Annotated in this window: 214 protein-coding genes, 3 tRNA genes, 11 pseudogenes, 1 riboswitch and 2 other annotated features (2 of these 231 cut by a window edge); of the genes and pseudogenes, 176 read left to right on the forward strand and 52 right to left on the reverse strand. The window is 36.8% G+C overall.

What is annotated here, in order from left to right; all coding sequences use genetic code 11:
• The 8 genes and pseudogenes from Ana3638_RS06655 to ftsH all read left to right on the forward strand — a co-directional run.
• Positions 1 to 267, forward strand: the 3' portion of a protein-coding gene (locus Ana3638_RS06655) for an FtsB family cell division protein (protein WP_161837328.1). The gene continues 24 nt to the left of window position 1, outside the view; only the last 267 of its 291 coding nucleotides appear in the window; the start codon falls outside the window, past its left edge; the stop codon is at positions 265 to 267.
• Between the two features lie 104 nt (positions 268 to 371).
• Positions 372 to 445: transfer RNA gene (locus tag Ana3638_RS06660), tRNA-Met, on the forward strand.
• An 898-nt stretch (positions 446 to 1,343) separates the two neighbouring features.
• Complete coding sequence (locus tag Ana3638_RS06665) at positions 1,344 to 1,529, forward strand: hypothetical protein (protein ID WP_161837329.1); 186 nt, start codon at positions 1,344 to 1,346, stop codon at positions 1,527 to 1,529.
• Positions 1,530 to 1,596: 67 nt separating this feature from the next.
• Positions 1,597 to 3,909 carry a stage II sporulation protein E gene (gene spoIIE, locus Ana3638_RS06670; RefSeq protein ID WP_281352939.1) on the forward strand — a complete coding sequence of 771 codons (2,313 nt, stop codon included), beginning with the start codon at positions 1,597 to 1,599 and terminating at the stop codon, positions 3,907 to 3,909.
• Positions 3,910 to 4,022: 113 nt separating this feature from the next.
• Positions 4,023 to 4,522 (forward strand): annotated as a pseudogene (gene tilS, locus Ana3638_RS06675) (tRNA lysidine(34) synthetase TilS); the annotation flags it as partial.
• 582 nt (positions 4,523 to 5,104) lie between these two features.
• A complete protein-coding gene (gene tilS, locus Ana3638_RS24955) occupies positions 5,105 to 5,404 on the forward strand; it encodes a tRNA lysidine(34) synthetase TilS (protein WP_246241084.1) in 300 nt (99 codons plus the stop codon).
• A 1-nt stretch (position 5,405) separates the two neighbouring features.
• Complete coding sequence (gene hpt, locus Ana3638_RS06685; protein ID WP_161837333.1) at positions 5,406 to 5,927, forward strand: hypoxanthine phosphoribosyltransferase; 522 nt, start codon at positions 5,406 to 5,408, stop codon at positions 5,925 to 5,927.
• A gap of 31 nt (positions 5,928 to 5,958) precedes the next feature.
• Positions 5,959 to 7,833 (forward strand): ATP-dependent zinc metalloprotease FtsH, encoded by a 1,875-nt coding sequence (ftsH, locus tag Ana3638_RS06690; RefSeq protein ID WP_161837334.1) that lies wholly within the window; start codon positions 5,959 to 5,961, stop codon positions 7,831 to 7,833.
• Positions 7,834 to 8,290: 457 nt separating this feature from the next.
• On the opposite strand, the gene Ana3638_RS06695 is transcribed toward ftsH, so the two are convergent.
• A complete protein-coding gene (locus Ana3638_RS06695) occupies positions 8,291 to 8,620 on the reverse strand; it encodes an ASCH domain-containing protein (RefSeq protein ID WP_161837335.1) in 330 nt (109 codons plus the stop codon).
• A 19-nt stretch (positions 8,621 to 8,639) separates the two neighbouring features.
• Positions 8,640 to 9,020 carry a nuclear transport factor 2-like protein gene (locus Ana3638_RS06700; RefSeq protein ID WP_161837336.1) on the reverse strand — a complete coding sequence of 127 codons (381 nt, stop codon included), beginning with the start codon at positions 9,018 to 9,020 and terminating at the stop codon, positions 8,640 to 8,642.
• Positions 9,021 to 9,529: 509 nt separating this feature from the next.
• Here Ana3638_RS06700 and Ana3638_RS24595 point away from each other — a divergent pair.
• From Ana3638_RS24595 to Ana3638_RS06740, 9 genes and pseudogenes are all read left to right on the forward strand, one after another.
• Entirely contained in the window at positions 9,530 to 9,691 is a 162-nt protein-coding gene (locus Ana3638_RS24595) for an HAD family hydrolase (RefSeq protein ID WP_202621575.1), read from the forward strand.
• On the forward strand, positions 9,691 to 9,831 hold the full coding sequence (locus Ana3638_RS24600; protein WP_202621576.1) for an HAD family hydrolase: 141 nt from the start codon (positions 9,691 to 9,693) through the stop codon (positions 9,829 to 9,831). Before Ana3638_RS24595 ends, Ana3638_RS24600 begins: the two co-directional genes overlap by 1 nt.
• Before the next feature lie 255 nt (positions 9,832 to 10,086).
• Positions 10,087 to 12,134, forward strand: a pseudogene (locus tag Ana3638_RS26725) (glycoside hydrolase family 13 protein).
• Positions 12,135 to 12,379: 245 nt separating this feature from the next.
• A tRNA-Leu gene (locus Ana3638_RS06715) sits at positions 12,380 to 12,465 on the forward strand.
• A gap of 68 nt (positions 12,466 to 12,533) precedes the next feature.
• A tRNA-Gly gene (locus Ana3638_RS06720) sits at positions 12,534 to 12,604 on the forward strand.
• Positions 12,605 to 12,779: 175 nt separating this feature from the next.
• Positions 12,780 to 13,208: a putative ABC transporter permease gene (locus Ana3638_RS06725; protein WP_161837337.1), complete on the forward strand. Its 429-nt coding sequence runs from the start codon at positions 12,780 to 12,782 to the stop codon at positions 13,206 to 13,208.
• 131 nt (positions 13,209 to 13,339) lie between these two features.
• Positions 13,340 to 15,151 (forward strand): B12-binding domain-containing radical SAM protein, encoded by a 1,812-nt coding sequence (locus tag Ana3638_RS06730; protein WP_202621577.1) that lies wholly within the window; start codon positions 13,340 to 13,342, stop codon positions 15,149 to 15,151.
• A gap of 32 nt (positions 15,152 to 15,183) precedes the next feature.
• Positions 15,184 to 15,840 carry an endonuclease III gene (nth, locus tag Ana3638_RS06735; RefSeq protein WP_161837339.1) on the forward strand — a complete coding sequence of 219 codons (657 nt, stop codon included), beginning with the start codon at positions 15,184 to 15,186 and terminating at the stop codon, positions 15,838 to 15,840.
• A 102-nt stretch (positions 15,841 to 15,942) separates the two neighbouring features.
• Complete coding sequence (locus Ana3638_RS06740; protein ID WP_161837340.1) at positions 15,943 to 16,677, forward strand: 3'-5' exonuclease; 735 nt, start codon at positions 15,943 to 15,945, stop codon at positions 16,675 to 16,677.
• 52 nt (positions 16,678 to 16,729) lie between these two features.
• Here the strand turns inward: Ana3638_RS06740 and Ana3638_RS06745 are convergent, their stop codons facing one another.
• Positions 16,730 to 17,347 carry a hypothetical protein gene (locus tag Ana3638_RS06745; protein ID WP_161837341.1) on the reverse strand — a complete coding sequence of 206 codons (618 nt, stop codon included), beginning with the start codon at positions 17,345 to 17,347 and terminating at the stop codon, positions 16,730 to 16,732.
• A gap of 402 nt (positions 17,348 to 17,749) precedes the next feature.
• Here Ana3638_RS06745 and Ana3638_RS06750 point away from each other — a divergent pair, with 402 nt between their 5' ends.
• The 7 genes from Ana3638_RS06750 (at position 17,750) to Ana3638_RS06780 (ending at position 24,016) form a co-directional block, all read left to right on the forward strand.
• Positions 17,750 to 19,303 carry a VanW family protein gene (locus Ana3638_RS06750; RefSeq protein ID WP_161837342.1) on the forward strand — a complete coding sequence of 518 codons (1,554 nt, stop codon included), beginning with the start codon at positions 17,750 to 17,752 and terminating at the stop codon, positions 19,301 to 19,303.
• A 67-nt stretch (positions 19,304 to 19,370) separates the two neighbouring features.
• Entirely contained in the window at positions 19,371 to 20,357 is a 987-nt protein-coding gene (locus Ana3638_RS06755; protein WP_202621578.1) for an AIR synthase family protein, read from the forward strand.
• Positions 20,358 to 20,382: 25 nt separating this feature from the next.
• Positions 20,383 to 20,865, forward strand: coding sequence for an Lrp/AsnC family transcriptional regulator (locus tag Ana3638_RS06760; protein WP_161837343.1), 483 nt, complete (start codon positions 20,383 to 20,385; stop codon positions 20,863 to 20,865).
• Positions 20,862 to 22,028 carry an aminotransferase class I/II-fold pyridoxal phosphate-dependent enzyme gene (locus Ana3638_RS06765; protein ID WP_161837344.1) on the forward strand — a complete coding sequence of 389 codons (1,167 nt, stop codon included), beginning with the start codon at positions 20,862 to 20,864 and terminating at the stop codon, positions 22,026 to 22,028. Before Ana3638_RS06760 ends, Ana3638_RS06765 begins: the two co-directional genes overlap by 4 nt.
• A gap of 399 nt (positions 22,029 to 22,427) precedes the next feature.
• Positions 22,428 to 22,895 carry a chemotaxis protein CheX gene (locus Ana3638_RS06770; protein WP_161837345.1) on the forward strand — a complete coding sequence of 156 codons (468 nt, stop codon included), beginning with the start codon at positions 22,428 to 22,430 and terminating at the stop codon, positions 22,893 to 22,895.
• Between the two features lie 119 nt (positions 22,896 to 23,014).
• Entirely contained in the window at positions 23,015 to 23,515 is a 501-nt protein-coding gene (locus tag Ana3638_RS06775; protein ID WP_161837346.1) for a tRNA (cytidine(34)-2'-O)-methyltransferase, read from the forward strand.
• Positions 23,516 to 23,833: 318 nt separating this feature from the next.
• The gene (locus Ana3638_RS06780) at positions 23,834 to 24,016 is read left to right on the forward strand and encodes a DUF6472 family protein (RefSeq protein WP_161837347.1); all 183 of its coding nucleotides are present in this window, start codon (positions 23,834 to 23,836) and stop codon (positions 24,014 to 24,016) included.
• An 11-nt stretch (positions 24,017 to 24,027) separates the two neighbouring features.
• On the opposite strand, the gene Ana3638_RS06785 is transcribed toward Ana3638_RS06780, so the two are convergent.
• The 3 genes from Ana3638_RS06785 to Ana3638_RS06795 all read right to left on the reverse strand — a co-directional run bounded on the left by Ana3638_RS06785 (position 24,028) and on the right by Ana3638_RS06795 (position 28,864).
• Entirely contained in the window at positions 24,028 to 25,449 is a 1,422-nt protein-coding gene (locus tag Ana3638_RS06785) for a HAMP domain-containing sensor histidine kinase (protein WP_161837348.1), read from the reverse strand.
• Between the two features lie 185 nt (positions 25,450 to 25,634).
• Positions 25,635 to 26,351, reverse strand: a complete 717-nt coding sequence (locus Ana3638_RS06790) for a response regulator transcription factor (protein WP_161837349.1) — start codon at positions 26,349 to 26,351, stop codon at positions 25,635 to 25,637.
• A 137-nt stretch (positions 26,352 to 26,488) separates the two neighbouring features.
• Positions 26,489 to 28,864, reverse strand: coding sequence for an endonuclease MutS2 (locus Ana3638_RS06795; RefSeq protein ID WP_161837350.1), 2,376 nt, complete (start codon positions 28,862 to 28,864; stop codon positions 26,489 to 26,491).
• A 301-nt stretch (positions 28,865 to 29,165) separates the two neighbouring features.
• Here Ana3638_RS06795 and Ana3638_RS06800 point away from each other — a divergent pair, with 301 nt between their 5' ends.
• Entirely contained in the window at positions 29,166 to 30,536 is a 1,371-nt protein-coding gene (locus Ana3638_RS06800; protein WP_161837351.1) for a S1C family serine protease, read from the forward strand.
• 102 nt (positions 30,537 to 30,638) lie between these two features.
• Here the strand turns inward: Ana3638_RS06800 and Ana3638_RS06805 are convergent, their stop codons facing one another.
• On the reverse strand, positions 30,639 to 31,844 hold the full coding sequence (locus tag Ana3638_RS06805) for an ROK family transcriptional regulator (RefSeq protein ID WP_161837352.1): 1,206 nt from the start codon (positions 31,842 to 31,844) through the stop codon (positions 30,639 to 30,641).
• 348 nt (positions 31,845 to 32,192) lie between these two features.
• Here Ana3638_RS06805 and Ana3638_RS06810 point away from each other — a divergent pair, with 348 nt between their 5' ends.
• The 11 genes from Ana3638_RS06810 (at position 32,193) to pdaA (ending at position 44,594) form a co-directional block, all read left to right on the forward strand.
• The gene (locus Ana3638_RS06810) at positions 32,193 to 33,203 is read left to right on the forward strand and encodes a Gfo/Idh/MocA family protein (protein ID WP_161837353.1); all 1,011 of its coding nucleotides are present in this window, start codon (positions 32,193 to 32,195) and stop codon (positions 33,201 to 33,203) included.
• 59 nt (positions 33,204 to 33,262) lie between these two features.
• Entirely contained in the window at positions 33,263 to 34,594 is a 1,332-nt protein-coding gene (locus Ana3638_RS06815; protein WP_202621579.1) for an ABC transporter substrate-binding protein, read from the forward strand.
• 212 nt (positions 34,595 to 34,806) lie between these two features.
• On the forward strand, positions 34,807 to 35,592 hold the full coding sequence (locus Ana3638_RS06820; protein ID WP_161837354.1) for a carbohydrate ABC transporter permease: 786 nt from the start codon (positions 34,807 to 34,809) through the stop codon (positions 35,590 to 35,592).
• Positions 35,592 to 36,422, forward strand: coding sequence for a carbohydrate ABC transporter permease (locus Ana3638_RS06825; protein ID WP_161837355.1), 831 nt, complete (start codon positions 35,592 to 35,594; stop codon positions 36,420 to 36,422). Before Ana3638_RS06820 ends, Ana3638_RS06825 begins: the two co-directional genes overlap by 1 nt.
• A 26-nt stretch (positions 36,423 to 36,448) precedes the next feature.
• A complete protein-coding gene (locus Ana3638_RS06830; protein WP_161837356.1) occupies positions 36,449 to 37,267 on the forward strand; it encodes a sugar phosphate isomerase/epimerase family protein in 819 nt (272 codons plus the stop codon).
• Positions 37,268 to 37,458: 191 nt separating this feature from the next.
• Positions 37,459 to 38,400 (forward strand): 3'-5' exoribonuclease YhaM family protein, encoded by a 942-nt coding sequence (locus tag Ana3638_RS06835; RefSeq protein WP_161837357.1) that lies wholly within the window; start codon positions 37,459 to 37,461, stop codon positions 38,398 to 38,400.
• Between the two features lie 159 nt (positions 38,401 to 38,559).
• Entirely contained in the window at positions 38,560 to 39,927 is a 1,368-nt protein-coding gene (gene rlmD / locus Ana3638_RS06840) for a 23S rRNA (uracil(1939)-C(5))-methyltransferase RlmD (protein ID WP_161837358.1), read from the forward strand.
• Between the two features lie 293 nt (positions 39,928 to 40,220).
• Positions 40,221 to 40,844 carry a TetR/AcrR family transcriptional regulator gene (locus Ana3638_RS06845; protein ID WP_161837359.1) on the forward strand — a complete coding sequence of 208 codons (624 nt, stop codon included), beginning with the start codon at positions 40,221 to 40,223 and terminating at the stop codon, positions 40,842 to 40,844.
• A gap of 230 nt (positions 40,845 to 41,074) precedes the next feature.
• Positions 41,075 to 42,001 (forward strand): ABC transporter ATP-binding protein, encoded by a 927-nt coding sequence (locus Ana3638_RS06850; protein ID WP_330587908.1) that lies wholly within the window; start codon positions 41,075 to 41,077, stop codon positions 41,999 to 42,001.
• Position 42,002: 1 nt separating this feature from the next.
• Positions 42,003 to 43,601 carry an ABC transporter permease gene (locus Ana3638_RS06855; protein WP_161837360.1) on the forward strand — a complete coding sequence of 533 codons (1,599 nt, stop codon included), beginning with the start codon at positions 42,003 to 42,005 and terminating at the stop codon, positions 43,599 to 43,601.
• Positions 43,602 to 43,775: 174 nt separating this feature from the next.
• Positions 43,776 to 44,594, forward strand: a complete 819-nt coding sequence (pdaA, locus tag Ana3638_RS06860; protein WP_161837361.1) for a delta-lactam-biosynthetic de-N-acetylase — start codon at positions 43,776 to 43,778, stop codon at positions 44,592 to 44,594.
• A 229-nt stretch (positions 44,595 to 44,823) separates the two neighbouring features.
• On the opposite strand, the gene Ana3638_RS06865 is transcribed toward pdaA, so the two are convergent.
• Positions 44,824 to 45,963 carry a sodium ion-translocating decarboxylase subunit beta gene (locus Ana3638_RS06865; protein WP_334297133.1) on the reverse strand — a complete coding sequence of 380 codons (1,140 nt, stop codon included), beginning with the start codon at positions 45,961 to 45,963 and terminating at the stop codon, positions 44,824 to 44,826.
• A 47-nt stretch (positions 45,964 to 46,010) separates the two neighbouring features.
• Positions 46,011 to 46,163, reverse strand: coding sequence for an OadG family protein (locus tag Ana3638_RS06870; protein WP_161837362.1), 153 nt, complete (start codon positions 46,161 to 46,163; stop codon positions 46,011 to 46,013).
• A gap of 166 nt (positions 46,164 to 46,329) precedes the next feature.
• Positions 46,330 to 46,382, reverse strand: a sequence feature (sodium ion sensor (DUF1646 type); this cis-regulatory element may regulate processes involved in with the transportation of sodium ions).
• Positions 46,383 to 46,970: 588 nt separating this feature from the next.
• Here Ana3638_RS06870 and Ana3638_RS06875 point away from each other — a divergent pair.
• The 6 genes from Ana3638_RS06875 to Ana3638_RS06900 all read left to right on the forward strand — a co-directional run bounded on the left by Ana3638_RS06875 (position 46,971) and on the right by Ana3638_RS06900 (position 53,006).
• Positions 46,971 to 48,464: an ABC transporter substrate-binding protein gene (locus Ana3638_RS06875; protein ID WP_161837363.1), complete on the forward strand. Its 1,494-nt coding sequence runs from the start codon at positions 46,971 to 46,973 to the stop codon at positions 48,462 to 48,464.
• Positions 48,461 to 48,991 (forward strand): periplasmic substrate-binding domain-containing protein, encoded by a 531-nt coding sequence (locus Ana3638_RS06880; protein WP_161837364.1) that lies wholly within the window; start codon positions 48,461 to 48,463, stop codon positions 48,989 to 48,991. The genes Ana3638_RS06875 and Ana3638_RS06880 overlap by 4 nt, the downstream gene beginning before the upstream one ends.
• Positions 48,992 to 49,095: 104 nt before the next feature.
• Complete coding sequence (locus Ana3638_RS06885; RefSeq protein ID WP_246240849.1) at positions 49,096 to 50,103, forward strand: ABC transporter permease; 1,008 nt, start codon at positions 49,096 to 49,098, stop codon at positions 50,101 to 50,103.
• A gap of 21 nt (positions 50,104 to 50,124) precedes the next feature.
• Entirely contained in the window at positions 50,125 to 50,973 is an 849-nt protein-coding gene (locus tag Ana3638_RS06890) for an ABC transporter permease (protein ID WP_246240851.1), read from the forward strand.
• Between the two features lie 78 nt (positions 50,974 to 51,051).
• Entirely contained in the window at positions 51,052 to 52,047 is a 996-nt protein-coding gene (locus Ana3638_RS06895; RefSeq protein WP_161837366.1) for an ABC transporter ATP-binding protein, read from the forward strand.
• Positions 52,023 to 53,006: an ABC transporter ATP-binding protein gene (locus Ana3638_RS06900; protein WP_161837367.1), complete on the forward strand. Its 984-nt coding sequence runs from the start codon at positions 52,023 to 52,025 to the stop codon at positions 53,004 to 53,006. Before Ana3638_RS06895 ends, Ana3638_RS06900 begins: the two co-directional genes overlap by 25 nt.
• A gap of 45 nt (positions 53,007 to 53,051) precedes the next feature.
• Here Ana3638_RS06900 and Ana3638_RS06905 read toward each other — a convergent pair whose 3' ends face one another.
• Positions 53,052 to 53,303 (reverse strand): hypothetical protein, encoded by a 252-nt coding sequence (locus Ana3638_RS06905; protein WP_161837368.1) that lies wholly within the window; start codon positions 53,301 to 53,303, stop codon positions 53,052 to 53,054.
• Positions 53,304 to 53,459: 156 nt separating this feature from the next.
• Here Ana3638_RS06905 and Ana3638_RS06910 point away from each other — a divergent pair, with 156 nt between their 5' ends.
• Both Ana3638_RS06910 and Ana3638_RS06915 read left to right on the forward strand, forming a co-directional pair.
• Positions 53,460 to 54,725, forward strand: a complete 1,266-nt coding sequence (locus Ana3638_RS06910; protein WP_161837369.1) for an MFS transporter — start codon at positions 53,460 to 53,462, stop codon at positions 54,723 to 54,725.
• An 18-nt stretch (positions 54,726 to 54,743) separates the two neighbouring features.
• Entirely contained in the window at positions 54,744 to 55,841 is a 1,098-nt protein-coding gene (locus Ana3638_RS06915) for an ArsR/SmtB family transcription factor (protein WP_161837370.1), read from the forward strand.
• Between the two features lie 13 nt (positions 55,842 to 55,854).
• On the opposite strand, the gene Ana3638_RS06920 is transcribed toward Ana3638_RS06915, so the two are convergent.
• The 3 genes from Ana3638_RS06920 to Ana3638_RS26100 all read right to left on the reverse strand — a co-directional run bounded on the left by Ana3638_RS06920 (position 55,855) and on the right by Ana3638_RS26100 (position 59,659).
• Complete coding sequence (locus Ana3638_RS06920) at positions 55,855 to 56,880, reverse strand: DUF2804 domain-containing protein (protein ID WP_161837371.1); 1,026 nt, start codon at positions 56,878 to 56,880, stop codon at positions 55,855 to 55,857.
• Between the two features lie 110 nt (positions 56,881 to 56,990).
• Positions 56,991 to 59,246 (reverse strand): cation-translocating P-type ATPase, encoded by a 2,256-nt coding sequence (locus Ana3638_RS06925; RefSeq protein ID WP_330587909.1) that lies wholly within the window; start codon positions 59,244 to 59,246, stop codon positions 56,991 to 56,993.
• Positions 59,183 to 59,659: a cation-transporting P-type ATPase gene (locus Ana3638_RS26100; RefSeq protein ID WP_330587910.1), complete on the reverse strand. Its 477-nt coding sequence runs from the start codon at positions 59,657 to 59,659 to the stop codon at positions 59,183 to 59,185. The genes Ana3638_RS06925 and Ana3638_RS26100 overlap by 64 nt, the downstream gene beginning before the upstream one ends.
• 419 nt (positions 59,660 to 60,078) lie before the next feature.
• Between Ana3638_RS26100 and Ana3638_RS06930 the strand changes: the two genes are divergently transcribed.
• The 8 genes from Ana3638_RS06930 (at position 60,079) to Ana3638_RS06960 (ending at position 69,156) form a co-directional block, all read left to right on the forward strand.
• On the forward strand, positions 60,079 to 60,456 hold the full coding sequence (locus Ana3638_RS06930) for an ArsR/SmtB family transcription factor (RefSeq protein WP_330587911.1): 378 nt from the start codon (positions 60,079 to 60,081) through the stop codon (positions 60,454 to 60,456).
• 23 nt (positions 60,457 to 60,479) lie between these two features.
• A complete protein-coding gene (locus tag Ana3638_RS06935; RefSeq protein WP_161837372.1) occupies positions 60,480 to 62,699 on the forward strand; it encodes a heavy metal translocating P-type ATPase in 2,220 nt (739 codons plus the stop codon).
• 338 nt (positions 62,700 to 63,037) lie between these two features.
• Complete coding sequence (locus tag Ana3638_RS06940; protein WP_161837373.1) at positions 63,038 to 63,319, forward strand: hypothetical protein; 282 nt, start codon at positions 63,038 to 63,040, stop codon at positions 63,317 to 63,319.
• Between the two features lie 182 nt (positions 63,320 to 63,501).
• Positions 63,502 to 65,967: a heavy metal translocating P-type ATPase gene (locus Ana3638_RS06945; protein WP_161837374.1), complete on the forward strand. Its 2,466-nt coding sequence runs from the start codon at positions 63,502 to 63,504 to the stop codon at positions 65,965 to 65,967.
• 135 nt (positions 65,968 to 66,102) lie between these two features.
• Positions 66,103 to 66,786 carry a hypothetical protein gene (locus tag Ana3638_RS06950; protein WP_161837375.1) on the forward strand — a complete coding sequence of 228 codons (684 nt, stop codon included), beginning with the start codon at positions 66,103 to 66,105 and terminating at the stop codon, positions 66,784 to 66,786.
• Positions 66,787 to 66,919: 133 nt separating this feature from the next.
• Positions 66,920 to 67,042 (forward strand): LDCC motif putative metal-binding protein, encoded by a 123-nt coding sequence (locus Ana3638_RS25685; RefSeq protein ID WP_281352890.1) that lies wholly within the window; start codon positions 66,920 to 66,922, stop codon positions 67,040 to 67,042.
• Positions 67,043 to 67,046: 4 nt separating this feature from the next.
• Positions 67,047 to 67,769, forward strand: a complete 723-nt coding sequence (locus Ana3638_RS06955) for a response regulator transcription factor (protein WP_161837376.1) — start codon at positions 67,047 to 67,049, stop codon at positions 67,767 to 67,769.
• Positions 67,770 to 67,803: 34 nt separating this feature from the next.
• Positions 67,804 to 69,156: a sensor histidine kinase gene (locus tag Ana3638_RS06960; protein WP_161837377.1), complete on the forward strand. Its 1,353-nt coding sequence runs from the start codon at positions 67,804 to 67,806 to the stop codon at positions 69,154 to 69,156.
• Positions 69,157 to 69,252: 96 nt separating this feature from the next.
• Here Ana3638_RS06960 and Ana3638_RS06965 read toward each other — a convergent pair whose 3' ends face one another.
• The 5 genes from Ana3638_RS06965 to Ana3638_RS06985 all read right to left on the reverse strand — a co-directional run bounded on the left by Ana3638_RS06965 (position 69,253) and on the right by Ana3638_RS06985 (position 75,676).
• Entirely contained in the window at positions 69,253 to 69,663 is a 411-nt protein-coding gene (locus tag Ana3638_RS06965) for a four-helix bundle copper-binding protein (protein ID WP_202621581.1), read from the reverse strand.
• Positions 69,664 to 69,793: 130 nt separating this feature from the next.
• Complete coding sequence (locus tag Ana3638_RS06970) at positions 69,794 to 71,734, reverse strand: endonuclease MutS2 (protein WP_161837378.1); 1,941 nt, start codon at positions 71,732 to 71,734, stop codon at positions 69,794 to 69,796.
• Between the two features lie 872 nt (positions 71,735 to 72,606).
• Complete coding sequence (locus tag Ana3638_RS06975; RefSeq protein ID WP_161837379.1) at positions 72,607 to 73,557, reverse strand: helix-turn-helix transcriptional regulator; 951 nt, start codon at positions 73,555 to 73,557, stop codon at positions 72,607 to 72,609.
• Between the two features lie 24 nt (positions 73,558 to 73,581).
• Positions 73,582 to 74,523 (reverse strand): helix-turn-helix transcriptional regulator, encoded by a 942-nt coding sequence (locus Ana3638_RS06980; protein WP_161837380.1) that lies wholly within the window; start codon positions 74,521 to 74,523, stop codon positions 73,582 to 73,584.
• 202 nt (positions 74,524 to 74,725) lie between these two features.
• Positions 74,726 to 75,676 carry a helix-turn-helix domain-containing protein gene (locus tag Ana3638_RS06985; RefSeq protein WP_161837381.1) on the reverse strand — a complete coding sequence of 317 codons (951 nt, stop codon included), beginning with the start codon at positions 75,674 to 75,676 and terminating at the stop codon, positions 74,726 to 74,728.
• Between the two features lie 99 nt (positions 75,677 to 75,775).
• On the opposite strand from Ana3638_RS06985, the gene Ana3638_RS06990 reads away from it, so the two are divergent.
• From Ana3638_RS06990 to Ana3638_RS07015, 6 genes and pseudogenes are all read left to right on the forward strand, one after another.
• Positions 75,776 to 75,931 carry a hypothetical protein gene (locus Ana3638_RS06990; protein ID WP_161837382.1) on the forward strand — a complete coding sequence of 52 codons (156 nt, stop codon included), beginning with the start codon at positions 75,776 to 75,778 and terminating at the stop codon, positions 75,929 to 75,931.
• A 294-nt stretch (positions 75,932 to 76,225) separates the two neighbouring features.
• A riboswitch (cyclic di-GMP riboswitch) is annotated at positions 76,226 to 76,308 on the forward strand.
• Between the two features lie 78 nt (positions 76,309 to 76,386).
• Positions 76,387 to 78,099, forward strand: coding sequence for a bifunctional diguanylate cyclase/phosphodiesterase (locus Ana3638_RS06995; RefSeq protein WP_161837383.1), 1,713 nt, complete (start codon positions 76,387 to 76,389; stop codon positions 78,097 to 78,099).
• 120 nt (positions 78,100 to 78,219) lie between these two features.
• Positions 78,220 to 78,525 (forward strand): spore coat associated protein CotJA, encoded by a 306-nt coding sequence (locus Ana3638_RS07000; protein WP_246240853.1) that lies wholly within the window; start codon positions 78,220 to 78,222, stop codon positions 78,523 to 78,525.
• Positions 78,515 to 78,772: a spore coat protein CotJB gene (locus Ana3638_RS07005; RefSeq protein WP_161837384.1), complete on the forward strand. Its 258-nt coding sequence runs from the start codon at positions 78,515 to 78,517 to the stop codon at positions 78,770 to 78,772. The genes Ana3638_RS07000 and Ana3638_RS07005 overlap by 11 nt, the downstream gene beginning before the upstream one ends.
• Before the next feature lie 3 nt (positions 78,773 to 78,775).
• Positions 78,776 to 78,961 (forward strand): annotated as a pseudogene (locus tag Ana3638_RS07010) (manganese catalase family protein); the annotation flags it as partial.
• 109 nt (positions 78,962 to 79,070) lie between these two features.
• Positions 79,071 to 79,934, forward strand: a complete 864-nt coding sequence (locus Ana3638_RS07015; protein WP_161837386.1) for a YitT family protein — start codon at positions 79,071 to 79,073, stop codon at positions 79,932 to 79,934.
• A gap of 82 nt (positions 79,935 to 80,016) precedes the next feature.
• Here Ana3638_RS07015 and Ana3638_RS07020 read toward each other — a convergent pair whose 3' ends face one another.
• A complete protein-coding gene (locus Ana3638_RS07020; protein ID WP_161837387.1) occupies positions 80,017 to 80,775 on the reverse strand; it encodes a TSUP family transporter in 759 nt (252 codons plus the stop codon).
• Between the two features lie 411 nt (positions 80,776 to 81,186).
• On the opposite strand from Ana3638_RS07020, the gene Ana3638_RS07025 reads away from it, so the two are divergent.
• The 9 genes and pseudogenes from Ana3638_RS07025 (at position 81,187) to Ana3638_RS25690 (ending at position 90,897) form a co-directional block, all read left to right on the forward strand.
• Positions 81,187 to 82,671 carry an FAD-dependent oxidoreductase gene (locus Ana3638_RS07025; RefSeq protein WP_161837388.1) on the forward strand — a complete coding sequence of 495 codons (1,485 nt, stop codon included), beginning with the start codon at positions 81,187 to 81,189 and terminating at the stop codon, positions 82,669 to 82,671.
• Positions 82,655 to 83,566 (forward strand): tocopherol cyclase family protein, encoded by a 912-nt coding sequence (locus tag Ana3638_RS07030; RefSeq protein ID WP_161837389.1) that lies wholly within the window; start codon positions 82,655 to 82,657, stop codon positions 83,564 to 83,566. The genes Ana3638_RS07025 and Ana3638_RS07030 overlap by 17 nt, the downstream gene beginning before the upstream one ends.
• Positions 83,567 to 83,667: 101 nt before the next feature.
• Positions 83,668 to 83,862 carry a hypothetical protein gene (locus tag Ana3638_RS07035; RefSeq protein WP_161837390.1) on the forward strand — a complete coding sequence of 65 codons (195 nt, stop codon included), beginning with the start codon at positions 83,668 to 83,670 and terminating at the stop codon, positions 83,860 to 83,862.
• Positions 83,859 to 85,508 carry a recombinase family protein gene (locus Ana3638_RS07040; protein WP_161837391.1) on the forward strand — a complete coding sequence of 550 codons (1,650 nt, stop codon included), beginning with the start codon at positions 83,859 to 83,861 and terminating at the stop codon, positions 85,506 to 85,508. Before Ana3638_RS07035 ends, Ana3638_RS07040 begins: the two co-directional genes overlap by 4 nt.
• Positions 85,468 to 85,887, forward strand: a pseudogene (locus Ana3638_RS07045) (manganese catalase family protein); the annotation flags it as partial. The gene Ana3638_RS07040 and the pseudogene Ana3638_RS07045, both read left to right, overlap by 41 nt.
• Before the next feature lie 370 nt (positions 85,888 to 86,257).
• The gene (locus tag Ana3638_RS07050) at positions 86,258 to 87,238 is read left to right on the forward strand and encodes a biotin--[acetyl-CoA-carboxylase] ligase (RefSeq protein WP_161837393.1); all 981 of its coding nucleotides are present in this window, start codon (positions 86,258 to 86,260) and stop codon (positions 87,236 to 87,238) included.
• Between the two features lie 92 nt (positions 87,239 to 87,330).
• Complete coding sequence (bioB, locus tag Ana3638_RS07055) at positions 87,331 to 88,287, forward strand: biotin synthase BioB (protein WP_161837394.1); 957 nt, start codon at positions 87,331 to 87,333, stop codon at positions 88,285 to 88,287.
• 239 nt (positions 88,288 to 88,526) lie between these two features.
• The gene (locus tag Ana3638_RS07060) at positions 88,527 to 89,075 is read left to right on the forward strand and encodes a biotin transporter BioY (protein ID WP_246240855.1); all 549 of its coding nucleotides are present in this window, start codon (positions 88,527 to 88,529) and stop codon (positions 89,073 to 89,075) included.
• Between the two features lie 670 nt (positions 89,076 to 89,745).
• Positions 89,746 to 90,897, forward strand: a complete 1,152-nt coding sequence (locus tag Ana3638_RS25690) for a methyl-accepting chemotaxis protein (RefSeq protein WP_161837396.1) — start codon at positions 89,746 to 89,748, stop codon at positions 90,895 to 90,897.
• A gap of 29 nt (positions 90,898 to 90,926) precedes the next feature.
• On the opposite strand, the gene Ana3638_RS07070 is transcribed toward Ana3638_RS25690, so the two are convergent.
• From Ana3638_RS07070 to Ana3638_RS07085, 4 genes are all read right to left on the reverse strand, one after another.
• On the reverse strand, positions 90,927 to 91,304 hold the full coding sequence (locus Ana3638_RS07070) for a helix-turn-helix domain-containing protein (protein ID WP_161837397.1): 378 nt from the start codon (positions 91,302 to 91,304) through the stop codon (positions 90,927 to 90,929).
• 400 nt (positions 91,305 to 91,704) lie between these two features.
• Complete coding sequence (locus tag Ana3638_RS07075) at positions 91,705 to 92,418, reverse strand: lysophospholipid acyltransferase family protein (RefSeq protein WP_161837398.1); 714 nt, start codon at positions 92,416 to 92,418, stop codon at positions 91,705 to 91,707.
• Positions 92,419 to 92,637: 219 nt separating this feature from the next.
• The gene (rpoD, locus tag Ana3638_RS07080) at positions 92,638 to 93,753 is read right to left on the reverse strand and encodes an RNA polymerase sigma factor RpoD (protein ID WP_161837399.1); all 1,116 of its coding nucleotides are present in this window, start codon (positions 93,751 to 93,753) and stop codon (positions 92,638 to 92,640) included.
• 622 nt (positions 93,754 to 94,375) lie between these two features.
• Positions 94,376 to 95,755, reverse strand: a complete 1,380-nt coding sequence (locus Ana3638_RS07085) for a TrpB-like pyridoxal phosphate-dependent enzyme (RefSeq protein WP_161837400.1) — start codon at positions 95,753 to 95,755, stop codon at positions 94,376 to 94,378.
• 185 nt (positions 95,756 to 95,940) lie between these two features.
• Positions 95,941 to 96,194, reverse strand: a binding site (T-box leader).
• 202 nt (positions 96,195 to 96,396) lie between these two features.
• On the opposite strand from Ana3638_RS07085, the gene Ana3638_RS07090 reads away from it, so the two are divergent.
• Both Ana3638_RS07090 and Ana3638_RS07095 read left to right on the forward strand, forming a co-directional pair.
• The gene (locus tag Ana3638_RS07090; protein ID WP_161837401.1) at positions 96,397 to 96,741 is read left to right on the forward strand and encodes a phenylpyruvate tautomerase MIF-related protein; all 345 of its coding nucleotides are present in this window, start codon (positions 96,397 to 96,399) and stop codon (positions 96,739 to 96,741) included.
• Positions 96,742 to 96,856: 115 nt separating this feature from the next.
• Positions 96,857 to 97,978: a trypsin-like peptidase domain-containing protein gene (locus Ana3638_RS07095; protein ID WP_161837402.1), complete on the forward strand. Its 1,122-nt coding sequence runs from the start codon at positions 96,857 to 96,859 to the stop codon at positions 97,976 to 97,978.
• Between the two features lie 140 nt (positions 97,979 to 98,118).
• Here the strand turns inward: Ana3638_RS07095 and Ana3638_RS07100 are convergent, their stop codons facing one another.
• Positions 98,119 to 98,688, reverse strand: coding sequence for an N-acetylmuramoyl-L-alanine amidase family protein (locus tag Ana3638_RS07100; RefSeq protein WP_161837403.1), 570 nt, complete (start codon positions 98,686 to 98,688; stop codon positions 98,119 to 98,121).
• A gap of 219 nt (positions 98,689 to 98,907) precedes the next feature.
• On the opposite strand from Ana3638_RS07100, the gene Ana3638_RS07105 reads away from it, so the two are divergent.
• The 3 genes and pseudogenes from Ana3638_RS07105 (at position 98,908) to Ana3638_RS26730 (ending at position 100,575) form a co-directional block, all read left to right on the forward strand.
• Complete coding sequence (locus Ana3638_RS07105; protein ID WP_161837404.1) at positions 98,908 to 99,243, forward strand: DUF134 domain-containing protein; 336 nt, start codon at positions 98,908 to 98,910, stop codon at positions 99,241 to 99,243.
• A gap of 36 nt (positions 99,244 to 99,279) precedes the next feature.
• A pseudogene (locus Ana3638_RS07110) lies at positions 99,280 to 100,119 on the forward strand (P-loop NTPase); the annotation flags it as partial.
• Positions 100,120 to 100,197: 78 nt separating this feature from the next.
• Positions 100,198 to 100,575, forward strand: coding sequence for a NifB/NifX family molybdenum-iron cluster-binding protein (locus tag Ana3638_RS26730; RefSeq protein WP_334297134.1), 378 nt, complete (start codon positions 100,198 to 100,200; stop codon positions 100,573 to 100,575).
• A 202-nt stretch (positions 100,576 to 100,777) separates the two neighbouring features.
• Here Ana3638_RS26730 and Ana3638_RS07115 read toward each other — a convergent pair whose 3' ends face one another.
• Positions 100,778 to 101,992 (reverse strand): Y-family DNA polymerase, encoded by a 1,215-nt coding sequence (locus Ana3638_RS07115; RefSeq protein WP_161837406.1) that lies wholly within the window; start codon positions 101,990 to 101,992, stop codon positions 100,778 to 100,780.
• Between the two features lie 419 nt (positions 101,993 to 102,411).
• On the opposite strand from Ana3638_RS07115, the gene fba reads away from it, so the two are divergent.
• Positions 102,412 to 103,275, forward strand: coding sequence for a class II fructose-1,6-bisphosphate aldolase (gene fba / locus Ana3638_RS07120; RefSeq protein WP_161837407.1), 864 nt, complete (start codon positions 102,412 to 102,414; stop codon positions 103,273 to 103,275).
• A gap of 279 nt (positions 103,276 to 103,554) precedes the next feature.
• Here the strand turns inward: fba and Ana3638_RS07125 are convergent, their stop codons facing one another.
• The 3 genes from Ana3638_RS07125 to Ana3638_RS27015 all read right to left on the reverse strand — a co-directional run bounded on the left by Ana3638_RS07125 (position 103,555) and on the right by Ana3638_RS27015 (position 106,191).
• Positions 103,555 to 104,718: an MFS transporter gene (locus tag Ana3638_RS07125; RefSeq protein ID WP_161837408.1), complete on the reverse strand. Its 1,164-nt coding sequence runs from the start codon at positions 104,716 to 104,718 to the stop codon at positions 103,555 to 103,557.
• Between the two features lie 249 nt (positions 104,719 to 104,967).
• Entirely contained in the window at positions 104,968 to 105,933 is a 966-nt protein-coding gene (locus tag Ana3638_RS07130; RefSeq protein ID WP_161837409.1) for a carbon-nitrogen hydrolase family protein, read from the reverse strand.
• A 129-nt stretch (positions 105,934 to 106,062) separates the two neighbouring features.
• A complete protein-coding gene (locus Ana3638_RS27015; protein ID WP_330587915.1) occupies positions 106,063 to 106,191 on the reverse strand; it encodes a DUF2992 family protein in 129 nt (42 codons plus the stop codon).
• A gap of 541 nt (positions 106,192 to 106,732) precedes the next feature.
• Here Ana3638_RS27015 and Ana3638_RS07140 point away from each other — a divergent pair.
• A complete protein-coding gene (locus tag Ana3638_RS07140) occupies positions 106,733 to 107,752 on the forward strand; it encodes a glycoside hydrolase family 130 protein (RefSeq protein WP_161837410.1) in 1,020 nt (339 codons plus the stop codon).
• A gap of 295 nt (positions 107,753 to 108,047) precedes the next feature.
• Positions 108,048 to 109,763: a phospho-sugar mutase gene (locus tag Ana3638_RS07145; RefSeq protein ID WP_161837411.1), complete on the forward strand. Its 1,716-nt coding sequence runs from the start codon at positions 108,048 to 108,050 to the stop codon at positions 109,761 to 109,763.
• Between the two features lie 161 nt (positions 109,764 to 109,924).
• Here the strand turns inward: Ana3638_RS07145 and Ana3638_RS07150 are convergent, their stop codons facing one another.
• The 4 genes from Ana3638_RS07150 to Ana3638_RS07165 form a co-directional block, all read right to left on the reverse strand.
• Complete coding sequence (locus tag Ana3638_RS07150; RefSeq protein WP_161837412.1) at positions 109,925 to 110,902, reverse strand: SPFH domain-containing protein; 978 nt, start codon at positions 110,900 to 110,902, stop codon at positions 109,925 to 109,927.
• Positions 110,903 to 111,083: 181 nt separating this feature from the next.
• A complete protein-coding gene (locus tag Ana3638_RS07155) occupies positions 111,084 to 111,866 on the reverse strand; it encodes a TPM domain-containing protein (RefSeq protein ID WP_161837413.1) in 783 nt (260 codons plus the stop codon).
• Entirely contained in the window at positions 111,863 to 112,966 is a 1,104-nt protein-coding gene (locus Ana3638_RS07160) for a TFIIB-type zinc ribbon-containing protein (RefSeq protein ID WP_161837414.1), read from the reverse strand. Before Ana3638_RS07160 ends, Ana3638_RS07155 begins: the two co-directional genes overlap by 4 nt.
• Positions 112,967 to 113,150: 184 nt before the next feature.
• On the reverse strand, positions 113,151 to 113,825 hold the full coding sequence (locus tag Ana3638_RS07165; protein ID WP_161837415.1) for a PspA/IM30 family protein: 675 nt from the start codon (positions 113,823 to 113,825) through the stop codon (positions 113,151 to 113,153).
• Positions 113,826 to 114,390: 565 nt separating this feature from the next.
• On the opposite strand from Ana3638_RS07165, the gene Ana3638_RS07170 reads away from it, so the two are divergent.
• The 35 genes and pseudogenes from Ana3638_RS07170 to Ana3638_RS07340 all read left to right on the forward strand — a co-directional run bounded on the left by Ana3638_RS07170 (position 114,391) and on the right by Ana3638_RS07340 (position 135,822).
• Positions 114,391 to 115,428, forward strand: a complete 1,038-nt coding sequence (locus Ana3638_RS07170; protein WP_161837416.1) for a LacI family DNA-binding transcriptional regulator — start codon at positions 114,391 to 114,393, stop codon at positions 115,426 to 115,428.
• A gap of 409 nt (positions 115,429 to 115,837) precedes the next feature.
• The gene (locus Ana3638_RS07175) at positions 115,838 to 116,716 is read left to right on the forward strand and encodes a class I SAM-dependent methyltransferase (protein WP_161840478.1); all 879 of its coding nucleotides are present in this window, start codon (positions 115,838 to 115,840) and stop codon (positions 116,714 to 116,716) included.
• A 202-nt stretch (positions 116,717 to 116,918) separates the two neighbouring features.
• Positions 116,919 to 118,253 carry an NADP-specific glutamate dehydrogenase gene (gene gdhA / locus Ana3638_RS07180; RefSeq protein WP_161837417.1) on the forward strand — a complete coding sequence of 445 codons (1,335 nt, stop codon included), beginning with the start codon at positions 116,919 to 116,921 and terminating at the stop codon, positions 118,251 to 118,253.
• A 755-nt stretch (positions 118,254 to 119,008) separates the two neighbouring features.
• Positions 119,009 to 119,320, forward strand: coding sequence for a 30S ribosomal protein S10 (gene rpsJ / locus Ana3638_RS07185; RefSeq protein WP_161837418.1), 312 nt, complete (start codon positions 119,009 to 119,011; stop codon positions 119,318 to 119,320).
• Positions 119,321 to 119,512: 192 nt separating this feature from the next.
• Complete coding sequence (rplC, locus tag Ana3638_RS07190) at positions 119,513 to 120,145, forward strand: 50S ribosomal protein L3 (RefSeq protein ID WP_161837419.1); 633 nt, start codon at positions 119,513 to 119,515, stop codon at positions 120,143 to 120,145.
• A 27-nt stretch (positions 120,146 to 120,172) separates the two neighbouring features.
• Positions 120,173 to 120,792: pseudogene (gene rplD, locus Ana3638_RS07195) on the forward strand (50S ribosomal protein L4).
• Positions 120,792 to 121,091, forward strand: coding sequence for a 50S ribosomal protein L23 (rplW, locus tag Ana3638_RS07200; protein WP_161837420.1), 300 nt, complete (start codon positions 120,792 to 120,794; stop codon positions 121,089 to 121,091). The pseudogene rplD and the gene rplW overlap by 1 nt, the downstream one beginning before the upstream one ends.
• Positions 121,092 to 121,168: 77 nt before the next feature.
• Positions 121,169 to 122,011: a 50S ribosomal protein L2 gene (gene rplB / locus Ana3638_RS07205; RefSeq protein ID WP_161837421.1), complete on the forward strand. Its 843-nt coding sequence runs from the start codon at positions 121,169 to 121,171 to the stop codon at positions 122,009 to 122,011.
• A 17-nt stretch (positions 122,012 to 122,028) separates the two neighbouring features.
• Positions 122,029 to 122,307, forward strand: a complete 279-nt coding sequence (rpsS, locus tag Ana3638_RS07210; RefSeq protein ID WP_161837422.1) for a 30S ribosomal protein S19 — start codon at positions 122,029 to 122,031, stop codon at positions 122,305 to 122,307.
• A gap of 31 nt (positions 122,308 to 122,338) precedes the next feature.
• Positions 122,339 to 122,725 (forward strand): 50S ribosomal protein L22, encoded by a 387-nt coding sequence (gene rplV, locus Ana3638_RS07215; RefSeq protein ID WP_161837423.1) that lies wholly within the window; start codon positions 122,339 to 122,341, stop codon positions 122,723 to 122,725.
• Between the two features lie 11 nt (positions 122,726 to 122,736).
• Positions 122,737 to 123,393 (forward strand): 30S ribosomal protein S3, encoded by a 657-nt coding sequence (rpsC, locus tag Ana3638_RS07220; RefSeq protein ID WP_161837424.1) that lies wholly within the window; start codon positions 122,737 to 122,739, stop codon positions 123,391 to 123,393.
• Positions 123,393 to 123,830, forward strand: a complete 438-nt coding sequence (rplP, locus tag Ana3638_RS07225; protein WP_161837425.1) for a 50S ribosomal protein L16 — start codon at positions 123,393 to 123,395, stop codon at positions 123,828 to 123,830. Before rpsC ends, rplP begins: the two co-directional genes overlap by 1 nt.
• On the forward strand, positions 123,820 to 124,029 hold the full coding sequence (gene rpmC, locus Ana3638_RS07230) for a 50S ribosomal protein L29 (RefSeq protein ID WP_161837426.1): 210 nt from the start codon (positions 123,820 to 123,822) through the stop codon (positions 124,027 to 124,029). The genes rplP and rpmC overlap by 11 nt, the downstream gene beginning before the upstream one ends.
• Positions 124,030 to 124,066: 37 nt before the next feature.
• A complete protein-coding gene (rpsQ, locus tag Ana3638_RS07235) occupies positions 124,067 to 124,321 on the forward strand; it encodes a 30S ribosomal protein S17 (protein WP_408609500.1) in 255 nt (84 codons plus the stop codon).
• A 23-nt stretch (positions 124,322 to 124,344) separates the two neighbouring features.
• The gene (gene rplN, locus Ana3638_RS07240; protein ID WP_161837427.1) at positions 124,345 to 124,713 is read left to right on the forward strand and encodes a 50S ribosomal protein L14; all 369 of its coding nucleotides are present in this window, start codon (positions 124,345 to 124,347) and stop codon (positions 124,711 to 124,713) included.
• Positions 124,714 to 124,726: 13 nt separating this feature from the next.
• A complete protein-coding gene (gene rplX, locus Ana3638_RS07245; protein ID WP_161837428.1) occupies positions 124,727 to 125,044 on the forward strand; it encodes a 50S ribosomal protein L24 in 318 nt (105 codons plus the stop codon).
• Positions 125,045 to 125,068: 24 nt separating this feature from the next.
• On the forward strand, positions 125,069 to 125,608 hold the full coding sequence (rplE, locus tag Ana3638_RS07250; protein WP_161837429.1) for a 50S ribosomal protein L5: 540 nt from the start codon (positions 125,069 to 125,071) through the stop codon (positions 125,606 to 125,608).
• A gap of 15 nt (positions 125,609 to 125,623) precedes the next feature.
• Positions 125,624 to 125,809, forward strand: a complete 186-nt coding sequence (locus tag Ana3638_RS07255) for a type Z 30S ribosomal protein S14 (protein WP_161837430.1) — start codon at positions 125,624 to 125,626, stop codon at positions 125,807 to 125,809.
• A gap of 24 nt (positions 125,810 to 125,833) precedes the next feature.
• Entirely contained in the window at positions 125,834 to 126,235 is a 402-nt protein-coding gene (rpsH, locus tag Ana3638_RS07260; protein WP_161837431.1) for a 30S ribosomal protein S8, read from the forward strand.
• 162 nt (positions 126,236 to 126,397) lie between these two features.
• A pseudogene (rplF, locus tag Ana3638_RS07265) lies at positions 126,398 to 126,939 on the forward strand (50S ribosomal protein L6).
• Positions 126,940 to 126,955: 16 nt separating this feature from the next.
• Complete coding sequence (gene rplR / locus Ana3638_RS07270; RefSeq protein ID WP_161837432.1) at positions 126,956 to 127,324, forward strand: 50S ribosomal protein L18; 369 nt, start codon at positions 126,956 to 126,958, stop codon at positions 127,322 to 127,324.
• A gap of 16 nt (positions 127,325 to 127,340) precedes the next feature.
• Positions 127,341 to 127,853, forward strand: coding sequence for a 30S ribosomal protein S5 (rpsE, locus tag Ana3638_RS07275; RefSeq protein WP_161837433.1), 513 nt, complete (start codon positions 127,341 to 127,343; stop codon positions 127,851 to 127,853).
• A 12-nt stretch (positions 127,854 to 127,865) separates the two neighbouring features.
• Positions 127,866 to 128,048 (forward strand): 50S ribosomal protein L30, encoded by a 183-nt coding sequence (gene rpmD, locus Ana3638_RS07280; protein WP_161837434.1) that lies wholly within the window; start codon positions 127,866 to 127,868, stop codon positions 128,046 to 128,048.
• Positions 128,049 to 128,075: 27 nt separating this feature from the next.
• A pseudogene (gene rplO, locus Ana3638_RS07285) lies at positions 128,076 to 128,515 on the forward strand (50S ribosomal protein L15).
• Positions 128,516 to 128,518: 3 nt separating this feature from the next.
• Entirely contained in the window at positions 128,519 to 129,847 is a 1,329-nt protein-coding gene (secY, locus tag Ana3638_RS07290; protein ID WP_161837435.1) for a preprotein translocase subunit SecY, read from the forward strand.
• Positions 129,848 to 130,080: 233 nt separating this feature from the next.
• Positions 130,081 to 130,712: pseudogene (locus Ana3638_RS07295) on the forward strand (adenylate kinase).
• 66 nt (positions 130,713 to 130,778) lie between these two features.
• Positions 130,779 to 131,534, forward strand: coding sequence for a type I methionyl aminopeptidase (gene map / locus Ana3638_RS07300; protein ID WP_161837436.1), 756 nt, complete (start codon positions 130,779 to 130,781; stop codon positions 131,532 to 131,534).
• 33 nt (positions 131,535 to 131,567) lie between these two features.
• On the forward strand, positions 131,568 to 131,717 hold the full coding sequence (locus Ana3638_RS24965; RefSeq protein ID WP_246240858.1) for a KOW domain-containing RNA-binding protein: 150 nt from the start codon (positions 131,568 to 131,570) through the stop codon (positions 131,715 to 131,717).
• A gap of 171 nt (positions 131,718 to 131,888) precedes the next feature.
• On the forward strand, positions 131,889 to 132,107 hold the full coding sequence (infA, locus tag Ana3638_RS07310) for a translation initiation factor IF-1 (RefSeq protein ID WP_033168705.1): 219 nt from the start codon (positions 131,889 to 131,891) through the stop codon (positions 132,105 to 132,107).
• A gap of 108 nt (positions 132,108 to 132,215) precedes the next feature.
• The gene (gene rpmJ / locus Ana3638_RS07315) at positions 132,216 to 132,329 is read left to right on the forward strand and encodes a 50S ribosomal protein L36 (RefSeq protein WP_073285411.1); all 114 of its coding nucleotides are present in this window, start codon (positions 132,216 to 132,218) and stop codon (positions 132,327 to 132,329) included.
• A gap of 389 nt (positions 132,330 to 132,718) precedes the next feature.
• Positions 132,719 to 133,087, forward strand: a complete 369-nt coding sequence (gene rpsM, locus Ana3638_RS07320; protein WP_161837437.1) for a 30S ribosomal protein S13 — start codon at positions 132,719 to 132,721, stop codon at positions 133,085 to 133,087.
• A 161-nt stretch (positions 133,088 to 133,248) separates the two neighbouring features.
• Complete coding sequence (rpsK, locus tag Ana3638_RS07325; RefSeq protein ID WP_161837438.1) at positions 133,249 to 133,644, forward strand: 30S ribosomal protein S11; 396 nt, start codon at positions 133,249 to 133,251, stop codon at positions 133,642 to 133,644.
• A gap of 17 nt (positions 133,645 to 133,661) precedes the next feature.
• Positions 133,662 to 134,258, forward strand: a complete 597-nt coding sequence (gene rpsD, locus Ana3638_RS07330; protein ID WP_161837439.1) for a 30S ribosomal protein S4 — start codon at positions 133,662 to 133,664, stop codon at positions 134,256 to 134,258.
• Positions 134,259 to 134,299: 41 nt separating this feature from the next.
• Positions 134,300 to 135,259: a DNA-directed RNA polymerase subunit alpha gene (locus Ana3638_RS07335; protein WP_161837440.1), complete on the forward strand. Its 960-nt coding sequence runs from the start codon at positions 134,300 to 134,302 to the stop codon at positions 135,257 to 135,259.
• A 26-nt stretch (positions 135,260 to 135,285) separates the two neighbouring features.
• A complete protein-coding gene (locus Ana3638_RS07340) occupies positions 135,286 to 135,822 on the forward strand; it encodes a bL17 family ribosomal protein (RefSeq protein ID WP_161837441.1) in 537 nt (178 codons plus the stop codon).
• A 232-nt stretch (positions 135,823 to 136,054) separates the two neighbouring features.
• Here the strand turns inward: Ana3638_RS07340 and lepB are convergent, their stop codons facing one another.
• Positions 136,055 to 136,576: a signal peptidase I gene (gene lepB / locus Ana3638_RS07345; protein ID WP_161837442.1), complete on the reverse strand. Its 522-nt coding sequence runs from the start codon at positions 136,574 to 136,576 to the stop codon at positions 136,055 to 136,057.
• A 329-nt stretch (positions 136,577 to 136,905) separates the two neighbouring features.
• Here lepB and Ana3638_RS07350 point away from each other — a divergent pair, with 329 nt between their 5' ends.
• From Ana3638_RS07350 to rpsI, 6 genes are all read left to right on the forward strand, one after another.
• Complete coding sequence (locus tag Ana3638_RS07350; protein ID WP_161837443.1) at positions 136,906 to 137,757, forward strand: energy-coupling factor transporter ATPase; 852 nt, start codon at positions 136,906 to 136,908, stop codon at positions 137,755 to 137,757.
• 52 nt (positions 137,758 to 137,809) lie between these two features.
• Positions 137,810 to 138,664 (forward strand): energy-coupling factor transporter ATPase, encoded by an 855-nt coding sequence (locus tag Ana3638_RS07355; RefSeq protein WP_161837444.1) that lies wholly within the window; start codon positions 137,810 to 137,812, stop codon positions 138,662 to 138,664.
• 18 nt (positions 138,665 to 138,682) lie between these two features.
• Positions 138,683 to 139,483 (forward strand): energy-coupling factor transporter transmembrane component T family protein, encoded by an 801-nt coding sequence (locus Ana3638_RS07360; RefSeq protein ID WP_161837445.1) that lies wholly within the window; start codon positions 138,683 to 138,685, stop codon positions 139,481 to 139,483.
• Between the two features lie 48 nt (positions 139,484 to 139,531).
• Positions 139,532 to 140,284 carry a tRNA pseudouridine(38-40) synthase TruA gene (gene truA, locus Ana3638_RS07365; protein WP_161837446.1) on the forward strand — a complete coding sequence of 251 codons (753 nt, stop codon included), beginning with the start codon at positions 139,532 to 139,534 and terminating at the stop codon, positions 140,282 to 140,284.
• A 363-nt stretch (positions 140,285 to 140,647) separates the two neighbouring features.
• A complete protein-coding gene (gene rplM, locus Ana3638_RS07370) occupies positions 140,648 to 141,082 on the forward strand; it encodes a 50S ribosomal protein L13 (RefSeq protein WP_161837447.1) in 435 nt (144 codons plus the stop codon).
• A gap of 28 nt (positions 141,083 to 141,110) precedes the next feature.
• Positions 141,111 to 141,503 carry a 30S ribosomal protein S9 gene (gene rpsI / locus Ana3638_RS07375; RefSeq protein WP_161837448.1) on the forward strand — a complete coding sequence of 131 codons (393 nt, stop codon included), beginning with the start codon at positions 141,111 to 141,113 and terminating at the stop codon, positions 141,501 to 141,503.
• 232 nt (positions 141,504 to 141,735) lie between these two features.
• On the opposite strand, the gene Ana3638_RS07380 is transcribed toward rpsI, so the two are convergent.
• Positions 141,736 to 141,981, reverse strand: coding sequence for a hypothetical protein (locus Ana3638_RS07380; protein WP_161837449.1), 246 nt, complete (start codon positions 141,979 to 141,981; stop codon positions 141,736 to 141,738).
• A 641-nt stretch (positions 141,982 to 142,622) separates the two neighbouring features.
• On the opposite strand from Ana3638_RS07380, the gene Ana3638_RS07385 reads away from it, so the two are divergent.
• Both Ana3638_RS07385 and Ana3638_RS07390 read left to right on the forward strand, forming a co-directional pair.
• Positions 142,623 to 142,937 (forward strand): hypothetical protein, encoded by a 315-nt coding sequence (locus tag Ana3638_RS07385; protein ID WP_161837450.1) that lies wholly within the window; start codon positions 142,623 to 142,625, stop codon positions 142,935 to 142,937.
• Positions 142,938 to 143,241: 304 nt separating this feature from the next.
• A complete protein-coding gene (locus tag Ana3638_RS07390; protein ID WP_161837451.1) occupies positions 143,242 to 144,276 on the forward strand; it encodes a DUF4037 domain-containing protein in 1,035 nt (344 codons plus the stop codon).
• 271 nt (positions 144,277 to 144,547) lie between these two features.
• Here Ana3638_RS07390 and gap read toward each other — a convergent pair whose 3' ends face one another.
• Positions 144,548 to 145,549 carry a type I glyceraldehyde-3-phosphate dehydrogenase gene (gene gap / locus Ana3638_RS07395; protein WP_161837452.1) on the reverse strand — a complete coding sequence of 334 codons (1,002 nt, stop codon included), beginning with the start codon at positions 145,547 to 145,549 and terminating at the stop codon, positions 144,548 to 144,550.
• 132 nt (positions 145,550 to 145,681) lie between these two features.
• On the opposite strand from gap, the gene Ana3638_RS07400 reads away from it, so the two are divergent.
• The 4 genes from Ana3638_RS07400 (at position 145,682) to Ana3638_RS07415 (ending at position 149,567) form a co-directional block, all read left to right on the forward strand.
• Positions 145,682 to 146,536, forward strand: a complete 855-nt coding sequence (locus Ana3638_RS07400) for a helix-turn-helix domain-containing protein (protein WP_161837453.1) — start codon at positions 145,682 to 145,684, stop codon at positions 146,534 to 146,536.
• 323 nt (positions 146,537 to 146,859) lie between these two features.
• Positions 146,860 to 147,735, forward strand: a complete 876-nt coding sequence (locus tag Ana3638_RS07405) for a YitT family protein (RefSeq protein WP_246240862.1) — start codon at positions 146,860 to 146,862, stop codon at positions 147,733 to 147,735.
• 71 nt (positions 147,736 to 147,806) lie between these two features.
• Positions 147,807 to 148,670: a GNAT family N-acetyltransferase gene (locus tag Ana3638_RS07410; protein ID WP_161837455.1), complete on the forward strand. Its 864-nt coding sequence runs from the start codon at positions 147,807 to 147,809 to the stop codon at positions 148,668 to 148,670.
• Between the two features lie 234 nt (positions 148,671 to 148,904).
• Positions 148,905 to 149,567 carry a YkgJ family cysteine cluster protein gene (locus Ana3638_RS07415; RefSeq protein WP_161837456.1) on the forward strand — a complete coding sequence of 221 codons (663 nt, stop codon included), beginning with the start codon at positions 148,905 to 148,907 and terminating at the stop codon, positions 149,565 to 149,567.
• Between the two features lie 170 nt (positions 149,568 to 149,737).
• On the opposite strand, the gene Ana3638_RS24605 is transcribed toward Ana3638_RS07415, so the two are convergent.
• A complete protein-coding gene (locus Ana3638_RS24605) occupies positions 149,738 to 150,436 on the reverse strand; it encodes a DUF4352 domain-containing protein (RefSeq protein WP_202621582.1) in 699 nt (232 codons plus the stop codon).
• 318 nt (positions 150,437 to 150,754) lie between these two features.
• Here Ana3638_RS24605 and Ana3638_RS07420 point away from each other — a divergent pair, with 318 nt between their 5' ends.
• The 3 genes from Ana3638_RS07420 (at position 150,755) to lysS (ending at position 153,586) form a co-directional block, all read left to right on the forward strand.
• Positions 150,755 to 151,447, forward strand: a complete 693-nt coding sequence (locus Ana3638_RS07420) for a class I SAM-dependent methyltransferase (RefSeq protein WP_161837457.1) — start codon at positions 150,755 to 150,757, stop codon at positions 151,445 to 151,447.
• A gap of 139 nt (positions 151,448 to 151,586) precedes the next feature.
• The gene (locus tag Ana3638_RS27235) at positions 151,587 to 151,757 is read left to right on the forward strand and encodes a hypothetical protein (RefSeq protein ID WP_456298143.1); all 171 of its coding nucleotides are present in this window, start codon (positions 151,587 to 151,589) and stop codon (positions 151,755 to 151,757) included.
• Positions 151,758 to 152,110: 353 nt separating this feature from the next.
• Complete coding sequence (gene lysS, locus Ana3638_RS07425; protein ID WP_161837458.1) at positions 152,111 to 153,586, forward strand: lysine--tRNA ligase; 1,476 nt, start codon at positions 152,111 to 152,113, stop codon at positions 153,584 to 153,586.
• A gap of 69 nt (positions 153,587 to 153,655) precedes the next feature.
• Here the strand turns inward: lysS and ymfI are convergent, their stop codons facing one another.
• A complete protein-coding gene (gene ymfI / locus Ana3638_RS07430) occupies positions 153,656 to 154,387 on the reverse strand; it encodes an elongation factor P 5-aminopentanone reductase (protein WP_161837459.1) in 732 nt (243 codons plus the stop codon).
• A gap of 478 nt (positions 154,388 to 154,865) precedes the next feature.
• Here ymfI and Ana3638_RS07435 point away from each other — a divergent pair, with 478 nt between their 5' ends.
• The 17 genes from Ana3638_RS07435 (at position 154,866) to yfbR (ending at position 178,586) form a co-directional block, all read left to right on the forward strand.
• Entirely contained in the window at positions 154,866 to 157,139 is a 2,274-nt protein-coding gene (locus tag Ana3638_RS07435) for a helix-turn-helix domain-containing protein (protein ID WP_161837460.1), read from the forward strand.
• A gap of 191 nt (positions 157,140 to 157,330) precedes the next feature.
• Entirely contained in the window at positions 157,331 to 158,986 is a 1,656-nt protein-coding gene (locus tag Ana3638_RS07440) for an extracellular solute-binding protein (protein ID WP_246240865.1), read from the forward strand.
• A gap of 90 nt (positions 158,987 to 159,076) precedes the next feature.
• A complete protein-coding gene (locus Ana3638_RS07445) occupies positions 159,077 to 159,997 on the forward strand; it encodes an ABC transporter permease (RefSeq protein WP_161837461.1) in 921 nt (306 codons plus the stop codon).
• A 13-nt stretch (positions 159,998 to 160,010) separates the two neighbouring features.
• Positions 160,011 to 160,892: a carbohydrate ABC transporter permease gene (locus tag Ana3638_RS07450; protein ID WP_161837462.1), complete on the forward strand. Its 882-nt coding sequence runs from the start codon at positions 160,011 to 160,013 to the stop codon at positions 160,890 to 160,892.
• Between the two features lie 91 nt (positions 160,893 to 160,983).
• Complete coding sequence (locus Ana3638_RS07455; protein ID WP_161837463.1) at positions 160,984 to 162,111, forward strand: glycoside hydrolase family 88 protein; 1,128 nt, start codon at positions 160,984 to 160,986, stop codon at positions 162,109 to 162,111.
• A 96-nt stretch (positions 162,112 to 162,207) separates the two neighbouring features.
• Complete coding sequence (locus Ana3638_RS07460; protein ID WP_161837464.1) at positions 162,208 to 164,004, forward strand: hypothetical protein; 1,797 nt, start codon at positions 162,208 to 162,210, stop codon at positions 164,002 to 164,004.
• A gap of 403 nt (positions 164,005 to 164,407) precedes the next feature.
• Positions 164,408 to 165,280: a YitT family protein gene (locus Ana3638_RS07465; RefSeq protein WP_161837465.1), complete on the forward strand. Its 873-nt coding sequence runs from the start codon at positions 164,408 to 164,410 to the stop codon at positions 165,278 to 165,280.
• Between the two features lie 197 nt (positions 165,281 to 165,477).
• A complete protein-coding gene (locus tag Ana3638_RS07470) occupies positions 165,478 to 166,590 on the forward strand; it encodes an ABC transporter ATP-binding protein (protein WP_161837466.1) in 1,113 nt (370 codons plus the stop codon).
• Positions 166,591 to 166,838: 248 nt separating this feature from the next.
• On the forward strand, positions 166,839 to 167,927 hold the full coding sequence (locus Ana3638_RS07475) for a PucR family transcriptional regulator (RefSeq protein ID WP_161837467.1): 1,089 nt from the start codon (positions 166,839 to 166,841) through the stop codon (positions 167,925 to 167,927).
• Position 167,928: 1 nt separating this feature from the next.
• Positions 167,929 to 168,660 (forward strand): cell division ATP-binding protein FtsE, encoded by a 732-nt coding sequence (gene ftsE / locus Ana3638_RS07480; RefSeq protein WP_330587922.1) that lies wholly within the window; start codon positions 167,929 to 167,931, stop codon positions 168,658 to 168,660.
• A complete protein-coding gene (gene ftsX / locus Ana3638_RS07485; RefSeq protein WP_161837468.1) occupies positions 168,650 to 169,564 on the forward strand; it encodes a permease-like cell division protein FtsX in 915 nt (304 codons plus the stop codon). Before ftsE ends, ftsX begins: the two co-directional genes overlap by 11 nt.
• 58 nt (positions 169,565 to 169,622) lie before the next feature.
• Positions 169,623 to 170,192, forward strand: a complete 570-nt coding sequence (locus tag Ana3638_RS26110) for a coiled-coil domain-containing protein (protein ID WP_330587923.1) — start codon at positions 169,623 to 169,625, stop codon at positions 170,190 to 170,192.
• Between the two features lie 8 nt (positions 170,193 to 170,200).
• Positions 170,201 to 170,989 carry a peptidoglycan DD-metalloendopeptidase family protein gene (locus Ana3638_RS26115; RefSeq protein ID WP_330587924.1) on the forward strand — a complete coding sequence of 263 codons (789 nt, stop codon included), beginning with the start codon at positions 170,201 to 170,203 and terminating at the stop codon, positions 170,987 to 170,989.
• Between the two features lie 307 nt (positions 170,990 to 171,296).
• Entirely contained in the window at positions 171,297 to 172,550 is a 1,254-nt protein-coding gene (locus Ana3638_RS07495) for a S41 family peptidase (RefSeq protein WP_161837469.1), read from the forward strand.
• A 315-nt stretch (positions 172,551 to 172,865) separates the two neighbouring features.
• Complete coding sequence (gene uvrB / locus Ana3638_RS07500) at positions 172,866 to 174,851, forward strand: excinuclease ABC subunit UvrB (protein ID WP_161837470.1); 1,986 nt, start codon at positions 172,866 to 172,868, stop codon at positions 174,849 to 174,851.
• A gap of 68 nt (positions 174,852 to 174,919) precedes the next feature.
• A complete protein-coding gene (gene uvrA / locus Ana3638_RS07505; protein ID WP_161837471.1) occupies positions 174,920 to 177,781 on the forward strand; it encodes an excinuclease ABC subunit UvrA in 2,862 nt (953 codons plus the stop codon).
• A 220-nt stretch (positions 177,782 to 178,001) separates the two neighbouring features.
• Positions 178,002 to 178,586, forward strand: coding sequence for a 5'-deoxynucleotidase (gene yfbR, locus Ana3638_RS07510; protein ID WP_161837472.1), 585 nt, complete (start codon positions 178,002 to 178,004; stop codon positions 178,584 to 178,586).
• A gap of 256 nt (positions 178,587 to 178,842) precedes the next feature.
• On the opposite strand, the gene Ana3638_RS07515 is transcribed toward yfbR, so the two are convergent.
• From Ana3638_RS07515 to Ana3638_RS07530, 4 genes are all read right to left on the reverse strand, one after another.
• Entirely contained in the window at positions 178,843 to 179,643 is an 801-nt protein-coding gene (locus Ana3638_RS07515; protein ID WP_161837473.1) for an EFR1 family ferrodoxin, read from the reverse strand.
• Between the two features lie 207 nt (positions 179,644 to 179,850).
• The gene (locus tag Ana3638_RS07520) at positions 179,851 to 180,294 is read right to left on the reverse strand and encodes an FMN-binding protein (RefSeq protein WP_246240867.1); all 444 of its coding nucleotides are present in this window, start codon (positions 180,292 to 180,294) and stop codon (positions 179,851 to 179,853) included.
• A gap of 55 nt (positions 180,295 to 180,349) precedes the next feature.
• Entirely contained in the window at positions 180,350 to 181,312 is a 963-nt protein-coding gene (locus tag Ana3638_RS07525; protein WP_246240870.1) for an FAD:protein FMN transferase, read from the reverse strand.
• Between the two features lie 284 nt (positions 181,313 to 181,596).
• The gene (locus Ana3638_RS07530) at positions 181,597 to 182,178 is read right to left on the reverse strand and encodes a TetR/AcrR family transcriptional regulator (RefSeq protein ID WP_161837474.1); all 582 of its coding nucleotides are present in this window, start codon (positions 182,176 to 182,178) and stop codon (positions 181,597 to 181,599) included.
• 713 nt (positions 182,179 to 182,891) lie between these two features.
• Between Ana3638_RS07530 and guaA the strand changes: the two genes are divergently transcribed.
• On the forward strand, positions 182,892 to 184,427 hold the full coding sequence (guaA, locus tag Ana3638_RS07535; RefSeq protein ID WP_161837475.1) for a glutamine-hydrolyzing GMP synthase: 1,536 nt from the start codon (positions 182,892 to 182,894) through the stop codon (positions 184,425 to 184,427).
• Positions 184,428 to 184,639: 212 nt separating this feature from the next.
• Positions 184,640 to 184,735 carry a putative holin-like toxin gene (locus Ana3638_RS24970; RefSeq protein WP_235839083.1) on the forward strand — a complete coding sequence of 32 codons (96 nt, stop codon included), beginning with the start codon at positions 184,640 to 184,642 and terminating at the stop codon, positions 184,733 to 184,735.
• Positions 184,736 to 184,868: 133 nt separating this feature from the next.
• Here the strand turns inward: Ana3638_RS24970 and Ana3638_RS07540 are convergent, their stop codons facing one another.
• The 4 genes and pseudogenes from Ana3638_RS07540 to Ana3638_RS07555 all read right to left on the reverse strand — a co-directional run bounded on the left by Ana3638_RS07540 (position 184,869) and on the right by Ana3638_RS07555 (position 188,421).
• Positions 184,869 to 185,669 carry a site-specific integrase gene (locus Ana3638_RS07540; protein ID WP_246240872.1) on the reverse strand — a complete coding sequence of 267 codons (801 nt, stop codon included), beginning with the start codon at positions 185,667 to 185,669 and terminating at the stop codon, positions 184,869 to 184,871.
• Positions 185,670 to 185,775: 106 nt separating this feature from the next.
• Positions 185,776 to 186,308: pseudogene (locus Ana3638_RS07545) on the reverse strand (amidoligase family protein); the annotation flags it as partial.
• Between the two features lie 206 nt (positions 186,309 to 186,514).
• The gene (locus Ana3638_RS07550) at positions 186,515 to 187,288 is read right to left on the reverse strand and encodes an HAD family hydrolase (RefSeq protein ID WP_161837477.1); all 774 of its coding nucleotides are present in this window, start codon (positions 187,286 to 187,288) and stop codon (positions 186,515 to 186,517) included.
• A complete protein-coding gene (locus tag Ana3638_RS07555; protein ID WP_161837478.1) occupies positions 187,288 to 188,421 on the reverse strand; it encodes a PTS transporter subunit EIIC in 1,134 nt (377 codons plus the stop codon). Before Ana3638_RS07555 ends, Ana3638_RS07550 begins: the two co-directional genes overlap by 1 nt.
• Positions 188,422 to 188,579: 158 nt before the next feature.
• Between Ana3638_RS07555 and Ana3638_RS07560 the strand changes: the two genes are divergently transcribed.
• The gene (locus Ana3638_RS07560; protein WP_161837479.1) at positions 188,580 to 189,509 is read left to right on the forward strand and encodes a helix-turn-helix domain-containing protein; all 930 of its coding nucleotides are present in this window, start codon (positions 188,580 to 188,582) and stop codon (positions 189,507 to 189,509) included.
• Positions 189,510 to 189,829: 320 nt separating this feature from the next.
• Here Ana3638_RS07560 and Ana3638_RS07565 read toward each other — a convergent pair whose 3' ends face one another.
• Positions 189,830 to 190,729 (reverse strand): LysR family transcriptional regulator, encoded by a 900-nt coding sequence (locus Ana3638_RS07565; RefSeq protein ID WP_161837480.1) that lies wholly within the window; start codon positions 190,727 to 190,729, stop codon positions 189,830 to 189,832.
• Positions 190,730 to 190,983: 254 nt separating this feature from the next.
• Here Ana3638_RS07565 and Ana3638_RS07570 point away from each other — a divergent pair, with 254 nt between their 5' ends.
• The 3 genes from Ana3638_RS07570 to Ana3638_RS07580 all read left to right on the forward strand — a co-directional run bounded on the left by Ana3638_RS07570 (position 190,984) and on the right by Ana3638_RS07580 (position 192,783).
• On the forward strand, positions 190,984 to 191,571 hold the full coding sequence (locus Ana3638_RS07570; RefSeq protein WP_202621583.1) for a chromate transporter: 588 nt from the start codon (positions 190,984 to 190,986) through the stop codon (positions 191,569 to 191,571).
• Positions 191,568 to 192,125, forward strand: coding sequence for a chromate transporter (locus Ana3638_RS07575; RefSeq protein ID WP_161837482.1), 558 nt, complete (start codon positions 191,568 to 191,570; stop codon positions 192,123 to 192,125). The genes Ana3638_RS07570 and Ana3638_RS07575 overlap by 4 nt, the downstream gene beginning before the upstream one ends.
• Positions 192,126 to 192,366: 241 nt before the next feature.
• Positions 192,367 to 192,783, forward strand: a complete 417-nt coding sequence (locus Ana3638_RS07580) for a GNAT family N-acetyltransferase (protein WP_161837483.1) — start codon at positions 192,367 to 192,369, stop codon at positions 192,781 to 192,783.
• 171 nt (positions 192,784 to 192,954) lie between these two features.
• On the opposite strand, the gene Ana3638_RS07585 is transcribed toward Ana3638_RS07580, so the two are convergent.
• The 3 genes from Ana3638_RS07585 to Ana3638_RS07595 are packed head-to-tail and all read right to left on the reverse strand — an operon-like array spanning position 192,955 to position 194,340.
• Positions 192,955 to 193,710: a CehA/McbA family metallohydrolase gene (locus Ana3638_RS07585; RefSeq protein ID WP_161837484.1), complete on the reverse strand. Its 756-nt coding sequence runs from the start codon at positions 193,708 to 193,710 to the stop codon at positions 192,955 to 192,957.
• Complete coding sequence (locus Ana3638_RS07590; protein WP_161837485.1) at positions 193,698 to 193,886, reverse strand: PHP domain-containing protein; 189 nt, start codon at positions 193,884 to 193,886, stop codon at positions 193,698 to 193,700. Before Ana3638_RS07590 ends, Ana3638_RS07585 begins: the two co-directional genes overlap by 13 nt.
• Positions 193,879 to 194,340: a DUF6669 family protein gene (locus tag Ana3638_RS07595; protein WP_161837486.1), complete on the reverse strand. Its 462-nt coding sequence runs from the start codon at positions 194,338 to 194,340 to the stop codon at positions 193,879 to 193,881. The genes Ana3638_RS07590 and Ana3638_RS07595 overlap by 8 nt, the downstream gene beginning before the upstream one ends.
• Positions 194,341 to 194,629: 289 nt before the next feature.
• Here Ana3638_RS07595 and Ana3638_RS24610 point away from each other — a divergent pair, with 289 nt between their 5' ends.
• Positions 194,630 to 195,304: a glycerophosphodiester phosphodiesterase gene (locus tag Ana3638_RS24610; RefSeq protein ID WP_202621584.1), complete on the forward strand. Its 675-nt coding sequence runs from the start codon at positions 194,630 to 194,632 to the stop codon at positions 195,302 to 195,304.
• A gap of 297 nt (positions 195,305 to 195,601) precedes the next feature.
• Positions 195,602 to 195,838, forward strand: a complete 237-nt coding sequence (locus Ana3638_RS07605) for a hypothetical protein (protein ID WP_161837487.1) — start codon at positions 195,602 to 195,604, stop codon at positions 195,836 to 195,838.
• Positions 195,839 to 196,042: 204 nt separating this feature from the next.
• On the opposite strand, the gene Ana3638_RS07610 is transcribed toward Ana3638_RS07605, so the two are convergent.
• Complete coding sequence (locus Ana3638_RS07610; protein ID WP_161837488.1) at positions 196,043 to 196,822, reverse strand: DeoR/GlpR family DNA-binding transcription regulator; 780 nt, start codon at positions 196,820 to 196,822, stop codon at positions 196,043 to 196,045.
• 457 nt (positions 196,823 to 197,279) lie between these two features.
• Between Ana3638_RS07610 and deoC the strand changes: the two genes are divergently transcribed.
• The 6 genes and pseudogenes from deoC (at position 197,280) to Ana3638_RS07640 (ending at position 203,735) form a co-directional block, all read left to right on the forward strand.
• Positions 197,280 to 197,945 carry a deoxyribose-phosphate aldolase gene (gene deoC / locus Ana3638_RS07615; RefSeq protein ID WP_161837489.1) on the forward strand — a complete coding sequence of 222 codons (666 nt, stop codon included), beginning with the start codon at positions 197,280 to 197,282 and terminating at the stop codon, positions 197,943 to 197,945.
• 12 nt (positions 197,946 to 197,957) lie between these two features.
• Complete coding sequence (deoD, locus tag Ana3638_RS07620) at positions 197,958 to 198,662, forward strand: purine-nucleoside phosphorylase (protein ID WP_161837490.1); 705 nt, start codon at positions 197,958 to 197,960, stop codon at positions 198,660 to 198,662.
• Positions 198,663 to 198,867: 205 nt separating this feature from the next.
• Positions 198,868 to 200,061, forward strand: a complete 1,194-nt coding sequence (locus Ana3638_RS07625) for a BMP family lipoprotein (protein WP_161837491.1) — start codon at positions 198,868 to 198,870, stop codon at positions 200,059 to 200,061.
• 99 nt (positions 200,062 to 200,160) lie between these two features.
• Entirely contained in the window at positions 200,161 to 201,699 is a 1,539-nt protein-coding gene (locus tag Ana3638_RS07630; RefSeq protein WP_161837492.1) for an ABC transporter ATP-binding protein, read from the forward strand.
• Positions 201,683 to 202,782, forward strand: a pseudogene (locus Ana3638_RS07635) (ABC transporter permease). The gene Ana3638_RS07630 and the pseudogene Ana3638_RS07635 overlap by 17 nt, the downstream one beginning before the upstream one ends.
• Complete coding sequence (locus Ana3638_RS07640) at positions 202,782 to 203,735, forward strand: ABC transporter permease (RefSeq protein WP_161837493.1); 954 nt, start codon at positions 202,782 to 202,784, stop codon at positions 203,733 to 203,735. The pseudogene Ana3638_RS07635 and the gene Ana3638_RS07640 overlap by 1 nt, the downstream one beginning before the upstream one ends.
• A 180-nt stretch (positions 203,736 to 203,915) precedes the next feature.
• Here Ana3638_RS07640 and Ana3638_RS07645 read toward each other — a convergent pair whose 3' ends face one another.
• Entirely contained in the window at positions 203,916 to 206,165 is a 2,250-nt protein-coding gene (locus Ana3638_RS07645; protein WP_161837494.1) for a DNA gyrase/topoisomerase IV subunit A, read from the reverse strand.
• A 396-nt stretch (positions 206,166 to 206,561) separates the two neighbouring features.
• The gene (locus tag Ana3638_RS07650) at positions 206,562 to 208,493 is read right to left on the reverse strand and encodes a DNA gyrase/topoisomerase IV subunit B (protein WP_161837495.1); all 1,932 of its coding nucleotides are present in this window, start codon (positions 208,491 to 208,493) and stop codon (positions 206,562 to 206,564) included.
• Between the two features lie 453 nt (positions 208,494 to 208,946).
• Between Ana3638_RS07650 and Ana3638_RS07655 the strand changes: the two genes are divergently transcribed.
• The 20 genes from Ana3638_RS07655 to Ana3638_RS07750 form a co-directional block, all read left to right on the forward strand.
• Complete coding sequence (locus tag Ana3638_RS07655) at positions 208,947 to 209,630, forward strand: PHP domain-containing protein (RefSeq protein ID WP_161837496.1); 684 nt, start codon at positions 208,947 to 208,949, stop codon at positions 209,628 to 209,630.
• Positions 209,631 to 209,883: 253 nt separating this feature from the next.
• Entirely contained in the window at positions 209,884 to 211,149 is a 1,266-nt protein-coding gene (locus tag Ana3638_RS07660) for a diaminopimelate decarboxylase (RefSeq protein ID WP_161837497.1), read from the forward strand.
• A 217-nt stretch (positions 211,150 to 211,366) separates the two neighbouring features.
• Entirely contained in the window at positions 211,367 to 211,645 is a 279-nt protein-coding gene (gene flgM, locus Ana3638_RS07665) for a flagellar biosynthesis anti-sigma factor FlgM (protein ID WP_161837498.1), read from the forward strand.
• A gap of 51 nt (positions 211,646 to 211,696) precedes the next feature.
• The gene (locus tag Ana3638_RS07670; RefSeq protein ID WP_161837499.1) at positions 211,697 to 212,212 is read left to right on the forward strand and encodes a flagellar protein FlgN; all 516 of its coding nucleotides are present in this window, start codon (positions 211,697 to 211,699) and stop codon (positions 212,210 to 212,212) included.
• Positions 212,213 to 212,247: 35 nt separating this feature from the next.
• Complete coding sequence (gene flgK / locus Ana3638_RS07675) at positions 212,248 to 213,960, forward strand: flagellar hook-associated protein FlgK (RefSeq protein ID WP_161837500.1); 1,713 nt, start codon at positions 212,248 to 212,250, stop codon at positions 213,958 to 213,960.
• Between the two features lie 153 nt (positions 213,961 to 214,113).
• Positions 214,114 to 215,907: a flagellar hook-associated protein FlgK gene (gene flgK / locus Ana3638_RS07680; RefSeq protein ID WP_161837501.1), complete on the forward strand. Its 1,794-nt coding sequence runs from the start codon at positions 214,114 to 214,116 to the stop codon at positions 215,905 to 215,907.
• 98 nt (positions 215,908 to 216,005) lie between these two features.
• Complete coding sequence (flgL, locus tag Ana3638_RS07685; protein ID WP_161837502.1) at positions 216,006 to 217,490, forward strand: flagellar hook-associated protein FlgL; 1,485 nt, start codon at positions 216,006 to 216,008, stop codon at positions 217,488 to 217,490.
• 386 nt (positions 217,491 to 217,876) lie between these two features.
• Positions 217,877 to 218,344, forward strand: a complete 468-nt coding sequence (gene fliW, locus Ana3638_RS07690; protein ID WP_161837503.1) for a flagellar assembly protein FliW — start codon at positions 217,877 to 217,879, stop codon at positions 218,342 to 218,344.
• Positions 218,344 to 218,565, forward strand: a complete 222-nt coding sequence (gene csrA / locus Ana3638_RS07695; RefSeq protein WP_161837504.1) for a carbon storage regulator CsrA — start codon at positions 218,344 to 218,346, stop codon at positions 218,563 to 218,565. Before fliW ends, csrA begins: the two co-directional genes overlap by 1 nt.
• A gap of 357 nt (positions 218,566 to 218,922) precedes the next feature.
• Positions 218,923 to 219,336 carry a flagellar protein FlaG gene (locus tag Ana3638_RS07700; RefSeq protein ID WP_161837505.1) on the forward strand — a complete coding sequence of 138 codons (414 nt, stop codon included), beginning with the start codon at positions 218,923 to 218,925 and terminating at the stop codon, positions 219,334 to 219,336.
• 20 nt (positions 219,337 to 219,356) lie between these two features.
• On the forward strand, positions 219,357 to 221,513 hold the full coding sequence (gene fliD, locus Ana3638_RS07705; RefSeq protein ID WP_161837506.1) for a flagellar filament capping protein FliD: 2,157 nt from the start codon (positions 219,357 to 219,359) through the stop codon (positions 221,511 to 221,513).
• Between the two features lie 207 nt (positions 221,514 to 221,720).
• A complete protein-coding gene (gene fliS, locus Ana3638_RS07710; RefSeq protein WP_161837507.1) occupies positions 221,721 to 222,089 on the forward strand; it encodes a flagellar export chaperone FliS in 369 nt (122 codons plus the stop codon).
• A gap of 29 nt (positions 222,090 to 222,118) precedes the next feature.
• Positions 222,119 to 222,598, forward strand: a complete 480-nt coding sequence (locus Ana3638_RS07715; protein ID WP_161837508.1) for a flagellar protein FlgN — start codon at positions 222,119 to 222,121, stop codon at positions 222,596 to 222,598.
• A 179-nt stretch (positions 222,599 to 222,777) separates the two neighbouring features.
• Positions 222,778 to 223,665: a flagellin N-terminal helical domain-containing protein gene (locus Ana3638_RS07720; RefSeq protein WP_161837509.1), complete on the forward strand. Its 888-nt coding sequence runs from the start codon at positions 222,778 to 222,780 to the stop codon at positions 223,663 to 223,665.
• A 235-nt stretch (positions 223,666 to 223,900) separates the two neighbouring features.
• Positions 223,901 to 224,206 (forward strand): hypothetical protein, encoded by a 306-nt coding sequence (locus Ana3638_RS07725; RefSeq protein WP_161837510.1) that lies wholly within the window; start codon positions 223,901 to 223,903, stop codon positions 224,204 to 224,206.
• 17 nt (positions 224,207 to 224,223) lie between these two features.
• The gene (locus Ana3638_RS07730) at positions 224,224 to 226,059 is read left to right on the forward strand and encodes a motility associated factor glycosyltransferase family protein (protein ID WP_161837511.1); all 1,836 of its coding nucleotides are present in this window, start codon (positions 224,224 to 224,226) and stop codon (positions 226,057 to 226,059) included.
• A gap of 187 nt (positions 226,060 to 226,246) precedes the next feature.
• The gene (locus tag Ana3638_RS07735) at positions 226,247 to 227,251 is read left to right on the forward strand and encodes an acylneuraminate cytidylyltransferase family protein (protein ID WP_161837512.1); all 1,005 of its coding nucleotides are present in this window, start codon (positions 226,247 to 226,249) and stop codon (positions 227,249 to 227,251) included.
• 262 nt (positions 227,252 to 227,513) lie between these two features.
• The gene (locus tag Ana3638_RS07740; RefSeq protein WP_161837513.1) at positions 227,514 to 229,016 is read left to right on the forward strand and encodes an N-acetylneuraminate synthase family protein; all 1,503 of its coding nucleotides are present in this window, start codon (positions 227,514 to 227,516) and stop codon (positions 229,014 to 229,016) included.
• 222 nt (positions 229,017 to 229,238) lie between these two features.
• Entirely contained in the window at positions 229,239 to 230,465 is a 1,227-nt protein-coding gene (locus Ana3638_RS07745; protein ID WP_161837514.1) for a CDP-glycerol glycerophosphotransferase family protein, read from the forward strand.
• Positions 230,466 to 230,495: 30 nt separating this feature from the next.
• Positions 230,496 to 230,686 carry the start of an IspD/TarI family cytidylyltransferase gene (locus Ana3638_RS07750; protein WP_161837515.1) on the forward strand. It continues 520 nt past the right edge of the window, so the window shows 191 of its 711 coding nt (coding positions 1-191); its start codon is at positions 230,496 to 230,498; its stop codon lies off the right edge, out of view.

A 230,686-nucleotide genomic window follows, 5' to 3' on the forward strand; every position in this document is an offset into this window, starting at 1 on the left:
CGGACAGGCTTAGGCCTAATTGCCGTTATGGTGCTTTTAGTTTGCGGTATTGTTTCTTATAACAGGCAGGAATTAGATAAAGCCAATGCAAAATCTACAGCTCGAATTGCGGAATTAAAAGATGATATTGAGCAAGAGAAAGAGCAAGCGAAAGAAATACAAGAGAAGAAAGCCTATATGCAAACAAAAAAATATATTGAAGAGATGGCTAGGGAAAAACTCGGGCTGGTTTATAAAGATGAAATTATTTTTAAAGCCCAAGAGTAATACTGGATTTTCTATGATGCTCAAAAATATAAAAAATTTTAAACAACATACATTAATAGGTTGACAAGCATGGAAAAAGCAGTTATAATGTAGTTCGTCACTTCGGCGAAGTAGCTCAGTTGGCTAGAGCACGCGGTTCATACCCGCGGTGTCGGCGGTTCAAATCCGTCCTTCGCTATTTATTTAAATTAAATATTTATAATACCAGGATCCTGTTAATATTGTTACCTGTAAAGGTAAAGAATATGGCAGGCTTTTTTTATTACATAGGTAATTACGCCCCATGAGATAAAACCACTTTCGGGTAGGATGGATATGTGCACGCGGATAATATTCTTTGGGCAATTAGCCACTGAAGTGACGGAGTATCGGCGTTAGAGAATGGCAAGCCAGGATCTTTTCTATAATTTTGAGAAATTCACCCTATAACATAAAAAGATCCGCAGGATGTACGGATTCTTATTATTCTTGCTGCCTCAAGACTCCTGTTATAAAATAAATTTTTGCTTTTTTTATATACTATATTTCCCTTAAAAATGCTTATAATAAATGACAAAAAAATAAAAAACAAACATTAAAATAATAATGATTCCGTTAAAATAATAATGAGCACATTAAATAAACTCTTCAAAAAACCATATCCTACAACCTCCCGGTACTTATACTATTAATGAAATTCGTAAAGACTCTTATAAGAGAATAAATACCATAAATAAAATACCATTGAAAAGAGTAAGTGAAACATTAAAATACCATTTAGAAAAGTAAGAAATAACTAAGAAATGCGCAAATAGCAACTTCATTTAAACACTTAAGAAAATTATAAAACTGATTCCCGCCCATAGCCGCGTTCAGCCCTCTCTTACCCTAAAGTGAAATTCTTAATAAGCCTTAACTCTCTTGATTCGATTCTAACATGCTTTCTTTGAATTTCTTGTCAAAAACTTTTTGGAAACCATTTCTGATTTTTGACAAACATTTCAAAAATCAAATTCTATAATACAGGTCTAACGGATACTTCTTGGTTTGCAAAGACGTTTCTATAATAAAAATCCGGTTGAGGAGGACAGTATGGTGTGAAAAAGAAACTGCCTTGCAGTTTCTTTGGAAATACGATAAGAAAGTCAGAGGGACTTTCTTATCATATTTCTACTGATTTTCATGCAACATTTGCGGCCAGTCATACGGCTTCTTCTCCTGTTATTTATGACGCCGTAAAGCAGTATCATGTCGGGAGGGTTGAAAGAAAATATAATCAGTGAAAGGATGCCACAATCAGCTTCTTTCAACCTGTTTTATATGTGGCAATATCGTGGGCACACCCGCGATATGCAAAGTGTGTGTAAAATGAAAGAATTAAATATGAGGAAGTTTTTAATTAATTTAATGGGGATAGTTATGGCACGGGCTGTATTTGCAGGTATGAATCCGATAGCAATCGGTTATTTTGCTGCGGTTTATTTGGAGAGAAAAGGACGGCTTACAATTATGTTAACCGTATTATTAGGAATGCTCACTGCTCTACCTGCAGTAGATACTGCAAAATATGTAATTGTAATGATTGTAATTTCCATTATAACAGCATTAATGGAATATAATAATAAAAAAGTTTCCGTATTGGTATTAGGCGGGCTTGCCGGCGCAGTTACAGCTGCAATCACGATTGCCGGCGGATTAATGTATGAAAATCCCACTTATTATATACTAATTGGTATTGGAGAGGGTATCTCTATTTTTGCCTGCAGCTTTGTCTTTCGAAAAGGTTTGGAACCTTTGATGCATGGAGTCAGGGGACAAGTCCTGGACAATGAGCAGATAATCAGTATAGCAGTAATTTTAGCCGTATTTATCTATGGTATGCCGGAATTTACAGCTTTGGGTTTTTCTTTAACCATGACCATAGCCTTATTCAGTATCCTCTTTACCGGGTATAAGTACGGAGCCGGTTATGGGGCTTTGGCAGGAGCCGCGTGTGGTGTTATAATGGCCTTAAAAACAGGCCAGCCAAATCAAATCGGACTTATGTGTATGTTGGGTATTGTAGCCGGAACTTTTCGGGAATTGGGACGGTTTGTTACGATTGTTTTATATTCGGCAGGAGTCATTATCCTGGGGGAATTATATCAGAATACTCAGATCAGTATGTCGGGATTCGGTGCCTTGGCATCCTGTGCTGTGCTTTTTCTTCTTTCGCCAAAGACATTAATCTATAAGGTGAATCTTGGTGATGAGGGGGAAAAAGAAGATATTTTTGTGAAACAAAGTATACAAAATGTAGCGAAAGGTAAACTAAGGGATTTTTCGGAGTCTTTTCACAGTCTGTCCAATACCTTTTCAACGATTTCGGAAAAAAAGACTGCGCTAAGCAAAAAGGATAAAAGCGATATTTTTGATGAAATATCGGAACACCTGTGCAAGGATTGCAGCAATTGTAATATCTGCTGGAAAAGTTATTTTTACGAGACCTATCAGGGCGCCTACCACATACTGGATGTTGTGGAGCAAAACGGCACAATCGCATTAAGCGAGGTTCCGGTTGAATTTGCAAACCGGTGCATCTTCCTGGAGAATTTCCTGGCAGAGACCAAAAGGGTATTTGAAATGGCTAAGTTAAATTTATCCTGGCTTAACCGTATGGCAGAAAGCAGGGAAGCAATTGCCGGACAATTGTCGGAAGTTGCTAATATTATAGATGATTTTTCCCTGGATCTGTATAAAACGGTTGATACTCCGGAAACCATTAAAAATAAATTAATTTATCATTTGAAAGCAAACCATATTGTTGTTAACCGTATTGCTGTTTTTGAAAAAAGAAATAATAAGCAGGAAATATATATGACGGCCCGGACGGAACGGGGACGCTGTATCACTACAAAAGAAGCGGCCGGCTTAATAAACGACGTATTTGATAAACGGATGCGTCCCTCTGATGGCTGCAAAAAAGTCATAACAAAAGATTATGAAACGTTTGTATTTGTGGAAGATGCCAATTTTAGCGTATTTACAGGTATGAGCAAGATGACGAAAGAAGGAGGAAGAATATCAGGGGATAATTTTTCTTTTATCTATCCCGATCCGGGTACATTGGTTTTAACCTTATCCGATGGTATGGGCACGGGAGAGACGGCATGTGAAGAAAGCGAATCCGTAGTTGAGCTGCTGGAACAATTTATTGAAGCGGGGTTCCGGAAAGAATCTGCCATCAAGCTGATTAATTCCATATTAGTACTGCGTTCGGAGGAACAGACGTTTTCTACCATAGACATGAGTGTAGTTAACCTGTATACCGGTATCTGTGATATCATTAAAATCGGTGCCTCCACTACTTTTATAAAACGGGAAGACCGGGTGGAGACCGTTACATCCTCCACTCTGCCGGTGGGGATATTAAATCAGGTGGACTATGATGTTGTGACCAAGAAACTAGGTAACGGTAATTTTGTCATTATGGTAACAGATGGGGTCATTGATTGTATTCCTGGTGATGAAAAAGAAAAATTTGTGGGAGAATTTATTAAAGACCTGAAAATGAATAATCCACAGGAAATAGCCAATGCTGTATTAAATCAGGCATTGGAATTAAACGGATGGGTTCCGAAAGATGATATGACTGTGCTGGTGGCAGGCTTTTGGAGTAAGTAGCTTGAAATTTGGACAGGTTAGAGTTAAAATGGAAAAAAATTGTTTTTTACTAAAAAATTGATACGGGAGTCAGAATGTTAAATACAGTCCGTAATTTTATTCAAGAACATAATATGATTGAAGAGGGAGACAGAATCGTGGTTGGTGTTTCCGGTGGTGCTGATTCTGTCTGCCTTTTCCATGTACTTCATAATTTATCTCCAATCTATCATCTAACCCTGTTTGTGGTCCATGTAAATCATGGAATAAGGGGAGAAGAAGCGGATGAAGACGAAGCGTATGTGAAACAGATATGTCTTAATAATAATGTACCATATACCTGTGTGAAAGCAGATGTTCCATCTGTTGCTAAAAGCCTTGGATTATCCGAGGAGGAAGCCGGCCGGAAGGTACGGTACGATTCATTTAATGATTGTTTCCTCAAAAATAAGTGTAATAAAATTGCAATTGCACATAATAAAAATGATAATGCGGAAACCATTCTTTTCATTTATTCCGGGGAAGCGGAATCAAAGGTCTCACGGGCATACCGGCGGTAAGAGGGAATATAATCAGACCTTTGTTATGTATGGACAGGGATGAAATAGAACATTATTTAAATGAAAACGGCATTTCTTATCAGACGGACCGGACAAATTTAACACAGGATTATACCCGTAATAAAATCAGGCATACTATCATAAGCTTTGCAAAAGAGAAAATTAATCCAAAGGCGATTGAACATATCGTAAGTGCTTCCGAAAAATTAGCTGAGATTGACGGATACTTGGAGAACAATATTAAAATTGCCTATGAAAAGGCAGTACAATATAAAATAAAACAAGAAGCTTATGAAATTAACATAGAGAAACTGAGGCAGGAGGACTTGGTAATTCAAAAAGGTGTAATACGAAAGATTTTTGAACAGCTAGCAGGGCAGTTAAAAGATGTGGAAGCACTCCATGTCGGCCTCATACTGGAATTATCAGAGAAACCGGTAGGTAAATTATTAAATTTACCCTATTGCATTTTGGCAGTGAGAGGTTATCATACCATAACCATGCAACATAATAAACCTTCAGAACGGGTGGAAAATTTCCCGGATGAAAGGCAGGTAAATCAATTCAGGGAGCAAATGGTAAACATCCCGGGTGATACTTTAATACCGGAGACAAATCAAATCCTGCGTACAAAATTAATAAATTATAAAAAAAATATGATAATTCCGAGAAATGGGTGTACGAAATGGTTTGACTATGATAAAATAAAAAATACTGTTCTAATCAGAACCAGAAAAGAAGGAGATTATATCCAGATAGATTCTGTTGGAAGCAGAAAGAAAATTAAATCATTATTTATTGATGAAAAAATTCCAAGAGAGAAAAGAGATCTCCTCCCATTATTAGCTGACGGCTCCCATATCATGTGGGTAGCAGGCGGCAGAATGAGTGAGGCATATAAAGTAAGTGAGGAGACAAAAGTAATACTTGAGATAAATTTAGACGGAGGAAAATAAGATGGATAATAAAAAAATTAACGTATTAATACCGAAAGAAGAGGTAGATAAGAAAATTCGTGAGTTAGGAGAACAAATCAGTAAAGAATATGCAGGGAAAGAACTGCATTTGATTTGTGTTTTAAAAGGCGGTGTATTTATAACCTGTGAATTAGCTAAAAATATAACGGTACCGGTTTCCCTGGATTTTATGTCAGTATCCAGTTACGGAGATGAAACAGTAAGCTCCGGAAGGGTTAAAATCATCAAGGATCTGGATGATTCCATAGAAGGAAAAGAAGTACTTATCGTTGAGGATATTATTGATTCCGGTAATACTTTAAGATATTTAATTGATCTGCTTAACAGCAGAAAACCTAAGAGTATTAAAATCTGTACGCTGCTTGATAAACCGGAAAGAAGAATTACCGATGTGGAAGTGGATTATGTTGGATTCCAGATTCCGGATAAATTCGTAGTGGGATACGGACTTGACTATATGCAAAAATACAGGAATTTACCGTTTATCGGTGTAGTAGAATAATTGAGTAGAATAATTGAAAGGAGGTCATCCTGTGAGAAGACAATTGAAAGGATATGGTTTTTATATCATTATCCTTGGTATTATATTAGCAGCATTGCTATTACAAGACAGCTTAAACAACACTGGTTCACAAAATTATGAATATAATAATTTTTTGGCAGATATGGGAAATAATACAATACAAAAAGTGGATGTATTTCAGAACCAGGAGGTGCCAAGCGGTAAAGTTACCGTTACGTTTAACGATGGGAAGAAGGAGCAGTTTAATGTCCCTGATGTAAAAGCGGTAACGGAACTATTATTTACTGCTAATAGTCTGAAAGATAAATATACGATACATGATATATCAAAGCCTAACTGGTTCTTAACCAGCGTATTACCTTATCTCCTCGGATTTGTAGTTATTATAATCTTATTTTCTTTCTTATCCAATCAGGCAGCCGGTGGCGGCGGTGGTAACAGTAAGGTCATGAATTTCGGTAAAAGCCGGGCGAAGATGACCACGGATGAAAATAAGAAAACCACATTTAAAAATGTGGCAGGCTTAGAAGAAGAAAAAGAAGAATTAAAAGAAATCGTAGACTTTTTAAGAACCCCGAAGAAATATGTGCAGGTTGGTGCAAGAATACCAAAAGGCGTATTATTAGAGGGACCTCCGGGAACCGGTAAAACACTTCTTGCCAAGGCAGTGGCCGGTGAAGCAGGCGTACCGTTCTTTAGTATATCCGGTTCCGATTTCGTTGAAATGTTTGTCGGTGTGGGAGCATCCAGAGTAAGGGATTTATTCGAAGATGCAAAGAAACATTCCCCTTGTATTGTATTTATTGATGAAATTGATGCCGTAGCCAGACGCAGAGGTACCGGTATGGGCGGCGGACATGATGAAAGAGAACAGACCTTAAACCAGTTGCTGGTGGAAATGGATGGTTTTGGTGCCAATGAAGGAATTATTGTTATGGCAGCAACCAACCGTGTTGATATTTTAGACCCTGCTATTTTACGTCCCGGACGTTTTGACCGTAAAGTAATGGTAGGCCGTCCCGATGTGAAAGGAAGGGAAGAAATCCTGCAGGTACATTCCAAAGGAAAACCCCTTGCAGAAGATGTGGATTTAAAACAAATCGCCCAGACAACTGCCGGATTTACCGGTGCGGATCTGGAAAATCTGTTGAATGAATCGGCTATTTGCGCTGCTAAGGAAAACCGTTCCTTTATTGTACAGGAGGATATTAACCGCTCCTTTATTAAAATAGGTATCGGCACCGAAAAGAAGAGCAGGGTAATTTCTGACAAAGAGAAAAAAATTACTGCTTATCATGAAGCCGGTCATGCAATTTTATTTCATATCCTTCCGGATGTGGGCCCGGTATATACCGTATCCATTATTCCTACGGGTAACGGAGCCGCAGGTTACACTATGCCTTTACCGGAACGGGATGAAATGTTTAATACAAAGGGAAAAATGGAACAGGATATTATTGTGGGACTCGGCGGCAGGGCAGCAGAAGAGCTTATCTTTGATGATATTACAACCGGTGCATCCCAGGATATTAAAATGGCAACGAAAACAGCCAGATCCATGGTTACGAAATATGGTTTTTCAAGTAATGTAGGCATGGTTAACTATGACAGTGATGATGATGAAGTATTTATCGGCCGTGATTTAGCTCATACAAGAAGCTATTCCGAGAGCGTTGCAAGAACCATCGACGATGAAGTAAAAGGTATGATAGATCACTGCTATAGTGAAGCTAAGAGAATATTAACCGAATACAATGATGTTCTTCATAGCTGCGCGAAATTGCTGATTGAAAAAGAAAGAATTAATCGGGAAGAATTTGAAGCTTTGTTTCACAAACCTACTGACGGGGATAATGGAATGAATTCCGTAATATTAGAGGTCTAAAATGGGGATTTATAAAAATCAGATAAAAATATTATAGTTTTTATAGGTTTTACAATATGGCTTTGATAGGACTTGATTCTCAGTCGTAAAAACAAACAAAAATTATTTGATAATTTTGTAATGTTTGTGCACACTTTTAACGGTCATGATGTTATACTAATAAACGTAAACCCCAATACATTATATAGTTTTTGCTACACCCCATAAGTAACAAAAATACCTTCTCCAAAAAAAGGACAGCGTTCGGAAAGCTGTCCTTTTTTTTACGCTGATTTAGGTTTATGGTCTGACGGAGGAGCATGTCTGACTGATTAATATTTCAGGGGCCGGGACGGCGGCAGGTCCTGTGGTAACAATTTTAGAGAAAGAACCTTTCTAATGCAATTGTTACTCACAGGACCTGCCGCCGTCCCGGATCCTAAAATGTTCTGTTTATATAAGACGAAAGATAAAGATATCAGATTTCACTCCTTCGTCTGATTTTCTTTATTTTAAATATAATATATTCCGTATCCAATACTGCTCCCCAATCTACATTTCCTTTACCTACGTATAATTCACAATCCGCTACAAATGAAGGACTATGAGATGAATATCCGTTACGGAACATTATTTCGAGGTTTTGATGTGAACCCTGCTGAAACCATGTAAACAGTAAAGTTTCAGATACTTTGAAAATATTGGTTAACCTTTTAATATAATATGGTTTGATTTCTCTATATTCTTCTTTCTTTTCACCGGATAAAATCATATCAAACCATTTCTTTTTTATAGGTAATATCATCATAATAGTTTACTCCTAAGTATTAATTTATGGGCCTGCCGATTTTCATGTCCCGTCTCCATCCGGGTGCTTCACCATCATCTCCCCAATATTCGTCCAATTTAATAACTTTCCCGTTTTCAAATACATAAAAAGAAGTTACATGGGATACTATACCCTTATCCATTGATTTGACAGATCCGACAAGTATAACCAGATTAGCAATCTGTTCGATTCTCTCAATATCACCTTTCCACTCCCCCGGATACTCACAATTAGCCCTTATGTATTCGTCACGGGAAAAACTTTCGTTTGTATTATGCCAGTTAATAACCGCTGTTTCAGTAAAGAATGCTTCCATCATTCCGGCATTTTGTTGAATAGTAACTCGAAAAATACATTTAACTATTTCTTTTAAATCCATAGATATACCTCCCTAAAAAACTTTATATATGTTCCAATAGTAAAAGATTACGAACCAACTAACTCCGTAATATGCTTTTTCGTTACGTCATTTGGATTGTATTGGATAAGCTATAGTTGGTCTGAAAATAATGATGGCATAATAGCCTCCTGTACTAAGTTATCCTAAGTTCTATTTTATCATCATCAGAACATATGTTCAATATCAATATTATTATCTAACAGAGGGTAATTTTAATATACATAATAGCTTACATACTCAGTAATGTTAATCATTCAATAATAATGTAATTAAATCAAAGTAAAATAAAATTTTCGATTCTTATTAAAAAAAAAGTGTTATGATAGAAATTAGAAGAAGTAAGGAGTATACTATTTTAATTGCAAATTCATGTACCAATTTTTAAACGAATTACAATTATATAGTAGCGAGTAAAACATTTGTATATCTTGTGTTATTCAGTATTTGAAAAAAGTAACTTAGAAAATCAAAAATGGGAGGGGTTAGTATTGTACAAGCATATTATTTGGGATTTTGATGGTACACTTTTTGATACATATCCAGTTACGGGGATTGCTTTTCAAATGACTCTTAAGGAAAATGGAATACTGGAATCACTGGATGAAATCATCTTCTTGAGAAATATAATATACTCCATAATGAGGCAATAATGATAGGTGATAGGGATTTAGATATTTTATCAGCAAAAAATGCCGGAATCCATGCTTGCTATTTCAATGAGCGGGGCGATAAAAATAATATTGCTGATTATTCTATAAGTAACTTTGAACAATTAAATACTATTATTTAGTTTCTTTCATAAGTAAGAAAAGCTGTATTTGGAGATGACAGCTGCTCATACGCTGTTACGAATGAACATTAACATAGCGCCCATATCAACACTCGAGAATTTGCTCTTTGAGATAAGTGCATTTATTTCTTCTATTGTGGCCCAATGGATTAAATGAATCAAAAAAGTTGTGTTTCCCTAATAGTTGTAATAAAATGGGGTATATCTATTATTAGGTTTTTAAAAACTAATAAGAAAGGATTACTTTGATTAATTATGCTTAATGTGGATGCATTTTTTAGCGACGGAACCCAGGATTACAGGATTCCCTGTGAACCGTCGTCTTATGATATAGTTACCATTCGTTTTCGTGCAGGTAAGGAGGATATAGACAGTGTCAGGCTGGTTACCGGCGAGGGTTTTTGGCAGATGGTAGTTAAGGAATCGGATTCTTTGTTTGATTATTATGAGATAGAGTTTGAACTAACGGATCAGATGGTCTCTTATTATTTTGAAATATATGGTGATGATAAAATCTGGTATTACAATAGAACAGGCGTGGCTTTGGAACTTCATAAAGAGTTTAACTTTATGATAACCCCGGGTTTTCATACGCCGGATTGGGCAAAAGGCGCCGTATTTTACCAGATTTTTGTCGACCGATTTTATAACGGTGATGTTAATAATGATGTCGTGGATGGAGAATATAGTTATATTAATATCCCTACCAGAAAGGTTACCGACTGGAGTAAATACCCGGATTCTTTCGGTGTAGGAGAGTTTTACGGAGGCGATTTACAGGGAGTAATTAAAAAACTGGATTATTTGCAGGAATTAGGTGTTGAGGCTATCTATTTTAATCCTATCTTTGTATCCCCTCCAATCATAAATATGATACCCAGGATTATGATTTTATCGACCCCCATTACGGAGTAATAAAAAATGATGGCGGAGAAGCACTGGTTCCAAATGAGACCAATAACAGGCAGGCAACAAAATACAGGTTCCGGGTTACGGATAGTGAAAATCTTCATTCCAGCAACGATTTACTGATACAGCTGGTAAATGAAGCTCATAAGAGGGGTTTAAAAGTTATTTTAGACGGGGTTTTTAATCATTGCGGTTCTTTTCATAAATGGCTGGACAGAGAGGGCATCTATGAGAATACAGACGGGTATGAAAAAGGTGCATATACAGACAAAAACAGTCCTTATACTTCATTCTTCCGGTTCAGGGAGGATCATTGGCCTGATAATGCCTCTTATGACGGCTGGTGGGGTCATGATACCCTTCCAAAACTTAATTATGAGGGTTCCCCCATGCTTTATAACTATGTTATGGATGTTGCGAGAAAATGGGTTTCTCCCCCTTTTAACTGTGACGGGTGGAGGCTTGATGTAGCAGCTGATTTGGGATATTCCGCGGAGTTTAACCACCAATTCTGGAGAGATTTCCGCAGAAGTGTAAAAGAGGCCAATCCGGATGCAATTATTTTCGCCGAACATTACGGGGATCCCAAGTCCTGGCTTCTGGGTGATGAATGGGACACCGTTATGAATTATGATGCCTTTATGGAACCGTTAACGTGGTTTTTAACCGGTATGGAAAAGCATAGTGATGAATTTAGGGAATCTCTTCTTAACCGTCACGATATTTTCTTTCAGGCCATGTCATATCATATGTCCAGGTATCAGACTTCCTCTCTTTTTACGGCTATGAACGAATTATCAAACCATGATCATTCCAGGTTTTTAACCCGTACGAACAAAAGAGTGGGAAGAACCGCTTCCCTAGGTCCCCATGCAGCGGAAGAAGGAATAAATAAAGGTGTGCTTCGGTCTGCGGTTACCGTACAGATGACCTGGGTCGGCGCTCCGACGATTTATTACGGGGATGAAGCAGGAGTATGCGGTTTCACGGATCCGGATAACCGCAGAACTTTTCCCTGGGGAAATGAAGATATGGATTTGATTGATTTTCACAAGGAAATCATAAGTATTCATAAAGATTATGAGGCTCTTAGAACCGGTTCTATTCTATTTTTAGGCGGTACGTACGGTTTTATCAGTTATGGCAGGTTTAACCGGGTAGATAAATTTATTATCGCTGTGAATAATAATAATTATGAAATTACGGAGACAATAAAAACTTGGGAAGTAGGCATATCGGATGAGGATACCTTATGCAGGCTGATCCTTACCACAGAAGAGGGATATTACCGGGACGCTGTTATTTTTCACACGGAAAACGGTATGTTACAATTAACGATGCCCCCAATTTCTTCACTCATAGTTAAAAATGTTGTGCAAAATAAGAAAATATAGGTAAAATCTTTTGAAAAGATAAATTACTTGTGAAGTTTTATTTTAGGAAGTTACTTCTTAAAGGTGTTAGTAAATTGGTAAATCATATATCTTTAAGTTTCGCCAAAACCATAATCCTAAAGAATCGTAACAAAATTTACGAAAATTACGAAAATTTATAAAAACACTTGAAAATGGTTATTTGATATGATATAATTCATCCTTGTCAGAAAGTTTTGATTAAGATAATTTTAGATTAATCAGATGCCGGCGTGGCGGAACTGGCAGACGCACAGGACTTAAAATCCTGCGGGACTAATCTCCCGTACCGGTTCGATTCCGGTCGCCGGCATTAAGAAATTAAATATAATTTATAACTATTGTTTAATTTTCTTGTCATTTTAATTATATATTGGTTATGCGGGTGTAGTTCAATGGTAGAACACTAGCCTTCCAAGCTAGATACGTGGGTTCGATTCCCATCACCCGCTTTTTTGCTGCCCTAAAATAGTTTATAATAATATTAGTTTTGCAATTTGAACATACTATATGCAGATGTCTTAAGAAGAGGTTACAGAAGTTGTAAATTCTTTCGTATAATCAAGGTTTTACAACATTCGCTGATCTTAAGGGTATTAAAACTACCTTGGAAAGGATGGAAGCAATATGCTCAAATTATATAACAAAACGCTGAAATACATTCTTCTCTTCTTTGTAGGTGGTTACTCCTATTGCGGAATAGAAATACTGTTTCGAGGTTATTCCCACATATCCATGCTGATTGCAGGGGGAATTTGTTTTATACTTATCGGGCTTTTGAATGAAATATTTACGGATAAAATATCAATTATCAGCCAGATGGTTATTTCTGCATTTATTATTACAGCAGTAGAACTTATCGTAGGTCTCGTGGTTAACGTTTGGTTAAAACTCAATGTATGGGATTATTCCAATATGCCCTATAACTTTATGGGGCAGATCTGTCTGCTTTTTACTAATATATGGTTTTTTCTTTCGTTAGGAGCGATATTATTAGATGATTACCTGAAGTATTTTCTGTTAGGGGAAGAAAAACCCGACTATAAAATTTTCTGATGAAAGCTATTTAGGACTGGATACGGTATCCCACCGGACACAGTCCTTTTACTTTTTATAAAAATGTGCTACTATATTATTAGTTTTTAATGTAACAGTAAAAGATGTTTATAACACGGATAGGAGCAAAAGTGAAAATATTACTTACCGCTATTAATGCAAAGTACATTCATTCCAATCTTGCAATTTACAGTCTAAGGTCATACGCAAAGGTCTATAGGCAGCAGATTCAATTGGCGGAGTTTACCATAAATAATTATACCGATGATATATTACAGGCAATTTATAAGGAAAAGCCCGATTTTATAGGATTTTCCTGTTATATCTGGAATATAAGCATGGTTGAACAGTTATGTATCGAATTAAGGAAGTTATTGCCGGACTGTAAGATCTGGCTGGGAGGTCCTGAAGTTTCTTATGATGCCGAAAAGCGACTGGAAGAGAGTACGGCCGTAGACGGTATTATGGTCGGCGAAGGGGAAGAAACATTTCTGGAATTAATGAATTATTATATTGCAGGGGTGAAATCCATAGAACAGATAAAAGGAATCGTATTTACAGATAACGCCAGGAAAACAGAAGAACGGAATGAAATTTTGGGGAAGGAACCGAGGAGAGTTACCGTAACCGGAATAAGAACAGAGATGGATATAAGCAGCATACCATTTCCCTATGAGAATATAGAAGACTTTAAAAATAAAATAATTTATTATGAAGCCAGCAGGGGATGCCCGTATTCCTGCAGTTACTGCCTTTCCTCTATTGATAAAAAAGTAAGGTTAAGGAATATAGAACTGGTTAAAAAGGAATTGGAACTATTTTTACAGTATAAAGTACCACAGGTCAAATTTGTGGACAGGACTTTTAATTGCAATAAAAAACAAACACTTGCAATCTGGAATTATATTAAGGAGCGGGATAACGGAATAACTAATTTTCATTTTGAAATTTCAGCCGATATATTGGATGAGGAAGAACTTGAATTATTATGTACCATGAGACCTGGACTGGTACAATTAGAAATAGGAGTTCAATCTACCAATCCTAAAACCATAGATGCCATACGCAGGAAAATGAATCTGGATAAACTAAAACTAGCGGTCCACTGTATTCATAAAAGCAGGAATATTCATGAACACCTGGACTTAATTGCAGGTCTGCCTTTTGAGGATATGAAATCCTTTCAGAATTCCTTTAATGAGGTATATGCAATGAAACCGGATCAGTTCCAGCTTGGTTTTCTAAAAGTATTAAAGGGCTCGGCTATGTTTTATGAAAGTAAAAACTGGGGAATTGTAAGTAAAAGTATACCGCCCTATGAAGTGTTATATACGAAGTGGTTAAGTTATGATGAAGTACTTATTTTGAAATCAGTGGAAGATATGGTAGAAATCTACTATAACAGCGGGCAGTTTGAATATGCTATAAAATATATGGAGCATTTTTTTGTGGCTCCCTTTGAGCTTTATCTGAAGCTGGGGGACTATTATGAAAGAAAGAAGTTAAGGGGATTGAATTCTTCCAGAATGAGAAAGTATGAGATTTTACTGGAATTTATGTCTGAGTTAAAGGAAATGGGAGGTAAACTATCAGAAGGAATAAATATCACGGCTTTTCGTAATATTTTAGTCCATGATTTATATTTACGTGAGAATCTGAAAAGCCGTCCTTCCTTTGCCGATGGTTATGAGCCATATAAAAAGATTTATAGGGATTTTTACTGTGATGAACAGAAAATCAGAGAGTATCTGAAACTGGATTCCTCACAGATATCGATAGATCAGGTAAAACCACATCTGCATCTGGAGCATTATAACATTAATGTGAAACAAACTGCGGAAACGGGAATAACGGTGAAAGACGAAGAATTTATCCTGTACGACTACTTTCATAAAAATGCATTAAACTCACAGGCGAGTAATATTTCCGTAAAATTAAACTGAAGATTCCTTTACTTAATAGAAAAGAGGTTACGATGGCAAATAGAAGAATTACAAAAGCGGAAAGAGAAAGGGTGGATAAAATATTAACCTTATTGGATGAATATTATACTACCGAATATAAATGTTATCTAAACCATGAAACCCCATGGCAGCTATTAATTGCTACCATATTAAGTGCACAGTGCACGGATGAAAGAGTAAATTTGGTTACAAAAGATTTATTTAAGAAGTATAAAACATTAGAGGACTTTGCGGGTGCCGATCTAAAGGAATTGGAGAAAGACATTCATTCCACAGGATTTTATCATAATAAGGCTAAGAATATTATAGAATGTGCAAAAACACTGGTTACGGAGTATGGTGGAGTAGTTCCTAAGGAGATAGATAAATTAACCGGATTGGCCGGAGTAGGGAGAAAAACTGCTAATGTTATCAGGGGAAATATCTATCATGAACCAAGTATTGTGGTTGATACCCATGTGAAAAGAATATCTGGTAAACTAGGCTTTACCAAAGCGGAGGACCCGGAAAAGATTGAATTTGAATTAATGGATTTACTGCCGAAGGATCATTGGATATTATATAATTTACAGATTATCGCCCACGGAAGATCTATTTGTACGGCAAGAAATCCAAAGTGCACGGAATGTTTTTTATATGACCTGTGTAAATGGAAAGGGAAAAGTTGAAAATATAATGAGAGAAAGGTAGCCACTTATTAATTCTTTCAAATTTTTATTATGTGGCAGTATCGGAAACAAACTTGCGATATGCAATGGGTGTAACAATAAATGGATGATAAGATACAAAATGAGAGGATCACGTCATTTGTCTGTTTTGATGTTGAAACAACCGGACTCAATCCGGAAAAGGACAAGATCATTGAAATAGGTGCGCTTAAGGTGAAAGAGGGAAAGATAATCGGTAAGTTTACCGAATTTATCAATCCAAAGATGAAATTACCCGGCCATATAACAAAACTAACAGGAATAACGGATGAAATGATTCAATACTCTGAGACGGAAGATACGGTTGTATGCCGTTTCCTGGAATTTGCGGGGGATTATATTATCATGGGTCATAATATCGGGTTTGATTACAGCTTTCTTAAAACAGCGGCCGTAAGACAGCATAAAACCTTTGAAAAAATGGGAATTGATACTCTTTCATTGTGCAGAAAACTATTGCCGGATATGGAGAGTAAAAGCTTAGGAAGTATGTGCAGACATTACCAGATCATTAATGAAAATGCACATCGGGCTTATGATGACGCTAAGGCTACCGCTATGCTGTATGTAAAACTTTGTAATGAATTTTATCTGAAAAGACCTGAAATTTTTTTACCAAAACCCTTGTGGTTTAAGATAAAGAAAAACAGGCCTATTACAAATAAACAAAAAAATTACTTGATAGATTTACTAAAATATCATAAGATAGAGAGTGAACAATCCATAGATTTTCTTACCCAAAGTGAGGCATCCCGGATGATTGATAAAATTATTCTGGAAAAGGGCAGAATAATCTGATGTGTATGAATTATAATAAATAGAATGAAGAATACTAAATAAATAACATGAATTATTTTAAATAAAAAGACATTTTAATTTCTTTCAAAGAAATTAGGATGTTTTCCCTGGATAACGTATCAAGGGTCTGCGCTGTCTGAATTAAATCATCGATTTTATCCTGAGTGTTTAGCTCTTTATACAACTCGGCGAGGAGAATGTAATTTTTACTGATATCCGTTTTACATTGTACACCGAATTCAAGGACGGTAACGGCTTCATTCCATCTGTTATGGTCATAAAGATAGGAACCCCATCTGGACAGATTTTTCACCAGAAAGGTGTAATTATCATCGCATTTTATCAAAAATTTAATATTAGCAACTCCATACTTAAGCTTTAAATCAGTGTTGGACAATCCTGCCAGATTTAAAATCGGTTTTTGGAATAAACTTTTTATATTAGACTGAATCTCATTTAGTTCTCCCTCATCAGTATCAGTAAAGGGAAGGGTATCCATAGGGATTGTAATATAGTCTAGGCCGGATATGTCAGACTTCCTGGTTGAATTAGCCTGATATTCTTTATTCCAAAAAGTTTCTTTCTCTTTCTGGATTATCTGTTTTGTCCTAATATTGGAATATTGAATCAATAGATAAAAGAATAGGAGTATTCCTATAACAATTAACATAATATAATCCTTTCTATAAGGTTATGAGCGAGTACCGTAAGCGGAACTAAGAATATCCGCTGTAATTAAAAAATGAATGTTGAAAGAAAAAAATAAAAAGAAAGGAATGCCACATAGGATTCTTTCAACAAAATTGTGGCGATATTATAGAGTATTCTATAATTTAAGGGTATTTAACATGAACAGAAAAACGAGGAAAATAATTTCTACTATAATAATCTTAATAATCGTATTATCAATGGTAGTACCAGTAGTCTTAAGTGCAATTATGTATTAATTTATTTCTGTTTAATAAGAATATACATAATATATATGGAAATGTCAAACGACAGAAATAATATCTTGATTAATCTAAGGATTATGTTACAATAAATTTTAGCATGTAAAAAGGAGGAAAACTGTATGGATAGGAAGAAAAAATTAATTACATTATTACTGTTTGTAATTTGTTTCTTTTTTACTACTATAAGTCCCAAGGTATTGGCTGCATCGGAAGATGATACAATCACCCAGGGCGTATATATAGATTCCATTCATATCGGCGGTATGACGGCAGAGGATGCGAAACAAGCTGTTAAAGATTATGTGGATGATTTAAAATCAAAGAAAATTATTGTTAATATTGATGATAAAACGGAAGAAATAGCCCTAGACAAGCTTGGTTATGAATATAAGGAGAACAATTATATTGATGAGGCATTTCTGATTGGCAAAACGGGTAATCTCATTAAAAGATATAAGGAGTTAAAAGATACAGAACAATCTAACTTAGTTTATAATCTGGAATTTAGTTTAAGTGATAAAAAGCTTAAGAAATTTGTAAAAGATAAATTAAGTTCTCATGATGTACCTGCTAAAAATGCATCAGTAAAAAGAACAGGCGGCGAATTCGTTTATACAAACCACTCTATTGGCCGTAAAGTTAACATAGATAAAACCGTGGATGCAATTAAAACAGCCATTTTAGATAACTGGAATCATGAAGATATTACACTTGCTGCAACCGTTGAGGATGACCAGCCGAAATATACCAAAGAAATGGTTGAAAAATGCAATACAAAACTGGGTACATTTTCTACCACCTATACCACTTCCTCCGAAGACCGTGCCGGTAATTTGGCAAATGGTGCCCGTTTAATTAATAATACGGTTTTATATCCCGGAGAAGTTTTTTCTGCTTATGAAAAACTTACTCCGTTTACTACGAGTAACGGTTACTTTGAGGCCGGTGCATATTCTAACGGTAAAGTTGTTGACAGTATCGGGGGCGGTGCATGTCAGGTTACAACTACTCTATATAATGCAGTTTTATTATCGGAATTAGAGGTAGTAGAACGCCAATCTCATTCCATGACTATCAGTTATGTGGATTTATCAAGGGATTCTGCAATTGCAGGAACCTGGAAAGATTTAAAATTCAAAAACGATACGAAATTTCCGATCTTAATAGAAGCATATACTTCCGGAAGGACCATTACCTTTAATATATGGGGTGATGAAACCAGAGATAAAAAGAATAGAACGATTAAATTTGAAACGGTAGTATTAGATGAAAAGGCACCCGGTAAAGATGTTGTAACAAAAGATCCGACTAAACCAACAACCTATACGTTAACGACACAGTCAGCGCATACGGGATATGTAGCGGAATTATATAAAATCGTATATGAAAATGGTGTGGAAGTAAGCAGAACCAGAGTAAATAAGAGTGTATATAACGCATCACCGAAATATGTGACCGTTGGCACCAAGAAGATAAAAGAGGATAAACCTCCAAAAGGGGAAAAACCGGGCGATACTCCTGAAGGTGATGACGCTCCGCCAAAAGATACTGACACAAATATAGATAATACAAAGCCGGGTAATACCGTAGAAGATCAAACATCTGAGAGTACGCAGGCTGAAGAGGAAACTACGAATAATCAGACAGTGGAAGATGCTGAGGATGCAAACTAATTATTAATAAAAAAAACAAGTAGCAAAGCGGATGAATATCTGCTTTGCTAGTTTTATAGGAGGCAGTATGAATATTGGTAAAGTTTCAGAAACTGTTTTAAAAAGATCTATTTTGAAACAAATAAAACATAGGAGGGAAGAAGTACTGGTTGGTCCGGGTGTAGGAGAAGACTGCAGTGTTGTGGAGCTAAAGGAAGACGAAGTATTTGTTATCTCAACGGATCCAATTACCGGAACCACTGAGGACATGGGAACCCTTGCCGTACATATCACTGCCAATGATATTTCTTCGAATGGTGCGGAGATTGTAGGAATTATGCTGACAATCTTATTACCGGATGGATTCAGGGAATCTGATTTAAAAGAAATAATGCAGGAAATTGAAGGTGTATGTGAAAAGCTGAATATTGAAATTATGGGCGGACATACGGAGATAACTGCAGCTGTTAACCAACCTGTTATTACGGTTACCGGAATTGGTAAAATGCCAAAGCAGCATATGATTAAAACAGCTGGCGTCATTCCCGGACAGGAAATCGTAATGACAAAATGGGCAGGTCTTGAGGGAACAGCAATTATTGCTAAAATGAAAGAAAATGAATTGACCGGTAAATACACCAGGGATTTTATATCGGGTGCTAAAAATTTTATACAGAATATATCCGTTGTAGAGGAAGCTAAAATAGCAAGAAAGCTGGGAGTAACCTCCATGCACGACGTAACGGAGGGCGGAATATTTGGAGCTTTATGGGAATTAGGGGAAGCCTCGGGAGTAGGTCTTGAGGTAGATTTAAAAAAGATTCCAATAAAACAGGAAACCATAGAGATTTGTGAATTTTACGACTTAAATCCATATCAGCTGATTTCAAGCGGAGTTATGATTATGGTAACAGATAAAGCCAATGAGCTGGTAGAGGTTCTTAAGAAAAGTAATATTCCGGCCGCCGTAATCGGGCGGATTACACCGGGAAATGACCGGGTGGTGAGAAATGATGAAGAAAAACGGTTTTTAGCACCACCAAAAAGTGATGAGTTGTATCATTGCCTAAAATAATATCACATGGAAAGGAAACAATAAAATGAGAGAGAAAATATTAGCAGCCATTGATAAAAATAGTAAATTAACTGCGAAAGACCTGGCCGCCATGTTAGGAAGTTCCGAAGAAGAAATATCTGCAACGATAAAGGAATTAGAGGCTGAAACTATTATCTGTGGATACCCGACCTTAATTAACTGGGATAAAACGGAAAGTGAAAAAGTTACGGCTTTAATCGAAGTAAAGGTTACCCCTCAGAGAGGACAGGGATTTGATAAAATTGCAGAAAGAATATATAAATTTGATGAAGTGGAGTCGGTTTATCTTATGTCCGGCGGTTTTGACCTGACCGTAATTATTGAGGGTAAAAGTATGAGGGAAGTTGCCAATTTTGTATCCAGTAAATTAGCTCCTATGGAAGCGGTACTTAGTACGGCAACGCATTTTGTGTTAAAGAAATATAAAGAACATGGATTACCATTAGTACATGAAACCAACGACGAAAGGATGCTGATTACACCGTGAGAAACCCATTATCTAAAATAGTTGTTGATATACAACCATCCGGCATAAGAAAATTCTTTGATATCGTTAGTGAAATGAAAGATGCCATATCTTTAGGTGTTGGTGAACCGGACTTTGATACTCCATGGCATATCAGGGAAGAGGGTATTTATTCTCTGGAAAAGGGCAGAACCTTTTATACTTCCAATGCAGGATTAAAAGATTTAAAAATAGAAATTTGCAATTATCTAAACCGCAGGTTTGGACTGCGCTATCATCCGGATCATGAAACTATTGTAACCATTGGCGGAAGTGAAGCAATTGATATTGCCCTGCGTGCCATGCTGGATCCGGGAGATGAAGTTTTAATTCCCCAGCCCAGTTATGTATCATATTTACCCTGTGTTACGTTAGCAGGAGGCAAGCCGGTTATTATAGAATTAAAAGCGGCAAATCAATTCAGACTTACGAAAGAAGAGCTCTTGGATGCGATTACCGACCGAACCAAAGTATTGATAATGCCCTTTCCCAATAATCCAACAGGGGCAATTATGGAGAAAGAAGACCTGGAGGACATCGTTAAGATAGTAGAAGAAAAAGATATTTTTGTCCTGTCTGACGAGATTTATTCAGAATTAACATATGGTAAGAAACATGTATCCATTGCCGAATTTCCGGGGATGAAAGAAAGAACAATCTTAATTAACGGTTTTTCCAAATCCTATGCCATGACCGGTTGGAGGTTAGGTTATGCTGTTGGACCCGCAATTATTATTGAACAGATGGTAAAAATCCATCAGTTTGCTATTATGTGCGCTCCTACAACCAGCCAGTATGCAGCTATAGAAGCTTTAAGAAACGGAGATTCCGATGTCGAAACAATGCGGGATGCTTATGACCAGAGAAGAAGATATCTAATTCATGCTTTTCGTGAAATGGGACTGGAATGTTTTGAACCTTATGGAGCCTTTTATGTTTTTCCCTGTATTAAGAGTTTAGGTATGACTTCAGATGAATTTGCAACTACTCTTTTAAAAGAAGAAAAGGTAGCTGTGGTACCGGGTACAGCCTTCGGCGAATGCGGAGAAGGTTTTTTAAGAATATCTTATGCCTATTCCATAGAAAACCTGAAAATAGCAATTGAACGAATGGAGCGATTTGTTGCAAGGCACAAGTGTAAGTAGTATTACAGTTCAGCCTATGGTACCGCGAGGTGTTATATGTGAGTGGGGTGAAGCGAAAAATTCGCCACATATACACGCGAGATTATGCAGAATCCATAATTTTTGTACATCATTAGTACAATTCAGCTCCAAGGATGAACTGTACTAATTTAGTTTGTTAAATAAATATTTTATATTGTAATCTGTATTACATTTGTGATAAAATCGAATTATGATTAATTTTGTCTTATGGGTAATGTATCCTATAAGATAAAACGCTCCGCGGGAAACGTATAAACAGACAAAAGAGAAAAATCCTTTGGGAAATTGTCACTAAAGCGACAGCGCGTCAGCGCGGGAGTTGGTTTATAGGCTCTTGTGATCACTAAACGAAAGACGAGTTACTTAGGAGGATAAATTATGGCAGGATTGAATGCAGAGCACATTAATCCATTTTTAATTGCGGCTACAAAAATACTAAAGGATATGTGCTTTGTAGATGTTAAAATCGGGAAACCATATGTAAAAAGTACTGATTTTACAGATGACACATTAGTTATTATGATTGGTATAACAGGAGAAATACGTGGCCAAGCTATGATAGCATTTCCTAATTCAGTGGCATGTGATATTGCATCTAAAATGATTATGATGCCGGTTGCCCAGTTAGATGAGTTATCTACCAGTGCAGTATGTGAATTAGGTAATATGATTATGGGTAATACTGCTACCATATTTTCAACAAAAGGTATTGGTATTGATATTACCCCGCCAACTCTTTGCACGGGTAATGTAACCTTTTCTAATAATTATTCTCAGAATATCTGTATACCATTGATTTATGATGAGAGTAGAGCAATTGAAATTAATGTAGCATTAAAAGATTAAGAAATAATTCCTCCAATTTAAATAGAAAGTTCTTTCTACATAAAGGGAGTGGAGTATAAGGGGATTGTTTTAAGTTATACAATAATCGAAAATGATTCGATTAGAAAATAGGAGTAAAGATGAATGTAGTATTATTTGAGCCGGAGATACCGGCAAATACCGGAAATATAGGACGAACCTGTGTGGCAACCGGAACCAGATTACATTTAATAGAACCTTTAGGTTTTAAATTAAATGAAAAAGAAATTAAACGGGCGGGACTTGATTATTGGAAAGACTTAGATGTAACGATTTATGATAATTATGAAGACTTTCTGAAGAGAAACCCCAATGCAAAAATATATATGGCGACAACCAAAGCGGTTCACACATATACGGAAGTAGACTATGATCCGGATTGCTTTCTTATGTTTGGAAAAGAAAGTGCCGGAATTCCGGAAGAAATTCTTCTACAAAATAAAGATACCGCAGTACGTATACCCATGATAGGAGAAATTCGTTCTCTGAATTTAGCTAATTCGGTTGCAATCGTACTTTATGAAGCATTACGCCAGAATAACTTTTCGGGCATGAAAAGAACCGGACAGTTACATCGCCACACATGGGATGAAAGTTTATAGTTAATTCTATCAATAATGAAGAGAAGTACAACTGGATGGACAAAAGTCTAATCCTGATGTACTTTTTTATTTCAGCGAAAGCAAAGTGAGAATTAGCAAGCTTGCCTGCAATCATTTGAACGCCCCCGCGAACCGAAGATACTCGCAAAGCGTGTTTCTTCCGGTTTCATAGAAAAGTTCTTAGAACTTCCCTATGAAATAAAACCCTACGGGAGTTTATGAGTAGGTAACAAGGCTTGGAATAAGCAGGCCTTACCTCAATTAATACAAAAGTAAAAGATAGATTTGTATATTCAAAAAAATTTGGAGGTATCTTTCATGAAAGAAAAAACAAACTGCGAATATTGTAGTAATTATATTTATGATGAAGAATATAACTGTTATGGTTGTGACATTTATCTGGATGAAGATGAGATGGGCAAATTTTTAAGGAATACGTACGATAATTGTCCGCATTTTAAATTTAATGATGAATATAAGATTGTAAGGAAACAAATGTAAAAGATGTCTCCTTACAAAAGAAATCCTTCCGTTCTTGGCAGTGTAAAGATGAATTCTGTCCCCACACCCTCCGTGCTGATTACATTAATATTTTCATTATGGGCAGCTATAATTTCCTTGGTTATGGAAAGGCCGAGACCGGTACCTTTTTTATCTTTTCCTCTGGAAGCATCCGTCTTATAAAAACGCTCCCATATCTTTTTAATACTGTCTTTTGGAATTCCAATTCCATTATCTTTCACAGAGATGAATACTTTATCCCCTTTTTCTACCGTTGAAATTTTAATCGTAGAATTGTGGTGGCTGAACTTAATGGCATTATCCAAGAGATTATAAAGCACTTGCTGAATTTTACCCATATCGGCATCCACTAAGGTTTCTTTGGATGCAAAGATTAGATTTAAAGTAATCTTTTTCTGGGTGCAGGCACCCTCAAAACTTTCTGCTGTCTTCTTAATAATATGATTTATATCAAATGATACAATTTCTAATAAAGTACCGTGATTTTCAAAGCTATTTAAGGCTAAAAGGCTTGTTGTCAGTTTATTCAGGCGTTCTGTTTCAAAAAGTATAATACCCAGGTATTTGTCTTTCATTTCATAAGGAATCGTACCATCCTGCAAGGCCTCCGCATATCCTTTTATGGATGTTAGTGGAGACCGGAAGTCATGGGAAATATTCGCTACAAATTTCTTTTGATAATCGTCCAGGTTATTGATTTCACCGGCCATATAAGAAATAGAGTTAGCGAGACTTCCGTACTCGTCCTGCCGTTTCATTTTTAAGATGTAAGAGTAATTCCCCTTGGTGTATTCGGAGGCAGCTTTATTTAATTTACCTAAAGGTATGATTGTCAAATAATAAATATAAGAGAATATAAGGAATAAAAATCCCAAAAAAAGGATAAAACAAATATTAATAATATCAACTACATGGGTACATTCTTTTTGTATGCTGCTAATAGAGGAGTGCATAACAATATAACCCTGTACCTGATATTTATAAATCACCTTATATACTACACTTAGCATTGGTTCCGACAGGACACCTTTCATGACAGTATGGTTGTGAAAGGTTGAATCCAGAAAGTCCGGATTCATGTCCAGAACATTAATCGGACTATCACTTTCCGCATCCGGTTTCGTATCTGAAATAACAAAGCCGGAATTATTCACAATCCATATACGGGCATTCAGAATAGCTCCGATGGTCTTAATCTGTGTTGTCAGGTTAGGAAGGGATAATTCTTCATTGTAAAAGCTGGTCATATATTCATCGGAAATAGACGCTGCCTCGTTATATAATAAAGACTTTTTATCTTCGATTAATTTATCTTCATAGCGGTTTGCAGCATATGTATTAAGCAGTATAAACATAAATACTGCAGAGAAAATATAACAAATCAGAAGTTTAATCCATAAATATTGTTTCATACTAGCTCCCATTGCATAACACATCTGCTGGCAGATGTGTTACTGCCTCTAATCAGGGTGTGAATTATTCATTTCAATAAATTCACACTACACCCCGTGCATTCTGCTGGTTTATTTGCGAAACTGCCCAATATATCCGTCTGCTGCGGTTACAGCTTTAGTTACATTATTTTCAGATATTACCGTTACTTTTTAACTTCAAATTTATAACCGATACCCCAAACAGTAGACAAGCTCCAAGAGGTATGATCCTTTATTTTTTCTCTTAAACGTTTTATATGCACATCAACGGTTCTGGTATCACCAATGTATTCGTACCCCCAGATATGATCCAAAAGCTGCTCCCTGGTAAATACCTGGTTTGGATGAGAAGCCAGGAAATAAAATAGTTCCAGCTCTTTTGGAGGCATTTCAATTGTGTTACCATAATATAGTACCGAATAATTTGATTGATTAATTACCAGGTCCGGATAGGAAACATAATCCCCGGTTTGTTCGGAAACAGTAGTTTCAGGAACCTGTGCAGCCGTTGGATGAAAACGCCTTAAGACCGCTTTTACGCGGGCAACTAGTTCCTTGGAATCAAAAGGTTTTATGATATAATCATCTGCCCCCAGTTCCAGGCCTAATACTTTATCGAAGATTTCACCCTTAGCGGATAACATAATAATAGGTACGGAAGAGGTTTTACGGATTTCTCTGCAGACCTCATAACCGTCAATTCCCGGAAGCATTAAATCCAACAGAATAAGATTCGGCTGATAAGTTGCAAAATTAAGAATTGCTTCCTCCCCATCATGTACCATAAGAGTATCAAAACATTCCTTGGTAAGATAGAGGGAGATTAATTCCGCTATATTTACATCATCATCCACAATTAATATTTTTTGTTTCGTTGCCATAGAACCTCCTACTCAATATGTGTATCAGGTTTAAAATTCATATACAGTAAATTATCGGCAGTCCCAGAATAACTGAATTGCCCGTAATAGAATTTCAAACCCAAACAGTTATTTATATTATTAAATCCTATATTCCATTATTGTGCAAATTCGACAATGGTTACACCCTGGCCGCCTTCCCCAAAAGCACCTTCCCGGTAGGATTTTATATATTTTGTCCTCTTTAAATGGGAGTGTACGGCATTTCTGAGGGCTCCGGTACCCCGCCCATGGATAACGGTAACCTGAGGCAGATGGGAAAGGTATGCGTCATCTAAATACTTATCCAGGAGGGGGAGGGCTTCATCAACCGTTTTACCGATCAGATTTATCTCCGTACTAATGGAAGAGGTTTTAGACATCTTAATTTTTCCGCTGCCGGTGCGGTTTATATTAGGTCCGGTGATAACCGGTTCATCAATTAATTCTAAATCGCTTATATTAACAAGGGATCTTAAAATACCCATCTGAACATATAAATCGCCTTTGGCATTTGGAAGACTGCTTACCGTACCTTTTAATCCTAAGCTTAACACGTTTACAGAATCGCCCAATTTAAAATCTTTCGCTTTCGGCGTTTTCCTAGACTTTTTACTGTTTTTTATGGCAAGACCGGATTCTGCCTGTGATAATTTTTCCCGAAGGGCAGTACGTTCATTTTCCATATCTCTGCTGATACCGCCCTCGGCACTCCACTTATTGAAGTTCTTAATGGTTCGGTCGGCAACATCCTTGGCATCCTGCAGAATTTTTCTTGCTTCTTCTTTTGCCTCGGACATAAGTTTATCTTTAGCATTGTCAATCTTTTCATTTTTTTGTTCCAGCCTGCGGCGTAACTCATCAATTTCCTTTTTGGTTTTACTGATCTCCAGGCGTTCATTTTCCATTGCGATTCGGTTTTTCTCCAGATCGCTGATGAGGTCTTCAAAGCTTTTATCCTGTACACCGATCAGATTTTTGGCATCATTTATGATAGAATCCGGAAGCCCTAACTTTGAGGAGATAGCAAATGCATTGCTTTTACCGGGAATCCCGATTAACAACCGGTAAGTGGGACGCAGGGTTTCTACGTCAAATTCACAGCAGGCATTACTAACCCCTTCCGTTGAAAGAGCATATACCTTTAATTCGCTGTAATGGGTAGTTGCCATAGTACAGACTTTACGTTTATGAAGGTTTGATAAGATAGCCATAGCCAGTGCGGCACCCTCCGTAGGATCGGTTCCGGCGCCTAATTCATCAAAAAGAACCAGGGATTTATAATTTGCTTTCTCTAATATGGATACGGTATTGGTCATATGGGAGGAGAAAGTACTCAGGCTTTGCTCAATACTCTGCTCATCACCAATATCTGCGTATACCTCTTCAAATACGGCTAACTCGGATCCGTCAAATGCAGGAATGTGTAAACCAGCCTGACCTAAAAGAGTAAATAGTCCGACAGTTTTCAGGGAAACGGTTTTACCGCCTGTATTTGGGCCTGTAATAACCAAAAGATTAAAATCATTTCCCAAAGCAATATCGATAGGAACAACCTTTTTAGGATCGATTAGAGGATGCCTTCCTTTTTTTATGTTAATGATACCTTTATCATTAAAGGCAGGCTCCGTACCTTTCATCTGCTTTGACAGGGCTGCTCTGGCAAATATAAAATCCAGCTGTGCGATAACCCGGACATTGTTATCCAGTTTTTCCGTTTCAAAGCCTGCCTGGTTACTTAAATCCGCAAGTATCTTCTCAATTTCTTCCTGCTCTTTAATCTCCAGTTCCTTTAAATCATTATTCAGTTTTACTACCGCCATCGGTTCGACAAATAAGGTGGAACCGGAAGAGGACTGGTCGTGAATCATACCGGGAAACTGGCCTCTGTATTCCTGCTTAACAGGAAGACAGTATCTGCCGTTACGCATGGTAATGATATTCTCCTGAAGCATGGTCCTGGAGGAGTTTACTAAAGAATTTAACTGCTCATGTATCTTATCATTGGTTACTTTCATGGAGCGGCGGATGCTTTTTAAAGCCGGACTTGCATCATCTGCAATTTCTTCTTCACTTACGATACAGCGTTTTATTTCATTATTAAGAGGAGTTAAGGGTTCTATGGAAGAAAACATTTCATCCAGGGAGTCACCTGCATTTTCCTCGTTGTCCCTGACGCCATAAGCTTTAATACGCAGTGCCGCATCCAATACGGAACTGATATGAAGAAGTTCTCCCGCACCAAGTGTGGATCCGATCTCCAACCTCTTTAAAGAACCCCGGATATCATGTAACCCATAAAAACCTAAACTTCCCTTACGGTAAATCCGGGATAAGGCATCCGAAGTTTCTCTCTGCCTTGATTGAATCTCATTAATATTGTCACTGGGCTGCAAGGCAGCGCATAATTCTTTGCCCAGCCCTGAACCGGCTAAAGAAATTAATTTATCTATAATTTTATTATATTCTAATTTAAATAAAGCTTTTTCATTCATATGCTTCCTCCATATTAAACTATTGCCTATTTCCAATTATCGTTTATAATAATACTTATCGGTAATTGTTTTCCAATTTGCCAATAAAGGCGGTGTCTTAACCGCCCTACATCCGACGATAGGAATACAAAAGACGGAATGCAGTTACTTTCTAATTCTTTATTTTACCTTATTTTCGTTAAAAATAAAACTATAATTTAAAAATACCTAATGAAATACCCTTTTGTTTACAAATCATTCATATAATGTTCATATGTAAATGTTAAAATAAACATACGGATTGTCCTAAAGGAGAAAAGAAATGTCTAATGATAACAATAATAAGGATGAGAAAGAGTACTCTTTTATTCAGGAACAGATAGCGTCCAAAAAGAAATTTAAGTTTAGAAGAATGTTTTACTCCGTAACCTGGACGATAGTATTAGCATGTATTTTTGGTATTGTAGCAGGTGTTTCATTTTGCATTTCCCAGCCTGCAATTAATAAAATTTTAGGAAAATATCAGGACAAAAAAACAGTTGAATTTCCAACGACCACACCGGAAAGTTCAACAGATCCGGATCAAAACAAAACACACACGGGTGGCTCGGAGAATACAAATACACTGGAAACGGATAAACCAATTAGCAGTGAGGGCGAAAAAGAAACGAAAGAAGATACGAAACCCGATACGGTAGTAATAGAGAAATATATTCAGGCAGACATACAGGATTTAAATAACATCTATATGGATTTAAGAAATGTTGCCAGCGAAGTAGATAAATCCATTCTTAATGTTACCAGCATTAAGAATGGTGTAGATGTATTGTTTAATAATGAATTCGAGGCTTCAGAAGTATCCTCAGGATTGGTTGTAGCCAATAATGGAGCTGATTTACTCATTTTGGTAAGTTACGACAGAATTCAGGATGCTAAAAATATTCGGGTGACTTTAACAGATTCTTTAGATGTCAAAGCAAAACTTCAGGATTATGACAGTGATCTTAATCTTGCAGTTATAGCCGTAAGCCTTGATGATATACCGGATACAGTATTAAGTAATATTAAGGTAATAAATTTGGGTGAATCTTATCCATTGATAATCGGTACGCCAATAATTGCCATGGGAAGTCCCAACGGATATGTAGATTCTATGGAGTATGGAATTATAACCAGTAAGGATACCAGTACTTATATTACAGACAATAAGATAGACTTATTCACTACCGATATTCATGATAATGAAAACAGCGATGGAATAATCGTCAATCTCCGTGGAGAAGTAATTGGTATTATTACTCAGAAGTTAAAAGATGAATATAATCAGAATGTTAATACGGTAATTGGTATAACTAAAATAAAAGAAGTCATTGAAAGCCTGGTAAATAACAGGGAAAGAAGTTATTTTGGGATTAAAGGAGCAGACATGACGGACGCTGCATTAAAGCAAGCCGGTATTACCAATGGTATTTATATTACCGAAGTTGAGGCAAACTCTCCGGCTTTGGAAGCAGGATTGCAGAGTGGTGATATTATTCTTTCTGTTAATGGAGCAGAGATTTTATCCGTGAATAATTTTAACAGTCTGATAACGGCGAGTGAACCTAAATCTACTCTGAATGTTACCATCAGGCGTAATACTAAGAACTCATCAAAAGAAATGGATTTAGAAGTTGTGCTTGGGAAGAAATAATAAAAAAGACAGATAATGAAAGGCTCTTAAATTTATGGTTTAAGAGCCTTTTTGATATGTAATTTGTTTCATTACTAAATTAATTAAATATATAAAACCCTATTATCCTATAAAAAATGAATTAGACAAGTCTTTCGTAAATGCGTAATGAACATCAAAAAAGTATTTCATAGCACCATTTAAAAAAGCATTGGAATCTAATTTTGAATACTGTACTTCCACGTTATCAACCATTCTTCTAAAACCTGTAGATTTTAAATTTTTATTAATCTCCTCTAAAAATAAATCACCAAGAAGAATACTTTTACCACCAAGTATTATAAGATGGGGATTTACAATGGAGATTAAGTTAGCCAGACCATAGGATAGAACATGAGCAATCTCTTTTATTACTTTTTTTGATACGGCATCTCCGTATAGAGCAGCATTACCCAGTGTTGCAAAAGTAATTGCCGGCAGGCGGTCTAAAGCCGGGCTGCCACCCTCAGACTTAACCATTTTAGCTAGAGCACTTTCGCCCATCATAGCTTCAAGACAGCCTCGGTTACCACAGGCACACAGAACACCATCCGGATCTGCGGTATAATGTCCGAACTGCGTAGATGCTCCATTTGCTTTACCAACCATTTTATTTCGAATAAAAAGAGTTGCTCCTATACCACGACTAAAATTTATGAATGCAAAGTCGGGTTCGGTCACACGAGCGTATACTTTCTCAGCATATGCAGAACAGGCGGTATCCTCCAGTATTGCTACGGGAAATTCACGAAATGTTGATTTTAATGATGCAATAAGATTCATACCCTCCGATTTTGGCAGACTGAGGGTTGTTGAGTAAATTTCTTCATTAACAGCATCTATCATTGCAGATACAACTACACAGACACCAAGGATTTGTTCTCTATTTACTTGAGTCAGGATATTTTCATCCATACATTTACGGGATAATGAGACATAAGTATCATCCCCTTCCAATTTAAGATGAAGTTCAAAGGTTGTGGCGCCTGTTATATCCATTAAATATAAATTAACAAAATTCTCTATCCAACTAAAAACGACAACATAATAGCTGGATGGTTTTACATGCAGACTGTTTGGCTTACGGCCAACATTATTTGAATCCGTTACTCCGGAATCATAAACAAAACCGCGGTTAATTAATTCATCTATAAGAGTAGAGACCGTTGTTTTACTCAAATTAGATAATTTAGCTAATTGTGCTCTGGAGATGCCACTATTATTATATATTGCATTATATAACAGTTTCATATTAGAATCTTTAATTAGGTGTTGATTTACTAGTTTCAAGTTAATACCTCCTGGTATATTATATCTTAGAAAAATTGAAACATATTGAGGGATTTTGAGGGGTATGTCAATTAATTAATCCAATTAACTTACTAATATATAAATATTACCATAATCACATTATTTTAGCAATAATTTTATTTTTAGTGATTTAATAAAAAAGGAATTGACATTAAAGATTGCCAGTGTTATCATGAGAATAGATTAAAAGTTCCAAAAATTACCCTAAATAACAAATTTTATGACATGACAACTGTGCGCTAGGATAATGGGGACTTTTTTTTAAAGACAATTAATAAGGTGGGTGGACAAACTAATAACTTTATCTTTTAGAAAAGAGGTGTCATTATGAAAGTAGGACTTATTGGTTGCGGAGGAATGGGAACCGTACATAATCTGTCCTTAAAAGAATTATCTAAGCAATATGATATCCAGGTAACCGCAGTTGCAGATTGCAGAGAAGAATTTTTGGAAAAGGCGGCCGGACAGTGGTCAAATGTTCAAAAATTTAAATACGGTAAGGACTTAATTGAAAATGCAGATGTTGATATCGTACATATTTGTGTTCCCAGTTACTTACATGCTGATTTAGCAATTCAGGCCATGGAAAAGGGAAAAAACGTCTTTGTGGAAAAGCCGGTATGTCTTAGTAAGGAAGATTGTCAGAGATTATTAGATACGGAAAAGAAAACCGGCGTAACGGTTATGGTAGGTCAGGTAGTAAGATGTTTTGATGAATATAGGTTTTTAAAAGATGCCTATGATAATAAAACTTATGGAAAGCTTCAATCTATTATGATGCATAGATTGAGTGGAGATACTACCTGGGGGTGGGAAGACTGGTTCCATGATATAAACAAAAGCGGATCAGTTATATTAGACCTCCATATACATGATACGGATTTTCTTAGATATATGATAGGCGAACCGGATAGTTATAAAGTATACGCAACAAAATTTGAAAGCGGAATGCCGAATCAGGTAGTTACCACATATGAGTTCGGAGATACTTTTGCAGTAGTAGAAGGAACATGGGATATTTCATCAAAAATGCCTTTTGAAGCATATTACAGAGCTGCTTTCGAGGAAGCAACCATAGTTTTTTCCGGCTTACATGAACCGCATGTGAGCATTTATCATAAGGACGGAACAGTTACAATTCCGGAAATAAAACCGGAATATGATGTACAGGATGATACTGCGGGCATAAATATTTCCAGTTTAGGTGCATATTATACGGAGATTAAATACTTCATAGAGTGTTTAGTGAATAATAAACCTATTAAAATTGCTCCGCTGTCAGAAGGTGTTAAGTCAGTTTTACTTACTTTAAACGAATTATCAGAGGCAATGAAATAAGAATATTTTATTATCTCTATAGTTAAATTTACTATTAAGCAAATCAAGGAGGAAATTTTATGTTAAAGAAATCTCTAGCATTAATGTTAAGTTTGACAATGGTAGTATTTACGTTAGCAGGGTGCAGAGGGGGTGCATCAACAGAAACAAATAATGATGCCGGTTCAGCGTCTACCGTATCAAGTGAAGCAGGAAGTACGGATACTGGTGCAGATACAAGTGCTGCTTCAGGTGAGAATGTGACTTTGACGGTATTTGACGCCCAGGCATATGGTCTTGAAAGATATGATGAATTAGTTAAGAGCTTTGAAGAGAGTCATCCAGGGGTAAAAGTTGAAGTACAGCATGCTGCCAATGATACGGATACCATATTAAAGGCAAGGGTTAACTCTGATGATGTTCCGGATGTATTTGCCGTACAGACTGGAACACAAGCTAAGTCTTATTATGATTTCGCTTATGATTGGACCAATGATTCGGATACTTTGGTAAAGTTTAATGAAGCGGCAATCGATACAGGCAAAGATGCAGATGGTAATATAAAATCGTTACCATGGACATATGAAAATATGGGGCTTATTTATAATAAGGATCTATTTCAAAAGGCCGGTATCACCGAAGTTCCTACAACTGTATCACAATTAGAGGATGCTTGTAAGAAGTTAGATGCAGCCGGTATCACCGCATTTGCACTTGCAGCAAAAGAAACTTGGGTATTAGGACAGTTCGCTACACATTTCTTAATGGACAAGTCTAAAGATGCAGCTGGTACGGTTGCAGCTATGAACGATGGTTCTTTAACTTTTGATACTGCTCCGAATTTTAAGAATTTATTTAAAGTATTGGATTTAGCAGTTAAATATGGTCCTGATAAACCATTGGAAATTGATTGGGAAACTTCAGAAAATATGTTAGCAAATGGAGAAGCAGCTATTATCCATATGGGTGATTGGTGTCAGGCTACTCTGGATAAATTTAATCCTGACGCAAACCTTGGTTTCTTACCGTTTCCTGTAAGTGAAAATCCGGATGATACAACACTTTTATCATCTGTTTCCTGGACATATATAGTAAACAAAGATTCTAAAAACCTGGATTTAGCAAAAGAATACTTAGAATACATATTAACTTCCGATGAAGGTTTAGATTGGATGTGTAATACAATCGGTTCTGTTCCGTCAGCAGCCGGAGAACATCAGGTTGCAGGTAAACTGGCAAATGATGCAGCAACTTATATTTCAGCAGGTAAAACCAATGGGTGGATTCATACATTATATCCGGACGGATATAACGATAGTACCATGGGACCTACACTTCAGGCTTATATGTTAGGTGATCTCCCAGTAGACGATGCAATCGCTGCTCTTCAGGCAGGTTGGGTTACGCAATAGTAAATAACTATATGATTTTATAGTAAATTTTAAAGGCGCTGTTGCAAATTCGAAAGAATATATTATTTTTGCAGCAGCCCTTTGCTTTATAACAGGGAGGCGAAAAGATGCGTGTCAAAACAAAAAGAAAAATATCAGATTGAATATGTTTTGCCATTTTCACCATACCGGCTTTAGTGTTTGTACTATTTGCGTCGGATATTCCTTTTGTGATGAATCTATACTATTCTGTATTTAAATGGAATGGCATCAGTAAAGATATGACTTTTGTGGGTTTTGATAATTTCAAAAAGATATTTACGAATGATCCTTTATTTATAAAATCGGCTATGTTTACTTTAAAATATTCTGTTTTTTATGTAATAATTGTTAATATCATATCTTTAGCAGTCGCTTTAAAACTTGCAAAACAAAAGAAAAAGAACAGCCTGGGCCGGGCATTTTATTATGTTCCATATCTTATCAGCCTCACAGCCATCAGTTTAATCTGGAAATTTATTTTTGGACCAGGATTTGAGGCACTGTTTGATATGACCGGCTGGCAGTTTTTTAACTGGAGCTGGGTTGGTACACCCAAATTAGCTTTCTATGTTGTTGTAATTATGACTGTATGGCAAAACATAGGATTCTACATGGTTACCTATATAGCCGGAATCATAGGGGTTCCGGTAGATGTACTGGAAGCAGCCAGAATTGACGGTGCATCCAAAGGGATGGTTACAAAGAAAATTACTCTGCCGCTAATTATGCCATCTATCTCCATATGTTTATTTACATCTCTTACCTTTGCATTTAAATTATTTGATGTCATTATGGTATTTACAAAGGGCGGGCCGGCAAATTCCACTATATCAGTAGCTTACAATATCTATAAAGAAGCTTTTACCAATAGTAGTTATGGACTTGCAACAGCTAAATCACTGGTATTCTTTATTGCTGTATTAGTAGTTACGGTTATCCAGATGAGAGTTACTAAGTCCAAGGAGGTTGAGGCATAATGAGAAGAAAACATAAGGATATTGACATAGTATCATGGGTCATATTAGCTTGTTCCATATTTTGGCTTATGCCTCTTTTACTGATTTTTATCAATTCGTTTAAACCCTATAACGATATGATCCAGCATTTTTTGTCCTTACCATCCAGTATTAATTTTAATATGTATGAGGAGACCTGGACAACTTTTAAATTCTCACAACTTACGTTAACTACCCTTTTATATACCGTTTGTACGGTATTAGGAGTTGTAATTTGCGCACCTATGGCAGCATATAAATTAGCAAGGACTAAGACAAAATATAGTACTGTTATATTCGGACTTATTATATTACCTATGATGGTTCCTTTTCAGGCTTATATGATTACCTTAACTAAATTAGTATCTAAAGTAGGTTTGAATGGGACTAAGATTGGTTATATCATGGTATCTGTGGGTCTTTGCATGCCTTTGGCGGTATTTATGATTCACGGATTTATTAAAGGAATTCCATTAGAATTAGAGGAGAGTGCGTTAATAGACGGGGCTTCTAGATACCGAACTTATTTTTCAGTGGTACTTCCGCTATTAAAACCGATCCTTACAACGGTAATCGTATTGGATGCGCTGGCAACCTGGAATGATGTTATTACCAATCAGTTAATTGTAGGAGGGAAACAAAACGCTTTAAATATACAAAATGCTTTATATATGCAATTTTCCGCCCAGACCGCAGATTGGGAACATGCTTTACCCGGGATAGTCATGTCAACGATACCAAGCCTAATCTTTTTCGTATTTATGCAAAAACATATTGTCGGCGGAATAACTGCAGGAGCAGTAAAAGGTTAAACATAACAGGTAAAGGAGAATTCGGAATGAATGTTGGTGTTTTAATAGAACTTAACAATAATATAAATGAGAAGTTTGAAGAATTACGGGCCATGGGTATGAACAGCTGTCAGCTGGTATGCTGGGATGAAAATAAATTTACAGATGATATGGCTGAGTTAGTTAATCAAGCCGTTAAAAAATATGACGTAAATATTACAGCGTTTTGGTGTGGCTGGTCCGGTCCTGTAACCTGGGATTTTTATGACGGACAGCTTACTCTTGGATTAATACCACCTGCTTATCGTTTTCAGCGTTTGCAGACATTAATGCTTGGTTCTGATTTTGCTAAGAAAATGAATATCAGAGACTTTGTAACCCATGTAGGTTATATACCGGAAAATCCTTATGATGAAAATTATACTGGTACCTTGGTTGCACTAAAGAAATTAATTGGCAAGTGTAAAGAAAATGGGCAGAATTTCTTATTTGAAACCGGTCAGGAGACACCGGTTACTTTAAGAAGGGCGATTGAAGATATTGGATATGATAATGTAGGGGTTAATCTTGATCCGGCTAATCTATTAATGTATGGTAAAGCAAATCCTATTGATGCACTTGATATATTAGATAAATATGTACTTGGCATTCACGGAAAAGACGGAATGTATCCTGCTGACGGCAAAAATCTGGGAGAAGAAAAACCCTTAGGAGAAGGAAGAGTAGATTATCCGAAATTTATAGCAAAACTTAAGGAAATCGGCTATCAGGGGGATATAACCATAGAAAGGGAAATATCCGGAGAAGAACAGAAAAAAGATATTATTATGGCAAAAAAAATATTGGATGAATTGATTCAGGTTTAATAGAGAAAGGTGTCAGAGGAGTAAGGTGGAAATTACTTCTCTGGCTATTTTTATTTTTATAACAAGGTTGAAAACCAAAGTCTGCTAAGGTATAATGTATGGGACGACGGAAAATCCGGTGTAAGAAATAATAGAATTAAGGTAATCTATAAAAATTAGAGTGAAAAGAATTAGAAAGGCCGGGTATCTGAATGAGATATATTGGAGAACTTAGGGATGGAGAAATGGTTTCGGAAACCTATCTCTGTAAAACAAAACAATCATTAAAAACAAAAGCAGGAAAGAATTATTATTCTCTGCTACTACAAGATAAATCAGGAACATTAGATGCAAAGATATGGGAGTTGTCCGGCGGAATCGACCATTTTGAAGCAATGGAATATATCCGTGTAGACGGGCAGGTAATCTGTTTTCAGGGAGCATTACAGCTTAATATTAAACGGGTAAGAAGAAGCCAGGAGGGAGAATATGATCCTGCTGATTTTGTACCTACAACCACAAAAAATATCGATGAGATGTATAATGAATTATTGAAGTTTATCAGCTCTGTCGAACAACCACATATGAGAAAACTGGCGGAAAGTTTTTTCGTGCAGGATAAAACTTTTATAGCCGGTTTTAAATCGCATTCCGCAGCAAAAAGTGTACATCATGGTTTCGTCGGAGGTTTATTGGAACATACTTTAAGTGTAGTGAAACTGTGTGATTATTATGCTCAAAATTATCCTGCGATAAATAGGGATCTTCTAATTACAGCCGCCATTTTCCATGATATCGGAAAGCTTTATGAGTTATCTGCTTTCCCCGAAAATGATTATACGGATGACGGACAGTTATTAGGTCATATTTATATTGGAACAGAAATTATAGGAACCAGAATTAAAACAATACCAAACTTCCCGGTTCAGCTGGCTTCCCAGTTAAAACACTGTATATTAGCCCACCACGGGGAACTGGAGTATGGTTCACCTAAGAAACCAGCGATTATTGAAGCTCTTGCTTTAAATTTTGCGGATAATACGGATGCAAAACTACAGACTATGACCGAAATTTTAAACAGTGGGGATGAAAAATCAACCTGGCTTGGATTAAGCCGTTTATTTGATTCCAATATACGGCGTACTACGATCTAGGATATCAGGCAGCACATTTTCATAGTGTTGCCTGTATATTTATTTCATAGGAAAGTTCTCCGAACTTCCCTATGAAATAAAAAGCCCTACCGGGCAGGATGCGCACCTCGCGGAATAGAATTTCCGCTTTTACTCTAAAGAAATGAAAGAGAGACAGAAATGTTAATAAACAAAAATGACGAATTAATTATTGAAATAGACGATATTGGTTCAGAAGGAGAGGGTATCGGAAAATACCAGGGATACACCTTATTTGTTAAAAATGCCCTGCCCGGTGACAAAGTAAGGGTTAAAGCCATGAAGTGTAAAAAGAATTACGGTTATGCCAGACTTATGGAAGTAATTGAAGCATCTCCTTACCGGACAACTCCACAATGCGGTATAGCGGATAAATGCGGTGGCTGCAGTCTTATGCACTTAAGTTATGAGAGGCAGCTTTTATTTAAACAGAATAAGGTAAGAAACTGTTTGGAGCGTATAGGCGGTTTTAAGGAGGAATTACCTTTAGGACCGATTATCGGGATGGAGGAACCCTATTATTACCGGAATAAAGCACAGTTTCCTGTGAGCCGAAACAAAGAGGGAAAAGTTGTAATGGGATTTTATGCAGGTGGGACCCATTCTATTATAGATACAGATCATTGCTTTATTCAGGCTAAAGAAAATGATAAATTAATTCAAATCATACGGAGTTTTTTAGAAAATTACAATATCAGTATATACGAGGAAGAAAAACACAATGGCTTAGTGCGCCATATTCTTACCAGAATTGGATATGTAACCGGTGAAATTATGGTATGCATCGTCATTAACGGAAATGAGCTTCCCCATCAGGATAAGCTGGTACAAAATTTAAGAGAAATACCTGGAATGACCAGTATCAGTTTAAATATTAATAAAGCAAATACCAATGTGATATTAGGTGATAAAGTAATTAACCTTTGGGGGAAGTCCTATATAACGGATTATATAGGTGATATTAAATATCAGATATCTCCTTTATCCTTTTATCAGGTGAATCCGCAGCAGACAAAGCGATTATATGAAATCGCACTTAAGTTTGCAGATTTGCATGGAGATGAAACCGTTTGGGACTTATACTGCGGAATCGGCACGATTTCTTTATTTTTGGCGGGTAAGGCAAAACAGGTATACGGAGTGGAAATTATACCTCAGGCAATTGAAGATGCCAAGAGAAATGCTGAAATTAACCAGATAATCAATGCAGAATTTTTTGTTGGGGCAGCAGAAGACATTCTTCCTGAAAAATATAAGGAAAATAACATTTACGCCGATGTTATAGTCGTAGATCCGCCCAGAAAAGGCTGTGAAGAAAGCCTTCTGGATACTATTATATTGATGGCACCAAAAAAGATAGTCTATGTTTCCTGCGACCCTGCGACCCTTGCCAGAGATCTGCGTTATCTCTGTGACAGAGGATACGAATTAATAAAGGTTCAGGCAGTGGATCAATTTGCCCATAGTGTTCATGTGGAAACGGTAGCATTGTTAAATTGTAAAAGATAAATAGGTAAACATATCAGGGGACTGTTGCATCGTTCTTAAAATATAAACCGGCTGGTTTAATCAAACAAGAAGCATAGCGGATTGCACATATCTGCTTTGACAGCTGGGTAAATCATTTTTAAGAATTTGCAGCGGTCTCTTTTTTATTTATAGACATTGACCTAACAGGTAAATGGTGTTATAATATATTTGTTGACCTGTTAGGTAAATAATTAAAGATTAAGAGATTAAGAGATTAAGAGATGAAAAGATGAAAAGATGAAAAGATAGAAAGGATAAAAGGGGTAAATATTATGTTTTCTAAATTTATGGGTTTAGAGCCTGAAAGACGGGATGTTGTTCTAAATGCAGCCCTTAAAGAATTTGCCAAAAAAGGTTTTGATGATGCGTCAACCAATGTTATTGCCAAGGAGTCCGGAATCTCTAAGCCATTGATGTTTCATTATGTCAACAATAAAAAGGATTTTTTCCTTTTCCTTTACGATTATTGCTTGGACGTTTTGGGAAGAGAATATTTCGACCGGATCGATATAAATGAAAAGGATATTTTTGAGCGTTTGCGGCAGACTTGTCTGTTAAAAATTCAAGTAATGCAAAAATACCCGTGGATTTTTGATTTTATAAGAGTTGCTGTTTTTACCGATTCCGAATTAGTGAAGGATGACTTGGTAAAAAGGCGTAAAATGGTGGAAACCAGAAGTTTTGAACGGTTTTATGGTGATATAGATACATCGCGCTTCCGCAGCGGGTTGGATTTGGAAAAAGCAAAGCAATTGATTTTCTGGGCAGTAGGTGGTTATGCAAATCAAATACTGGAGCAATTTAAGAGTTCGGATATCCTGGAGTTTGATTTTGAAAAAATTCGTACTGAGTTTGACGGCTATCTTAACGAGCTGCGAAAAACCTATTATAAATGATCGGAGGGTAGTGTGAATAGTCTCACAAAAAAATGCGAGCCATTAGAAGAATAGCAAAAGCAGCTATTCTTCAGGATTTATGCCAGGAAAGCATGGGTGTTAGTGTGAAAGAAAATATAATAAAGAAAGGAATGCCGCATAGTGATTCTTTCACACTTTATATTTTTGATAATAGAATGCACGTATTATCCGCATTCTATTGTATGTGGCTGTAATACATCTGTGAGCAGATGTGTTATGCTAGGGGTATAATTATGAAGAATGTTATTGAAACAAGAAAACTTACTAAGTCCTATGGCAAGCAGGAGGCTTTACGCGGAGTTGATTTGACTGTAAAACAAGGCGAGGTGTATGGATTTATCGGCCCCAATGGAGCAGGAAAATCTACAACCATCCGAATTCTTTTAGGGATGCTGCACAAAAGCAGCGGAGAGGCAAAACTGTTTGGCGGCGACCCGTGGCAGGATGCTGTGACTCTTCATCAGCGTCTTGTCTATGTGCCGGGGGATGTGGCTTTGTGGCCCAACTTAACCGGCGGTGAGGTAATTGATTTCCTGGGCCGCTTACACGGCAAAATTAATCCCTCCCGCCGCAAGGAATTACTGGACAGGTTTCAGCTGGATCCAAAGAAAAAATGCCGCAGCTATTCCAAAGGAAACCGCCAGAAGGTAGCGCTGGTCTCTGCTTTTGCTTCCGACGCGGATCTGATGATTTTAGATGAGCCTACCAGCGGCCTTGATCCGTTAATGGAGCAGGTTTTTCAGGATTGTATCTTTGAAGTAAAGAAGCAGGGAAAAACTGTTTTTCTATCCAGCCATATTCTTGCGGAGGTAGAAGCACTTTGCGACCAGGTTGGGATTATCCGGCAGGGAAAAATTGTCGAGTCCGGCACCCTTACCGAACTGCGGCATTTGACACGTACAACCGTGACCGTGGAACTAACCAAACCTGCAAACCTGAATCAGCTGCAAGGGGTTCACGACGTATCACGAATGGATGAAAAGTGGAGCTTTTCGGTGGATGCCGATTCCATAGATGCAGTTATGAATGCGCTTGCACCAATGGGTATTAAATCGCTTATAGCGGAACCTCCTACTCTTGAAGAACTGTTCAAACGCCACTATGGAGATAAGCCCCAGAGAAAGGAGTTGAACTGACATGAAAGGAAATCATTTTGCCGGTACAGGCAAGCTGCTTAAGTTTTATCTGCGAAGAGACCGAATAGTACTTCCTACATGGATCTTGCTTCCCATAATTCTTATTATGGGTCAGATGTCTTTCGTGAAAGCGCTGCCGGATTGGCAGGTGCTTATCACTGAACTGTCCGCAAGCCCCCTTACCGCTTCTATGCTCGGGCCTATTGTTCCGTTAAGCATAGAGGGCGCTATCCTGTGGCGGGGCCTGCTGCAAGCCTCCATAGCAGTTATGTTCGGAGCGGCGCTTACAATGATTCGGCATACCCGCACAGAGGAAGAATCCGGAAGAAATGAATGGATTCTTGGAAGACCGGTAGGAAGATACGCCAATCTGTCTGCAGCATTGATTCTTTCTTGCGGGGGAAGCCTGCTGGCGGGCTTATTGACTGCCGCAGTCCTGTTGGGCAACGGCCTCGCAGGAAACGGTTCTCTGCTGGCAGGATTGACGCTTACCGCTTCCGGATGTATCTTTGCTGGGATAGGCTGTTTATGTGCTCAGATTTTTGAGCACAGCGGAAGTGCAAGAGGGGGCGTATTTAGTGTATACGGATTAAGTATGATTGCCATGGTTCTTAATAATATGGGTGGCGGCAGCACCGGTTGGGCTCTACTTGCCCCCGAAGCATGGTTTCGTATCACCGTTCCCTTTGGGGAAAATCATGCCTGGAAATTGTTGGTTTTTATCCTGCTTTCAGCCCTGCCGATGATACTTTCCTATATGATGCTTGTACGCCGTAACATGGGTGCCGGCCTTATCCCACAGAAAGAAGGTTCAGCTGACGCATCCCCCCGTTTCAACTCTTCGTTGTCTTTAGCCTGGCGGCAGTACAAAGGCAGTATTCTTATCTGGGCAATCGGCATGGCTTACCTTGGAGGGATTATGGGTGCAGGTACGCCCAATATATCCGGAGCCATAAGTTCCACGTTCGCCCGGATGAACACCTCCTGGGCACCAGCTATGGCAAAGCTGGGCAATCAGGAAGGTTTCATTGCCATTTTAATCTATATCCTGGGACTGATGGCCGGTTTATCAGTCTTTGCCATCACGGCGGTACAACGTCTGGGGAAAGAAGAAAAGGAGCATTATGCCGAGATGGTACTGTCGAGACCCGTAAACCGGGTCAAATGGATGGGAAGCTATCTAATGGTTGCCTTCATAGGCAGCGCATTAATACTTCTTGTCCTCGGTTTGACTTCCGGATTAGGATGGAGTATCGCCGCGGGAGAGTTTAGTTATTTTCCCCGCGTGTTAGGTATGAGCCTTTCAAAAATCCCTTCCGTCTGGACAATTATCGGCATTGCCGCAATGCTGTACGGCTGGCTGCCCCGTATCGCGTCTGTTCTCAATTGGTTTATATTGGGCGTGTTTATCTTCATCGAGATGCTTTGGGAAGTCGGAATCGCCGGATGGTCCGCAATGCAATGGACGCCTTTCGCCTATGCCCATTACAGTATTCCAATCAATGAGCTTAGGGTTATGCCGCTGATTGTGTTAACAGTTATTGCAGCAGCACTTACATGGTTAGGGTTCATTGGATTCAGGTCTCGAAGTATTGGGTAAAATAAAAGTAGAAACAAGTAAAACCAGATTTAATAGGTATATCCGTTCCTCTTACAGTTTTTGGGTTATGAAGAGAGGATATTAGTAAAACAATTAAAAAGGACAATTTATTAGTGGAATGACTGGGAACTCCATCAAATATATTATAATAATAAATATTTGATGGAGTTTTTCATGAAATGGATAAAACAGATAAAATATAAAAATGTGATTCTGACCATTTTTGTATTTGTCATTGCGTACTTACTTGGCGGCGGAGCTGCTGTATTAGCTGATGTATATGGAAAAGATATTTTAAAGCCAAGTGAAGAAAACTGGGGACTTGGGTTCTCCAAGGAGGGAAGTCCTCCTACGGGCAATGCTACGCCGGATGAAATGAAAAAATATGATGCCTACTATATCGGAGACGTTAATAAAAAGGTTATCTATTTAACTTTTGATGCAGGGTATGAAAACGGATATACGCCTGCTATCCTGGATGCCCTGAAAAAGCATAATGTCAAGGCAACCTTTTTTATAGTGGGTAATTATATTAATACAAGTCCGGATTTGGTTAAACGAATGCTAAACGAAGGACATAATGTAGGGAATCATACATATCACCATCCCAATATGTCAAGTATGGCGTCCTTGGAATCTTTCCGTAAAGAATTGGAAGATCTGGATACGGCATATGAGGCTTGTACCGGACAGAAGATGATAAAATATTATAGGCCGCCTCAGGGAAAATACAGTGAATCAAATTTGAAAATGGCTCAGGAATTAGGATATAAGACATTTTTCTGGAGTCTGGCTTATGTTGATTGGTATCAGGATAAACAGCCTACGAAAGAGGAAGCCTTTAAAAAGTTATGCGGAAGGATCCATCCGGGTGCTATCGTACTTCTTCATAGTACATCTAAGACAAATTCTGAAATCTTGGATGAGTTACTTACCAAATGGGAAGAGATGGGTTATACATTCGGGAATTTAAATGATTTGGTCCAACAATGAATTAAGTCCAAGTCAGACAATAAATTCGGTCTGAGTTGAACAATAAAATTAGCCTAATCGAAAGGAAAAATAAACGGATAGAAATAGTGCTGCTGCAATCCGATTCTGCTGAATTATGACATTTTGTGTCTTGGCAGAATGAAGATTGCAACAGCACTTTATTCATTAGGTATATTTAGATTCAATTTAATTAAGATTTATTTGATAAAGTATACAGTTAAAATAACAATTATTTAAATAAAGATAAAAGAATACCGGCTGCAACAGCGGAACCGATAACTCCGGCTACGTTTGGGCCCATAGCATGCATAAGCAGATAATTGCCGGGACTTGCTTTCTGTCCTTCTACCTGAGATACGCGGGCAGCCATAGGTACGGCAGATACTCCGGCTGAGCCGATAAGAGGATTTATCTTACCCTTAGTTACCCAGCACATGAATTTACCGATTAAAAGACCCCCAATGGTACTGAACATAAAAGCAGTAAGTCCCAGAATAATAATTCCTATTGTCTGAGGTCTTAAAAATTCTGAACCAACCGCGGTGGCGCCGACGGTAACCCCTAAGAAAATGGTTACTATATTAATCAATGCATTCTGTACAGTATCAGACAATCTCTCAACCACTCCGGATTCCCTGAAAAGATTGCCCAACATAAGCATACCGATTAACGGAGCAACGGATGGGAGGAGCAAGATGCATATTACTGATACGGCAATAGGAAAACAAATCTTTTCTAACTTGGATACGCTTCTTAATTGTTCCATTTTCACTTTACGTTCTTTATCCGTTGTAAGTAATTTCATTAACGGTGGCTGAATCAACGGAATCAATGCCATATAGGAATAAGCGGCTACTGCTATGGATGCCAGAAGATGGGGAGCCAACCTTGTTGTCAGATAAATAGCTGTGGGACCATCCGCACCGCCGATGATACCAATGGAGGCAGCCTCCTGGGGTGTGAACCCCATAACAGATGCTATGATGAAAGCTACTGCAATACCAAACTGAGCACCGGCTCCTATGAGTAAACTGCTTGGACGGGCAATAAGTGGACCGAAATCAGTCATCGCACCAATTCCTAAAAATATCAAGGATGGATAAATTCCCTTTTTAACTCCCATATACAGATAATACAAAAGTCCGCCTGCTTCTTTTGAACTTGCGGGTTCAGCCATAAGGCCTGTTAATGGCAGATTCGCTAAGAGCATACCAAAAGCGATTGGTAACAGCAGAAGCGGTTCAAATTTTTTACCAATAGCCAGATAGATAAGAACACATGAAATAAAAATCATTACGAGAGATTGCCAGGTTAAAGCAACAAAACCGGAATCTTCCCACAATTTTACCAGTGAATCAATAAACACAATGAAGTCCTCCTTTAATTTGTCACAAATAGTATTTGATGTGAATTCTTTTAATAAGCATCCGTTGAACTTTTTTCATTTCTTTTCTCAATGCTTACAATAATCAGAGAAAATATCCGAATAATAGCCCAGAGCATGCCTAAGACGGCAAATACCACTGACATGCAGAATAATGCAATAAGAATACTCTCATACAAAGCCACTTCATTCACCCCATTTCATTCGTTAAGTCAGGTCTTAATTTATTTTAAACCGGAGATAAGTGTGAAATATTTTTCTCCGATTCGCCTATGTGTGTATATTTCATATATTAGTTGACATGCAATTAGATATGGTTTTTTACAAAAAAAAGGAGAACTTCAATAAAGAAGCTCTCCACCCTATAAGCCTAAACTTGAAACAGTTTTAATAAACTGCCAACCGGAAAAAATCGAAATATTTTTTTACATTATACCATAAATAGTACCGACTGTCAATATGTGTTAATTGTAAGCTCCATGCGCGTTTATTGACATTCATTGACATATGTCGACAAAGTTTAATGCCTGAGTTCTAATATAAATACCATTAGAATAGAGACCAATCAAAACTTCAGCGTGAAATTTACAGCAGATTACTGAAATATTATGAAAAAAGAATACTTGGACTAAATATCTGTGTAATACAGGATTGCAGTTCTAAAACATAAATACTGTTTATATATTTTGTATAGGAAGCAATTAAAATTCGCGGTATATATAGCAGAATTAACAAAAATATGTAAAAGAGCCGGAATTGCGTTTAAGAAACCGGAGGAGTGTCCGGAAGGCGGAAGGAACACCGAAGGTAACAGGTAACATTAAAATTTAAAATCACCTTTAGGCCGAAAAAATTAAATTATCGGCTCTGCCGCAAATCTCAGAGGATTTGCCGGCAGATTTCCGTAAATGCAGGTGATTTTTAAATAAAGGAATGGAAAGTCTTAGAAATTAAGAACTGGAAATTCGAAATAAATTAAAGGAGGTATTTCTATGAAAAAGGTAATGCACCGGTTACTGGCTTACGCTGTAGTTTTCGTTCTTATGGTTACCATGCTTACAGGCTGCAAGGGTCCTAAGAACACGACAACCGGGACGGAGACTGCTCAAACGACGGAAAAAGCAGAGGCTGTAACGGATACTGAAACGGGGGCTGAAACTGAAACGAAGGCTGAGGCAGAACCTGCGCCATCGGGAGAGACGACGGAGGTTGGTACTCCAAGAAATGAAACACTTATCGTTGAGTGTCAGTCGCCTACTGACACACCAGGACAGTTTAATTCCTATATGCAGGGAACTACCATGGGATTTGGTATTCATCAGCTTATGTCTGCGATGATGTGGGAAATCGATACTGTCAAAGGTGAACAGTTCGGCGAAGTTGCAGATGGTATGCCGGAATCAAATGCTGATTTTACAGAGCATACGGTTAAGATTCGTCAAGGTATTAAATGGTCTGACGGTGAGGATTTAACTGCCGGCGATGTTGTATTTACAGTTAACATGATAATGACCAACCCTGGGATCACTCAGAATGCTTATTACAATCAGGTATTTAAATCTGTTGAGAAAGTAGACGATTATACCGTTAAGTTTGTTACGAAGGAGTCTTTCCCTCGTTTGGCACAGCGATTTGGCGTTACTATCTGGGGTAATGATTTAAGAATCGTTCCGGAACACATCTACTCAAAACAGGCTGATGTTACTCAGTTTAAGGATTCAGCTCCTGTTGTTGCCGGTCCATATACCGTAAAGGCTTATGACGAGTTAGGAAAATGGGTTCTGTATGAACGCCGTGAAGACTGGAAGAACAGTACAATAGGTGTGGTAACAGGAAAAGAGCCTAAGGCTAAATACGTATGGTTCAGAAATCTTGGCGATGATACTACCCGCCAGATGAGCCTTATTAATAACGAAGTTGATATCCTTTGCGAAGTTACACCGGAAATGTTAGAGGTTATGACTGCACAGAACCCGAATATCGCATGCTGGTATAAGGGCTTCCCATATGCTACCAGTGATGACCCCTGCTCAAAAGGTTTGGCTTTCTCCATGGGTAAAGGCGCTCCTTTTGATAATAAAGATTTCCGTTGGGGTATTGCACTTGCTATGAATTTTGATGAGATCTCACAGAACATATTTAACGGTGTCGGCCGTGCGTCACCGTTCCCGATGCTTACAAACACAAGTGCATGTCAGGAATTGTATGTAAAACCTCTGCTTCCATGGCTGAAAGATTTCTCACTTGATTTAGGTGATGGGACTACAGTGAAACCTTTCGATGATGGTTATGCAGAAAGAATCGCCGGTGTTCTCAGGGATAAAGGTTATGATATCCCAACGGATCATGATGCTCTTATCGATATGTTTGGTGTAGGCTGCTGGAAATACGATCCTGCTGCAGCTGAGAAACTGTTTATTAAAGCAGGTCTTGAGAAAAAGATGACGGCTGGTATTTTAATGGTAAACCTTTCACATTCAACATGACATATTTAGCAGATACGGAAGCTCAGACAGGACGTGGTGTTCAGGCGGCTTTCGACCAGCTTACAAAATTTGGTTTCAAAATCAATCTTGTTAGTGAATCCAGTGCAACATGGGATACCAATGGTCAAACAGGACAGTATGATATTGCCGGATACTGGCCTACCGGTTTCATAACCAAAGATATCTATTCACAAATCAATGGCTGGGATGCTGATCTTATCGTTCCGATGGGAGAGAAAGGTTCAGGTCAGGGAACTCGCTGGAAGAATGACAAAGCTACAAAAATTATTCATGAACTAGCGAAACTTTCGCCTGATGATCCGAAAGCATATGATTTAGGTATGGAATTTTTCAAGAATTCCATAGAAGAACTTCCGTTTATTGGCTTCCATTCAGGTGTTAAGTTCGTTCCGACCAACAGCACATACTGGAATAACTATCCAAATTCAGAAAATCCTTATAATGGTCCGTGGTGGTGGTGGAGCTGCTTTAAATATATACTGACAGAGATTTCACCGGTTCAGTAAAATAAAAGGTTCGGTTACTGTAATATAGTATTTGTTACTGCCTGGTGGCTTCACCGGGCAGTAATAACATTAAGGAAAAATCATCACGAATTTACAAAAAAGGAGTGAAGCAGTTGAAGTTTCGTAAATATTTCGGTCTAAGATTTTTAACTTATTTATTAACTGTTTGGATTGGTATTACCTTTATATTTTTTATACCTAGAATGTTTCCTTCCGATCCGGTTGAGAACATGATTGGTCAGATTCAGTCCCGTTCCGGTCAGATGGATCCTGCACAAATGGATGCGCTTCGGTCACAGCTCAGGGTTCAGTTTGGTCTTGAGGGTTCTTTACTTACACAATATGGTACTTTCCTGTGGAACGGGTTATTACATTTTAATTTTGGCCCTTCCCTGATGAGTTATCCTACTCCCGTAGGCCAGATTATCGGTATGTATCTGCCTTATACGCTTTTTCTCTCACTGACAACGACCGTCATTGCCTGGATCATAGGTAATATCATCGGACTTCTTGCCGGTTTTAGAAAAAATAAAATTTCATCCAAGATTCTGGAGGGAGTAGCCATATGTATTTACCCTGTTCCCTATTTTATTATAGCCCTGGTACTGCAGATTGTATTTGCATTCGTTTTGGGATGGTTTCCGATTCAGGCTACGATAAACACGCAGGGTAATTTTGCAGTTTTGTTCGCATCTCTCCTTAAAGCATCGATTCTTCCGGCTTTTGCCATGCTGTTAGTAGGGACTGGCTGGTGGATCATATCCATGAAATCCCTAGCAGGTACAACCTCAGAAGAAGATTTTGTTCTCTTCGCCCGTTACAGAGGACTTCCAGAGGGAACCATCGGCACCGCTTACGTATTCAGAAATTCCATTCTGACTCAGGTTACCGCTTTGGCAATGAGTCTTGGCGGCGTATTCGGCGGTTCTATTATGACAGAAATTGTATTCGGTTATCCGGGTGTTGGTTCCCTGGTACAAAAGGCTATCCTGATGTCAGACTATAACATGATACTTGGATGTATCACAATTTCTATTGTAGCAATATCTACAGCAACATTGATTGTGGACCTGATATACCCATTTATCGATCCACGTATCAGGTACAGCTAAGAGAAAGAGGTGGAATAATCTGTGAAAAGAATTTTGAAAAAATTTTGGAAAAATTCAAGTATCAGCTTAAAAATAGGTCTGCTAATGACGGTATTTTTTGTTGTTATTGGTTTCATTATATACTTTTTACCGCATATCAATCCGTTTACCTTTAATTCTTATCCCAGTAAGTTAGAACCTACCTCCGAACATTGGCTTGGGACTACGAGTATGGGGCAGGATGTTTTATGGCTGCTCATTGAGGCGATACATAATTCACTCCTTATCGGGCTGATCGTGGCTACCATTGGTACGGTTGCGGGTGTCTTTATAGGGCTTCTGGCCGGATTTTCAGGCGGATGGCTGGATCGGGTACTTACTGTTGTAACCGATACATTTATTGTAATACCATCCCTTCCGATCCTCATATTGATGACCTCATTTATGAAAGGAACTTCTACGGTTTTTATAATGGCACTGGTACTGGCTATGTTCGCCTGGGCCTGGCCGAGCCGTCAGATCCGTTCCATGGCTCTTTCCATGCGTGAGAGGGATTTTATCCATACGGCATGGTTTTCAGGTGAGGGTACCGTTCAGGTCGTCGTAACAGAAATACTTCCGTATGCTCTTACATGGTCACTCTCCAACTTCATGAATGCTACTCTGGCTGCCATAGCTTCCGAATCAAGCCTTGCTGTGCTGGGACTGTCACCCGGAAATCTGATCTCCTTAGGAAATATGATTCAATGGGCAAGAGACCGTAACGCTATCTTTACGAAGCAGTGGTTCTGGATAGGCTCTCCCATCGTAGCTACGGCCGTAATGTTTATCGGATTGTTTCTCCTCATAACAGGCTATAATGATTATTTATCAAGGAAGAGAGGAAGGTAGCATGAATAGTCTTGTAAAAAGCAACGGATTAATGAATATCCAATAATATTAAATTGGAAATTCAGGAAAGAGGTTAAGATGATAAAAATAGACCATTTATCCACCTCGTATACAACGATAGACGGACCCGTTCATGTAATTAACGATGTGGATTTTGAAATATATGATAATGAAATTTTCGGAATAGCCGGTGAATCAGGCTGCGGTAAGACGACACTTTTAAAAGCACTGTATGATATACTGGATTTTCCTTTGGTTGTAGATTCGGGTAAACTTATCCTTAGCGGTGAGAAAAACGGGCAGGCATTTTCATTTGAAACAGGCCAGATCAGAAATACCTGGTGGAATCATATTTCTTATGTGCCCCAGGCAGCACAGAGTGTATTAAATCCAATCGTTCCGGTAAAGAAACAGTTTCTGGATTCCATTCCGAAAGCCAATATTACGAAAGAACCAAAAGCAATAACAATGAAGCGGATTTCGAACTATCTGGAAGAGCTCAGTCTTTCTCCGGATTTGCTGAATGCATATCCTTTCCAACTCTCAGGAGGTATGAGGCAGCGTGTTATTATCGCATTGGCTACCTTTATGTCACCTAATGTAGTTCTGGCAGATGAACCGACTACTGCTCTTGACGTAGTCGTGCAGCGAGGAATACTTATGATGCTCATGTCTCTTCAAAAGCAGTTAAAGAACACCATGGTAATCGTAAGCCATGATATGGGTGTTCATTATCAAATCACAGACCGTATGGGTATTATGTACTCAGGAAGTATGGTTGAGCTGGGTAAAACAGAAGATATTTTTGAAAAACCGATACATCCGTATACAAGGATGCTGGTAGGTGCGCTGCCGCGAGTAGGTGACAAGAGTCAGAAAACAGGTATACCGGGAAGGCCGCCTGCACTTACCAATCCGCCTCCGGGTTGCAGGTTTGCGCCCCGTTGTCCAAAAACAGCCGAAGAATGCAAAAAATCGGTACCAAAGTTTCGTGAAGTAGAGAAAGGGCGTTTCGCAGCCTGTCATTTACTAAACAGAGGGGAGTGTAGATGTCAGAAAAATTACTCGAAATAAAAAAGGCCAGTAAATTCTTCCGGATTGGTGGAATGCTCAGCAAAAAGAAACTTACTGCGGTGGATGATGTCAGTTTTGATATCGATGCCGGTAAGCCGGTTATCCTTTCCATAGTAGGTGAGTCCGGCTGTGGCAAGTCCACTTTATGTAAGATGATTCTGCGCCTGCATGACCCCGATCAGGGTGATATCGTGCTTAACGGCAGATCGTATAAAGATCATAAAGGGTACGATCCTTTTAGGTTCAGGCTGGACGTACAACCGATATTTCAGAATCCCTATGAAGCTTTTTCCATGCGCAAAACAGTGGATACTTATCTGTTTAATACCGCACTTCGATTGAAAATTGCTAAAAGTTACAAAGAAGCTGAAAAATTAGTTGATGAAACACTAAAAAGTGTAGGGATGTCATTTGAAGTAATAAAGGGCAAATACCCAGCCCAGTTTTCAGGCGGCGAGCTGCAAAGGGTATCCATAGCCAGAGCACTTATTACCAGACCTAAGTTAATTATAGCCGATGAACCGGTTGCTGCTATTGATGCATCTATGAAAATGAATATTGTAAATCTGTTTAAAGAGTTGAAAGATAAGTACAATGTTTCTTTTATCTATGTTACCCATGATCTTTCAACTGCTTATTATGTATCGGATTATATAGCAACTTTATACAGAGGCTGCCTGATAGAATACGGCCAGGCAAAAGAAATCATGGACGACCCGTCACATCCGTATACGGAGCTTTTGATGAATGCAGTGCCAAGAGTAGGAGAAAAATGGAATCAGGAATTAGTAATGCCGGATACAGAAGATAAAGAGTATGCGATTACCTATTGCAAATTTGCTCCCCGTTGCCCTTATGCTACGGAGGAATGCAGGAAATCCAGGCCGGAGATGAAAGTGGCGGTAAACGGGCGGAAAGTACTGTGCTTCCACCCGTTAAATGAAAAGGAAGGTTCATAATTTGTTCTGCCTATGTGAAATAACAATGGGGCTGTTGCAAAATAGTCAATTTACTAAACTTGTGTCTAGAATATGCTTTATATTTCCCCCATTTTGCTTCAAGTCGCGCGAATAAACGGCTCCATTCTCTTTCTTGGAGCCATTCGCACATACTTTCAACAAAATATCTGCGAAATATAAAGCATATTCTCCCACAAGGAAGTTATATTTTGAATTTTGCAACAGCCCCTTGTTATTTTTAAAGTATAAAACAAATTTACCACGGTCAGGTATTTTGTTGTTTTTACCGGCTGCCATGAGGTATCGCAACTATACTGTTCTATGGAAACGAAATCTTATTGTGATAATGTTTTATTTATATCGAATATTATAATTGACATCACTCGAAGTAGATGTTAAAATATGGTAAATAATACGCTTTATAAATATTAAATCAGGGGGATTATATCGTATATGAGTGATGAAAATTGTACAAAAAATGGTATGACTATTGGCTACAGAGATGTATTTCGGCAAAAAGAATATATGAAACTTATTTTTGCAAATGTGATTAACCGGTTTGGAGATTCTATTGATTATATAGCTTTTACCTGGTTGGTCTATTCCTTAACAGGAAGTGCTGCCTGGTCTGCAATTATATTTGGTATTAACCGGGTACCCACAATTTTTCTGCAGCCATTTGCCGGAGCAATGGTAGAGAACTGGAATAAAAAGACCGTTATGGTTTTAACTGATATAATAAGGGGAGTAAGTGTAAGTCTGGTAGCAGTATTATTTTTGCTGCAACTATTAAATCCCTGGATACTCCTTTCCTTTACCTTAGTAATATCAAGTGCGGAGGCTTTCAGAGGGCCGGCAGGTACGGCTGTCTTACCCAAGATACTGGAGAAAGAATGTTATGATTTCGGTTTATCACTAAATTCTACTTTAACCAATGCCATAGAATTGGCAGGCCTCGCATTAGCCGGAGGTATTATTGCCCTTTTTGGGATCCATACGGCAATCTTAATTGACGCATTTACATTTTGGGGATCAGCGCTTATAATATTATTCATTAATACGGGTGAAGATAAAAATACGAAGCAAAAGATAAATTTTAAAGAATATCTTGATACTTTAAAAGGCGGAATTATTTATTTAAAAAGGAATTCTGTTATTTTCAATTTTGTATTACTGGCCATGGTTGCAAATGCAATCTTAGTTCCTCTTAATTCCTTACAGGCGCCGTTGATTAAAGATATATTAATGCAGGGAGAATTAATGCTTTCGGTTCTCTCTTTTTGTTTGACGGCAGGATTAGGGATCGGTTCAGCTCTTTATCCTTATGCAGCCAAAAAATTAAATACCAGAACCATTATTTTTGTTGGGGGTGTATTACTAAGCTTATATTATATAATTCTTGTCTTATGCGGTTATTTAAGTTCCTATAGGTTAATAGTGTATGGTTTATGCGGTACTACATCCCTGATTACGGGGTGTGCTTTATCATTGCTGATTTCCGCCCTGAATGTACAATTTATGAAGCAGGTAGATACTGAATATTTAGCAAGAGTGGGAGCTATTATGAGCTCCGGCTGTGTGGGTGCAATACCAATTGTTTCCTTTTTGATAAGTATTCTCACCAAAATTATAACATTATCAGTTATCTTTTATGCCATCGGCGGACTGGGTATGGTATTTTTTATCTTTCTTTATTTAAAAAAAGTAAGGTTTGAGTAGAAGAAAGGAAGTGTTAATTTGCAGGTTACTATTAATAAAGAAATAAACTATGTGGAAGAAGCAAATAATTTATTATTTCATTATGCCAATTCTATTTCCTATGAAGAGATGAAACAGAACGGTTTCGGCAAATTCGATTATAGTGAAGAAGTTTATAATGAAAGATATGAGCTTATACTTAAGATTTATCATTATGTAACAGAAAATATAAGGTTTGATAAAGGCAAACTTGACTTTTATTTTAAAGAACTTGGTGATTCAAAAATGAGTATATCGAATTATCTTTTACCGATATATACCTCCGTACAATACACTACCTTAAAGGAATATGAAGAAGATGCCAAAGGTAAAAGCGGTTCTCAGATTATTAAGGAATTTGATGATATATTGTCCCAATACTGCAGTATAGGAGAATCAGGAGAAGAAAGAAAAGCGGAATCTTTTGAAGATTTAATGCGGAGCATGGATACAGCAGATTTAGCCGCTGAAGATAAATGGAAGATAGTTCAGGTATATCTGGAACGTGATAAACATATTGAAGAAGTCTGTATTATACTTCAGAAGATAATCCAATTACTTCAGGAATGCCGGAACGAAGTAAAGGTACTGGAGAAGGAATTCTATGAATATTGGACTAATTATATTTCCGGAGCCGACCTGTTAAAAGAACTGCAGGATTATACGAACATAAGATGGAAATACAATGAAGCGGGCACTTACATCTTACCGACCATATTTTTACCACAGTCAATTTCATTCAGTATTAAGGATGAGGAAGAGAATAAGCCGGATGTTATCAGGCTAGGAGTCATATTAGATTCCAATTTATATTATAAACCAGCAGAAGTTAACAGTGAAAAATTAAATAATGCACTGAAACTTCTAAGTGATAAAAGTAAATTTGAAATACTAAAATATATAAAAGACAAACCGGCTTATGGATTTGAAATTGCAAATGCCCTTAATCTATCCACCTCAACAATATCTTATCATATGAACAGCCTGATAACAGCTAATTTGTTAAAACTTGAGAAAGATGCTAATAAAATATATTACAGTATAAATAAAGATACCCTTAATAAATTACTGGAGGATATCCGTTTGATGCTTCTTTAATACAGCTTAAAAATTACCACCGGTTTACCACTCTCTCCGCAAATCCCATAAAGTTTTTCAAGTAAACGGTACGGCCATCATCCAGAACAGCCGTACCGCTGAATCTTCCGAATACCTGATGCTGGCTGGTTGACAAAAAGACGGCATTTAAGGTAAAATTCCGGTCGAATATCGGCTCAAAAGTCATAGTAATCCGATTATCCGAAGAAGTGAAATTCCAGGGTTCCATATAGTCATATTTATTTTTGAATTTTTTTGGAATCCCAAAGTTTACACGATCAAGTTTATTTGCAATCCCATTAAAAAATAACATATTTTCCGTAGCATTATCCGTATCTCCAAAACCGTAACCCAGATTAAAACCAAAGGTATTGTCTAAAATAAAACCGAAAGCTGAACTCCAATACCAGGTGGTTTTATAAGGCCAGACCCCTCTGCCCCAATCTAAAAGACCGAAAGAATTACCGGAATCAAAATTATAGATTGTATCTTTAACATTGATAGAACCTAGTGCCGACATTCCGATAATCTTTTGATTATAATAAAAACATTTCTTATTTTCTTTAAATGGTGTGGCAATTACCATGGAATCTTTCGATTCCTTAGACAGCAGAAAGGAAGCCGTCAGAGCCGAATCAGGTAAAAAATCATCCAGATACAGAAAGATTTCCCGATCCGCACCCTTATGGATGATTTTTAAATCTGTTCGTATATCTTTATAAATAATATCACCAATTTGTGAAGATTCCGGCAAGTTCCAATTACGTACATGCTTTATAACACTTTTCGATTGTTCCGTTCGCTTGATAAGATCTATAATAGATATGCTAATCAGTATATAACCCATGGTGTATCCTACCGTCAATGCAAAAGCATATGATTCGTTATTTATCAGGTAGTAATCCCATTCTTTCAGACGCCTCTTTTGTACTGCCGCTTTTCTGTTATATTTTAAAAGTGGTGTTGTGGCATATCCTGTTTGGATTAATTCTCCGTGTTCATTTAACAAATCAGACGGTTCAGTAATTTTCTGCTGCATTCTAAAACCCCGAATTCTAAATTCTATACTATATGTTATTAAGTTAGAAAAAAATACAGAACAGGGTATCTACTGTAATCTTAAAATTTATGACATTGGAAAAACATTCATTACTCTTGTTTATTTCTTTCAGTAGTTCTTGCAAATAGTTTAATTATTTCATTAACTACAAGGGGCACTAATGCAAATAATATAACAATCCCCCAATCTCTTAAGCTTAAATTGTGCACTTTAAAAGCCAAAGCCAGGAACGGTATGGAGATTACCCCTAATTGAAGAATGATACCAACGATTATGGAACCGATCAGATATCTGTTGGAGAATAAGCCTACCTGGAATATGGACTTTGTAGCATTCCGAATTGTTAAAGAGTAAAATAATTGTGACGCTGCAAGTACAACAAAAGCCATAGTTCTGGCATAAATCAATACTTCCTCCGGTATATTTTCCGCTCCCAGGCTGTATCCATGTTCTGCAAGACCGAAATAGAATGCTGCTAAAGTTAAGATACCAATTAAAAGGCCGCCAACAACAGCACGAAGTCCGGCGCCGCCCGCAAAAAAGCTTTCCCTCGGATCTCTTGGCTTTTTCTTCATAACATCTTTATCTCCCGGATCTATACCAAGTGCAATTGCCGGTAAGGAGTCGGTAATCAGATTAATCCAAAGAATCTGAGTGGGCATCAATGGAACCGGCCAGAAAAATAGAATGGAAGCTAAGATAGTAACCACTTCTCCTAAATTACAGGAAAGCAGGAAAATAACGGCTTTCTTAATATTATTATAAATATTTCTTCCTTCTTCAATGGCATTAACAATGGTGGTGAAGTTGTCATCGGTTAAAATCATATCACTGGCACCCTTGGCGACATCCGTACCGGTAATACCCATAGCAACGCCGATATCCGCATATTTTAGGGAGGGGGCATCATTTACACCGTCACCGGTCATGGATACAATATTCCCATGTGATTTAAAAGCCCTGACAATTTTAACTTTATGCTCGGGAGAAACCCTGGCAAATACCCGGTAATCATTAATTTTATTAGAAAACTCTTCATCCGAAAAACCATCAATTTCAGCACCTGTAATACTTTGGCCTATGGACTGGGCTATTCCCAGCTCTTTCGCTATGGCAACTGCAGTATTTTTGTGATCCCCGGTAATCATAATCGGTGTAATTCCGGCAGATTTGGCTTCATTAATGGAATCCTTTACTTCAAGCCGGGGAGGGTCAATCATACCGACTAAGCCGATGATGGTTAAGTCTTTTTCCATGGCCGCTGGGTCAATGACCTGGTCTGTATCTTTAAAGGCAACGCCAAGTACCCGCAGAGCCGAATCAGACATCTCTTCCGTGATTTTTAAATAATCTGCTTTTAATTCTTCTGTCAGGGGAATTATCTTACCGTCTGCCAGAGCGGAAGCAGATATACTTAATAAATTATCGATAGCACCTTTTGTATGAACACGGTAACCATTTCCCTCCTGATTTAAGGTTGACATTAATTTTCGGTCGGAATCAAAAGGTTTCTCCGATATTCTTTTATGTTCTGCATTTAATCCGGCTTTAGAAAGACCAAAACGATCACCTAAAATAATAAGGGCTACTTCCGTAGGGTCTCCCGTTCCCTGACCATTCTCATAAGTTGCATCAGAGCATAAAACAAGAGATTTCACTAATTCAGCCTCATCCCCTGAGGCTTGTATGGTATTGAAATCGTCTAAGGGAATATCTTTTAAATTATGAAGAGTATATTGCTTTACCACAGTCATTTTATTCTGGGTAAGGGTTCCTGTTTTATCTGAGCAGATGATATTTACAGAGCCAAGAGTCTCAACTGCCGGTAATTTCTTAACAATTGCATTGATTTTAGACATTCTGGTTACACCCAGAGCCAGCACGATGGCAACAATAGCAGCCAGACCCTCGGGAATAGCAGCAACGGCTAAACTGATGGCAGTTAAAAACATTTCAAATAAATCTCTTCTTTGGATCATAGCTATGATAAAGATAACCGCACAAATGCCGATGGCAATAAACCCCAGAATTCTTCCAAGTTCATCCAGTCTTTTCTGAAGTGGTGTCATTTCATTATTATCTTCTTCTAGAATTTTAGCTATTTTACCGATTTCCGTATCCATAGCGGTAGCAACGACAATACCCTCACCTCTGCCGTAGGTAGCCAGAGTGGATGCAAATGCCATATTTACCTTATCACCAATGGGTGTCTTGGGATCTTCCAAAATTTTTAAGGCATCCTTGGCAGACGGTACGGATTCACCCGTCAGGGCAGATTCTTCTATTTGAAGATTAGCGCTTTCCACCAAACGTAAATCAGCAGGCACGAAACGTCCCGCATCCAATATAATAATATCCCGGGGACTACCTCTTCTGAATTGATCTCCTTTACTTCAGCGTCACGTCGTACTAAGGATCTTGGTGTAGTCATCTGTTTTAGGGCTTCCACGGCTTTTTCTGCTTTTGCTTCCTGGACTACACCAATCACTGCGTTTAAAATAACAACCAAAATAATAATTACGGCATCAACATATTCACCGATAAACAGTGTAATTACAGCAGCACCCAGAAGTACATAGATCAGCATATCTTTCAGCTGTGCCAGAAATAAGAAAATCAGACTCTTCGTAGGTTTTCCCTCCAGCTTATTCATACCGTACTTATCAAGCCGCATTCTGGCTTCTTCACTGGTAAGGCCGGTTAATGGGTTAACATTTAACTCTTTACAAATTTCATCCGTGGGTTTTGAAAACCACATTTTATACACCTCTTTCATTAAATTGATATGGACTGCCTCATACTATGTTTTCTAAAATTTACAATTTTATACTTTGGGATTTCATTGTACTATATATTCTCTGATGAGTAAAATTAAAATTTGATTAATTTTGGGAATTAAGCCATGGTTTTCCTGTAAAGTATATTTTTATTACCGATTATATTTATAATTTAACTAAATTCCAGTTGACAAAAGAAGAAATTGGTAATAAAATAATAATACAACATATGAACAATTGCTCATATGTTCAATAAAGAAAATGTGTGGCAATAAGTTGGAGGCATGCCGCAATGGCATGTCAGAAAAGTTGGAAGAAAATAATCAGTGAAAGGAATGCCGGATACGATTCTTTCAATAAATTAATTTAAGGCAGTACCGCAGGCAGACTGGGGTAACAGATGGGTATAAAAATGGATAACAATACAGATTTTGAACGATGTAATTGTAATGTGATACACGAGGATATTGTAAGCAAAGTTAGAGAGCAGATGCCTCCGGAAGAAAACTTATATGATTTGGCAGAATTGTTTAAAGTATTTGGTGATACTACAAGAATTAAGATTTTATGTGCCTTATTTGAATCTGAAATGTGTGTATGTGATATAGCAGCGCTGTTAAATATGACACAGTCGGCCATCTCCCATCAGCTTCGGGCTCTAAAACAGGCCAGACTTGTTAAATTCAGAAAAGATGGAAAAGTAGTCTTTTATTCCCTTGATGATAATCATGTACAGAGTATTTTCAGTCTTGGATTAGTACATGTGAATGAGAAATAAATTTGGAAGGCGGGGGCTTTTATATGAATGCAAATAATAGTTTAGAACTGGTGCTGGACGGCTTATGCTGCAGCAACTGTGCAATGAAAATTGAAAAAAGGGTAAGTGAACTAGAAACCGTTAAAAATGCAAGCCTTAACTTTGCTACTAAGGTAATGATAGTGGAAGCAGAAAAAGGAGATACCAGAGAAGTTATTTTAGAAGATATTAAACGGATTGTTAAAGCAGTTGAACCGGATGTTGTCGTTAAAGAGAAGAAAACAAAACATAATACAGGGTCTTCGAAACACAGTGGATATGATAATGAACATAAACATGAGAAAAATCAGGGTAACATAAAAGAAGAATGCACGGATGGATGCGATTGCTGCAGTGAAAATTCCCACGAAGGAGGCGATTCTTTCGTTAAAAATAAATTGATACAGTTCGGGATAGCTGTAGTATTGTTAGTGGCTGCTTTAACAATAGATTTTCCCAATTGGCTGAAAATTACCTTGTTCTTCGGAAGTTACCTTATAGCAGGTGGCGAAGTACTTCTATTAGCTGTTAAAAATATATTCAGAGGTGACATTTTTGATGAAAACTTCCTGATGTGTATTGCAACGGTAGGTGCATTTGCTATTGGGGAATTCCCGGAAGGCGTAGCGGTTATGTTATTTTATCAGATTGGCGAAATGTTTCAGGGAATTGCAGTTAACCGTTCCAGAAAATCAATTGCCGATTTAATGGATATCAGGCCGGATTATGCTAATTTAAAAGTAGGCAGTGACATTAAAACCGTAGCTCCGGAGGAAGTAAGAATCGGTGAATTAATCGTAGTTAAACCGGGCGAGAAAGTACCTTTGGACGGTAAAGTAGTGGAAGGCTTTTCTATGGTTGACACTTCAGCGTTAACCGGTGAATCGGTTCCCAGAGAGGTTACTATAAATGACAGTGTTTTAGGCGGTTTTATTAATAAAAACGGTCTTTTAACCATAGAAGTAATTCGGGAATTTGAAGAATCCACCGTAGCAAAGATACTGGATATGGTTCAGAATGCAAGCAGCAGAAAAGCTCCGACGGAGACTTTTATTACAAAGTTTGCAAGAAAATATACTCCTGCTGTTACCATAGCTGCATTTTTACTTGCAGTCGTTCCTCCGCTTATTATACCGGGTGCCGTTTTTTCTGATTGGTTGTACCGGGCGTTAATATTCCTGGTTATTTCCTGCCCTTGTGCATTGGTGGTGTCCATTCCTTTAAGTTTCTTTGGTGGGATAGGAGGGGCATCAAAACAAGGAGTATTAGTGAAAGGCAGTAATTATCTGGAAGCACTAAATTATGTTGATACCATCGTTTTTGATAAAACCGGCACTTTAACCAAAGGTGTGTTTAAAGTAACTAAGATTAGTTCTGCAGGGAAAACAACCAAAGAAGAATTACTGCGCTATGCAGCATATGCTGAAAGTTTTTCCAATCATCCAATTGCAGTATCCATATTAAAGGCTTATGATAGCGCGATTGATAAAAATAAAATAGATAATTTTGAAGAATTACCAGGTTTGGGTATTCGAATCAGTTTAACGGGGGATACTGTTCTGGCTGGTAATAATAAGCTGATGAACCAATACGGTATTCCTTATGAACAGGCGGATTCCATTGGTTCCGTAGTCCATGTTTCAGTTAATAATAAATACATCGGTAATATCGTCATTTCTGATGAATTAAAAGAAGATTCGGAAAGAGCGCTTAAGACTTTAAAAAGTATGGGAATTAAGAAACTGGTTATGCTAACCGGTGATAGTAAAGCAGTCGGTGAAAAAATCGGGGAGAAGCTGGGTATGGATGAAATACATGCAGAGCTGTTACCCGATGAGAAAGTTCATAATCTGGAAATGCTGGATAAACAAAAAGGAACAAAAGGTAAACTAGTTTTTGTAGGTGACGGTATCAATGATGCACCGGTACTTGCCCGTGCGGATATTGGGGTAGCCATGGGAGGACTGGGATCCGATGCTGCCATTGAAGCTGCCGATGTGGTTTTGATGACAGACGAACCTGCTAAATTGGTCACTGCGATAAAAATAGCAAAGAAAACTCATATTATCGTTTGGCAGAATATAATATTTGCATTGGGAATTAAAATAGTTGTTTTAGTATTAGGTGCCGGCGGACTGGCAACCATGTGGGAAGCAGTATTTGCTGACGTAGGTGTGGCACTCATTGCCGTCTTAAATGCTATGCGCGCCATGAAAATTGAATAATCAGGTGATTTAGGAAAGGATATACTATAACGAGGGATTAGCTAAATAATATCTTATGTAAATTAAAAACATTACATTCAGGGTCTGATTGAAATTAATACTGTTATGGGTATTATTAAGTCGGACCCTTTTAATAACTGAAATATACTACTGTTAATTATAAAAATTATCAATAAATAGTAATGTTTAAGAAAAATATATATGATATAATAAATTTTTGATGAAATAAGTTTGATACAACAAGTTTTTAATAAAAATTTCTTATCCATAAAAAATCCATAATCCTCTGATATGATGAATTTACAAACTAGTAATCCAGTAGGATAGGAGGAAATTAAATGTTATTTCAGAAAAAATCTAAGGATACTGCTGATAGCAATAGGAATAGCCATAACCCCTTAAAACTCATCGGTATGATGGGTATGTGCTGTTTGCTTCCTATATTAATTATAGCAATACTGCCCTTTTTAAATATTAACAATCCTGGAGCAAATGTGGTCATATCCGGCTTATCTTCTTTCATTTGCCCGATCATGATGGGGCTTATGATGATAGGTATGCTGCGCGGAGGGAAACATAAGGGATGCTGTAAGGAAGAGAACAGTGAATCAATAAGATAATAGGTAAAGGCAGGTTAAGTAAAGAAAATTAAATAGAAAGGATGCCACTTATTGTTACTATCAACCTGTGGAACTAGTGTTTCACGTTTTATTTGTGGCAGTGGTGTGATTGCAAAATTCATAAATATATTCAGGTTAATAACTGTAAGAATTTGCAATAGTACCACGAGGTGGGTGCAAAGATGAAAACAGAACAATTTAAAATAACAGGTATGACTTGTGCAGCCTGTGCCAAAGCCGTTGAAAAGGCGGTAAGTAAATTAGATGGTATCTCAAAGGCCAGTGTTAATTTTGCTACGGAAAAATTGCATCTGGAATATGAGGAATCTTTAGTTTCTGCTGATATGATTAAATCTGCAGTAGATAAGGCCGGTTATCATGTTGTGGAAGAAACCGATGCTAAGGAAATTACAATATCAGTAGCAGGAATGACCTGCGCAGCTTGTGCCAGAACCATAGAAAAAGCAGTTGGAAAATTAGATGGTGTGGAAAGAAGCACTGTAAATTTTGCAACTGAGAAAGCAACCGTTCATTACGATCCTCAGAAAATAAGGTTATCTGAGATTAAAGATGCCATTACCAAAGCAGGATATAAACCACTGGATACGCAGGCCGGCAGTAAGACCGATGAGGATAGGATTAGAAAACAAAAGGAAATCAAAACCCTTTGGACCAAATTTATTGTATCAGCTATATTCTCCATACCTTTATTGTATATAGCCATGGTTCCTATGATAACCTGGTTCAGACTTCCTTTCCCCGGAGGTCTTAATCCAATGCAATATCCATTAATTTATGCTTTGGTGGAATTACTCCTGGTTATTCCGGTACTGATTGCAGGAAATAAGTTTTATACCATTGGTTTTCGTGCAATAATCAGAAGAAGTCCCAACATGGATTCTTTGATAGCTATGGGAACTTCGGCTGCTGTTTTATACAGTATCTATTCCATTTACCGAATCTATAACGGTGAATTCGGACATGTGGAAGATTTATATTTTGAATCGGCCGGTGTCATAATAACACTGATACTTTTAGGAAAGTCTCTGGAAGCCGTATCCAAAGGAAAAACTTCGGAAGCGATTAAGAAACTTATGGGCCTTGCTCCGAAAACGGCAATTGTAATTCAGGATGGAAAAGAAATTGAAATGCCCATCGATGAAGTTGAAGTCGGTGATATTATTTTAGTAAAACCCGGCGAAAAAATTCCGGTGGATGGGGAAGTCTTAGAGGGTAACTCCTCCGTGGATGAGTCCATGCTAACCGGAGAGAGTATTCCGGTAGAAAAGAAAGTCGGAGATAAAGTAATCGGTGCAAGTATTAATAAAAACGGCTTACTTAAGTTTAAAACAACGAAAGTAGGAAGTGATACAGCTCTGGCTCAAATTGTTAAGTTGGTTGAGGATGCGCAGGGGTCCAAAGCTCCTATCGCGCAAATGGCGGATATTGTATCCGGGTATTTTGTTCCTATTGTATTTGCCATAGCAATTATTTCGTCCCTTGCCTGGTATATAAGCGGACAGGGCGAAGTATTTGCACTTACGATATTTATTTCTGTACTTGTTATAGCCTGCCCTTGTGCCCTTGGACTTGCGACTCCGACCGCCATTATGGTAGGAACGGGTAAAGGTGCGGAATACGGGGTTCTGATTAAAGGCGGAGAAGCACTGGAAAGTACCCATAAAATTAAAACGATTGTTTTTGATAAAACCGGAACCATAACGGAGGGTAGACCGGAAGTTACGGATATAGTAACAACAAATATTATTGATAAAGAAAAACTCCTGCAAATAGCCGCATCTGCTGAAAAGGGTTCCGAACATCCTTTAGGGGAAGCGATTGTAAGAGGTGCTGAAAAAGAAAATCTTAAGACGATTAAAATCGATCAATTTACCAATATACCGGGACATGGTATTGAAGTAGAACTGGACGGTAAACTGGTATATCTGGGCAACCGGAAGTTAATGTTAAATAAGAATGTAAACCTTGGTGAACTTGAGAAAGAATCAGACCGCCTTGCCTCAGAAGGAAAAACACCCATGTATATTTCTTTTGGCAGCCAGCTGGCAGGAATTATTGCCGTAGCTGATATTGTAAAGGAAAGCAGTGGGAATGCGATTAAGAAATTACATGAAATGGGAATTGAGGTTGCCATGATTACCGGTGACAATAGAAGAACGGCTGAAGCGATTGCAAAACAGGTTGGAATAGACAGGATTTTAGCAGAGGTATTGCCGGAGGATAAAGCAAGTGAGGTAAAAAAACTTCAGGCAGAAGGTAAAAAAGTTGCCATGGTTGGAGATGGTATTAATGATGCGCCTGCCCTTGCTCAGGCAGATATCGGTATTGCAATCGGTTCCGGTACGGACGTAGCCATGGAATCCGCAGATATCGTATTAATGCGCAGCGACTTAATGGATGTGCCTACGGCTATCCAATTAAGCAAGAGTACCATACGAAATATAAGACAGAACCTGTTCTGGGCATTTGCTTATAACATAGCAGGTATTCCGGTTGCAGCCGGTATCCTTTATGCGTTCGGCGGACCGAAGTTAAACCCTATTTTAGCGGCGGCAGCGATGTCTTTAAGTTCTGTTTCCGTATTAACCAACGCATTAAGATTAAAGAGATTTAAACCTTACAAATAAATTTATTATGCATAATGGAGAAACTATATCGTTGTATGATGATTATGTTTTTGTATTACGCTACGGATTGACGAACCATAATTTGAAATGGGATTTTGTCACTCCAATCCCAAAATTATAACAGGAGGAAATATTGTGTTAAGAAAAAAAATTGCAAAACTAACAGCTGTTTTAACCCTGGCAGCAGTTTTAACAGCTTGCAAACAGGCGGATGTCATCGGAAAAACAGCAGTTACATCTTTTGATAAATTGATGAATACCTTGGGGGATCAGGTGACTTTTGACGACAGTAAAAATTCCTGGGTTTTAGTTTCCCCAACCGGAGAATATTTTGAATGGAGCAAGGATTTTAGCAGTGATGTTCCTGATGCAACGGTAGAGTTTGATGCGGCACCTTTTTTGAGCGCAGGATTAGATGTTAATAAGCTTCCGGGAGAGCAATATGTTTATGATGAAGCTTCCGGCAGAATTCGTATGCCATATGAATTAGGTCAGGATGCATTTACCTATTCCGGTGATGTTACAGCCAAAGATACATTCCAGAATATAGTTGATAAAAACCGTAAGCTCATAGGTTATCATGCACAGCTAGACCACTACGGTATAGCACTTGGTAACGGTAATATGTTTGAATGGGCGAAAGATATGGCTAAAAATGATAAAGATATGGTATTTGTTCTGAATCCGCAGCCTTTTATTGATGCAGGTGTAGATCCTGCCAAAGTGGAAGGATGGGTATTCGGTAAAGTAAAAGTTGACAATGGCAAGGGTAAAATGGTAGAAGTTGATAAGCTTTTAAAACCATTTGATTTAAACTAACAAAAATACACCCGTTGTGAAGAATGGTTTTTCATAGTATACTTTCCTGAAAGCTAGTATACAATACTATTCTTCACAGGGTGTTTTTGACTTTTTGCATCCATGTCGATAGAATATGTAAGGGAGGAATAGGATGTTTAAAAAAATAAAAAAAGCGATTCATAATTTCCTTCTTCAAATGGCGAAAGAAAATGAAGAATTGTACGGTAAAGAGCGAATGGACTGCTGCAAACTAAACAGTCCGAAAAAGAGGTGATTTTGTGGGGAACGATTCAAAAAGAATTCTTGTAGTGGAAGACGAAATAAAAATTGTGGAGTTTATAGAATCCTATCTGCTAAACAGCGGGTATGAAGTGTTAAAAGCAGCAAACGGCAGAGAAGCATTGCGATTATTTGGTCAAAAGGAAATTGACCTGATATTATTGGATTTAATGTTACCGGACATCTCCGGAGAAGAAATCTGCAAGGAAATCAGAAAAACTTCCAAGGTACCGATTATTATGCTGACGGCAAAAAGCAGTGACGAATCAATTATTAACGGCCTGGATATTGGTGCGGATGATTATATGACGAAACCTTTCAGTCCAAGACAAATGATTGCCAGGGTAAATGCTCTATTACGCAGGAGTACTGCAGAAGAGGCAAGTGTAGAAATCTTATCTTTCCATCAAGGTGATCTGGTCATTAATTCAACGGATTATACTGTAAAAAAAGCAGGAAAAGTTACCTATCTTACCCCAAGCGAATATAAAATATTAATCACACTTGCGAAACGACCGAATAAGGTATTTACCAGAGAAGAGCTCATTAATGCAGCTTTTGACGGGGATTATTTCGGTTATGACAGAACCATTGATTCCCATATAAAAAATCTCCGTGCCAAAATTGAGGACAATCCCAAAGAATGTACTTATATTTTGACCATACGGGGTATTGGTTACCGTTTTGGAGGTGATTTAGCTGAAATACACCTTAAGAAGTAAATTAACCCTATCCTATATCTTTATTGTTGTGATTGTGGTTGGGCTTACGAGTCTGGTGACTAATTTCGGATTAAAGGCTCAATTTGAAAATTATGTAATTCACAGGCAGGAAAAACAAACCAGGGAAATAATTGACCTGATTAAAATGAAATATGAAGAGGAAAAAGCCTGGAATACCGGTTATTTAGAAATAATCGGTATGAATGCTTTACAAAACGGCATGATTCTTGAAGTAGAGGATAATAAGAAGCAGAGTGTGTGGTCCGCATACAAGCATAATAATGGATTATGCCAGGCTATGATTATGGATATGAGGGCGAATATGTACAGCTATTCGGATAAATGGAATGGGGAATACCAGGAAAAAGCCTATCCCATTACCATTGATGATGTGCAGGTTGGAACTTTAACTACCGGTTATGTCGGGCCTTATTATTTTAATGATGAGGAATTAATCTTTATTAAAGCACTTAATTCTCTGTTTCTGATTACCGGAATCTGTTCCCTGATTATAGCCTTTGCTTTAGGTGTTTTTATGTCGTTAAGATTAAGCAATCCTTTAAATAAAGTTGCAAAAAAAGCGTTATCCCTTTCGGAAGGAAATTATAAGGAAAGATTAACAGACGGTTCCCATACGAAAGAAATAGAAATATTGATTGAAACGATCAACGAACTATCCGACGCATTGGAACATAAAGATAAACTGCAAAAGCAGCTGACACAGGATGTAGCTCATGAACTGAGAACTCCTCTCACATCCGTCCAGGGTCATATGGAAGCCATGTTAGATGGAATCTGGGCTATGGATAAAGAAAGACTTACCAGCTGTTACGAAGAAATAATAAGAATAAAAAAATTAATCGGAAGTATCGAAGATTTATCCGGGGTTGAAAACGAAAATATACTGCTTCATAAACAGGAGTTTAATTTAGCTAAATTATTCATAAGACTTCTGAACAATTATGAAAAAAACTTTCAAATGAAAAACATACGGGTGAATTACCGCCCGGAATCAATTATGATCTATGCCGATGAGGATAAAATGAGCCAGGTATTTAACAACCTCTTATCAAATGCTCTGAAATACTCAGAAGACGAAGGTGAAATCACGATTCAAACTACAGTAGAAAAAGATTCCGTTATAGTAAGCTTAAAAGATACGGGTATGGGGATATCGGAAGAAGACCTGCCTCATATATTTGAAAGGTTTTACCGTGCGGATAAATCCCGTAACCGAAAGACAGGTGGTGTCGGGGTGGGGCTTACCATAAGTAAAGCTATTATTGAAGCCCATGAGGGGAAAATAACAGTTAATAGTAAATATGGGGAAGGAACGGAGTTTGTTATAAAATTACCCCAATCCGAAGATATTATTAATAAACTTTAAGTATATATTTATGTCTTTGTTTTAAATAATAAAAATGGAACCTTATTAAGCGGACTATAAAATCCGCTCTGAAGGTTCCATTTTGTTTAATAGCTTTTATTCCTGTTCCATCGCTCTTTGTCTTCTTCTCGGGGGCATACCCATAGCAGCAAATGCTCTGCAATGTCTGGCACAATTTAAACATACCATAGCACAATGCTGTGACATTTCATCGGGATAACTTAAGCATTCCGTTCCGCATGTATGACAGATATCCGCACATAAAGCGGCAGCATTTCTGGAATATATGGCATCACGTGCTGCAAATTTAGCGGTTAAACCGCAAATATCTGCGCATTCACGCAGTAACATGGCCTGTGCTACTCTGTCTGCCATCTGCATTCTTATTAAATGATGGGTCATATGTTCACAGACTGCTTCACAATCCTGAACTGTCATAACAAAGTCCTCATTCATATAATGTATAAAATCAGGTTCAAAATCCATATTATTATTATTATTATCCACTTTGTACTCCTTACATAGTGATTACAATTTATTATATTCAAATTACGGAATAATGTACCAATTGAATAAGTGTTCGTAAACAAACATTAATGATAAAAGTTAGGATTTTAGCTTGGGTGTCAGGGTAAATTTACATATCCTCTTTCTCATAGGTAATCTTTAAGTCAGGTTGATATCCTTTTTCCATTTTATGCCTTGCCTTACGGTTTTCCACCGTATCAAAAATAATGGAAAAATCATAATCTACCGGATATAATTCGGTGGCAGGTGCTTTTAACTGAAGCCTTTTATGATTAACCAGCTGTTTTGTTTTTTGTATCTGTACACCAATTTCTCCTTTTTCATTGGCAGTTTTATATACAATACCTATCTTCTTCTGTGGGTATACCATAACACTGTCTCCGATATGAAAGCGTAAGCTCCTTACATTAACCGGCTTTTCTGATTTTTCTTTTTGTATATGGTTTTGCATAACATAATTGGTTTCCTCTGAGGCATCCATTATGAAAGCGGAGTCAGGAATAGTTCCATTTTTTACCTCATTACTTCTGCCATAGGCTTCTTCGTAAGCTCTTGTAAGCATTCTTTTTGGAAGACCTAAACGTTTTGCAATATACAATGCACAGCTTTCCCCTGCCATCCCGATTTCCAAACGGTAAAGCGGTTTTAAGCTATCCCGGTCAAATGCCATTTTCGCATTGATTAATCCTGCCGTATTATCTGCATAATCCTTTACCTCCGGGTAATGGGTAGTGGCGATAAAGAGGCAGCCTTTTTCCTTTAATTCCTCCAGAATAGAGATTGCGATTCCCATTCCTTCCGCAGGGTCAGTGCCCGATCCTAATTCATCCAGTAATACAAGGCTTTCTCTATCGGTTTGACTTAGTATTTCAATAATATTAGTTATATGGGCAGAAAAAGTAGAAAGATTCTCCGTGATGCTCTGACCATCTCCGATATCACATAATATTATATTGTTCATACATAGTTCTGCTGATTCACAGGGAATATGCAGTCCGGATTGTGCCATAAGCTGTAAAAGGCCTACTGTCTTTAGGGCAACGGTTTTACCGCCTGTATTGGGACCGGTGATGACTACACCCCGTATTTCATTACCTATAGTGAAATTCAAAGGAACACAGTCAGAAGGTTTTATAAAAGGATGCCTTCCATTGATAATATGGATATACCGCTTATTGTTCATAACGGCCGGTACGCCGTTCATATCCATGCTTAATTTTCCTTTGGCAAATATAAAATCCAAGGTTTCCAGTGCTTCCATATTTAAGTGAATGGAAGGTGAATTGTCCTGTACCAGATTAGTCAGGGTATACAGGATTTTTCGCTCTTCATTCTCCTCCCTGATGCGCAGCAGGGATAATTCGTCTTCCAGATTTAAAACGGTATTCGGTACAATAAAATAGGTGGCGCCGGTAGAAGAGATATCAAGGGTAGACCCATTTACCTGATTTTTGTATTCTTTTTTTACCGGAAGAACAAAATGTCCGTTTCTGTTAGAAACAAAACTCTCCGTAAACCAGTCCTTTTTACTGCGTAATAAATTCTCCAGTTTAGAACGGATTTCGGAATTTACACTTTCCATCTTTCGGCGGATGTCCTTTAAATCTTTTGATGCGGCATCATCAACCCGGTTACCCCTTATGCATACATTTATTTCATTTAGCAGACCGCTTAAATCCACCAGGGAGTTGCCGTAATATGCCATGTCGACACCTAGGGATTCCGCTTTTTTTAAATAATTTTTCATCCGGTTATTTGCCGCAATAAACTGGCCCACAAGACTTAGCTGCTCCGGAAGAAGCATGGAACCTTTTTCAGTCATATCCAGAATTTTCTCCATGTCTTTCATAGCAGGTAAAGGCGGTGTTCCCATACTCTCCAGTATTTTTCTTGCTTCCGTCGTTTCCTTAATCCTTAAATTAACCTCACTGATAGATAAAAAAGGCCTCAAAGTTAATAATTTTTGTTTCGTCTTATCAGATATTGCTATATCACACAACTTATTTATTATTTTATCAAATTCCAATACGCTTATTGTTTTATCGAGCATTACTATCGACTCCTTATAAATTAAAATTTTAACCATATTAAACCGCTAATACTCCCGGATATCATTCTTTGGTATCACGGAATTAAAAACCCACAGGGTAATTCCACCTTTACAAAAAGCAGAGTTTCCCTGTGGGTATAGAATCAGAATATTAGAGAGTATAGCAAAAATCAAAATCATCTACTTCGTTTGAATCTATAATTACGATTCACCCAAGTTAAACATTAAGAATTTTGCTATAGTTCCATAACCTGATAACTTTATAAGTCGTAAACGAAAAAAGGCATAACAGGATATACCTATTATGCCGAATCTATCGCCAGGACGTCCGCATATGAGTATTTTCTGTAAAGGTAGTTAAGTAAAGGCACAACAAAATAAGGCATCTGATACTGCCATGACCTTTACTTATTCATTCTGTTAAGTGCTAGTTAGCACAAACCTCTTTTACAGATAATACCGACATCAAAACCATCCTTTCAAACATGTTAATTTTAATTATATATGATATAGCATATGCATTGTATCATACTTGGAATGAATTGTCAAAGCTATATTTCGAAAAGAAGCCTTAAATTATTTTTTAAGTTATTGTAAAACAGAAGCCTGAAAGATTTATTTTGCAGCTCAAAAAGAATTGTTTTAAAAATCATGGGAATAAAAAGCCGGTACAGTCCTGCACAATTTTAGAAGTATTTCGCGTGCATGTTTATTCTTTTAAAAGTTGTATAGACATAAGTGTCCATATACATATGAACAGGATATTGGTAAAATATAAATGTAAATAATTTACTGGAAAGGCCCCCCTTATCTAGTAAATACCGCTTAGCTAAAAGTATTAAGCTAAGCGGTAATTTATTTATAATCTTTACTTATGCAGGTTGTTCTTTAAATATTTCAGGATAAACTGTTTTGACCGTGTCTTCGATCTCAGCCAATTTAGTTTTATTATTCGTTATTTTATATAGAGATATCGTGTGGTTATAATATTCTTTGGCTTCCTTATAATTTTGTTCATGGTATAGGATTTTAAATTTCATAAATAACAGGTTAGGAAGATGTCGTATATTATATTCCTTTAGAGAATATACGATGCCTTTCTCTATGTAACTCCGTGCTTTGATTATTTCATCATGCTCGAATAAATGAACGCCCATATTATATAATACTAACTGATATATCTTTTGTGAAAATTGTGAGGTCTGAAACATCGGATAAGGTGAATTTATTACAAAGGTCTCTAATACCGCGAGAAGCTCAGTAAGTACTTTCATACCATTATTATACTGTTCCATTGCAAAATAATTCTGGGCTATGCAATTTAAAATTGCTATGCCAATATTTGAATACATGGTTTTGGAAATGTTATCCATGTTAAATTCAGGATATTCGATTCGTACACCCTTAAAACAGTAATCTAAGGAAGTATTATAATCATTGTCTAATATAGCGGAATAAAGTGCTTTACCATAGTATATATGCTGAAGATTTTCCCCTTTTTTAAAGTCTTCCAGCTTTTCATATTTATCAATCGTGGATTTTATTAATTGTATGTCTTCCTTTTCAATTGCAGCGTTAATAGATTTAATTCCTTCCAAACCTGCTATGGTATTACTGGTAAAATGCATCTTGTAATACTCATTTAAATCCAGATTAAATTTAATGGATAACTGATGCAAAAGGTAGATGGAGGGCTCAGAATCTCCTCGTTCGATCCGGTATATCTGCTTTGGAGTACATATATTTTGAGCCAGCTTTTCCCTGGACATATGATATTTTATTCTTAATTCCTGAAGTAAATTACCAAAATGTTCGTAATTCATTTTAACACCTCTTGGCATAAACAATTATTCCGTAAATATTTCTGGGTATTCCGCCTTGGACGATTTTTCCAATTCGGATATTTTATTTTCTTTATTGATTATTTTATATAGATAAATAGTACGGTTATAATATTCCTTGGCAACCTCATAATTTTTTTTATAATAGAAGATTTTAAACTTCATTAGCAATAAATCAGGTAAAAATCGTAGATTGTTCTCTTTTATTGAAAATTGAATTCCTTTTTCTACATAATCGAGCGCATTTTCAATTTCACCATTATCTAATAAAGAAGCGCTGATATTACATAATACTGCCTGATATATTTTCTTAGAAAATTGAGATGCCTGGAACATGGGATATGGAGATGTTAGAACATAGGTTTCTAATACATTAAGCAGTTCAAAAAGAACTTTCATTCCGTTATTATATTGATTCATTGCAAAATAATTTTGGCTTATGCAATTTAAGAGTGCGATACCAACGTTAGAATATGTATTTTTATCTATTTTACTTATATTAAATTCTGGGTACTCTACTTGGATACCTTTAAAACAATAATCTAAGGAAGTCTTGTAATCCTTATCTAATAAGGCGGAACAAAGTGCTTTACCATAATATATATGCTGAAGATTGCTACCTTTTTTAAATTCTTCTTGTTTTTCATATTTATAAACTAAAGAGTTTAATAAAGTCATATCTCCGCTTTCTAAAGCTGCATTTATGGTTTTAATTCCCTCCAAACCTGCTATGGTATTACTGGTAAAATGCATCTTATAATACTCATTTAAATCCAGATTAAATTTAATGGATAATTGATGCAAAAGGTAGATGGAGGGCTCAGAATCTCCTCGTTCTATCCGGTATATTTGTTTGGGAGTACATATATTTTGAGCCAGTTTTTCCCTGGACATATGATATTTTATTCTTAATTCCTGAAGTAAATTACCAAAATGTTCGTAATTCATTTTTAAATCCACCTCACCTTTTTGAAAGTTATTTCAAAAAGTATTAACTATTTTTAGTTTATAACATTTAATGTCTTTTTAAAGATAGACACAAATGTCTATTTATTTTACAAGAATAACATAATATAATAATGGATATAAATACTGAGCTTCGATAACTTTTATTTTTCCTGGTATTACCGTTAGCATATAATTAATTTATTTATGTATACTTTTCCTTAAATATTTCAGGATACTCTGTTTTAGCTGTATCTTCCAATTCACCTAAAAGAGCTTCCTTATTTGTTATTTTATAAAGATTAACAGCTCGGTTATAGTATTCCCTGGCCTCTTCATATTTTTGCTCACAGTAAAGGATTTTAAATTTCATAAATATCAGGTTAGGAAGATGGCGTATATTATATACCTTTAAGGAGAAAGCGATACCTTTTTCCACGTAAGTTAGAGCTTCTTTTATATCACCGTGATCAAATAGATGAACGCTGACATTATATAATACCCCCTGATATATCTTTTGTGAAAATTGAGAGGCCTGAAACAACGGATAAGGTGAATTTATTACAAAAGCCTCTAATACTGCGAGAAGTTCAGTAAGTACTTTCATGCCCTTATCATGCTGTTCCATTGCAAAATAATTCTGGGCTATGCAATTTAAAATTGATATACCAATATTAGAATACATGGTTTTGGAAATATTATTCATATTAAATTCAGGATATTCTATCCGTATACCCTTAAAACAGTAGTCTAAGGAAGTATTGAAATCATTATCTATTATCGCGGAGCAAAGTGCTTTACCATAGTATATATGCTGAAGATTTTCACCTTTTTTAAAGTCTTCCATCTTTTCATACTTATCAATCGTGGATTTTATTACTTGTATGTCTTCTCTTTCTATAGCAGCATTAATGGAGTTTATTCCTTCTAATCCTGCTATGGTATTACTGGTAAAATACATTTTAAAATACTCATTTAAATCCATATTAAACTTGATAGATAATTGATTTATCAGATATAACGAAGGCTCATAAACCCCTTTTTCAATTCTGTAGATTTGCTTTGGAGTACAGATATCCTGAGCCAGCTGCTCTCTGGTCATATTCCGTGACAATCTTAATTCTCGTAAAAACACGCCAAAATGTTCATAATTCATTGGTAATCACCTAACTTTTACTGGACGCAAGCGTCCATTTATTCATTAAAAAAATAATGTTATAATTTAGTTACAAATATGAAAGATGAGGATAAGAAAATGAGAAAACTTATTTCCAAGCTTCGTTATTTTCTGGCTTTAGCTATTATTGCTTTAACAATTTCAAATGTAACTTTATTATCTAACCAGTTTAAACCATCTGAGGGGATAACTGCTTCAAGTAATAGTGGTAACTGGTACTTTGAATCTAGATAATACAAATTATAACATATTAGGGGAAATTTATCAAATATGTTGTAATAAAACCTTACAGAATCTGCTAATTTTTCTAGGTTTTCTTTTAGCACTAATAAAAACTATTCAGAGAAAGGAGAGAATAAAGAAAAATTTTAAAAAACATATCAATATTGCTCACTTAGAAAGTTTAAAATCTAAGGACAAGTACATATTTAAAAACGCTCTTAAGCTTTTTATTTAAGGTAAATTTAAATAAAAATTTTATTAAAACTTTGAGGGGAGTTCATATAAAATTTTTACCATAAGTATTTAGAATAATGCTAGCAAACCTGCCTAAAGGCAGCGGCGCAAAACTAAAGGGCCTAAACTAACAGGTATGGCAGCCAGTTGCAATATGGTCAATGTATGTTGATTAAAATTATAACTTAAGCTTAAGTTTTTTCTGCTTTGGTTTATGCGAGGTGAGGTATTTTATGGACGAAAGAAGAAGCAGTTCGGAATTAAAAGTGAGTGATAATGAGACGTTTAATAAAATACAAGACCGCTACAGCGTAATAATTGAGCAGACTAACTTGTTTATTTATGATTTAAATCTTATAAACCACGAAGTTTATGTATCGGATAACTTTATTGAACTAACAGGAATACCATTCAAAAAGCAGGCTATCTTAAAACAGATGGTATGTAGTAAGAATGTACATCCGGATGATTTGGACAATTTTAAAAATTTTATAAAACATGGTAAGGACGGAAGTCATTCCCATTCCATTACCTACCGGCGAAAAAATCCGGATGGCAGGTATGCTTGGATAAGAAGCAGTAAAAAAAGTATTTTTAATGAATGCGGTAAACTCATTCGGGTCTTAGGGACGGCTCAGGATGTAAGTGCAGAGATGGAAGCATTCGAAAAAATAAAAAACCGCGCAGAGAAAGATGCACTGACCGATATTCCCAATCTTCTGAAGTTTACTGTTGATGCGGAAGAATTAATCCGAAATAACCGGGATAAGTCATATGCGGTAGTTGTTTTCGATATTGATAAATTTCGAATTATTAATGATTTATATGGGTCAAAAGAAGGGGACGGAGTATTAAAATATATTGGTTATATTTTGAAAACCAAAATCAGTCAATTTTTACACTGCCGCATGTACGCCGACAATTTCGCAATTTTAATGCAATATAATAAAGACTCCGATTTTAATAATATGGCAGATTTATTGAGAGAAGAGATGAAACAATACCCCTTAAATTTAGGGGTAATGCTTTCATTTGGCGTATGTAAGGCGGAAGATGAAACGAATATCATTACTTTATGTGATCGTGCCAGTCTTGCTAAAAAGACGATTAAAGGAAATGTATTAAAGTTAGTAGCCTATTATGATGAAACATTACGGCAGCGGGGAATTGAAGACAAAGATATCGAGAATGAAATGAACTTAGCGCTGGATAATGGGGAGTTTGAAATGTACCTCCAGCCGAAAGTATTAATTGCGACTACGGAAGTTGTAGGTGCTGAGGCTTTGGTCAGATGGGTTCATCCATCAAAAGGAATCATTTCACCGGAGCGGTTCATTCCATTGTTTGAAAAGAACGGTTTTATTATCAAGTTAGATTATCTAATTTGGGAGATGGCGTTTGCGACTTTAAGAAAGTGGTTGGATGAAGGTTTTATTCCCATCCCGATTTCAGTTAACGTTTCCCGTCTTCACTTACACAATTCCGATATTGTTCAGAAATTCATTCTGTTAGCGGAAAAATATCAGGTTCCGCGGAATCTTATTGAGTTGGAACTAACAGAAACAGCTTTTCTTAACAATCTGGATGAGTTATCCTATTTGGCGCAGTGCTTAAAAAAAGAAGGTTTTATCCTTTCCATGGATGATTTTGGGACAGGTTATTCATCGCTTAATATGCTGAAAGATGTACCTGTAGATGTAATTAAGATTGACCGGGGTTTTTTAAATGAAGTAGTAGCTACAGAAAGAGGTAAAACGGTTATTCAATATACCATAGCAATGGCGAAAAAGTTAAATATTGAAGTCATAGCTGAGGGGGTTGAGAACTTTGTGCAGGCGGAATTTCTATATGAAGCCGGCTGCGAAACAGCCCAAGGCTATTTTTATTCAAAACCGATACCCATTCCTAAGTTTGAACAGTATACATTTGGTTATATTAATAATTAATTATTCAGACACATATCCTATGCACTAAAAGGCAGGATTATGTGTCTTTTTTTTGTTTGTAGTAACTTTATATAAAATAAATCATAAAATATTGTATAATCAAAAAAGGAGATTTATTAAATGGATAACTACAGACGTCCAATGAATACCCGTTATAACAGAAACATGGGTTCCTATCAAAATCCTCAATGTGACTGCGGCGTTACCCCGGTTATGGAAGCCGGTGATCGTTGTGGCAAAGATGATTACGATAAATGTCTTGAAAAATTTCCGCTGGCAATGGCATATGTACCTTTCCAAAAATGGAGAAAGGTTATGGATGCACGCGAAGGTTTAGCAGTAGGGACAATATTCCAGGAACTAAACTTACCATGGTATGGCGATAGAAATATGTGTGGAATGAGAGGTGATAGGCATGACAAATAGAAGCCGTGAGCAGTTAATGTGTATTATCACCGAATCCAGTTTTGCATTAGATGACGTCAAGTTATTTTTAGACACTCATCCTTATGACAGGGAAGCTTTGGATTATTATCAGAATTACAGGCAGATTCGTAAAGAAGCTATGAAAGAATACAGAGATTGTTATGGACCTATCTCGGCTTATGATGTAGCAGATGCTAATTATTGGACTTGGATAGACGAACCATGGCCATGGGAAGGAGCGTGCTAATTTATGTGGAATTATGAAAAAAGATTGCAACATCCTGTAAACATCAAAAACCCTAATGCGAAAGCAGCAAAATTTATAATTACCCAGTTTGGCGGGCCAGACGGCGAATTAGCAGCTTCCATGCGTTATTTATCTCAAAGATATACCATGCCTTATAAAGAAGTTACTGCGGTATTAACCGATATAGGTATATCGGGTTCAAAATGACACTAAATATGCTTGACTTTTTCATAGCTTGCAATCATACTATGGAATAGAAAATAATAGAATACCTGCCGAAGAACTAAGGAGGACTTAAGTGGATAAACATAATACATTATGGGCAAAAATAAAAGAATATATATATATAACCCTTGGGGTTGAGTTAGTAGTTATAGGTGTCTACTTTTTTAAATTCCCTAATCATTTTTCAATTGGCGGTGTAACCGGGTTAGCCATCCTGTTAAGTAATATATTAGGACCTGCAATCAGCTCGGGAACCCTTGTTTTAATTATTAATTTTATATTACTAATAGTGGGATATGCTGTATTAGGGAAAAGTTTTGGGAACCGTACGGCCTACGGAAGCATATTAATGTCCTTATCTCTAAAACTTCTGGAATTATTGGTGCCAATGAATGGTCCGATAACCAACGAACCTATGCTGGAACTTGCATTTGCTGTTATCCTGCCGGCTGTGGGAGCAGCCATGTTATTTAATATAGGCGCCTCAACCGGAGGAACCGATGTAACAGCAATGTTGCTGAAAAAATATACAAATGCTGATATAGGAAAATCATTATTATATTCCGATTTCGTTTTAACACTTTTTGCATTTGTTGTTTTCGACGTTAAAACAGGATTGTTATCTTTATTAGGGTTATTCTTAAAATCAACATTAGTGGATACCGTAATTGAAAGTATGAACTTAAATAAGTATTTTACAATTATATGTAAAGAGCCTAAACCAATCTGTGATTATATTTTAAATCACCTACACCGTAGTGCTACGATTTGTGACGCGAAAGGTGCTTTCTCAGAAAAAGAAAAAAAACTTATCTTAACGGTTATGAACCGCAGCCAGGCAGTACAATTAAGAAGATTTATCAAGCAGACGGAACCGGATGCGTTTATACTTATAACAAATACAAGCGAAATTGTGGGACGAGGTTTCCGAGCTTAAAGGACACGCCAGCGTTATAACTGTTTTTTTGCTAATTCCCATACTTACAATGCATAGATATTCTGCGACAGATTTTCTCTCCTCATCCGGATATGATTTTGATAAATAAAAGACATATTACAGTTAAAATAATAGGACGTATGATTTTATAACCATTTTTTAAGACAAGTCCCGAACCGATATAATTACCGGCAATACTAAAAAGAGCTGCAGTTAAACCTAGTAAGAAAATTATTTTTCCATTAAGGATAAAGGTTATCAAGGCTGCTATATTAGAAGATAAGTTTACCAGTTTGGTATTACCGGATGCGATTCTAATATCCATCCGGGCCAGACCGGTATAGATAAGAATCAAAAAAGTTCCGGTTCCCGGACCGTAAAATCCATCATAAGCTCCTATTACAAAAGCTGCACCAAAAGCAATGAGACATACTTTCTTTCTTGGAAGGGGGTTCTCTTTAGCTTTATCTGCAAAGGAATTGTTTTTAATAACATAAAAGCCCACTACCGGTAGAATCATTAAAAGGATATATTTTAAGAACTTTTCATTAACTAAAAGTGCCAGATTAGCTCCGAGAGTGGAACCTGACAAAGCCAGTAATATGGATGGTATTCCAATCCCCCAATCAACCAGTTTATTTTTACAGTAGCGGAATGTGGCAATAGCAGTACCCACGCTTGATGACAGCTTATTGGTAGCTATTGCATAGTGAGGGGGAAGACCGGCAATAAAATAAGCAGGGAGAGAAATTAGTCCGCCGCCGCCGGCAATCGAATCAATGAGTCCGGCAAGAAATACCAAAGGGCAGACAATCAAAAAAGTATGTAAGGTAATTTCCATAATAATCTCCAGTCTATTTATGTTTTATAAGTATTAACGTATGTAAATGGTAACTTCTATCGATTCTCATTCAAAGGTTAATTCACCCCAAATCAGCATATCCATTCTATATTAATAAAGTTAAAGAACCCTGAATCAGTATATCTACTCTGCTTCCTTAAGTCAATAATATTATAAATTATACTTCATTTAATATTGAGTTATTAGGTAACCTGAATTACATGAGTGTATTTATATTCAAGGATCAAAAGTCCACTTAATGTGATTTTTTATAATAGGATGTCTATGATTCAATTTAGATTTAAACTAATAAACAGCTGAATCTTTTGGTATTAAATCTAAAGTTATTTGAGTATAATATTTGATTCTGGTAATTCTATCATTATAAATGGATAGAAAGGAAAATAATTTATGAGTTCAGATAATTGTACGTTAACGAATCATAATACGGAATCGATATGGAAAAAAGAGTGTCAGTTTGAAAAGAGAGAACAATTAAAAAATGATATAAATGCAGATGTTGTTATTATTGGGGCAGGTATGGCCGGATTATTGACGGCTTTTTTACTAAAAAAGAAAGGTATTGATGCAGTGGTTCTGGAAGGAAACGAAATTGCAAGCGGCCAGACACAAAATACAACGGCAAAAATCACTTCACAGCATACTTTAATTTATGACAACCTGCTTCAGAAATTTGGCAGGGAAAAAGCACATTTATACGGTATGGCCAATGAAGCAGCGATACAGATGTATGCAGATTTAATCAATGAGTATAACATTTCCTGTCATTTTGAAAGAATTCCATCCTATGTATATACGAAAGATGATGTTTCAAAAATTGAAAAAGAAGTTAAAGCAGCAGAGGAATGCGGCATCAAAGCAGAATTTACTGCAGATACAACTCTTCCTTTTTCTATCAAAGGAGCAGTCAAATTTATAAACCAGGCAATGTTTAATCCCCTGGAATTTCTGCAGGAAGTTACCAAACCCCTAAAAATTTATGAGCATACCATGGTAAAAGGAATTGAAGATATGGTTGTTTTAACAGATGGGGGGAAAGTGAAAGCAAAGGAAATTGTTGTTGCAACCCACTATCCGTTTATCAACAGCCCTGGATATTATTTTGTGAGAATGCACCAGGAAAGATCCTATGCCCTTGCAATCAGTAATGTACCCATGCTTGATGGTATGTATAAAGACGAAAGTCAATCCGGATATTCCTTCAGAAACTATAAAGACATGATTATATTAGGAGGTGGAAGTCATCGAACCGGTGAAAATTCCTCCGGAGGAAAATATGAAAACTTAAGGAAGGCAGCAAGTGAATATTATCCTGAAAGTAAGGAAGTATGTCATTGGTCCGCCCAGGATTGCCATTCGGTGGATAAGATACCTTATATCGGGAAATATGCCGCGACCACTCCAAATCTCTATGTGGCAACTGGCTTTAAAAAGTGGGGTATGACCAGTTCCATGGTATCTGCCAAGATATTAAGTGATAAAATAAGCGGTAATAAGAATCCCTTTGAAGAGGTATTTGATCCCCAAAGATTTGAAGTTACTGCTTCCATGTCAGGACTTATGGATGAAACAAAACATACCGTGGAAAATCTAATCTTAAAGAAATTCAAAATACCGGAGACAAAACTGGATGAAGTCCCCAATGGTCATGGGGCATTAATAGAAGAAGAGGGGCATAAGATTGGGGTTTATAAGGACATAGAGGGGCAAGTATTTACGGTATTGGCCAAATGCACCCATTTAGGCTGCCAACTGGAATGGAATCCGGATGAATTATGCTGGGAATGCCCCTGCCATGGTTCCCGTTTTGATTATACCGGTGCTTTAATTAATAATCCTGCCCTTAAGAGTCTGGAGCGTGAGCAGCATAATTAAAAATATTCACAAAAAATCCTTTTTTGAAGGCTGGTATTTTAAATGTCAAAAGGGAGATCAGATAATTTCATTTATCCCAAGTTACAGTACGGATAAAAATGGAATATCCCAGGTATTCATACAGATTATTATGAATGACAATTCTTATATGGTTTCCTATCAGTTGGAGGATTTTTACCTTAACCGTAAAAATCAATTTATACGGATAGGGAATAACAGCTTTTGCAGAAAAGGAATTAAAATTGACATCGATACGGAGGGTATTTCAATAAACGGTATCCTGTATTTCGGTAAAATGGAACCTCTCCGGTATACTATCATGGGTTATTATCATTATTTTCCCGGAATGGAATGCAAGCATGAAATTATCAGTATGTATCATAAGATAAAAGGAAGCTTAAAGTGTAACGGAAGAGAATATTCATTTTGTTCGGGTTCCGGTTACCTGGAAAAAGATATGGGGAATTCCTTTCCCAAGACTTACACCTGGATACAGTGCAATCATTTTCCGGCAGAAAAATGTTCGGTCTTTATTTCCATAGCTGAAATTCCCTACCATGGAATTCATTTTCAGGGTTGTATCTGTGCCATACATTATAAAGGAAAAGAATACCGGTTTGCCACCTATCTCGGAGTAAAAGTTTTAAAAAGTACCCGTAATGAAATATGCTTAAAGCAGGGGAAATACTTATTTAAAGTAAAACTTTTTAATAGTAAAAAGGGAATGAATTATTCTCCTGAGTTTTCTCACAAACTGTTTGCTCCGGTATTTGGAGAGATGTCAAGAACCATCAAAGAGCAACATTTAACCGCCGGTGAATTTCTGCTTTATGAAAAAGGCAACTTAATAATTCCTCTTAGCAGCAGTAAAGTAAGTTATGAATATGTTGAATAACGGTTACAGTTCAGCCACAAGGCTGAAAATGTAACGAATAACGTACAACCTCCAAATAATAAATTGTATCAACCCTGATTTTATTGTTTGGAGGTTTATTATTGAATGGTAATACAAAGCTGATTTTTAAACAGGATAATATGGATATATTTGAATGTAAAAATGCTGAATTCCTCTTTCATTTACAAGAAGCGCTGCTCCTGGTACTAATGGATAAAGAAATGATTGACCGGTATCAATCAGATGAATATCTTATAGAACAGCGAGAAAATCACAAAAAGGTGGTGATTCCATGAAAGTTGCTGCCTATTGCAGGGTCTCTACGGAGACGGATGATCAATTAAATTCCCTGGAAAATCAAAAGATATTTTTCAATGATTATATTAACCGGAATCCCGGGTGGGAGCTTTCAAAAATCTATGTGGATGAAGGTATAACCGGAACCAGTATTAAGAAAAGATTTGCTTTTTTACATATGTTAAGGGATGCGCAAAGCCATGAATTTGAGTTGGTTCTGACGAAAGAAATCAGCCGTTTTGCCCGGAATACCTTGGACAGTATATATTATACCCGGATGTTAAAGAATTTGGGAATCGGTATTATTTTCCTAAACGATAATATTAATACACTGGATAAGGATGCGGAGCTGCGACTTACCATTTTAGCTTCCATAGCACAGGAGGAAAGCCGCAAAACTTCTGACCGTGTAAAATGGGGACAAAAGCGCAGTATGGAGCGGGGTGTGGTATTCGGGACTAATATGCTTGGGTATGATTTAAGAAATGGTAAGTTATATATCAATGAGGGAGAAGCAGAAACGGTACGATTAATTTTTAATAAATTTGTAAAAGAGAAAAAAGGTACCCATGTAATTGCCCGGGAACTCTCGGAGGCTGGTATTCCAACGGCAAGCGGTAAAAATAAATGGTATGGGGCAGTAATCCTTAAAATCTTAAAAAATGAAAAATACTGCGGAGATTTGATTCAAAAGAAAACATACACGCCTGATTATTTAGATCATGAAAAAAAATATAATCACGGAGAAGAGGATTTAATAACAATTTATAATCATCATGAACCTATAATTGAAAGAGAGCTGTTTTGTCAGGCGCAAGCAGAATTAAAACAAAGGCTTCTTCTGCCGGGAGAGAAAAAGAAATATACTAACAGATACTGTTTTTCAGGACTGATAAATTGCGGAATCTGCGGCCATTCTTATGTTTCACGGTCGAAAAAACTTAAAGACCAAGGAGTATACCGATATTGGCGGTGTTATGAAGCCGTACAGAGAGGAAAACAACATACTGATTCTAACGGAAATATAAAGGGATGTAATAACAGTACCATAACAGAGGAAGATTTAAAGTTTATTCTGAAGGATTTAATTCAAAAATTAAACATTGATAAAGAAGAGCTGCTTAGTAATGTATATAGGATTTTTAAAAAGACTGTTAATGAGGATTACAAAAGTACGGAGCCGAAACAGATACAGGAAAAACTTCAGAAAAATATATTAAAAAAGCAATATTTGATTGATTTATATCTTTCAAATGAAATAACAGAAACAGATTATAATGTACTAAAACAAAAATATGAAACAACCATTAGTCAGTTAAGAAGGGAGTTAGAGAAACGTATTCAGAAAGATAAGGATACAAATCAGATTACGTCAGAGGTTAAAAAAAAGAAAGTTTTAGATGATATCAGGCAAATTCTATTTCCGGTTATAAACGGTTTAGAATGGAATGATATCTTTTATCATAATATCCTGGATAAAATTAATATTTACCGCATAGAGGATACAGAAAATTCAGATGTCACATATGCTGAAGTATATTTAAAAGGAATACATAATAGCTTTACTTATCAGATAAATAAAAGTAATTCGTCATTTCAAAGCCGAGGCAGGTACAGAAGAACTGGCACATATGGAAATCGTTAGTACCATAGTTCATCAATTAACAAGAAATTTAACGATTGAAGAAATTAAAGCAGCCGGTTTTGAAACTTATTTTGTAGACCATACGGTAGGTTTATGGCCGCAGGCCGCAAGCGGTATGCCGTTTAGCTCAACTTTCTTCCAATCAAAAGGTGATCCAATAACGGATTTACATGAGGATATGGCAGCAGAACAAAAAGCCAGAACGACTTATGACAACATTCTTCGTTTGGTTAAAGATCCGGATATTATTGACCCGATTCGTTTCTTAAGAGCAAGAGAAATCGCCCATTATCAGAGATTCGGCGAATCATTAAGAATCGTACAGGATCATTTGGACTCCAGAAACTTCTATGCATTTAACCCATCATTTGATAAATAACTTCTTAAAAACCTGATTCATTATACTGTATATAATCTATCATAAATAGGGTTTCTTTTTCTCAAATTAAAAATGGAGTGATTTTATATCGCTCCATTTTCAAAAAAAATATTAATATTAGTGAAATAATGTAAGGGTTAAAGAGTATGCATAATCCTTACATTATTTTTATTATTAGGGAAATTATATAAAAGGAATTATTAAAAGTGATTTAGGCAATTGCGAAACTTTATTTATATACCAAATAATGCAATTTCGAATCTTGAAAAGTAAATTATTGTAAAGGAATCCGTAATGTCAACCATGATTAATTATAAGGTTGACATTACGGATTCCTTATGTTATTTTATATACTAAGGAGGTGCTTTTCATGAGTGCAAAACAGCATGTGCTATCCGTATTGGAGAAAAATAAAGGAAAAAGTGTATCCGGTGCTAAACTGGCACAAGAACTTTTCATCAGCAGAAATGCAGTTTGGAAAGCCATAAAAAGCCTTCAGCTGGAGGGATATGATATTACAGCAGTTCCCAATAAAGGTTATTGTTTATCGGAAGATAATGATATTCTGTCTGTTGAAAGCATTATACCTTATCTGTCTGACCATATAAGACCTGTTAATCTGGAGGTGCGCAAATCAGTTACTTCTACCAACACAATTTTAAAAGAGCTGGCAAGCGAGGGTGAAGCAGAGGGAAAAGTGCTGATAGCGGAAGAACAGACCGGAGGGAGAGGGCGTTTAGGCCGGAATTTTTATTCTCCTGCCAGGACCGGTTTATATATGAGTATACTTTTACGGCCGAAAGTAAAGGTAGAAGATTCCCTGTATATTACCACCTCCGCTGCGGTTTCGGTAGCGAAAGCCATAGAGAAAGTCACAGGCTGCGAAGCTAAAATTAAGTGGGTGAATGATATTTTCTGCGACGGTAAAAAGGTTTGTGGTATTCTTACGGAGGCCGGAGTAGATTTTGAGGGAGGCGGACTGGAATATTGTATTGTGGGAATGGGGATTAATGTAGCCAGACCTCAGGGAGATTTTCCGGATGAAATAAAAGAAATTGCCGGAGGAATTTTTGAACCCAATAGGTATTCATCCAATCTTCGAAGTAAATTGGCAGCGGAAATTCTCAATTACTTTTGGGGATATTATTCGGAATTTTCAAAGAAAGCGTTTATAGACGAATACCGCAGACGTTCCTTTTTAATTGGGAAAGAGGTGAACATTATATCGGGAGATCAATTACAGAATGCAAAAGCATTGGATATCGATGAGAATGCCCGGTTAGTGGTTCAATTGCCGGATGGAGAAATAAAAACATTATCCTCCGGTGAAGTAAGCATCAGGCCTAAGTAATATATTGGTGTATACATTCGTATTTATTGAAAACAATACATTGGCTGATTGACACCGCCAAAACAATAGTTTACAAGAAAAAGGAGAAAAATATGAAAGCACTGGCAGAAAAAATCATAAATGGCTGCCGTTTAAAAAGGGAGGACGATTTAAACTGCTTTTTAACGGCTGATTTAGAGGAATTATGTGATGGAGCCAATAGAATCCGGGAATTTTTTCGGGGTAATAAAATAAATTTATGCGCAATCATAAACGGAAGAAGCGGTAAGTGCAGTGAGAATTGCAAGTTCTGTGCCCAGTCCGGACACCACAACACCGGGATTGCAGAATATGGTTTTTTAGACGGAGATGTCATCGTAGAGGACTGCAAAAAGCATGAGGCGGAAGGTGTACATCGGTATTCTATTGTGACTGCGGGACGCGCACTTAAAGGAGAAGATTTTACTAAGGCACTATTAGCATACCGGAAAATGAAAGAGGAATGCAGGATAGATTTATGTGCTTCTCATGGGCTGTTAACGGAAGAAGATTATATAGCCCTAAAAGAAGCCGGTGTTATGCGGTATCATGAGAATATTGAAACCTCAAAAAGAAATTTTCCAAATATCTGTACAACCCATACGTATGAAGATAAAATACGCTGCATTCATTCAGCAAAAAAGGCAGGACTGGAAGTCTGTTCCGGCGGTATTATCGGGATGGGCGAGACCTGGGAGGACCGGATTGATATGGCAGTCAGTTTAGCTGAATTAGAAGTGGATTCCATACCAATTAATGCCTTAACGCCCATAAAAGGAACACCTTTGGAGGATGTTCCCATTATATCCCAGGAGGATTTGCTAAGAACGATCGCAATTTTCCGTTATATTAACCCTAAAGCAGATATAAGACTGGCAGCCGGACGGGATATTATGGATCATTCCGGAGAAAAAGCATTCCTTTCCGGAACTAATGCAACCATAACCGGAAATATGCTCACCACTTCCGGGAATAATATAAAAGAAGACATTACAATGCTTGAAAAACTGGGATTTGACTTATCAAAGTAGAGTTTATGCATAAAGCATGGGCGTTAGTGTAAATGCGGTTGAAAGAAAAAAACGAATGTCACACAAGTTTTAACTTGCTGATTTTTTAGATATAGGCAGTATCCTGCATGGATAAGGCGGATACATAATTTTAAGAGTGGAAGAAAAATAAAAAAGAAGGATGCCACACAGGGATTCTTTCACTCTTTTATTTGTGGCAGTATCGCAGGCCGGCCTGCGATATGCAATGGTGTAAAAATATGAATAACAAAAGAATGAATACCAAAGAATTAACTTTAATTGGGCTGATGACGGCAATTACCTGTATATTGGGTCCTCTTTCCGTGCCTTTACCAATTAGTTTGGTTCCAATATCCTTTACCAATTTAGCAATCTATTTTACTGTATTCTTATTAGGGTGGAAGAGAGGGACAATCAGTTATCTTATCTATCTTTTTATCGGATTTGTCGGTGTTCCTGTATTTTCCGGTTTTAGCGGCGGACCCGGAAAGCTGTTAGGACCTACAGGAGGGTATCTGATTGGATTTTTATTCTTAGCAATTATAAGCGGATTATTTATAGATTATTTCAAAGGTAAAATCTATATGTACACCCTTGGTATGGTTTTAGGATTAGCTGTTACTTATTTACTTGGAACAGCATGGCTGGCATTACAGATGGACCTGTCTTTTTACGAAGGACTTATGATGGGGGTTATACCATTTATACCCGGAGATATTGTTAAAATAATAGCAGCACTAATTCTAGGACCAATACTCCGGAAAAATATAGCTAATATAGTGGGATAAAAACAGAACAAAAAAGCAGGATCACAGAATTAATAATTAATTAAGGGGTTGTTGCAAATTCTTAGAGTAAACCTTACGCAAGATTTCAGGTGCGAGTTAGGTATATGAAAGATTTTGCAGCATCCCCTTTAATATTGCTGAAAGTAAATTAGTGTGTTCATCCTAGGTAAGAAATCCAGCACTCTTATAGATGGAGAAAATATACTGGTTTTATCTTATGGTTCATCAACTGCTTTTAATTGCCAGCAGCAGGCAGCGAAATCTCCTGAGATTTTCTCGGGAAGAATACCGTTATTCATTATTCGTCTCCGCCAAGAACAACATCGGAATCATTGATACGAGCGGATTAGGATTATACAGTCAATAGAAAGGTGAATATTAAGGAAAACCGCTGTCTTATGCATATAAAAAATTGTTAGGAGCAGCTGCCGAAAAAGGGTTTTTATTCAAAAAAAAGTGCGTATAAGCACAACAATCTATTGACAATGTGCGCGAATGCATATATAATGGTATACATATACAAAAACTAACAAATAATGATATAATTTAATAAATTATGTCAAATAAAAATTAATTACGAACGTCTACTTGTTAACAGTTTCATTATTATATGGGCTGCTCCAATAATTTAACATAAGTTAATAGGTAGCTAAGAGATGGAGGATAAGTAATGATTCATTTATCAGGAATAGATGAATGCAAAGTTATGATTGAAACACTTGCTGATTTGGTTCATGGCGGAATTTTATTCTGTGTAATTGAAGGGGATACCGTTGTATGGAGGAAAAAATCAAGCTCTTTTGATTTGGATATTTTGAACGTTGGTTTTCGTTTGGATGAGACTACTACCACCATGAAAGCAATCCGGGATAAAAAAGTCATGATTCAGAATGTATCCAGAAGTGTATATGGTAAAAGATTAAAGATATCTTCCTTACCTATAATTAAGGAGGATGGAGAACCTTTTGGTGCCTTAACCATTGTAGTACCTCTCTTACACCCGGTTGGTGCTTCTTTTTATGATTTTGCTCCGATTTTAGCTGAAATGTTTAACGAAGGTGCATTTCTTTATATGACCGATTTAAATAAAGTTGCTTATAGACAGGATTCTGTAAAATTCCAGGTCCCGATGTTTGAAATAGGATATGAACTAAAGGAAACAGATGTTGCTTATCAAGTTATCAGAGAAAAAAAGCCAAAAAGTGTCGAACTGGATGCTTCTAAATTTGGCGTTCCCGTATTTGTTGCCAATTTTCCGCTTTTTGATGAAGAAAATGCAAATGATATCGTTGCAACTTTAGGAATCATTATGCCAAAGCAAAATGCAGTGGTATTACGTGAAATGTCAGGCAATCTTGAAAACAGTCTGTCAGGTATTTCCTCAGCCTTGCAGCAATTAGCTGCGTCAGCGACGGAGATTCATACCAATGAACAGGTTTTAAATGATACAATTACAGAAATAACAGGGATTTCAGAGGAGATTAAGTCAGTATCTGCTTTTATTAAACAAATAGCGGAGCAGACCAAGATGCTGGGTCTAAACGCCTCAATTGAAGCTGCAAGGGCAGGAGAAGCCGGTCGTGGTTTTGCCGTAGTTGCCGATGAAATCAAAAAATTGTCTGATCAATCAAAAAGTACAGTACCCAAAATTAATAAATTGACAGATGACATTAAAAGTAAAGTGGAAGATGCCAGCTTAAAAAGTAAAAATTCCTTAAATGCCAGTCAGGAACAAGCTGCTGCAACAGAAGAAATTACTTCAAGTATAGAGGAGATAACTACAATGTCAATGGAACTTGGTAAGATGGCATTGGAAGTTTAAACGGTTATTTTAAAGCAGAGTGTAACAGTTTAAGATGATTCCTTATTTTTCTGATAAATTATAAATTTAGCGAACCGAATCACTTCGTTTCTTTCATTGTCGTTTAATTGTTGATAGAGGCTTAAGAATTCGGCCAGTAAGTCATCACAGGGTATAGAATCAGCAGCAGTATTCTCGTTAGGCTTATTATGGAAGGGGGATTCCGGGAACTCTCCCGTAAGTAACCATTCCACACTGGTATCCAGGTTTTTGGCAATAAAATAAAGTACATCTGCCTGAGGAATAGCATTTTTATTTTCGATCCTTCCAATATTTGTATGATGAATACCTGATAAATTACCTAATTCTGCCTGGGTTAACCCTTTTTTTAGTCGTAAATCTTTTAATCTGCCGCCTAAATTAGTCATAGTAATACCCCCCTGTATTATAGTAGCAAGTGAGAAAACGGTTAACTTGAGAAAAGAATCTCAAAGTGAAAAGATATATAGATTTTAACAAATTTTAGTGAATTTTTCTATAGTTTATTATAAATTTATAGTAAATACATAGGAATTAAACAATAGCGTTCTCGTAAGAACCCTCCGCGTTCTGAGATAAAACAGAGTCTGGTAACCCAGACTCTGTTTTATCTTAGAACGTGCAGTCACTTTAGTGACAGGTTTCAAAAGGTAACTATCCTTTTGCGGTGTTCATAAATATCCTGCCTGGAGGGCTTTCATGCAATAGGATGATTTTCTATTGTATAGAAAAGGCTAAGATCACTCATCTTAGCCTTTTTAAAAATATTATGTTATTTATAATTCCGGTTTAAGCTGTTTCATATTCTTCGATTATGTTTTTAATTCGGGAAGAAACGATATCGGCTATTTCACCGGATTTCATTCCCTGATAGTCCTCGTAATATAAAGGTTCCAGATAATGGATCTGTACGGTTAATTTCGATACGGAGTGGGTATCAAATGCCTTATAAGAATCAATAATTGCTACCGGAACGATGGGACATTTCGCGTTCATGGCACATTTAAAACTGCCGCCTTTAAATTCCTGTATTTGATTTTTGTTTCTTGACCGGGTTCCCTCGGGAAATATTAAATAATTACGGCCTTCTTTTACTTCTTTTGTAACTTCCATCATAATCTTCATAGATTGCCGTACATCTTCCCGGTCTATAAATTTTGACTGCAATATATGAAAAATCTGTTTCAGGAAAAAAATGTTTTCAACTTCTCTTTTTGATACGGTGGCAAAAGGCTTTTCATGGGTTTCCAACAGGATTAAGGCATCAAACATACCCTGATGATTGGAATACATAATGTAGCCATTTTCTTTAGGAAGATTGGAAAGGCCATAACACATTATCTTAACGCGCCCTTTACGGTTCGCGACGGTGGTCAGCCGGTGCAGCATGGCATATCTGGTGGGTTCATCATACTTATCAATATTACAGTAACTGAATATTTTATACAACCAATAAGGTAATTGAAAGAAACAACGAATGACCATCAATATAATTCGTTCCATAGTAACCTCCATGAGTATAATTACGTTTTGTATTATACTTTCATTATCTTATAAAGCTCTTATTAAGTTTAAGAAGCTCTTAAATGAGGCTCTTTTATAATTAATAAGTTCTTCTTTATTATTGACATTTATACTATTATAAACCATTTTAAACCATTATAAAACCCTTATAATAGTATAAAATTTTTAATAATTAGAAAGAACTTATATCATTATAATTTACATGATATCGTAACCTTTTAGCATTCTTGCTCTGCTGGGATGCCTTAATTTTCTTAAAGCTTTTGCTTCAATCTGCCTGATTCTTTCACGAGTTACGTTAAATTCCTTGCCAACTTCCTCCAAAGTCCTGGTCCTACCGTCTTTTAACCCAAATCTCAGGATTAGCACTCGTTGCTCCCGTTCTGTTAATGTTTCCAGTAATTTAGATATCTGATCCTGCAATACGGAATAGGAAGCAGCATCTTCCGGTCCCATAATGGAATCGTCTTTAATAAAATCTCCTAAATGGCTGTCATCTTCCTCACCAATTGGTGTATCCAAAGAAATAGGATCAGCAGAAACTTTAAGAATCTCTCTGACTTTTTCAATAGGAAGTTTCATAGCGTCAGCAATTTCCTGTTCGGAAGGCTCACGGCCCAATTCCTGTAGAAGACTTCTGGATACACGGTAAGTTTTATTAATTACCTCAGACATATGTACCGGAATACGAATGGTACGTGACTGATCGGCTATGGATCTGGTAATTGCCTGACGGATCCACCAGGTAGCATAGGTACTGAATTTATACCCTTTATTATAATCAAATTTATCTACCGCTTTTATTAAGCCTAAATTACCCTCCTGAATTAAATCCAGAAAAGATAACCCGCGGCCAACATAACGTTTTGCTATACTTACCACTAACCTTAGATTGGATTCTGCTAATACCTGCTTTGCATGAGCATCTCCTTCTTCAATTTTCTTGGCAAGCTCAATCTCTTCTGCAACGGACAACAGAGGATAACTGCCGATTTCCTTTAAATATAACTTAACCGGGTCATCGGACATCGTTCCCACCATGGAGAAATCATCTAAATCTAAAAGGGCAGCTTCATCGCTGTCTTCTAATTCCATTATAATTTCATCGTCCGGTTCGTCTTCTTCAATAGGATTTAGAATTACAATATTGTGTGCTTCAAGATACTCATATATTTTATCAATTTGCCTGACATCCAGGTTCATCTCTTTAAAAAAGTCATTTACCTTACCTATTTCAACAACACCTTTATTATCATTGGCATAGGATAATAATTCTCTTAATTTTTCTTCAAAATTATGTGCTACTTCGCTCATCATATTCCTCCATGGGTCTGGTTGCTTGTAATGTACAATAAAAAAAGAAACTATTTACAAAATTAAGAGTCCCTTTTTTATAGTATGATTAATCACGGGACATTTCATGCAAAAATATTTAGTAAATAAGTTTCCTGGGACGATATTATCACCAAATATCATTATAGCACAGGCTGTCCGAGAAGAAAAGAAGATTTTTTATTTTCGACATATTTCGGCTGATATAAAAAGCTGTTTCCAGCCTTGTATCTTATACAATATTAAAGTTTATTATTGAAATCTGAAACGTTGACGAGCGAAGCAATGAAGCGAAATTATGTATTTCATATATATAACCTTTTATGACTTTTATTATAAGTTATGATTAACTTTTTATTTTGTGATAAATTTATAACTATTGTGCTTACAATAATAAAATAAATGTAATAAAGTGCTGTCTATGTAATAAAGAGCTGCCTATTTAATAGATTCGCTATATATCAGTTTCTGTCTTGAATGAAAAGAAAGAGATACATAAGTTTAAATCTGTATAAAAAGTTGTCTATAAAATAAAATATGTTTGTAAATGATAAAATATCCATTATTTATCTTCAATTTATCGTATAAATAAGGTACTATGTTCTTATTCCTGGATTCCCGGTATTTTCGGCAGCTGTGAAAAACCCATTTCTAAATCTTCATCGGTTGGAATGTAATCAGTCATTTTACCTTCTAAGTATGCATTATAGGCCATCATATCAAAATAACCGGTTCCGGTAAGACCAAAGAGAATGGTTTTGGATTCCCCTGTTTCTTTGCATTTTAATGCTTCATCAATGGCTGTACGTATAGCGTGGGAGGATTCCGGTGCCGGAAGGATGGTTTCCTGTTTCGCAAACAGGCAGGCAGCTTCAAATACTTTGGTCTGTTCAACAGCTACCGCTTCCATATATCCATCATGGTATAGTTTGGACAAGATTGGTGACATTCCATGATATCTTAAACCGCCGGCATGGTTAGCGGAAGGGATAAAGCTGGAGCCTAAGGTGTACATTCTCGCCATCGGAGTTACTTTACCGGTATCACAGAAATCATATGCATATTTACCTCGGGTTAAGGAAGGACAGGATGCAGGTTCCACTGCTATAATTCTTGGATCTGCTTTGCCAAGAAGTTTATCCTGCATAAAAGGAGCTATTAAGCCACCCAGATTAGAGCCGCCGCCGGCACAGCCGATTATAATATCCGGGTATTCGCCCAGTATCTCCATAGCTGTTTTGGTTTCCAGGCCAATAACTGACTGATGCAGCAGCACCTGGTTTAATACGGAACCTAATACATAACGGCAGCCCTCTGTTGTAACGGCCTTTTCCACTGCCTCTGAGATTGCGCAGCCAAGGCTTCCGCCTGTTCCTGGGTTTTCAGCTAAAATCTTACGTCCTGCATTCGTGGTTTCACTTGGACTGGGAATTATGGTTGCATCAAAGGTCTGTATTATGGATTTACGGAATGGTTTTTGTTCATAAGAGCATTTAACCATGTATACGGTAAGAGGGATATTATAATAAGAACAAGCTTCTGCCAATGCAGTACCCCATTGTCCCGCACCAGTTTCCGTTGTCAGGCTTGTTAAGCCCTGTTCCTTTGCATAATATGCCTGGGCAACTGCAGAGTTTAATTTGTGGCTCCCGGAGGTGTTGTTACCTTCAAATTTGTAGTATATTTTAGCCGGAGTGCCAAGTGCTTTTTCTAAATTGTAGGCACGGATTAAAGGAGATGGACGGTACATTTTATAAAAGTCCTGTATCTCCTCCGGAATATCAACATATTTTGTTTCCGCATCCATTTCCTGGTGGGCGAGCTTTTTACAGAAGACCGGATATAAATCTTCTTCCGCAGTCGGTTTAAAGGTTCCGGGGTTTAACATGGGATCCGGCTGCTCTTTCATGTCGGCGCGAAGATTATACCATTTCGAAGGCATCTGCTCCTCTGTTAGATAGAGTCTGTGTGGAATTTTTGCCATAATAAATTTCTCCTTTCGATAATTGATTTGTTTCTTAATGAATGCGGGTATAATATTTACTATCGTAAATATATATTCAATTTAGCACCTTTCCCTCAAACACTATAAATATCTATGATCAAAGGGCTTTTGACCCTCGAACCTGATGTTTTAAGATATAAAAAAAGACCTTTGTCTCAGTAAATTACTGGGACAAAAGTCTATATCTGCTTCTGCGGTACCACCCTGTTTGGTGAAAAATCACCCTCTTATTCCATATACGCTTCATATATGCTCCCAGGATAACGGGTGGAGTTCCCGTTAGGCATTACTCGGCCGTTAGCCTTTCTTCCCAACCTCTTAAGTCCATTCCGTCCGGCTTCTATTACCTTAATCACACCAATATAAGGCTCTCTGAAAATGAAATGCCGTGCGTACTCTTCTTAATCAACGGTTTATTAATATTTATTCATTTACTATATTATATTGTGAATTTTATACATTGTCAATTATAAAGTTTGTAAAATTTCTTAAAGCTTTTGTTAAAATTCGGCATATTGTGAAAGAAGTATGAAATAATATATAAATCGCTTGACAAATAAGTAAACTAACAATAAATTATTCTTAACAGGATATAACTGTTTATATTAAGGAGGTAACAAATGCCATATATTAATACAAAAACCAATACCGTTATAACAAAAGAAAAAGAAATAGAAATTAAGAAAAAGTTTGGAAAAGCAATAGAATTAATTCCTGGTAAAAGTGAAAATTGGCTTATGGTTTCCTTTGAAGATCATTGTTCCATGTATTTTAAAGGTAAATCCGACGACAGTATGGCTTTTGTGGAAGTAAAATTGTTTGGTAGTGCAGATTCAGGAGCGTATAATAAGCTAACAGCAGCTATAACCAAGATATTAAAGGAAGAACTGGATATTAACCCGGACCATATTTATGTGAAATATGAAGAAGTTAGTAATTGGGGCTGGAATGGAAGTAATTTTTAATGCTAGTAAAGAAAAAGCGTGAAATATATATTCACTAATTTTAATTCATCCGTAATACCAAGGCAAAATTGACCGTATATACCGATCGATAATCATCGGGTAAAGAGAAAGAGTGATGAATATGATGAAAATTAAGAAAATGAGCTTTACCATAGTAATGGCAATATGTTTATCTGTTACTATACCGGTTTCCACACCATTATACAGTAATGTCATAGAAGCGGAAGCGGCAGCTGCTGTGAAATTAAATATTACAAAAACCTCTGTTTATATAGGTGATACTGTAAAACTTAAGTTAAGCGGTACAACAAAATCCATAAAATGGTCCAGCAGCAATAAGAGTATTGCCAAGGTATCAACGTCCGGAGTGGTTACCGGTTTAAAAAAAGGAACGGTAAAGATTACTGCCACTGTGGGAACAAAAAAATATATCAGTACCATAGCGGTTCAGAAAAAAACACTTACTGCTGAACAGATTTATGAGAAATGTTCCAAAGCCACGGTGGAAATCGTTGCAGAAGTAGATGGAGATAAATATAACTTAGGTTCCGGTTTCTTTTTAGATAATGGGAAAGTGGTAACAAATCTTCATGTGGTAGCTGGAGCAGAAAAGATACAGGTAACGAACTATAGCGGAACAACTTTTGATGTACAGGAGATTCTGGGATATGATAAAGATATTGACCTGGCGGTATTAAAAATTAATTCTAAAAATGATTATTTGATTCAAAATCAGGAAGGAGTTACGGCAGGAGAATCCGTATATATCCTTGGCAGTCCCTTAGGATTAACAGGGTCGTTTGCTGACGGAATGGTATCTTCCCCATCAAGAAAGATCGAGGGAGTTGATTACATACAGGTAACTGCACCAATGTCACCGGGAAACAGCGGAGGACCGCTTATTAACAGATATGGTGAAGTAATGGGTATTAATACCTGGCAGTTTGCAGATGGTCAAAACCTGAATTTTTCCATTAATATTGATGAGATAAGCGGGGTAAATACGGATAATCCGATCAGTGTTTCGGGATTTCATGATATAACCCAAAGCTACAGAGACAGTTCTGATGAAGACACCGCATTTAGCGCCTCTGATGCGTCAGTACAACAAAACCAATTGACGGATTTCAAGAAAATTTCAGATCTTTTTAGTGGTTTAAATGGAAACTTCTACGCCGCATATATTTTAGTACCCAATGAGGATGGTACAAATTATAATTGGATACTGCCTCAGTAAAACAATGAATTTACCGGTTTAACTGAAGTTTTTTCCTTGTTTATAAATAAGTAAAAAGAAACCCTGGGGTTTTTTCAATGATATTAAATGAAAACCCCGGGGAGTTTTATGTCCTATGTAAATAAGATGCAAGTATTTTATTAAATATTAAAACCAAAGTAGTCCAAAATACCATCATAAATTGCATATGCAAAATCGTGTTGCCTGGTACTTAGTTTCTCGATGCTTTCAGAATTTGTTATGTAAGCAAGTTCAACCAAAGTAGAAGGCATATTCGTTCTTCGCAGTACATACAGAGATGGATTAATCCGGACACCATTATTTTTTGTATCTAATCGGCTTACGATAGCCGGTAAGATACGTTCAGCTAAATAGTAGGATTGGGTATAATTCTGATATACGTAACATTCCGTTCCGTTAATAGCAGAATCTTCATTGGCATTACAATGGATACCGATAAAATAATCGGCTGGCCAGGAATTTGCCAGACGAACCCTTTCAGCAAGGCTGGATGTGTTGCTGTAACCTAGCGACTGTTCAGGCGAAGTTCTGGAGGTACGGGCTTCAAACCGGGAATCTGCGTTTAAGATATTAGCAAGCTCAATTCCAACCGCATAAGTAATATCCTGTTCGCGTAATCCAAAACCTTCTTCTCCGGCATAAACGCCGTTTGGGTTATGTCCCTGGTCTATAAATATACGAATAGCCAAAATAACGTTCTCCTTCAATATTTTATAACATAATATTCATCAATGACCAGATTGATACTGGAAAATAAGAAGACGTTTAAATTAGGTTTCTATTGACAAAGATGAAACAGGTAGTATAATTTATTGTGTGCATATGCACAATAATAATGAAGATATAAGATCTATACGGTAGTTACTCAATTAACTAATACATAGGAAAGCTTAGAAAGGAGATACTTTATGCCCAGAAGTGCAAAATGCAGAAAGGTATGTGCTGAGTTTGACCATAAAGTATTTACACCGGAAGATAACAGGTTAGGTTATATTGTTTTAAGTGTAGATGAACTTGAGGCACTTCGTCTTTGCGATTTGGAGGATTTAGAGCAGGAAGATGCTGCTAAAAAAATGGGTATATCCAGAGGAACCTTTCAGCGAATTCTATATTCAGGCAGGCATAAAACCGTGGAAGCTCTGTGTGATGGGAAAGGAATATTGGTTCAGGGCGGAAATTACGAAATTACAGAAAGAGATTGTCACTGTGACTTTGGTTGTAAGCGGTGTAAAAAGCAGCCTTAAGAGATTCAGAAAAAATTTAAGAATAGGAGAAATAATATGAGCGAAACTTTTGAATCACAAAGCAGCTGTTCCAGCGATTGCGGGAGCTGCAGTGCAAATTGTTCATCCAGGCAACCATCCAAGGAGGATTTCTTAGTACCACTTAATCCATATAGCAAGGTTAAGAAAGTAATCGGAATTGTAAGCGGCAAGGGCGGAGTCGGTAAATCCTTTATTACTTCTTACCTTTCCGTACTAATGAACCGGAAGGGATATAACACCGGTATATTAGACGCAGATATTACCGGGCCATCCATTCCGAAAGCTTTTGGTATTCACAGCAAAGCCGCCGGCAATGAATTGGGAATTCTGCCGGCAGTAACGAAAAATGGTATTAAGGTGATGTCCGTTAACTTATTACTGGAAACAGAGGATACCCCTGTTATCTGGCGCGGACCTGTAATCGCCGGAACTGTAAAGCAATTCTGGTCCGAAGTGCTTTGGGAAGATGTTGATTATATGTTTGTAGATATGCCGCCGGGAACCGGAGATGTACCTTTAACGGTATTCCAGTCCTTACCTGTCGATGGTCTTATCATTGTTACCTCACCTCAGGAACTGGTATCCATGATTGTATCAAAAGCAGTAAATATGGCTAATGCCATGGATATACCAATCCTTGGTTTAATTGAAAATTACAGTTATATCAAATGTGGAAATTGCGGTGAAAAAATCAGTGTATTCGGAACCAGCCACATAGATGAGATTGCAAATAAATATGATCTTCCTGTACTTGGTAAGGTTCCGATTGATCCTGCAATTGCAGCAGCTATTGATGGAGAAAAAGTGGAAGAGTTAAAAGGGGAATGGCTGGATCTTGCAGCAGAAACCATAGAAATTGTTCATAAAGTAAGAGAAAATACTTCCGTTTCAGAAAAAATATCAGCAGCAGATGAAAAAGCTGCAACCATAAAAATAGCAGTAACTGTAGATGAAAATAATGATGTATTTCAGCATTTTGGGAAATCAGATAAATTTAATCTATATGAAATACGCGGAGAGGAATTAATCAGCAAAACAACTCTTAACAGTAATGGAAGCGGCCATTCCGAATTAGTAACCCTTCTAACCGACCAAAAGGTAAATGTACTTATCTGCGGCGGAATCGGCATGGGTGCCATGGAAGGTCTTATGGATGCCGGAATATTGGTTGTGCCGGGAGCAAAAGGAGATGCAGATGTGGTTACAGCCGCTTATCTGGATGGCAGTTTGGCAGAAAGTACGGAACCCAATTGTGACCATCATGATCATAATGAAGAAGCTTGCAGCAGTGAATGTAAATGTCATGAATAATCTTTGATGCGGGTGACGAAAGTCCATTTTAAGTATATTTTGCGTATACGGTATATTCTACGAATATACCGTATACGCACGCTGGTATTCGCTCAGAATACAAAGATGGACTTTTGACACTCATTTCATTATTCATATTTAATGCTAATCAGTATGATGAGGTTTTTAGCCTGAAAGAAATATCCTGGCAAAAGTCTGGCTATTATTCGTTTGGTCTTGCCTCATGTTTGGAATCTATAAATCTGGCACGTTTAATTGCATCTGTTCCGAACTTGTTACGGATACTGTCAAGTGCCTTGTCTAACTTTTCTAATTTTTCATTTTTAGCCATATCAAATAAATTCATCTGAGTATAATCTTCTGAACTCAATTTCGTAGTCCGGATCCCTAATAGCCGTATTGGAGTACCATCCCAGAATTCCTTTAAAAGTCGGCATGCAGTTTCATGAATGGTGTTGGTAGTGTTGGTTGGTGACAGTAAGGTAGTCTGATGGGTTTGATGATTAAAATCACAGTCGGTAAGTTCAACCGTGACACAACTGCATTTAACATCACCTGCACGAAGTCTGGCAGATACGGTTTCACTTAAAGATAATAATACAAGATTTGCAGTTTCATAATCAGTAACGTCCTTGGATAAAGTGGTACTGTTCCCATAACCTTTATTGGGGGATTCCGTGGATTCAACGGAATCGCTATTTATCCCATGGGCGTATTCATATATTACCTGACCGTGTTTATTTCCTAAGTGTGCTTTTAATATGCGGATATCCGTATGAGCAATATCTCCGATGGTAATCAAACCTAAACCGTGTAATATCTTACTGGTGGAACGGCCTACGAAATACAATTCTTCCAAAGGAAGCGGCCACATTTTAACAGGTATTTCATTGGTAAATAAAGTATGGACCATATCCGGTTTTTGAAAATCGGATGCCATTTTGGCTAAAAGTTTATTGGATGAGATACCGATATTTACGGTAAAACCAAGTTCATTTTTGACCCGGTCTTTTATGCCGTAAGCGGTCTCAATCGGAGAAGAGTTAAGGCAAGCCCCGGTCATGTCAAGGAATGCTTCATCAATGGAAAAAGGTTCAATATCGGGAGTATACTGGTGTAATAGGTTTAATAAACTCCGGGAATATCTCTCATATAATGTATGGTTTGGCGGAACCAAAAGAAGGTCCGGACATTTTAGCAAAGCTTGGTGGATTGGTTCTCCGGTCTGGATATTATACTTTTTGGCAGGAGTGGATTTGGCAAGAATAATGCCATGCCGTTTTGCAGTATCGCCTCCTACTGCAGAAGGAATGGTCCTTAAATCCAGAACTTCGCCTAGAACTTCTTTTCGGTAAACCGCTTCCCAGCTTAAAAATGCAGAGTTAACATCAACGTGAAAAATAATTCTTTCCTGCAAGGAAAATCCCTCCTTTTAGTTTTTTGTTAATTATAGGTAATTGCGAAACTATTTTAGTTTTCTGAATATACCATACAATTAATACGAATTTCATAGCTTCAGTTGCCCGTTGGGCAAGATTCAGCTTCGTATTTAACGATAGCCCCAATTACAGTTTAATAAATATAGTTTACAGCAAGGTTTAAAAATAGGCAATATAGAAACAATATACATATGAATGATGTGATTCGTATTCTATACAGTAAGAGAGCAAAAACAAAAGGGGTTTTAAGAAAGTTTCCGGATTCTACATTGATAAAACTATAACAAAAAAAGCTTTTCGTGATAATTTATATTTCTTTTTCTATAAAAATAGGTTATAATAACAAAAAGTTGTGTAACAGCTTATACAATAAAATAGAAGAAGATGGAGGTATATTATGTTAGTATCAGCAAAAGAGATGCTTAATAAAGCAAAAGCAGGCCATTATGCATTAGGCCAATTTAATATCAATAATCTTGAATGGACTAAGGCAGTATTATTAACAGCTCAAGAGTTAAATTCACCTGTTATTCTTGGTGTATCTGAGGGTGCCGGAAAATATATGTGCGGTTATAAGACAATAGTTGGTATGGTTAACGGAATGTTAGAAGAATTAAAAATAACTGTACCCGTTGCTTTACATCTTGATCACGGCAGTTATGAAGGCGCATTAAAATGTATCGAAGCTGGTTTCTCATCTGTTATGTTTGACGGTTCCCATTATCCAATTGATGAAAATATAGCTAAAACTACAGAATTAGTTAAAATATGTGGTGATAAAGGAATATCCATAGAAGCAGAAGTTGGTTCCATTGGCGGAGAAGAAGATGGTGTTATCGGTGCCGGTGAAGTTGCAGATCCTAAGGAATGTAAAGCAATTGCAGATCTTGGTGTAACAATGCTTGCTGCAGGTATCGGTAATATTCACGGAAAATATCCTGAAAACTGGGCTGGACTTAGCTTTGAAACCTTAGATGCAATTCAGCAATTAACAGGATCCATGCCTTTAGTTCTTCACGGTGGTACCGGTATACCGGAAGATATGATTAAAAAAGCGATTTCCCTTGGTGTTGCCAAGATTAACGTTAATACAGAATGCCAGTTATCCTTTGCTGCGGCTACACGTAAGTACATTGAAGAAGGCAAGGATTTAGCCGGTAAAGGTTTTGACCCTCGTAAACTTTTAGCTCCTGGTACGGACGCTATTAAGGCTACAGTAAAAGAAAAGATGGAATTATTCGGTTCAGTAGGCAAAGCTTAATTTTTGTTTTACGTTGAAATAAATAATAAATTGGGATGTTGTTAAATATTACATTTTACAACATCCCGATTTTTTTTATTTCCGCGAAAGCAAAGAGAGCATTAGCATGCTTGCTTGCAATAATTCGAACGCGCACGCGCGCGGAAGAAACTCGCAAAACGTGTTTCTTTCGGTTTCGGTACCTTTAAAAAACACCTGGCTGTGCAGGAAACGCAATATCATTCGTAAGTTTTACCTAATAAAAGGACTAACTTCAAGCCGATTAATTATAATTAAGATTTAAGAATTAACACTCTTTACAACTTTTTTTGATAACCACAAATGAAATAAGAGACCACCCAGGATGCAGAGAAACATACCAAAAGCCAGAGCGATAGAAAGATTTTCTTTGGCAATTCGGCCAAATACGATGTTGATTACCGTCATCATACTATTTATATACATAGAATTATAGGATAATGCAGTAGCCCGGTTAGAGGTTGTAATTTCACGGTTTTGCAGTTCGCTGCTTATAGGACTGAATAGATTGAAGGATATTCTAAGTAAAATAATACAGAGAACAGATAATAACGGATTTATACTGAATACTAAAATGCAGCAGGATAAGGCACTTACACCGTAAATTAATGTAATAATTCTGTGCTCTCCAAGCCGTCTGCTTAATCTGACGGAATATAATCCCAGAAAACCTACTAAATTAATTCCGATATAAATAATTCCCATGTACTGCGGTGATATGCCGCTCCGTAAATACTGTAACTGGCTCAGGAAAACAGTTATGGTCTGATGGGTTTGTGATAAACAGGCTATAGCTGTCAGCAGCAGTAAGTGCCTTTTATTCGTGATGATTCCCTTAATGAATTGCGGTATGGATGCATTTAATTCTTTAGCTGCCCTTTCATGAGAAATTTCTTTTAAACCAAACGATAAAACAGCAGCTAATCCGTAGCTGATTACCGTAAGAAACCCTGCCAACCGGTAATGATCTCTTATAAAGACCGAATATACGAAAGCGGCAATTACTAATCCCAAAGTTGATAAATTAAAATACATAGTGAATACTTTTTGACTTTTTCCTTTTTCACAGGATAGGTATAAAATACTCTCATCACATCCGGAAAGTCCGGCGCATACAAAACCAAGTAATATTCTTTCCAGCAAAAAACCTGTAAAACCACTGGCCTGCCAAAAAATAATTTTCGAAATGAAATAGAAAGAACAATTAATTACCATTGTTTTTTTATAACCGATTTTATCGGCAGCAATACCCCATGGAACTTCAAGAAGTATCTGGCATATAAAAGAGATACTTTCAATTACGGCAATTTGTAAAATGTCAATACCTGCTGCTTGCCGGTATAGGGTAGCAATAGGTGCATAAAAAATTAACCCTTGAAGCAAAGCTATGGTGTACATAATTCGTATATTCTTTTTACAATACATTTACTGTATTCCTCCAAATTTAAGCATGATAAAAAGGCCCGACTAAACCGAGCAGAAAAATTAACATTTTATTAAACTTAAATTGGACAATACATAGTTTATAAACTCCTTAAATATTAAATGTATCTTTTTTTACTGCAATCCTATACCGAATAAATATTAGAGTAATCCCGTTATAATAATTCGGATACTGAATCGGCTGTTCTTTAAAATAAATCTCTATAGCTTCAAACAGAAATGGTTATACAGTTATCCATATTCTTTATAATTCCGGTGATAATATGGCAAGGAAATACTGTTATAATATTTTTCTCCCTGCGGATTTATCGTTTCCCATGCTTTTACGTAGGACTCGGGTAAGTCCGGAATCCAGTACTTATTCATATCTATTTCTGCTTCTTTATTAACAGTTTTACCCCATGTTAGATCCGCTGTCACTATACCTTCCCCCTCATGGAAAGTCCGTCTGGAAATCATTTCCCCCTCTGAACTTATTATCTGTGTTGCTCCAACCATTTGACGTGCTTGCAATTCGGTTTCTATAGGAGTGTTATTCTTTACACCGGAAAACTTATAAGCGGTAACCTTGCCGCAATGATTAGCATGTATAACCGGGATATGTAACAGTTTTGCAAAATGAACCGGTGTTTCTAAGGCTAATTGCTGATTATAATGCCTTAGTGGTTCTCTTTCAGGAAGTGCATCATCCGGCAGGTCCCACCAACAGGAACCGGCTAGTATGATATCTGCTTTCCCTGAGAGGTTTCTAACTGTATCATAACGGATCATCTCCCAGCATAATGCAACACCAATTTCACCAATAGGTGTGTGTAAAATATGATTTGTGTCACCTTTGGTATAATAGCAGTTTTCAAATTGAGTCGGCAGGTCTTTTTTATGTGTAAAAGTATTACCGTCAGGAAACACTAATTCAAATAAGTTATAACATTGATACCCATCAAAAGAAAGATATGAGCCTCCGACTATAACATTAAACTGTGAGGAAAGCTGCACCAGAAATTCATGTGTTTTCTTACCCTGGAGTGCCACATCCGGCATTTTAGGTGAAAAACCAATAGCCGAAGTAAAAAATTCAGGGAGTACAACTAATTCCGCACCATCATTTACTGCACAGAGGACTAAGTCACTTACCCTCTTTAGATTGGCACTGACATCAGCAAAAACTGCATCTAATTGAATTGCCGCTACTTTCATATTAATACACCTTGCTTTCGTTAAGGGCAGATCACCTGCCCTTGTGTTTTTCTTTTCTTTTTAACTGTTTAAGAGAAAACTGTCTTTCATTTCTCTCATCTTTTCTTTGGCGGTACTTAACATTTCGTTCTAATCTTTCGGTTCTGATCCAAATGTAATTTTACATACGGTTAAATAATCACCGGTTCTTCTTTCACAGATACCGATATAAAAGGGCGCTTCAAAAAATACACTTAAGCTTATCTGTACTTTGTCCATATTATTCCTCCTTAAAATAAAATGAACAAAGAACGGACAACCAAGGAGGCAGGTTACTGATAGCTTATGCTACGTCTGGACTACCAACCAGAGCTGTGTTTTTATCTTTGTAATACAATTATACTAATTATTTTTATAGTAAACAAGAATTACTTTATTTCATATATAAAAATTATTATTATTTACCATAAACCTAATGTACAGTTCTGCAATAACAGGGTATATCTCATCCGTTTGGTTATTTTGTTATAGAAATGGTTACAATTTGATTAAATGATTTCGGTGTAAAAATCTAGTAGACTGTTTTAAGTGATAGGAGTGCATACGTCTTGATTACCAATTTAATATAGCTGTGCATCAATAGTGCAATATAAATGCAAATACAGTCTTAAATTATGCAAAACGGTGTTGACATGGAAACTGAATTAAAATATAATAGTTATAACTTAAATGCAAGGTAATGCACGGGTGTGCAAATGAAATATTTGATGGTGCATTATAGTGCATAATATAGAAATTAATATACTAAAGGAGTTTTGATATGGGAGAGATAAAAATGTATGCAGAGAATCTGCCGAATATACCATGGCAGGAAAAGCCGGAAAACCAAGTTGGTCCGGTTTGGCGTTATTCTGAAAACCCTATTATAGGAAGAAATCCTTTAAAAGGAGTGGCCAGAATATTTAATAGTGCGGTAGTACCCTACGAAGGAAAGTTTATTGGAGTATTTCGTGCAGAAACAGGTAATGGTATACCCCATTTATATTTAGGACGTAGCGAAAACGGTATTCACTGGACTTATGATGAAGAAAGAATACCTTTCGTAAATGAAAAAGGGGAACCATTTATGCCCAGATATGCCTATGATCCCCGTTTGATTAAAGTTGAAGATACTTATTATATTATCTGGTGCACCGACTTTTACGGTGCGGCATTAGGCTTAGCTAAGACAAAGGATTTTAAGACTTTTACCAGATTGGATAATCCTTTTTTACCTTTTAACAGAAACGGTGTATTATTCCCCAGAAAGATTAACGGCAATTTTACATTGCTTTCCCGCCCAAGTGACAGCGGACATACTCCTTTCGGTGATATTTTTATCAGTGAAAGTCCTGATTCGATTTATTGGGGAAAACACAGACATGTTATGACAAAAGGGACTCAGTGGTGGCAGTCATTAAAGATTGGCGGCGGTGCGGCACCAATTGAAACGAGTGAAGGCTGGTTATTATTTTACCATGGTGTAACAGGTACCTGTAACGGTTATGTATACAGTATGGGAGCTGCAATTCTCGATATTGATAATCCTTCCATCGTAAAATACCGTTCTGAGAATTTTATACTTACTCCGGAGGAATGGTATGAGGAGAGAGGCTTTGTAGCAAATGTAGTATTCCCATGTGCAACTCTTCAGGATGCGGCAACCGGAAGAATTGCTATTTATTACGGAGCAGCCGACAGTTATGTTGGTATGGCTTTTACAACCCTGGAAGAAATCGTAGCATATGTAAAAGAACATCACGCTGAGATCGGGGATGATGCTTCTATTGGAATTATTTAACCTTACAAGTATGTCCCCGCTTCAAAGCAATAAATAAAACTTTAATTGATAGGCACTAAAAGAGATGGAAATATTTTTGATTTTCCGTCTCTTTTCTAATGTAGAAGAATTAGTTATAAAAGGTATTTTTATAAAGTGTATTTTTATTTTAATTATCCTATTTATCAAATAAATTCGTATCAGATGCAATAAAATAATACCTGTTATTTCAAAACTGTATTAAAAAATGTATTGCAAGATATCATGAAATTCATTACAATGTAAAATAATAAGAAACATGAAAGGAGAATACGTTTTGGATTATTTAAAGAAATATAAACAATGGACAACCGATGAGTATTTTGACGAGGCAACAAGAAAAGAATTAAAGGATTTATCAGAAAATGAAACTGAGATAAAGGATCGTTTTTATAAAGACTTGGAATTTGGTACAGGAGGTCTTCGTGGTGTATTAGGTGCCGGAAGCAACCGAATGAATTTATATACTGTTAGAAAAGCAACACAGGGTCTTGCAAATTATATTATTAAGCAGGGTGGAACTAAGAAAGGTGTTGCAATCGCTTTTGATTCCAGAAGGATGTCTCCTGAATTTGCAGCGGATGCAGCCCTTTGCTTAAATGCCAACGGAATTAAAGCTTATGTGTTTGAATCCTTAAGACCAACACCGGAATTATCCTTTACTGTTAGAGAATTAGGATGTATAGCCGGAATTGTTATTACTGCCAGCCATAACCCGCCGGAATATAACGGTTACAAAGTATATTGGGAAGATGGCGCCCAGATTACTTATCCTAAAGATGTTGAAATTATTACAGAGGTTAATGCCATAACAGATTATGCCACTGTTAAAACCATGAATTTAGAAACAGCGAAGGCACAGGGATTATATCTTGTAATCGGCGCCGAGATTGATGACAAATATATTGAAGAATTAAAAAAATTAGTAGTAAATCCTGTTGCTGCAGAAAACAAGGACATGAAAATCGTCTATACCCCTCTTCATGGAACGGGCAACCTTCCTGTCAGAAGAATTTTAAAAGAACTTGGATTTACCAATGTATATGTTGTTCCGGAACAGGAATTACCGGATTCAAACTTTTCAACAGTAAGTTATCCGAATCCGGAAGACCCGAAAGTATTTACGTTGGCTAAAAAATTAGCGGATGAGGTAGGTGCCGACCTAATTCTTGCAACCGACCCGGATGCGGACAGACTTGGTGTACAGGTGCGAAATGAAAAAGGAGAATTTGTGTTATTAACCGGTAATATGTCCGGTGCATTAATTGCCGAGTATGTATTTTCCCAGAAAGCGGAACATAATACCCTTCCCTCCAATGCAGCCCTGGTTAAAACAATTGTAACAGGTAATATGGCAGACCAGATAGCTAAATATTATGGTGCAACGTTAATTGAAGTCTTAACAGGATTTAAATACATTGGTGAGCAGATTAAACTTTTCGAAGAAACCGGATCACATTCCTATGTATTTGGTTTTGAAGAAAGCTACGGCTGCTTAATCGGAACACATTCCAGGGATAAGGATGCGGTTGTTGCCGTAATGACTTTATGTGAGGCTGCTGCTTATTATAAACAAAAAGGTATCACCCTGTATGAACAGATGAATCGCATTTTAGAGAAATACGGATATTTTAAAGAAGATCTGGTATCTGTAACCTTAAAAGGTATTGAGGGTATGGAGAAAATTAAAGAAATTATGGGAAGTTACAGAAAGAATCCTCCAACAAAAGCCGGTGACTTTAAAGTGCTTAAATTCAGAGATTACGAAGCAGATATCATAACCGATATTGCTACGGGAACAGTAACTCCGACCGGACTTCCTAAATCAGATGTTTTATATTTTGAATTGGAAGAGGATGCATGGTGTGCGGTAAGACCATCCGGAACTGAACCGAAGATTAAGTTTTACTTTGGTGTAAAAGGTAACAGTTTAAAAGATGCGGAAGAAAAACTAACAAAATTGGTGCATGACCCGGTATTCCAGGTGCAATAAAAAAAATTATAATATTTCAGGGCTGCTGTTAGATTTAAATCATTTAACAGAAGCCCTGAATTTATTATAGGATATAACCTCTTTTAATAATACCGATACCAGTATAACTTAACCTATTGTATAGAGACTAATTAAAATAATATAAGTTAGCTATAGATTTATTATATTAATTTCTGACCGCAATTCGGACAGAAATTAGCATCCCCGGTTTTTTGACCGCAATTTGGGCAGAAATTAGGTTTCTTTCCATTACTTACGAATTGGCTGTTTGGCTGATTGGAATTCATTGTATTTGTCTGATTCATATTCTGCATCATCTGGTTTGCCATATTCATACCCATCATCATACCGGCCATATCGGATGCCATACCGCCGCCTTGCACCCTGCCGGAGGCAATTCCGTCGGTCATCACGGCCTGCTGGTATCTGCTCATATCCCCGATCATATTGGCAGAAGCATTACGGTTAATCATCTGCTGAATTTCATCGGGATAATTAAAGCTCATTACGTTAAATCCGGTTACAGTAATACCTGTATCAAATAACTGCATATCCAGGTCAGTGCGTATACCATTGCTGATATCAAAAGAATTTGCCTGAAGGTTAAACATATCTTTTCCTTCTTTGGTTATCCATTTCATTAATAACTGATCCAGGAGAGCGGTAATACGCAGTTTAACATCCTCCACTAAATAACTGTCTTTTACGCCGGCAATTTTATCAATTAATTTAATATAGTCATTAACTCTGAAGTTAAAAGTACCGTTGGCTCGTATCGGTAATCCGCCGGGCATGCTGGGAGTAGGAATATTAATTGCGTTTCTGGTCCCCCATTTTACAGTGAATTCTTTCGTGTTGATAAATAAGACTTCAGCCCTCATGCCGCTGTTAAACCCGAATCTGAAACCTTTTAAGGTTGAAAGAAACGGTATGATTTCCGATTCTATATCATAGTCACCGTCGTCTTTAAAGATTCCCTCAATTTTTCCGTTAAAGAGAAATACGGCATCCTGTCCCGGACGGATAATTAATTTACTGCCTTTTTTTATTTCTTCGTTATGCCATTTATAGAAGATCATATCTTCTCTGAATTCTTCCCATTCTACAACATTGGATAATTGTCCTGAAAAAAAGCCCATGGTATGCTACATCCTTTCTGTTATTAAATTATTACATATTAAAATCCCCGGCTTCCACCGCTGTGGGAATGGCCTCCGCTTGATATTCCACCGCCGCCGCTGCTTCGGCCGCCGCCTCCGTTATTGGATGGCTTTTTAACTCTGGTGGTGGTGGTTCTTATATAATCATCCCGGCGTGCTACTATTCCTGAATTTTGCTCATCCAGATAAGTACTGTCGGAAACGGTAACCCGCCCCCGGAATTAGCCGCCATTATTCCTACGGTAACAGCGCCGATAATAACTGCCATTAATAATTGAAAACCGGTATTATAAAAGATATTATCTTCCTTTTCCCCATAATAATCGCTGGGGCCGTCATAACCGGATTCACCGTAATAATTATCCGAACCAACATCTCCGGTTGCAGGGGTTGTGTTTACGCCTTTCTCTTCATTCATATAATAAGCAGCCTGCTTGGCGAATTCCTCCATGGCATCATAATAAGCGCTGTCTTTTAACATGGGGGTAATATCATCTAATATATGCTCGATACGGTCATTGTTTAAATAATATTCGGCATTGCCGTAACCCTGAATGGTTACGTTTCTGTCTTCACTATACATATTAACCAGGACCATAGCAGTATCCCCAAACTCCTGATCATATCCAAACTTGTGTTCATCATAGAAATCTTCCAGATATGTTTTAGGTGAGTCTCCTTTCAGGTCGTCAGTGATTACAACAATATCAACCTTGCCTTCTTCTCCATATTCTGCGCAGATATTTTCCAAATCTGCCGATTCCTCTTCACTAAAAAGTCCGTAATAATCATATACTTTCTGATCCTCTGCAGCTGCTAAGGTTTTTATTGTACTAAACATAGTAAAGAAAGGAACTATAAGAAATAATAAAAGAAAAAAAGTAATAGTTTTGTTAACAGGTTTTAACTCTTTTTCATTTCTGTATTTTACGAAATTAATCATAGAATAGGCCCTCCCGACAAAACTGCAATGATTTTAATAACCAGAAAAGCAACACCGCTGACACCTGCAAACCAGGCTGCAATTTTACCCTTGCTTAACGGAGGTTTACCTACAATCTTACCGGTTTGGCCGTTCATTGCAAAGGTATGTTCGGATTGTTTATAATCATAGCAAACCATCCAGACAGGCAGAAGGACATAGTCTGCGTTCCGCTCCTTTATTATTATATCTTTTTGAGTGTAGGAGGTGGTAGTATAACCGTTTATGGTATCACCTATATAAAGATCCACATAATCTGTAACTCTTTCCCTGACTCTGTCAAATAATTCTTTATCGTTATAATTATACTTTTCAGCAAGATAGCCTGCCAGATAAGGCATATTAAAATTCTTGAGTTCCTGATAATTGTAAGGCTCTAATTTGTCCATTAATTTATCATTCATTTTCTCGGAAGCATCCGCAGGTACTTTAAGATAATTTAAGTTAACTTTCCGGTATACATTAAAATGACTGGTTTCCGTATAAATGTATTCCCCCTGGGTGTAAGTCCGGACTTTGGTACAGGCTGCATTAGCTTCCCCCTGCCCGTTTAAATCATACAACCAGAAAGGCACGTATAATCCGGTAATACTTTTAATCCGGTCTGCGGTCATAAAACCTTTTGGAGTCAGGCGTCCTTTTCTACACCATTTTTTAAAGGCTTCCTGTGCCTGTTCCTTATTAATGGTAAACGGAATAACTTTAGCCGGAGCTTTGCTTCCGCTTAAGCGGTCTGCTAATACTACGCCGGCTCCGCAGAAACTGCAGGTTGTTGCAGTGGTATTTTTATCCGTAATCAATACGGCGCCGCAGTTCTGACACTGATACTCCACCGTTTCATTTTCGTCAAAGGTATGGAAATTACCGTTAGTACCGGTAAAATTATCTTGATCGGAAGAATGTGCCGATTTAGATTCTGAACGGTTGTAATCATTGGAATCCTGATTTTTAATTGTGTTTATGTCAATGTTCTCTCCGCAGCTGTCACAATGCAGCATACCTGAGGTACTGTCGTATGCCATGTCGGCTCCGCAATTTGGACATTTATATTGTTTTACCATGAAACTAACCTCTTTCTGCTATTATTTCATATTCACGAGGCTCATATAATAGCGATGCTTCGCATCGTCGATGCGCACTCACTACGTTCGGCGCTGTTATCATGTCTGCCGGCATGATAACATAGCGCGAAAAACAGCGGCTTTTATTTCCTGCCGCCATTTCCGCATATGGTATGAATGATTATTACTTATTTAAGCTCGCCTTAAGTGCAGCTAGTTCGGCATCCACATCGGTTCCGGATGAATACTTCTTTGTCAGGTCTTCAATGGATGATTCGGAGGTTGAACGGTTCAGTTCTGCCATCGCATTCGCTTTATCAATCGCTTTGTCTGCCAATTCTTCATATTTATTAAAGCTTGCCATGGAATCATTGGCACTTGCTATGGAAGAGGTCATTTTGTTAATACGTTCCTGAGCTTTTGCAACGGATAACTTACCTTTAATCATGTCTTTACGGGATTCAAGTTCATTAATGTCACCCACTAATTTATCATGCATTTCTCTCATATGCACTGCATTGGCATGAGATAAATCATAAGCTTCCTGTAAACCAGTTAATTTATTGGTTAACAAGGCTTTCTGTTCTAAGAATTTCTTAGCATCCGCTTCATTATTAGCTTCAAGTGCTTTCACAGCATAGGTTTGCATTTTCTCGATTTCTTCCTTGCAATCATCTAAAACTCTCTTAGCACGTTGTTCTTCTGCCATAATGGTAGCTGTTTCAGATTTAACCTTACCTAAATCAGTATTCAGGTTTCTTAAGCATTGATCAATCATCTTTTCCGGATCCTCAGCTTTATCAAGTAATGCATTGATGTTACTCGACATAATGTCTTTGAATCTTGTTAATATTCCCATATTTAATCCCTCCAACTTTTATTAATTAATACGTCTTATGAAGCAGACGTCTTTTTAATATTTATTTCCATGTATTGTCTGCTCTTTCAGTTTATATTTTTTTTATAGTAACGTCAAGTTAAAAAACGGTTAAAATAATAATGAACAGATTAAAATAATTTAAGGGAATTTAAGAAATCCTGCGTGGTTTAACCTTACAAGTAAGTCCCCCGCTTCTTAGCGAAGCGTAAGCGGTGGGTTTGGGACTTACTTGTTACAGTCGGAGTTCAAGCTCCGACTGAAATGCCTGCGTAGCAGGTATAAGGTTATGAGCAAGTAGCGTAGCGGATTGCGAATATCCGTTTCGACTCAATTCCTGAGAAAATAAAACTTTTAATAAATGACTAAGCCTGAAAATTCAATTGACATCTGTAAGCGGCTGTTGTAAATTAAATGTGAGGAAAAATACATATTATTTTTACACATTTGTATATTTATAGTGCAAAAATTATGACAAATAGAGAAAAACCAGGAGAATGCAGGAATTACCTAAAAGCATCGTCTTAATATGGATGAGGTGAAGCAAGTGAAAAAAATAACGATACAGGATGTTGCAAAAGAATTGAACTTATCTCGCAATACGGTAGCTAAGGCATTAAATAACAGTGATACGGTAGCTTATGAAACGAGATATGTAGTGGTTAAAAAGGCTTACGAGATGGGATATACCAAATTATCCCCGGTGGTCATAAATGATTTTAAAATAAAGGACAGAATGGAAAAAACCAAAACAGTTGTTGTCTTTGCCAGAAGAGAATTATCAACTTTCTGGAACCGCATTATTATGGGAATATCCGATGAATTGAATAAAAATAATTGCAGGCTACAATTTAATTTTATCAGCGAGGAAGATGAGGCAGGCCATATTCTTCCATTGGATATGCAGACAGATATGAGCGGAATTATTATTTTAAGTGTATTCAGCAAATCCTTTTTGGAACTGATTATTAAAAAAGATGTTCCGGTAGTTTTCCTGGATGGCCCAAGTAATGTTCATGAGATTTCTAATCTGGGGGATATGCTTGTTTTTGAGGGCTACAACAGTACGAAAATACTGACAGAACATCTGATAAATCAGGGAATGAAAAAGATTGCATTTATTGGTGATACCAGCTATTGCCGAACCATTAAGGACCGTTATGAGGGATACTTGGCCGCTCTTAATGAGTTTGGTATCGCACCGTATGAACAATTTGTTATTAATAAACATGTGGAGCATAAATACTACCGGCAGGAAGAAATTGCCGCCGTACTGGATAAGCTGACTAATATGCCGGAAGCTTTTGTATGTGCAAACGATGATATTGCAAAAGATGTAATGCTATGGCTTAAGAAAAGAGGAATAAAAATACCGGAAGACGTTGCGGTAACCGGTTTTGATGATAAAGAAGAAGCAGAACTCTTAACACCTGCCTTAACGACCGTACATGTCGGGAATCAAAGAATGGGCAGAAGATTGGTTCAGATATTAATGTGGCGTATGGAAAATATGAACTTACCGAAAGAGATAGTAATTATTAATACCGAGGTTGTAATCAGAGAATCTTCCGTAAAAAAGAGATAGAATTCAAAGATGCTATGTCTCTCATTATTTGCAGAAGAAACTTGTTTGGAATCCTAAAATATATAGTAGAAAAACAGTGAGAATCCCAAATCACATAATAAAAACCGGTAGAATCATAATGGGAATATTGATAAATGGTAATACTGTTTGTTAGGTATATAATAAGCTGCCTGAAGATTTCTGAATCTAAGAAACTTTGGGCAGCTTCATCCTTAATAAATTGGTTTAGGAAGCTGACAATTATTATAATGTTATTAAGATATGTTATATAAAAAGGTCTTATAAATGATAGTTACAGAAATGTTTATGAAGCATAGTAAGATAGTTTAACTTAACGCTTGTTGAAATATTTATTATGATGTAATATGCTTTAGAATGTAGAATGAAAAAACCGAAAGAGAGAAATGATATGTGGATTGCAGATGGATGGAAAGATTACGAAGTAATTGATACTTCTACAGGAGAAAAGTTAGAACGATGGGGTAAATATACATTGGTTCGGCCGGATCCCCAGGTCCTTTGGGAAACACCGAAAACGCATGGGGGATGGAAGAAACCAAATGCTCATTATCATAGAAGCAATAAAGGCGGAGGTGAATGGGAATTTTTTGATTTACCCAAACAATGGCAGATTAAATACAAGGATTTAAGTTTTAATCTCCAGCCTTTTAGCTTTAAACATACCGGGCTGTTTCCGGAGCAGGCGGCAAATTGGGAATGGTTTGGGGATATCATACGTAAGCAGAAGGCTAAGAATCCGGGCAAAGAAATAAAGGTATTAAACTTATTTGCTTACACCGGAGGAGCTACTATTGCCGCAGCGAAAGCCGGAGCCAGCGTTACCCATTTGGATGCCTCAAAAGGTATGGTTACCTGGGCCAAAGAAAATGCAGCGCTTTCCGGACTTTCTGAAGCACCCATCCGTTATATTGTAGATGACTGCGGTAAATTTGTAGAGAGGGAAATACGGAGAGAAAACTTTTATGATGCTATTATAATGGATCCGCCATCTTATGGAAGAGGTCCTAAGGGTGAGATTTGGAAAATTGAAGACAGCATACATCCTTTTGTTAAACTGTGTTCCCAGGTATTAACAAAAGAACCTTTATTTTTCCTGATAAACTCTTATACCACCGGCTTACAGCCTGCAGTGCTGGCTTATCTGTTAGGAATTGAAATCAGCTCTCTATACGGTGGTACGGTTATTGCAGATGAAGTGGGGCTGCCTGTTTCTTCCAATAACTTAATACTGCCCTGCGGTGCATCCGGACGGTGGTCAAGTTTATAAAGTATTTTACCATTTTGTGATAGGTACCTATTATTCGGAACCTAGCAGATGTCATATCGGCAGCAATAAAATTTCAGTAAATGTAAAGTGATGTATTGTATTTTTATGTAAGGTGTTTTATAATTATAAACGAGCAAAGTCCAGGGGTAACTGCGTCATTTGTTACCCTTTTTTTAACGTTTATTGTAAAGGAGAAGAAGCTATGGATTATGTAGATGAGGTACTAGAGACGGTAGTCCGTAAAAATCCTGCAGAGCAGGAATTCCATCAGGCAGTAAAAGAAGTATTGGAATCCTTAAGACCCATTGTTAAGGTAAATGAAGCAAAGTACAGAAAAGAAGCATTACTGGAGAGATTGGTAGAACCTGACAGACAGATTAAATTCCGTGTTCCCTGGGTGGATGATAAAGGACAAGTTCAGGTGAATACCGGTTACAGGGTACAGTTTAATAACGCAGTGGGACCTTATAAGGGCGGTTTAAGACTGCATCCTTCCGTTAATATAGGAATCATTAAGTTCCTGGGATTTGAACAGATTTTTAAAAACTCTCTGACAGGACTCCCTATCGGGGGCGCAAAAGGAGGCTCCGATTTTGATCCGAAAGGTAAATCAGATCGTGAAGTACTTGCATTTTGTAAAAGCTTTATGACAGAACTTTATAAGTATATTGGGGCAGATGTTGACGTTCCTGCCGGAGATATCGGTACCGGCGCAAGAGAAATCGGTTATATGTTCGGACAGTTTAAAAAGATAAAGGGTACTTATGAAGGGGTTTTAACCGGCAAAGGATTAAGCTACGGTGGTTCACTGGTACGTAAGGAAGCTACAGGTTATGGTCTGCTGTATCTGGTGGAAGAAATGTTAAAGTGTAATGGTTTTGATATAACCGGTAAACTTGTTGCAATATCAGGCTCCGGTAATGTTGCCATATATGCTGCACAAAAAGCGTTTCAACTGGGAGCAAAAGTTATTACTGTCAGTGATTCTAACGGCTGGGTTTATGACCCCGAGGGTATTGATGTAGCTGCACTGCAAATAATTAAAGAAGAAAACCGTGGAAGACTTACGGAGTATAAAAAATACAGACCAAATTCGGAATACCATGAGGGACGGGGCGTATGGAGTGTTAAATGTGATATTGCACTTCCTTGTGCTACCCAGAATGAGTTGCTATTAGAAGATGCAAAAGCATTGGTATCCAATCATTGTATTGCTGTAGCAGAAGGAGCCAATATGCCAACTACTCTGGATGCCACCGAATACTTACAGACACATGGTGTATTATTTGCACCCGGTAAGGCTGCTAACGCCGGAGGTGTTGCTACCTCTGCATTGGAAATGTCTCAGAACAGTGAAAGGCTGAGCTGGTCTTTTGAAGAAGTTGATGAAAAATTAAAGCATATCATGCTTAACATTTTCCATAACATGTCTGATGCCGCAGAACGATATGGAGCCAAAGGAAATTATGTAATGGGAGCGAATATTGCAGGGTTTGAGAAAGTTGCTGATGCTATGATAGCTCAGGGAATCTGGTAAAATAAATAATATGGTCCATACCATCCTTAAAAATCTAACTTAGGATTGTATGGACCTTTTTATTTCCGCGAAAGCAAAGTGAGAATATGAAAGCTTGCTTGTAATAATTCGAACGGGCACGCGAACCGGAAGAAATTCGCAAAGCGTATTTCTTCCGGTTTATAGGAAATTTCTCCGAGCATTCTTATGATAATAATAGAACTCCGGGAGGAAAGTATAAACATTCTGCGCTTTAACTGGAATAGATTAGAAAAAACTACCTATAATAAACTTATTGGAAGCTGGTTTTAATCTTCCGATAAAAGGCAGTGCCTTATCCGCCGTGCGTCTGATTATGGGAACAGGATTTTATCCCTATAAAATGAATAATTTTACTTACAAAAGTCTGAATTAGAACACTATAAAAAATTTAAAATAAAAAATAAATATTTGTAAAAAAATACTTGCATTAATTATTTTCCTGTAGTATACTAATTAGTGCTGTGACATTGATAGCGTAGAAACGTGAGGTTGCTACATAATATGTAGGTTTTCCGTGGAGCGAATGTCAAGTTATGAAACTGGCGACAAGTCACTGTACAAAACAAGTCTTTCTGCTTCGGGCAGATAAACGTGGGTAAGTCTTGCAAAACTGCATTGTAAATGAGACGTTGCAATTTACAAAAATAGGTTTTGATGCTATGACACACACGGTTGAGTGTACAGTCACCGCTTGTCGTACTGCAATTAAGTGCGAAAAGGAGGCGACTTTTTTTATGGCAAGTCAAGTAATGAGAATTACATTGAAAGCGTATGATCATCAATTAATCGATCAGTCAGCTGCAAAAATCATCGAGACTGTAAAAAAGACAGGATCAAAGGTGAGCGGACCGGTACCCCTACCTACTAAGAAGGAAGTAATAACAATCCTCAGAGCGGTACACAAGTACAAGGATTCCAGAGAGCAGTTCGAACAAAGAACTCATAAGAGATTAATCGATATCATCACACCTACACAAAAAACAGTTGATGCATTATCAAGATTAGAAATGCCGGCTGGTGTGTACATCGACATTAAAATGAAATAAATTCATTTGATGAAATAATTGATTCATCTGATGAAATAATCGTTTTAATCCAAATGAAACAAAAAGAAAGAAATCCTTTAGGGTTTATATATAGGTAATGGTTAAATCAGTAACCGGCACCCATGGTAGACCATCTAGGATGATTACACGATCGTGTAATCCGCTGTAGATTAACAGGAGGTGCAATAAGCAATGAAAAAAGCAATTTTAGCTACTAAAGTCGGAATGACTCAAGTCTTCAATGAAAGTGGAGCATTAATCCCGGTTACTGTATTACAGGCTGGTCCTTGTGCGGTAACACAGGTTAAAACTGTTGAAAACGATGGATATAGCGCTGTTCAGGTAGGCTTTGGCGATATCCGCGAAGTATTAGTAAATAAGCCAAGAAAAGGACACTTTGCAAAAGCAGGTGTTGCAAACAAAAAGTATCTTAAAGAGTTCAGGTTTGATAATGCCGCTGATTACACAGTAGGACAAGAAATCAAGGTTGACATCTTCGCAGAAGGTGAAAGAGTTGATGCTACTGCTAAATCAAAAGGTAAGGGATTCCAGGGTGCAATTAAGAGACACGGACAGTCCAGAGGACCTATGGCTCATGGTTCCAAGTTCCACAGACATGCAGGTTCCAACGGTGCAGCAACAAGCCCGGGTAGAGTATTTAAAGGGAAACACATGCCAGGACACATGGGTAATGTAAAAGTAACTGTTCAGAATCTTGAAGTCGTAAGAATTGACACCGCAAACAACATTATCTTAGTTAAAGGTGCTGTTCCAGGACCGAAAAAATCTATGGTAATATTGAAGAATACCGTGAAAGCAAACTAGAAGCTTTGAGAAAGGAGGAACACACAGATGGCAAACGTATCTGTTTATAATATGGAAGGCAAAGCCGTTGGTTCTATTGAATTAAACGATGCTATCTTCGGAGTAGAAGTTAATGAACATTTAGTTCACTTGGCAGTTGTTCAACAACTTGCAAATAAACGTCAGGGAACACAAAGCGCTAAGACACGTGCGGAAGTAAGCGGCGGCGGAAGAAAACCCTGGAGACAAAAAGGAACCGGTCATGCTAGACAGGGTTCAACAAGATCACCTCAATGGAAAGGCGGCGGCGTAGTATTTGCTCCAAAGCCAAGAGAATATTCCTTTAAGTTAAACAGAAAGGAAAAGAGAATCGCATTAAAATCAGCTTTAACTTCCAGAGTAGCAGCTGAGAAGATTTTTGTACTGGATGAACTTAACTTTGATGAAATCAAAACAAAGAAAATGGCAGCAGTACTTAACAGCTTAAATGTTAACAAAGCATTAGTAGTTCTTGGAGAGAAAATGATAACGTAATTCTTTCTGCAAGAAATATTCCTTCTATTAGAACTGCATTACCTAACACGATTAATGTATATGATATCTTAAAATATGATTCATTAGTATTAACCAAGGATGCAGTGGCAAAGATTGAGGAGGTGTACGCATAATGGCAGATTTAAAATATTATGATGTTATACTCAAACCGGTTATTACTGAAAAGAGCATGAACTCCATGAGCGAGAAGAAATATACATTCTCCGTTCATCCGGATGCTACAAAGAACCAAATCAGAGAAGCTGTAGAAAAAATGTTCCCGGGAACAAAGGTTGTAAGTGTTAACACGATGAATTTAGAAGGTAAAAACCGCAGACGTGGTAATACAACCGGTAAAACTTCAGCTAAAAAGAAAGCAATCGTTCAATTAACAGAAGACAGTGCAGAAATCGAAATTTTTGCAGGTCTGTAATTAAGAAGCATTAAACAAATTATGGTGTTTATTCGCCGATAACAGAATAAAATAATTGCTCGAAAGGAGTGCAAAAGATGGGAATCAAAAAGTTTAACCCATATACACCTTCCAGAAGACATATGACTGCATCTGATTTTACAGAAATCACAACAGCTACACCTGAAAAATCTTTAGTAGTTTCTATTAATAAAAATGCAGGTCGTAACAATCAAGGAAAGATTACAGTAAGACATCAGGGCGGCGGCTCTAGAAGAAAATATAGAATTATCGATTTTAAAAGAAAGAAAGATGGTATTCCGGCAGTTGTTAAAACGATCGAATATGATCCTAACAGAACAGCTAATATCGCTTTAATCTGCTATGCAGACGGTGAAAAAGCATATATCCTTGCTCCTAACGGACTTACCGTTGGAACAACAATCATGAATGGTGAAACAGCAGAAGTTAGAGTTGGTAACTGCTTACCACTTCAGAACATTCCGGTTGGTACTCAGGTACACAACATTGAATTATACCCTGGCAAGGGCGGACAGTTAGTTCGTTCCGCAGGTAATGCAGCACAGTTAATGGCGAAAGAAGGAAAATATGCAACACTTCGTTTACCTTCTGGTGAAATGAGATTAGTTCCAATTATCTGCCGTGCAACTGTTGGCCAGGTTGGTAACATTGATCATGAATTAATTAACATTGGTAAAGCCGGTCGTAAACGTCATATGGGTATCAGACCTACTGTCCGCGGTTCCGTAATGAACCCGAATGACCATCCACACGGTGGTGGTGAAGGTAAGACTGGTATTGGTCGTCCAGGCCCTGTAACACCTTGGGGTAAACCTGCTCTTGGCTTAAAGACAAGAAAGACCAACAAGTCATCTAACAAGCTGATCGTAAGAAGAAGAGACGGTAAAACTGTTAAATAATTAAGGAGGTTAAACCTATGGCTCGTTCATTAAAAAAAGGACCATTTGCTGATGATCATTTACTTAAAAAAGTAGATGCTATGAATAAAGCAGGTGATAAGTCTGTTATCAAGACTTGGTCACGTCGTTCTACTATTTTCCCTCAGATGGTTGGACATACAATCGCAGTTCATGACGGAAGAAGACATGTGCCTGTATATGTAACAGAAGATATGGTTGGACACAAACTAGGTGAGTTTGTAGCTACCAGAACTTATAGAGGACATGGAAAAGACGAAAAGAAGACTAAGAGATAAGATAGATTGGAATTGAAAGGAGGTTTCATCCATGGCGAAAGGACATAGATCCCAGATAAAGAGAGAAAGAAATGAGAATAGAGATACAAGACCAAGTGCAAAAGTTTCTTATGCAAGAGTGTCTGTACAGAAAGCTTGTTTCGTTTTAGACGCCATCCGAGGTAAAGATGTTGAGACAGCTCTTGGTATTTTAGCTTACAATCCAAGATATGCATCAACTGTTATAGAGAAGGTTTTAAAATCCGCAATTGCGAATGCTGAAAATAATAATGGCATGGACGTGACGAAATTATATATAGAAGAGTGCTACGCAAATCAGGCACCGACAATGAAGAGAATCAGACCTAGGGCACAGGGTAGAGCTTACAGAATCTTAAAGAGATTAAGCCATATCACTGTTGTACTAAATGAAAGATAAGGAGGGCAATAATGGGACAGAAAGTTAATCCTCATGGCTTAAGAGTCGGAGTTATTAGTGACTGGGACTCAAGATGGTATGCTGAAGCTGATTTTGCAGACAACTTAGTAGAAGACTACAATATCAGAACATATCTGAAAAAGAAATTATACAGTGCAGGTGTTGCTAAGATCGAAATCGAACGCGCATCTGATCGTTTAAAGGTTATCATTTTCACTGCTAAACCCGGTGTAGTAATCGGTAAAGGCGGAGCAGAAATTGAAAAGTTAAAATCAGATATTCAAAGATTTACTACTAAGAAATTAATGGTAGACATCAAAGAAATCAAGAAACCGGATATGAACGCTCAATTAGTAGCTGAAAATATTGCCGCTCAACTTGAAAACCGTATTTCTTTCAGAAGAGCAATGAAATCAACTATGTCAAGAACTATGAAAGCAGGAGCAAAAGGTATTAAAGCTGCTGTTGCAGGACGTCTTGGCGGTGCAGATATGGCTCGTACTGAATTCTACAGTGAAGGAACTATTCCGTTACAGACTTTACGTGCGGATATTGATTATGGATTTGCAGAAGCAGATACCACTTATGGTAAATTAGGCGTTAAAGTATGGATTTACCAAGGTGAAGTACTTCCAACAAAGGCAAAAAAGGAAGGGAGCGATAAATAATGTTAATGCCAAAAAGAGTAAAACGCCGTAAACAATTCCGTGGCTCCATGGCAGGAAAAGCATTAAGAGGTAATACTATCTCTAACGGCGAATTTGGTCTGGTATCATTAGAACCAGCTTGGATTAAATCAAACCAAATCGAAGCAGCCCGTATTGCTATGACTCGTTATATCAAACGTGGCGGTAAAGTTTGGATTAAAATATTCCCCGATAAACCTGTAACAACGAAACCAGCTGAAACTCGAATGGGTTCCGGTAAGGGCTCATTAGAATACTGGGTAGCAGTTGTAAAGCCAGGACGTGTAATGTTCGAAATTTCAGGTGTTCCTGAAGAAACAGCCAGAGAAGCATTACGTCTTGCTATGCATAAATTACCGGTTAAATGTAAAGTAGTTTCTCGCGCAGACTTAGAAGGAGGTGCGGGCAGTGAAAACTAATAAATATGTAGAAGACTTAAAAGTAAAAACCGCTTCCGAATTAAACGAAGAATTAGTAGCTGCTAAAAAGGAACTTTTTAACTTAAGGTTCCAGAACGCAACAAATCAGTTAGATAATACAAGCAGAATTAAAGAAGTTAGAAAAAATATTGCAAGAATTCAAACAGTGATTTCTGAAAAAGCTAAGGCTTCTAACTAATCACGGGAATCGACGATTTAGGAAAGGAGAAATTGTTGTGGAAAGAAATCTGAGAAAAGTTCGTACTGGTAAAGTTATCAGTGATAAAATGGATAAAACAATCACAGTAGCAGTTATTGACCATGTGAAGCATCCTTTATACAACAAGATTGTAAAAAGAACTTATAAATTAAAAGCACATGACGAGAACAATGAATGCAATATTGGCGATAGAGTAAAAGTTATGGAAACAAGACCTATATCTAAAGATAAGAGATGGAGACTTGTTGAAATTATTGAAAGAGCGAAATAAGAAGTGCTGAAAGGAGTAAAGTCATGATACAACAAGAATCAAGACTTAGAGTTGCTGACAATACAGGCGCAAAAGAATTACTTTGCATCCGTGTACTTGGCGGATCCACCAGAAGATATGCTGGTATCGGCGATATTATTGTTGCGTCGGTTAAAGATGCAACACCAGGTGGTGTTGTTAAAAAAGGTGACGTTGTGAAAGCTGTTGTTGTTCGTACTGTGAAAGGAGCTCGTCGTAAAGATGGTTCCTATATCAAGTTTGATGAAAATGCAGCTGTTATTATAAAAGAAGATAAGAATCCAAAAGGAACTCGTATTTTCGGACCAGTAGCAAGAGAATTAAGAGAAAAACAATTCATGAAAATCGTTTCATTAGCACCAGAAGTATTATAAGGAGGTGTCGACTGTGTCTACTATTAAAATCAAAAAAGGTGATAACGTAAAGATTATAACCGGTAAAGATAAAGGCAAAGAAGGCAAAGTAATCGCTGTTATGGATAGCAAGGTATTAGTAGAAGGCGTTAATATGGTTACTAAACATAGTAAAGCAAGCCAATCTAATCCTAAAGGTGGAATTATCCATCAAGAATCACCGATTGATATTTCAAACGTTATGTACGTTCACAAGGGAAAAGTTACCAGACTTGGTTTTACAACCACGGAAGGTAAAAAAGGTTCCAAAAAAGTTCGTATTGCGAAATCAACCGGCGAAGTAATCGACTAATTCTAAGAGAGGAGGTCTCATAAGTTGACTAGATTAAAAGAAACCTATTTAAATGAAATCATAGATGGTATGACTAAAAAATTCGGTTATAAGAATGTTATGGAAGTACCTAAATTAGATAAAATCGTTATTAACATGGGCGTTGGTGAAGCAAAAGATAATTCCAAGCTTTTAGACGCAGCAATTAAAGATATGGAAATCATAGCAGGACAGAAAGCTGTTGTAACAAAAGCTAAGAAATCCGTCGCTAACTTTAAAATCAGAGAAGGTATGCCAATCGGATGTAAGGTTACATTAAGAGGCGATAAAATGTATGAATTTGCAGATCGTCTTATAAATTTAGCTTTACCTCGTGTACGTGACTTTAGAGGTGTTAATGGCAATGCATTTGACGGAAGAGGAAATTACTCCCTTGGTATTAAAGAACAGGTTATTTTCCCTGAAATCGAATACGACAAAATTGATAAGGTTAGAGGAATGGATATTATCTTCGTAACCACAGCTAAAACAGATGAAGAAGCTCGTGAATTATTGACATTATTCGGTATGCCATTCAAAAAATAGTTAGGAGGGAATTCCATGGCTAAAACGTCAATGAAGATTAAGCAACAGCGTACACAAAAATTCTCTACCAGAGAATATAACCGTTGCAGAATCTGTGGTCGTCCACATGCATATTTAAGAAAATACGGAATTTGCAGAATCTGCTTCCGTGAATTAGCTTATAAAGGACAAATACCAGGTGTTAAGAAAGCAAGCTGGTAGGAAACAAGGAAGGAGGCAAATGACATGACAATGAGTGATCCAATTGCAGATATGCTTACAAGAATCCGTAACGCAAGTACTGCAAAACATGATACGGTAGATATACCTGCTTCTAAGATGAAGATAGCTATCGCTGATATTCTTCTTAAAGAGGGTTATATTAAGAAATATGATATTGAAGAAGTAGATAACTTTAAAACAATCCATATTACATTAAAATATGGTAAAGATAAAAATGTTAAGATTATTACAGGTCTTAAGAGAATCTCTAAGCCAGGTCTTCGTGTTTATGCTAACAAGGATGAGCTTCCAAAAGTACTTGGAGGTCTTGGTATAGCTATTATTTCTACGAACAAAGGTGTTGTTACTGATAAAGAAGCCAGAAAGCTTAACGTAGGCGGAGAGGTATTAGCATTCATCTGGTAGTCAGCATATCGATTCGAGGAATCGATATAGTACCCGTAGGGCATGTTTTGACGAAGCGGGTACTGACGGACAACGAGGAAGCTTTTCTGAGTATGGCGTCTTAATAGGACAAAGAAGAATGAAATACAATAAAACCTACACAAAATAATAGGAGGTGCGGGCATGTCACGTATAGGAAGAATGCCTATCGCGGTACCAGCAGGCGTTACTGTTGATATTGCAGAAAATAATAAATTAACCGTAAAAGGACCGAAAGGAACTCTTTCCAGAGTTTTAGCGTCTGAAATGATAATTAAGTTAGAAGGTTCTGAAATTGTTGTAACCAGACCTAATGAATTAAAAAGAATGAAATCTTTACATGGTCTTACGAGAACATTAATTAACAATATGGTAATCGGTGTAACAGCTGGTTATGAGAAAGTGCTTGAAATCAACGGTGTTGGTTATAGAGCAGCAAAAGCCGGTAAGGAATTGACCTTAACATTAGGATATTCACATCCAGTAGTAATGGTTGATCCGGAAGGTGTTGAAACTGTATTAGAAGGACAAAACAAGATTACAGTAAAAGGTATTGATAAAGAAAAGTTGGCCAATACGCTGCTGAAATCAGAGATAAGAAGAGACCTGAACCATATAAGGGCAAGGGTATTAAATATGCTGATGAAGTGATTAGACGTAAAGTTGGTAAGACTGGTAAGAAATAATTGGAGGTGAAATACAATGGTTAGTAAAGAATCAAGATCTGAAGTTCGTGTAAATAAACATAGAAAATTACGTAATCGTTTCACCGGAACTCCTGAAAGACCACGTTTAGCTGTGTTTAGAAGTAATAATCATATGTACGCTCAAATTATTGACGATACGGTTGGTAATACTTTAGTATCAGCTTCTACACTTCAAAAGGATGTTAAGGCTGAACTCGAGAAAACAAACGATGTAGCTGCAGCTGCATATTTAGGTACTGTAATTGCAAAAAAAGCATTGGAAAAAGGTATTACAGCAGTTGTCTTTGATAGAGGCGGTTTCATATATCAGGGAAAGGTAAAAGCATTAGCAGATGCAGCCAGAGAAGCTGGTCTGGAATTCTAAGCAAGGAGGAAAACACATGAAACGTACAATCGTTGATGCTAGTCAACTAGGTGAATTAGAAGATAAAGTAGTATCAATTAAACGTGTTACTAAAGTAGTTAAAGGCGGACGTAATTTCAGATTTACAGCTTTAGTAGTAGTTGGTGACAAAAATGGACACGTTGGTGCAGGCTTAGGAAAAGCAGCAGAAATTCCGGAAGCTATTCGTAAGGGAAAAGAAGATGCTATGAAGAAATTAATTTCTCTTCCTATCGACGAAAACGGCAGCGTACCACATGATTACATTGGTAAATTCGGCAGCGCAACTGTATTATTAAAGCGTTCTCCTGAAGGTACCGGTGTTATTGCAGGAGGTCCGGCACGTAATGTTCTTGAACTTGCAGGTTTTAAGAATATCCGTACTAAATCACTTGGCTCTAACAATAAGCAAAACGTAGTTCTTGCTACAATTGATGGATTAAGTCAGTTAAAGACTCCTGAAGAAGTAGCTAAGCTTCGCGGTATTTCTGTAGAAGAGATGTTAGGTTAGGAGGGGCTTAAAATGGCAGGTAAATTAAAGATAACTTTAGTAAAGTCTACTATTGGCGCAATTCCAAAGCATAAGAAAACAGTTGAAGCATTAGGACTTAAAAAACCTAATAAATCTGTTGAAATGCCGGATAATGCCGCAATCAGAGGTATGATTGACCAAGTAAGACATTTAGTAAAGGTTGAAGAGATATAATTACTAAACGAGTAAGGAGGTGTAACGATGAATTTATCAGAATTAAGACCAGCTGACGGTTCCAAACAAAGTGCAAACTTTAGAAGAGGACGCGGACATGGTTCAGGCAATGGTAAAACCGCAGGTAAAGGTCATAAAGGCCAAAAAGCTCGTTCAGGAGCACCAAGGGTAGGTTTTGAAGGTGGTCAGACACCATTTATCAGAACATTACCGAAAAGAGGTTTTACTAATAGAAATACAAAAGAAATTATTTCAGTTAACGTAGATAAATTAAACAGATTTGAAGATGGCGCCCTTGTTACCGTTGAATCATTAATGGAAATCGGTATCATCAATAACCCAAAGATGGTGTTAAGATTCTAGGAAATGGAGAACTTACTAAGAAGCTTGATGTTAAGGTTAACGCATTCAGCGAAAGTGCAATCGCAAAGATCAAAGCTCTTGGTGGAAATGCTGAGGTGATTTAGGATATGTTTAAAACGTTCCGAAATGCTTTTAAGATTAAAGATATAAGAAGTAAATTAGTGTTTACTTTTATAGCACTGATTTTAGTAAGACTTGGCTCTCAACTTCCTGTACCACGTATCGATAGAGAATATTTCTCCCAGTGGATTGGAACACAGACTTCTTTAGGATTCTTTGATACTTTAACAGGTGGTTCTTTTACACAAATGTCAATATTTGCGTTAAACATTACGCCATATATTACATCCTCCATTATTATGCAGTTGCTCACAATTGCAATTCCTAAACTTGAGGAACTTCAGAAAGAGGGAGAAGACGGTAGAAAGAAAATTGTAGAGTTTACCCGTTATGTCACGATCGGTTTATCTCTTATTGAATCCATTGCTATGGCAATCGGTTTCGGAAGTTCTGGTTTGTTAGAAGGTGGTACTACATTTACGAATGTAGTTATCATCGTAGCATCCTTAACTGCCGGTTCTGCATTCTTAATGTGGTTGGGCGAAAGAATTACAGAAAAAGGCGTTGGAAATGGTATCTCAATTATCCTTTTAATTAATATCATCGCAAGAATGCCTAATGATATTACAAACCTTTATAAAAAATTTGTCGCTGGTGCATCTAATGTAATTAATGGACTTATTGGTGCTGTTGTAATCATTGTTATTATAGCCGCTGTCGTTGCTTTCATTGTTTTACTTCAGAATGCACAAAGAAAAATCCCCGTACAATATGCTAAGAAAGTACAAGGAAGGAAGATGGTTGGCGGCCAGTCTTCCCATATTCCTTTAAAAGTAAATACAGCCGGTGTTATTCCGGTAATCTTTGCAGGCTCATTAATGCAATTTCCAATCGTTATCTCATCTTTCTTTGGGGTAACACCGGCAAGAGCATATATTTGGCCTAAAGTATTGTACTTATTAAATCAAAACACCTGGTGTAATTTTACAAGTTTAGGTGAATTTAAATACTCTATTGGTTTATTAATCTACATTGTACTGGTAATCTTCTTTGCATACTTCTATACTTCAATTACCTTTAATCCGATTGAGGTTTCAAACAATATGAAAAAGCAGGGTGGATTTATTCCTGGTATCCGTCCGGGAAAACCAACTACAGATTATTTAACCAAAGTATTAAATAATGTAATTTTTATAGGTGCTGTTGGTCTTACCATTGTAGCAGTTATTCCTATTTTCTTTTCAGGAGCATTTGGTGCAGATGTATCTTTCGGCGGAACATCCTTAATCATTATTGTAGGTGTTGTACTTGATACGACGAAACAAATTGAATCTCAGATGTTAGTCCGTCATTATAAAGGATTCTTAAACGATTAACAGACATAATATATTTTGCTAAGGCGGAGCCCCTGCTCCGCCATTTGCAGATTATACTTTTTTGCTAAATCTATTTAATCGGCATTTGAAAAAATTGAAATAAAAGGCGAAGTATTACCGCCGTGCATATAATGATTTAAGTATGAAAAAGAATCTGCTCAGCAGTTTCTTCAAGGTGTAAAGGATCTAATAGCAGATGATATCTGCACATGGAGGTTAGAATGAAAATTATTATGTTAGGCGCGCCTGGAGCAGGTAAAGGTACACAGGCTAAAAGAATAGCAGATAAATATGGAATCCCCATATATCAACTGGAGATATATTCAGAGCAAATATTAAAAACGGTACGGAACTTGGTAACAAAGCAAAGTCTTATATGGATCAGGGATTACTGGTACCGGATGAATTAGTGGTTGATCTTGTTGTAGACAGGGTTAAGCAGGAAGACTGTGTCAATGGATATGTATTTGATGGTTTTCCCAGAACAATACCCCAGGCAGAAGCATTAGATTCTGCATTAAAAGCAATTAATGAAAAAATTGATTTTGCAGTAAATGTTGAGGTACCGGATTCTAATATAGTAGACAGAATGTCTGGCCGCAGAGCCTGCTTAAACTGTGGCGCTACTTATCATTTAGAGCACATTCCCACTAAAGTAGAAGGCATCTGTGATGTTTGTAGCTCGGAATTGGTATTAAGGGATGATGATAAGCCTGAAACAGTATTAAAGAGATTAAAAGTGTATCATGAACAAACGCAGCCTTTAATTGATTTTTATAAAAATCAGGGTATTTTAGTTGAAGTTGACGGAACTAAAGATATGGCTGAGGTATTTAGTGATATTGTAAGTATATTGGAACAGTAAAGATCTATTTAATGCAAAAAATGCAATACATTAATATATTATGAATATTAATGCATGGGAGAGATTATGTCAGTAATTATTAAATCAGAAAGAGAAATTGAATTAATGCGTGAAGCTGGCAACATCCTGGCTATTGTACATGAAGAGCTTGAAAAGTATATAAAGCCCGGCATATCTACCCTGGATATTGACAAAAAAGCAGATGAGATTATCAGAAGCTATGGTTGTATACCATCCTTTTTAAACTATAATGGTTTCCCTGCTTCTATCTGTGTTTCCATAAATGAGCAGGTAGTTCATGGAATCCCAAATAAGAGTACATTTTTAAGAGATGGAGATATTGTCAGTTTAGACGCAGGTGTTATTTATAAAGGCTATCAATCCGATGCTGCCAGAACCTGGGCAGTAGGAGAGGTAAATGAAGAAGCCTTAAAGCTTATTGAAGTTACAGAACAAAGCTTCTATGAAGGTATTAAATATGCAAAAGCTGGCAATCATCTATATGAAATCTCTGCTGCTATTCAAGATTATGTAGAGTCTTTTGGTTTTTCTGTAGTCAGAGATCTTGTTGGACATGGAATTGGTAAAAACATGCATGAAGAACCTCAGATACCGAATTTCCGTCAGAAGAGAAGAGGAATCCGGTTAGAACCTGGAATGACATTTGCTATAGAGCCTATGGTGAATGCCGGGCGTTATGATGTATATTGGGAAGATGATGACTGGACCGTGACCACGGATGACGGATCATTATCGGCTCATTATGAAAATACAATTCTAATAACCGATGGAGAACCTGAGATACTGTCCATAAGAAAGTAATTAGAATGAATTAGATGTAAGTGGAGAACCAATATGTTATTATATGAACTCGGCAGTTTAGTAGTATCCAAGGCCGGCCATGACAAGGGAGAAGTATTTGTCATACTTAAATCGGAGTCAGAATATGTTTATTTAATGGATGGTAAAACCGTACTTTTGAAAAGCCCAAGAAAAAGAATATAAAACATATTCAATTGGTTAATTATAAAGATAAAAACCTGGCAGAAAAACAATTAAAACAAGAGAAAATAATCAATGAAGATATTAAGAGAGCAATTAAGCTTTATCGAAATAGTAAAATGTAGTTATTGTTAGTAATAGTTAATGGTTATATCCAATCATGGAGGTGACATAATGTCAAAATCAGATGTAGTAGAAATCGAAGGAACCGTAATTGAAAAATTACCCAATGCAATGTTTCAGGTAGAATTAGAGAATGGGCATAGAGTATTAGCACATATCAGCGGAAAGCTGCGCATGAACTTCATTAAAATTGTACCGGGTGATAAAGTTACCCTGGAATTATCTCCATATGATTTAACTAAAGGTAGAATTATTTGGCGTGACAAATAATTTAAATAAATTTCAAGTAAAATTAAAAAATGTTATTATTTTACTTGATTTACTGTTATATCAGTGTTATAATGATAGACGGACTTTTTTTGAAAGGAGTGAATTACTGTGAAAGTAAGGTCATCAGTAAAACCAATCTGTGAAAAGTGCAAGATTATTAAAAGAAAGGGCAGTATCAGAGTAATCTGTGAAAATCCCAGACACAAACAAAGACAAGGCTAATATTCAATCGAAGAGCCGGCCGGATGGCGGTCTTCAATTGTTTTATATATGAATAGTTCTTGCTTTTTGTGTTACAATCTGCATTTTTAGCAATTGTGATATTGTGAACAATTTACTTAATAAATTGTTTTGTAAATCATGTCATTATCATGTTTACAGCAAGCAGGGGAACTTTCCCTGTGTTTGTCACAATTTAAAGCGGCTGTGCAATGAAACACTTGGAAGAGTTGTTTGTTGCGAAAAATTAAGAATATGTTTTATTAAAAGTAACATTTAATCCCAAAAGGGTGATAAGATAGGTATACATTTCACCATATAAAGCTAAGTACTTTTATATGATACTGAATTCAATCACTCTTATTAAAATCCAACGGAGGTGTAATACGCACATGGCTCGTATCAGTGGTGTAGATTTACCAAGAGAGAAACGTGTAGAAATCGGACTTACTTATATTTATGGTATCGGAAGAGTAAGTTCTAACCGCATTCTTAAAGAAGCTAACGTTAATCCTGACACACGTGTCAGAGATTTAACTGACGAAGAAGTAGCTAGAATTCGTGATATTATTGACGCAACCCAACAGGTTGAAGGTGATTTACGTAGAGAAATCGCTCTTAATATTAAGAGACTTCAGGAAATCGGATGCTATAGAGGAATCCGTCATAGAAAAGGTCTTCCGGTTCGTGGTCAGAAAACTAAGACAAACGCTAGAACTAGAAAAGGACCAAAGCGTACAGTTGCAAATAAGAAAAAGTAATTTAACTATTTAACCATCTCGAGAAATTCGTAGAATTTCGAGTTATACCGTGCCAAAATATGATACCATTTTTTGTGTGCATCGGTTCGTATGAACCGCCGTGACTGAATAGTCACGAAATAATATTAAGTAGTTAAAAATCCAATAGGAGGGTTTGTTAAATGGCTAAAAAGATAGCAAAAAAAGTGGCTAAGAAACGTGTCAGAAAGAACGTCGATCGTGGACAGGCACATATCCAGTCATCTTTTAATAATACAATTGTTACTCTGACAGATGCAGAAGGCAATGCTCTTTCATGGGCTAGTGCCGGCGGATTAGGATTTAGAGGTTCCAGAAAATCCACTCCATATGCAGCTCAGATGGCAGCTGAGACAGCAGCTAAAGCAGCGTTAGTACATGGTTTAAGATCAGTGGATGTTATGGTAAAAGGCCCAGGTTCAGGAAGAGAAGCAGCAATTCGTGCACTTCAAGCTTGCGGTATTGAAGTAACCAGTATTAAGGATGTCACTCCGGTTCCACATAACGGATGTAGACCACCTAAACGCAGAAGAGTCTAATAGGAGGTAATAAACTTATGGCAAGAGACATGGGTCCTGTTTTAAAGAAATGCAGATCACTTGGTCTGGAACCTACTTATTTAGGAATTGATAAGAAGTCCAACAGAACTTCTTCAAGAGCCGGAAAAAAATTAAGTGAGTATGGTACACAGTTAAGAGAAAAACAAAAGGCTAAATTTATATATGGTATTCTGGAAAAACCTTTCAGAAACAATTTTGATAAAGCAAAGAAAATGAAATACGGTACAACTGGTGAAAATCTTATGATTCTCCTTGAGCTTAGACTGGATAACGTATTATTCCGTTTAGGATTCGGCAGAACAAGAAGTGAAGCCAGACAGATTGTTGATCACAAGCACGTTTTAGTTAATGGAAAGTGCATCAACATTCCATCTTACGTTGTAAAAACAGGAGACGTTATTGAAATTAAAGAAAAATTCAAGAGCGCTCAAAGATATAAAGATGTATTAGAAGTAACAGCTGGAAGAACAATACCAGCTTGGCTTGAAGTAGATCACGAAGCTTTAAAAGGCACAGTAAAAGAGATTCCTTCAAGAGATCAAATCGATGTTCCGGTAAATGAAATGCTTATCGTCGAGTTGTATTCTAAGTAATCAGTAATCGTATCATAATAACCCAAAAGGAGGGTCCTATTGTGTTTGATTTTGAGAAACCAAAAATTGAAATTGCAGAAATTTCTGAAGATAAAAAATTTGGACGTTTTGTAGTAGAACCTTTGGAACGAGGATACGGTACAACCTTGGGTAATTCTTTAAGAAGAATTATGCTTTCATCCTTACCCGGTGCTGCAGTCAGTCAAGTTAAGATTGATGGCGTTGTTCATGAATTCAGTGCTATTCCTGGAGTTAAAGAGGATGTTACTGAAATAATCATGAATCTAAAGAGTTTAGCAATCAAAAATACAAGTGAGACAAATGAACCGAAGACGGCTTACATTGAATTCGAAGGCGAAGGCGTAGTAACAGCAGGGGATATCCAGGCTGATCCGGATATCGAGATACTTAACCCTGAATTACCGATTGCAACACTTAACGGCGGCAATGACAGTAAATTGTATATGGAAATTACCATTACTAAGGGCAGAGGATATATTAGTGCGGATAAAAACAAAAATGATGATTTGCCAATTGGTGTAATACCGATTGATTCCATCTACACGCCTGTTGAACGCGTTAATTTAACTGTCGAGAATACCCGTGTTGGTCAAATAACAGATTTTGATAAACTTACGCTAGACGTATATACCAACGGAACTTTAGCTCCAGATGAAGCTGTCAGCTTAGCTGCTAAGGTTTTAAGTGAACATCTTAATTCATTTATCGATTTATCCGAAAATGCTAAGACCGCAGAAGTCATGGTTGAAAAAGAAGATAATGAGAAAGAAAAAGTTCTGGAAATGAATATTGACGAGCTAGAATTATCAGTTCGTTCTTATAATTGTCTCAAGAGAGCCGGAATCAATACGGTTGAAGAATTAACGAATAAAACTTCTGAAGATATGATGAAGGTTAGAAATCTTGGTCGTAAGTCATTAGAGGAAGTACTTGCAAAGCTGAAAGAGCTTGGCTTATCACTTAATGTAAGCGATGACTAAAAACAGAAGTTAAAGGAGGGAAAACAATGGCAGGCTATAGAAAACTTGGAAGAACATCCAACCAAAGGAAAGCGTTGCTTAGAAACCAAGTAACAAATTTATTATATAATGGTAAAATAGTAACAACTGAAGCGAAAGCAAAAGAAATCCGCAGAATCGCTGAAAGTATGATAGCATTAGCTGTGAAAGAGAAAGATAATTTCGAAACAGTAACAGTAAAAGCTAAAGTTGCTCGTAAAGATAAAGATGGTAATAAAGTAAAAGAAGTTGTTAACGGTAAAAAGGTTACAGTATATGATGATGTTGAAAAAACAATCAAAAAAGATAGTGCAACCCGCCTTCATGCAAGAAGACAGATGTTAAAATTCCTTTATTCCGTAACAGAAGTACCTACAGAAGCAGCTGGTAAAAAGAGAAATACAAAAACTGTTGATGTAACAGACAAATTATTCGATGAAATAGCACCTAAGTATGTAAGCCGTAATGGTGGTTATACAAGAATCGTAAAGATCGGACCACGTAAAGGTGATGCTGCTATGGAAGTTCTAATCGAATTAGTATAATTGATTTGATTTAATTAAATATAACAGAAATAAAATAGCTGTTTCATTTATATGAAACAGCTATTTTTGCACATTTATAGTAAGGTAGATATTAACAACAATAAGTAAAAAAAATAACAATATAAATCTTAAATAACAATATAAATCTTAAATAGTAATAAATCTAAATAATAATATAAATCTAAATAGTAATATAAATCTAAACAATTAATTAAGTTTGGGGGTTAGAACCCTAATTTAGTAATTTAATTGATGGATAATATCGTATGATGGCTTTACCTAATATTTTTTCTTTTTTTACATAGGGATTATTCCAAAACCTGGAATCCTCTGAGATATTCCTATTATCACCCATCATAAAATAAGAATCTTCCGGAACTTTATATGGACCAAAGGATCCGGTTGGTGTTTCTTTCAGATAGTCTTCTTCTAAAGGTTTTTTACTGTTATTTATGTATACTTTACCATTCTTAATCTCAATGGTATCTCCGGGTAATCCTATAATTCTCTTTAGATAATTAACTTTTTCATCATCAGGAAAAGGGAAAACCACAATATCTCCTCTTTGTGGATCTTCAAATAGATAAGCCAGACGGAATGCAAAAATTCTATCTTTAGTCATAACGGTATTTTCCATGGAGCCGGTTGGCACCTGTGCATTTACAATAACATAATGATTCAATATAAATGCAATGGCAATCGCTAATATAATAACTTTTGCCCATTCAAAAATTTCTTTCTTTATATCTGTCATACCACAATTGTCCTTTCTACTCTTGTAATTAATTCATTATTAGTAAGGATAACAAAAGGAAACAAAAGGAAATAAAAGGAAAATAATCATTACAATCGATACAAACTCTTATTTAAACTAATTATTTGTATAATTGTTGATACTAAAGTTACTATATAACTTAATATCTGAAAAGTCAATTTAAATGATAATAAGGAAGAAAAAAGTAATAAATGTAATAAAAATTTAAGAATTTAGATCCAAAATAAAAATACGTTGCAAATCTTATTATTATACTTTACAATGTAGAAAGTTAAGAAAGTAATTATATTCATAAGAAGGTCATATACATGGGAATGATTAAAGCAGAAAATTTAATATTTGAATATATAAGACGGGATGAAGAGGGCAATGTTGAGTCCATTAACCGTGCCATTGATAATGTTAATATCGAGGTTAATAAAGGTGATTTTGTGGCTATTTTAGGGCATAATGGTTCCGGTAAAAGTACAATGGCAAAACATATTAATGCAATTCTGACTCCCACGGAAGGAACTGTGTGGGTTAACGGAATGAATACCAAAGAAGAAAATAAGATTTGGGATATACGCCAGACGGCAGGTATGGTATTTCAGAATCCGGATAATCAGATTATTGCTACAGTCGTAGAAGAAGATGTTGGTTTTGGCGCTGAAAATCTAGGCATACCTACAGAAGAAATATGGAAGCGGGTTGAAGAAAGCCTAAAGGCAGTAGGAATGCTGGAATACCGTAAGCATTCTCCGAACAAGTTATCCGGAGGCCAGAAACAAAGAGTAGCGATTGCCGGTATTATGGCAATGAAACCGGAATGTATTGTGCTTGATGAACCAACTGCCATGTTAGATCCAATTGGCCGAAAAGAAGTAATACAAACCATTCATGAATTAAATAAAAGAGAAAAAGTTACCGTATTACTTATCACACATTATATGGAAGAAGTAATACATGCGGATAAGGTAATTGTAATGGACCGGGGAAAGGTTGTTATGCACGGTACTCCGAGAGAAATATTCTCCAAAGTAGAAGAATTAAAACAATACCGGCTGGCAGTACCACAGGTGACAGAACTGGCATACGAATTAAGAAAAGAAGGCCTTGAGATTCCAAAAGGAATACTTAATATAGAGGAACTGGTAGAAGCTATTAGCAGGATAGCTTAAGGATATGTGTATTAAATTGCAGCTGTTTATTGTACGCTGCGGGAGGTTTATTATGTTAATGGTTGTGGATAAATTAAATTATATATACAGCCCCGGAAATGCATACGAAAAACATGCATTAAAAGATATAAATCTGGTAATTGAAGAGAGAGACTTTATCGGGCTTATCGGTCATACCGGATCCGGCAAATCCACTCTGACGCAGCATCTAAACGGCTTAATGAGAGGAACAAGCGGTACCATCTATTATAAGGGCGAAGATATCTATGATAAAAATTTTAATATGAAAGGCTTAAGAAGCAAAGTGGGACTGGTTTTTCAATATCCGGAACACCAGCTGTTTGAAACTACAGTTTATAAAGACGTAAGTTTTGGGCCTAAAAATCTGGGTTTGGATCAATTGGAAGTAGATTTAAGAACATATGATGCTGTTAAAATGGTCGGGTTAAGTGATGACTTACTGGATACATCCCCCTTTGAGCTATCCGGCGGACAAAAACGAAGGGTTGCAATTGCAGGTGTATTAGCTATGAAACCGGAAGTCCTGATTTTAGATGAACCCACAGCCGGATTAGATCCGAAAGGAAGAGACGAAATCTTAGAACAAATTGCGAGGCTTCATAAGGATAATAATATTACCATAATTTTAGTATCCCATAGTATGGAAGATGTCGCAAAATATGCCAACCGGCTGGTGGTAATGAATAAAGGTGAAATTGTTTATAACGATACTCCCCATGAAGTCTTTACTCATTATAAAGAGTTGGAGAAAATCGGACTTGCTGCACCACAGGTAACTTATGTTATGAATGAATTAAAATCAAGAGGGTTTTCGGTAAACACTTCTGCTACAACAGTAGAGGAAGCAAAGGTATCCATACTTCGTGCCCTTAGAAAATCGTTATAACAAAAAGGAAGATAAAAAATGATCAGAGATATTACCATAGGACAATATTATCCGGTAGATTCCATCCTTCACAGATTGGATCCAAGAGTAAAATTAATCGGAACAATTATATATATATTTTCATTATTTATGTTTCAGAATTATTACGGTTATATACTTGCGGTTTTATTCTTAGTATGTATTATAAAAGTATCCCAGGTTCCGTTTCGATTCATTGTAAGAGGGCTGAAAGCTGTCCTTGTACTTATGTTGTTTACTGTTATGTTTAATTTGTTTTTAACTCCCGGAACCGAAGTTTTTCGAATGGGATTTATAAAAATAACCAGGGAAGGTATTGAAACAGCCGTATTAATGGGATTACGACTGGTGTTTCTAATATTAGGATCCTCACTTATGACTTTCACAACCACACCGAATCATTTAACGGATGGGTTGGAAAGTGTAATGTGGCCGCTTCGTAAAATAAAGGTACCGGTACACGAAATATCTATGATGATGTCCATCGCTTTACGTTTTATTCCTATTTTAATGGAGGAAACGGATAAAATAATGAAAGCACAGATGGCAAGAGGTGCAGATTTCGAGTCCGGCGGATTAATTAAGCGGGCGAAAAGTCTTATTCCTTTATTAGTTCCATTATTCGTATCAGCATTCCGGCGTGCCAATGATTTAGCTATGGCTATGGAAGCCAGGTGTTACCGCGGGGGTGAGGGAAGAACGAAAATGAAACCTCTTAAATATGCAACAAGGGATATGCTGGCTTATTTGGTACTTATTCTTTATGTTGCTGCTATATTTGTATTAAATTCATTGGCATAACAGGATGATTTTATTGATTATAAATACGGTTGAGTAATGGGAGCTTATATGAAAAGAATTATGTTAGTAGTAGCTTATGACGGGACAAACTATTGCGGGTGGCAGATTCAGCCAAATGGGATTACCGTTGAAGAAGTTCTGAACCGCCATTTAAGTGATTTATTAAAAGAATCAATTGCCGTAATTGGAGCAAGCAGGACGGATTCCGGGGTACATGCTATCGGAAATGTTGCTGTTTTTGATACGGAAACTAAGATACCGGGAGAAAAGATATCTTTTGCATTAAACCAGAGGTTGCCCAAGGATATTGTTATACAACAGTCCAGAGAAGTTCCCATCGATTTTCACCCAAGATTCTGCAATAGCACGAAAACCTATCAATATCGTATATTAAACAGCAGATTTCCCCTGCCTACTCAAAGGCTGTATACTCATTTTATTTATTATCCTTTGCAGGCAGAAGCCATGTCTGAAGCATCGAAATACCTGATTGGAGAACATGATTTTAAAAGTTTTTGCTCTACCAGAACACAGGTTACGGATACAATACGAACGATATATGATATCAATGTGATAAGAGACGGAGAAATGATTCAGATAACCATATCCGGAAACGGATTCTTATATAATATGGTTCGAATTATTGTAGGAACTTTAATAAAGGTAGGGCTTGGTATATATCCTCCGAATCATGTGAAGGAGATACTGGATAAAAAAAACCGGCTGGTTGCAGGCCCAAAGGCACCTGCACAGGGATTAACCCTGCTTAAAATAGATTATCCGGATCTAGAGGTTCTATAGGAAATGAACAATATAAGAAAATTATATAGATAATAAACTTAAATTATACAGTGGTAAGTTTAATAAATCGATTATAAATCAGACTTTTGTTACTCAAATCAAATATATTATTACTCTCTCACTTAAAATGGATGGAATAATATTATATAAATAGTATAAAACCGGTTAATTTGTAGAATGATTTATAATATAAATATCTGGAAAATCATTCGTAAACCGCATAAAATCTATTGACACGCCAGGTGGAATGTATTATAATATTTAGATGTGACGTGAGAATACTTAAGCCAAGCCCCGGTAGAGTATTTTAACATATATTAATGATAATTATTGAGATTTTAATTAATCTAAGGAGGGTAACCAATGAAAAGCTTTATGGCTAGTCCAGCAACGATTGAAAGAAAATGGTATGTAATAGATGCTACAGGTCATACTTTAGGACGTCTTTCATCCGAAATTGCAAAGATATTAAGAGGCAAAAATAAACCGACTTACACACCTCACATTGATACTGGTGATTATGTAATTGTTGTAAATGCTGATAAGATAAAAGTAACAGGAAAGAAATTAGATCAAAAAATTTATTACAATCACTCTGATTATGTAGGTGGTATGAGAGAAACCACTTTAAGAGAATTAATGGCTAAAAAACCTGGTGAAGCAATCAACATCGCAGTTAAAGGAATGCTTCCAAAGGGTCCTTTAGGAAGACAAATGATCACAAAATTACACGTATACGCTGGACCAGAGCATGACAATGCAGCTCAGAAACCAGAAGTATTAGAGATTAAATATTAATCAAAGAGGTTGAAAGGAGGAAATTACATTGGCTAAGGCAAAATATTACGGAACCGGAAGAAGAAAAAGCAGTATTGCTAGAGTTTACTTAGTACCTGGTACTGGTAAGGTAATAATAAATAAAAGAAGTATGGATGAATACTTTGGACTTGAAACTTTAAAATTAATCGTTCGCCAACCATTGGTTATTACAGATACAGTTGATAAATTTGACGTTCTTGTAAATGTACGCGGAGGTGGTTTCACTGGCCAGGCTGGTGCAATCAGACACGGTATATCCAGAGCATTATTACATGCTGACCAGGATTATCGTCCATCCTTAAAGAAAGCTGGTTTCTTAACCAGAGATCCAAGAATGAAAGAAAGAAAGAAATACGGTCTCAAAGCCGCACGTCGTGCTCCACAGTTCTCAAAGAGATAAGAAAAGAATTTTTACAACCCCGAAAAACCCAGTGTTTTCGGGGTTTTCTTCAGTTTACGGCTCAACTAAAATCAATAAAAATTAACTTGTAATACACAGGTAATACACAAAAAAATGTATCAAAAAAGCAGATTTTGAACCCTCATTTTGCAGAATTTATATTTTATTTATTTCGGTCATTCTTCTTCTCGGTCATTATTCTTCATTTTCAACATGGGTGTAATGCTACCTTCTAACTGAAAGGCTTTCTGTCAAAGGCATTCGGATTTACCACATTGCTGATATCAACATATTGCACAAGGTCACGTTCTTTGGATATAATTTCATGCATAATAGCGTAATCATATAACTGACCAAACATTACTTTCAATTTACGTACCGTTGTAGCTTTAGCACATGCAGAAGCGACAGGTACTAAAGCTGTAACATTGGTTAGAAACAGCAGCGCAGCAAGGGTTAAATTTTTTTTCATAGCCATATGAGGTTTATATGAGTTGTCAGACATAGAAGAATGTGATAGAATTACAACATGGAACGACTGTGTTGCAGGGTGCGTTGACCTTCATTCTTTAGGGATGGGGGTGATGCCTATGAAAAATCATTACGATTTTAAGGATATACTAACTTTTGGTATATTTCTTTTGGCACTACTTACATTCGTTTTTACGTTTTGTAAGTAGCTATACATAGAAAAACCACCCTGATACTTTGGACGGTTTAAGGGTGGAGTTTCTACTTCTATAATCGGTCAAACCACCTTGTGGGCGGTTGTTCCTTATCTAAGTCAAATATACCACCTATTAGGTGGTTTGTAAAGATGGAAGTGAGAAAATTCAATTTTTAAAGAAAAATTGAAACAGGTCATGGTGATTTGAATCTTAGTCAAACAAAACTTTAAGAACTTACTGTAATCCCCTTGTAATACAAAATGAGATGTTCAAATACTGATTTTACTTGCATTGGAGTTCTCAAAGAGATAATGAGAATAATAATGAAAGCCTTGAAACTACAGTGTTCCAAGGCTTTTTTAATATTTTGGAGAGTATACTGTTAAATTTTCTATAATGATATCCGATACAATATAGTAGGAAGAAGTATAAATCATAAGGAGAAACTTTTATGGAAATAACGGGAGTTAATACACAGTATGATTGTAACTCATCTGTTAAAAGGAACGGAAATAATAGCGACAATCCAGGAGTGTTTGAGACATTTAAAACTGAGAGAATGAAATGGGTAGAGAAAGTCAAGGAAGAGATCAATGAACAATTAGAAAATGACAGTGAAAGAAATATTAAGATGTCTGATAAACAATGGCAAGCTCTAATGAATCATGTGGATATCGCTATTAATAACTTTAAGAAAAATGTAAGAGAACAAGAGGTAGAAAGCCAACAAAAAAATGAATCCATATCCGGCAATAGTCAATCCTAAAGTATCAGGTAATCTTGACAATATTATTTATTTGATGATATGATATAAATATAAAAACATGAATTTTATGAAACTTTTGAGGTGACGATATCCGGTTCACTTGATATTACATAATCAGTAATATAAGTCGCACGTGGAAGTGAAGAAAAGATCATAATTGAAAAGAAATATGGAAACTGCTCAATGGCAGTCTCTTTTCTATACACAAAATATGATTTTCATGGCATTTTCCGCGCATATAATTCAACAATTAATTAGCTGTGGAGATTTCCGCAGCTTTTTATATTTTAAGATGGAGGTAACTATGAAAAATAGCAGACCTTATGTTAGTGTTAAGAAAGATAATAATTTAGAAGAGCTTATAAATGCGCTTGATAAGAATATGGATAAAATTAAAGCGTTTGATCAGATTGCGGGTATTATGCTGGATGGTGGTATGTCAAGAGGGTATGCTGATTATTTGTCAGAAATAGATGTTGTTATCTTTCTGCATAAAGATGCCTACGAAAATTATAATTTGAAAAAAACTCCGATTGCTCTTGGAATTACAATGCTTGATGGATATCTGTATGATGTTAAAACTGTAAATTACGAAGAAGAGCTGAAACGGGATTATGACAGTACAACATTATGGGATTTGTCTTATGCGAAGATTATTTATGATAATAATGGAGAACTCAAAAGTCTGTTTGAAATGAAACTGAAAAAGGAAAGTGAAGTTTCTCAAGCCGAAAGGCTGATGTTTGATGTTTGGTGGAACTATAGGCTTGCAGGTGACATATGGATCCACAGGGAGGATATTCTTCAAGGACATTATTGTTTTAATAATGCTGTAAAACCCCTGATATCATCCTTATTTATAGCAAATAAAGAATATATCCCTCATGATAAGTGGCTGATCCATATGAGCAGAACTTTGGAATGGAAGCCGCTAAACTATGATAGATTGCTGAAGGACATTTTTAGTACAGGTGATATGAGTCTGGAAAGTTTATATAAAAGACAGGAAAGTATTGAAAGTTTATGGAACTCCATCGATATACAATTGTGTAGGATGATTGACTTTAATAATGGTTTGAAACTGATGCACAGGGGAGCATATCAAATTTTAAAAAGAGCAGTAGATAAGGGGATATTTACGATTGAAGAATGGAATAAATTTAGCAGTATAGCAAATTTAAATTTTGAACCGCTTTTCAGTATTTCAGAGATAAAAGACGGAAAGGTTATTTTAAATAAAGATAAAATGAATGCTTTAGGTGAAAATGATATGTATTTTTGGTTTCTCGATATAGTGAAAGCTATCAGACAAGGTGATTTAATAAATAATAAAGATTAATTTGTAAAAATGATATAATGAATATGGGACAGCAGTATGAATAGCCAAAGAAGCAGATAAGTTTCTTGAATATATAGTTGAACAAAGTCATATCGCTCTTTAAAAAGGTGATTGTAACTAACTGGTGATGTGATATAAAAAAGAGCCGGCATTTTTAATATAGCTCCTAAGGTCAGACAGAAATCTAATTCTAAGAGTTCACTTTATAACACCGGCTCATCAATCTATTAAAAACCAGTTCTGGTGGGCGGACATTATAGCCCGCCACACATCATAATTTTGCGAGGTATTTTGCAGTACGAATCATTTGGCTGGTAAAAGAGTTTTCGTTATCGTACCAGGCAGCGATTTTCACCAGAGTATTGTTACCAAATTTTGATACTTTCGTCTGAGTTGCGTCAAACAAGCCGCCGTAAGTCATGCCGATTATATCGGATGAAACAATCAATTCATCCGTATATCCGTATTCATCGGATTGGGATTGCTCCATTTTTTCGTTGACCTGCTCTACTGTTACGGAACCGTCCACAACTGCGGTCAATTCGGTTAGTGAACCGGTCATAATAGGTACCCTTTGGGAAGTGCCATCCAGTTTGCCGTCTAAGGCCGGGATAACCAACCCGATTGCCTTTGCCGCCCCTGTTGAGGTAGGTATGATGTTACCGGCCGCAGAGCGCGCACGTCGCAAGTCGCCTTTGGCGTGAGGGCCGTCAAGGGTATTCTGGTCATTAGTATAGGCATGTATTGTTGTCATAAAACCTGTTTTGATAGGTGCAAGCTCGTTTAAATAATATGCCATTGGAGCGAGGCAGTTCGTGGTACAGGATGCAGCCGATACAATGGTATCGTCTTTCGTCAGTGTGTGTTCATTTACACCGTAAACGATGGTGGAAACATCTTTTCCGGCGGCAGTGGATATTAGTACCTTTTTTGCACCTGCTTCAATATGTGCAGCCGATGCTTTTTTTGACGCGAAAAAGCCTGTACACTCCAGAACAACATCTATTTGTAATTCTTTCCAGGGAAGACTCCTTGGGTCTTTTTCGGCATATATCGGAATCTCCACACCATTTACGGTCAAGCTGTTCTCGTTATAACCAATTTTTTCGTCATAACACCCCTGAGTTGTGTCATACTTTAGCAGATGTGCAAGCATCTGCGGACTCGTAAGGTCATTAATAGCTGCAATTCTATATCCTTCCGTATTAAAAAGCTGTCGAAATGCAAGTCTTCCAATTCTGCCAAAACCATTTATTGCTATATTAATTCCCATAGCAACCACCTTTCTTTTTTAAATTATATTGTGTTAAAATTATTTTGCGTTCTTATTATATCGTTTAAGTTTTTGTGATACAATGTTATATATGAAGCATTTTACTATACTATATGTTAGAAGGTGAGAACCATGCCACAATTTGACCGCCATAAAAAGAGAACTGTATATATTGAATTTGTTGCAGCGGAGGATTTTAATAATCTTCCCTATCCGGAGCGGTTTACTCTGGTATTTGTTACGAGTGGAAGTATAAAAGGGCTGTTGAACGAATGCCCAATTACAATTTCTGCACCTGGTGTTCTTTGCCTGGCTAAAGATGATACGATACAGGTTGTTCAAAAGTACAATGTCTCCGCTCAGTCATTCAGTTTTCATCCGGATTTTCTTAGCTTCGTCACAATTTCTGAAACGAGGGATTTCATTTCAACTAATTTAAAAATACAAACAGTTCTGTCGCTTTTTCAGAGAGATGATACACATAACGGAGTTCCCCTTGTAACCGAGAGAGCTTATCCACAATTACTGGAATGGTTTTTTGTGCTTGGAACAGAAGTATATGCGCAAAGTGATACACTCTGGGTATGCAGAATTAAAAGATACCTCATACAAATTTCGGGGTTACTTGAGGATTTAAACCGTCAGAACGGACAATCACCTGTTGATAGAGTTTTAGCATATATACACACAAATTACTCCGATAAAATCAGTTTAAAAGATTTAACTAATTGTGCGCACCTGAATCGTGTGTCACTCAATAAAATGTTTCAGGAAAGATGCGGATGTACAGCAATGGGTTACTTGCTGTCGCACCGATTGAAAGTTGCGGGGGATCTTCTGACTCATACCAATATGAGCTTGAATGAAATTGCACGTTCTGCCGGATTTGAGTATGATACTTACTTTATAAAACAATTTACGGCTAAAAGAGGGATATCTCCTACGGCATATCGGAAGACTTCCCGGAAGTTCGCTACTGCCCTATAAAGGATGGAGGAAAAGCAGATGGAATATGCAGCAAGTTATTACGAACAGATTTTTAATCAGAGCGGTATTTTCAGACGAATATCTAAACGAGGTATTGTATTTAACCTCCGGCAGTAAGATAATATCGAAAAAAGTAATGGAAGGTAGGATTACATAAACTATTAATCTCCTGGAAAGACAGCTATAGGTTTGGTTTCCACTAGAAGTTAGGGGTTGCAGTTTTAAAAAGGATATGGTATAAATAATTTAAAGTATTAGGCAAGTGCCTTGATCCACGTCTGTTAGGGAAAAACTAACAGGCGTGTTTTTTTATGGAGGTATTGATGAAAAAGGTTAAATTACTGATTGATATATTAATAGTTATATTAGGAAATTTTATTTATGCAGCGGGGGTAGTATTTTTTATTCTTCCTTCGGAACTGATTACCGGAGGTACAACAGGGATTGCAATAAGTATTAACCACTTTATAGGTCTGCCCGTATCTTATTTTGTTTTGGGTTTTAATGTTTGTATGTTTCTGCTAGGTTTCATTTTTCTGGGTAAGAATTTCGCGCTGACAACATTGATCAGTACATTTTGTTATCCTTTTGCCCTGGGACTGTTACAAAAATGGGGCGGAGAATATAGGGTGACGGATGATATTTTTATATGCACCCTCTTTGGAGGAATTTGTATTGGTGCATCAATCGCCCTTGTTATCAGAGCAGGAGCAAGTACGGGAGGTATGGATATACCGCCGTTGATTCTAAGTAAATATGTACGGGTACCGGTGTCATTAAGCTTATATATAGCAGATTGTTTCATACTTACATTACAGGCGGCATTCAGTGATAAAGAAAAAATTCTCTATGGTATTGTTTTAGTGCTGATTTATTCCATTGTTCTGGATAGGCTTCTTATGCTGGGCACAAATAAAATGCAGCTAAAAATAGTAAGCGACAGAGCAGAAGATATTAAAGAAGCAATTATCTCAGAGATTGACAGGGGAGTAACGCTTTTGCACGGCAGGACGGGTTATCTGGAAAAAGAGACAGACATTTTATTAAGTGTTGTTTCAAACAGGGAACTTTACAAAGTAGAAAAACTGGTGCATCAAATTGATGAAGAGGCTTTTGTTATGATTAGCCGTGTCAGTGAAGTTAGAGGCCGAGGATTTAGTGTGGGAAAGAAATATTTGAACAAACAACCCTCGAACTAATATTTGAGGTAGTTTTTCATCTTAACATAATTTATAATTAATAATAGTTAAATTATTAATAGGAGGAAATTATGGATGTCATTATAAAAAAGGGTTATCAGAAAGATGATACTTTAAGAAAGTCGTTTATTGAATTAGCAGAGAAAACATTTGGTCTAAATTTTGAAAACTGGTACCGGAACGGTTATTGGACTCCAAAATATATTCCCTATTCGGTTATACTGGATAATAAAGTTATTGCTAATATATCTATTAATGTCATGGATTTTAAGTACTATAATGAAAATAGGCATTACATACAACTTGGTACGGTGATGACGGATGAGGAATACAGAAAGCAGGGATTTAGTAAAATGCTTATGGGAATTATCCTGAAAGAATATGCGGAATATGACGGTATATTTTTATATGCAAATGACAGCGTACTTGATTTTTACCCTAAATTTGGTTTTACAGCTATAAAGGAATATCGGTATTTTACGGATACCAACTGTATGGGAAAACGGAATGTAAAACATGTACCGATGAAATCAAAGAAAGACTGGGACTATTTTTTATGTGAGAAGAATAAAAGGACCAGTCTGGGAATGGCAGCCATGGTCAATGATGGTTTGATGATGTTCTATTTAACTCAATTTATGCAGGATAATGTTTTTTATATTGAGAAGCTGGATGCATATGTTATAGCAGAAATTAAGGAAGATACACTGGTATTGTTTGACGTATTTGCCGGGGGAGAGATAGCAATGCATAACATATGGGAGGAATTTGGGAAGGAAATTAAGAAAGTTCTATTTTCGTTTACACCTCAGGAGGTCAATGGCCTTACCCGGTTTGAAGTATCAACAGAAAATAATACATTTTTTATTCTTGGCAATAAGATTAAAACGGATATGAGGATAATAGAAAGTTTCCCAGAACTATCCCATGCATGAAGTATAAAAGACATACAATTATTATACTGCGCTTAAGATAAATAATAATTTTATATTAGTAAATTTATTTCTTAGGTAATTGGGAAACTCCACTATTGTATCTAAAGAGTTAATTGTTCCGCAAAATTTGAACATGATCCAAACTTTGCAGTCGGCGATTAATATGTTATAATAATATATTACAAAGATGCTTCAGGCATCGATGATATGATTGAAACAAGAGAGGAAAATTTAATGAAAAGAAATTGTAGTCTGGATGAAATATCGGATGGAAGACTATTTGGTATAGATGATTTGGTAGAAGTAAATTGCAATGGCTGTAAGGGAGCAGCTTCCTGCTGTCATAGAATGGGCAATTCCATAATTTTAGATCCTTTTGACATCTACCGGTTGACAATCAAACTGAATCTTACATTTGAAAAATTACTGGCGGATAAAATCGAACTCAATGTAGTGGACGGAATTATCCTGCCCAATCTTAAAATGACAGGGTTATATGAGAGCTGTGCTTTTTTAAATAAGGAAGGTAAATGCAGTATCCATGTTAACAGACCGGGAATATGCAGAATATTCCCGCTCGGGCGGTATTATGAGAATCATGGGTTTAAATATTTTTTACAGATAAATGAATGTAATCATAATTCGAAGACAATGAAAAAAGTCAGCAAGTGGATTGATACACCGGATTATAAGAAAAATGAACGTTTTTTAATTGACTGGCATTATTTTTTAAATGATGTGGAAGAAATAATAAAAAATACCCAGGATGAGAACCAGATAAAAAATATTAATATGTATTTGTTAAATACCTTTTATGTAAAGAAATATGAAACGGATACAGATTTTTATACCCAGTTTAACGAGCGTTTAACCGAGGTAAAGAAAGTCATAGCCTAAGAAAGTCATAGGCTAAAAAAGTAATAGGATAAAAAATGACGATATAGGCTACTAAAATAAAGTATAAAAGAGCTGCAGTAAAATTTAGAGTATAAGCTTGCGGGAGAATATAAGTACCTATTCAAGGCGCAAGTTAAGTAACTTTAAGACTTTGCAGCAGCTCATTTTTTTTATTTTAAACTGAAATTGGTAGAAGCCGAAAACAATCCGGTTCCTGAAAATTGTAGTGTAGTATCCGTTACTTTTAAATCAGACGGCACTTCAAATACAAGGTTACCGGTCACGTCCAATCCGGGATTTATTGTTTCAAAACTGATGTATTTATTATCTAATCCGATTAAAATCGTAGGTGTGTATTCCGCTCCGTCGGCAGTTATTAAATTGAAATATCCGTTTGTTAATGAAACTGCCTCTTTCCCGGCGTTTTTAATTGTGATATTTACTATGGCATATTTACCGCTGTCTGGTTTGTAACTTAAAAAATCATTTTCTACGATTTCATCCGTATCACCGAATTCATTTACTTTTAATACTAAATCTTCCGATTGGCCTTCGGAACCTAAAGCTACGAAATCATCCTTTGCTTCTTTTTCTTCGGAGGTTTCCGTTTCTTCGGAGTTTGCGGTGGCTTTCGTATTTGAATCAATAGATGACTTATTGGTATCCTGTTGATTCGCTGCATTATTGGTATTTGCTACCTGCGTAGGTTCATTTAAACTTGCAAGGAATCCGATTAAGGCGATTACAATGATACCAATCATAACAAATTTTAGTATTCCTCCTCCTTGCTTCTTTCTGCAATTCGGGCAAATCTTAGCCTTTTTGTCAATTTCGCTTTGACAGTACTTGCATTTCTTTGTTTCACTCATCTTCCTTACTCCCTTTCGAATTATTATTAATTGAAGGTTTCTCCAACGATTAGTATTATAGCAGCCGGGAATGATTAAATCTTTAAAATATCCATATTATAGCATTATAATCACATTAATGTACGATTAGAGTAATAATGGCAGGACGAAATAATAGCTGAAATAATAACAACCGGAAGAATAAGCAAAAGAGCTTATTTTTATTTATAAAAATGTTTGAGGTGGTTTTTTAGTTTTATGGAATTTATACTAATTACAGAATTTATAATTCAGATACCAAAATGATTAGATATAAAATAGAAGAAAAGGGGAAAGGCAATGAGTGAATTTCATAAAATAAAACAATGGCTGGAAGAAACAAAGGACGAACCATTAGAAGAAATGGGGGACTTCTTTAAGAAAAGAGTGGACGGATACGAGTCTCATATGAATCCGTGGAAAGATTATTATAAATGGATGGCTGATCTGATACCGGAAGGAACACAAACTTTATTAGATATCGGTTGCGGAACAGGATTGGAATTGGATGAGATATTTAAAAAGTTTCCGGATATGGAAGTAACAGGGATTGATTTGGAATCCGCTATGTTAAAGAAATTAAAAGATAAACACGGGGAACGAAAACTGAATTTGATCTGTGGAGATTATTTTCTTGAATCTTTTGGATATTGTAAATTTGATGCAGCCGTGTCTTTTGAGACACTGCATCATTTTAAGCCGGAAAAGAAAATAGAAATTTTTAAGAAGATTTATGATAGTTTAAAAGCCGGAGGTTGTTATGTCGAAGGAGATTATGCTGCGGAATCTAATGAAATGGAAGGATATCTTTTTGAAGAATGTGAAAAAAGAAGAATAAAAAATCACATACCCGATAATGCATTAGTACATTTTGATACTCCGCTTACATTAGAGCATGAAATATTACTGTTAAAAAAGGCTGGGTTTAAAGAAGTTGACCAATTAGGGACTTATTTAGAAAATCATACAATGATGATAAAAGCAATGAAATAATTTAACTGCCCATTCATCCGGGTAAAATGATAATACTGTAAGTTTCAAAGCAGTTGCTGCTTTTAGTACCAAAGTAACAGGCCAATTGACAACCATTAAAAAGTATGATAGCATTTGGTAATATAATAAGTAAAAGGCTATGAAAAGAAGAGTAGATAATGAAATAGGTCACAGAGAGCCTCGTTTGGTGGGAAGAGGTACAGAAAGCATTATTGAAATAAAGACTTGGAGCCGCGTACCGACTGCATCTTGTGATTATGCTGAGGCTACGATGGGAGCGCCCATTACAGCGTCAGAGTATCAGTATTAAACTTTAATACTCGTACTTGTGGAGGTCTGTATCGTGAGATATAGATGAAACAGGGTGGTATCACGAAGCTTTGCTCTCGTCCTTGAATAAAATCAAGGAAGGGGGCTTTTTTTATATCATTTCTAATTGGACCGTGTTAATACTGTAATTTTATTTATAAGAACAATAGATTGAGGTTTATTTATAAGAACAATAGATCGAGATTTATTAATAAGCACAAATGATTAGAATTAATAGTAAACAAAAATAAAAGAAACGTATTAGATAACTTATCAGAAACATGATGATAAGATGATTGCCATGATTATCATGAAAACTGTTTAATTTTCAAGTATCGTAAGGAGGTATATACCATGGAATCAACATTGGAAACAGTCAGAAGAGAAAAATTAGATAAAATAACCGAGATAACCAATCCCTATCCGGAGCGGTTTGAAGTAAGCCATCAACTCTTTGAATTAACGGATAAACCGGACGGGCTGACAGACATTAAGACAGCAGGAAGAATAACCTTTATCCGCAAAATGGGAAAGTTAACTTTCATAACCATAGCCGATATTACCGGACATATTCAGGCTGCACTGAAAAAAGACGTGGTAGGGGAAGAACAATATGATTTCTTTAAGAAATGTTTTGATATCGGAGACTTTATTGGTGTAAACGGAGAATTATTTACCACACAGACCGGAGAGAAAACAATCCGGGTAAATGCCTTTTGGTTTCTGGGCAAAGCGCTTAAACCTTTACCGGAAAAGTTTCATGGACTTAATAATACTGATATCTGTTACCGGCAGAGATACCTGGATTTAATTATGAATGAAGATACCAGGAGGAGGTTTCTGAATAAGTCCGATTTTATAAAAGCAATCCGCAGGTTTTTAGAGGATCACAGTTATATGGAAATCGAAACACCAGTATTAATCAATAAGCCGTCCGGCGCATCGGCCCGCCCTTTCATTTCCCATCATAATGCCCTGGATATGGATGTGTATCTGAGAATTGCACCGGAAACCTATTTAAAACGCGCAATTGTAGGTGGTTTTACAAGAGTGTTTGAATTTGCAAGATGTTTCCGTAATGAGGGAATGGATGCCACACATCTGCAGGATTTTACCATGCTGGAGTGTTACTGTGCTTATTATAACTATAAAGACAATATGGAATTTATACAGAAAATGCTTTTGCAGGCGGTGCAGCAGGTATTTGGAAGTACGAAACTTAAGATTGAGGACAGGGAAATCGACTTTTTATCCAAATGGCCGGTTGTTTCTTTCAGAGATTTGATCTTAAAAGATTGCGGAATTGATATTAATGATTTCAAAACAGCAGAGGAATTACTGTGTGAAATTACGAAGAAAGGTATCACATTGGAATCGGAAACAGATATAAACCTGTTAGGCCTTGGCAATTTAATTGATCTGTTATATAAGAAAGTAAGCCGGCCTATGATGATCCATCCGACCTTTTTAACCGAACATCCCATCGCTCTTTCACCTTTAGCAAGGGCAAATGATAATAATACGGAAATAACCGACCGATTTCAGCTGGTTATCGATGGAGTGGAAGTAATCAATGCATACTCCGAGCTGGTAGACCCGAGAGAACAGGCGAAGCGGTTACGGGAACAGGCTGATCTGAATGCAAAAGGGGATGAAGATGCCATGGTAATGGATAAGGATTATATTACTGCAATGGAATATGGTATGCCGCCTATATCAGGCTGGGGAATGGGAATTGACAGAATCATACAGGTACTGCTCGGAACGGACAACATTAAGGATTCCATATTATTTCCTATTATGAGGCCTCTGGAAAAGGATCAGGTTTAAGGCCTGACAGAAAAGACCAATCGATCTTGCCGTTTGTATATTATACCAGCTAAAATTAATGGTTATATTCTATATCCATGCGCCGTCCAAATGGATAATCTGACCGTTTAAATAATCATTTCCCGCTGCCAGTTGAAAAACGAAATCAGCCACTTCATTCGTCTTACCCAACCGGTTGGCGGGGATATCTTCTATTAAAGCTGAGAGTTCTTCTTCGTTTAAGAAATGGTTCATCCGGGTATCTATGGCTCCGCAGGCTACCGCGTTCACCTGAATATTACTAGGAGCAAGTTCTTTTGCCAGGGCTTTGGTGAAGGCATTAATCCCCCCTTTTGAAGCAGAATATGCAACTTCGCAGGAAGCTCCCACACTGCCCCAGACGGAAGAAATATTTATAATTTTACCTTTCTGTCTGGCTATCATATCAGGAACTACTAAATTACAGCAGTTATAAACGGAGGTTAAATTAGTTGCAATGATCCGGTTCCAGGTATGGATATCCGTGTCCGTAAATAATCCAACGTGGGAGATTCCTGCATTATTAACCAGAATATCTATGTTACCGAATTGCTGTTTTGCTAAAGTAATCATATGTTTAACTTCTTCAAAATTTCCCATATCTCCCACAAAAGTAAAACAGGAGACGTTATAGCTTTCCAGCTCTTCTTTTACCAATAACAATTCATTTTCGTGATGGGCGCAATTTATAATTACATTAAAACCTTCTTTTGCAAATTTCAGTGCGATGGCTTTGCCGATTCCTCTGGAAGAACCGGTAACTAATACGGTATTTCTTCTCATAATAACTCCGTTTCTGATTCAATTTATTAAATATTACGATTTGGGTGTCAAAAAGGTTATAGCTGAGTGACCATTTGGTACCCGATTTAACTTATATGTAATTGATTATCCAGTTCATTATATCATACTAGGCAATTGTGAAACTAGTAAATTTTTGAATTTGTGAAACACCTTATACTAATTCCGTGGGGGCGTTTCTTCCGTTTGCTTCCGCTCCGGAATTGCATAAGATGAATCACAAATACCAACAATATCGGAGTTTCAAATATTATTACCATAACTCACCAGATAATATCATTTATACCTAAATTATAATAAAAAATGGCAGATAATTCTGCATAAAACCGAAAAGTTTAAATTTTTATCATGGTTTTTAAAAATTGATAATATACAACTACAAAAAAAATAAGTAAAATTGACAGGGGCGTAAGTTTCAATCTTATACATGAGGTTAATATTGTTACAAGGGGGTAGCATAATGAAATCAAAAATCAAAACCTTACTTATTAAATGGTTCCTATCATATTTGTTTATTCTTGTTATACCAATTATCTTAAGTATTGGTATCTATATGTATTCTTTGCAAATTACCAAAACCCAGTCCAATAAAATGAACGATGCACTTATGGGTTCTGTTAAAGTAGAAATAGACAATCATATCAATGAAATAAAGAAGTTATTTACCCGTATTGCTTTGGATAAAGATGCACAGTCGGCGACTATTATTAAGGACTATGTTACTTCAAAAGATCAAATCCTGTTATATCATCTGGTAAACACACTAAAGAATTTAAATATGACCGATGATTTTATAGAAGATATCTTCATTTATTTTAATAATACCGGAACTGTATCCAGTATTAAAGGCAATATGTCGGGAGAATTGTTTTATCATTTATTTTACGAAAATAAGGAATATGATTTCGTTAAATTTAAAGAGTTAATGAGTGAAAAATTTGTACAGGATATTATACCGGTTCATAAGTTAAATGGTGAAAATGTCCTGTTGTTTGCCATGACAACCCTGGAGACACCGGGCGGACTTGATTCCGGTACAATCGTAATTACCGTCAACGAGCGAAAACTCCAGAAAATAGTGGATAATATGAAATGGGATGATAGTTTAAGGATATTGGTACTAAACAGCAATAATGAGATTATCAACAGTAATAAAAATATGGACTTGGATAAAGATTTGAACTACAAAAATCTAACGGACGGTAAGCATTTCTATAAAGATATTAAGGATAAATCTTACGTCATTTCAATAGAAAAATCAGATGCGGTAGATTGGAAATACGTATGTCTTACTCCCAATTCCCTGATAGAAAAAAGCGCGAAAAGCATCCGGTATTTCAGTTTGATTGGCTTGTTTATCTGTATCTTCGTCGGCTCTTATTTTTCTTATTTCCTTGCAAAAACCAATTATAATCCCTTAAAAGGTATATTAGATCTTTTTAAAGGCCAGGACAACCGGACCATGGATGAGGAGAAAAATGAGTACCAGTGGCTCATGGAGGAAGCAAAATATATATTTAAAGAAAGAAAGGATACACGCCTTATACTTTCCAATAATAAAAAAATATTAAAAGATTATTACATATTCCGCCTGCTGGAATATCCCTTTAACAAACAGAACGGTATGGAGGAGTTTCAGAAGTTTAATCTGAAATTAAATTCAGATTATAATATAGCAGTCCTCTTTGCCATTATTCCCTCTGTCAAAAACCAAACCAGTACAGATTCCTATGAAGAAAGCCTGGATTTGTATAAATTTATCATAACGAACATATTCACGGAAGTTGCCAGTGATCATTTTAATCTGGAAGTTACCTCCATTGGCGACCGGGTGGCGGTTATTGTAAATTTACCGGAGGACAGTCTGGATTTATTGGATATTCTAAAAGAAGTCATATATTTTGTGCAGCAGGAAATCATAGAAAGCTTTGGAGTTCATACCGTTGCTTTGGCCGGAGACGTTCAATACGGCCTGGAGGGGATACACGCATCTTATGTGGCTGCAAATGAAGCAGCAGAATATATAAGACTTCTGGAAACAGATATTATTATGTATGATGAAATTAAAAATCTGCAGACGAATTATCAGTATCCCATGGAAATGGAACAGAAAGTGATAAATGCCATTAAGGTAGGAGATGGGGAAGCAGCCAAGGAATATATCTTTAAGGTACTGGATGTTAATTACGGCACCAATAATATCTCCATTGATATCCGCAGATGCCTTATCTTTGATATGATGGGTACGTTAATGAAAGGAGCGGATATCAGCGGATGCGGTAATGTATTAGCCAATCTTGATATTTCAAGGAAATTGTCTGCAAAACTTCCCCTTATGGACATTAAGATCAGGTTTGAAGAAATAGTTGATCTATTATGCGGCGAGATTGTAAAAAAACAAAGTGTCAATGAAAGCAATAAGCAGCTGAGCAAAAAAATCATGGAATATATTATGGAAAATTATCAGAATCCTGATTTAAATATTTCCTTAACCGGCCTGCATTTTGATATCACACCGGCCTATATATCTACGTTGTTTAAAAAACAGACAGGGGACAGCCTTTTGGAATATATTAATGCGGTCAGAATCAAAGAGGCACAAAAACTGTTGGAACAGGGCTGCAGTGTGGTGGAAACATCCCAGAAAGTCGGCTTTCGTAACAGCGGTGCTTTTATCCGCGTTTTTAAAAAGCAAACAGGGATTACTCCGGGACAGATGCGTAAAGCATTATAAAATCCATGGATTTTATGAATTGAACATATATCCTGAATTTTGAATATGTCACATTCTAAGATATCATCACACATTTAAAATTTTTAATATATCTTTGTATTTGCTCACGGCTTATAATGTGCTTACGTGATCACGAACGAAAAAGTTTTCCTGTAATAAAGCGGGAAGTAATTATATGAGGAGGTTTTTTTATGTTTAAAAGAAAACTGCTTACTATGGTAACAGTCACAGCAACTGTAATGTCTTTACTTGCAGGATGCAGCGGACCGAGTAAAGAAACAAATACGAATGGAGATGCGGCTTCCGGAACCCAGAAGGAAAGTACGGAATCAAGTGAAGCAGGGGGTGGCGGAGAATTCAGTTATCCTATGACATCCGGTAAAACACTTACCTATTGGACCGGGTTAAATGGAAATGTTTCCGCTAACTTTTCAAATCTTGGGGATACACCTTTTGCAAAGGCCTGGATGGAACAGACCGGGGTACAGATTGAATTCCAACATCCGCCGGCAGGTCAGGATCAGGAACAATTCAGTTTATTGTTAGCAGACGGTAATCTTCCGGATATGATTGAATATCCCTGGATGACTTATCCGGGCGGTCCTGAAAAGGCAATCAGTGATAATGCAATTATTCCTTTAAATGATGTGTTTGAAAAATACTGTCCGAATTTAATGGCTTATTTAAAAGCAAATCCGGACATCGATAAAATGATTAAAACAGACGATGGAAATTATTATGTATTTCCTTTTATCAGAGGGGATGAAAGTTTATGTAATACCATTGGATTAATGTTACGTCAGGACTGGCTGAAAGAATTGAATCTGGAAGTACCTACAACCATAGAGGAATGGCATACCGTACTTACGAAGTTCAAAGAAGAAAAAGGTGCAACCTCTCCCTTTACCTTTGAATATACCATGCCCGTATTAACGGAAGAAAATCCGTTTGCCTATGCTTATAATACCTCTAAAACATTTTATTTGAATTCCGACGGCAAAGTTCATTTTGGTGCTGTGGAAGACGGATATAAACAATTCCTTACAACCTTTGCACAGTGGTATAAGGAAGGTTTAATTGATCAGGATTTAGCTACTTTAGGAAAAGACCAGGTAAGCGCTGAGATGACGAACGGAAGTTCAGGTGCTACCATCGGCTGGGCAGGAAGTACCATGGGTGTACTGATTGCAGCAGCAACTGCAACAGATCCAAACTATATGTTACAAGCCGCTCCGGTTCCTACATTGAAAAAAGGTGATTTCCCGGAAATGGGCCAGATCGAAAACAGATACCCGAACCAGGGTGGTGTAGCCATTACAACAAGCTGCAAGGATATTGAAACAGCTGCCAGATTACTTGACTATGCTTACAGTGATACAGGACATATGCTGTTTAACTTTGGTGTAGAGGGAGAATCTTACACGATGGTTGACGGTTATCCGACCTATACGGATAAGGTAATGAAAAACGCAGACGGATGGCCGCTTGCACAATCTCTTTCTGCTTATATCCGAGGCAACTATAACGGACCTTTTGTACAGGATAAACGTTATCTGGAACAGTACTATACGATTGATACCCAGAAAGAAGCCAATCCAATCTGGGGTAAACATAACGGTAAAGCACATAAAATTCCTCCGATTACACCTACTTCGGAAGAAAGTCAGGAAATGTCCGTTATAATGAACGAAATTAATACATATCGTGACGAAATGGCTTTAAAATTCATTTTCGGCGAAGAAAGTCTTGATAAATTTGATGATTATGTAAAAACAATCGAAGGCATGGGACTTGATCGCGCCTTAGAAATTGAGAATGCCGCATTGGAACGTTATAATTCCCGTTAATAAGTTTACAAAACCCTCTGCCCCAATACCTGTTTTTATTACCGGGTTTGGGGCAGTTATAGGAATACTTGGGAAAGGATGAATTAATTTATGAAGCCAAAAGGCTTACTTTATAGAATACAGAGAGATTTACGTAAAAATTACTCGCTGTATCTTCTTGTATTACCTGTTATATTATTTTACCTGTTATTTAGCTATAAACCCATGTATGGAGCCATTATTGCATTTAAGCGGTATACACCGGCCCTTGGGATATGGAGCAGCCCCTGGGTGGGTTTTGATAATTTTATCCGCTTTTTTAATAGTGTATATTTTGTTCGTATTATAAAAAACACCCTGTTGTTAAGTTTATACTCCCTGTTATTTGGATTTCCGGCTCCTATTTTATTGGCTCTTATGTTAAATGAAGTCAGAAATAAAAGATTTAAAAGTCTTGCCCAGACAGTTACTTATCTTCCTCATTTCATTTCTATGATTGTGGTAACCGGTATGATTGTAAACTTTACCATGTCTACCGGATTGATCAATGATATCATTGTATTTTTTGGAGGAGAAAGATCCCCGCTTTTGCAAAATCCCCATTTATACCGATCTATCTACATAGTGTCCAGTATATGGCAGGAAATCGGGTGGGGCTCCATTATTTATCTGGCTGCATTATCCGGCGTAGACAGTCAGTTATATGAAGCGGCTATGATAGACGGAGCCGGTAAGTTCAAGCAGCTGTTATTTGTTACAATTCCGTCCATCATGCCCACAATTGTAATAATGTTAATTTTAAAAATAGGATCCTTAATGAGTATAGGATATGAAAAAACCATTCTTTTATATAATCCGTCTACCTATGAAACAGCAGATATTATATCCTCCTATGTCTACCGTATTGGTCTCTTAGAGCAGAACTGGAGTTATTCCACTGCTATTGGCCTGTTTAACTCTGTAATTAATTTAATACTATTGATCATTACGAATAAATTGAGCAAACGGCTTAGTGAAACAAGTTTGTGGTAGGAGGAAAAAGAAGATGAAGATTAAAAGATCAAAAGGAGAGATTGTTTTTTCCGGATTTAATTATTTTATACTTGCTTTTATTATGCTCATATGTCTCTATCCGGTTGTTTATGTAGCGGTAGCCTCCGTTAGTGACAGTAACTTACTGACCCAGCACAGCGGTATATTATTAAAACCTTTAGGGTTTAGTCTGGATTCTTATAAAAAGGTATTCCAAAACCCAATGATATTAAAAGGATACGCCAATACCCTGTTTATATTAATTATAGGAATCTTTCTAGATATCTTAATGACATCCATCGGTGCTTATTTTTTATCCCGTAAAGGGGTATTGCTAAAAAAACCGGTTATGCTTTTGATAATTTTTACCATGTTTTTTTCAGGTGGTATGATTCCTTTTTATTTAACTTTAAAAGACTTACATATGACGAATACTTTATGGGGCTTGATTATACCTTTTATGGTAAATACCTATAATCTCATTATTTTAAGAACCTCCTTTGAAAGTATTCCCGATAGTCTCGTTGAAGCCGCAGAAATGGACGGAGCCGGGCACATCAGGATTTTATTTTCTATCATACTTCCCCTGTCCAAAGCAATTTTAGCAGTTATGGTCCTTTATTACGGTGTCGGTATCTGGAACGGATGGTTCTGGGCTTCTACCATCATTAGGAAGAGGGAACTGTATCCGCTGCAGGTTATCTTAAGGGAAATATTAATGCAAAATGATGTTGGTTCCATGACGGCAGGTGTCAGTGCAGCCGATCAGGAATCCGTAGGTATGACCATTAAATATGCCACCATTGTGGTAGCAACGGTACCGATACTTTGTATCTATCCTTTTTTACAGAAGTATTTTACGAAGGGTGTTTTAATCGGAGCGGTAAAGGAATAAAGAACAGGTATTTGCGAATCTTTGCAATTTCTGGATACTGAATACTTTTTTCGCAATTACCTGAATCATATAAAGAAAGCAGGAATACAAAATGAATCAGGATGTTATGAATGCGGTTTTTGATGATAAATTATATCAAAAAGCATTAAAGGAAATCTTAAAAAAAGTAGACTTAGGACTTGATATATTTGTTATGGAATATCCCCATGTAAGCAAAAACAATATTTATACGGGGGAGAAGAATACTTTATGGACCGCTTCGTTTTTCCCGGGGATTTGTTATCTGGCATATCAGATGACCGGAGAGAAAAAGTACCTGTCCCATTCCGAAGCTTATTTGGACAGTTTTGAAGACCGGATCATAAACAGAAAACATATCAGCCACGATTTAGGTTTTCTGTACACGTTAACCTGTGTGGCGGCTTATAAGTTAACAGGCAATAAACGGGCACAGGATCTTGCCAATCTGGCAGCAGAAGTATTAACGGAACGTTATAATGAAAAGGGAAAGTATATTCAGGCTTGGGGAGAGATGGGTATAACCTATCCGGAGGTTAAGATTATTATTGATACGATGCTGAATTTACCCCTGCTTTATTGGACGGGGACAGATAAGAATTATGAAACAGCCTTAAATCATGCCAAAACGGCGGGTAAATATCTGGTAAGGGAGGATTTTACCACCTATCATACCTATTTAATGAGGCCGGAGACAGGGGAAGCCGTATGCGGAAAAACCCATCAGGGTTATGCGGATGAATCCACCTGGGCCAGAGGCCAGGCCTGGGCAGTGTATGGGTTTGCGCTTTCCTACCGTTATACCAAAGAGAAAGAATTTCTGCATATAGCAAAAGAGACAGCTAGAGTATTTATGGAAAATTTACCGAAAGATTTCGTACCATATTGGGATTTTTACTTTACGGATGCCAATCCGGATATTCGTGATACCTCAGCCGCTTCAATTTTCTGCTGCGGTTTACTGGAATTATGCCAGTTTGCGGAGGGAGAAGAAAAGAGTCTCTATGAGAAAACAGTTTATTCCATTATAAAATCACTGTACGAAAACTACAGTACGAAAGATCTGAAAGAGTCGAATGGTTTGCTTACGGATGGAATGTATCACCGCCACGACGGATTTGAAGAATGCGTAATCTGGGGGGATTATTTCTATTTTGAAGCGATTGTAAGGCTGCTTACAAACTGTGAGACTTTTTGGTAAAAGGGGTGTACAGATTGAGAATCAAATTTAAATACACTACTAGCTATATAAGGATGAATTTAAACAAATCTACAAAAAGCAGGGGTGAAAATAATTATGTATTTTGAATTACTAAAGGAATGGTGTGATGCATTAATAAATCTGCAGGTTACCGAGATAAAGAAAAAAGAACTGTACGGGGGTATTTTATGTCCCGCCTGTGCAAGAGTTCACGGGCGCTGCGGGGATGCCATATATCCCATGATGTATATGGCTTCTGTTACCGGGGAAAATAAATATTTGGAATGTGCCAAGTTACTTTTTCATTGGTCGGAGAATATGGTAAGGCCGGATGGAAGTTATAATAACGATACCAACAGTGAATGGAAAGGAATCACGGTATTTGCCGCTATCCAGTTAGGGGAAGCTCTATATTACCACCAGGATTTATTGGATGAGAAAACGAAAGCCTTATGGTTAAAACGGTTTCAGATCTCTGCCGATTACTTGTATCATAATATAGAAAAACTGGGAGGGAATATTAATTATCCCGTAACCTGCGCCGCCGCTATGGCAATCGCTTCAAAATTGTTAAGTAACACTGATTTTGCATTAAAAGCACAAAAGCTTGCGAAAGAAGCACTTCACTATTTTACGGAAGACGGACTTTTATATGGGGAGGGCAAACCACGTGACGGCATTACTAAAAAAGGCTGCCGCCCGGTGGATTTAGGATATAATGTGGAAGAATCCCTGCCCGGCCTTGTTACCTATGCATTATTGCGAAATGATGAGGAAACTCTTAAAATTGTTATGGAATCCATGGAGACTCATCTTTTCTTTATGCTGCCTGACGGAGCCTGGGATAACAGCTGGGGAACGAGGAATAATAAATGGAGTTACTGGGGAAGCCGCACTTCTGACGGATGCCAGGCGGGATACGGGCTTTTGGCCGGCCGTAATCCTTTATTTGCGGAAGCGGTTTACCGGAATACCCTATTGCTAAAAGAATGTACCCATAACGGATTATTGTATGGAGGGCCGATGTATTACAGTGCGGACGAACCGCCTTGTGTACATCACACCTTTTGCCATGCCAAAGCCCTGGCTATTATGCTGGAACACGGAATCAGACCGGAACCCGGTAAGAAACTTCCCAGAGAGGAGCAGGAGAGCATCAGATATTTTCCCAGCGTACATGTAACTCTGGCAGCTAAAGGAGAATGGAGAATGACGGTATCCGATTATGATTTTGAGTATAGTGAAGAAGGACATGCAACCGGTGGAGCCATTACCATGTTATGGAGTAAATCAGCCGGACCGGTTTTGGCAGGTACCATGACTGATTATTATCTGGTAGAACCAAATAATATGCAATTGCCGCAGTATACAAAAAATATTTGTCTGACTCCCCGGATCGAATTCTGTAAAGAGGGAAAGTATTATCGAAATATCAATGATAAATCTGCCCATGTAGAGAGTTACGAGGGTGATAATATAGTAATAATTACCAAAGGAAGGCTGACGGACAAAAAGCAGCAGGGAACGGACACATTTCGCCTGCAGTATGAACTAAGGGATACGGAACTATTAATTATAGGCAGTACCACGGCGGAAAAATCCAGATTTTATATTCCCGTTATATCTCCAAGCGGGCATAGTGCCGGACAATTGAATGAAAGCAGTTATTCTATACAGACCCAAAGCGGATTTGTTCTTCTTGAATCCAGGCTTAAGTTACATATAGAAAAAGGTTTTGATAAGAAAGTACTTTTAGATTCAACAGAACCTGCCAATAAAGAAATTAACCGGATTTTTAATCCGGTGGGAGGATTTGAAGCGATTCCTTTTTACATCGAAATTGATTCCTGTGAAGAATTCAGGATAAAGCTAAGTATTGTAAATACGCAATAATAATATCTAATAAAACCGGCTGTATCCGGATAGGTTAATTAAAGCTCTTGACTAAAGCTTATTAAACAGCTTACTAAATAGTAACAGCTCTTTCAAATCATCTTTCTTCCTTAAAAATCCTATGATCAGTTATGTAAAAGGCACTTTCCGGTAATAATATAATTATAATGGAGAAATTACAAATTAGATCAAATAAAAAGAAAATATAACTTCCGGGTGTCGAATAAGCAAGGATAAGTCGGCTTGTCTTTCTAATTATTTTCTGATATACTACAATATGGAAAAGTGCCTGTGTTTTCAGATTGCTTACCTTGTTTTGTTTAGGAAAAAAATTTGAAGGACAGTCTGGCTGCTGATTTTATATATTTCTAAGAAGTCAAAATTAAGAAAAGGCGAAAAAAATATGGAAAAGATATTTAAGAAAACCAATGCAGGTCATTATTTACTGATTATTGCAGGTACATTATTGATGGCTGCTTCGGTTAATTTAGTATATGACCCATTGGAAATGGTTACCGGAGGGGTCACGGGTCTTGCAATTGTTATTAAAAAAGTTACGAGTATCTGGATTAAAGGCGGTATTCCTATTTGGCTTACGAATATCTTACTTAATATACCTTTATTCCTGGCAGCCTGGCTAGTCAGGGGCAAAGCATTTTTAAAAAATACATTTTTTGCTACGGTTAGTTTATCAATTGCGTTATATATCATACCGACCTATGACATTGTTTATAATGATTACCTGCTGGCTGCGGTTTTCGGCGGAGTATTGGGCGGAGCCGGCTTGGGCCTGGTTTTTATGACATTATCTTCCACCGGGGGTACGGACCTCTTAGCCATGGTAGTCCACAAATTTAAACCGTATTATACCGTACCGCAGATCCTGACTGTAATAGATGGTTTAATTGTGCTGGCAGGCGTTATCAGCTTTGGTTTGACCAAAGCTTTATATGCCATTATAGCAGTTTATATTACGGCTAAAATATCCGACAGTATTTTAGAGGGTTTAAAATTCGCCAAAATGGCTTATGTTATTTCGGATTATTATGACGATATTGCAAAGCAGGTCATGAAGGAGCTTGACAGGGGAGTAACGGGAGTTTCGGCTACCGGTATGTATTCCAATAAGGATAAAAAGATGCTTTTTTGTGTGGTATCCAAGAAAGAAATCGTGACATTAACTGATATTGCGGTAAGTATCGACCCGAAAGCTTTTATTATTGTAAGTGATGTCAGAGAGGTCACGGGAGAAGGCTTTAGAGAATATAGACAGTAATTTTATCTAAAAATATAAAAAAAATCGGTAAAAGTACTTATTTTAAAAACGAATATACAAATTATACAAAAGGAAAAAAATTAATTTGTTAAATTGGGATATGGCTTTCAAAGTGCTAATGGTGTATGATAAGTCATATAGTAATAGTACAAGGCAGTGTACTCAAAAAGACATTGAATTTAGGGAGGAAATGAGAAATGGCAAGTTTATCTTTAAAAAATATTAACAAGACATATCCTAATGGTTTTGTAGCTGTTAAAGATTTTAATCTTGAAATAGCTGATAAGGAATTCATCATCTTCGTAGGACCATCTGGTTGCGGTAAATCTACAACTCTTCGTATGATCGCAGGTTTGGAAGAAATTTCAGCAGGTGAATTATGGATTGGTGAAAAATTAGTAAATGACGTAGAACCAAAGGATAGAGATATCGCGATGGTATTCCAGAACTATGCGTTATATCCTCATATGTCGGTTTATGATAACATGGCATTTGGTCTTAAATTAAGAAAGACTCCAAAGGATCAGATAGATAAATTAGTACATGAAGCAGCAAAAATTCTTGATATCGAACATCTCTTAGACCGTAAACCAAAGGCTTTATCCGGTGGTCAGAGACAGCGTGTTGCTATGGGTCGTGCAATCGTACGTAATCCTAAAGTATTCCTTATGGATGAACCTTTATCCAACCTGGATGCTAAGTTAAGAGTTCAGATGCGTATCGAGATTTCCAAATTACATCAGAATTTACAGACAACGATTATCTATGTAACCCATGACCAGACAGAAGCTATGACTCTTGGTACCAGAATCGTTGTTATGAAAGATGGTGTTATCCAGCAGGTAGATTCACCTCAAAACCTTTACAACGCTCCTAACAATTTATTTGTAGCTGGTTTCATTGGTTCTCCTCAGATGAATATGATTGAAGCAAAAGTTGTTAAATCAGGTTCCGATGTATTATTATCTTTCGGTTCTAATTCCATCAAAGTTCCTGAAGCAAGAGCTAAGAAGTTAGTCGATGGCGGATATGAAGGAAAAACTGTTATTTTCGGTATTCGTCCTGAAGATGTAAAAGATGAAGAAATGTTTATCAGCAGTTCTCCTGACAGTGTTATTGAGGCTACTGTTAAAGTGTATGAATTATTAGGTGCTGAAGTTAACTTATACTTCTCAGTTGATCAATTTGATATTACCGCTCGTGTAAATCCAAGAACAACTGCAAGACCTGGCGATACAATTAAAATCGCTTTTGATTTAGCTAAGATGCATCTTTTTGATAAAGAAACAGAACAGATTATTTCTCACTAATCTTTTTTAATTAAAACATATTAGGTAGGGCGTACGAGTTTTCGTATTCCCTACCTTTTTAACGGAATTTTTTGCATATCACATAGTTTAGATACTGAACTAATTAAGAATTCCAAGGTTTTGACAGTATTGTACTAAATTTATCATAAAATTTCTATAAAGTTAGTTTACTTTCGACGAAAACAATGTTAAAATAGCGTATATAAAATTGATTTTTGCATAATTATTAAAATTAAAGGAGTGACGATATGATTTCGAACCAGATATTACAGAATACCATCGAAGGATTAAAAGCCATTACCAGAGTGGATCTATGCGTTATGGACACAGAGGGAAAAGCTTTAGCGACTACTATAAATAATGCAGACGAATATGAAAGCGCAGTATTAACTTTTGTGGAATCACCTGCTGACAGTCAGGTATTACAAGGTTATCAATTTTTTAAGGTATTTGATGAGCACCAGTTAGAGTATGTTATATTAGCCAAAGGTGACAGCGATGATGTATATATGGTAGGAAAGATTGCATCTTTCCAGATTCAGAATTTACTGGTGGCTTATAAGGAAAGATATGATAAAGATAACTTCATCAAGAATTTATTGTTAGATAACTTATTATTAGTAGATATTTATAACCGTGCGAAAAAGCTTCATATTGAAACGGATGTCAGAAGAGTTGTATTTATTATTGAAACCAAAAATGAAAAAGATGTGAATGCTCTTGAGACGGTAAGAGGATTATTTTCCGGAAAGACAAAAGATTTTATAACGGCGGTGGATGAAAAGAACATCATCCTGGTAAAAGAACTGAAATCAAATGAGACCTATGAAGATATGCATAAAACCGCAAGGGTTATCTTAGACATGCTGAATACGGAAGCGATGACCAAGGTTCATGTTTCCTTTGGTACCATTGTAAATGAAATAAAAGATGTATCAAGATCCTATAAAGAAGCTAAGATGGCTCTTGATGTTGGTAAGATCTTCTACAGCAGCCGCAATGTGGTAGCTTACAGCAACTTAGGGATCGGTCGTTTGATCTATCAACTTCCTATGCCTTTATGCAAGATGTTTATTAAGGAAATTTTTGATGGTAAATCTCCGGATGAATTTGATGAAGAGACATTATCTACAATTAATAAGTTCTTTGAGAACAGCTTAAATGTATCAGAGACTTCAAGACAGTTATATATCCACCGTAACACCTTAGTATACCGCTTAGACAAACTGCAGAAGAGTACAAACTTAGACCTTAGGGTATTTGAAGATGCGATTACCTTTAAGATTGCACTTATGGTAGTAAAATACATGAAATACATGGAGACTTTGGAGTATTAAAATGGCTTATGATTTAAAGAAACATTTAAAAGATATGGATGCTCCGGTAATTATCTTTGATCAAGTGTCGAAATCATATCAGAAAGGAACCACTGCTATTAACAATATAAATTTACAAATTCGCAAAGGTGAATTTGTATTTATTGTTGGCAGCAGCGGTTCCGGTAAGTCAACTATGATAAAACTTATGTTAAAAGAAATTGAACCTACCAGCGGTAAGATTTATGTTAACTTTAAGGATTTATCCAGGTTAAGGCACGGGCAGGTTGCAAGATACCGAAGAAGTATCGGAGTGGTTTTCCAGAATTTCAGATTACTTAAGGACCGGAATGTTTACGAAAATGTTGCTTTTGCCCAAAGGGTAATTGAAACTCCCAGTAGTATGATTCGTAGACAGGTACCGGCGATTTTGTCTGTTATGGGACTGGCGGATAAACATAAGGCATTGCCCGGGCAGCTATCCGGCGGTGAGCAGCAAAGAGTGGCTTTAGCAAGAGCGCTTGTTAATAACCCGGTTATTTTGCTTGCGGATGAGCCTACGGGGAATCTGGATCCCAAAAATTCCTGGGAGATTATGCGTCTTTTGGATGAGATAAATAAAAAAGGTACCACAGTAGTTGTTGTTACCCATAACAGTGATATAGTAGATAAGATGCAAAAGAGAGTCATTACATTAAGTAAAGGCATTTTGATTAGTGACGAACAAAAAGGTGGGTATACTCATGCGTTTTAGTACATTTTTTTACAGTTTAAAACAAGGCATTAAAAATATACGGAGAAACCGTATGTTTTCTCTTGCCTCCATCGGTACAATAACCGCATGTTTATTTTTATTTGGCATATTTTATTTTGTTGTAGCTAACTTTCAATATATGGTTAAAACAGCCGAGACTTCAGTTGGGGTAACGGTTTTTTTTGATGCCGGGATCAGTGAAGAACAAATCGATAAAATAGGGGAAGAAATTAAATCCAGGGCGGAAGTAGCCTCAGTTGAATATGTATCGGCAGAAGAGACCTGGAAAAATTATAAAGAAAAATATCTAAACCCGGAACTGGCGGAGACCTTTGGGGATGATAATCCTTTAGCAGATTCCGCTTCCTATTCCGTATATTTAAACGATGTATCCATGCAGAAATCCCTGGTTAATTTCATTGAAGGATTAGACGGGGTCAGACAGGTGAACCATTCCGATTCGGTTGCCAATACGTTTAGAACATTTAATGCTCTGGTAGGTTATGTGTCGGCAGCTATTATTATAATACTTTTGGCCGTTGCGATTTTCTTAATCAGTACAACGGTAACTATGGGTATTGCAATCCGTAAAGAAGAAATCTCTATCATGAAATTAATAGGGGCAACCGACACCTTTATTAGGGCTCCTTTTATTGTGGAAGGGGTAATCATCGGAATCATCGGTGCAATCCTTCCAATAATCGGATTATATTTCATTTATCATAAAGTAATATCATATATTACAGAAAAGTACATAAATATATTTCATGCATTTCAATTTTTAGAGGCCAAGGTTATTTTCTCCAATTTGATACCGATATCCTTAGGTATTGGTATCGGTATCGGATTTATCGGAAGTTACATGACGGTAAGAAGGCATTTAAGGCGTAAGGAATCTGTGTAATACTAATAATTAGAAGTAATTAACCTATGAGAAATCATGCAAATGGGAGATGAACAAAATGGATAAAAGGCACCTTAAATCAATGGCGGAGAATGCTAAATACTTTCTTTCTATTACAAAAGAGAGGACCGGAAAAAGGAAAATACAAGGTATACTTATATTATTGTCGGTTATAATGTTAGTAGGCTCCTTAACTTTCCCTTCCTATGCCGGTGAAATTGACCGGGCTAAGGGCGTGAAATCTGACCTGGAAAAAAAGAAACAGGAAACAGAATCAAGATTATCGGAATTAGAAAAGGAAAAGGACGATATACTTAAATATATCGAGGAATTAGATAAGGAATTAACCAACTTAAACGATGAAATTGATTCCTTAAATACTGATATTAAAAAGACGGATAAATCTTTGGATAAAGCCAGAAAAGAATTTAAGGCGGCAAAAGTTGTAGAAGAAAATCAATATAGTATCATGAAAAAGCGGATTCAATATATGTACGAGAACGGAAATACGGATTACCTTGAAATCATAATGAAATCCGATAATTTATCCGATGTACTTAACCAGGTTGAATACATGTCCAAAATTACCGAATATGATAACAGTCTTCTGGATAAATACAAAAACTGAAACAGGATGTGGCTGACAAAGAAAAAAATCTGGAAGATAAAATAGCGGAATTAAATGCTTTAAAGGAACAACTGACCTTTGAACAGGATACAGTTAAAAAACTAGCTTCCGATAAAAATAAAGAGCTGGCGAAATATGAAGCCAGTATTGATGAAACACAGGCACTTTCGGCAGAATACACTTCCAAATTAGCGGAACAGGAAGATCTCATCGAAGATTTGCTAGAAGCTGAAAGAAAGCGGATCGAAGAAGAGGAACGTAAGAAAAAGGAAGAAGAGGAACGTAAGAGAAAAGAAGAGGAGAGAAAGCGCCAGGAAGAAGCTGCGAAAGGTAATAATGATTCTTCCCAGAATAGCAATACGGATAGTAATACGGACAATGATTCCGGAAGTCAGGTAAAAGTAGACGGATTTATATGGCCCTGTCCCTCCAGTACCCGGATTACTTCAACTTTTGGTAACAGAGAGCAGCCTACGGAAGGCGCCAGTACCTATCATAAAGGAATTGATATTGGTGCAAGTACCGGAAGTTCTATCGTGGCTGCAGCGGGAGGTTCCGTCGTAACCGCAGCTTATAGTGTATCTGCAGGTAATTATATCATGATTTATCATGGGGATGGGATATATACCGTTTATATGCATTGTTCCAAATTATTAGTATCAGTAGGAGACGAGGTCAGCCAGGGCCAAACCATAGCTTTAGTCGGTTCCACCGGTGTTTCCACCGGGTCCCATTTACATTTTGGCGTATCGGTAAATGGTACATATGTAAATCCTCTGAATTATGTAAGTTATTAAATAAAACATGACTATTCAGTCATTGTGGTTATACGAATAACGTATGAATGTGTTTATGTACACAATATACAACTATAATTTTGCATATTTCGTCACCGATAAACTCACAATTTTATGAATTTCTCGGGAGTACAGAACATTTATAAAATCCCGACTGCAGAAGGAAATGACATTTTAAAGCGGAAAGATGCAGTAATGCGGCATGAATGACGGTCAAAGTGAAAAAAAGACATTCACTCTTAAAGAACCCGCAAAGCGGCTTCTTTCATCATATTGTATGCTGCCTAATGGCGGCATGGAGGTAATTATGAAGAATAAATTTTTATCTGGTTTTTTATCAGGATTAGCAGGCGCATTAATCATTTTTACAATTGTACTTACAATCTATGTTACCCAGGTGCAAGGCAATGATTCCGATAACCAGAATACTAATACGACCAGTGAACAGAATGATATAAAAGCAACTGAAAAAAGTACTGGTGCCAGCGATGCTGTTATTCAAAAGATTAATAAGCTGGAAACTTTGATAAACCGGTTTTATATGGAAGATGTGGATGATGCTAAATTAGCAGAAGGCATTTATAAAGGACTTCTTGCCAGTCTTGGTGATCCATATTCCTGTTATTATACGAAGGAAGAGTATGATGCTTTAATGGAATCTTCCAGCGGAGTTTATAGCGGAATCGGTGCCACGGTAAGCCAGAATGTAACCACCGGTATTATTTCTATTGTAAAACCTTTCTTGAATGGACCTGCACATGCGGTTGGTGTATTGCCTGGAGATATTGTTTATAAGGTTAACGGTGAAGAAGTTACAGGAAAGGACTTAACGGAAGTAGTCAGCAGGATTAAGGGAAAAGAGGGAACCAAGGTATCGGTTACTATTATAAGAGAGGGAGAAGCTGATCCGATTGAATTCTCCATCCCAAGAAAAACAGTGGAAGTTCCAACGATCGAGTATGAAATGTTAGATAATAAAATCGGGTATATTGCAATTTCTGAATTTGATGAAGTTACAGCTGATCAGTTCCGTAATGCAATTAAGGATTTGGATAAACAAGGACAAAAAGGTCTTATCGTGGATGTACGGAATAATCCGGGAGGATTGCTGGATACGGTAGTAGATATTTTAAACCGTATGCTGCCCAAAGGGCTGATAGTTTATACGGAAGATAAATATGGTACCAGGGAAGAGAAATTCTCGGATGCTAAGGAGGAATTTGATAAACCATTGGCTGTTCTTATTAACGGAAACAGTGCCAGCGCATCTGAAATTTTTGCAGGTGCTATTCAGGATTATAAACGCGGAACGATTGTGGGAACCACCAGTTTTGGAAAAGGTATCGTACAATCCATCATACCTTTATATGACGGAACTGCTATAAAGGTCACGGTATCAAAATATTACACACCAAACGGTAAGAATATTCATGGGAAAGGTATCTCACCGGATGTAACCGTAGAACTGAATGATAAATTAAGGCAACAGGTGGTGATTAAGAAAGAGGAAGATAACCAATTGCAGAAAGCAGTTGAAATTATTAAGGAAAAAATGAAATAAATATATAATCCAGATTTTAAGACAGGTGTGTTATCTTTGGAGTTTTTAATGGAAATCAGTTGGGGTTAATTAATATACAGATTATATTATTGAGCCGCAATCCGATTGCTGTAAAAATTCAGGATATAACATACCTGTTTTATTTTATAAGTAAGAATGGACACATCCTAGCGGATAGAACAAACATTCGAAAAATTATTGCTTTTAAAATAAAGATATGATATAATGACAGACGATTAGTTAATACTTAAAATAGAAAACGAATTTATTTATTTTATATAGATAGTAAGGCAAAATTTAGAAAGGATGAAACAGATGAGTGAATTCAAGCTAGTTTCGGAATATGCACCCACCGGGGATCAGCCGGAGGCAATTGCACAGCTGGTTAATGGTTTTAAGGAGGGAAATCAGTTTGAGACCCTGCTTGGTGTTACCGGTTCCGGTAAAACATTTACAATGGCTAATGTAATACAGGCCTTAAATAAACCTACATTAGTAATTGCACATAATAAAACTCTTGCTGCTCAGCTATACGGAGAATTTAAAGAGTTCTTTCCTGAGAATGCCGTGGAGTATTTTGTAAGTTATTATGATTATTATCAGCCGGAAGCTTATGTTCCGTCCACGGATACTTATATTGAAAAAGATTCTGCAATTAATGACGAGATAGATAAATTAAGGCACTCGGCTACTGCTGCATTATCGGAACGGAAAGATGTTATCATTGTTGCAAGCGTGTCCTGTATCTATGGTTTAGGTGACCCAATCGACTATCAGGAAATGGTAATCTCCTTAAGGCCGGGTATGGTAAAAGACAGGGATGAGATATTAAGAAAACTGGTAGATCTTCAATATACAAGAAATAATATGGACTTTAAGCGTGGTACGTTCCGTGTTCATGGTGACGTGGTAGAGATATTTCCGGTTACATCCGATGACAGGGCCATCCGTGTGGAATTTTTTGGTGATGAAATAGACAGGATAGCAGAAATAGATGTGTTGACCGGTGAAATAAAGTGTACCTTGGAACATATCGCTATATTTCCGGCCTCCCACTATGTTGTATCCAAGGAAAAGTTAGAAGCGGCCATTAAAACAATTGAAATTGAATTGGAAGAACGGATCCGGTATTTTAAAAGTGAGGATAAATTACTGGAAGCCCAGCGAATCGCTGAACGAACCAATTTTGATATAGAGATGTTACGGGAAACCGGATTCTGCTCCGGTGTTGAGAACTATTCCAGACATTTATCCGGGTCGGAACCGGGAAGTACACCCCATACGTTAATGGATTATTTTCCGGATGATTATCTGATTATAGTGGACGAGTCTCATATAACCGTTCCACAGGTTAGGGGTATGTACGCGGGAGATCAGGCTAGAAAGAGTACGTTAGTAGATTATGGATTCCGTTTGCCGTCAGCGAAAGATAACCGCCCTTTAAATTTTGAAGAGTTTGAAAATAAAATCAATCAGATGATGTTTGTATCCGCAACCCCATCGGTTTATGAAAGTGAACATGAATTACTCCGTACGGAGCAGATTATCAGGCCTACCGGACTTCTGGATCCGGAAGTCTCCGTAAGGCCGGTTAATGGGCAGATTGATGATTTAATCGGAGAAGTCAATAAAGAAGTTGCCGGTAAGAATAAGATTCTGGTAACAACTTTAACGAAACGTATGGCGGAAGACCTGACCGCATATATGAGGGAAGTCGGTATCCGTGTTAAATATCTGCATTCTGATATTGATACCTTAGAACGGTCGGAAATCATCCGGGATATGCGAATGGATGTGTTTGATGTTCTTGTGGGTATTAACTTACTAAGAGAGGGTCTTGATATACCTGAAATCACATTAGTTGCCATACTGGATGCGGATAAGGAAGGATTCTTACGTTCGGAAACCTCTTTAATCCAGACCATAGGCCGTGCAGCCAGAAACTCACAGGGCCGTGTAATTATGTATGCGGACCGGATTACGGATTCCATGAACAAGGCTATATCGGAGACAAACCGAAGAAGAGCAATACAAAGCAAATATAATGAAGAACATGGTATCACGCCTACAACCATTCAGAAAAAAGTCCGGGAGTTAATCAGTATTTCCAAGAAAGCGGATAAAGATTATTATAAGATGGAAAAAGATCCGGAATCCATGAGCAAAAATGAACTTGAGGCAGTGGTTAAGAAGATTACAAAAGATATGCATACGGCAGCAGCAGAGTTAAACTTCGAATTAGCGGCAGAATTAAGAGACAGATTGCTTGAACTGAAAAAACAGCTGAATGATATGGAATAACAGCGGCTTTAGAATACAAGGATGAGGAGGCAGCAGTCCCATGGAGAATGAAAGGTACAGGTGTTAAAATGGCAGAAAAAAAGCATTATATTAAAATAAGGGGAGCTAAGGAACATAATCTTAAGAATATCAGTGTAAATATTCCCAGGGATGAGTTTGTTGTATTAACGGGATTAAGCGGTTCCGGTAAATCCTCTTTGGCATTTGATACAATCTATGCAGAAGGACAGAGAAGGTATATGGAATCCCTATCTTCTTATGCAAGACAATTTTTAGGTCAGATGGAAAAACCCAATGTAGAAAGCATTGAGGGATTATCTCCTGCTATTTCCATTGATCAGAAATCAACCAATCGAAACCCTCGTTCCACCGTAGGTACGGTTACCGAAATATATGACTATTTCCGACTGTTATATGCGAGAATCGGAATTCCACATTGCCCCAAATGCGGCAAGGAAATAAAGAAGCAGACCGTGGACCAGATGGTGGATGAAATCAAACGTCTGGATGATGGCAGCAGGATTCAGATATTAGCTCCGGTTGTCAGGGGAAGAAAAGGTGAACATGTCAAATTATTCGAACAGGCTAAGAAAAGCGGTTATGTTCGAGTTATGGTTGACGGACATCTTTATGAATTATCCGAAGAAATTAAATTAGAGAAAAATATCAAACATAATATAGAGATTATTATAGACCGCCTTATTGTACGAGAGGGGATTGAGAAGAGGCTTTCCGATTCTATTGAAAGTGCGCTAAAACTTTCCGAAGGGTTATTAATTGTTGATGTTCAGGATAAGGCACCACTTACCTTCAGCCAGAATTTTGCCTGCCCGGACTGTGGTATCAGCATTGATGAGATTGAACCAAGGAGTTTCTCTTTTAACAACCCGTTTGGTGCCTGCCCCGAATGTCATGGGTTAGGTTTTAAGATGGAATTTGATGAGGAATTGATAATTCCCGATCAATCCTTAAGTCTTGCGGAGGGGGCTATTGCAGTTTTAGGCTGGCAGTCTGCCGTGGATAAATCCAGCTATACCCGTTGTACCCTGGAGGCTTTAGCCAAAGAATATAAATTTAATTTAAATACACCATATAAGGATCTGCCGGATAAAATTAAACATATGATTATGCATGGAACCGATGGCAGAGAGGTAAAAGTTCATTACAAAGGTCAGCGTGGCGAAGGGGTATATGATGTAGCGTTTGAGGGACTGATACGTAATGTGGAACGGCGATACCGTGAAACAGCCTCGGAAACTACCAGGCAGGAATATGAAAGTTTTATGCGGACAACACCATGTAAGGAATGCGGCGGAAGACGATTAAAGAAAGAATCTCTTGCCGTTACCGTAGGAAATAAGAATATCTCTGAAGTTACGGATTATTCCATCCGTGATTTATATGCTTTTATGAATAATCTGGAACTGACACCGACCCAGTTAAAAATCGGTGAACTGGTTTTAAAAGAAATTAGAGCCAGAGTTGGGTTTTTAATGGACGTTGGTCTGGATTATCTGTCCTTGTCCAGAGCTACGGCTTCTTTATCCGGCGGAGAGGCGCAGAGAATCCGTCTGGCAACCCAGATAGGATCCGGTTTGGTTGGTGTTGCATATATCTTGGACGAACCAAGTATCGGTCTGCATCAGCGGGATAATGATAAACTTTTAAAAACACTTAAAAATTTAAAAGACTTAGGTAATACCTTAATCGTAGTAGAACATGATGAAGATACCATGTTTGCAGCGGATTATATTATTGATATCGGCCCCGGAGCCGGAGAACACGGCGGTGAAGTAATTGCTGCCGGTACCGCGGAAGAAATCATGAAAGTAGAAGAATCCATTACAGGTGCTTACTTAAGCGGCAGGATCAAGATTCCTATTCCGGATGAAAGAAGACAGCCTAATGGTTATTTAACGATAAGAGGTGCAAAAGAAAATAACCTGAAGAATGTTACAGTAGATATTCCCCTTGGGGTTATGACCTGTATTACCGGTGTTTCCGGATCCGGTAAAAGTTCATTGGTAACTGAGATTTTATATAAGAGGCTGGCCAGAGATCTTAACAGAGCACGCTGTATTCCGGGAAAACATGATGATATGATTGGTATAGATAAACTTGATAAGGTTATTAATATTGACCAGTCACCCATCGGAAGAACGCCAAGATCAAATCCCGCTACCTACACCGGAGTATTTGACCAGATAAGAGATCTATTCTCGGCCACACCCGATGCAAAAATGAAAGGGTATACCAAAGGACGGTTCAGCTTTAATGTAAAAGGCGGAAGATGTGAAGCCTGCAGTGGTGACGGTATTATTAAAATAGAGATGAATTTCTTACCGGATGTATATGTTCCCTGCGAAGTATGCGGTGGTAAGAGGTATAACCGTGAGACATTGGAAGTGCGGTATAAGGGTAAGAACATCTATGATGTTCTGGACATGACGGTGGAAGAGGCTATGAAGTTTTTTGAGAATATGCCATCCATCCGCAGAAAGATTGAAACCCTTTATGACGTAGGATTATCCTATATCCGTCTTGGACAACCCTCAACAACCTTATCCGGCGGTGAAGCCCAGAGAATCAAACTTGCCACAGAACTGAGTAAACGCAGTACCGGTAAAACAATTTATATCCTGGATGAACCTACTACCGGACTTCATTTTGCAGATGTCCACAAATTAATCGAAATATTAAGAAGACTTTCCGAGGGCGGTAATTCCGTTGTGGTTATCGAACATAACCTGGATGTGATTAAGACAGCGGATTATATCATTGATATGGGACCGGAAGGCGGAGACAAGGGCGGTACGGTAATTGCTCAGGGTACTCCGGAAGAGATTGCGGAAAATAAGAATTCTTATACCGGTATTTATATTAAGAGACAGCTGGAAGATTATCAGAAAGATAAGTTGAAAGTGATTTAATTAAAAATACTTTGTTAAAATCACCTGTAAAGGTCTTTGTTTTAAAAAGTTATAATAGTATGTATTGTACATACTATTGATACAATTAATTCAAACTTTATAGGTGATTTTTTAAGAATTACAATGGGATTATTTTTTAAAGGTTGCCATAATACGATTCTTACAATTATCGCACAAAACTTTATAAGCGCAAAAATCAAACGCTGGAAAGGAGAGAAATATGGAAAGTCATTTTTTTGCTATGATGTCCAGAATGAAATACATAGAACGTTGGGCTCTAATGAGAAATTCCCAGTCAGAGAACATATCGGAGCATTCTCTCGAGGTCAGTATGTTAGCACATGCTTTAGCTATAATAAGCAATAAGCGCCTGAGGAATGACCTTAATGCGGAAAAGGCTGCCTTAATCGGCTTATATCACGATTCCACCGAGATTATTACAGGTGATATGCCAACTCCTGTAAAATATTATAACAAAGACATTCAGGGGGCTTTTAAAGAGATTGAAAAGATTGCGGCATTGCGATTATTAAATATGCTGCCTGAGGATATGAAAGAATCCTATGAATCCATATTTTTTCCTGAGGATGGGGAAGAGTATCTATGGAGACTGGTTAAGGCTGCGGATAAGCTATCTGCTTTAATCAAATGCATACAGGAAGAAAATGCAGGAAATACGGAATTTACCAGTGCGAAAAAGAGCCTTACCGATGCAATAAAACGAATGGATTTAAAGGAAGCGGATATTTTTATGGAAGAATTTCTGCCGTCTTATTATAAGACTTTGGATGAATTGAATTTATAAAAATTTGAAGAGAGCCTTTGTAAAACCATAATTTTATATCCCTTGTACCTGCCCTTGTACTTTGAAGATGTGTTATATTTTACAGGTAATAAAAAGTATATGGATTTTACAAAAGCCCTATTGAATGTTAATGTATTTGTATTTACAGTAACATAAGCGGGATACAAGCGGAAAACTTGCAATGTATATTACTTATGGATATACAAATTTTTTTAAGCTATTTTTATTAGATTATTAGATAATTTATTCTATTGCTTTACATAACCTGTAATTGATGTTGAACGAATTCATTCACACTTATATTTGGATTCGTATATCTGCCTTTATTTTCGGTTGCTTTACCATATTGGATTGCTTTAGCGGGACAATAATTGATGCATGCCAGACATTGAGTACATTGCTGCCGCCACTCGGGTTTTTCCTTTACTTTAATATTGCGGCAGTTGCAAACTTTCTCGCAGATACCACAACCGTTACACTGGTCAGTTGCATAAAACTTTGAAGTGTTACTTGCATTTTTGGAGAACAACGGGTTTATGATACCGGTTAATAGCCATGGTAAACGGCCTTTTTCTATCAGAAATTCCTTTCTCTTCTGACGAATGGAACCATTGATATACAGCAAGGTTCTGTCTGCCTCAGAAAGCTTTTCTTTTTCGATTTCTTTTGAATCTACATTACCCATAAGGATATAGTTGCTTGGCATGATAACAGAATAGCCGCTGCTTAAGGAGATGTTCTTTTTCCTCAGGCGAGCAGTAAATATCTTCATGGTATTTCCAATATTGCTGCCGCAGGTAACAACAGCAAAGACGTAGTTTCCATGATAATTATTTAATTTCAGTTTATTGATAAAATCAAGGAGGGGTTTCGGAGGTCCCCATGCATAGATTGGACATACAAACCCGACAAGCTCATTTTCTTTTAATGTATATTCATAATGATTAATACTGCTGTTTACTACAGCAGCTACGGAAATCAATTTCTCATTGTTATGTTCTGCAATATTTTTAGCCACATAAAGGGAATTACCGGTTCCCGAAAAATAAAATATCATAATTCTTCTCCTTATAATGTGATATCAATAGGTAATTGTGAAACTATTTGTTTTTCTGAATATACCATATAATTAATACGAATTTCATACTTCAGCTGCCTTTCAGTCAAGTCTGAAATTGTCTTAATTGCACGGCCCTGAGTGTTTTTTCTTCTCAACATGGTAATAGACACTGTAATGATGTTTCATAATTCCCTAAAAATGATATTATTTACCTGCGTTATCCAGCGCGTCCTCCACTGATTTGAGATATGCTTTGGATGTAATGGTAGCCCCGCTGATTGCATCTACCTGTAACGACTGTGATTGGATCACTCTGCCAAATAATTTATCAGTAAATTCAACGGGCCGGTTTTCTTTATTCAGTAGAAGATCAATATCCGTTACCTTACCGGAGGAAACGGTAACCTGTACTTTATTGGCTCTCCATTTATATTTCCCGCCTGCGTATTCACCGATGTAAGTACCGTCTTTCAGATTTGTAAAATCTACATTATTAATTTTTAAGCTCAGGCCTTCTTTTCGTTCACCTGAGGTAAAGAGTATTCCTGTTCCTGCAGTTATAATAATTACAACGAAAACTACCAAAATTACTAGCCACATAGTTATCTTTCCTTTCTTTTTCTTCCTTTTTTTCTCATTTATGGACATGCTGGTTACCTCCCTGTATTTAAACTATCGTCAGGTAATTGCTAAACTATTTAGTTTACCTTATGATTTGAATGTTAATTTCATCGACCGGATGAAAGCAATTTCCGAGGTTTGACGTAATGTAAACGGTTAATTCGTTATCCACAAGAATTGCTTCAGCTCCCGGAAAGCTCTTTAGTATATTCAGACCTGCATTTTTACCGGTTATAAATATTATGGTGGACAGCGCATCCGCAGTTGTTCCGTTCTCCGTAACAACAGTCACACTAATCAGTTCCGACTCGGAAGGATAGCCGGTGACAGGATTCAGAATATGGTGATACCTTTTACCTTTCCGGTCTATAAAATAACGCTGGTAATCCCCTGATGTAACTACCGCCTTATCTGTAACTGAAACAATGCCAAGAAGAGTGTTTGGCAACCTTGGATGCCGGATGCCGATATTCCATGGGGAGCCGTCTGGTTTTGTTCCTAAAGCAGCTACATTGCCGCCGAGATTCGTTAGTGCGGACGTGATACCGTAATTACGGAATATTTCCAGAAATTTATCGCTGGCAAATCCTTTGCCGATGCCGCCTAAATTGATACATTGGCCGTTTTGTTTAAGTCCGGCAGTTTTAGCCACAGGATCCAGATACAGATCAGAATAGTTTATAAAAGGAAGTACTTCTTTAATCTTTTCTGTCTCCGGAATTTCAGACGTTTTTTTATAATCCCACAGATTTGCCAGGGGTCCAATGGTAGCATCAAATATACCTTTGCTGCAAACCGAAAAAAGAATGGAATGAGATAGTATTTCGTAGGTCTCCGGGCTTATTTTTTCACATTTTACTCCTGCACTTTGATTAATTCTGCTAATATCACTTGTGGGGATAAAGCAGCTTAACAGTTGTTCCAACCGCCAGGCTTCCTGATTGACAGCTTTGATCGCCTTTTCTGCATATTTACCGAATGCTGTATGGAACATATCCGTATCCATTCCCTTACCGGCAGACCGGATGGCTGCTGTTTTAAACAAGTTTTTCTCTCCTTTCTAAATATGGCTTTTTAAATACACTTAAATTTGATTGGAAGCTGAAAATCTTTAATCAAAAAATATCTAACTTTTTATCAAAATCATTGGTAAAAGTTATCTAAATTGTGAATTGAAATCATTGATAAATGATATCCAAATTGTAAACGGAAATTATTGATTTAAAGATATTGATGTATTTTTTATATTTGAATGAATAATATAATATTCGTTCACTAATGCGTCACAAAAAATTATTATTAGATAATAGCCAAATTTGATAAAGAAATCTATTTCCCTGTGTCCATGAGGCCTTTAATTACAAATTCAGTAATGGAATCTAAAACCTCCGGAAAATATTGCAGTCCGATTTCTTCTTTATGTGTATCAATATTTATCAATGCTGCGAATATAGCCATAATCAGTTCAGAAGACAAATCGCTTCTCATTTTACCTTCCCCTTGCCATTTGGTGACCATTTCCAAGGAATTGCCATAAATAAAATTAACGGAATCATTCCCATTTTCCTGACGGTATAAATTTTCTATTTTATTAAATACATCACGGTTATACCATTCTTTTAAGATTGGATTAGATTTCATACCGGCTATATTCATAGATAAAAACCCTTTGATAAAATCCAGAGGGGTGTCCTCCGGATTTACCGATGACATCATACGTTTTTTTAGTTTTACATTTTCATTCATAAAGATTTCCATAAAAAGTTTTTCTTTAGACGGATAGTAGTTATAAAATGTTCCTACGCTTACACCGGCTTTTTTTGTAATGTCAGCCACGTTTGTATCTTTAAAGCCTTTGGAACTGAATAATTCTTTCCCACAATTATAGATATCCGCTTTTTTATCTTCCAATTTAATATCCTCCTTTAAGTAAAAATTGCATAACACTGGTATAGTTACATTTGCAACCGCTTCTTATGAGGCAATTGTAAATACACATTTTATTATAAAAATATACTAATGAATATACTTTTGAATAATACTTTGAAATATTCTTTGAATGGCTTTGATATCCAAATCATTATTATAATAAAAATAATTTTTTACATTGTATTTGTATAGTAATCTATATAGTAATTTATAGTATTTTTCTCAATTATTCAGTTTTATATCACAAGTGAATGAATTTAAAAATATTCACTCACTATTTACAATGTAACATAGATATCAGTTTATGTCAACATTTAAAATGGTGGATTAAGAAAAAGGTAGTATGGATATTATAAATAAGTGAAAAAATTTGGAATTTTTTCAATATATTTAGTCTTGTGTCTCACTCAATATTCAGTTTTCACTCGAAGTGTCTTTCATCTAGTACTATAGCTAATGCATTATTATTAAGTGAATACTTTTTATATTTGACTTAGGAAAACGAGGATATGTTTAGAACCTATAAAAGGAGGAAATGAATCTATGTTATGTATAGAATATAGATATATTGCACAGATTTTGATAGTATAATAATATATTTTGTACTGGTGTTCATGAAAAAAATGTTGTAAAATAAGATATATTTTAGAGAACAAGATACAAAGCGACGATGAATCTGTTAGGAGGAAAAACAAGTGGATAAGGAAATAGTAATTGTGTTAGATTTTGGCGGCCAGTATAACCAGCTGATTGCCAGAAGAGTAAGGGAATGTAATGTATATTGTGAAGTATTGCCTTACAACACAAGTCTTGAGAAAATAAAAGAAATCAATCCCAAGGGTATTATATTTACCGGAGGTCCGGCCAGCGTTTATGCAGAAGACTCGCCTACCTGCGACAAGGAGATATTTGAGTTAGGTATCCCGATTCTGGGTATCTGCTATGGCTGCCAGCTAATGACTTATTTATTAGGAGGCAAGGTGTCCAAAGCACCTGTCAGGGAATATGGCAAAACAGAAGTAACGGTGAATAAGAATTCAAAATTATTCGGGGATGTTACGGAAAAATCTATTTGCTGGATGAGTCATACGGATTTAGTTGAAGTATTACCTGAGGGCTTTACCATATCTGCCCATTCCGATTCCTGTCCGGTAGCCGGATTAGAGAAACCTTCCCAGAGTTTATATGGCGTACAGTTCCACCCGGAAGTTGTCCATACCCAGGAAGGTACCAAGATGCTTTATAATTTCCTTTTTAAAGTATGTAATTGTACCGGTGAATGGAAAATGGATTCCTTTACGGAACAGTCCATCAAAGCTTTAAAAGAAAAGATCGGAGATAAAAAAGTTTTATGTGCTTTATCCGGCGGCGTTGATTCTTCCGTTGCTGCGGTTATGATCAGTAAGGCAGTCGGCAAGCAATTAACCTGTATCTTCGTAGACCATGGTTTACTTCGTAAGAACGAAGGAGACGAAGTTGAAAAGATATTTACGACGCAGTTTGATGTTAATTTCGTCCGTGTCAATGCACAGCAAAGATTTTATGATAAATTAGCAGGTGTATCCGAACCGGAAGCGAAGAGAAAAATTATCGGTGAAGAATTTATCCGTGTATTTGAAGAAGAGGCAAAAAAGATCGGAACTGTGGACTTCCTGGTACAAGGAACCATTTACCCGGACGTCATCGAAAGCGGTCTTGGGAAATCCGCCGTAATCAAAAGCCATCATAACGTAGGCGGTCTGCCGGATTATGTGGATTTTAAAGAAATTATCGAACCCTTAAGGTTATTATTTAAAGACGAGGTAAGAAAAGCAGGTTTAGAACTTGGTATACCTGAAAAGTTAGTCTTCAGACAGCCTTTCCCGGGCCCGGGACTTGCCATCCGTATCATCGGTGAAGTTACCGAAGAAAAGATCAAAATCCTCCAGGAAGCAGATGCCATCTACCGTGAAGAGATTGCAAACGCAGGCCTTGACAGAAGCATCGGCCAATACTTTGCAGCCCTTACCAATATGCGTTCCGTAGGTGTTATGGGTGATGAAAGAACCTACGATTACGCAGTAGCACTAAGAGCCGTAACTACCACGGACTTTATGACCGCGGAAGCAGCAGAACTGCCCTGGGAAGTACTTGGCAAAGTATCCTCAAGAATTGTAAATGAAGTGAAACATATTAATCGAGTACTCTATGATTGTACGGGAAAACCACCGGCAACGATTGAGTTTGAGTGATTGGAAAAAACCTCGGAACCCGCTAAACACTGGGCTTTCGAGGTTTATTTTTGCCTTGTGACATTGCTGTGACATTAATATAATTTTACAGAGGTTTTTTGAAGCATAAGAAAAGCATATTGTGAAATGGGCCGGTACATGTTATAATCTTCCATGAGCACCGTGTACAGGGTGGAAGCCTCCCAACTTGCAGAAGAGGGGAGGTGATGCATATGGATACATACCAGGCCTTAAGTATATTATTTTTAGGCGGGTCATTCCTGATCGCATTACTGACCTACATAGATAGGAATAATAAGCGAAAGTAAAAATGCCTACCCTGTCAGCCAACAGGATAGGCGGTGTCCGTAAGGACGCTTAATCTCTAATTGGGCTTCCACCTTGTGGGCGGTTGCTCTTTTATATTGTTATTATAAATCATGTCTTTGGAAATTTCAAGGCCTACAGATATTTTATTGGCAGTCCCCGACTAGCAAGACAATAGACTATGCCACATATCTCTAAATATCCGGATTGAAAAATTTCAGCTACGGCAAGGTCTGCTTCTATGTTTTGGGACAATATTGCATTAGTCTCAAACTCCTCTTGTGTGACAGTGGTCTTTTCCCTGGTTTCCGGATTCCAACGAATAATTTCTTCACTGCTTATATCAATAAGAGCCGGCTGTTCCGCAATATGGGTTTGGAACTGTGTCATGAATTTGGTAAGTTGGTCTTCTAATGATAGGTTAGCTGTTATACCATTAATCTTTGCTGTATTAAGCTGAGAAGCTAACATCTTCTCCTTGTCAGGGTATAGATGGGCATATGTCTGCCAGGTAGTCTCAACTTTTTCATGCCCCAATCTTTGCGATACCATAAGGATATTAAAACCCATTTCAATGAGAAGGGAAGCGTGAGAATGACGAAGGTCATGAACCCTTATGACCGGCAGGCCGGCAACTTCTGCCTTGCGTTTGATTTCTTTTTCCAGAGCGTGTTTTGTAAAGTAGAAAATTTTTTTATCCGGCTCGCACTCGTATAGTCGGGCCATATATTCCTGAAGTTCATCATAAAGAAAATCTGGTATAGCAATACACCGCTTACTCCTGGGTGTCTTTGGAACCAGAAACATTTCAACCCCATTAACCATTGCATAATTTTTGCAGATATTAATTCTTTTCTCCGGAAGAATATCTTCAGGAGTTAGTGCCAGGAGTTCTCCGGAGCGCATTCCGGTATAAAATAAAACGTCAAAAGCCAATTTCATAGCACTTTTATTTACATATTATAGTCACTTTTTGTTCTGTGGTATATCCGGTCATGGAGCGGAAAACAACTTTTTCTGTGCTCCTGATAGACCATTAACTTACTGCAAAGCAAAACTGAATGTAAGCTTTTATTTTTCCAGCGTGCAATGTGCTGTTGAAGAGTCTAAATTCTACCGTTCCCTTTGAAAAATAGGAGTGTAGATTAACACCATGATATCTGGTGGAATTATAATGCTCATGGCACTACCGCCTATTTCAAGTGCTTCATAAATCAGATCCTGCCGCGCTGTCATGAAATTAATTAAGCGCCGTAATGATTGAGGTGTATGATTTGCACCATCAACATGAATATGTATGCCGCAGCTGCTATTCACCATGGCACCGGCAATTTTCAAGTCTCTGACAATGTTCTGTAATAATTCTATATCAACATATTTTAATGGAGGAGTTACAAACTCTACTTTATGTTCATCATTTGCATATCCGCTTGCAGTCTGTTCATGGATAGAACTGTCACGCATTATCTTCCAATCCCGTCCTAAGGTATCAGTTATGGTCCTGGTATGATAACATCCTCCCTGTGCTGCTGAAGCACTACTGTTGAGCACAGATGCAACAACTTTGGCGGCCATTACAGACTCGGTTTTTTTGTTATTCTATTACTTCTTCTTTTTCTTGTCTGTTTTCTCTTGTTCTTAAAATTCTTCTAACAGTATATCACTAAGCTCTTGTGATGGAACCTTAGCCCAACGACTGGCCTGATCTGATTCTAGATATTTATATCGCCATTCATCCTATTCTTCTTCCCAGAATCGGATTTATATATTACTGTGTAGGCCTATATATTGTACAGCTTCAGCAGATCCTCAGGCGATGAAAAAATATAATCTGCATCAGGCTCTAAAACAGATGAATGGTTCCAGGTCACAAGTCCAGAAGTAAAACCAGCCGCATTTGCACATGTAATATCTGTCGGCATATCACCGATATAGATACATGAATCGGGGGTTGTACCGGACTTTTCTGCATAATAAAGAAGCGGCTCAGAATCCGGTTTATACCGCAGTGTATCGTCTGCACAGACAATCAAATCAAATATTTGTTCCAGGTTGAATTTGCGGAAATAGCTTTCATATTCCGTTTTCTTTCTGGAAGTGACAACGCCAAGATGAAATCCACTTTTTTTCATAAAGTGCAGCATGTCTTTTGTACCGGGGAAAAATTCGGCCTGATCAGAGAATTTGCTGTAATTTTGTATCCATTTATTTTCAAAATCCTGATCTACAGATGCATCAAGCAGTTCAAGGGCATCAAGAGTCGGAATTCCTAATACAATTCGCAGTTTTTCAAGAGAATACTTAAGGCCATATGTTTCAAGTGTATACTGCCAAGTCTTCAAAATTGCATTTTCAGTATCAATCAATGTTCCATCCAAATCAAAAACGATATGATTATATTGCATAAGCGTCTCCTTTGTGGTGAGTTCAATCAGTTGCAGTGCATAATTTAGATATAACTTTCGATAGGTGTCACATTTGCTGTCCTGAGCCAGATATATCATATTTGAGATCATAGTTCGGCTGGCACAGCTGTGTACAATAGGAAGAGACATCAGTTAAGACCTCCTTTTAATAAATTGCCGGTATCGTCAATAGCAGTATCAGAAACTGTCAGAATTGTAAGAAAAAATCCAATCATAAACCCTGAAAGGCATCCGGTCAGATAAAGCATAAAGTGATCACCATAATAGACCGGTAATGTTATAAGACTCGGAAAAACAAAAGCGGGAGTTTCGATTTTGGAAAGTCCGGCCAGTAGCCCACCAACGGCACCGGCTAAACATCCAAAAAGGAAAGGCTTCTTTCTGGGAAGATTTATATTAAATAATACAGGTTCAGTTATTCCAAACAGTGCAGAAAGAATTGCAGGGGCACATAATGATCGAAAAGAAATATTTCTGCTTTTTACCATAACAGCAAGGGCTGCACCGGCCTGAGCAAAAACAGCAGGAGCCATGATCGGAAGAATACTGTCATGCCCCGTAACTCCAATGTTATATATTGCTACAAGAATCAATCCCCACTGAAAGCCGAAGATTACCATCGGCTGAATCAGTGCACCGAGCAGAATACCGGCAGCTGCAGAGGAAAAGGAATAAAGCGATGCATAACCGGCTGCAAGAGCATCTCCGATTATGGCACCGATTGGTCCGAAAACAAAAAGTGTGACCAAACTGACAATACTGAGACAGAGAAGCGGGATAAGAAAACCTCTGACCAGTTCGGGGAGTATCCGTTCTAGAAAATGCTCCATAACAGCCAGAAGAGCACTCGCCATGATAATTGGAATGATGCCGGAGTGATAAGTTACAGCTTTAATCGGAAGATTGAAAAAATGAAGAGTTGTACCGGTTTCAAAAGCCTTTGTTAATGATGGATACAACAGAATTAGGGCAATTACTGTACTGTAAAACGGATTGGCGCGGAATGTTTTTGCTGAAGTAATTGCCAGCAGCACTGGAAGAAAATAAAAAGTGCTGTCGGATATTGCATTCAGTATGAGATAGGTTTCACTGCTGTCAGAAAGAAAGAAGGTCGTTGTTAATATAAGCAGAGTACCTTTCATAATTCCACCTGCACACAGTACATTCATAAGGGGCATAAACATTTCAGAAATGCCGGCTATCAACTTGGAAAGTAATTTCTTTTTCTCATCATGCTTCACTGCATTTAACCATCCTTTCATTTGACCATTTCATTTACTTTCATTAATTTCTTGCAAGTATAATTATAGCGAATGAAATACGTTGCGTCTTTCTGATTTGCGACATATAATATAATTATTGCGACAGACATAGGATTCATAGGATTTATGCTAGATATGGGACAAGGAGATGACGAAGTATGCTATTGACCGCTAAAACAATTCCTTTGAATGATGAAGGAAAAGAAATCATGAAGTGTGGAACACCAGGTTTTCCCTGCAATGCTTACATCGGTGATATTCATAATTATATCAGAGGTGAAGTATCGCTGCATTGGCATAGTGAGCTTGAAATGTTTGTGCTGGATGAGGGAATGGTGCAGATCATATTTGCAGATCATTCATATATTCTGCGACCGGGTGAGGGGTATTTCGTGAATTCAGATGTCCTGCATGGAATAATCTGTAATACTGATCTGCCCTGCCGATACCGCTCTGTTGTATTTGACCGGTCTGTTATATCAGGACGTACCGGAAGCGTGTTTGATGAAAAATATGTCAGCCCCTTTGTAAAGGGAGACGCATCATCCTGGGCACTTACTCTGAGAGATGCAGGCAGCGCGGCAGTGATTTCTCTTTTCAATACAGCGTTCTATGCCTGCGAATTGGAGCCGGAAGGCTATGAATTTACAGTAAGGGATGCAATGTCGAAGATTATCATGTTATTGAACGGAAACAAGGAAAAGCAGGCAGTCAGGATTGAGACGATACAGGAACAGCGCCTGAAGCAGATGCTGAACTGGATTAATGAAAATTACATGAATAAAGTAACAGTTGAACATATTGCGGGTGCAGCCGGAATATGTGCACGTGAATGTCAGAGGACATTTGCAACAGTTATCCAAGACACTCCGATAAGATATCTGATGCGAAGGAGAATTGCTATTGCAGCTGATATGTTGAAGTCATCAAACGCTGCCAATAGTGAGATCTGTGCACAGTGTGGTTTTGAAAGTCAGAGCTATTTTTCTAAACAGTTTCGGCTTATTATGGGAGTTACTCCTAAACAGTATCAGAGAAATGTATGCACTAATTGGAAGACAGTAACTGGGAGCATACATGATAAATAATTAGGAATATTCATACATTATTGTCAAGAAACCAGAGTACTAATTTTCTGCTTGCAGATTGAATTGTTTTGTTGGTTTGTGTATAATAAGGTCTTGTTCTCAGCCGGTTGGCTTTTATTTTAGGCTTAAAGGCGGCAACCAGCAGGGGGATGGAGACAATAAATCAAACCATATATACCCGGTTTGGGAGATATATGACACTGTCAGATTTTTTAACAGTGTGGTATTGAGTGTATGGAATAGGAGAAACTAAAGTGAAGTAGAAACAACTATTTAGGGAATATATTCTGGATAGGATAGCCTGCCGAGTATAGAGGAGTTTATTCTATCGGTAAAGCATTCGCCGGGTGCACACTTTTGCATAAAGATATGAAACTTATCATGGTATTGGTTAAATATTTGTTTTTGTGCCATACAAGATAGTGCTGCCTGGTCAGGTCTACATCTGTTATCTCCCGGGTACTTATAACACCGTTAACAATATCCTGATAAATCAACTGTTCCGGCAGAAAGGATATTCCAAGACCTAAACTTACTGCTTTTACAATTGCCTGTGTACTGGCACTTTCCCATATTGGGTTAAGGGTAATACCGCGCAAGGAAAAAATATTGTCTAAAAATGCCCGGCCGTTGCTGTCTTTTTCCCGTAACAGAAATGGGTAGGTAAGCAGATCAATCAACTCAATTTTTTCTTTCGACATTAATTTGTGTCCAGGCGGAAGTATAAGTACCAGGCGGTCTCTATCGAACGCTTCTGTATGTAGTTCCTCTTCCCAAACACCTCCTTCAATTAAAGCGATATCCAGCTGATTATCAAGTAATGCCTTTTGCAGATTGGTACCGTTTGCTATGGTTGCCTGTATTTTAATATTAGTGTGTTCTTTTTGGAATTGGCTTACTAACTCAGGAAGCAGGAAATTCCCTAAGGTTATGCTTGCACCAATGCGCAGCACACCAAAGGTATCCCAGTTTCGAAGTCCTGTTTCCAGCATGTCAAAAGCATCCACGATATGTAAAGACTGTGCATAGAGCTGCTTCCCAATTTCTGTTACAAAAAGCCGCTTATTAATCCGTTCAAACAGACAAACACCATAATAGTTTTCAATCTCATGGATGGCTCTCGTTACCGCCGGTTGAGTCATATGCAGTAATTCCCCAGCACGCGTAATGTTTTGTGTACGATAAACCTGTATAAATATTTTCATATGACGAACTGTCATTATAATCATTCCTCCTTTAATATATCAATTATGGTATGAATTTAATAAAATAATAGCATTTTACATATTTATTGGCAAGATATAGGATTAATGTAAAGGAAGAGTATGTTGAAAAACCAAAAATCTGTTATTTCAACTACGATTTAACGGGGCTATTGCAAAATTTAATATTTATATTTACTTGGGTGAAAATGATTCTGGGTTCGAGAACGATATATTTATTATTTTGCAACAGCCTCAGGAAAGAGGCTAATATGGACAACGGAATGAAAGCCTGTAACAGGGCGAAAATGCTATTTAAACTATTCTTAAGTACCCTTTATATCAGTGCATTCACCTTTGGGGGTGGCTTTGTAATTATTACCTTTATGAAACGTAAATTTGTCGATGAACTGCATTGGTTAGAGGAAGAGGAAATGCTTGATTTAGCTGCTCTGGCGCAGTCGTCCCCAGGGGCAATTGCAGTCAATGCCGCTATTCTTGTAGGTTGGCGTCTTGCCGGTCCCGTAGGTATGGCAATAGCGGTTCTGGGTACTATTCTGCCGCCCATGATCATTTTATCGGTCATCTCATTTTTTTATGCCGCATTTGCATGTAATCAGTATGTTGCACTTGTTCTAAAAGGTATGCAGGCAGGCGTAGCAGCGGTAATTCTGGATGTAGTATGCGGTTTGGGCAGGAATGTTCTGAAAGAAAAATCTTTCATGAATATAGCAATTTTGGTATTGGCTTTTGTCGCAACCTTTTTTCTAAATTTAAATGTCATTTATATAATCCTTGCAGCCGCGGTGATTGGAATTTTTAAAGAGCTGCATAGGCATAGGAAGGAGTGCAGACAATGATTTATATACAGCTTTTTCTCAGCTTCATACAAATCGGAGCATTCAGTATCGGCGGCGGATATGCTGCTATGCCGCTGATTCAAAACCAAGTGGTTGAGAGACATGCTTGGCTTACCATGAGCGAATATACTGATCTGATAACCATAGCGGAAATGACGCCGGGCCCCATTGCCGTTAATTCGGCCACTTTTGTAGGAATACGAATTGCCGGAGTTGGAGGTGCCATTATTGCAACCTTTGGCAGTATTTTGCCATCCTGTATCATTGTTTCGCTGCTGGCTTATGTGTATTACAAATATAAGGGTGTTGCTGCTTTGCAGAGTGTCTTATCCAGCTTGAGGCCGGCGGTTGTTGCTTTGATTGCTGCAGCGGGCCTCTCTATTCTGCATTTAGTACTTTTTGGTGGGAGTACCATACAATTTGCGAATGTCAATTGGTTTGGGGCAGGAATATTCCTTATTGCATTTTTGATATTGCGAAAATGGAAATGGAACCCCATTTTGGTCATGAGTCTATGCGGTGTTGTGGGTTTAGGTTTGAATCTATTGTTGTAATGGGGAATAGATTGATTGTGAGATTTTATTCCGTTTAAATAAGATATTATATAAAATGTTTTATGAATAATTATTTTCTCAATGTGTTTTATGAAAAATATTTAAGGTAGTCTGTTATTCCTAAGTCTATTATACTAATAACAGGAAAATACGATTAATTATCTAACAATACAATACTGTTTAGGCTGTAAAACTTAATTAGTAATAAACGAAAACATATTAACGTTAAAAGGGGAATACCATGCTGGCAATAAAAAATATGCAAATCGAAACAGAACGGCTTATCATCCGGCCATACAGGGAAGAAGATTTAATGGAGTGTTTCCAGCTGATGCAAAACAAAGAACTTTTCCGATATTTGGATATGGACGTTATGCCATTAGATGAATATAAGAACTTGTTTTATTGGCTAATTGACTCATATAACACAGGTTACAACGAAGATTTTAAATATTCCTTTAACATCACTTTAAAAGAAAATGGCACCCATATCGGCTGGTGTGGTGTTGGCGGAATTAATTATGATCATAATCAAAAAGAAATCTATTATTTAATCGGCAGACAACATTGGGGAAATGGATATGCAAAAGAGGCGGTGCGGGCTTTGCTTGATTATTGCTCGGTGAAACCTATACGGGTGGACAGACCATTTCAGTAGAGGCACCTATTGAGCAGATACCCCTGTTTATAAAAGGAGGAAGTAAAGTTAAAATCCGTTGATTCATCACGTACGGCAGGGTTACCCGAATCGGGTAGCCCTAAACACTAAATCAGCCGCGGTTTAAAGCCCGGTATGACATGGATTTATTGCCGTTTTTTTTATCGTTCCTTATAGAAAGACCGGTGCCCCGATTGCTATCAGATTCTGCCATTCTATTTTATCTTTATATAGTTCTATAACAATAACAGAATCAGTTGATGAGATAAGTTCATTCATGTCTGTTCTCAAGTTTTTATCAATCGATACTACGGTTTCCTCAGAGGCTGTTTTGACTTTAAGGTACAGGGGGTCTTTACAGTCAATCTCATTTAAAAATCCATCTTCTTTAGAAAGCAGTTCTATAAACAACGAATTATTTGTTAAATTAGTTTTTATGATCGGTCCTTTTGTTACACAGGTTTTACAATTTGTAATGGCATTCGTAAATTGTTCTGCAAGAGTATTATTTTTAAAAGTATCCGGAATTTCAATATATGTAGTAAAAAAATCACTCCTGTCACAGGGACGATGGAAATCCATACCGCTGACCGGTGCAATCCGAAACCCGTTAAAGAGGAGATTTTCCCACCAGAGTATCCCCTTGTAATTGTCCGGAATCATTGGGTGAGCATTATTAATAATCTCAATAAAATCTAACAAATGATGATTGTGAATCTCCATGCTAAATTGCATTCCGTTTGAAATAGGTGCTCCGATGCTGAACGGATGGGCAATACCAACCAAACCTCCTGCGGTATGAACCCGTTCCAATAAAATATCTGCATTATTTTTATCGATATCGTCCCAGGGGATATACGTGGATACATTCTGGCATAATATATGGCCATAATAGGAAGTAAGTTCGTATCCGGTTATATACTCCATAGGAAACCCGAGGAATCAACTGCTTTTTTTAGCTTTCTATGGCCGGATATGGTATTGTGATCTGTTAAGGAGAAATGATTAATTTTGTTGGTATGGAAATATTGTACCAATTCATCCACGGTCATTTTTCCATCCGATTCAACCGTATGGTTATGTAATTCAACTCGCTTATACATTCTGTTCTTCTCCTTTTATTTGCAGTATATAGGAAGTACGGTTTTCTAAAACGCTAAAAGCGTTAATTACGATCTTTAACAGACCTTTCATGTTTTTGCAGGGAAGACAGCCATCGGAACTTAGCTTTTCCGACAGAATCATTTCTTTTTTCGTTCCGGGCATGTGGATATTTCCAACAAAACTTCCGTTTATAAATGCTGCAAGCTGAATTTCTGTTTTCATTGAACCGATCACATCCTGTAGTTGATTATCGTCTGGTTTAAAACCATAGTGCTTTTCATAAGCCTCCTCAATTCTATGCTTGTAATAACTATCTGCGGTTTCAATTTTTTCATTATCATAAGTTAAACAGATATATAATTTATCATAGGAGGATTCCAGGTTAAAATTGTAGGTGATGTTTCCAACGAATCCCCTATCCAGAGTTCCGGTTAAAGTCTGTATCTCTTTCATATTTTCCTTTCCGGGAATTATAGTATCAGGCAATTGGGAAGCACCATCATTGTATCAATATACCATGCAATTAATACAATTTCAGAGCTGAATTTTGCCCATAGGGCAACTGAAGCTATGAGATCCCTAAAGTTATTTTAGATGTCAGAAATATGGTATCGTTTCTAAAGGGAGTTGTCAACAAATGATTATAAGTTTATAATAATATTATATAAATTTACCAATAAATTGATATATTTATATGTCATCAATTTATACACCATCAAATGAAAAAAAAGGAGTAAATAAAATGACTTTAATAACGGCTCATTCCGGTTGCGATCGGACAAATGATAATTCCATAGAATTCATTAAATATGCACTGAACAGTAAAGCAGACTGTTTGGAAGTGGACGTGCAGAAAAATGGGAAAGGTATTCTGGTCCTGTCTCATGATGAAGCAGATAACGAAGCCCCTCTTTTAGAGACAGCTTTTTATATGTTAAAGGAATATCCGGATAAAAAGATAAATTGTGATTTAAAGCAGAAAGAATTAGAAATTGAAATCTACAAGTTAGCAGAAAAAATCGGTGTTAATAATCAGTTGATTTATTCGGGAAATGTGGATTTGATGTTGATAGAAAAAGGAAATAATAAATTGCCCCAAGTTGATGTATTTTTAAATATAGAAATATTATTTCCTGAGTTAGATGAGGTTTGTGGATCAGACAATAAAGATTTTTTATATCATGGATTAATCAAAGCAGCACTTGAAACCTCCAGATATGAGATTAAGTGCATCAATATTGATTATCATTTGTGTACGGAATCATTACTTACATATTTAAAAGAGAATAGAATTTTATGCTCTGCCTGGACAGTGAATGAGAAAAGGGTTCTTAAGCAATTTTTAGAAAACGATATTTATAATATAACAACCAGAAATGTTTCCGATGCACTGGCTATCAGAGCAGAGTTGAGCTAATCTGCTATCATTTGATATTATATAAATTAATCATGTTATATTGACTTCTAAATAACATGATATTATACTGTAATTATACGGAAATACATAAAACTGCATAAGGGATCTTGTGAAAAGATAAAGTCTGGATTAAGGCACTTTTCATCTGAAGAATTATAACAGAAATACGGATATATTATTGTAGGACATTACCAAAATTTGCACTAAATTTATATCTATTTTATACAAAGAAGAAATTGTTATAATCAGGAAAATATTATATGATACTATTATAATTTAGATGGGAGTGTGATATCTATGAAAAGCAAAACAATTATCTTTAAAACTGCTAATGATCTTTATGCCTTTAATAAAGAGGCATCCAAATGTAAAACTGATGTAAGAATCAGAACTGCCAGCGGAACATTTGATTTTGATGCTAAGACATTACTTGGATTGTTCTTTGCACTTAATTTACCGTCTATTGATGTTTTTTATGACGAGCAGGAAAAAGAGTTCGATGAATATTTGACCAGCTTAGAATCAGCAGAATAATTAAATAATAACGATATATATTAATGTGAGTAGTAATGACTATCTTTTGTTAAGGATAATCAAAACTACTCTTTTTTATCTCATAGAAAGTTCATCCTATGAGATAAAAACCCTCCGGGGATGCGCATTTCGCGGAAAGGAATTTATTGCTTTGCAATCAATCCGCTCGGGCGCGAAAGTGTCAGCCTGCTGACACTTTGTTCGTTATACCATATATAATTGTATCTTTAAATTCTCAATTTCTTTTTTCCACTCCTCGGGAATGGAAGAATCCGTAATAATTACGTCAAAATCTTCCAGATTTGCAAAATAAGCCGGTTTTACCTGGTCAAATTTCGTGGAATCCAGTATTAGAATTTTCTCTAAAGAAGATTGCATAATCGCTTTTTTGGGTGGTATCTCATAATGATATACGCAGGTAACGCCTAAGTTGTGGTGGATTCCTGCCGCAGAGATAAAGGCCTTGGTAAACCGCATACTTTGGATTAATTCTATTCCTTCCGCGCTTTCCACCATCTGGGTTTTAGGGTGGTATCTTCCGCCGGAAAATATAAGTGAAAGATTCTCCTTTAATCTTAATGAATTTAAAATGTTAGCATTATAACATAAAATAGTTGCTTCCAGAGTATCGTCTATATTTTCTGCAAGCATCTCCGTGGTAGATCCGGTATCAATAACGACAATATCACCCGGCTTAATCATGGAAGCAGCAAAGGCACCGATTTTGCTTTTCTCAAGATCCTGCGTATTTTTCGCATTGGAAAGTTCATAGGAGGAATCGGGTTGTTCCTGTTTATAAGCAGGATTATAGATAGCGGCACCATAAACGTTATTAACGATATTATTTTGTTCTAATACGATTAAATCCCGCCTTATAGTCATTTCGGAAACCCCTAACAAAGATGCAAGTTCCTTAACGGAAGCTCCGTTTTTAGACTTAATGATATCAATTAATCGATTCATACGATCAGCCTTTTTGCCCATAATTCTCTCCTGACTCCATGGTTTTCAATACGTTAATTAACGAAAGAGTTTCGACTATATGTTAGCATTATAACATTTTTGTGTTATTGATTCAATAATTATCTAACAATTTTAGAAATGTAACAAAATATCCAGAATAGTGATATAATGTGACAAATCAAACAGGAAAAATGTTAAAAGTAAAACAAAATATTATTGACCGAAATCATGAAAAGTGTTAGTATATAAGTAGAAAAAATACATTTTTAAAGTTGAAAGTAATAAGGTTTAAGGTTTAAGGTTTAAGATTTAAGGTTTACAGTTTACCAGTTTAATTAAAAAATATTTTGAGAATGAAATATATAACTTACATAACACATACTATAATATAATTCTGGCATCAGCCTAATAAACATATCTTTTGTTACTATAAACATTACTTTATTAGGAGAGTTTAAACACAAGAAAGGATGAAAAAATGAAAGAATCAGAAATGTTACATTATGTTGATCACACACAGTTAAAAGCTATAGCTACCTGGGAAGATATTCAAAATCTATGTGAGGAAGCATTGGAGTATAAAACTGCTTCCGTTTGTATACCGCCCTGCTATATAAAAAGGATCCATGATAAATATGGTGATAAGCTGAATATTTGCACGGTAATCGGATTTCCTTTGGGATACAGTACCACCATTGCAAAGGCTGCTGAATGTGAACAGGCATTAGAGGATGGCGCTAAGGAAATCGATATGGTTATCAATATTACGGATGTTAAGAATGGGGACTATAAGAAGGTAGAAGACGAAATCGCATTCTTAAAAAAAATTGTGGGAGATAAAATTCTAAAGGTAATTATAGAAACCTGTTATCTTACCCGTGAAGAGAAAATTGCCATGTGCCACGCCGTCACCAATGCGGGTGCTGATTTTATAAAAACCTCTACAGGTTTTGGTACAGGCGGTGCAACTTTAGAGGATGTCAGATTATTTAAAGAAAACATTGGCCCCAATGTGAGGATAAAAGCAGCCGGCGGTGTGAAAAGTGTAGCAGATTTGGAAACCTTTATTAACGAAGGATGTTCAAGAATCGGCACCAGTTCCGCTATTAACCTGATAAAGGGAAAATTAGCGAAAGAGTATTAGGAGGAAAAAAATATGAGTATACCAACGCCACATATAGCAGCAAAGACAGGAGAGTTTGCCAGAACGGTCTTAATGCCGGGAGATCCGTTAAGAGCTAAATTTGTTGCGGAGAATTTTTTGGAAGATGCCGTATTAGTAAATTCGGTTCGTGGAATTAACGGCTATACCGGTAAATATAAAGGCAAGACGGTTTCTGTTATGGCAAGCGGTATGGGGATGCCCTCCATCGGAATTTATTCCTATGAACTATTCAATTTTTATGATGTTGATAATATTATCCGTATTGGTACTGCAGGTTCCCTAAATCAGGATTTAAAAGTAAGGGATGTAGCTTTTGCCATGGGTGCCTGTACGAATTCCAATTATGTTAGCCAGTTTGAATTACCGGGAACCTATGCACCAATAGCGTCCTATGATTTATTAAAAAAAGCCGTAGACGTAACGGAAGAAATGGGAATCCATTATAAAGTCGGTAATTTCCTGTCCTCCGATACTTTTTATGATGATTCTAAAGGGACTATGAAGTGGAGTAAAATGGGCATCCTATGTGTTGAGATGGAAGCGGCAGCTCTTTATATGAATGCTGCAAGGGCTGGTAAAAATGCACTTGCTATTTGCACTATTTCCGATTCTTTAGTAACGGGTGAAGAAACCACAGCTGAGGAGAGACAAAACAGCTTTCAAAATATGATGAAAATAGCATTGGAGATTGCTTGACATTCAAACAGAAATAGGTAATTGCGAAACGGTATGGAGCTTAATGGGTTGTTTTGCAATAATCTGGGTAAAACAGGTTTGATAGTATAAGAATCATAAAAGAGGAGAGTGATAAACCAATTTTCGGGATAAAATAATGAAGGAATGACCAGGTAACACAGGAGTAAAGAAAAGGTATAAAAAATAATTATTGGGAGGAACCAACATGAAGTTAACAAAAAAATTATTAAGTGTAGTATTGGCAGCAGTATTACTATCCTTAGGAGCGTGCGGAACAAAAGGAAATAATACGGGAGATGCCGGAAACACTGCTACGAATGAAGCAGGTGCCACGGCAGAAGATACGACAGCAAATACAACAGCAAATACAACAGATACTGCTGCGAATAACGGAGATGATTCCGGCAAATATGAAGTTGCTTTAATTACAGACATCGGTACCATAGATGATAAGTCCTTTAATCAGGGTGCATGGGAAGGTGTGGAAGCTTATGCAAAATCAAATAATTTAACTTATAAATATTATAAACCAACAGAAAAGTCCGACGATGCTTATCTTGCATCCATGGATTTAGCGGTAAAAGCCGGTGCAAAGATTATCGTATGTCCAGGTTATTTATTTGAAGTTCCGGTTTTCACAGCTCAAACGAAATATCCGGATGTGAAATTTATTATCTTAGACGGTGCACCTCATAGCGGTGATTACAACTATGATATCAAAGATAATACTTACTCCATCTTCTATGCGGAAGAAGAAGCAGGTTTTCTTGCCGGTTATGCAATTGTAAAAGAAGGTTATAAAAAACTGGGATTTATGGGCGGTATGGCAGTACCTGCCGTTATCCGTTATGGATATGGCTTTATTCAGGGAGCAGATTATGCAGCTAAAGAATTAGGTTTGGCAAAGGATGATGTACAGATTCAATATACCTATGTCGGTAATTTTGATGCTACACCGGATAATCAGGCGAAAGCGGCAGCTTGGTATAATGAAGGAACCGAAGTTATATTTGCCTGCGGCGGTGCAGTTGGTAACTCTGTTATGAAAGCTGCTGAAACAGCAGGTAAAAAGGTTATCGGTGTTGACGTTGACCAGTCATCCGAATCCGATACCGTAATCACCTCCTCTATGAAGAATTTGAGCAAATCCGTATCCGATGCCCTTGCAAGTTTTTATAGCAATAAATTCCCTGGCGGAACCACTGCTACTTTAAATGCAAGCAGCGAAGGTGTTCAGCTTCCTATGAAATCTTCTAAGTTTGAGAAATTTACACAGGCAGATTATGATGCAATTTATGATAAAATCGTTAAGAAAGAAATAACAATTGGCAATGATACCGTAGCAAAAGATGCAAGTGGCGTTCCGGTTGAAAATGTAGCTGTTAACGTAGTTCAATAAGGAAAAAGGATAAGAATAAAATAAGGCTGTTGCAAAACTATATTATGTTTTTATACTATTTTGCAGCAGCCTCATTTTAAACATGCCAGGAGGACTGCAATGGAATATGTTATTGAAATGAATCATATCACGAAAGTGTTTGGTAATTTTAAGGCTTTAGATGATGTTACCTTATGTGTTGGAAAGGGCGAAATCCATGCACTTTTAGGAGAAAACGGTGCAGGCAAATCCACCTTGATGAGTATATTATTCGGTTTATACCAGGCAGAGAGCGGAGAGATTAAGATTAACGGCAAACCGGCAAAAATCAACAATCCTAATGATGCCAACAACTTAAGTATTGGAATGGTTCACCAGCATTTTAAACTGGTTCATAATTTTACCGTATTGGAAAGCATAGTATTAGGCAGGGAAACGGTAAAAGGCGGCTTTCTTAAAATGGAGGAAGCCAGAAAAAGAATAATGGATTTAAGTAATCATTATAGGTTAAAAATTGACCCGGATGCTTACATATCAGATATTACGGTAGGTATGCAGCAGCGGGTTGAAATTCTTAAAATGCTATATTGCAATAATGATATTTTAATATTTGATGAGCCGACGGCAGTATTGACACCTCAGGAAATCGAAGAATTAATGAAAATAATGAAGAATTTAGTAGATGAGGGCAAGTCCATCATCTTTATTTCCCATAAATTAAATGAAATTAAAGCGGTAGCCAATCGTTGCACCGTATTGCGAAAGGGTAAATTTATCGGTACCATTGATGTGGAAACGGCTACGAAAGAAGAGATGTCAGAGATGATGGTTGGCCGAAAGATAAACTTTCATCTGGACAAACCGGAATTAAAAACCGGAGAAGTAACTCTTGAAGTTAAGAATCTTACGGTTGTATCCAGATCGTCCCATAAAAATATCGTCAATGATGTCTCCTTCCAGGTAAGAAAAGGAGAAATTGTATGTATTGCCGGGATAGACGGTAACGGGCAATCGGAACTGGTTTATGGCATTACAGGACTTATCCCGATTCAATCAGGGAAAGTAACTTTAAACGGTAAAGATATTACGAAGGAATCAATACGTAAAAAATGTATGGATGGGTTGGCTCATATTCCGGAGGACAGGCATAAACACGGTCTGGTACTGGATTATAATCTGCAGGAAAATATCGTACTTCAGACTTATTTTGAACCAAGGTTTCAAAACAAAGGTATGATCCGTTTTAATGCTGTCAGGGAATATGCAAGGAAATTAATTGATCAATATGATATCAGAAGCGGTCAGGGAGAAGATTCCATCGTTCGGGATATGTCCGGAGGTAATCAGCAGAAAGTTATCATTGCCAGGGAATTGGACCGCAATCCGGATATCGTAATTGCGGTACAGCCCACCAGAGGCCTTGATATCGGAGCTACGGAGTATATTCATAAACAGTTAATTAATCAGAGGGATAAAGGAAAAGCTGTCCTCTTAGTCTCTCTGGAATTGGATGAAGTAATGGAAGTCAGTGATCGGATTCTGGTAATTTACGAAGGGGAAATTGTAGCTGACCTGGATCCTAAAACAGTTTCCGTACAGGAATTAGGACTTTATATGTCCGGCTCAAAAAGGAGTATACAGCATGAAAAAGAAGCATAATTTTTGGAATAGTAAAGGCAGTAAAAGCTTTTTTGCTTCCCTCATGGCCATAGCTGCCGGCCTTATCTTTGGGCTTATCATTCTTCTCTTTAGTAATGCCAAACAGGCTTTCCCGGCATTCTGGATGATTCTTATGGGAGGTTTTACAGATGGGATGGCAGGACTCGGACAAGTTCTTTACTTGGCTACACCGATTATCCTAACCGGTCTTTCAGTCGGTTTTGCTTTTAAAACCGGGTTATTTAATATTGGTTCCTCGGGACAGTTTACATTCGGAGCTTTCTGGGCAATTTATATTGGTGTAAAATGGACCTTTTTGCCTCCCGGTATCCACTGGATCGTAGCACTTCTCGGCGCAACTTTGGCAGGAGCGCTTTGGGGAGCGGTACCAGGTATTTTAAAAGCCATATCCAATGTAAATGAAGTAATTACTTCTATTATGATGAATTATATCGGAATGTATTTAGTTAATATTTTAATTGTTAAATTTGTGCATGATCCGATTAAAAACCAATCCGTGCCGGTAGCTAAGTCAGCAATAATACCGAAGGCCGGCCTGGATGTGTTATTCCGTTCTACCAATATGAATATTAGTATATTTATAGCTATTTTAATAGTGATTCTTATTTATATTATATTAAATAAAACCATATTCGGATATGAATTAAAAGCCTGCGGGCACAGCCCCAGTGCAAGTAAGTATGCGGGTATTAATGCAAAGAGAAATATAGTCTTATCCATGGTAATTGCAGGAGCTCTCTCCGGTCTTGGCGGAGGTTTGTTATATCTTGCCGGATCGGGAAAATATCTGCAGGTTCTGGATGTATTAGCCCTCAGGGTTTTAACGGTATATCCGTGGCATTGCTTGGTATGAGTAACCCAATCGGTATCTTATTTGCAGGTTTGTTTATCGCCCATATAACAGTTGGCGGTAATAATACGCAGTTATATAATTTTGTACCGGAAGTAATTGATATCATTATTTCAGCTATCATATATTGCGGTGCTTTTGCTCTGTTATTTAAAAGCATTATCGGAAAACTTGCCCGCAAAACCGCCGGTGAAGCAAAGGAGGAAAGCTGATGGATATTATATATTTTATTGTACAGCAGACAATGTTTTTTGCGATTCCTCTGTTAATTGTTGCACTTGGGGGAATGTTTTCGGAAAGAAGCGGTATCGTTAACATTGCTTTGGAAGGAATCATGATTATAGGCGGTTTTATCAGTATTGCTTTTATCCATATTTTTGAGACCCGTATGAGCGGACAGATTTTATTACTTTTAGCGGTATTGATAGCCGGACTGTCCGGAGCAGTTTTTTCCCTGCTCCATGCATTTGCTTCCATTAATCTGAAAGCAGACCAGACGATCAGCGGTACTGCCCTGAATCTATTTGCACCGGCTTTTGCTATCTTTGTCGCCAGAATGGTACAGGGTTTACAGCAGATTCCTTTTCAGGATACTTTTCATATCGCAAAGGTACCTGTATTAGGAGATATCCCCGTATTAGGACCATTGCTGTTTCGAAACAGCTATATTACCACTTACTTAGGTATTGGTATAGCCATATTATCGGAAATAGTGATTAATCATACAAGATTTGGCTTAAGGTTACGTGCCTGCGGGGAACATCCTCAGGCGGCCGATTCCGTAGGTATTAATGTATACAAAATCCGTTACGCAGGTGTCATTATATCCGGTATATTAGCCGGTATCGGTGGTCTGGTATTTATCGTACCGACTTCCACCAACTTTAATGCAAGTGTTGCCGGTTACGGCTTTCTGGCACTGGCAGTATTAATATTTGGACAATGGAGAACAAAACGGATTATTGTAGCGGCATTTTTCTTTGGAATTATGAAAACATTTGCCTCCGCTTACTCAGGAATTCCGGTATTAAAGGATCTGCCAATATCCAATGAAGTTTATAAAATGATTCCCTATATAGCCACCTTAATTATACTGGCATTCTCCTCCAGAAATTCTCAGGCACCTAGAGCAGAGGGTATACCATACGATAAGGGAAGCAGATAAGAGGGTGCATCTTTAGATAAGAAAAACAGAGGTTCCTGTGTTTTACCAGATGTGACTAAAAAAGTAGAAGACAAAAAATGGTTCAATATCATAATCCGGGCATAAATTTCGGATTATTCGTATTGAACCATTTTTATATAATACCACATTATCTTAGATAGAATTTATTCAAATGTTTGATTATAGCTGCGCTTTCTGTCCTTTCTGACCACGCTTGCGGTTACGGACTTTCTTAACACTTAATTCCTTACCGTTAAATACAAAGGTTTCGTCAGTAGGTTTTACAACAGCAGTAAAAGCAACCGTATCATTTTTTTCTAAGTCTATGGATTTGACTCCTCGTCCGGTTTTTTTCATTTCTGTGACTTCGTCAAGAGAATATCCGAGGGATAATCCCTTTTCCGTAAGTAGAATTACTTTTCGGTCACCTGATAAAATTTCTCCGGCACTTAGTTTGATGACATTTACGATCTGATCACCGTCATCCAGTTTCGTTGCGGCGATTACGGAACGGTTCGTTTCAAATTCTACTCCGGATACCTGCTTGATATAACCGGATTTGGTGGAGAAAACTAATTGGGACTCAAATAACTGTTCAAAGGAGGTGTACATTAAGATGTTTTCCTTATCAACTTTACATAAAGTCTGAATCAAAACACCTTTATCCTTTATTTTACATTTTGGGATAGCACCGGCTTTTACCTGGTACATATTGCCCTCGGCAGTAAATAAACATAATTTATCGTTATTTTTCATTAGTATGATATGGGCAAACTCTTTTAGATTCTCTTCTGAAGCACGGGAGAAACTGGAGGTATCCACTGATTTGGTATAGCCGAAACGGTCAATCAGTACATAAATATCCTCAATCTTTATTTCCTCCACATATCCGGTACTCACATCCACATTATCTAACTGAGTTCTTCTTGGAATATTAAATGTCTTTTTATACTCTTTCAGACGATTTTTAATGACTTTATTGAGTTCATTCACATCTCCTAGAATCATTTTATATTCGGCTATACTACTGAGCAGGGAATCATTCTCTTCGTGTAGTTTCAGTATTTCCAAACCGATTAACTTACTTAAAGGCATAGCCAGTATGGCATCTGCCTGGCGGTCCGTAAAATTAAGAGTAGAAGCTTCTTTTTCGGATTGTTTTGTTTTAAACTTGATATCCGTAATGTCCCCATTGGTTAAACAGGCTTTCGCTTGTTTTATAGAAGAACTTCCTCTTAAAATCTCAATAATCAGATCAATTACATCCGTAGCCCGGATTAAACCATCTACAATTTCCAGGCGGTTTTCCGCTTTTTCTAACAGATGCCTGAATTCTTTGGTATAAAGTTCTTCCTGGAAACGAATGAATTCTTCCAGAATACTTTTTAAATTGAAAACAATGGGCTGCTGTTCTTTTACAGCAAGAAGGTTTACTCCATAGGTATCTTCCATAGGAGTTTTCTTATACAAGCCGTTTAATAAATTATCAATATCACGGTCTTTTTTTACTTCTACAACGATGCGGATCCCTTCTTTTGAAGATTCATCCCTTACATCAAAGATTTCATCGAAAACTTTATCTTTCATCATGGAAACTAAGCTTTCAACCAGTTTGGTTTTATTACCGGCGATGGTATAAGGGATTTCGGTAATTACTATATTCTTACGGCCATTTTCGCCATTTTCTATTTCTATTTTAGAACGGATGCGGATTTTTCCTTCTCCGGATTCATAAATCTGCCGTATGTCACTTTGATTTATGATGGAACCACCTGTCGGAAAATCCGGTGCCGGAATATATTTCATCAATTTTTCTATGGAGATATCCGGGTTATCCAAATAAGCAATAGCACCGTCAATTACTTCGCCTGGATTATGAGGCGGTATATTGGTAGCCATACCTACGGCTATACCGGTAGTACCGTTGATCAGCAGATTGGGAATCATGGCAGGAAGTACGGTTGGCTCTTTTTCACTGTCATCAAAGTTTGGGATAAACTCCACAAGACCTTTTTCCAGATGATCCAGCATGGTCATCGCACCTAAAGATAAACGGGCCTCCGTATAACGCATCGCTGCGGCTCCGTCCCCATCAATGGAACCAAAATTACCATGGCCGTCTACCAAAGGAATAGAAAGAGAGTAGTCCTCTGTCATTCTTACCAATGCTTCATAGATGGAACTGTCACCATGGGGGTGATATTTACCCATGGTATCACCCACGATACGTGCGCTTTTTCTATGGGGTTTTTTGGGGTCTAAGCCAAGCTCACTCATGGCATAGAGGATGCGTCTCTGAACCGGTTTTAGGCCATCTCTGACATCCGGCAGTGCCCTGGCAATAATTACACTCATGGCATAATCTCTATAGGAATTTCTCATCTCTTCTGAAAAATCCAGCTGTATAATATTCTCCGTATTCTTACTCATAAATTCTCCTTTATATATGATTATTCTTAGGTAATTGGGAAACTATGTAGTTTTTCGAATATACTATCCAATTGATACGAATTTTATAGCTTCAGTTGCCCTCCGGGCAAGATTCAGCTCTAAAATTGTATCAATTGGATGATATATAGATACAATATTGGAGTTTCGCAATTATCTAATCTCATTAATCTTGGAATTATTAACCTGTTTTTCAGATATTTTAGAGGGTTGGTAAGCTAATTTACATTTTCATGATTTCATTTTTATGTTTTTGCGCCGACCATATGAATGTAGTAAATGTAAGGTAAGCAAATACATAGATATGAAAGACAGAAAAGGTCCAGTTACCATCTTTTTGTCTCGAAATATCTGTACAACATTTTTCAGGTATCTGGATTATATATCCAGATTTGCATATTTAGCTTCTTCCAGAATAAATGTTTTTCTTGGCGGTACATTGCTGCTCATTAGCGTGTTGGTGATTTCATCCGCTTCCACGGTATCACTGATGGTAATCTGGGCAAGGATTCTGGTATCAGGATTTAAGGTGGTTTCCCATAACTGATTGGCATCCATTTCACCAAGACCTTTGTACCGCTGCAGGCTAACTATTTTATTTTCTGTTTTCTTACGGAATTTCTCCAATTCAAAGTCATTAAAAAGATATTCTGACTGCTTTTTCTTTTTGCCTTTCACCGTGGTTTCATAGTCGACTTTATATAACGGCGGAAGACCGCGAAATACCTTGCCTTCTAATATCAGCTCCGGCATAAAACGATAAAAGAAAGTAAGGAGTAAGGTACTTATATGAGCTCCGTCCACATCGGCATCGGTTAATATTATAATTTTACCGTAACGGAGTTTATTAATATCGAATTCATCCCCAATACCACAGCCAAAGGAGGCAATCATGGATTTAATTTCATTATTTAACAGGATTTTTTCCAAGGAGGACTTTTCCACATTTAAAATCTTGCCGCGTAAGGGAAGTACGGCCTGGGTTCTGCGGTTTCTTGCAGTTTTTACGGTACCGCCCGCAGAATCACCCTCGACGATATAAACTTCACACTCCTCCGGCTTTTTGGAAGAGCAGGAGGCAAGTTTACTTCTGGTGTCTACGTCGGATAATTGTTTCATAACAGCGGTGCGGGCTTTATCACCGGCTTTTCTGGCGGCATAGGATTTCATGGAATTATCCAGTATACTTTTAAGAACTTCTACATTTTTATCAAAATAGCGCTGTACTTCAGCCGCAAATACCTCATCTACGGCACTTTTCGCATCCGTATTGCCAAGTTTGGTTTTCGTCTGGCCCTCAAACTGGGGATCCGGGTGTTTAATGGAGATAATCGCAACTAAACCGTTTCGGATGTCTTTTCCGTCAAAATTCTCATCTTTCTCTTTCAAAATACCCAGTTCCCTGGCGTATTGGTTCATGACTCTGGTAAGTGCAGTTTTAAAACCGGTTACCAGAGTACCTCCATCCACTACGTTGATTCGGTTACAATAAGCATTAATCTGCTCTGTGTAAGTATCGGTATATTGAAAGGCTACTTCAACTTCTATCTCCCCGCTGGTTCCGTCTACATATATAGGTTCGGCATGAAGCAGAGTTGCTTCCCTGTTTAAATAGGAAACAAAACTTTTAATTCCGAATTCCTCCTGATAGGAGGCTTCTTCGCCGGTATTTAAATCGGTAAAATGAATTAACAGGTTTTTATTTAAAAAAGCTATTTCTTTTAATTTTTTCTTAATGGTATCCGCTTTAAATTCAACGGTTTCAAAGATTGTTTCGTCAGGGTAAAAAATAACCTTGGTTCCCGTATCACTTTTATTGCATTTACCAACTACGGGAAGTAAACCGTCCACAAGTTCTATGGCAGGATGTCCACCATTTTGATATTCGTCCCGGTATATCTTACCGTCACGTTTGATTTCAACAATCATTCGGCTGGAAAGTGCATTTACAACCGAAGCACCTACCCCATGAAGTCCACCGGATACTTTATAAACAGAACCACCGAATTTACCGCCGGCATGGAGAATCGTATAAACTACACGTGCCGTAGGAATTTTTTTAGTCGGATGAATATCTACAGGCACACCTCTACCGTTATCCTGAATGGTAATGCCGCCGTCTTTTTGCAGAATGATATTAATTTGTGTACAGAAACCTGCCAGATGTTCATCAATTCCGTTGTCTAAAATCTCCCAGATTAAGTGGTGTAAACCTCTGGAACCGGTACTTCCGATGTACATTCCCGGCCGCTTCCTGACAGCCTCTAAACCTTCCAAAACTACAATTTGACTTCCTGTATATTGTTCCATTATTCGAATCCTCTCTTAAATAATATGAATCTGCCGTACTGGTTTTGTATCGATGCAAGTATGCACGCAAACAGTAAGAAACCAGCAGTTTGTTTCTTACGGCTGATTTAAGCAATTAGAAATATTGTAACATATCTTTTGTGGGAAATCCAGTTTTTTGAACAATCATATGTTCGTAGGAAGTACCAATTTCCTATTAAATAAAGCCTGGCAGCAAATGGCTTAACAGACGTTAAATGATTAAAACAGTTAGTAATGTACATTCTATAGTACATAAACATTCACAAAATAAGAACAAAAAAGCAGGAAGCTATTGATATATTACAGCAAGGATTGAATTCGACATATATTTATGCTAAACTAAGTTCGGTAATGAGGATTTTATAAAACGAGTATAAAAACTGTGATATAGTTTCAGTTAGAAATAAAACAGGGAAAGAAGATAATCAGATAATGTATAAATACGATACTCATGTGCATACGTCGGAATCAAGTGCCTGTGCTTCCATGAGCGGGGCTAAACAGGCCAGGTTATATAAGGAATTAGGATATACGGGAATAATAATAACAGACCATTTTTTTAATGGTAATTCTTCCGTACCAAGAAACTTACCTTGGGAAGAAAGGATAGAAAGATTTGTCTTAGGTTACGAGCATGCCTTAGAAGAAGGGGAAAAAATAGGGATATCCGTCTTATTTGGCTGGGAAGAAAGTTTTTGCGGAACCGACTTTTTAGTTTATGGTCTGGATAAGCAGTGGCTGCTTAAGAATCCGGATATTCTAAACTGGGACATTCCGGAACATTTCAGGCGAATACGGGAAGAGGGTGGATTGTTTGTACATGCACATCCATTTCGTAAAGCGGATTATATTTCTGAAATCCGGTTATTTCCGGAATATGAGGATGCAGTTGAAATTATGAATGCCGGTAATCAGCTTCCTATCTATAATCAAAAAGCTGTGGAATATGCAAATAAAAATAATAAACCGATAACCGGAGGTTCGGATGCCCATCATGCAACTTCTATACATATTGGTATGAATTTTGACTATGTTCTCAAAGATATTCATGATTTCATTCAATGTGTTAAAATGAGGAAAAATTATACCATAATCCCAATGGAGGAAAGTATATAAGCAGCTGTATTATAAAACTATCTATGTATTAATAAATATGTAATATTGATACAAGTTATAGCATTGTTAAAAGACAAAAAATTATCAGCGGCATAAAATAGATCAGAAAAGCAATTGACAACTTTTTGATTATATATTATAGTGATTTCTATAATAAAAAAATGAATAAATATACGAAATCAATGAAGGCGAAAACCTTCATTCTTTTTACCATAAAATAGAAGCCTTTTTATAAGGCAGATTGGAGCGAAAGATGAAAAAACCATTCGTAACATTAGAACAGTTAAAAGAAATAACGAAACAATATCCTACACCGTTTCATATTTATGACGAAAAAGGAATACGCGAGAATGCAAGAAAGTTAAAAAAGGCATTTTCCTGGAATAAAGGATACAGAGAATATTTTGCGGTAAAAGCTACACCGAATCCATTTATTATTAAAATTTTAAATGAGGAAGGCTGTGGAACGGACTGCTCCTCCCTGACAGAATTAATGCTTTCAGAAGCACTAGGAATCAAAGGCCATAATATTATGTTTTCTTCCAATGCCACTCCGGCGGAAGAATTTATGAAAGCAAAAGAATTAAATGCTATTATTAACCTGGATGATTTTACCCATATCGATTTTTTGGAAAAGACAGCAGGAATTCCGGAAACGATCTGCTGCAGATATAATCCCGGCGGTTTATTTAAAATAAGCAATAGTATAATGGATAATCCCGGTGATGCAAAGTATGGATTTACAAAAGAGCAAATGATTGAAGGATATAAAAAATTAAAGAGCCTTGGTGCAAAAGAATTTGGTATCCATTCATTTCTGGCAAGCAACACGGTTACCAATGAATATTACCCCGCATTAGCAAAGATATTATTTGAACTGGCTGTTGAGCTAAAGGAGAAGACAGGCGCTCATATTAAATTCATTAACCTGTCCGGTGGAATAGGAATTCCTTATAAACCGGATCAGCCTGAGAATGATATTATGGAAATCGGAGAAGGCGTACGCAAGGCTTTTGAGGAAGTATTGGTACCGGCCGGTATGGGTGATGTGGAAATTTATACAGAGTTAGGAAGATATATGCTGGCTCCTTATGGTCATCTGGTAGCAACCGTTCTGCATGAAAAACATATCTACAAGGAATATATTGGGCTGGATGCCTGTGCTGTTAACCTTATGAGGCCTGCCATGTATGGTGCATATCATCATATTACCGTAATGGGTAAAGAAAATGAACCAAATGATTATAAGTATGATATTACAGGATCATTATGCGAAAATAATGATAAATTTGCTATAGACCGTATGTTTCCTAAGATAGATATAGGAGACCTTCTGGTAATTCATGATACCGGTGCCCATGGATTCGCAATGGGGTATAACTATAACGGAAAATTAAAATCTGCGGAATTGTTATTAAAAGAAGACGGATCCGTTCAGTTAATCCGCCGTGGGGAAGAACCGAAAGATTATTTTGCTACCTTTGATTTCTGTGATGTTTTAAAAGATATGAAGTATTAGCAACGGAAGCTTTCCAGTTATATATATAATACAAAATGAATTGAGTATCAAAAGACTGTTGTAAATTTTACAATGGTCTTTTTCACGCCCAAAAAGAAAAAGTAAATTATTTCCAGAAAAAATATAAAAAAACAAAATTAACTATAATGTAAAGTGCAAAACGTCCGATAAATAAAATATAAGAAATATGTAAAGGTTAGAACAGGTGGTGAAAACAATGCGTATAGATGCATATAACAAAATTTCACAGGTATATCAGACAAATGCGGTACAAAAAACAATGAAAGCGGCAGGGACTAAGGCGGCAGATCAACTTGAAATATCAAGAACTGCAAAGGATTGTCAGGTTGCAAAACAAGCAATCGCAAGCACACAGGATATTAGAACAGACAAAATAAATGATATAAAGAGCCGTATGGAATCAGGAACTTATAACATAAGTATGGAAGAAGTTGCTGATAAAATACTGGATAGCTATTTTGAAAAATTAATTTAGCAGGTAGTCTATTTCATTACATTAACATCATAGGAAAAGAGGGTTGTTTTAGTGGCAAGCTTAATTGAAGAATTAATTCATACGCTGCAAGAAGAGTATGATATTTATAAGCAGTTAATTCCCATTGCGGAGAATAAAACCCAGGTAATTATCAGTAATGACCTTGATAATCTGCAGGATATTACCAATAAGGAACAGGTTATGGTAGATAAAATTACTGCTTTGGAGCGAAAACGGGAGAACGTTATTGTGAATATAGGCACCGTTATCAGCAGAGATCCTAAAACAATCCATATCAAATCAATCATACAGATATTGGATAAACAACCGAAAGAACAGAGACAACTTTCCGAAATTCATGATAATCTTAAGAAGACAATTCAAAGACTTGTTGATATCAACAATCATAACAAATCGTTAATACAGCAATCCCTAGAGATGATAGAATTCAATATGAATTTTATTCAGAGTACAAGGATGTCACCGGGGAATCTAAGCTACAATAAGGGCGCTTCACAACTTGATATGCCCTCTTTGCAGACAGGGATGTTTGACGCAAAGCAGTAGCAGGATACAAAGCAAGTAAAGGCAGGTGAAATTCCATGAGTTTAATGAGCAGTTTATATATAGGTGTATCCGGTTTAAGAACCAGTCAGAACTCTTTAAATACCACGGCACACAATTTGGCTAATGTCGGTACGACCGGTTATGTAAGACAGCAGGTAGTACAGTCGGACAGCCGTTATATTAAGTGGGGCGTTACACATTTATCTACACTTCAGTCAGGGTTAGGGGTAGATATTGAAACAGTAAGACAAGTCAGAGATGTATTTTTAGATAAAGCATACCGGCAGGAAGTGGGCAGGCAGGGCTTTTATGAAGTACAATATGAAGCGGTACAGGAAGTAGAAAGTATGTACGGCGAACTAGAGGGAGTCGCTTTTCAGAATTCCATGTCGGATCTGTGGACCTCTCTGCAAGAATTATCAAAAACGCCAAGCCTGATTGAAACGCGTTCAACCGTAGTACAGAATGCGGAGTCTTTTTTAGAACGTGCGGAAGCGATACAAGACCAATTAAAAAAATATCAGATTAATTTAAATACGCAGATTCAGGATAAAGTTGACCGTGTAAATGAAATTGCAGATGAAATATACAACTTAAATAATAAAATAAGCAGATACGAAAGTAATGGGCTGGAACATGCCAATGATTTACGGGATGAAAGAAATAATCTACTTGATGAGTTAGGACAGATTATCAGTATCACATATAAAGAAGATTCTAACGGTGTTGTTACCGTTAATGCCGAGGGTGTACCATTAGTTACGGAAAGCAATACATTTGAAATGGGAACGGCTAAGGTAAGCGATTCATCCGATCTCTTAAAACCGGTATGGACAGATTTTAATAATGCGGATGTATTTAATCTGGAAAATGAAGCTACTTCCAAAAATGATACGGATGTTGGTTCTTTAAAAGGTCTTTTAGTCTGCCGGGGTGATGATACGGCCAACTATACGGATATGCTGTTATCTCAGGACGAATATAACAGTACTATTAATACCTCCGTTATTATGACAGTGCAGGCTCAGTTTGACCAGTTAATTCATGGTGTGGTGACTGCCATTAATGATATATTATGTCCGAATAAGGAAATTACTTTAGCAGATGGAACGAAAATGACCGTATTGGATGAAGAGAATGCACCGGCAGGTATGGATAGCAATCATACCATGGGAGAAGCGTTGTTTGAACGTAAATCCATGGAACGTTACGAAACAGTAAATGTAATGGTAAAAGTAGTAGATCCAATAACAGGGGCTGTAACAAGCGAACCAAAGACTGTAAAGAAATATAATGCAGAGGATAAGGATAATAACTATTCCCTATATACACTGGGGGAACTTGAGATAAACAAGGATATTAAAAGTAATTATTCTTTAATTCCAATCAGCTCTAACGCTGGAACGGGAGATGTTGACCAGAAAGTTGCAGAAGCTTTAGTGACTAAGTGGAAAGAACCATTTGCCACCATTTCTCCTAATACATTAACAAAAAACAACTTTTCGGACTACTATACCTCTTTTATAGGTGAATTAGCAACACGGGGAGAGGAACTTAACAGTATAAGTACAAATCAGGCTACATTAGCTAGTAATATCGATGACCAGAGGCAGCAGGTTGCCGGGGTATCTTCGGATGAAGAACTGACCAATTTAATTAAATTTCAGCATGCCTATAATGCATCGTCCAGATATATTAATGTAATCGATGAAATGCTGGAACATATTATATCAACACTGGGAAGATAATAGAAAGCGAAACATTAACCAGAAGTAAAAGTGAAAGAAAAATTACTTACATAAAGTGAATTGATTCAATCTAATTCATTTGGGAAGAACCCGTTCGGCGGGTTTCTTTCATCAAAATTTGTGCCGATGAGGGCGGCGGAATGAGAGGGAAATATGCCATCAACATTTTTTGGATTAAGTATAGGAACTACTGGGTTATATACATACCAGGCAGCCCTTAATACAACAGCTCATAACATAACCAATGCAAAAACAGAAGGGTATACCAGACAAATCCTCAATCAAAAGGCTGGGGTGCCGATTCGGGTTAACAGTTCCTATGGTATGGCAGGAACCGGTGTAGATGTAACCGGAATTACACAGACCAGAAATAACTATTATGATGTAAAGTACCGTGAAAACAATACACTATATGGTTCCTATTCTGCAAAAGAATACAGTATGACGGAAATAGAAAATTATTTTAATGAAGTTACGCTGGAGGGCTTTACGACTACATTTAATAACCTTTTTAATAGTATGCAAGGTTTATCTACCAGCAGCGCCGACTTAACAAAAAGAACAGAAGTTACAAATTTTGCAAAAAGTCTTACGGAGTATTTTAACAGCTTATCCGCTAATCTTTCGAGTACTCAGGAAGAATGTAATTTCGAGGTAAAAAATCAGGTGGAAAGAATTAATTCCCTTGGCGAGCAGATTGCACAGGTTACAAAACAGATCAATGTCTTGGAATCCAGCGGCGGAACAGCAAATGATTTAAGGGACCAAAGACAATTGTTATTAGATGACTTATCTGAAATAGTTAACATTTCTTATAGCGAAAATGTTGTAGGGGATGATGTTGGAATTACCAGCTTTACTGTAAAAATAAACGGTCAGACACTGGTTAATACCGACTCTTCCAATACTCTGAAATTGGTACCCAGAACAGAAAAAGCAGATCAAAATGATATTGATGGACTTTATGATATCGAATGGAGCAATGGAAATACCTTTAATACCCAAAGTCCAACATTAGGCGGATATCTTAAATCCCTGATTGAAGTACGGGATGGAAATAATAATGAAGGTTTTAAGGGGCAGGTATCTCAAATTAAATCAACTACATTAGTTGACGGGACGGATACTAACGAAGTTGTGGTTTCCTCGAGTAATATAAATTCGATTGAAAAATTAAATATACCAAGTGACGGTGTGGTTACTATCGGTACCAAAGAATACAAATATGATAGTTTTAAAGTAGAATACGATGCTGCCACCAATACCTGTAAATACCACTTTTTCATAGCTGATGATGATGTCCTTACAGAGGATGTTCCAAGTAACATTTCCATAGGGGAGGATATAAATTATAAAGGGATACCCTATTATCAATCCCAATTAAATGAATTAATCAGGACATTTTCCAAAGAATTTAATGATCTACATAAAAGTGGGCAGGATTTAAACGGTGATAAAGGTTTGGATTTTTTTAATGGTAAAAATCCGGTAACCGAAGATAATTATCAGTTCGATAATTATGAAGATTATTATAATTTGACGGCATCAAATTTTACAATCACGGATGAAGTATTAAATGACCCCAGTAAGTTTGTAACTACTACGGACGGACAGATCGTAAACGGAGTAGAAAATAACGATGTTTTAAAATCATTACTGACATTAAAAAGTGACGTTTCCATGTTCAAGCAGGGAACGCCTGCTTCCTTTTTTCAAACACTGGTAGGTGAGGTTGGTATTGATGCCAAAAAAGCAAGTAATTTTGCACAAAACCAAAGTGATATTTTAGATATGATTAAAAATCAAAGATTATCCGTTTCCGGTGTAGATGAAGACGAAGAAGCCATGAACCTGGTAAAATTCCAGAATGCTTATAACCTGTCGGCAAAAGTAATTCAGACAATGAACGAAATTTATGATAAATTAATCAATGGTACAGGGGTATAGTCTTGCAAAAAACTTGCGAGTCATTAGAAGAATAGCAAGGAAAGCTATTCTTCACGATTTATGAAGAAAGGAAGCTGTGATAAGCAAAGGGGTAAAATATGAGAGTTACAAATCAGATGATTACTAATAATATGATGAGCAGTATTAATAAAAATAAGAATGGTCTTGCGGTATTAGATCAACAATACTCTTCAGGTAAAAAGATACAGCGCCCGTCAGAAGATCCGATCGTTGCAGTCAGGGCTTTAAAATTAAGAACGAATTTAACAGAACTGAATCAATATTATGAAAAAAATATACCCGATGCAAAATCCTGGATGGATGTAACGGAAGGTGCTTTAGACAATATCAATGATATTCTAACTCTGATTAATACAGCCTGCGTTCAAGGCTCCAGCGATCCTTTGTCTGTGGATGACAGAGAAAGTATCATAAAAAATCTGGAACAGTACAAGCAGCAGATCTACCAGGAAGGGAATTCAAACTACGCCGGCAGATATGTATTTACAGGGTATAAAACCGATACCAGTCTGATATTCGGAGAAGATACTTCGAATTTGGAATATACCATAACTGAAAATTTTTCCGGTAATGATATCGAAACTATATCTAAAGTTGTGGATACTTATTCTGTGGATGATTTTCCTTTATCTACAGGATATAGTAAATCTCCCACTGTGCAGACTTCCTACCGATTAAGGTTATCTTATGATAATCTGGATGATGTAGGTATCAGCAATTTTTCATGTAAAATTAAAGATACTTTAGGAAATGATGTAGCTTACAATCCTACAATAAATAAATTAAAATCAACAGATGAAAATGCATATACTCCGGATGATAATGAAATAAATTATATTACGGATACCGGCGAGTTAATTCTTGGAAAGAATGTTTATAATAATTTAAAGAATACAACCAGCTTCTCGCTTGATTATAAAAAAACCAATTTCAAAGAAGGGGACTTAAGACCTGAACATTATTTTAATTGTATAACACACGAAAAAGGTGCAACTGATGATTCTACGGATAAAAAATATACGAAACAGGATCAGGATATGCAATATGAAATTAACTTTGGTCAGAAGTTAACGGTAAATACCCAGGGCAGTGATGCCTTGCAGCATGATATCGGAAGAGATATAGACGAAATTTTAGCAGCAGTACAAGATGTGAAAGCGACAGAGGATAAAATAGCAGAAGTCGATAAAATGCTGGCAGATACCAATTATGCAAATCAGACGGATAAGCTCAATGAATTAAAGAAACAATTAGAAACAGAGCTGACTCTTAAAAATGATATTATGCAGAATAAGTTTGAAAAGGGAATCACTGATTCCAATGAATCCCAGGATACCTTAAATGTTGCAATAGCCGACCTGGGAAGCCGATATAAAAGGCTTGAACTTACGGAAAGCAGGTTGTCCGACCAGCAGGTTGAATTTGAAGATCTTTTATCTAAAAATGAAGATGCAGACATGGTAGATACTTATATTAAATTAAGTTCCGCGGAAGTTATTTATAATGCTTCTCTGTCTGCGGCAGCTAAGGTTGTTAAAAATACGCTGCTTGATTTTCTGTAAAATTAAGAAGTTCAGATGATTTATAGAATAATTTATTGGTAAAATACAGATATAGATTAATTAATAAGAATATTGGGTATTTAAATATACATAATTCAGTTTGTATCAGATTGTGGAAGTAATTGAATTAATTTTTATATTCCTAAAGTTTAGTTAATATAATATTGATTATCTTTTTAAATTAAATATTTTAAAATATTTTCTTATTTAATAGATAAAAAATATTTTACATTATATTAACAGGTTAAACTATTTAATAGTATTAGCAATATTAGAATTAGATTATTAAACAAAATTGGAGAAAGTACTAAGCTTAAGATTTGTGGCATATTCGATTCCTTTGTTCGAGTATGCCATTATAAAAAGGTAAGGCTGAAGGGAGAAACATGTTAGTAAAAACAAAATATTTTGGTGAAATAGATCTGGATGCGGATAAAATAATTACCTTTCCTCAGGGAATTATGGGATTTGAAGAATATAAAAGATACACCATCTTATATGATGCAGAGGAGGGGAAGAAAGCAAATATCTCCTGGCTCCAAAGTTTGGACGAGCAGGCTCTTGCCTTACCTGTTGTTAATCCTTTTCTTGTAAAAGAAGATTATAATCCGATTGTGGAAGACGAGATATTAAAACCTTTAGGTGAAATTGATGAACAGAACCTTATAATTTTATTATCACTTACAGTACCAACCGATATTACTAAAATGTCAGTTAATTTAAAAGCACCATTTCTGATAAATTCAGATACCAGGAAAGGCTCCCAGGTTATCCTGGAAAATCAGAATTATGAAGTGAAGTATTATATCTATGACAAAATGAAAAAGCTTAAAGAAGAGAAGGGAGAGGAATAATGCTAGCCCTTACAAGAAAACTGAATGAATCCATCATGATTGGAAATGATGTTGAAATCTCTATACTGGAGATAAAAGGCGATCAGGTTAAATTGGGAATAAGTGCTCCCAAATCTGTTCCTATTTACAGAAAGGAAATCTATATCCAGATTCAGGAGGCAAATAAAGAAGCTATCGATAGTTCGGCATCAATGGATGTGATGAAAAAATTGTTTCATTAAAGTTCATTTTTATTGAATTAAATATTATGATATTGTATTATTTCAAATTTTATATTTTAATTTGTATATATTTGGAGTTTTATGGTTGAAACTTCAAAAGGTCACTCAGTACCTCATTGGAAACACAAGATGATCTTTAATCTCGAATCATACCGTATAATTATTAATCCAAGAAACATCCAAAAGGTAGTACAAATGAGGAGAATTAATAAGTGAGATAAAGGGTAAGGAAGCCAAATAGGTATTATGTCGGATGAAGGGTCAGAGTACAACTATAAATAATTTACAAAAAAAGCCGATATAATAGCTAAAATACAAAAGGATGGGTTAGTACCCACATCACACGGAGGTGGCAACATGTCAATCGAATCAATTTCAAATACAGTACCCTATGCTGATTACAAGCCTGAGCAAAAAGTACAACAGGTTACTGTTCCAGCCGGAATCAATCCAACAGGTGCAGAAGTAACAGATACTGCAGCCGGAAAAACATTTACAAGTAAGCAGGAAAGTAAGGAAGAAGAAAAACAAAAAGACGCACAGGCAAATGCAAACCGTATCAAAAGTATTCTTAATGAAACTAATAATAAGATAAAACCTGCACGAACCCGATGTGAATTTTCTTATCATGAAGAAGTAAACCGGGTTTCCATTAAAGTGATGGATGTGGATACTGATAAGGTAATAAGAGAAATACCGCCGGAAGAAACCTTAGAAATGCTTCAAAAGCTTTGGGAGGTAGCCGGATTACTCGTTGATGAAAAAAGGTAATATACTAAGGAGGTAGGAGTATGTCTACTATAAGAATGACAGGGTTAATATCCGGGTTAGATACGGAATCAATTATTAAAGAATTAATGAGCGCTCAAAGGTTAAAAAATAAAAAGACCTCGGATAAGTTAACTTTATCCGAATGGAAAGAAGATAAGTGGAAAGAGTTAAATGCAAAACTGTATAAGCTTTATACGGAAGATTTAAGTAAATTGAGATTGCAGGGAGGTTATAAGACGAAAAAGGCAACCTCATCCAATGATGACTTAGTTACTGTAACAGGAGGCTCAAGTGCACCGGAAGGAGCTCATACCCTAACTGTAGAACAATTAGCCAGTTCACAGTATGTAACTGGTGGTAAATTGGGTACAGTAAATGGAAAAGCAATTACAACCAGTACCACATTAAAAGACCTTGGTATGACTGTAGGTACAACAATAAATGTTACGAGTAACGGTAAGCAGAAAAGCCTTGTTGTTTCAGATAGAACAACTTTAGATGATTTTATCAGTACTTGTTCCAGTGTAGGTTTAAATGCCAGTTATGATACAACTCAAAAAAGGCTTTTTATCAGTTCGAAAGCAAGCGGAGCTGCTAATTCCTTTACTATAACCTCAGATGCAACATCCTTTAATGATATAAAAAATCTGGCAGGGTATAGTGGACTGGATGCAACAAAACAAAGGCAAGTTTCTGATGCATTAACAGTTATAAAAGGAATTTCGTCAGGCGATTTGGAAAGCTTGTATACGAAAGCGTTGGACGGCACTGCTGGAGCTAATGCGGAAGAACAGAAAAAGATTGACGCTATTAAAACCTTGCAAATATACACAGTAGAGCAAGCGAAAGCAGATAAAAAAGCAGAGTGTATTGCCAATGTAAAACAGACAGATGTACGAACAAATCTTTTGAGTAGTTATTCCGGGACTACAGATGATGAAAATAAAATACTAGCTATTAAAGATGAAATACAAACTCAGGTTCAGGAACAAATTGCTGCAGGTAAGTTAACACTTAATGACACTGAGACCGTAGAAAGTTATGCTGAAAATTTATATAATACATACATTGATGCTGATAGAGATTTTATTTTTTCTAAAGCTATAGATAGAAAATATGCAAGCGATCCAGCTTATGCAGCTAGAGCAACAACGTATTATAATACTGCTATAGCTGACCCTACCTTTTCTGAAAATGTTTTATCCACAACAAATACAAGTGGCATCTATAGTAAACTAAGTTCTTATCTAAGCAACACAGTCGGTGATTTATCCGCACTTGGTTTGAGTGAAATAACGGGTGCTGAAGTTACAACATCAGACCCGACTGCAATGAGTGTAATAAAAGCAGCAGATGCTTCGATAATATTAGACGGCGCAAACTTAACCAGCAGTTCCAACTCAATTACTGTCAACGGATTAACCATTAATCTAAAAGGTAAAACTGAAGCAGGAAAAACCATTACTTTGGACGTATCGAATGATACACAGGCAACTTATGATAAAATAAAAGATTTCATTAAATCCTATAATGAGATCCTTAAAGAAATGAATGATTTATACTATGCCGGTTCTTCTCGTGGTTATGACCCTCTTTCTGATGATGAAAAGGAAGCTATGACCGATGATCAGATTGCAAAATGGGAAACCAAAATTAAAGATTCCATATTAAGACGTGACAGTACCTTAGGATCAGTTATTGATTCTATGAAGATTGCTATGATGTCATCTGTTTCAGTAGATGGTAAAAAGTACTCCTTATCATCTTTTGGAATTCAGACTTCAACAGACTATACGGAAAAAGGTTTACTGCATATTTATGGTAATAAGGAAGATTCAACTTATTCTGATAAAGATGATAAACTAATGAAAGCACTTACAGAAAATCCTGATGCTACGATTGAGGCCTTAGCAGGAATTTTCGGTGAATTATATGATACCATGAATGATAAGATGAGTTCAATTCCTAATGTAAGAAGCATCTATAAGTTTTATAATGATAAATTAATGGATAATGAGCAAACAGAATACAAGAAAAAAGTAGCTGCCCTAGAAGATAAGTTATCCGAAATGGAAAACAAATATTACAAACAGTTTTCAGCTATGGAAACTGCTTTAGCGAAAATGCAGTCTCAGAGCAGTTCTTTAGCAGGACTACTTGGAACTTCAAACAAATAGGTGATATATAGTATCTAATGTATAATTATCACAATCAAATATTATTATCCTAATATTTATTTATTTTAAATATAATAATAAATTATGTAATTAAGTATTTATTTTTCTTGCGAAAAAAGGTATAATGTATACATGTTAAATCTTTAAATAATGCTTAAATAAAAGCATTTTAAAAGTTATACGGAGTATTCAATAGGAGGAAACATAATGCCAATTAACGCAGCTTCAGCGTATCAAAACAATAAAATATCTACAGCTACACCGGCTGAATTAACATTAATGTTATTTGAAGGGGCAATTAAATTTTGTAACATGGCTATTTCAGGTATAGATGAAAATAATATTAGTAAGAGTAATAATAATATAATAAAAGCGGAGAAAATAATTGCTTATCTACGGTCAACACTAGACTTTAAATATCCGGTAGCTGAAGAATTTGAGAGAGTTTATAGTTATATATATGAGCGCTTGATTGCAGCAAATATGAATAAAGATAAGACAATACTAAGTGAGGTTCTGGAACATCTAAGAACTATGAGGGATACCTGGAAGGAAGTTATGAATCATACAAAATGATAATAGCTTGTTGTGAAAAGAGGTTTAGTGTGGATAATAAAACTTATATACATATTCTGACGGATACCTTAATTAAGAAAAATAATCAGTTAGACAAGCTGTTACAAATAACAGCCTTACAGGAACAATATATTAATGAACCAAATCTGGATATGGATAAATTTGAACAAACATTTGCAGAGAAAGAAGAATATATTGAACAAATCAATTTGCTTGATGATGGATTTGAAAAAATATATCTCCATATACAGGATGAACTTAGTACCAAACGGATTGAGCATAAGGAACAAATCAAAACATTACAGGATTTAATTCGGAAGATTACAGAAAAAAGTACCAAGCTTCAGGCTGCAGAATTACGTAATAAAAATAAGATGGAAGCCTATTTCTTAAATAGAAAAAAAGAAATCAAGAATTTTAAGCTGAGTAGTCGTACTGCAACAAATTATTACAATAGTATGCGAAATCAGCCGATAGGAGAATCTTATTTTCTTGACAAAAAAAAATAAAAAATGTGTTATTGCTATAAAGTTTCTTATGATTTATTCCGATATACTTTACAAGTAAAGCAAATATCTCCTATTGCTGTCGGGAGCGTACGGCCTAATTGCAATAATTGAAGATATTGGTTACTAACATATAATTACGGTAGCATGGATGCTACTGCACTTTCAAGGAGGAAATACATATGATAATTCAACATAATATGGCATCTGCCAACACAAACAGACAGTTAGGTATTACTACAACCAATCTTTCCAAATCAACAGAAAAATTATCTTCCGGTTATAGAATTAACCGTGCTGGAGATGATGCAGCTGGTCTTTCTATTTCTGAAAAGATGAGAGGACAGATCAGAGGTCTTGAACAAGCTTCTACTAACGCACAAGATGGTATCTCATTAATCCAGACAGCAGAAGGTGCACTTAGTGAAACACAGTCCATTCTTCAAAGAATGAGAGAATTAACCGTTCAGGCATCCAATGATACTAACGTTACAGCTGACCGTGTTGCTATTGCTAAGGAAGTTAAAGCTTTAACCTGCGAAATCAACCGTATTTCCAGCCAGACAGAATTCAATACTATGAAATTATTGGATGGTACATTAACTGACAAAACATTCCAGATTGGCGCAAATGAAGCTCAGACAATCGGTTTATCAATTGGTACCATGAATTCAGCATCCTTATTGGTAGATAAGGCTACTGGAAATACTGAGATAGATATAGCTGCTGAGATCACATTAGCTGCTAAAGGTAATGCTGCTAGTAGTATTAATGGCGCTACAGCTGCTAAAAAGATATCTAACTTAATCAGTGTTGTAAACAGAGCTATTACAAAAGTTTCCACTCAAAGATCTTACTTAGGTGCTCTTCAGAATCGTTTAGAGCATACGATTGCTAATGCTGATAATACTGCTGAAAACTTACAGTCTGCAGAATCCCGTATCCGTGACGTTGATATGGCATCTGAAATGGTTCAGTACTCCAAGAATAACATTCTTCAACAGGCTGCTCAGTCTATGCTTGCACAGGCAAATCAGTCTACACAGGGTGTATTATCATTATTACAATAATTGTATTGAATTATTTAAAGGCTGGCCGAAAGGCCAGCCTTTTTTGACATCCGATAAAACATATTTCCTATATATAAAGATATAATAAAAATAGACTAATTACGACATTTGTTATAAAATAAAGATATAAGGATGATTAAAAATGTGTTATAATTTATAGGAAATAAACTATGAATAATCATAACTTAAAGAAAATTTGATTTACGAGCGGATAAAGGAGATGGTGGGTGAAATTATGAATAATATTAAGAACCAGATTAATGAAATTTTGAAAGAAATGAATGAAATTACAGAGTTACTATACCAACAGAAGTCCAAGGAAGGATATGTGTTGTTAAATGGTACATTAGGTAAAATAATGATACTGATGGATACGATAAGTAAGATTAAAACAGAAAAAGAACATTTGTTTGATATAGAAAGGCTGAATAACAATCTAAAAGCCGCTTTAGATGCTATGGAAATAAAGGATAATGTAATGCTTGCTGATATTTTAAATTATGAAATTGCTGAACAATTAAAGGAATCAATAAACTTATAATGGTAAGGAGCCTTGCTATGTCTTTATTTGAAAATAATATGAAAGCACTTGAAACTCACCGCAGTGCTTTTTTTCATAAATTAAAGATTTTATTAGTTGAAGATAACAATAAGAGTAATAACGATATTCAATTAATAGAAACTAAAGATGGAAATTCGGCGTTTTCACTAACTGTGGATGGCAATAAATATAATTTGAACAGTCTATATAGTCCTGTTATGGAAGCGAAAAGATGGTCAAACCAATTTGATTTTAAAAACCTGAATATAGTGGTTTCCATGTTTGGCTTAGGTAATGGATATTTTGCAAGAGAACTAATGTTGAAGTTGAAAAAAGAGGATTTCTTACTAATCTACGAACCAAGTACAGACCTTTTTGTAAAAGCAATGGAACACTTTGATTTATCTGATATTATCGGTAATGAAAATACTATACTATTGTTGGATGAAATTAATGGAATAGAGTTTAAAAATGTTCTAAAAATGTGCGTTAACTGGATGAATCTTAATTCGCAGGTAATATGTAATCATCCTCATTATGATACAATTTTTAAAGAAAGTTACAACTTGTTTAATAAAGCAATTAAAGATAATAGCAATGGTATCCTTGTAAACGAAAACACGAATGCTGCTACAAGTAAGCTGATTACCAAAAATACCATGAATAATTTTAAATTTTTAAAAGGTTGTAATATCGTAACGGATTTGTTGGGTAAAATACCTGTCGACATACCTGCTATTATCGTGGCGGCAGGACCATCACTTGATAAAAATATTAATGAATTGAAGATGGCAAAGGGAAAAGCGGTTATCTTTGCCGTTGATACGGCTGTTAAATATCTTCTTAAAAATCAAATTATTCCTGATTTTATTGTTACCCTGGACCCTAAAAAATCACTTCACCATTTATCGGACCCCAGATGTAATAATATTCCTCTGATTTGTAGAATTGAGGCAAGAACTGAAAACCTTCAGAGAAATAATAAAAGAATAATTTTCTTTAATATGGAAGGGTACACGGCAAAGCTGTTGCAGATGGTTGGCAAAGATACTGGCTGGTTTCAATCAGGAGGATCTGTTACAACAGGTGCTTTTTCCATATGTAAAACTCTTGGATTTCAAACGATTATTCTGGTTGGTTGTGACTTGGCATATTCGGGAAAAAGTACTCATGCGGGCGGAATGACAGTAGATGTTAGCGAAGCAGGAAGATATTTAGAGACAGTGGAAGATATTTATGGCAATGAAATTAAAACCAGGTATGATTGGTTTATTTACCTTAGATGGTTTGAAGAAGCGATTACTTTACTAAATGACGGGGAAGTAATTGACGCTACGGAAGGCGGAGCCAGAATAAAGGGCACAAAGCTAATGACATTAAAAGATAGTATAAATAAGTATTGTCTTAAGAATATTGATGTCGACAATATGATTCGTGAACTACCTCCGGTGATTTCGAAAGAAGAATTAAAAATTATTCAGGAATCTATAGAGAGAGATTTAAAAGAGTTGAAAGATATACAAGAAAAAGCAAATCAGGGAATAGAAATATGCAAAAGATTATTGAATAAATATAATAAATCAATCAGGGAAACTGAGGGTAGTATTGAAAAAAATAAACAGTTAAGCCAGATAAACAATTTCATCGAGGCGAAACGCGTATATATTTTAATTGACTGGGATATCGCACAGGATACTTTTTCCTATATATCAGATTTATATGTTTATGCCGATAATGAAAAAGAAGATAAAATCTATACTTATGAAAAAGCCAAAACCCTGTATACTTCCATTGCAAAGGCTGTAGACAGGATATATCCCATGTTGGAAACAGCATTGTTAAGTATAAAATAAACTGAATATTATGCACAATTTCAGATAGATTTTTAATGTTATGGTATATATTTTGCAGGTGGATTTATTAAAAAGTAATAAAGATTGAAAGAAAATTGATTACAGAAAGGAATGCCGCGATTGGATTTTAACCTGTTTTACTTGCGGCAGTATCGCAAAATGTTTTTGCGGTAAAATGGATGCAATTATGAACATATTAGCAATTATACCGGCCAGAAGTGGTTCAAAATCCGTACCAAATAAAAATATACGGTTGATAGCAGGAAAACCTATGCTGGCATATTCCATTGAACATGCGAAAGGGTCAAAATACATAAATCGTATCGTTGTAAGTACAGACAGCGAGGAATATGCAAAAATAGGGCAGCAATATGGTGCAGAGGTACCATTCATTCGCCCTAAGGAATATGCACAGGATGAATCTTTGGATATTGAAGTTTTTTATCATTGCCTTAAGTACCTAGAGGAAAAGGAGAATTACTCTCCGGATATTGTAGTCCAATTAAGACCTACTTACCCCATAAGGAACCCAATTGATATAGACAATATGATAGAAATGTTACTGAATACAAAAGAAGCTGATTCTGTCAGAAGTATTGCACCGGCAAAAGAATTGGCATACAAAATGTGGTTTAAAGATAAAAATGACTTTATTAATCCTATTTTGACCGATATACCGGAGGCATATAATATGCCAAGGCAGAAATTACCTGCAATTTATTATCAAAATGCATGTATTGATGTTACAAGAGGAAAGACGATTATTGATAATTATTCCATGACCGGGATTAATATTATGGGTTATGTAATGGAAAAAAATTATGATATTGATACGGAAGAAGAATTTAGAAAAGCAGAAGAATATCTAAAAATAATATCAGGTGGTAACCGGTTTGTTTTTGACATTGACGGGGTAATTGCCAATCTGGTACCTGACAATAATTATTCCCTTGCAACCCCAAATGTTAGAATAATTGATGTAATAAACAGGTTGTACAGCATGGATAATTATATTGTTCTGCTGACGGCCAGGGGATACGCGACAGGAATTGATTGGAAAGATACCACAGTAAAGCAAATGAAAGAGTGGGGAGTAAGTTATCATGAACTGCATTTTGGAAAACCTAATGCTGATTTTTATATAGACGATAAAATGATGGATCTTAATAAGCTGCTCACTATGTTTAATTAGTATAGATATAAATGGTATCAAGTTTAAAATTTAAATTGAATAAATCAAGTTGTATGAAAAAAGGATAGAAGGTTTAATGATTAATAGATGTGCAAAAAGAATGCCGGTTAAGTATTATCGCTGCTAAACGTTTGTTTTTAGGAAGTATTCTAACAATTAATTAATATAAAAGGTTTTATTGATTTGTTTTGCATATGTATATAATTATGTGTCGATTTATGCCGATATATACATAAGAAGAGATACGGAGGCGGGAAAGTTTATGAATATTAATAAAAATCTTTTTAAAGATTTATTTATTTTTGAAATGGCAAACAGTCATCAGGGCAGTGTTGAACATGGAATTGATATTATAAAGGCTATGAGCAGAATAGCCAGAAAATATAACATAAATGCAGCTGTAAAGCTGCAATATCGTAATCTCGATACTTTTATACATCCGGATTATAAAGGCAGAGATGATATTAAACATATCCCCAGATTTATGAGTACGAAGTTAAATTATGAGCAATTCACCCAATTAGTAGAGGTGATCCATGAGGAGGGACTTCTTGCAATGAGTACTCCCTTTGATGAGGATGGCGTGGATTGGTGTATGGATCAGGGAATTGATATCATTAAAGTTGCCAGCTGCAGTGCATTGGACTGGCCGCTGCTAACTAAAATTGCGTTTACTCAGAAACCTATTATTATATCTACAGGCGGAAAATCCCTATCCGATATTGATAAATTATATAATTTCTTTACCCACAAAGGCTGTGAATTTGCATTTTTGCATTGTATAGCAGAATATCCGGCACCTATGGAACACTTGCAATTAGATTTTATAGACCGTATGAATCGCAGGTATCCTGAGATAACGATAGGATATTCCGGACACGAAAATCCGGATGATAATATAATACCTATGTTAGCAATTGCGAAAGGCGCTAAAATTTTGGAAAGGCATGTTGGGCTTCCCACAGAAACAATTACTTTAAATTCTTATTCCATGAATCCGGAGCAGGCGGAGAAATGGGTTAAAGCAGCAATTGATGCCAAAATGATATGTGAGATGAAGAAAGAGGATAATAAGTATATCAGCCAGGAGGAAATTGATTCTTTAAATTCCCTAATGCGAGGGGTATATCTGAAAAAGGCAGTAAAAAAAGGTGATCCGATTATGCGGGAGGATGTATTCTTTGCAATGCCTTGTAACAGTAAGCAGATGAACAGCGGAGATTTTACCGAGGGAATACTGGCAAGTAAAGATTATGATGAAAATGAAGAATTACATGAGAAGAGAAAGATTACGGATATAGGAAACGTACGTAATGTAGTACATGATGCAAAAGGTATGTTATATGAAGCCGGAATTGCACTGGGTAATGATTTTGAGGTAGAGTTATCCCATCATTATGGCATGCAGCACTTCAGACAGATTGGTGCAATTATTATCAGTATTATTAATAGAGAATACTGTAAAAAATTATTAGTTATACTGCCCGGACAAAAACATCCCGTACATGCTCACAAAGTAAAAGAAGAAACTTTCCAGCTTTTATACGGAGACTTAAATGTGAATATAGAAGGTAAAGAGGTAATCATGAAACCCGGTGATATTCAGACGATTCTAAGAGGGGTAAAACATTCTTTTACATCAATAAAGGGAGCTATTTTTGAAGAAGTATCTACAACACATATAAAAAATGATTCCTATTACGATGATCCCAAAGTAAGAAGTTTGGATCCTATTGAGAGGAAGACGATTTTAAAAAGGTGGTAAGAAAGAAAGAGGCAGCATAAATTATGCGGAATTTTTTCCTAATTATGTTGCTTCTTTTCATTTATTTACGTTATATAATATTAGATTTATGTAATTGGTAACGAAATAATTGTCAGATTATATTAAGTTTCTATTAATTATGTCGATATAAGTATTATAAGTAAAAGAAATTATTTATAAAAATACATGGATGTAAATAAAGAATCAGGGATGATGAAAATAATGCAGAATCAAAAAATTATAGAAGCAATCAAATATTGGTCACAGGTATTCTTACTGCCAATTTATTGGTTGTCTTTTCTTATACCCAGAAGTAAAAAGCTTTGGGTGTTTGGAAGTTCTTTCGGTAAACGGTTTGCAGATAATCCAAGATATTTGTATCTATATATAAATCAATTTAAAAAAAATGAAATAAGAGCCATATGGATAACGGCTGATCCTGAAATTGCAATGTTTTTAAATAGTAATGGGATGGAGTCGTATTATAAGCATTCACTAATGGGAATCTGGTACTGTTTAAGGAGTGCTGTTTATATTTTTGATAATTATTCTAAAGATATATCATTTTGGCTCTCGGGTGGAGCTAAGAAAATTAATTTGTGGCATGGATCCGGAAATAAGAAAACAAATTATGATAATAAGTTTGATCGGGTGCGGCATCCGAGAAATAATTTGGAACGTTTTAAGACAGCCCTTAGAAGAATGTCGGATGAAAAGCCAAACCATTATACTCTTGCGACTTCACCTATGATGGCTGATATATTTACTTCTGCTTTTCATACAGACTTGAACCATATTATTATTGAGGGATACCCTAGGAATGATGTCTTGTTTCCTAATGACCTAAATAATGTATACACTGAAAAAGAAGCAAAAATCATAAATGATTTGAACGAATGTAAATGTAAACAGCTTAAAATTCTTTTATATATGCCAACTTTCCGTAATTCAGAAACATTGTTTTTTGAAGTGATGGATTTGGGAAAATTTAATGATTTTCTAGTCGGTGAGAATATGATATTCTTTACTAAATTGCACCCTAAATCAAATTTAAAAACTGTATTCCAGAAAACCATCTTTTCCAACATAAAAAATATTGATGCTGAAGTTGACCCTTATACAATATTAACTTATGCTGATTTGCTTGTGACAGATTACTCCTCTATATATTCGGATTATTTAATGTTAGACCGTCCTTCCGTTTTGTTTCCCTATGATTTCAAGGAGTATACGGAGGATACAAGAGAGTGCTATTTTGAATATGACGAGTATATGCCGGAAGTGAAAGCTTATAACATGGATGAGTTGATGAAATATATTAAGGGCGCTTTTATCATAGATAATTATGAAGATGGAAGAATGAATTTAAGAAATAGAATATTCCAAACAGCTGACGGAAAATCTTCTGAAAGGCTTTATTATAAAATAAGAAATATCTTAAAAATGTAAAAGGAAACATATCGGGAGGTTCGAAGATTTATGAACATTGCTATGTTAATTGCCGGTGGCAGCGGGCAGAGAATGAATCAGGATATACCCAAGCAGTTTATAAATGTCAATGATAAGCCGGTTATTGTATACACGCTGGAAGCTTTTCAGCGACACCCCAATATTGATGCCATTGAAGTTGTTTGCCTGGAGGGATGGCGGGAAATCTTAAAAGCTTATGC

This window comes from Anaerocolumna sedimenticola, from assembly GCF_009931695.1.
Taxonomy (GTDB): Bacteria; Bacillota; Clostridia; order Lachnospirales; family Lachnospiraceae; genus Anaerocolumna; species Anaerocolumna sedimenticola.

Excerpts from the sequence above, each read along its gene's own strand:
- Ana3638_RS07340 (WP_161837441.1), top strand. The coding sequence starts at position 135,286 with ATGGCAGGCTATAGAAAACTTGGAAGAACATCCAACCAAAGGAAAGCG.
- Ana3638_RS07040 (WP_161837391.1), top strand. The coding sequence starts at position 83,859 with ATGAAAGTTGCTGCCTATTGCAGGGTCTCTACGGAGACGGATGATCAA.
- Ana3638_RS26100 (WP_330587910.1), bottom strand. The coding sequence starts at position 59,659 with ATGTGGTTTTCAAAACCCACGGATGAAATTTGTAAAGAGTTAAATGTT.
- flgK (WP_161837501.1), top strand. The coding sequence starts at position 214,114 with ATGCCATCAACATTTTTTGGATTAAGTATAGGAACTACTGGGTTATAT.
- Ana3638_RS07745 (WP_161837514.1), top strand. The coding sequence starts at position 229,239 with ATGCAGAATCAAAAAATTATAGAAGCAATCAAATATTGGTCACAGGTA.
- Ana3638_RS06785 (WP_161837348.1), bottom strand. The coding sequence starts at position 25,449 with ATGAAACAATATTTATGGATTAAACTTCTGATTTGTTATATTTTCTCT.
- bioB (WP_161837394.1), top strand. The coding sequence starts at position 87,331 with ATGAAAGCACTGGCAGAAAAAATCATAAATGGCTGCCGTTTAAAAAGG.
- fliW (WP_161837503.1), top strand. The coding sequence starts at position 217,877 with ATGTTAGTAAAAACAAAATATTTTGGTGAAATAGATCTGGATGCGGAT.
- Ana3638_RS07660 (WP_161837497.1), top strand. The coding sequence starts at position 209,884 with ATGAAAAAACCATTCGTAACATTAGAACAGTTAAAAGAAATAACGAAA.
- Ana3638_RS06980 (WP_161837380.1), bottom strand. The coding sequence starts at position 74,523 with ATGAATTACGAACATTTTGGTAATTTACTTCAGGAATTAAGAATAAAA.
- Ana3638_RS06810 (WP_161837353.1), top strand. The coding sequence starts at position 32,193 with ATGAAAGTAGGACTTATTGGTTGCGGAGGAATGGGAACCGTACATAAT.
- yfbR (WP_161837472.1), top strand. The coding sequence starts at position 178,002 with ATGGAAAGTCATTTTTTTGCTATGATGTCCAGAATGAAATACATAGAA.
- Ana3638_RS06905 (WP_161837368.1), bottom strand. The coding sequence starts at position 53,303 with ATGGCAGCCGGTAAAAACAACAAAATACCTGACCGTGGTAAATTTGTT.
- Ana3638_RS06835 (WP_161837357.1), top strand. The coding sequence starts at position 37,459 with ATGAGATATATTGGAGAACTTAGGGATGGAGAAATGGTTTCGGAAACC.
- Ana3638_RS06760 (WP_161837343.1), top strand. The coding sequence starts at position 20,383 with ATGAGAGAGAAAATATTAGCAGCCATTGATAAAAATAGTAAATTAACT.
- Ana3638_RS06880 (WP_161837364.1), top strand. The coding sequence starts at position 48,461 with ATGACATATTTAGCAGATACGGAAGCTCAGACAGGACGTGGTGTTCAG.
- Ana3638_RS07625 (WP_161837491.1), top strand. The coding sequence starts at position 198,868 with ATGAAGTTAACAAAAAAATTATTAAGTGTAGTATTGGCAGCAGTATTA.
- csrA (WP_161837504.1), top strand. The coding sequence starts at position 218,344 with ATGCTAGCCCTTACAAGAAAACTGAATGAATCCATCATGATTGGAAAT.
- Ana3638_RS06820 (WP_161837354.1), top strand. The coding sequence starts at position 34,807 with ATGAATCTATACTATTCTGTATTTAAATGGAATGGCATCAGTAAAGAT.
- Ana3638_RS07575 (WP_161837482.1), top strand. The coding sequence starts at position 191,568 with ATGATTTATATACAGCTTTTTCTCAGCTTCATACAAATCGGAGCATTC.
- Ana3638_RS06935 (WP_161837372.1), top strand. The coding sequence starts at position 60,480 with ATGAATGCAAATAATAGTTTAGAACTGGTGCTGGACGGCTTATGCTGC.
- Ana3638_RS06850 (WP_330587908.1), top strand. The coding sequence starts at position 41,075 with ATGTGTTATGCTAGGGGTATAATTATGAAGAATGTTATTGAAACAAGA.
- uvrA (WP_161837471.1), top strand. The coding sequence starts at position 174,920 with ATGGCAGAAAAAAAGCATTATATTAAAATAAGGGGAGCTAAGGAACAT.
- Ana3638_RS07555 (WP_161837478.1), bottom strand. The coding sequence starts at position 188,421 with ATGAAAGGATGGTTAAATGCAGTGAAGCATGATGAGAAAAAGAAATTA.
- Ana3638_RS07075 (WP_161837398.1), bottom strand. The coding sequence starts at position 92,418 with ATGGAACGAATTATATTGATGGTCATTCGTTGTTTCTTTCAATTACCT.
- rpoD (WP_161837399.1), bottom strand. The coding sequence starts at position 93,753 with ATGAGCGAAGTAGCACATAATTTTGAAGAAAAATTAAGAGAATTATTA.
- Ana3638_RS07360 (WP_161837445.1), top strand. The coding sequence starts at position 138,683 with ATGATCAGAGATATTACCATAGGACAATATTATCCGGTAGATTCCATC.
- Ana3638_RS07460 (WP_161837464.1), top strand. The coding sequence starts at position 162,208 with ATGTATTTTGAATTACTAAAGGAATGGTGTGATGCATTAATAAATCTG.
- Ana3638_RS07410 (WP_161837455.1), top strand. The coding sequence starts at position 147,807 with ATGGATGTCATTATAAAAAAGGGTTATCAGAAAGATGATACTTTAAGA.
- Ana3638_RS06700 (WP_161837336.1), bottom strand. The coding sequence starts at position 9,020 with ATGGATTTAAAAGAAATAGTTAAATGTATTTTTCGAGTTACTATTCAA.
- Ana3638_RS06945 (WP_161837374.1), top strand. The coding sequence starts at position 63,502 with ATGAAAACAGAACAATTTAAAATAACAGGTATGACTTGTGCAGCCTGT.
- Ana3638_RS26110 (WP_330587923.1), top strand. The coding sequence starts at position 169,623 with ATGGATAAAAGGCACCTTAAATCAATGGCGGAGAATGCTAAATACTTT.
- Ana3638_RS07025 (WP_161837388.1), top strand. The coding sequence starts at position 81,187 with ATGAGTTCAGATAATTGTACGTTAACGAATCATAATACGGAATCGATA.
- gdhA (WP_161837417.1), top strand. The coding sequence starts at position 116,919 with ATGGATTATGTAGATGAGGTACTAGAGACGGTAGTCCGTAAAAATCCT.
- Ana3638_RS06995 (WP_161837383.1), top strand. The coding sequence starts at position 76,387 with ATGGACGAAAGAAGAAGCAGTTCGGAATTAAAAGTGAGTGATAATGAG.
- rpsM (WP_161837437.1), top strand. The coding sequence starts at position 132,719 with ATGGCTCGTATCAGTGGTGTAGATTTACCAAGAGAGAAACGTGTAGAA.
- uvrB (WP_161837470.1), top strand. The coding sequence starts at position 172,866 with ATGAGTGAATTCAAGCTAGTTTCGGAATATGCACCCACCGGGGATCAG.
- Ana3638_RS07050 (WP_161837393.1), top strand. The coding sequence starts at position 86,258 with ATGAGTGCAAAACAGCATGTGCTATCCGTATTGGAGAAAAATAAAGGA.
- rplN (WP_161837427.1), top strand. The coding sequence starts at position 124,345 with ATGATACAACAAGAATCAAGACTTAGAGTTGCTGACAATACAGGCGCA.
- Ana3638_RS06800 (WP_161837351.1), top strand. The coding sequence starts at position 29,166 with ATGTCTAATGATAACAATAATAAGGATGAGAAAGAGTACTCTTTTATT.
- deoC (WP_161837489.1), top strand. The coding sequence starts at position 197,280 with ATGAAAGAATCAGAAATGTTACATTATGTTGATCACACACAGTTAAAA.
- fliD (WP_161837506.1), top strand. The coding sequence starts at position 219,357 with ATGTCTACTATAAGAATGACAGGGTTAATATCCGGGTTAGATACGGAA.
- rpsH (WP_161837431.1), top strand. The coding sequence starts at position 125,834 with ATGACAATGAGTGATCCAATTGCAGATATGCTTACAAGAATCCGTAAC.
- Ana3638_RS07095 (WP_161837402.1), top strand. The coding sequence starts at position 96,857 with ATGAATATGATGAAAATTAAGAAAATGAGCTTTACCATAGTAATGGCA.
- Ana3638_RS06985 (WP_161837381.1), bottom strand. The coding sequence starts at position 75,676 with ATGAATTATGAACATTTTGGCGTGTTTTTACGAGAATTAAGATTGTCA.
- Ana3638_RS07380 (WP_161837449.1), bottom strand. The coding sequence starts at position 141,981 with ATGGCTATGAAAAAAAATTTAACCCTTGCTGCGCTGCTGTTTCTAACC.
- Ana3638_RS07585 (WP_161837484.1), bottom strand. The coding sequence starts at position 193,710 with ATGGAGTATATAACCGGATACGAACTTACTTCCTATTATGGCCATATA.
- Ana3638_RS06970 (WP_161837378.1), bottom strand. The coding sequence starts at position 71,734 with ATGCTCGATAAAACAATAAGCGTATTGGAATTTGATAAAATAATAAAT.
- Ana3638_RS07655 (WP_161837496.1), top strand. The coding sequence starts at position 208,947 with ATGTATAAATACGATACTCATGTGCATACGTCGGAATCAAGTGCCTGT.
- spoIIE (WP_281352939.1), top strand. The coding sequence starts at position 1,597 with ATGCAAAGTGTGTGTAAAATGAAAGAATTAAATATGAGGAAGTTTTTA.
- Ana3638_RS07700 (WP_161837505.1), top strand. The coding sequence starts at position 218,923 with ATGTCAATCGAATCAATTTCAAATACAGTACCCTATGCTGATTACAAG.
- rplR (WP_161837432.1), top strand. The coding sequence starts at position 126,956 with ATGGTTAGTAAAGAATCAAGATCTGAAGTTCGTGTAAATAAACATAGA.
- deoD (WP_161837490.1), top strand. The coding sequence starts at position 197,958 with ATGAGTATACCAACGCCACATATAGCAGCAAAGACAGGAGAGTTTGCC.
- flgK (WP_161837500.1), top strand. The coding sequence starts at position 212,248 with ATGAGTTTAATGAGCAGTTTATATATAGGTGTATCCGGTTTAAGAACC.
- Ana3638_RS06855 (WP_161837360.1), top strand. The coding sequence starts at position 42,003 with ATGAAAGGAAATCATTTTGCCGGTACAGGCAAGCTGCTTAAGTTTTAT.
- rpsK (WP_161837438.1), top strand. The coding sequence starts at position 133,249 with ATGGCTAAAAAGATAGCAAAAAAAGTGGCTAAGAAACGTGTCAGAAAG.
- Ana3638_RS07350 (WP_161837443.1), top strand. The coding sequence starts at position 136,906 with ATGGGAATGATTAAAGCAGAAAATTTAATATTTGAATATATAAGACGG.
- Ana3638_RS06975 (WP_161837379.1), bottom strand. The coding sequence starts at position 73,557 with ATGAATTACGAACATTTTGGTAATTTACTTCAGGAATTAAGAATAAAA.
- Ana3638_RS07565 (WP_161837480.1), bottom strand. The coding sequence starts at position 190,729 with ATGACAGTTCGTCATATGAAAATATTTATACAGGTTTATCGTACACAA.
- Ana3638_RS06725 (WP_161837337.1), top strand. The coding sequence starts at position 12,780 with ATGCTCAAATTATATAACAAAACGCTGAAATACATTCTTCTCTTCTTT.
- Ana3638_RS07020 (WP_161837387.1), bottom strand. The coding sequence starts at position 80,775 with ATGGAAATTACCTTACATACTTTTTTGATTGTCTGCCCTTTGGTATTT.
- Ana3638_RS06990 (WP_161837382.1), top strand. The coding sequence starts at position 75,776 with ATGAGAAAACTTATTTCCAAGCTTCGTTATTTTCTGGCTTTAGCTATT.
- infA (WP_033168705.1), top strand. The coding sequence starts at position 131,889 with ATGTCAAAATCAGATGTAGTAGAAATCGAAGGAACCGTAATTGAAAAA.
- ftsE (WP_330587922.1), top strand. The coding sequence starts at position 167,929 with ATGGCTTATGATTTAAAGAAACATTTAAAAGATATGGATGCTCCGGTA.
- pdaA (WP_161837361.1), top strand. The coding sequence starts at position 43,776 with ATGAAATGGATAAAACAGATAAAATATAAAAATGTGATTCTGACCATT.
- Ana3638_RS07070 (WP_161837397.1), bottom strand. The coding sequence starts at position 91,304 with ATGACTAATTTAGGCGGCAGATTAAAAGATTTACGACTAAAAAAAGGG.
- Ana3638_RS06930 (WP_330587911.1), top strand. The coding sequence starts at position 60,079 with ATGGGTATAAAAATGGATAACAATACAGATTTTGAACGATGTAATTGT.
- Ana3638_RS07475 (WP_161837467.1), top strand. The coding sequence starts at position 166,839 with ATGATTTCGAACCAGATATTACAGAATACCATCGAAGGATTAAAAGCC.
- hpt (WP_161837333.1), top strand. The coding sequence starts at position 5,406 with ATGGATAATAAAAAAATTAACGTATTAATACCGAAAGAAGAGGTAGAT.
- Ana3638_RS07400 (WP_161837453.1), top strand. The coding sequence starts at position 145,682 with ATGCCACAATTTGACCGCCATAAAAAGAGAACTGTATATATTGAATTT.
- Ana3638_RS07390 (WP_161837451.1), top strand. The coding sequence starts at position 143,242 with ATGAAAAATAGCAGACCTTATGTTAGTGTTAAGAAAGATAATAATTTA.
- nth (WP_161837339.1), top strand. The coding sequence starts at position 15,184 with ATGGCAAATAGAAGAATTACAAAAGCGGAAAGAGAAAGGGTGGATAAA.
- rplV (WP_161837423.1), top strand. The coding sequence starts at position 122,339 with ATGGCGAAAGGACATAGATCCCAGATAAAGAGAGAAAGAAATGAGAAT.
- Ana3638_RS07090 (WP_161837401.1), top strand. The coding sequence starts at position 96,397 with ATGCCATATATTAATACAAAAACCAATACCGTTATAACAAAAGAAAAA.
- Ana3638_RS07740 (WP_161837513.1), top strand. The coding sequence starts at position 227,514 with ATGAATATTAATAAAAATCTTTTTAAAGATTTATTTATTTTTGAAATG.
- Ana3638_RS25685 (WP_281352890.1), top strand. The coding sequence starts at position 66,920 with ATGTTTAAAAAAATAAAAAAAGCGATTCATAATTTCCTTCTTCAAATG.
- rpsE (WP_161837433.1), top strand. The coding sequence starts at position 127,341 with ATGAAACGTACAATCGTTGATGCTAGTCAACTAGGTGAATTAGAAGAT.
- Ana3638_RS24605 (WP_202621582.1), bottom strand. The coding sequence starts at position 150,436 with ATGAGTGAAACAAAGAAATGCAAGTACTGTCAAAGCGAAATTGACAAA.
- rplW (WP_161837420.1), top strand. The coding sequence starts at position 120,792 with ATGGCAGATTTAAAATATTATGATGTTATACTCAAACCGGTTATTACT.
- Ana3638_RS07520 (WP_246240867.1), bottom strand. The coding sequence starts at position 180,294 with ATGTCCATAAATGAGAAAAAAAGGAAGAAAAAGAAAGGAAAGATAACT.
- rpsD (WP_161837439.1), top strand. The coding sequence starts at position 133,662 with ATGGCAAGAGACATGGGTCCTGTTTTAAAGAAATGCAGATCACTTGGT.
- Ana3638_RS07605 (WP_161837487.1), top strand. The coding sequence starts at position 195,602 with ATGAAAAGCAAAACAATTATCTTTAAAACTGCTAATGATCTTTATGCC.
- Ana3638_RS07160 (WP_161837414.1), bottom strand. The coding sequence starts at position 112,966 with ATGGTAAAACAATATAAATGTCCAAATTGCGGAGCCGACATGGCATAC.
- Ana3638_RS06940 (WP_161837373.1), top strand. The coding sequence starts at position 63,038 with ATGTTATTTCAGAAAAAATCTAAGGATACTGCTGATAGCAATAGGAAT.
- Ana3638_RS07455 (WP_161837463.1), top strand. The coding sequence starts at position 160,984 with ATGAATCAGGATGTTATGAATGCGGTTTTTGATGATAAATTATATCAA.
- Ana3638_RS07650 (WP_161837495.1), bottom strand. The coding sequence starts at position 208,493 with ATGGAACAATATACAGGAAGTCAAATTGTAGTTTTGGAAGGTTTAGAG.
- Ana3638_RS06825 (WP_161837355.1), top strand. The coding sequence starts at position 35,592 with ATGAGAAGAAAACATAAGGATATTGACATAGTATCATGGGTCATATTA.
- rpmD (WP_161837434.1), top strand. The coding sequence starts at position 127,866 with ATGGCAGGTAAATTAAAGATAACTTTAGTAAAGTCTACTATTGGCGCA.
- Ana3638_RS06750 (WP_161837342.1), top strand. The coding sequence starts at position 17,750 with ATGGATAGGAAGAAAAAATTAATTACATTATTACTGTTTGTAATTTGT.
- gap (WP_161837452.1), bottom strand. The coding sequence starts at position 145,549 with ATGGGAATTAATATAGCAATAAATGGTTTTGGCAGAATTGGAAGACTT.
- Ana3638_RS07580 (WP_161837483.1), top strand. The coding sequence starts at position 192,367 with ATGCTGGCAATAAAAAATATGCAAATCGAAACAGAACGGCTTATCATC.
- Ana3638_RS06745 (WP_161837341.1), bottom strand. The coding sequence starts at position 17,347 with ATGTTAATTGTTATAGGAATACTCCTATTCTTTTATCTATTGATTCAA.
- Ana3638_RS07140 (WP_161837410.1), top strand. The coding sequence starts at position 106,733 with ATGGGAGAGATAAAAATGTATGCAGAGAATCTGCCGAATATACCATGG.
- Ana3638_RS07590 (WP_161837485.1), bottom strand. The coding sequence starts at position 193,886 with ATGTATAAGCGAGTTGAATTACATAACCATACGGTTGAATCGGATGGA.
- Ana3638_RS07610 (WP_161837488.1), bottom strand. The coding sequence starts at position 196,822 with ATGGGCAAAAAGGCTGATCGTATGAATCGATTAATTGATATCATTAAG.
- Ana3638_RS07720 (WP_161837509.1), top strand. The coding sequence starts at position 222,778 with ATGATAATTCAACATAATATGGCATCTGCCAACACAAACAGACAGTTA.
- Ana3638_RS07165 (WP_161837415.1), bottom strand. The coding sequence starts at position 113,825 with ATGGGAATATTAACAAGATTCAAAGACATTATGTCGAGTAACATCAAT.
- Ana3638_RS07560 (WP_161837479.1), top strand. The coding sequence starts at position 188,580 with ATGCTATTGACCGCTAAAACAATTCCTTTGAATGATGAAGGAAAAGAA.
- rplC (WP_161837419.1), top strand. The coding sequence starts at position 119,513 with ATGAAAAAAGCAATTTTAGCTACTAAAGTCGGAATGACTCAAGTCTTC.
- rplM (WP_161837447.1), top strand. The coding sequence starts at position 140,648 with ATGAAAAGCTTTATGGCTAGTCCAGCAACGATTGAAAGAAAATGGTAT.
- flgL (WP_161837502.1), top strand. The coding sequence starts at position 216,006 with ATGAGAGTTACAAATCAGATGATTACTAATAATATGATGAGCAGTATT.
- Ana3638_RS07445 (WP_161837461.1), top strand. The coding sequence starts at position 159,077 with ATGAAGCCAAAAGGCTTACTTTATAGAATACAGAGAGATTTACGTAAA.
- Ana3638_RS06695 (WP_161837335.1), bottom strand. The coding sequence starts at position 8,620 with ATGATGATATTACCTATAAAAAAGAAATGGTTTGATATGATTTTATCC.
- lysS (WP_161837458.1), top strand. The coding sequence starts at position 152,111 with ATGGAATCAACATTGGAAACAGTCAGAAGAGAAAAATTAGATAAAATA.
- Ana3638_RS06845 (WP_161837359.1), top strand. The coding sequence starts at position 40,221 with ATGTTTTCTAAATTTATGGGTTTAGAGCCTGAAAGACGGGATGTTGTT.
- Ana3638_RS06770 (WP_161837345.1), top strand. The coding sequence starts at position 22,428 with ATGGCAGGATTGAATGCAGAGCACATTAATCCATTTTTAATTGCGGCT.
- Ana3638_RS06790 (WP_161837349.1), bottom strand. The coding sequence starts at position 26,351 with ATGGCAACGAAACAAAAAATATTAATTGTGGATGATGATGTAAATATA.
- Ana3638_RS07150 (WP_161837412.1), bottom strand. The coding sequence starts at position 110,902 with ATGGGCTTTTTTTCAGGACAATTATCCAATGTTGTAGAATGGGAAGAA.
- Ana3638_RS06910 (WP_161837369.1), top strand. The coding sequence starts at position 53,460 with ATGAGTGATGAAAATTGTACAAAAAATGGTATGACTATTGGCTACAGA.
- Ana3638_RS07155 (WP_161837413.1), bottom strand. The coding sequence starts at position 111,866 with ATGATTAATTTCGTAAAATACAGAAATGAAAAAGAGTTAAAACCTGTT.
- Ana3638_RS07470 (WP_161837466.1), top strand. The coding sequence starts at position 165,478 with ATGGCAAGTTTATCTTTAAAAAATATTAACAAGACATATCCTAATGGT.
- Ana3638_RS06795 (WP_161837350.1), bottom strand. The coding sequence starts at position 28,864 with ATGAATGAAAAAGCTTTATTTAAATTAGAATATAATAAAATTATAGAT.
- flgM (WP_161837498.1), top strand. The coding sequence starts at position 211,367 with ATGCGTATAGATGCATATAACAAAATTTCACAGGTATATCAGACAAAT.
- Ana3638_RS06875 (WP_161837363.1), top strand. The coding sequence starts at position 46,971 with ATGAAAAAGGTAATGCACCGGTTACTGGCTTACGCTGTAGTTTTCGTT.
- Ana3638_RS07495 (WP_161837469.1), top strand. The coding sequence starts at position 171,297 with ATGAAGAATAAATTTTTATCTGGTTTTTTATCAGGATTAGCAGGCGCA.
- fba (WP_161837407.1), top strand. The coding sequence starts at position 102,412 with ATGTTAGTATCAGCAAAAGAGATGCTTAATAAAGCAAAAGCAGGCCAT.
- Ana3638_RS07125 (WP_161837408.1), bottom strand. The coding sequence starts at position 104,718 with ATGTATTGTAAAAAGAATATACGAATTATGTACACCATAGCTTTGCTT.
- secY (WP_161837435.1), top strand. The coding sequence starts at position 128,519 with ATGTTTAAAACGTTCCGAAATGCTTTTAAGATTAAAGATATAAGAAGT.
- Ana3638_RS07420 (WP_161837457.1), top strand. The coding sequence starts at position 150,755 with ATGAGTGAATTTCATAAAATAAAACAATGGCTGGAAGAAACAAAGGAC.
- Ana3638_RS07355 (WP_161837444.1), top strand. The coding sequence starts at position 137,810 with ATGTTAATGGTTGTGGATAAATTAAATTATATATACAGCCCCGGAAAT.
- fliS (WP_161837507.1), top strand. The coding sequence starts at position 221,721 with ATGCCAATTAACGCAGCTTCAGCGTATCAAAACAATAAAATATCTACA.
- Ana3638_RS07515 (WP_161837473.1), bottom strand. The coding sequence starts at position 179,643 with ATGATATTTTATTTTTCGGGAACCGGTAATTCCCTTTATGTGGCTAAA.
- Ana3638_RS07465 (WP_161837465.1), top strand. The coding sequence starts at position 164,408 with ATGGAAAAGATATTTAAGAAAACCAATGCAGGTCATTATTTACTGATT.
- Ana3638_RS06815 (WP_202621579.1), top strand. The coding sequence starts at position 33,263 with ATGTTAAAGAAATCTCTAGCATTAATGTTAAGTTTGACAATGGTAGTA.
- Ana3638_RS07645 (WP_161837494.1), bottom strand. The coding sequence starts at position 206,165 with ATGAGTAAGAATACGGAGAATATTATACAGCTGGATTTTTCAGAAGAG.
- rlmD (WP_161837358.1), top strand. The coding sequence starts at position 38,560 with ATGTTAATAAACAAAAATGACGAATTAATTATTGAAATAGACGATATT.
- Ana3638_RS06830 (WP_161837356.1), top strand. The coding sequence starts at position 36,449 with ATGAATGTTGGTGTTTTAATAGAACTTAACAATAATATAAATGAGAAG.
- ymfI (WP_161837459.1), bottom strand. The coding sequence starts at position 154,387 with ATGAGAAGAAATACCGTATTAGTTACCGGTTCTTCCAGAGGAATCGGC.
- Ana3638_RS07735 (WP_161837512.1), top strand. The coding sequence starts at position 226,247 with ATGAACATATTAGCAATTATACCGGCCAGAAGTGGTTCAAAATCCGTA.
- Ana3638_RS07255 (WP_161837430.1), top strand. The coding sequence starts at position 125,624 with ATGGCTAAAACGTCAATGAAGATTAAGCAACAGCGTACACAAAAATTC.
- Ana3638_RS24965 (WP_246240858.1), top strand. The coding sequence starts at position 131,568 with ATGTTATTATATGAACTCGGCAGTTTAGTAGTATCCAAGGCCGGCCAT.
- Ana3638_RS07130 (WP_161837409.1), bottom strand. The coding sequence starts at position 105,933 with ATGAAAGTAGCGGCAATTCAATTAGATGCAGTTTTTGCTGATGTCAGT.
- lepB (WP_161837442.1), bottom strand. The coding sequence starts at position 136,576 with ATGACAGATATAAAGAAAGAAATTTTTGAATGGGCAAAAGTTATTATA.
- rpsS (WP_161837422.1), top strand. The coding sequence starts at position 122,029 with ATGGCTCGTTCATTAAAAAAAGGACCATTTGCTGATGATCATTTACTT.
- Ana3638_RS07175 (WP_161840478.1), top strand. The coding sequence starts at position 115,838 with ATGTGGATTGCAGATGGATGGAAAGATTACGAAGTAATTGATACTTCT.
- Ana3638_RS24600 (WP_202621576.1), top strand. The coding sequence starts at position 9,691 with ATGATAGGTGATAGGGATTTAGATATTTTATCAGCAAAAAATGCCGGA.
- rplP (WP_161837425.1), top strand. The coding sequence starts at position 123,393 with ATGTTAATGCCAAAAAGAGTAAAACGCCGTAAACAATTCCGTGGCTCC.
- Ana3638_RS07435 (WP_161837460.1), top strand. The coding sequence starts at position 154,866 with ATGAAATCAAAAATCAAAACCTTACTTATTAAATGGTTCCTATCATAT.
- rpsC (WP_161837424.1), top strand. The coding sequence starts at position 122,737 with ATGGGACAGAAAGTTAATCCTCATGGCTTAAGAGTCGGAGTTATTAGT.
- Ana3638_RS07405 (WP_246240862.1), top strand. The coding sequence starts at position 146,860 with ATGAAAAAGGTTAAATTACTGATTGATATATTAATAGTTATATTAGGA.
- Ana3638_RS06755 (WP_202621578.1), top strand. The coding sequence starts at position 19,371 with ATGAATATTGGTAAAGTTTCAGAAACTGTTTTAAAAAGATCTATTTTG.
- Ana3638_RS07725 (WP_161837510.1), top strand. The coding sequence starts at position 223,901 with ATGAATAATATTAAGAACCAGATTAATGAAATTTTGAAAGAAATGAAT.
- Ana3638_RS07415 (WP_161837456.1), top strand. The coding sequence starts at position 148,905 with ATGAAAAGAAATTGTAGTCTGGATGAAATATCGGATGGAAGACTATTT.
- Ana3638_RS07060 (WP_246240855.1), top strand. The coding sequence starts at position 88,527 with ATGAATAACAAAAGAATGAATACCAAAGAATTAACTTTAATTGGGCTG.
- Ana3638_RS07005 (WP_161837384.1), top strand. The coding sequence starts at position 78,515 with ATGACAAATAGAAGCCGTGAGCAGTTAATGTGTATTATCACCGAATCC.
- Ana3638_RS07440 (WP_246240865.1), top strand. The coding sequence starts at position 157,331 with ATGTTTAAAAGAAAACTGCTTACTATGGTAACAGTCACAGCAACTGTA.
- ftsX (WP_161837468.1), top strand. The coding sequence starts at position 168,650 with ATGCGTTTTAGTACATTTTTTTACAGTTTAAAACAAGGCATTAAAAAT.
- Ana3638_RS06780 (WP_161837347.1), top strand. The coding sequence starts at position 23,834 with ATGAAAGAAAAAACAAACTGCGAATATTGTAGTAATTATATTTATGAT.
- Ana3638_RS24610 (WP_202621584.1), top strand. The coding sequence starts at position 194,630 with ATGACTTTAATAACGGCTCATTCCGGTTGCGATCGGACAAATGATAAT.
- Ana3638_RS27235 (WP_456298143.1), top strand. The coding sequence starts at position 151,587 with ATGAAAAGAAGAGTAGATAATGAAATAGGTCACAGAGAGCCTCGTTTG.
- Ana3638_RS07105 (WP_161837404.1), top strand. The coding sequence starts at position 98,908 with ATGCCCAGAAGTGCAAAATGCAGAAAGGTATGTGCTGAGTTTGACCAT.
- Ana3638_RS07385 (WP_161837450.1), top strand. The coding sequence starts at position 142,623 with ATGGAAATAACGGGAGTTAATACACAGTATGATTGTAACTCATCTGTT.
- Ana3638_RS24970 (WP_235839083.1), top strand. The coding sequence starts at position 184,640 with ATGGATACATACCAGGCCTTAAGTATATTATTTTTAGGCGGGTCATTC.
- Ana3638_RS07630 (WP_161837492.1), top strand. The coding sequence starts at position 200,161 with ATGGAATATGTTATTGAAATGAATCATATCACGAAAGTGTTTGGTAAT.
- Ana3638_RS06775 (WP_161837346.1), top strand. The coding sequence starts at position 23,015 with ATGAATGTAGTATTATTTGAGCCGGAGATACCGGCAAATACCGGAAAT.
- Ana3638_RS07570 (WP_202621583.1), top strand. The coding sequence starts at position 190,984 with ATGGACAACGGAATGAAAGCCTGTAACAGGGCGAAAATGCTATTTAAA.
- Ana3638_RS07085 (WP_161837400.1), bottom strand. The coding sequence starts at position 95,755 with ATGGCAAAAATTCCACACAGACTCTATCTAACAGAGGAGCAGATGCCT.
- Ana3638_RS07730 (WP_161837511.1), top strand. The coding sequence starts at position 224,224 with ATGTCTTTATTTGAAAATAATATGAAAGCACTTGAAACTCACCGCAGT.
- Ana3638_RS07450 (WP_161837462.1), top strand. The coding sequence starts at position 160,011 with ATGAAGATTAAAAGATCAAAAGGAGAGATTGTTTTTTCCGGATTTAAT.
- Ana3638_RS06900 (WP_161837367.1), top strand. The coding sequence starts at position 52,023 with ATGTCAGAAAAATTACTCGAAATAAAAAAGGCCAGTAAATTCTTCCGG.
- rplB (WP_161837421.1), top strand. The coding sequence starts at position 121,169 with ATGGGAATCAAAAAGTTTAACCCATATACACCTTCCAGAAGACATATG.
- truA (WP_161837446.1), top strand. The coding sequence starts at position 139,532 with ATGAAAAGAATTATGTTAGTAGTAGCTTATGACGGGACAAACTATTGC.
- Ana3638_RS06920 (WP_161837371.1), bottom strand. The coding sequence starts at position 56,880 with ATGCAGCAGAAAATTACTGAACCGTCTGATTTGTTAAATGAACACGGA.
- Ana3638_RS07595 (WP_161837486.1), bottom strand. The coding sequence starts at position 194,340 with ATGAAAGAGATACAGACTTTAACCGGAACTCTGGATAGGGGATTCGTT.
- Ana3638_RS07550 (WP_161837477.1), bottom strand. The coding sequence starts at position 187,288 with ATGTCTCTTCCTATTGTACACAGCTGTGCCAGCCGAACTATGATCTCA.
- Ana3638_RS06895 (WP_161837366.1), top strand. The coding sequence starts at position 51,052 with ATGATAAAAATAGACCATTTATCCACCTCGTATACAACGATAGACGGA.
- tilS (WP_246241084.1), top strand. The coding sequence starts at position 5,105 with ATGATAATTCCGAGAAATGGGTGTACGAAATGGTTTGACTATGATAAA.
- map (WP_161837436.1), top strand. The coding sequence starts at position 130,779 with ATGTCAGTAATTATTAAATCAGAAAGAGAAATTGAATTAATGCGTGAA.
- Ana3638_RS06740 (WP_161837340.1), top strand. The coding sequence starts at position 15,943 with ATGGATGATAAGATACAAAATGAGAGGATCACGTCATTTGTCTGTTTT.
- Ana3638_RS07000 (WP_246240853.1), top strand. The coding sequence starts at position 78,220 with ATGGATAACTACAGACGTCCAATGAATACCCGTTATAACAGAAACATG.
- rpsJ (WP_161837418.1), top strand. The coding sequence starts at position 119,009 with ATGGCAAGTCAAGTAATGAGAATTACATTGAAAGCGTATGATCATCAA.
- Ana3638_RS25690 (WP_161837396.1), top strand. The coding sequence starts at position 89,746 with ATGATTCATTTATCAGGAATAGATGAATGCAAAGTTATGATTGAAACA.
- Ana3638_RS07640 (WP_161837493.1), top strand. The coding sequence starts at position 202,782 with ATGGATATTATATATTTTATTGTACAGCAGACAATGTTTTTTGCGATT.
- Ana3638_RS27015 (WP_330587915.1), bottom strand. The coding sequence starts at position 106,191 with ATGGACAAAGTACAGATAAGCTTAAGTGTATTTTTTGAAGCGCCCTTT.